We start from the raw sequence: 225759 nt of genomic DNA, 5'->3' as shown, positions 1-225759 counted from the left end.
CAGGCCGTCGAGGGTGTGGCCGCGCTGCACGGTGACGCCCGTGGACGGCACGTCGCAGATCTTGATGGTGTTGTTCTCGCTGGCTCCGATGGCGTCCGCGAGATCCAGACCAACCTTCTTCGCGTCGACGTCGAAGGCGGCCACGAACTCGACGTCCCGCACGTGATAGTCGCCGAACTGCACGTGCATCAGACCCGGCACGCGGCTGTCCGGGTCGGCGTCCTTGTAGTACTCGACGCCCTGCACCAGCGATGCGGCGCAGTTGCCCACGCCGACGATGGCTACGCGAACCGAACCCATTCCGGTTGCTCCCTGTGTGTACTCGACGAAGCCCTGCCGGATGCAGGACCTCATGTGGCGGTGTCGTCGGACGGATCCGGCCGGGAACTACCCCGGTTCCGGGGCAGGCCGCCCGTGCTCCCTGTCTGGTCCTGAGATTCCTGCGATGTGCGCCGCTCAGGAGGCGCGGATACCTCTTCCGAGGCGGACCCGGGCGCGGATCGACGCTGATCACGCCCCGCCCGCTCGCTCTCGATCAGCTCGTTGAGCCAGCGGACCTCGCGCTCCACGGACTCCATGCCGTGGCGCTGCAGCTCGAGGGTGTAGTCGTCCAGCCGCTCCCGCGTACGGGCCAGAGAGGCGCGCATCTTCTCGAGGCGCTCCTCCAGCCGGCTGCGGCGCCCCTCCAGCACCCGCATCCGTACGTCCCGCGACGTCTGGCCGAAGAAGGCGAAGCGGACTCCGAAGTGCTCGTCCTCCCACGCATCCGGGCCCGAGTGGGCGAGCAGCTCTTCGAAGCGCTCCTTGCCCTCCGCGGTCAGCCGGTAGACGATCTTCGCCCGGCGTCCGGCCAGCGATGCGGCGAGGGCATCCTCCGGTGCGCTGCCGGGCTCCTCGATCAACCAGCCGTTCGAGACCAGCGTCTTGAGGCAGGGATAGAGGCTGCCGTAGCTGAACGCACGGAAGACCCCCAGTGAGGTGTTGAGCCGCTTGCGCAGCTCGTAACCGTGCATGGGGGACTCACGCAGCAGGCCGAGGACGGCGAACTCGAGGATGCCGGAACGTCTGCTCATGCACCGCCTCCCGTCTCCCGCACCCGTCTCCCGCACCTGTCTATGCCGAGCTGATGTATCGGCTCGATACATCCAGACGATAGAACGGCCGCCCTGCTGCGACAAGTGGGGCCACAGTGACCGGCATCACATCTCTGATTCATCGCAATCAACTTGACTGATTTGAGGTGAAGATACGGGCTGATCTGGTTTTGGCCGTGCGTAGTCTGTGCGCCATGGAGACAACCGGGAACCACACGGCACCATGGGGCGTCCTCGTCTTCGGTGTAGTGCGGTCTGCCGTCCATGGAGGCAGATCCGTACTCGGGGGGGACCGGACGTCATCTGTCGCATCCAGGCGATAGCGCCTGCCCGAGGAGTAGCTGTTCCATGAGCGAGCACCGTCGCAAGCCACCGCAGTCGCCAGGCGGTGGACGCGCCGCGGCACGGCGCGGAGCGCAGCCGCCGCCGTCCGGCCGTCGAGCCGCCCCCCGCCGAGGAGCCACGGGATCCGCCGCCGGGGCGTACGGCGAGGCGCGACCCTACGGCGGCCGCGCGGAGGCTCGCCGGGCCGCCCAGCGGGCCGGCGGGGGCGGTGGACGACGACGGGCGGCCGTCGGCCACGAAGGCGGCGGACGGGGTCGCCGCGCCGCACCGCGCGAGCCGGACAGACACCGCCTCATCGACTACCCGCGCTCGGGGTACGTAGGGCTGCGACGCTGGGTGCCGTCGTGGAAGCAGGTCCTCGGGACCTGCATCGGCTTCTTCGGCCTGATCATGCTTGCCTCCAGCGCCGCGCTGGCGTTCGTGGTGGAGGTGCCCAATCCCAACGCGGCGGCCAAATCCGAGAGCAATGTCTTCTACTGGAGCGACGAGACGCAGATGGCGTCGACCGGTGGAGACGTGAACCGGCAGATCGTCCCGCTCAGTGAGATCCCCAAGTCGATGCAGGACGCCGTGATCGCGGCCGAGAACGCCACGTTCTACGAGGACGCCGGTGTCGATCCCATGGGTATCGCTCGCGCCCTGTTCAACATGGCGCGGGGAGGCAATACCCAGAGTGGCTCCACGATCACCCAGCAGTACGTCAAGAACGCCATGCTGAGCCAGGAGCAGACCCTGACCCGTAAGGTCAGGGAGCTGTTCATCTCGATCAAGGTCGGCGCGATCGAGGACAAGGACACCATCCTCGCGGGATATCTCAACACCGCCTATTACGGACGAGGCGCCTACGGAATCCAGGCCGCGGCGCAGGCGTACTTCGGCAAGGACTCCGCCGACCTGAACCCCAGCGAGAGCGCCTTCCTGTCTTCGGTTCTCAACGGACCGAACCTCTATGACCCGGCAGGCGGCATCGGTGACAACGCCACCAAGGAACTGAACACCGAGCGTGCCACGGAGCGCTGGGCCTGGACCCTTAACCGCGAAGTGCAGGTCGGCCGCATGGAGGCGGCCCAGCGCAACACTCTCCTCCAGAAGGGGTTCCCGGAGACGATCGACCCCAAGACCGCCAAGGGCCTCTCCGGCCAGATCGGTTACCTCGTCGAGACGGCTCAGAAGTACGTCCTCAAGAAGGCGAACATCACGCCGGACGAATTGTCCCAAGGCGGCTATCAGATCTACACGACCTTCGACAGGAAAAAGGTCGAGGCGCTTAAGAAGTCCGTCGAGGCGTCCGAAAAGACCTACCTCAACCCAAAGAAGCGCGACAAGGACAAGAACGTCCAGTTCGGTGGTGCGTCTGTCGAGCCCCACACCGGCAAGATCGTGGCACTTTACGGCGGCGAGGGGTACGACAAGAACCACTTCAGCAACAACGCCGACACCTCCGGTGTCCCGGTCGGCTCCACGTGGAAGCCGTACGTGTTGGCCGCCGCGATGCATTACGGCACTCACAAGAGCGGCGGTCAGGGAATCTCCCCGCTCAGCAAGTACAACGGCAACGACCTGGTCGTGATCAAAGACCGGACCGGGCAGCCCATGCCCGGACCGGGCGGGGAACCCTTCCGGCAGAAGAACGAAGGCAAGAAGGCCTGGGGTTACATCACGCTCGAAAAGGCGATGGAGCAGTCGATCAACTCGCCCTTCGCGCAGCTGGGCGTCGACGTCGGCCTGGGCAACGTCAAGCAGATCGCCATGGACACGGGCATCCTCGAGGAGAGCATGGACCGGTCCAATGTGTCCTTCTCGCTCGGTACCTCCACCCCCAGCGCGATCCGCATGGCGGACTCGTACGCCACCTTCGCCGCCTCCGGCGTCCATCGCGACCCGTACTCGGTGGTGAAGGTCAAAAAGGCCGGGGTGGAAAAGCCGGGCTTCGGTCAGCCAAAGCCCGAACAGGCCCTGGAGAACAACGTCGCCAACAACGTGACCAAGGTGCTGGAGAACGTCATCGAGAACGGCACCGCCCAGAAGGCGAAGGCGCTGGGCCGCTTCGCCGCGGGCAAGACCGGTACCACCGACAAGAACAAGTCGGCCTGGTTCGTGGGCTACACCAAGCAGCTCTCGACGTCGGTCGCCATGTTCCGCACGGATCCCAAGGCCAAAAAACTGCTCTCCATGAACGGCACGGGTGGCTTCGACTCCATCCACGGTGGTGCGATCCCGACGGAGATCTGGACCGACTACATGAGGGCGGCCCTCAAGGGCGAGCAGAACAAGCCCTTCCCGGAGGCGGAACCCATCGGCGAAAAGGTCGACCAGGACGGTGCCCCGAGCCCGACCCCGACCCCGTCGGACACCCCCTCGGCTACGCCCTCCGAGAGTCCGTCCGAGTCGCCCAGCGGCACGCCGTCCCTCCCACCGACCCCGACCGACACGTGCAACGTCGTCGACCCCACGTGCCAGTCCAACGGTGGCACGAGCGACGGCGGTACGAATGGCGGCACGGACGCCGGATCCAGCGGTTCGCCAACCCCGCCGGGCGGAAACGGCGGCAATTCGAACAACGGCGGGATCTTCGGCGGCCCGACCAGCCGCAAGGACTGATCCTGTCCCTGCCTCCGCGGTACGACACAGCCCCTGCCCGGTCCCGACCGGGCGGGGGCTCCGTCGTAGCCGCCCGTAGTGCAGGATGTGGCCCATGACGAGCGTGCACGAGGAGCGGCACTGGGAGCCCGCGGGCCCCGTACGGCCGACCGTCCAGGACGAGGTGGCCGCGGCGGGCAGCGAACTGATCGGTGGCCCGGTCGGCCGCCGGGCCCTGCTCGGGGTGAGCTGGTGGACCCCGGTGCGGATCATCGCGCTCGTCGCGCTCGGGATGTTCGCCCTGGGCATGGTGCAGAAGCTGCCGTGCTACAACGGCGGCTGGTTCTTCGGAGCCACCAGCCAGTACACGCACGCGTGCTACTCCGACATCCCGCACCTCTTCAACGCCCGCGGCTTCGCCGCCGGCCTGGTCCCGTACTTCGACCGGATCCCCGGCGACATGGAGTACCTGGAGTACCCGGTCCTCACCGGCCTCTTCATGGAGTCCGCCTCCTGGCTCACCCCGAAGGGCGGGAGCATCCAGGACCGCGAGCAGATCTACTGGCTCGTCAACGCGGGCATGCTGATGATCTGCGCCGTCGTCATCGCCGTCTGCGTCGCCCGTACGAACCGGCGCCGGCCCTGGGACGCGCTGCTCGTCGCGCTCGCGCCCGCCTTCGCCCTGACCGCCACCATCAACTGGGACCTGCTCGCCGTCTCGCTGACCGCGGCCGCGATGCTGATGTGGTCGCGCAGCAGGCCGCTCGCCGCGGGCGTTCTGATCGGCCTGGCGACGGCCGCCAAGCTCTATCCCGTACTGCTGCTCGGCCCGCTGTTCGTGCTCTGCCTGCGGGCGGGGCGCTGGCGGGAGTGGGGCAAGGCCGTGGCGGGGGCTGCCGTCTCCTGGTTCGTGGTGAATCTTCCCGTCATGGCGCTCGCGCCGGAGGGGTGGAAGAAGTTCTACACCTTCAGCCAGGAGCGCCCGGTCGACTTCGGTTCGTTCTGGCTGATCATCTCCCAGCGCACGGGCGACCCTCTGGACGGCGCGAACGCGTGGGCCACGGCGCTCACGTTGCTGCTGTGCACCGGTATCGCCGCCCTCGCGCTCTACGCGCCGCGCCGCCCGCGCTTCGCCCAGCTGGCCTTCCTGGTCGTCGCCGTGTTCATCCTCGTCAACAAGGTCTACTCACCCCAGTACGTGCTGTGGCTGATCCCGCTGGCCGCACTGGCCCGGCCGCGGTGGCGCGACTTCCTGGTCTGGCAGGCCTGCGAAGTCATGTACTTCATCGGCATCTGGATGTACCTCGCCTACACCTCGAGCGGCGACAAGCACCACGGCCTTCCGCCCGACGGCTACCAACTCGCGATCCTGCTGCATCTGCTGGCCACGCTGTACCTGTGCGCCGTCGTCGTCCGCGATGCCCTGCTGCCTGAGCGGGACGTCGTACGGCGCGACGGCTCGGACGATCCGTCCGGCGGCGTCCTGGACGGTGCCCCGGACGTCTTCGTCCTCGGCCACCACCGGGAGCGGCGGCACGCGGCGCACTACGAGGGGACGTACGTGCAATGGGGAGCCCGGACGAGCCGATCGGTGCCGTCGCCGTCTGTGGAGTGACGCCGCGAACCGATCTCTGTCCACTCTGGCTTGCTCGAGGCCTGGAGCGCGGGAGCGAAGCTGAACGTACTGCGGTAGCCGCAGGCACACATGAAAGGGCCCGAAGTCGCAAGCCGAAGTTGCGGCTTCGGGCCCGGCTCACGGACCGACCTCCCACGAGGAGGCCTGTGGCACTTCAGTGGTCGACCACCCGGTCGACCTGGGTCGTCGTGTGCCGGAGGTGGGCCACCAGTTCCTCGCCCACCTTCGGCTCCGGTGCGTCCACCGGCACGAACAGGATGGAGACCTGCATGTGCGGCGGCTCGGCGAACCAGCGCTGCTTGCCCGCCCAGACGAAGGGCGAGAGATTGCGGTTGACCGTGGCCAGGCCGGCCCGGGCCACCCCCTTGGCGCGTGGCATGACGCCGTGGAGAGCCTTCGGGGCCTCCAGGCCCACGCCATGCGAGGTGCCGCCCGCGACGACGACCAGATAGCCGTCGGAGGCGGCCTTCTGCTGGCGGTAGCCGAAGCGGTCGCCCTTGACGACGCGGGTGACGTCCAGGACCGCGCCGCGGTATTCGGTGGCCTCGTGGTCGCCGAGCCACAGCCGGGTGCCGATACGGGCCCGGAAGCGGGTCTGCGGGAACTGCTGCTGAAGGCGGGCGAGTTCATCGGCCCCGAGGTGGCTGACGAACATCGTGTGCAGCGGCAGCCGGGCAGCGCGGAGCCGGTCCATCCATGTGATGACCTCCTCGACCGCGTCCGAGCCGTCGGTGCGGTCCAGCGGCAGGTGGATGGCGAAACCCTCCAGCCGCACGTCCTCGATGGCGGCATGCAGCATCGGCAGATCCTGCTCCCGCACACCGTGCCGCTTCATGCTGCTCATGACCTCGATCACGACGCGCGCCCCGACCAGGCCGTGCACGCCTTCGACGGAGGAGACCGAACGGATCACCCGGTCGGGCAACGGTACGGGCTCCTCGCCGCGCCGGAAGGGCGTGAGGACCAGCAGGTCGCCGCCGAAGAAGTCCTTCATTCTGGCGGCCTCGTACGTGGTCCCGACCGCGAGGATGTCGGACCCCATGCGGATGACCTCTTCGGCCAGGCGCTCGTGGCCGAAGCCGTAACCATTGCCCTTGCAGACCGGGACGATCCCCGGGAACTGCTGGACCACCGCCTGCTGATGCGCCCGCCAGCGAGCGGTGTCGACGTAGAGGGTGAGCGCCATGGCCGGTCCGGAACCTCTCTCGTGTCTGCGGTGTATAGGAGATATGAAGCAGAAAACGTGGGCGACAGGGAAGACGGCGTCGGTGACGACGGCCCCGGCGGGGACCTCACCGGGACCGTCAGCGCCGGGACATGTAGATGTCGAGTGCCTTGTGCAGCAGCTTGTTCAGCGGGAAGTCCCACTCGCCGAGGTATTCGGCGGCCTGGCCACCGGTGCCGACCTTGAATTGAATCAGGCCGAAGAGGTGATCGGTCTCGTCGAGGGAGTCGCTGATGCCGCGCAGGTCGTAGACGCTCGCACCGAGCGCGTAGGCGTCCCGCAGCATGCGCCACTGCATCGCGTTCGAGGGCCGGACCTCGCGCTTGTGGTTGGCGGAGGCTCCGTAGGAGTACCAGACATGTCCGCCCACGATCAGCATGGTCGCGGCGGCCACGGCCTCACCCTCGTGCGTGGCGAAGTAGAGCCGCATCCGGTTGCGGTCCTCGGCGTTGAGGGCCTTCCACATCCGCTGGAAGTACGCGAGCGGCCGGGGCCGGAAGTGGTCGCGCTCCGCGGTGATCTCGTACAACCGCTGCCATTCGGCGAGATCGTCGTAACCGCCCTGGACCACCTCGACGCCGGCCTTCTCCGCCTTCTTGATGTTGCGGCGCCACAGCTGGTTGAAGCCCTTGTGGACGTCCTCGAGCGAGCGGTTCTCCAGCGGCACCTGGAAGACGTAGCGCGGCTGGACGTCTCCGAAGCCCGCGCCCCCGTCCTCACCCTGCTGCCAGCCCATACGGCGCAGCCGGTCGGCGACCTCAAAGGCCCGCGGCTCGATGTGGTTCGCCTCCACATCGCGAAGCCGCTTCACATCCGGGTTCTGGATGCCCGACTTGATCGCGGCGGCGTCCCACCGCCGGATGACAACAGGCGGCCCCATCTTCACGGAGAAAGCACCCTGCTGCTTGAGATGGGCGAGCATCGGCTGCAGCCAGTCCTCGAGGTTCGGCGAGAACCAGTTGATCACCGGGCCCTCAGGGAGATACGCCAGATACCGCTTGATCTTGGGCAGCTGCCGGTACAGAACCAGGCCCACGCCCACGAGTTCGTCGTTCGTGTCGAACCAGCCCAAGTTCTCGGAGCGCCACTCGGCCTTGACATCGGCCCAGGCCGGGACCTGCATGTGGCTCGCCGAGGGCAGGCTCTGGATGTACGCCAGATGCTGCTCACGACTGATCGTCCTCAGGGTCAGGCTCATGCGGGGCGCTCCTCGGCAGGTGTGTCCCCGGGGTCGGGGCTCCGGCTCTCGCCGGGAAGCCTACTGCGCCATGCGCAGTGGCCTCGGCGAGACGGGCCTCTCGACCGCCGAGCCCCACCCGGCCCCGCGAACCGGGCCCGCCCTGCGCCGCTAGCCGAGCACGCTTCCGAAGAGCCCGCCGTGTGCCATGCCCAGATAGAAGCCGACCGCGGCAGCGCCGAGGCCGATGATCAGCAGGAAGCGCTCGCTGGTGGTGGCCGAGATCATCTGACCCCAGGCACCGGAGGCGATGCCCACGAGACCGGTCCAGGAGCTGATCAGGTGGAGGCTGTGGAACTGTGCCGTGATGAACGCGACCGCGCCGAGTACCAGAGTCGCCGCGACAAGACTGTTCTCAACGGGGTGAGCCTTGCCGTCGCTGTTGAGGACGGAGGTCAAGAGGGAGAAGGGACGGGGACCATGGCGTTGTCGAGCTGGTTGCGCCATAGGGGCACCTCCTGGCGAAAGGCGGCGCACTGTAGCGCCGCACACACCCGATGTGTACAGATTGCGGCCATCCGAGGCCGGATTTCAACCGGAAGGCACAGGGCGGGTACTGTTTACCGTCTGCAGCGGTGTCTGCCCAGGCCGGCCGGGTCCTCTCCCGGGACACGACCGCACTGTCAGTGGCAGCCGATACCGTTGCTACGCATCACGACCCTCCTGCCACGGAAAGACCGTGGCCGCTGAGTCCAGAGGAGGTGGGTTCCACATGCGTCACTACGAGGTGATGGTCATCCTCGACCCCGATCTCGAGGAGCGCGCTGTCTCCCCGCTGATCGAGAACTTCCTGTCCGTCGTCCGCGAGGGCAACGGCAAGGTGGAGAAGGTCGACACCTGGGGCCGTCGTCGTCTTTCGTACGAGATCAACAAGAAGCCAGAGGGCATCTACTCGGTCATCGACCTGCAGGCCGAGCCTGCGGTCGTCAAGGAGCTCGACCGCCAGATGAACCTGAACGAGTCGGTCCTCCGGACCAAGGTCCTCCGCCCCGAGACCCACTGAACCCGACCTGAGCGTTCAGCGGTAACCGGGTTCGAGTAGCAAGCAGCCAGCAGCACACCCGCCGAGAGGTTCACCCATGGCAGGCGAGACCGTCATCACGGTCGTCGGCAATCTCGTCGACGACCCCGAGCTGCGCTTCACCCCGTCCGGTGCGGCGGTCGCGAAGTTCCGTGTCGCGTCCACCCCCCGCACCTTCGATCGCCAGACCAACGAGTGGAAGGACGGCGAGAGCCTCTTCCTCACGTGCTCGGTGTGGCGCCAGGCGGCGGAGAACGTCGCCGAGTCGCTCCAGCGCGGCATGCGCGTCATCGTGCAGGGCCGGCTGAAGCAGCGGTCCTACGAGGACCGGGAGGGCGTCAAGCGCACGGTCTACGAGCTGGATGTCGACGAAGTCGGCGCCAGCCTGCGCAATGCCACGGCCAAGGTCACCAAGACCACCGGTCGCGGCGGCCAGAGCGGTTACGGCGGTGGCGGCCAGGGCGGCGGTGGCTGGGGCGGTGGCCCCGGTGGTGGCCAGCAGGGCGGCGGCGGGGCTCCCGCCGACGACCCCTGGGCGACCAACGCGCCGGCCGGCGGCCAGCAGGGCGGCGGTAGCTGGGGCGGCGGCTCCGGCTCCGGCTCCGGCGGCGGCTACTCGGACGAGCCGCCCTTCTAGACCGCGCCCGCGGTCCGGTCAGGGCGACCAGCACAAACTTCTTGATCACACTGGAGAAAGACAATGGCGAAGCCGCCTGCTCGCAAGCCCAAGAAGAAGGTTTGCGTGTTCTGCAAGGAGAAGATCTCCTACGTCGACTACAAGGACACGAACCTGCTGCGGAAGTTCATCTCCGACCGCGGCAAGATCCGTGCCCGCCGGGTCACCGGCAACTGCACCCAGCACCAGCGCGATGTCGCCACGGCCGTGAAGAACAGCCGTGAGATGGCGCTGCTGCCCTACACCTCGACTGCGCGCTAAGGGAAGGGTGACCGAAACATGAAGATCATCCTTACCCACGAGGTCTCCGGCCTCGGTACCGCAGGCGACGTCGTGGACGTCAAGGACGGATACGCTCGCAACTACCTGGTCCCGCGCGGGCTCGCAATCCGCTGGACCAAGGGTGGCGAGAAGGACGTCGAGCAGATCCGTCGCGGCCGCAGGATCCGCGAAATCGCCACGATCGAGCAGGCCAACGAGGTCAAGGCTCGGCTCGAGGCCGTAAAGGTCCGCCTGGCCACCCGCTCGGGCGACGCCGGCCGCCTCTTCGGCTCCGTCACCCCGGCCGACATCGCCTCGGCGATCAAGGCCGCGGGCGGTCCGGACGTGGACAAGCGACGCATCGAGCTCGGCGCGCCGATCAAGACCCTGGGCTCGCACCAGGTATCCGTGCGCCTGCACGCCGACGTCGCCGCCAAGGTCGGCGTCGAGGTCGTCGCCGCGTAGTCCGCTGCGCTCGGCAGAGGATGCGGAGGGCCGCACCCCATGCGGGGTGCGGCCCTCCGGCCATCTGAAGCTGGTGGAAGCGGCACGCGCCCCATGTCGCGCCACCGGTCGCCGTGGCGCTCGCCGCTCTGGTCAAGGCGCCCCACGCTCAAGGCGCCCGACGCGCCGGGCCTGTCGCCGGTGGCTGTACTCGGCGCATCAGCTCACGGTACGTAACGTCCTGATACGAACAGTGTCGCCCACTGCCTGCGTCGCGCTCGCCACACCGCTTACCACCGCGCTGCACCCAGGCGCGTGTCACGGCCGCCACCCCGCACCGTCAGGCGCGCACTGCCCCGGTCACGATCCAGCGACCGGAGCGGGTGCGGAGAGCCAGGGTCAGCAGCCGCACCGACATCATCAAGCCCATCACCCACCACAGCGCCGTGAGCCCGCCGCCGAGGCCCGGAACCGCGAGAGCCATGGGGACGAACGCCGCGAGCGTCACGAGCATCGCCCAGGCGAGATACGGGCCGTCGCCCGCCCCCATCAGCACGCCGTCCAGGACGAAGACCACGCCGGAGACGGGCTGGCTGACCGCGACCACCAGCAGCGTGGGCAGCAGCAACCCGTGCACCGCCGGATCGCTGGTGAACATCGGCAGGATCAACGGCCGGGCCACCACCACCAGCAGCCCCATGACCACGCCCGCCGCGACCCCCCACTGCACCATGCGCTTGCAGGCTGCCCTCGCCCCCGCCACATCCCCCGCACCCAGATAGCGACCGATGATGGCCTGCCCGGCGATGGCGATGGCGTCCAGCGCGAAGGCCAGTAGCGACCAGAGGGTGAGGATGACCTGGTGAGCCGCGACGTCGGCGTCGCCGAGACGGGCGGCGATCGCGGTGGCGATCATCAGGATCGCGCGCAGCGAGAGCGTACGGATCAGCAGCGGGGCCCCTGCCTGCGCACACGCCCGTATGCCCGCGACGTCGGGGCGGAGCGAGGCGCCATGCTTCCTCGCTCCCCGCACCACCACGGCGAGGTAAGCCGCAGCCATGCCGCACTGGGCGATGACCGTGCCCCAGGCGGAGCCGGCGATGCCGAGTCCGGCGCCGTAGACGAGCCCCGCGTTGAGCGCCGCATTGGCGGTGAAGCCCCCGATGGCGACGTAGAGCGGGGTGCGGGTGTCCTGGAGCCCACGCAGCACACCAGTGGCCGCCAGCACCACCAGCATTGCCGGTATGCCGAGGGCGCTGATGCGCAGGTAAGTGATGGCATGCGGGGCGGCGGTGCCGGAGGCGCCGAAGAGGTCGACCAGCGCGGGCGCGGTGGGCAGGGCCACGGCCACGAGGGCCGCACCGAGGAGCAGAGCGAGCCAGATACCGTCCATGCCCTGACGGATGGCGGCCGGCAGGTCGCCCGCGCCGACGCGGCGGGCGACGGCGGCGGTGGTGGCGTAGGCGAGGAAGACGAAGACGTTGACGGCGGTCAACAGAAGCGCGGCGGCGATGCCCAGACCGGCCAGCTGGGGGGTGCCGAGGTGGCCCACGATCGCACTGTCCACCATGACGAAGAGGGGCTCCGCGACGAGCGCCCCGAAAGCGGGGAGGGCGAGCGCGATGATCTCGCGATCGTGGCGTCGGACAGTGTGTTTCTCTGTCGCCGGAGCCTGGGTCATGGGCCCCAAGGTAATCTTCCACAAGTAAGAGGTGCAAGGCGGGTCTGCTTATTACCGACCGTCAGATCCGGAGATCTTCTCTGCACTCTTTGTCGCGATCTTGCGCCGGGTGGGAAAGTTTTTCTTCTGCACAGTCGGTGGACGGTGAAGTCACAGGTCAGAGCGGGTTTCACGAGGTGATCGTGGGTTCGTCCACAGTGCTGTCCCCCGCGCTGTGCACAGGTTGGGCGAACTTCTCCACAGGATGCGGCGTCTCGTCCACATGGCCTGTGGATAACCATCTTGGCTGACGGTGGCGTCGGCCATACCGTGGTGCGGCGCCCGCCGCCTGTTCCGGCCCTAAACCTCAGTGAACTCGACGCGCCGTAACCGGAGTCGGGCCTCTTAGTTGTCAGAGCCGTGCCGTAAGAAAGAGGAGCACGGGGAGCGGGCGTGCGCCGGGGCCCGGTAGGGCCCGCATCGCGGACGGGAGGAGGTGTCGGGGTGAGCCAGCAGGAGATGGAAGACGCCTGGGCGGCGGACGTGGGGCCGGGCGACCGGCTGCCCGCCGCCCGTTCCCACCGCGGCACCGACGAACGGGGACGGGACGACCGAGCGCGGTACGGAGACCGCCACGACCGGGGCCGGGACGACTGGTCGGGAGCCACCGCGGGTTTCGAGCGGGTACCGCCCCAAGACCTCGACGCCGAGCAGTCCGTCCTCGGCGGCATGCTGCTCTCCAAGGACGCCATCGCGGATGTGGTGGAGGTCCTCAAAGGCGATGACTTCTACCGTCCAGCGCACGAGACCATCTATCAGGCGGTCCTGGACCTTTATGCGAAGGGGGAGCCGGCCGATCCGATCACGGTCGCCGCGGAACTGACCAAGCGCGGCGATATCACGCGCGTCGGCGGCGCCTCGTATCTGCACACCCTGGTCCAGTCAGTTCCGACGGCTGCCAACGCGGAGTACTACGCACAGATCGTCCACGAGCGCGCGGTGCTCCGTCGACTCGTCGAGGCGGGCACCCGTATCACGCAGATGGGATACGCCGCCGACGGTGACGTCGACGAGATCGTGAACAACGCGCAGGCCGAGATCTACGCCGTCACCGAGCAGCGGACCAGTGAGGACTACCTCCCGCTCGCCGAGATCATGGAAGGTGCGCTCGACGAGATCGAGGCGATCGGCTCCCAGTCCGGTCAGATGTCCGGCGTCCCCACCGGCTTCACCGACCTCGACGCGCTGACCAACGGGCTGCACCCGGGCCAGATGATCGTCGTCGCCGCCCGTCCTGCCATGGGAAAGTCCACGCTCGCACTGGACTTCGCGCGAGCCTGCTCGATCAGGAACAACATGCCGAGCGTGATCTTCTCGCTCGAAATGGGGCGCAACGAGATCGCGATGCGACTGCTGTCCGCCGAGGCACGGGTGGCGCTGCACCATATGCGGTCCGGCAGCATGACCGACGAGGACTGGACCCGGCTGGCCCGCCAGATGCCCGCTGTCACCGACGCCCCGCTCTACATCGATGACTCCCCGAACCTGACGATGATGGAGATCCGCGCCAAGTGCCGCCGCCTCAAGCAGCGGAACGATCTCCAACTCGTCGTCCTCGACTACCTCCAGCTGATGTCCTCCGGCGGCTCTCGCCGCCCCGAGAGCCGTCAGCAGGAGGTCTCGGAGATGTCTCGTCACCTCAAGCTGCTTGCGAAGGAGCTGGAGGTCCCGGTCGTCGCCCTCTCCCAGCTGAACCGCGGTCCCGAGCAGCGCACGGACAAGAAGCCCATGGTCTCCGATCTGCGCGAATCGGGCTGTGTCACCGCTGCCACTCGAGTGTTGCGTGCCGACACGGGTGCGGAAGTCACGATGGGGGAGCTGCTCGAGAGTGGTGAGCGTGATGTCCCTGTCTGGTCATTGGACGAGCACCTGCGGCTGGTTCCGCGGGCGTTGACGCACGTGTTCCCCAGCGGGGTCAAGGAGGTGTACCGGCTCAGGCTTGCCTCGGGGAGGGAGATCGAGGCGACTGCGAACCATCCATTCCTGACGTACGACGGTTGGAAGCCGTTGGGCGAGTTGGCAGTCGGCTCTCGCGTGGCCGTCCCACGCCGCATTGACGCCCCGAAGAGCACGAAGGCGTGGCCCGAGCCGGAGTTGGTGATGCTCGCTCACATGATCGGCGACGGTTGTGTGGCGCCGCGCCAGCCCATCCACTACACGAGCAACGACGAGGCGAATCTGCGTGCCGTCGAGGAGGCTGCGGCGCACTTTGGCATCACGCCCCGCCGCGAACAGCAGGGTGCGTGGTGGCACGTCTACCTCCCCGCGCCGTACCGGCTGACGCATGGACGCCGAAATCCCATCGCCAAGTGGCTGGATCGTTTCGGCCTGTACGGCAAGCGAGCGCATGAAAAGTTTCTTCCCCGGGAGCTCTTCGCGTTGCCGGATGAGCAAGTGCGGCTCTTCCTGCGGCATCTGTGGGCGACCGATGGCTCGGTCACGGTCGCGAGATCCGGTGCGGTGCGCGTCTACTACGCGACGACGAGCGAACGCCTGGCTCGTGATCTACAGCTGCTGCTGCTCCGTCTGGACATCCGGGGTCGGCTCCGTCGAGTAGGTAACACCATGGGCCGCGCAGGATGGACGGTGGATGTGTCAGGCGTGGACGACCAGCGTCATTTCCTCGGGACGGTCGGTGTGCATGGTGCGCGTGCGGTGCATGTCGTTCGGGCTTCGGAGCGACTGAGTTCGGTCAAATCCAATACCAATCTCGACACCATCCCGAAGAACGTGTGGGAGTCCGTCAAAGCAGTGATGGGAGCGAGCTCGATCAGCAGTCGCGCATTGCAGGGACGACTCGGTACGCGTTACTGCGGTAGCTCGCTGTACAAGGTATCGCCGAGCCGGAGCAGACTCGCGAAGGTCGCAGAAGTACTCGATTGCGCTGAGCTTGAACTTCTGGCGACCAGTGACGTCTTCTGGGACGAGGTCGTCGGGATCGAGAGTCTGGGCGAGCAGGAGGTCTACGACGCCACCGTGCGTGGCACGCACAATTTCATCGCAAACGGGATCAACGTCCACAACAGCATTGAGCAAGATGCCGATATGGTCATCCTGCTTCACCGGGAGGACGCGTACGAGAAGGAGTCGCCTCGTGCGGGCGAGGCGGACTTGATCGTTGCGAAGCACCGTAATGGCCCGACGGCCACCATTACGGTCGCGTTCCAGGGCCACTATTCGCGTTTTGTGGACATGGCTCAGACCTGAGGCCGGTTGGCTGTAGGTTCTCAGATCCCGTGTCCTTTTCTCACCGGGGATGTCCACCGCGTGTCCATTAGGACACGTCGATGTTGTAGCTTCCGCGCAAGAATCCACCCGCGGCTCAACGAGAAGCCTCGCCTACCACCTCTCTGAGACTCCTCAGCTCACCGACGTGCAGGCCAGGAAGACGCGCCACTGGGCAGTCGCCTCTGCCGATCTTGTTCAGTTGGGGTTTCCCTGCGAACACCATTGTGGGCGGATGCCGCACTCACGGCCGCAGCAGTTGCCGCACCCGTGCGGCTTCGCGGGTGAGGTGGTCGCGCTCCGGCATGCTGGTCGCGGCGCGGGATGCCTCGGCATACAGCTCGGCGGCGTGCGTGAGGTCACCGGCGCGTTCGTGCAGGTATGCCATCACCGCGGCGTAACGGGGCAGGTCGGGGTTCACGTCGGCCAGGGCCGCCAGGCCGGCCTGCGGTCCGTCGGCCTCGCCGACGGCCACTGCGCGGTTGAGCCGCACCACCGGGCTGTCGGTGAGCAGCAGCAGTTCGTCGTACCACTCCACGATCTGTACCCAGTCCGTCTCTGAGGTGCTCCGGGCGTCCGCGTGCAGGGCGGCGATCGCGGCCTGTGCCTGGTATTCGCCCAGCCGGTCACGGGCCAGTGCGGCCTGCAGGATCGTCTCCCCCTCGGTGATCAGGCCGGTGTCCCAGCGCGATCGGCCTGCTCAGCAAGCGGCACCAGGCGGCCTCCCGGGCCGGTGCGAGACGCGCGGCGCGCATGGTGCAGCCCACGTATCAGGAGATCTGGTCCGATTCGCTCGTCGTCTCAGGCGATCTGGTCTGTTGGCGCTACTCATGTCACGCGAGACCTCGACCCGCGCGGCGATGACACCCCAGGGTCTCGGTGAACAGCACGCGCCACTATGGTGGACCGATGGCGTCGATCAAGCAGTTCCAAGTCACCTTCGACTGCGCAGAACCTGAGCGCGTCGCTCGTTTCTGGTGCGAGGTCTTGGGGTACGTCGTACCGCCGCCGCCGGAGGGGTTTGCTAGTTGGGGCGATTTCGATCGCTCGCTGCCGCCTGAGCGTCAGGGTTCAGCGTTCGCCTGCAGTGATCCCTCAGGTGTGGGCCCGCGACTGTTCTTCCAGCGCGTTCCCGAAGGCAAGGTCGTCAAGAATCGGCTTCATCTTGACGTGCGGGTCGGCACCGGGCTCGTGGGTGAAGAGCGCCTCGCCACACTCGAGGCCGAGTGCGCACGACTGGTCGCGCTCGGCGCGGTACGCGTGCGACTACTGCGTGCCGATGGCGTCAACGAGTCGTGCATCGTGATGCAGGACATCGAGGGCAACGAGTTCTGTCTCGACTGAGGGGCCGCGAACGTGTCCTCGTTCTGTCCCCATGGGCCAAGACGAAGAACCGCCCCCGACCTGTCAGGGCGCTGTGGCGCAGATCAGTACACCGTTCGCCGCCGTCCTCTCGCGGATCTTGCCCGCGAGACCGGCATGAGCCCCACATCGATGGCCCGCTGGGCGAGGCACCACCAGATCCCGACCCGTCGCGGCGGAGCCAGCCACAACCCCGCCCTCCGAGCCCTCGCCGACGGCATCGCCGCACCGCGTCTCCTGCGTCCTGCCCTCCATCGCCGGGGCGGTCGTGAACATCTCCTCAACTTCGCTGCCGCAGCCTCCCACCCCACCCTCGGCGTCGCAGCCCAGGCACTGAAGATCAAGCAGTTCACCTCCTCGGGCAGGTCAGTCGCCTCGAACGAGACCTCGGCGGGCCACTGCTGGAACGAGCAGTCCGCGGGCGTTCCATGCGCCTCACACCACTCGGGAAGAGAGCGAAGAGAGTGATCAGTAGAACGGGGTGGAGTCGAGGAAAATGACACGGACCTGAGACGGTCAGCAGATGACACGCCATGAGGAACCGGGCGAACACGCAGGTCGCAGCGTCATTGGATGACACGGAGGCTGAGAACCTACATTGGCGGCTGTGGCCCCGATTCCGTCGTACGGGGCGAATCGGGGATGCGTCGCGTACGCGGCGCCGGTACAAGTGGTGCCCATGACCGAGTCATCCGCGCCCCTTGAGGCGAATGAGGCGACCAGGAAGACCGGGTCGGCCCACGCTGCCGAGCCGTTCGACGAGCTGCTGCCGGCCACTCGCCGCGCCCTGTCCCACCGGCTTGGCACCGCCCAGGCCGAGGGCCGCGCCCCGTCTCTGGTGGGAGCGGTGGTACGGGAGGGCCGTACGGTCTGGACTGATGCGCGGGGTTCGGTGGGCGACCGGGAGCCCGGTGCCGACACCCAGTACCGGATCGGCTCGATCACCAAGACCTTCACGGCGGTCCTCGTCCTGCGGCTGCGCGACGAAGGGCTGCTGGACCTGGCCGATCCTCTGGACAAGCACCTTCCGGGCACGGGAGTCGGCGAGGTGACGGTCGCTCAACTGCTTACGCACACCTCCGGCCTGGCATCCGAGTCGCCCGGTCCCTGGTGGGAGCGGACGCCGGGCACGCTGCGTCCCGAACTGTCGGACGTGCTCGGTGAGGAGCCGCTGCGTCATCCCTCCGGCCGGGTCCACCACTACTCGAACCCCGGCTACACACTGCTCGGATCACTCGTCGAGGCGGTGCGCGGCGCGTCCTGGGAGACGGTGCTGCGGCGCGAGGTGCTGGAGCCGCTGGGCATGGCCCGTACGTCGGTGCAGCCGCTGCCTCCGTACGCCGACGGCTGGGCGGTGCACCCGTGGGCGGATGTGCTGCTGCGCGAGCCGTTGGAGGATCTCGGTCTGATGGCGCCGGCCGGGCAGCTCTGGTCCACGGCCCAGGACCTCGGCCGCTGGGCGCGCTTCCTGGCGCAGGGCGACGAACGGGTCCTGCGGCCGGAGTCGGTGGCGGAGATGCGTAGGCCCGCGGCGGCGCCGGACAGTGAGACGTGGGACGCGGGGTACGGTCTGGGCCTGCAGCTTGTGCGCCGCGACGGCCGGACGCTGGTCGGCCACACGGGTTCGCTGCCCGGTTTCCTGGCGGCTCTGTGGGTGAGTGTGGAGGACGGGGTGGCGGGGGTCGCGCTGGCCAACACGACCTCGGGGCTGATGGTCGGCGGGTTCGCGGCCGACCTGGTACGCATCGTGGCCGAGCGGGAGCCCGGCATGCCCGCGCCGTGGCAGCCGATGGCCGAGGCCGATCCGGAGCTGCTGGCGTTGACGGGCCCTTGGTACTGGGGGCCGGCTCCGTTTGCGTTGCGTCTCGCGGCCGGGCGGGCCTTGGAGTTGGTGCCGCTGGCCGGTCCGGGCCGTGCTTCGCGCTTCCGGCCCGCGGCGGATGGGACCTGGACGGGCCTGGACGGCTACTACGCGGGCGAGACGCTGCGCGTGGTGCGTGGCGACACCGGCTCGGTGAGCCATCTGGACCTCGGTTCGTTCGTCTTCACTCGCGAGCCGTACGAGGCTTCGGCTCCTGTGCCGGGTGGTTTCGCTCTGGGGGGCTGGGGGCCTGCGCGGTCGGTCACAGGGGAGAGCGGCGGGTGAGGTGGCGTACCGGCCCGCCCCCGGGTGTCAGAGCCGGAGTTTGAAGCCGATGTGTGAGCCGGTGAAGCCGAGGCGCTCGTAGAACCGGTGGGCGTCGGTGCGGGTGGCATCGGAGGTGAGCTGTATCAACTGACAGCCCTGGCACCGTGATTGTTCGATCGCCCACTCGATCAGTTGGGTGCCGAGACCGCTGCCGCGCTCGTCGGCGTGAACGCGTACGGCTTCGATGACGGATCGGGTGGCTCCGCGCCGGGAGAGGCCCGGGATGACGGTGAGCTGGAGGGTGCCGACGGGGCGGTCTCCGTCGCGCACCGCGACGACAAGGTGCTGGTTCGGGTCCTCAACGAGCCGGTCGAGCGCGCGGTGGTAGGGCGTCAGGTCGTCCGGGGACTCGCGGCGTGCGCCGAGGGGGTCGTCCGCGAGCATCGCGACGATCGCGGGTATGTCGTCCGGGGTGGCCGGTCGGATCACCAGATCGCTCATGTGCCGACCCTATGTGGTGCGTGCTGTGCAGGGCGCAGGCGTCGCACTGGCAGGTGGGCCCGCGGTTTGGGGGTCGCCCTTGGACGGTTGGCGTTCAGCCCAGTGCCACCATCAGCGGGGCGAAGCGGCGGTGATGGTCGCCTGGGAGGTCGGGGGCGCCGTGGATCATCACCGTGTTCCCCGCGACCGGCCGGACGGCACGCATGTCGAGCCAACTGCCCAGTTCTGTGTGGCGGGTGTCCATGTCGAGCCGGACCTCGCCCTCCGTCCGTACTGCGAGGTCCGCGATCAGATGGCGTGCGGTCGCCGTGTCCTGGGCGACGACCGGGCCGATCACCGTGTGGTGCGCATCGCGCCAGGCGGCCGCGAAGCCGGTGACGCCTCGGGGGTTCTCGGCGACGCGGACCTGTTCGACGAACGCGGGCAGTCGGGTGAGCAGATGCATCCGGTCCGAGCCGAAGACTTCTGCGTCCAGTCGCAGGATCGCCGGGAGGTCGGCCGCGGTGGCGGGGCGGGTCGCCTCCGCCGCACGTGGCTCCGGCCGGAAGCGGCCGGCGCGGGTCGTCGAGCGGCTGACGGGTGTGAAGCCCAGCCGCTCGTACAGCGGGCGGCCGCAGTCGGTGGAGAAGAGGAACACCGGAGTTCCTTCCGCTTCCGCCAGGGCGTGGGTCATCAGCCGGCGCCCGAGGCCTTGGCGCGCATGCCGCTCGGCGACGAGCACCATGCTTGCGCAGGCGAGGTCCTGGCCGTAGCGGGTGAGGACGATCGAGCCGATCAGACGGTCGCCGTCCGGGTCGTCGATGCCGTAGCCGGTGCCGGCGGTGAGGAGCAGCTGCCAGGTGCGGTCTTCGCGCGTCCAGCCGCGGTCGGCGGCGAGATCGAGGCAGCGGGGGAGGTCGGTGCGGGACAGACGGCGGATCGGAAAGGTCGTCAGCAGCGTCATGCAGCAAGGCTGTCCGACGCGGTCTTCGTCCGTCGACCGGATTCCCCAACGGAAGAGGAACGTGCGGTGTCGCGTGCGCGACGCCCGCGCCGGGTGAGGCCCCACGGCTTGAGGATCGAGATCGCGGTGATGAAGAGATAGGTTACGGTGGCGACGGACGGCGCGATGACGAGGTCGGTGGCCGTGGATCCGACCGGCTGTCCTGCTGTTATGGCGGCTGCGGCGTGGTCGATGTGCGAGCGCAGGGCGACGATGGACGCCACGGTCGTGGCGAGAGTGATCCAGAACTTGCTGTAGACCCAGCGGTGGCGGGCCAGGCCCCAGGGCGTGCCCAGGGACAGGACCAGGCCGCTGAGCAGGGCAAGCAGGCTGACCGGTACGACCAGCCAGTCTCCGAAGATCTTCATGGAGCGGTATGCGGCTTCGGCGGTTGCCGTGGAACCGGTGCCGGCGGCGGTGATTCCGAGGACGAGCAGGCCCGTGGTGAGGCCGAGCCAGCCGACGGAGGCGCTGACGTGGATGACAAGGGCCGCTCTGCGGGCGGGGCGTGAGAGTTTCTGCATGACGTAACGGTGGTGCCCGGGGGCGGTCGCTCGCATCGCACGGCGGGAGTATCCGTGGGGTCTCCGGCTGTAGGACATGTGAGGGCGCGAGGGACTCCGTAGGAGGTGTGCTGGGGCGAGGTGGAGCCCCGGTCTGACAGGGCTTGCTGCCGTCCCGGGCTCGGGCCCTAGGCTCGCCGTATGGCCCGTCTGCACCTCTTCGACCTCGATGGAACGCTGCTGTACGGTTCCGCCGCCCCGGTGGAGATCTCCCGGCAGCTCGGCCTGGTGGAGGAGATCTGTGAGCTCGAGCGTGACTTCGCTGCGCGGAGGATCGGACCGCCTCAGTTCGCGGTGCGGGTGCGCGAGTTGTGGGCCGGTCTCACGGAGGCGCATGTGGCGGCCGCATTCGGGGGGGGGGCTCCCTGGCTGGCGGGTATTCGCGAGGTGTGGGCCGACATCCGCTCGAACGGGGGCCACTGTGCGGTGATCTCGCTCTCGCCCGCCTTCTTCGTCGAGCGCTTGGTGGACTGGGGTGCGGACGCGGCGTACGGGTCACGCTTCCCGGCTGTGCCGTTCCGGGAGCCGGTGGACCCGGAGGGCATTCTCTCCGCGGCGGCGAAGGTGACCATCGCCGGTGAGCTGTGTGCGCGTTTCGGGGTGAGTCAGGCGGATTGCGTGGCGTACGGCGATTCGATGTCGGATGCCGAGCTGTTCGGAGCGGTGCCGGTGTCGGTGGCGGTGAACGCGGATCACCATCTGAACGGGCGGGCTACGTACGGGTATAGCGGGCGTGATCTGCGAGAGGCATACGAACTGGTGCGTAGCCCGCAGTAATTCCCTGATCTCCAGTTGCCAGGTAAATGCCAGAATTGTGGGGGAGATCACGGAAAGAAGAGGTTTTCCGGATGTGATCGAGAGCGGGGCTTGTGGATTCCTCCAGGCCCGGTATGGTCGAATCCGCTTCGACCGGTGACGGTTGCCGCGAGGTCGTACGGGGCGCTGCAGCCTAACGGGAATACGGCGTCCGGTGCCCGGACTTCCGGCTGTTTGTCCGAACTGGGTGGCAGGGTGTGGCAGGCTGCGGGGAAGGGAACTGCGGCACATGTCCATCAAGGGGGCTATGTCCGCTCAGTGTTGAGTTGCAAAGGTTAGTGTGCGTCGGTTTGAGTCGTACGAATTCTGATCCAGAGCGATGAATGACGAGCACAATCCGGCTTCGGAAGTGCGAGAGGCGACCGAAAGACGTTCGAGGCGAGGCTGATCATGGACGCTCCGACCACCACATCGGCCGATAATGGCGACTCTGACGCAAACAGTGGGGACTGGGGCTGGTTCACTCCGAGTCCGGGCCGCAAGAGCGCCGGTTCCGAGGATGACCAGGAACAGGCCGACCGGATACCCAGCCGGCCGGTGAGCCGGATCCGGCCCGTCGGCCAGCGCGGCTCCGACCGCCGCCCCGCGCCGGAGGCGCCTGCGGCGGGGGCCGAGGCCGCGGTGTCGGGGCCCGGCGACGACGACCATCAGAACTCCGCCGAAGAACGGGTACCGCGTCAGGCCGTACGGCACGAGACCGGCCCGGGGCCCGCCGGCTCCGCCGCTCACGGGGCACAGCGGTCGGCTGCCGCCACGGACCGGCTCGCCGCGCAGGACGATGTCGACATCCGGGTCCCCCCGTACGTTCGTGCAGGCATCCCGAACAATGCTCCCGAAACCGGCACATCGGAACCGCTCTCCCCCGGCAAGCCGGCATCCTCCGAAGGCACCGCCCTGCACCAGGGGTTCGCCCCCGCCGACGACCACGCGCCGGCTGCAGGCAGGACCGCCGCGACCCCAGACGACGGAGCAACCGATTCCGCGCACCTCAGCAGAAGGCCGGCGGGTGGCTCCGACACCCAGCGACAGGCCCGACCCGGGGGCGGCGACGCCGAGGCGGCCCCCTCCGGCCCTGCCGGCGGAGCGCCGCCGCCCGCCGACGGCGCCGCGACCGCGCAGCCCCCCGTCACCGACGCCGCGACCACCCCCGCCGCGACCGGCACTTCGGAGGCGCCTGCCCGAGACGAACCCGCGTCCCCCGACGCGATACTCATCCGCCGAACGATGGCCGAGATCGACTCCATCGCCGACAAGGTCACGTCGTACTTCTACGCGCTGCTGTTCGTCCGCCACCCCGACCTGCGGGCGCTCTTCCCCGCCGCGATGGACACCCAGCGCGACCGCCTCTTCAAGGCGCTGCTCACCGCCGCCGAGCACGTCGACGACGCCGAGACGCTCACCGCGTATCTGCAGAACCTCGGCCGCGGCCATCGGAAGTACGGGACCCTCCCCGAGCACTACCCGGCCGTCGGCGAATGCCTGCTGGCCGCGCTCGCCCGGTACGCCCCGGACAGCTGGGGCGCGGAGACCGAGGCGGCCTGGGTGCGGGCCTACACGGCGATCTCGCAGATCATGATCGACGCCGCTGCCGATGACGCGCGGCGCGCCCCCGCCTGGTGGGACGCGGAGGTGGTGGCCCACGACTCGCGCACCTCCGACATCGCGGTCATCACCCTCCGCCCCGACCAGCCGTACCCCTTCAAGGCCGGCCAGTACGCGACGGTGGAGACCCCCTGGTGGCCCCGCGTCTGGCGGCACTACTCCTTCGCGTCCGCGCCGCGCTCCGACGGCCTGCTCACCTTCCATGTCAGGGCGGTTCCGGCCGGCTGGGTCTCCAATGCTCTCGTCCACCGCGCCCGCCCCGGCGACATCGTCCGCCTCGGTCCGCCCGGCGGCTCGATGACCGTGGACCACAGCACCGACAACGGCCTGCTCTGCCTGGGCGGCGGCACCGGCATAGCGCCGATCAAGGCGCTGGTCGAGGATGTGGCCGAGCACGGCCGCAAACGCCCGGTCGACGTCTTCTACGGCGCCCGGAGCGACCACGACCTCTACGACATCGACACCATGCTCGGACTGGAGAAGGCGCACTCCTGGCTCTCGGTCCGCCCGGTGGTCTCCGGCGGTCCGGCCAAGGGCGCGATCAGCGGCCCGCTTCCCGACGCCGTGCTCCAGTACGGGCCGTGGAACAGCTACGACGCCTATCTCTCCGGCCCGCCCGGCATGATCCGCAGCGGTGTCGACACCCTCGTCGGGATCGGCATACCGTCCCACCGCATACGGCACGACTCCCTGGAAGAACTGGTCGCGGCGGGGCCCGTCGACTCCGCGGGCGGGTAAGGGAAGACGAACGGACGTGGAGGAGGCGGACGTGGATGTGACGGTGGACGGGAACCGGGCTGGTCTCGAGAGGCAGCGGGCGAATGAGCGGGGCCCTGCGCGACCCGGCAGCGACGGCGAGCACGCGCTGCAGCGAAGAATGGACACCATCGAGCGCGCCGACCGGTTCTACGACGAGCAGGTCCTGGACCGGCTCAACGACCGGATGCGGGAGTTCACCGGCCGCCAGGAGATGTTCTTCCTCGCCACGGCCGACCGGCACGGTGAGTGCGACTCCACCTTCCGCGCCGGCCCGCCCGGCTTCCTGCGGATCCTCGACGAGAAGACCCTCGCCTACCCCGAGTACCGGGGCAACGGCGTGCTCGCCAGCCTCGGCAACATCGAGGAGAACCCGCATGTCGGCATCCTCATGATCGACTTCCTGAGGGACCGCATCGGTCTGCACGTCAACGGGCGGGCCCGGATCGTCCCGGACGCCGAGATGCGCGCCAGCCACCCCGAACTCCCGTCGGACCCGGTCCCCGGCCGCCGTGCCCAGCTCTGGGTGGAGGTCACCGTCGAGGAGGCCTACATCCACTGCGCCAAGCACATCCCTCGTCTGGTGAAGGCCGAGGGCGGGCAGCGCGGCCAGGCGTGGGGGACCGACGACTACAAGCGCAAGGGTGGCGACTTCTTCGGAGCCGCGGCCGACGCGGCAAACCGGCAGCCGTACGAGCGTTACGCGCGCGGCGAGCGCGAGGCGTTCCGCGAGGAGGCGGAACGGGCGCTGGAGGACGCACAGCAGCGGCGGACTTCGGAGGCCGGGGACGCGCCCTTCACCGGCTGGTTCGCCTGAGTCTTGTCCGGCGGAAACCTTTCGGCGTCTCCGGACTTCAGTTCTCAGGGCCGCTCTGGCGGCCTCGCGTTCGCCTGCCGCCTCAGCCGAGGTCGGGTGCGTGCATGGCGCGTACGCCCTCGATGTTGCCGTCCAGGTAGTGCCGCAGGGACAGCGGTACGACCTCCACCGACGCGATACCCACCCGCGTGAAGGGGATCCGGACGATCTCGTACTCCCCGCTCGGCTCGTCGACTTCTGGACCGTGCCGCCGGGAGGCGTCCATCGACTCGAGGCGGCAGACGAAGAAGTGCTGCACCTTCACTCCCGTCACTCCGCCGTCGCTGATGTGCTCGACGGTGTCGACGAAGACCGGGACGACGTCGGTGATCTTCGCGCCCAGCTCTTCGTCGACCTCGCGGTGCAGGGCGTCCACGACGGTGGCGTCTCCGGGCTCGACTCCGCCGCCCGGTGTGATCCAGTAGGGGGGACGGCCCGGCTTCGTCCGCTTGATGAGGATCATGTCGTCCCCGTCGAGCAGGATGGCGCGGGCGGTGCGCTTGACCACGGGCCTGGACGTCGTGCCGGTCATGGAGGAGATGTGGCCTGTGACGGCGCTGTCGAAACCTCCCCCTGGAGCCCTTCCGAGCGATGGTCCGGGGAGGCAGGCCCTTGGCCTGCGGATGGGGAACACCGGAGGGAGTTGCCGCCCGGAAGAACTTCTTCCGCACTACCAGTTCAGGGCGGCGCGCAGCAGCCACTCGTGCGCCCGCGCGATATGCGGCAGCGCGAGCGTGCCGGCGCGTACGGTCAGAAAGTAGGTGCGCAGGGGTGGCACCGGGGGGTCGAGGAGAGCGACCACCTCACCGGTGTCCAGCACCTTCTCGCAGAGGTAGCGGGGGAGAACCGCGAGCCCGGCCCCTTCGGCGGCACAGGCCAGCACAGCGCGTAAGTCGGGGGCCACGATGGTGGCCGACGCGGTGGGCTTTGCGTCGAACACGGACGCCCAGTAGCGCGAGACCAGGGGCAGGCTCTCGTGCACTTCGACCATCGGCAGACCCTCCAGGGCGGAGGCGCCCTGTGCCTGCGCCCCGCCGGCCGCCCCGATCCGTGCCGCCCACCGGGGGGAGGCGATCAGTACGTGCTCCTCGTCGCACAGGGGAGTCGCAGTCAGCAGGCCGCCACGCGGTCTGGCGGTCGTGATGGCCAGATCGTGGTGCCCGGCGGCCAGTCCCTCGAGGGTCTCCTCCGCGCTGCCGAACGAGGTCCGTAGCGCCAGGCCCTGGCCGACGAGCTCGGTGAGTGCGGGCAGTGCGCGCAGGGAGGTGAACTCGGGCGGTCCGGCCAGGTGGAGGGTGCGATCGGCGGAGTCGTCGTCCAAGCCTGCCTCGGTGATCTCCACCAGGGCGTCGAGGTGCGGTGCCACCTTGTGCGCCAGCTCGTCGCCGACCGTCGTGGGAGTGACGCCGCGCGCCTGGCGCAGGAACAGGGGGCGTCCCAGCTGCCGCTCCAGTGCGCGGATCTGGGTCGTGACGGCGGGCTGGGAGAGGCCGAGGAGCCCGGCCGCGCGCGTGAAGGATCCGGCGCGGTGGACGGTGACGAACGTACGGAGCAGGGCCAGGTCCATGCCCACCCCACTCTCCGCTCGGTTCCCGATGACCGACCGCCAACTATAAATATGTCGATAGGCCTGTGTCGCTAGGGTGATTGGACACTGACGCAGAGTCAACTAGCCTTGATTTTGCGGTTCGTTGGTCGTGGAACCGGGGCGGCTCGAGCCACGAGGGGGGAGGCTCGAGCCGCCCGTCTCGTCCGTCCGGTCCGTCTCGTCCAGGGCTCGCAGCACATCGGCCACCAGGTCGTCCGGGTCCTCGATGCCCACGGAGAAGCGGATGAAGCCCTCCGGCACCGCGTCCCCGCCCCACCGCCCGCGCCGCTCCGCCGTGGACCGCACACCGCCGAAACTGGTGGCCTCGTCCACCAGCCGCAGGGCGGCCAGAAATCGCTCCGCACGGTCCCGGTCGGGGAGGGTGAAGGACACCACGCAGCCGAACCGCCCGCCCCGCATCTGCCGCGCGGCGACCGCGTGTGCCGGGTCGTCCGGCAGGCCCGGGTGACGCAGTCCGGTCACCTCGGGCCGGCCCTGTAGCGCGGTGGCGAGCGCCGTCGCGTTCGCCGCCTGGCGATCCACGCGCAACTGGAGCGTGGCGAGCGAACGGTGCGCGAGCCAGGCCTCCATCGGACCGAGGATGGCCCCGGCCGTCTTGCGCCACCGCCGCAACCCCGCGGCCAGTTCGGGGTCCCGGCACGTCGCATAGCCGAGCAGCAGGTCACCGTGGCCGGTCAGGGCTTTGGTGCCGCTGCCCACCTAGACGTCGGCGCCGAGCTCCAGGGGCCGCTGGCCGAGCGGGGTGGCGAGGGTGTTGTCGACGGCCACCAGCGCGCCCGCGGCGTGGGCGGCCTCGGTGAGTCGCCGGATGTCGCACACGTCGAGTCCCGGGTTGGACGGGGATTCGAGCCACAGCAGCTTCGCGCCGTCGAGGTGGGCGAGCTGTGCGTCCCGGGCGGTGGGCGCGGTGCGCACCTGGACGCCGTACGCCGCCAGCTGCTCGCCCACCAGTGGCAGCACTTGGTAACCGTCGCTGGGCAGCACCACGGCGTCGCCGGTCCGCAGCTGGGAGAGCAGGACGGCGGAGACCGCGCCCATGCCGGACGGGAAGGCCACCGTCTCCACGTCCGCTCCCGGGGCCTCCAGTTCGCCGATGGCCTGCTCCAGGCCGGTCCACGTCGGGTTCTGGTCGCGGCCGTAGGTGTACGGTCCGACGGGCTCGCCCGGCAGGTGGTAGTGGGCGGCGAAGACCGGGCCCGGCATGGCCGGCTCGTAGGGCGCGGGCTCCGGCAGACCGGCCCGTACGGCACGGGTTCCGTCACCGGTCACGGTCGGCCCTCTCGGACGACGAAGGTACGGCCGTGCGCATCACCGCGGCGGTCGTGCGAAGGCCGCGCGTAGTGATCATGCGTCCGTCATCCATGGGGGCCGATCAGTCCCGATCGTCGGGCAGGGCCATGTTCAGCGCCCAGGACACCACCGAGACGATCAGGCCGCCGAGCACCGCCGTCCAGAAGCCGTCGACATGGAAGGCGAGGTCGAGCTCGCCCGCCAGCCACGAGGTGAGCAGCAGCATCAGTGCGTTGATCACCAGGGTGATCAGGCCGAGGGTGAGGATGAACAGCGGGAACGACAGCAGTTTGACCAGGGGCTTGACGACGAAGTTCACCAAGCCGAAGAGCAGGGCGACCAGGATCAGGGTAAGCGCCTTGCGGCCGGCGTTCTCGCCGGTGAGCGTGATGTCGTGGAGCAGCCACACGGCCACGCCCAGGGCGCCGGCGTTGGCGAGTGTCTTGACTAGGAAGTGCTTCATGGTGTGATCGTCGCAGACACGGCGGGATTCGTGACCTGTTGGGTGAGGGGTGGATGTCGGTGAAGGTGTTCCGGCTGGATGAGCTCGATGCTGAGCGGGCCGCCAACGAGGGTGCGTACCTGCAGTTTCTCCGCGAGCGGAACATGTCGGTCGGGCTGTACGCGCTGGACGCCGGGACCGTCGACCCGCAGCAGCCGCACGGGCAGGACGAGGTCTATCTCGTGGTGAGCGGCCGCGCCTCGATCACCGTGGGTGTGGAGACCACGCAGGTCGCTCGGGGCAGCGTCGTCTATGTGCCGGCCGGGGTGACCCATAAGTTCCACCACATCAGTGAGGACCTGCGGGTCCTGGTCGTCTTCTCGCCGCCCGAGAGCTGACGGGAGGGCCTGGGCCCCGATCCCGTAGGGGAACGGTCAGGGGAGTACGGGGGCCGGGGGCGGTCCGGGCGCCGTACCGCGCCCGTAGCATCGAAGACATCCCGGAAGGACCGGGACCGGGAGCGGAAGCGGGGACGGACAGTGGCATTCAAGGAGATTCTCGCGGGCCTGCCGTGGTGGGTGACGTGGATCGCGGTGCCGGCCCTCGCGCTCGTGGTGTTCGGTGGCCTGATCCTCAGCGTGGTCGGCTTCCTCGTCGGCCTGCTCTTCAAGGTCCTGGTGTTCGTCGCTCTCGTCGCCGGACTGATCTACGTGGTACGAAAGTTCACCGCCTCGTCCTCCCGCGACGACGGGTGACCGGCTGGTGAGCGCCCAGGCGTCGGCGGCTCAGTGCTTGCGGCGTCGTCCGCGCCCGGTACGGACCGGCGCGGCGGTGGCTGCCGCGGGTCCCGCGCCCGGTGCCTGCCGGTCCGCGGAGACGACCAGCGCGGCGAGAGCCGTGGTCACCGGCACTGACGCGACCAGGCCGATGCTGCCGATCAGGGTCCGGACGATTTCCTCGGCGACGATCTCGCTGTTCGCGACCGTCGCGACGCTGCTCTGGGCGACTGAGAACAGCAGCAGCAACGGGAGCGCCGCGCCTGCGTAGGCGAGCACGAGGGTGTTGACCACGGACGCGATGTGGTCCCGGCCGATGCGCAGGCCCGCGCGATACAGCTGGACCGCGCTCATGGTCGGGTCCGCCTGCTTCAGCTCCCACACCGCCGAGGTCTGGGTGACCGTCACATCGTCGAGCACGCCCAGCGAACCGATGATGACGGCGGCCAGCAGCAGGCCGCTCAGGTCGATGTCCGGATAGAGGCCGTGGATCAGCCCGGTCTCGTCCGAGGTGTTGCCGGTCAGTTCGGCCCAGCCGATGAAGAGCGAGCCGAGCAGCCCGATCAGCAGCAGCGAGATCAGTGTGCCGAGCACGGCCACGGACGTACGCGCAGTGATGCCGTGGCACGTGTACAACGCGATGAGCATGATGGCGCTGCTGCCCACCACGGCGACGACCAGCGGGTTGGAGCCGTGCAGGATCGCCGGGAGGATGAAGAACGACAGCACGGCGAAGCTCGCGGCGAGCGCGATCAGCGCGAACAGGCCCTTTAGCCGGCCGACGGCGACCACGGCCACCGCGAAGACGGCCGCCAGCAGCGTCATCGGGAATCCGCGGTCCACATCGGTGACGGAGTACTGCAGTTCGCGCGGTGCGTCCGGGGCGAACGCCACGATGACGCCCTGTCCGGCGTCGAGCTGGCGCGGCGCGTCGGGCTCGATGATCTCGGTGAACCGCCGGCCCGTGTCCTTCCCGGAGGTGACCTCGATGGTCGCCCGCTTGCAGTCCCGGCCCGTCGGCTGCTGGCCCGGCTGCTCTGGTGACGGCTGGTTCGAGCCGTCGGCGGACGGCGGCTGCTGCGGCCGTACGTTGACCTCCGCGCAGTCGACCGTCTCGACCCGCACGACCTCGCCGGACTCGGTCTGGCGGTCGAAGCCGACTCCGGTGCGCTCGTGTGGGGGGACGCCGCCGGGCCAGAGGACGGCCAGGCCGATGACGACTGCCGTGGCGAACGGGATCAGTACCGCTGCGATGACCTTGCGGAGATGCTGCGATACGGGCGCGGCGGGGCCGTGGCTGTGGACGTGCGCGTGCGGTTCGGGTGTGGTGGACACCGACCGATCATCGCAAGAGTGTCCGGGTGACCGGGACCGGCGCGACCAATCGTGCCCCTTTTGTCGGTTTGTTGAGACCCCCTTTTCACCTCCCGGAACGAACCGTTACCGTGGGAGCACCTTTTGCACACGCGGGAGCTCGGAGCACCGGGCTGAGAGGGCGCTGAGAGGCTGCGCCGACCGCCGAACCTGTTACCGGGTAATGCCGGCGTAGGGAGTAGGTCTCATGACCGTTCAGGATGCACGCACGCCTGCCGTCAACGGCACTCAGTCACAGCAGATCGGCTGGCACAAGGACTACGTGCCCGGTTCGCGCCCGGACCTGCGGGTCCCGGTGCGCCGAGTGCACCTCACCAACGGACGGGACGTCACGCTGTACGACACGTCCGGGCCGTACACCGACCCCACCGTCGTCACCGATGTGCGCCGCGGTCTCGCGCCGCTGCGCGAGAACTGGATCATCGCCCGCGGCGACACCGAGGAGTACGCCGGTCGCCCGGTCCGCCCCGAGGACGACGGCATCAAGCACACCTCGCCGCGCGGCGGACTGCGCAACCTGGACGCGGTGTTCCCGGGCCGCCCGCGGCAGCCCCGCCGGGGCCGGGACGGGGCCGCCGTCACCCAGCTCGCGTACGCCCGGCGGGGCGAGATCACGGCGGAGATGGAGTACGTGGCGCTGCGCGAGAACGTCTCCCCGGAGGTCGTCCGCGAGGAGATCGCCGCGGGCCGCGCGGTGCTCCCCGCCAACGTCAACCACCCGGAGATCGAGCCGATGATCATCGGCAAGCGGTTCCTGGTGAAGGTCAACGCCAACATCGGCAACTCAGCGGTCACGTCCTCCATCGAGGAGGAGGTGGAGAAGATGACCTGGGCCACCCGCTGGGGCGCCGACACGGTCATGGACCTCTCCACCGGCCGTAACATCCACACCACACGGGAGTGGGTGCTACGCAACTCCCCTGTGCCGATCGGTACCGTGCCGCTCTATCAGGCGCTGGAGAAGGTCGACGGCAAGGCGGAAGAGCTGACCTGGGAGATCTACAAGGACACCGTCATCGAGCAGGCCGAGCAGGGCGTCGACTACATGACGGTCCACGCGGGCGTGCTGCTGCGGTACGTCCCGCTGACGGCCCGTCGCAAGACCGGCATCGTCTCGCGCGGCGGCTCGATCATGGCGGCGTGGTGTCTGGCGCACCACAAGGAGTCGTTCCTCTACACGCACTTCGAGGAGCTCTGCGACATCCTCGCCACGTACGACGTCACCTTCTCCCTGGGCGACGGCCTGCGGCCCGGCTCGATCGCGGACGCCAACGACGAGGCGCAGTTCGCGGAGTTGAAGACCCTGGGCGAGCTGAACCGGATCGCCAAGTCCCGCGGCGTCCAGACGATGATCGAGGGCCCGGGCCACGTTCCGATGCACAAGATCAAGGAGAACGTCGACCTCCAGCAGGAGATCTGCGAGGAGGCGCCCTTCTACACCCTGGGCCCGCTGACGACGGACATCGCGCCCGCGTACGACCACATCACCTCCGGCATCGGCGCGGCGATGATCGCCTGGTGGGGTACGGCGATGCTCTGCTACGTCACGCCGAAGGAGCATCTGGGCCTGCCGGACCGGGACGATGTGAAGACGGGCGTCATCACGTACAAGATCGCTGCCCATGCGGCGGACCTCGCCAAGGGGCACCCCGGTGCGCAGGAGTGGGATGACGCACTGTCCGACGCGCGCTTCGAGTTCCGCTGGGAGGACCAGTTCAATTTGGCCCTCGATCCGGACACCGCCCGTTCGTTCCACGACGAGACCCTGCCCGCCGAACCGGCGAAGACCGCGCACTTCTGCTCCATGTGCGGCCCGAAGTTCTGCTCGATGAAGATCAGCAGAAGCATCACCGAGCAGTTCGCTCCCGACCTGGCCGGACCGGCCAGTGACGAGGAGGTCGAGGCGGGGATGCTGGAGAAGTCCAGGGAGTTCGCCGCTTCGGGCAATCGGATCTACCTGCCGCTGGCCGACTGAGGTCGCACCACACGGGAGACGCCCCTGCGCACGTGGTGTGCGCAGGGGCGTCGATGCATCCAGATACGTGCGACGGGCACGAGCGGATGTGGTGCCGGTTCCGTCGCTCGGCTACTTGGCCAGAAGGCCGCCAGGGGACGTACTCGACACGGTGGAGCCGACCACGTTCTGGACGGTGTTCACCGGCTTCACCGGCACGGCTCGAGAGGGCGCGGTCGGCTGGGTGGATCCGCTCTGCCGGGGCGGAGTCTGGGTGGCAGCCGGGCTCGACGGGGCGGTCGGCTGGGGCCGCTTGCTTGGGGTCGCGCTCGGGGTCTTCTTCGACGGGGGGCTCTTCGGCTTGCTCGCGCTCTTGGCGGCCGGCGCGGGCTTCTTGCTCGCAGCCGCCTTCGCGGCGGGCGCCGGCTTCGAGCGGCCGTTGCTGTTGGGCGTCGCCTTGGCGGCCTGAGCCGACTTCGCGGGCTTCATTGCCTTGGCGGCGGGCGTGTGCTGCGGGGCGTCGGGCTTCTGCGTCAGCGCCGTCGACTTCGCGGCGAGCGCCACCGGGAGCTCGACCGCCTCGGACGTGACGCCGGGTGTCCCGTCGTCGAACAGTGAGGACCCCGATTCGCTCCCCTCCGGTGCGGCGGGCCGGGGGAAGAGTCTCTTCAGATCGTGCGTGTCGCCCGTCTGGAGGCCGGCCACGGCGCCGCCGGGGCGGGACGCGTCGGCCAGGCCTTCGACGCCCAGCGCGACGGCACCGAGGGCCACGGCAGCGCACGAAGCGATCATGGCCACGCGTGCCCGGCTGATGCGCCGCCGGATTCCTCGATGTCTGCCCCGCGCCGCGTTGCGTGCGCGTCGTTCCTGAGCCATTCCGCCTCCGTCGCGTCGCTCGTTGGTGCGCTCGTTCTCGTGACAGCCCCTGACGGTCGAAAGCGGCCGAACCGGGCCTGGTAATCGACGCTAAAACAGACAAATGAGGGAATGGCAGCGAATGTGACCTATCGCATATTGGGCTCACCCGGGAGCAGAGCGCCGCGGCCAGGCGCGGCGTGTTACGAGCCGAGAGCCGCGACCGCCTGCTCCGCCGCGGCGACGGCCCCCTCACGCATGGCATCGGCGCTCGGGGCCTTGCGGGTCTCGAAGTCGCTGCCGCTGTGTGTGACCGTGACCACAGCGTTCGCGGTACGGACGACCACGACCGCGGCCATCGTCTGCTGACCGTCGTCCTTGGTGAGCTCGGTGCCGACGGACGCCTCGTCGCCCAGGTCGGGCACGCCCGTGGCGCGCTTGCGATCGGCGTAGAACTCACGGGCGCCCGCCAGTCCGCCGGCGTTCTCGCCGGCGATCTCGAAGGTCACATCGAGCCAGCGGTAGTCGAAGCCGTCGAGCGCATTCCACGAGCAGCCGGTACGGCGCGCGGGATCGCTGCTCTTCAGCGGCTTCCCCGCGGTCTTCGCGCCCGGGACGAGCTTCTTCACCGTCGCGGAGGACAGGGTCGTGCACGCCGTGGCAGGCGGCTTGGCGTGGAGCCGGGCCGTCGTCGCGTCGAGGGACGGTTTCGGGGCGGAGGACGGCCGGCGGCTGTCCGAAGGGGACTGTGTCGTCATGGACCAGCCCGCGGCGGCGAGCACGGCCACGGGGAGCAGGCGGGCGACCAAGGTCAGGGGCAGAGACGGCACAGCGGCGTTCTCTTCGGTCGTGAGCAGGACGACGGGAGATGAGATTGCCATATGAACGCGTCGGCGAACAGCCCCGTCCGGTTGCCCCCCACCGGACCTGTGCTTTTGATGGGATGAGGAAGCCGATCGGGGCACTCCGCAGCGACCAGGGAGATGGCGACGGTGGATCTCGTACTGCGCCCGGGCACACCGGCAGACGCCGCCGACTGCGGAAGAATCGCCTACGAGGCCTTCACCGGCATCGCTGGCGCGCACGGCTTCCGCTCGGACATGCCCAGTACGGAGGCCGCCGTCGGCGTCATGGACACGGCGCTGGACCACCCCGGGTTCTACAGCGTCGTCGCCGAGCTCGACGGCCGGATCGTGGGCAGCAACTTTCTCGACGAGCGGTCGGCCGTCACCGGCGTCGGGCCCCTGACCGTGGACCCGGCGGTGCAGAACCAGGGCATCGGCCGTCGGCTCATGCTGGATGTCATGGAGCGCGCCGCCGGGCGGCGGGCGCCCGGCATCCGGCTGCTGCAGAGCGGCTACCACTCCCGGTCGTTCGCGCTCTACGTCGACCTCGGCTTCGCCTTCCGGGAGACCGTCGCGTGTCTCCAGGGCCCGCCCATCGGGCGTTCCGTCGCAGGTCACGCGGTACGCGAGGCTACGGACGCGGACCTGGCGGCCTGCAATGACCTCTGCCGTCGCGTGCACGGCGCCGACCGCGGCGGAGAAGTCGCCGACGCCGTCAAACAGGGGACGGCCCGGGTCGTCGAGCACGACGGCCGGATGACCGGCTATGCCACGGATCTGGCGTTCTGGGCCCATGCGGTCGGCGAGACCACGGAGGACATCAAGGCGCTCATCGGGGCGGCCTCGGGCTTCGACGGGCCCGGCATCCTCGTTCCGGCGAGCAACAGCGCCCTGCTGCAGTGGTGCCTCGGCAACGGTCTGCGGGTCCACGAACTCATGAGCCTGATGACCATCGGCCTCTACAACGAGCCCGCCGGGGCCTACCTGCCCTCGATCCTCTACTAGGCCCTGTCCGGTACTAGTCCGGCCGCTGCTCCGGGCCGCCGTAGTCCGGGCTGGTGTAGCCGGGGCTCTTGAAGCTGGGGCGGGCGGCGTCCTCGGGGCCGCCCTCGGTGCTGAACCCCGGCCGCGAGTAGCCCAGGTGCGGCGTTCGGCCCGACATCCCTGGATCGTCGTCGAAACCGTCCTCGGCGCGCCACTCGGTGGTGGGAGAGGCGAGCGGGTCCGCCAGGGCCTCGCGGAGGAACGGGAGGACGCCGCGCTCCAGCAGCGCCTGCCGCCAGGCCTCCCGGGCGCGGTCGACCTCGTCCGTGAGCCGGTCGTCGTGCGGCGCCCGCAACGAGCTGGAACTGTTGCGCAGCGCGGTGATGAGGAGTCCCACCATCGCGGCGACGATGCCGGCAGCGGTGAGGGTGACGAAGACCCAGCCGGCGTTGATCAGGGAGTCGGCCACCGGCTCCTGGGGGCTGACGTAGTGCAGCAGATAGCCGATGAGCAGGAAGATCACGGCGGCCGTGCCCGCCAGCACCGGGGCGAGTACGGCGAGGACCGCTACCAGCCCCGCGCCCGAGGCCTCGGCGGACGCGCCCATGGAGCCGCTGAGCCCCATCGCGGCGCCACCCTGCTCGGTGCCGTTCCCACTGCTCATGGGGGACACGGGAGCCGGGTCGCGCAGCTCGTCGCGGACCTTGACGAAGTGCTGGTACTCGGAGGAGGCGCAGGCGGAGATCGCGGCGGAGGCGGTGAGTGCCATGGTGCGCAACTGCTCGGTGTTGAGCCGCCGTCCGAGTAGGGCCGGATCTTGCCGCTGACTCGCTGTGCGCAGCGCCTCTCCGAGGATCCGCTCGAACTCCGGGCGGTCCTCAGGAAGCAGATGCGGAGCGCTGTTCATGTGCATCCCCCGGTGCTCCGTAGGCCTGCGTGCCGGCTCTCACCGGGCAGTTGGGCGGAAACGGAGGAGAGCCTGCTACGGATAAGCCGATGGTAGAGCGCTTCCGGCGGGTGGTGACAGGGTGTTTCCGGAAAATGCCCGAGTCGTGGGCGGAACCGTCCGCCGTGCGCCTGCCCGGAGGAGACGTCAGTCGGCCAGTGGAAGTTGGACCACGAGCAGTTTTCCGGCCATGGTGACGCCGCCGTCCATGGCGACCGCCAGCCCGTCGGCGTAGACATGCGGACCGTGGACGAGGGACGTGCCGCGGTCCTCGCCGTCCTCCGAGCCAACTTCGCCCAGGAGGTAGGGGATCGGGCTGTGACCGTGCACGATGCGCTGCCCGCCGTAGGTGGTCAGCAGCTCGTGCACGGCCTGCGGCCCGGTCTCGTCACGGAAGGCGAAGCGCTTGGTGAACTTGCGGAACAGGTCCCAGCACTCGTCGGCGTCGCTGCGCTGCAGGATCTCGGTGACCCGGTCGTTGACGGCCTCGATGGAGTCACCGAACTCGAGGTAAGCGGTGGTGTCGGAGTGCACGAGCAGGTTGCCGTCTTCCTCCGCGACCGCGTCGAGCCGGGACATCCACTGGAGATGGTGGTCCTCCAGGCGCTCCATGTCGGTGCGCTGGCCCCCGTTGAGCAGCCAGGCGGCCTGGAAGGAGGCGGTACCGGCCCCGGAGCCGACCGGTGTGTCGCCGAATCGCTTGGCGCCGATGAGCAACAGCTCGTGATTGCCCATCAGGGCCTTGCAGTAGCCGCCCGCGGCCGCGGCCTCGGCGGACAGTCGCATGACGAGATCGACGACGCCGATGCCGTCCGGGCCGCGGTCGGTGAAGTCGCCGAGGAACCACAGCCGGGTGTTGCCGGCGGCCCAGTGCTCCTCGGCGTCGATCAGGCCCTGGGCGCGCAGGGCTTCGCGCAGTTCGTCGAGGTAGCCGTGGACGTCGCCGACGACGTAGAGCGGGCCGAGGACGGTCTCCGCCGGCGCCGAGCCGCCCGTCTCGGGCGCGGCGACCGGGGTGACGGACAGCGTGGCCCGGTCGGCGACGGTGCCGCGGCCGACCACCGTGAAGTCGCGCTGGGCCGGGGTGAACTCCGCAGGGACGTCCGAGGCGACGGACCGGTCCGCCTGCTCGGCGACGGGCGACATGCGCGGCAGGCCGTGGCCGGGTTGCCCCACGGGTACGTGCGGTGGTGCGGACGCCCGGTCCGCGGGCGAATGCGCGGGTGCGGGAGGCATGTCCTGCACGGGCGCGGGCGGCATCCCCGCCGTGGCCCCTGCCACGGGTCCCTCACCGGCCCCCTGAGTCATCGACCCCTCCACCATCGCGCCGCCGTGCACCGGGCCGGACCTTTCCCCTGCGTGGGCCGAGGAAGCCCGGTGGTCGGCGGGCGGTCCGCGGTGTCGTGCGCCCATCATAGGAATGCCGCTCGCGGGTTGTGACGCACCAGGGGGCGGTCAATCGTGGCGGCGTGTGTGATCGCCGGGCTTTTCTCCCGAAATTGCCTGGTAGCGCCCTGGGGTGGGGACGTGCGGAGGGCCCGGCGTGGGGGCACGCCCCCAGCTACCGCTGGGGGTACCCCCACCCAGCGGCCAGCTGGGGGAGGGTCGCTTGCTGCGTGCCGGACGTCGGTCAGCTGCGGGGAGCCGACCGGGGAGCGCTGACCGTGGTGCGGGGTGGCCGCCGCTGGGAGGAGGTCCGCACGATGAGCTCGGTCGGTATCACCTGCTCGACCGGCCGCCCGGTGTGCAGGCCTTCGATGGCGTCGATGAGCAGTTGGACGACGGCGGTGCCGATCCGGCGCGGTTTGAGGGAGAGCGTGGTGATGGGCGGCTCGGTGGTGGCGTACACGGTGGACTCGCTGCAGCAGACGAGCAGCAGGTCCTCGGGTACGCGCAGGCCGTAGCGGCGGGCCGCCGCGAGCAGGTCGGTGCCGTTGGGATCGAAGAGACCGTAGACGGCGTCGGGGCGGTCGGGGCGGGCCAGCAGCCGGTCGGCGGCGACGGCTCCGGCGCATGGGTCGTGGGCCGGGTACTCCTCGTACACCGGGTCCTGGCCGACGCGTTCGCACCAGGAGAGGTACGCGGTCGTCGAGAGCCGGGTGTAGGTGTCGGTGCTGGTGCCGGTGAGGAGGCCGATGCGGCGTGCGCCGGCGTCCGCGAGGTGGTCCAGTAAGCCGAGGACGGCCGCCTCGTGGTCGTTGTCGACCCAGGCGGTGACCGGGAGGGAGCCGGCCGGGCGGCCGTCGGAGACGACGGGGAGACCCTGGCGGACGAGTTCGGTGACCACCGGGTCGTGGTCGGAGGGGTCGATGACGACGGTGCCGTCGAGGGCGACGTTGGACCAGACGTCGTGCCGGGAGGTCGCCGGGAGGATGACGAGTGCATAGCCGCGGGCGAGGGCGGCGGAGGTGGCGGCGCGGGCCATCTCGGCGAAGTAGGCGAACTCCGTGAAGGTGAAAGGTTCATCCCCGTAGGTCGTCACCGTCAGGCCGATGAGGCCCGATCTGCCGGTGCGGAGGGTGCGGGCGGCGGCCGACGGGCGGTAGCCCAGCCGCTCGGCGACCTCGCGGACGTGGCGACGGGTGGCGTCGGGAAGCCGCCCCTTGCCGTTGAGTGCGTCGGAGACAGTCGTGATCGAGACACCGGCCGCGGCGGCCACGTCCCGGATGCCCGCCCGCCCGTGTCGGCTGCCCCGCCGGTGGGTATCCGTCCGGCTCACCTGGTGCTTACCTGCTGCTGTCATGGCGAGCCGATAGTAGGGCTCGGGTGGTCCTTTCGCGGGAGCCTGTGATGCGCCTCCGACAGGCACGTTTCTGCAAGACCGGAGCCTCCAACTACCTTGTAAATCAAGGCAGTTGACGTCTCATGGGGAGGACCGACCGGTGATCGTGAGCCTTTCCCTGCCGATTGGTCTTTGTCTCGAAGAGGTCTCAAGTCACCTTCACGGGGGATGCGCGCCACGGCGCGAGCCACCGGCGCACAGCAGGACGGTGAGTGCCCCCCTCAGGTGCATACTCCCCAGAACTCATGGGGGACCCCGGGTGCCGCAATCCTCATAAGGTGTGGAGTATTGCTGATGTGCCCGGACGGTCGAGGAGGACCCGCGGTGACTGAGAAGACCCCGAAGCTGCGCGATGCGCTGAACGGCATTCCGACCTACAAGCCGGGTCGGCCGGCGGCCGCGGGCGGTCCCGTCGCGTTCAAGCTGTCCTCCAACGAGAACCCCTACCCGCCGCTCCCCGGTGTGATGGAGAGCGCGCTGGCCGCCGCCGCATCGTTCAACCGCTACCCCGACATGGCCTGCACGAGGCTGATGACCGAGCTGTCCGAGCGGTTCGGCGTGCCGGTGGAGCACCTGGCGACCGGCACCGGCTCGGTCGGCGTGGCGCAGCAGCTCGTCCAGTCGACCTCCGGGCCGGGCGACGAGGTGATCTACGCCTGGCGGTCCTTCGAGGCGTACCCGATCATCACGCAGATCAGCGGCGCCCGGTCGGTGCAGGTACCGCTCACTGCCGGTGAGGTGCACGACCTGGAGGCGATGGCCGACGCGGTCACCGACCGGACTCGGCTGATCTTCGTCTGCAACCCCAACAACCCGACCGGCACGGCCGTGCGTCGGGCGGAGCTGGAGCGCTTCCTGGACCGGGTGCCCACGGATGTCCTGGTGGTGCTGGACGAGGCGTACCGGGAGTTCATCCGCGATCCCGAGGTGCCCGACGGGATCGAGATCTACCGGAACCGCCCCAACGTCTGCGTGCTGCGCACCTTCTCCAAGGCATACGGGCTGGCAGGGCTGCGGGTCGGCTTCGCGGTGGCGCAGGATCCGGTGGCCGCCGCACTGCGCAAGACGGCGGTGCCTTTCGGGGTGAGCCAACTGGCGCAGGACGCGGCGGTCGCCTCGCTGCGCAGCGAGGACGAGCTGCTGGGGCGAGTGGGCTCGCTGGTCTGTGAGCGCAAGCGGGTCGCGGTGACCCTGGCCGAGCAGGGCTGGACGGTCCCCGATTCGCAGGCGAACTTCATCTGGCTGCGGCTCGGGGACCGTACGGCCGACTTCGCGGCGGCGTGCGAGAAGGCGGGCGTGGTCGTACGGCCGTTCCCGGGGGAGGGCGTACGGGCCACCATCGGTGAGACCGAGGCGAACGACCTCCTGCTGCGGACCGCCGAGGAGTTCCGCCGCGGGCGGTAGGCCCTCCTGCCGACGGCCGCTGCCTTACGTCGCCCGCTCGACGCGGATCGGGTCGCCCGGTCCTACGGTCGCGAGCGCGCGCGGGTCGCCGTCGATCCGGCCGAGCACATTGCAGGGGCTGGCGAGCCGGCACTCCTCGCCTCGCGAGATGGGCGTGGGCCCGTAGGGCAGCGCGAGCGCGTTGCCCTCGGTCCAGAAGGCGACCGTGCCGGGATCCACGACCTGCCGGGCCCCGGCCTCGAGGTCGAGGGTCAGCCCGGTGTCGAAGTAGACCTCTTCGCCCCAAGTGTTCGCGGTGGCGTCGATCGGCAGGGCGGCGTGCAGTGCCGTGGCGGTCGGGGTGTCGTCGAGGGTCGCGGTGAGTCGGCCGGCGGGCCAGATGATGCGAATCTGCATGGATAGATTCAACAATATGTTGAAGCACTCGGGAAAGGGGGCCCCGCCCGCAGACGCCGAGGGTGGGTGGGCCATAATGGCTTGTGAATGTGAACGCGTTCACAAGCTCTGATTCCAAGGAGAGCCTGGGGGCGTGGCCGCAAGGACGTAAGGAGAGGGCGGCATGGACCTGGCATTGGCGCCGGAAACCCTCGGGCGCTGGCAGTTCGGCATCACCACCGTCTATCACTTTCTCTTCGTTCCGCTGACGATCTCCCTTGCGGCGCTCGTCGCCGGCCTGGAGACCGCATGGGTGCGGACGGGCCGGGAGAAGTACCTCAAGGCGACCAAGTTCTGGGGCAAGCTCTTCCTGATCAACATCGCCATGGGTGTCGTCACCGGCATCGTGCAGGAGTTCCAGTTCGGTATGAACTGGTCTGACTACTCCCGCTTCGTCGGCGACGTCTTCGGAGCTCCGCTCGCGTTCGAGGCGCTGATCGCCTTCTTCTTCGAGTCCACCTTCATCGGTCTGTGGATCTTCGGCTGGGACAAGCTGCCCAAGAAGATCCACTGCGGCTGCATATGGATGGTGTCCATCGGCACCGTGCTCTCCGCGTACTTCATCCTGGCCGCCAACTCCTGGATGCAGCACCCGGTCGGCTACCGAATCAACGAGGCCACCGGCCGCGCCGAGCTCACCGATTTCTGGCGGGTCCTGACCCAGGACACCACCCTCGTCGTGGTCTTCCACACGCTCACCGCCGCGTTCCTGACCGGCGGGGCCTTCATGGTCGGTATCGCGGCCTACCACCTGGCCCGCAAGCGGCACGTACCGGTGATGCGGACCTCGCTCCGCCTCGGCCTGATCACCCTGGTCGTCGCGGGTCTCATGACCGCGGTCAGCGGTGACCAGCTGGCCAAGGTCATGTTCCGCCAGCAGCCGATGAAGATGGCGGCGGCGGAGGCGCTATGGGAGAGCGAGGCACCGGCCCCCTTCTCGGTCTTCGCCTATGGCGATGTCGACAAGGGCCACAACAAGGTCGCCGTCGAGATCCCGACGGCCCTGTCGTTCCTCGCGAACGGCGACTTCTCCTCCGAGGTCTCGGGCATCAACGACGTCAACGACGCCGAGCAGAAGGCGTACGGGCCCGGGGACTACCGGCCCAACATCCCCGTCACCTACTGGGGCTTCCGCTGGATGATCGGCTTCGGCATGACGTCGTTCGGCATCGGACTCGCCGGGCTCTGGCTCACCCGCAAGCGGCTGTGGCTCGCTCCCGGGCTGCGCACCGACGAAGAGGAACCACCGCGGCTCGCGCTCACCAGGGGCCGGGAGCTCGGTCCCCGGCTCACCTCCTGGTACTGGCGGATCGCGCTGCTCACCATCGCCTTCCCGCTGATCGCCAACTCCTGGGGATGGATCTTCACCGAGATGGGCCGTCAGCCGTGGGTCGTCTACGGCGTGCTGCGGACCGCCGACGCCGTCTCCCCCGGTGTCTCCCAGGCCGAGGTCCTCACCTCGATGACCGTGTTCACCGCGCTCTACGCGGTCCTCGCCGTCATCGAGTTCCGGCTCCTCGTGAAGTACGTCAAGGCCGGTCCGCCCGAGCTGACCGACTCCGACCTCAACCCGCCCACCAGGATCGGCGGCGACGACCGCGACGCCGACCGCCCCATGGCCTTCTCGTACTGAGGGGAGCACAGCATGGAACTCCACGACCTCTGGTTCGTCGTCATCGCCTTCCTCTGGACCGGCTACTTCTTCCTGGAGGGCTTCGACTTCGGGGTCGGCGTGCTGACCAAGCTGCTGGCGCGCGACCGGAGCGAGCGCCGGGTGCTCATCAACACCATCGGGCCGGTCTGGGACGGCAACGAGGTGTGGCTGCTGAGCGCGGGCGGCGCGACCTTCGCCGCCTTCCCCGAGTGGTACGCCACCCTCTTCTCCGGCTTCTATCTGCCGCTGCTGCTGATCCTCGTATGCCTGATCGTGCGCGGCGTCGCCTTCGAGTACCGGGCGAAGCGGAACGAGGAGCGCTGGCAGGCCAACTGGGAGCACGCGATCTTCTGGACCTCACTGCTGCCCGCCGCGCTGTGGGGCGTGGCCTTCGGCAACATCGTCCACGGCGTGAAGATCGACGCGGACAAGGAGTACGTCGGCACGCTGGTCGACCTGCTGGGTCCGTACGCGCTCCTCGGCGGACTGGTGACACTGGCGCTCTTCACCTTCCATGGCGCGGTGTTCACCGCACTCAAGACGGTCGGAGACATCCGGGTGCGGGCGCGGCGGCTCGCGACCGGGCTCGGGGCGGCGTCCGCGGTGCTCGGGGCCGGCTTCCTGGGCTGGACCCAGACCGACCAGGGCGACGGCACGAGCCTGGCGGCGGCGGTCGTCGCCGTCGTGGCGCTCGCCGGGGCGATCGGGTGCAACCTGGCCGGGCGGGAGGGCTGGGCGTTCGCACTGTCCGGCGTCAGCATCGTCGCCACGGTGTCGATGCTGTTCCTCACGCTCTTCCCGGACGTCATGCCGTCCACGCTGGACGAGCGGTGGAGCCTGACGGTCACCAACGCCTCGTCCAGCCCGTACACGCTGAAGATCATGACCTGGTGCGCGGCCGTTGCGGCTCCCCTGGTGATGCTGTACCAGGCCTGGACGTACTGGGTGTTCCGCAAGCGGATCGGCACCCAGCACATCGCCGACGCCCACTGAGGCGTCCTCGGGCATCTGCAAGGACTGATTCCCATGAGACCGATTGATCCGCGCCTGCTCCACCACGCCCGTGCCACCCGCGGCTTCCTGGTCGCGGCCGTCGTGCTCGGGCTGGCCGGGGCGGCGCTGGTCGTCGCCCAGGCGATGCTCATCGCCGAGGTGGTCGTCGGTGCGTTCCAGCGGGAGTTGGCGGTGGCCGAGCTGCGCACCCCGCTGCTGCTGCTCGCGGCGGTGTCACTCGGACGCGGTCTGGTCTCCTGGCTGACGGAGCTGGCCGCGCACCGGGCGGCGGCCTCGGTCAAGTCCGAACTGCGGCGCCGGCTGCTGGAGCAGGCGGTACGGCTCGGCCCTGGATGGCTCAGCGGCCGGCGGACCGGCGAGCTGACCGCGCTCGCCACACGCGGAATAGACGCGCTGGACGGCTACTTCGCGCGCTGTCTTCCGCAGCTCGGACTCGCGGTGGTCGTGCCGGCGGCGGTGCTCGCCCGGATCGTCACCGAGGACTGGGTCTCGGCGGCCGTCATCGTCGTCACGCTGCCGCTCATCCCGCTGTTCATGGTGCTGATCGGCTGGGCAACGCAGACGCAGACGGACCGTCAATGGCGGCTGCTGGCCCGGCTGTCGGGGCACTTCCTGGACGTGGTCGCGGGGCTGCCGACGCTGAAGGTCTTCGGACGGGCGCGCGCCCAGGCGGAGTCCATCCGCTCGATCACGGGCGACTACCGGCGCGCCACGCTCCGGACGCTGCGGATCGCCTTCCTCTCTTCCTTCGCCCTGGAGCTGCTGTCGACGCTGTCGGTGGCGCTGGTGGCCGTGGGCATCGGCATGCGGCTGGTGCAGGGGGACTTGGACCTCTATACCGGCCTGGTCGTGCTGATCCTGGCCCCCGAGGCGTATCTGCCGCTGCGGCAGGTCGGGGCTCAGTACCATGCGGCAGCCGAGGGGCTGGCGGCGGCGGACGAGGTCTTCGCGGTGCTGGAGACGCAGGTGCCCGCGGGGGGCGCCACGGCGGCGCCGGATGCCACCCCGGCCCCCGGCCGGGAGGGGCCATCTCCAGCGGTGGCCGAGCGAGTGCCCGCAGGCAGCGAACTACGGGTGGAGGGCCTGGAGGTACGCCACCCGGGCCGCGCGGAGCCGTCGCTCCCCCGGACCTCGCTGGCCGTCTCCCCCGGCGAGACCGTCGCGATCACCGGCCCGAGCGGAGCGGGCAAGACGACCCTGCTCAGCGCGGTGCTGGGCTTCGCACAGCCCTCCACAGGCCGCGTCCTCATCGGCGGCACGGATCTTGCGGACCTCTCGCGGGAGGGCTGGTGGCGGCAGATCGCATGGGTGCCCCAGCGGCCGTATCTCTTCGCGGGCACGGTGGCGGAGAACGTACGGCTGGCCCGGCCGGACGCGGACGGCACGGCCGTACGGGAAGCCCTGCGCGCGGCGGGTGCGCTGGACTTCGTCGCCGGGCTGCCGGACGGGCCGGAGACAGTTCTCGGCGAGAGCGGAGCGGGCCTGTCGGCGGGGCAGCGCCAGCGGATCGCCCTGGCGCAGGCGTTCCTGGCGGACCGACCGGTGCTGCTGCTTGACGAGCCGACGGCGCATCTGGACGGCGAGACGGAGGCGTCGATCGTCGCCGCGATCCGGCGCCTGTCGACCGGCCGCACCGTCCTCCTGGTCGCCCACCGCCCGAGCCTGCTGGCCTTGGCTGACCGGGTCATCGCCCTGCCGGGGCCCGCTGGGGCGTGCGACTCCGCAGCGTGGATCCCCTCCGATGAGGAGCGGGCCGTCCCGGAGGCGGGCGTGGGCGATGGCGAGTGCGCGGCGGCCGACGCCCGGCCCGCCGGGCTCGATATGTCTGCGGCTACGGACGAGACGTGGTCCAGCGACGTGTCCCAGCCGAGCCCAAGGGCGGGTACATCCCCGGGAGTTGAGGACGGTGGACGAGCGGACTCCCGCCCGCGCAGCGCGGATGATCTGCGGTGGGTGCGGCGGATGGCCCAGGCCCGGCGTGGCCGGTTCGCGCTCGCCCTGCTGCTCGGCAGTCTCGCCCTCGGCTGCGCCGTCGGTCTCATGGCCGTCTCCGGCTGGCTCATCTCCCGCGCGTCCGAGCAACCGCCCGTGCTCCATCTGATGGTGGCGGTCACCGCGACCCGGGCGTTCGGCATCGGACGCGCCGCCTTCCGCTACGCCGAGCGCCTCGTCGCCCATGACGCCGTCTTCCGGATGCTCGCCGACCTCCGCGCAGCGGTCTACGCCCGGCTGGAGCGCCTGGCCCCCGCCGGGCTGAAGGAGACCAGGCGCGGCGACCTTCTCTCCCGGCTCGTCGCCGACGTCGACTCCCTCCAGGACCACTTCGTCCGCTGGCTGCTGCCCGTCGGCGCGGCCACCCTCGTCGGCACCGGATCCATCGGCTTCACGGCCTGGCTGCTCCCCGAAGCCGGTGCCGTGCTCGCCGTCGGACTGCTCGCCGCAGGCGTCGGTGTGCCGCTGCTCTCCGGCGCGCTCTCGCGCCGCGCCGAGCGACAGCTCGCCTCCGCCCGCGGCGCCCTCGCGGGCCAGGTCGTCGACCTGCTCAGCGGTACCGCGGAGCTGGCCGTGGCGGGTGCGCTGGCCTCCCGTACGGACCGGGCGCGGCGGGCCGACCGCAAGCTCACGCGGCTGGCGGCCCGGTCCGCGGCGGCGGCCGGTACGGGCGCCGGGCTCGCCTCGCTGATCTGCGGCCTCACCGTGACCGCGGCCGCGTGGGCAGGCGTGCAGGCCGTGCACGACGGGCGCCTCGCGGGGCTCGCCCTCGCCGTCGTCGTGCTGACGCCACTCGCCGCGTTCGAGGCCGTCATGGGACTGCCCCTCGCCGTTCAGTACCGGCACCGCAGCCGACGCGCCGCCGAGCGGGTGAGGGAAGTACTGGAGGCCCCGGAGCCGGTACGGGAGCCCGCGCAGCCTGCGGAACCGCCGGCCGACCCGTTCCCCCTTGCCGTACGGAACCTGACGGCCCGCCATCCCGGACAGCGGGTGCCCGCTCTCGAGGGAATCGACCTGGACCTCGCCCCAGGTCGGCGGATCGCCGTCGTCGGCCCGTCCGGATCGGGGAAGACGACCCTCGCCCAGGTGCTCCTCCGCTTCCTGGACGCCGAGTCGGGTTCGTACACCCTCGCCGGGACGCAGAGCACCGCGCTCGACGGCGACGACGTGCGCCGCCTGGTCGGTCTCTGCGCCCAGGACGCGCACGTCTTCGACAGTTCACTGCGCGAGAACCTGCGCCTGGCCAGGCCGTCGGCGACTGACGCCGAGCTGCGCGACGCGCTCGCCCGCGCGCGGCTGCTGGCATGGGTCGAGCGTCTCCCGGACGGGGTCGACACCCTCGTCGGCGAGCACGGCGCCCGGATCTCCGGCGGTCAGCGGCAGCGCCTCGCGCTCGCCCGGGCACTCCTCGCCGACTTCCCCGTCCTCGTCCTCGACGAGCCCGCCGAGCACCTGGACCTGCCGACGGCCGATGCGCTGACCGCCGATCTCCTGGCCGCCACCGCGGGGCGGACGACCGTCCTGATCACCCACCGGGTGGGCGGCTTGGCGGCGGTCGACGAGGTGATCGTGCTGGACCGGGGCCGGGTGGCACAGCGCGGCACGTACGAAGAGCTGGCCGCCGGTGACGGACCGTTCCGGCGGGCGCTCGCGCGGGAGCAGGCCGCGGACTCCCTCGCCGCGGAAGCCGCCGCCGGGATGACGGCGGCGGTGTGATGTGCCGCTGGGCTGCGGCAGGTTCTGGGCTTCGCCCAGGGCAGGTCCTAGGACTGCTGCGCCGCCAGGATCTGCTCGATGACCACCGCGACGCCGTCCTCGTTGTTCGCGACCGTCCGGGCCGAGGTGGCGGCCAGCACATCGGGGTGCGCGTTGGCCATGGCGTACGACGTCCCGGCCCAGGTCAGCATCTCCACGTCGTTGGGCATGTCGCCGAAGGCCACCACCTCCTCGGGGGCGATGCCGCGCTGGGCGCAGCAGTGCGCGAGGGTGGCGGCCTTGCTCACGCCCAGGCCGCTGATCTCCAGCAGTGCGGTGGGGCTGGAGCGGGTGAAGAACGCATGGTCGCCCGCGCTCGTACGGGCCAGGGCGAGGAAGGCGTCCGGGGTGAGGCGAGGGTGGTGGGCGAGCAGCTTGAGCACGGGCTGGTCGGCGCTCGCCCAGTCCGGGGAGAGCAGTTTCTCCGCGGCGGCCACGGTGGCACCGGGGTCGAGGTGGAAGGGCGGGTACTCCGGCTCGTAGTGGATGCCGTTGGTCAGCTCGACGGCGAACGAGGTGCCGGGGGCGGCGGTGCGCAGCGCCTCCACGACGGCGAGTGCGTCGGTCCGCTCCAGTGGGCGCACCTCCAGGATCAGACCGTCCCGGTGCAGATCGACGACAGCGGCGCCGTTGGCGCAGATCGCCAGGCCGTGGCCGTGGACGTGGTCGCTGACGACGTCCATCCAGCGGGCGGGCCGGCCGGTGACGAAGAAGACCTCGATCCCGGCCTGCTCGGCGGCGGCGAGTGCGGCGACCGTCCGCTCCGAGACCGATTTGTCGTCCCGGAGAAGGGTGCCGTCGAGGTCGGTGGCGATCAGCCGTACACGCCGGGGAAGGGACGCCGAGCGGTCGGATTCCGGAGTCTGCGGCTCGGGCCGCTCGGTAGCTGAGGTCACGGGTTCATCTTCCCGCACCTGTAGGCACAGCCGTGCGACGGGGTCCGACGGGGGAGCGGCGGGGTCCGACGGGGTGCGCGGGGGAGCGGCGGGTACCGCAGCGCTCGCCGCCGCGGAGACCGGCCGGCGCGGCTTCACGCCCGCCGCCTGCCTCGGCCAGGCCCGGGGCGGGCGGCGGGCGACGTCAAGCTGCGGCGGGCCACGAGGCCGGGTGAGGAGTCGGCCCTTATGCCGGGTCTACCGGTAAAGATGCAGAATCAAGGTAGGGGAGGACAGAAGGGGCAGGCGCGCTCTGGAGGTCGGCCATGCCAAGCACCCGTACCCGATTCGCCCCCGACCAGGGACTGACCGCCCGCATGGTGACGACGATGTTCCTGATCGGATTGCTGTATGTGGTCTTCGTCGGCGCACTGCTCGCCCTGCTCCGCGGCGCCTGGCCGATCATCCTGATCATTGCGGGCGGCCTGTTCATCGCCCAGTTCTGGTTCAGTGACCGGATCGCGGCGTTCAGCATGGGCGCCCGCGAGGTCACTCCCGAGCAGGCACCCGAGCTGCACGGCGCCGTCGACCGGATCTGCGCGCTGGCCGATATGCCCAAGCCGCGGGTGGCGATCGCGCAGAGCGATCTGCCGAACGCCTTCGCCACCGGCCGTAACGAGCGCACCGCCCTGGTGTGCGCCACGACCGGGCTGCTGCGGCGGCTGGAGCCGGAGGAGCTGGAGGGCGTCCTGGCGCACGAGCTGTCCCATGTCGCCCACCGCGATGTGGCGGTGATGACCATCGCCTCGTTCCTCGGTGTGCTGGCGGGGGTGATGACGCGGGTCGCGCTGTGGGGAGGCTTCAGCCGCGGCGGCAGTGACCGGGACACCAACACCGCCATCGCGATGTTGCTGATACCCCTGGTCAGCGCCGTGGTGTACGTGATCAGTTTCCTGCTGACCCGGCTGCTTTCCCGGTACCGCGAGCTGTCCGCCGACCGCGCGGCCGCCCTGCTCACCGCCCGGCCTTCGACTCTCGCTTCGGCGTTGACGAAGGTGACCGGGCAGATGGCGAAGATCCCCACGCGGGATCTGCGGAAGGCGGAGCCCTTCAACGCCTTCTACTTCGCGCCTGCTTTCTCCTCCAAGGAGAGCCTGAGCCGGCTGCTCTCCTCCCACCCGACGCTGGAGCAGCGTCTCGACCAGCTGGGCAGGATCTCCGCCCAGCTCGGCCGTCCGTGACAACACGACAACGTCACAACGTCACGACGGCACAACGTGACAAGCGAAGTGGGGTGACACTCCGTGGGCCTGCTGGACACCATCCTCGGCCGAAGCAAACCGGTCCGGCCCGACCTCGACCAGCTCTTCGCCCTGCCCTCCGCCGCGCTCACCCTCCAGGCGGGCGCCGGATTCACTCCGACCGGAACGGGCTCGGTCTGCTTCGCCAGCGTCGAGGGCGGTGCCTTCGCACAGCTCCAGCAGGACGTGCGGGAACTGCTCGACGCGGACACCGGCCGGGGTGGCGTACCGGTCGAGTTCAGCCGGGACGCGTACGGCTACACCTGGCTTGTCACCCGCCACCCGGCCGATGACACCGCCGCCCTTGTCAACGATCTGCACGCCGTCAACACCCTGCTCCAGGACGGCGGCTTCGGCCCGCAGTTGCTCTGCTCCCTCATCGGTTTCCGCGACGCGGGCGGGCGGTCCCTCGCGCTCGTCTACCTCTACAAGCGCGGCACGTTCTATCCCTTCGCGCCGCTTGGCGAAGGCGATGCGGTCGACAGGCGGGACAGTGCCCTCGAACTGCAGGTCCGGGCGTTGCTCGCGGACGATCTGCGGATCGAGACGGATCTGGCCCGCTGGTTCCCGGTATGGGGCGCACCGGGGCTGTGAGCCGACCCTTCGTCGGCGGACGTCGTCGCGGCGCTGCCCGGGGTGCCGCTCAGCGGCGGGAACGGCTGAGCCACGGGGTGAGCGTGGCCTGAAGCACCAGCTCCTTGTACGTCTCGTCGCCGGGCAGCGGCACGACGAGCCAGCACCCGGGCGGAAACAGCCGTCCCTTGACGTAAGCCAGGCCCCCGTAGACGGACTGCAGGAAGGCGGGCACGGAGTCGCGCGGCACATCGTGGAACTCGACGGCGTCCACTGTGATCTTGGCGTCGCCCTCCGAGTACAGCTCGACCTCGACGGAGGGTGAGCCGCCCAGTTCGATCAGCGCCTCGTGCGGAAGCGACCCGTCCGCGTCGACGACGACGAACGCTCCGGCGGCCGTACGACGCCCGGACTGGTCGGCGCCGATGTCATGGGTGACCCGCACCTCAAGGCCATGGGTCCGCGCGACGTCGCGTACGGCGAGGACGGCGGCCTCCGTGCTGGGCAGATGAGGTCGGCTCATGAGCTGATCCTGTCAGCCGTACCCGTACCCCTACCCGTACCCGTACCGGGGCCGGGGCCGGGGCCGGGGCCGCCCTCCGCGAGGGTGTCCATGGTGCGGGCTGCCAGTTCGCGCTCCGTGGCAGCGGTGATGAAGGCCGCGGCGTACTCCGGGCCGACCAGTCGGCGGACGGCGCGGACCGTGTCGGCCGGGAGGGGCACCGGCTGCGGACCGGGTTCGGGTGCCGGCGCCGCGGTCACGGCGTCCGGGGCGCCGAGGTGGCGGCGCAGATGCCGAGTGGCGAGTTGGCGCATCGCCCGCGCCAGCTCCGCGTCCACGGTCCGCTGGGCGAGCGGCCGCAGCTGTCGTACGAGCGATGCGGCCTCCGCCGCCTCCGCGTCCGACGGCCGGTGACCGAGGTAGCGGACGAAGACGTGCTCGGTCGTGAACTCCAGGAAGCGGGCGGCGATGTGCTCGACCTGGCCGCGCAGCTCGCGCAGATGGTCGGAGATGGCCAGCAGCGGTACGCCGGCGGCGTACAGCTCGGCGGCGACCGTCAGCTCCTGAGGACTGGGGACGCGGAACTCGTCGTCCCGGCCCGGTATGCGTTCCAGCACGCCCAGCTCGATCGCCTCGGCGAGCGCCGCGTCGTCCGGCTTGCCGCCGAATCTCGCATCCAGCTCGGCGCGCGTGATCCGGGCCGCCTCCTCGTCCGTCCACGGGCCCTCGACCTCCGCGACCAGGCCCAGCACGCCGCCGAGGCCGCGCCCCGCGTCCCACGCCTCCAGCAGCTCCTTGATGCTGGCGAGGGTGTAGCCGCGGTCGAGGAGCTCAGAGATCTGCCGCAGCCGGGCCAGATGTGCGTCCCCGTACACGTTGGCACGGCCCCGCCGCTCAGGCTTGGGGAGCAGACCGCGGTCCTGGTAGGCGCGGATGGTCCGGACCGTTGCCCCGCTGTGCTGGGCCAGGTCCTCGATCCGGTACTCCGCTGACGGCTGCTCGGACAAACGGTCGCTCCTCACGAATTGGCAGCACGGCCTATCGCTTCGGCCGCGGCCCGGGCCGCCGGCGACGTCGCCAGATACTCGACGGCCTTCCGCAACGAGCCCTCCTGTGAGGGATGGTACGACCGCCTGAGGTAGCGGGGGATCGCCGACCCCAGCTCGCCCCACGTCGGCAACAGGCCCTTGCGCACCGCCGTGTTGTGTTCACGCAGCGAATAGCGCAGTCTGCCCGTGAGTTGAGGGTCGTGGCGTATCAGGTAGGCCGCGCCGAAGAACCACAGCCACAGCAGCACCGGGCCGACGACGGCCATGCCTTCGATCCGGCGGGCGTAGCGCCCCAGGCCGGCACCGCCGACGTGCTGGTACATGTCGAAGGCGACCGAGCGGTGCTCCACCTCCTCTGCGCCGTGCCAGCGCAGCAGGTCCAGCATCACCTCGTCGGAGTGGGCCCGGTCCAGGCCGTCGGCGTGCAGCACCCAGTTGCCGAGGACCGCCGTGAACTGCTCGATCGCGGCGATCAGGGACAGCCGGAAGCGCAGCCACTCCCGCTTCGGCACCGGCACGCGGAACGGCGGCTTCTCACCCAGCAGCACGTCGAACATCCACTCCACGTGCTTGGTGTATCCGGTCGGGTCGAGGCCCTGCTCGGCGAGGTGATCCAGTACGTAGGCGTGCTGGACGCTGTGCGTGGCCTCCTGGCCCATGAAGCCCTTGACATCCTTGAGCAGTTCGGGGTCCCGGACCAGGGGCAGTGCCTCCTTGAACACCTTGACGAACCACCGCTCCCCGGCCGGCAGCAGCAGATGCAGCACATTGATGACATGGGTGGCCGTGGGCTCGTCCGGTATCCAGTGCAGGGGGGTCTCGCGCCAGTCGAACGAGACCCGGCGCGGGGCGATCTTGTAGTGCTTGTCCTGGGTCGTTCCGGCACTCTCGGTCGTCTCGGACTTCTCGGTGCTCACGAGCGGCTCCTGTCCTGGGTCGGCGGCTCCAGCCGGGCGATGGCCCGCAACGTCCGCGGCAAGAAGCGGGACATGAAGTGGGCGGCCCGCGCCTCCGGTGTCACCGGCACCACCGCCTGGTTTCTGACCACCGCACGCAGTACCGCGTTCGCGACCTTCTCCGGTGGGTAGTTCCGCATCCGGTACAGCCGGCTGGTCCTCGTCTGGCGGCGCTGCTGTTCCTTCTCCGAGACACCGGTGAAGCGGGTGGTCGCGGTGATGTTGGTGTTGATGAAGCCGGGACATATCGCGGAGACTCCGATGCCCTGCCCGGCCAGCTCGGCTCGCAGGCACGCACTGAGCATCAGCACGGCCGCTTTCGAGGTGCTGTAGGCGGGCAGCGCCTTCGACGGCTGGAACGCCGCGGCGGACGCGACGTTGACGATATGGCCGCCCTGGCCCTGCTCGGTCATCTGCTTGCCGAAGAGTCGGCAGCCGTGGATGACCCCCCAGAGATTGACGTCCAGGACCGTGCGCCAGTCCGCGGCGGTGGTGTCGAGGAAGGAACCGGATATCCCTATCCCGGCGTTGTTGACCAGCACGTCGACCACGCCGTACTCCGCGGCGACCTTGTCCGCCAGCTTCTCCATGGCCTGCTCGTCGGAGACGTCCACGGTTTCCGGCCAGGCGTCCGGGGCGCCGATGAGCCGTGCCAGCTCCGCCGTCCGGGCAGCCCCCTCCGCATCCCGGTCCACGGCCACGACCCGCGCGCCCGCCTCGGCGAAGGCGAAGGCGGTGGCCCGCCCGATCCCGCTGGCCGCGCCCGTCACCAGCACCAGCTGTCCGCCCAACCGGTCCGCGTACGGCCCCTTCGCTCTGACCTCCCGAGCAGGGTCGCCCGCTTCCTGCGCCCTGACGAACTCCGCTATCCACGCGGCCACCTGGTCCGGCCGGGTGCGGGGCGCCCAGTGCTTGGCGGGCAGCGAGCGCCGCACCAGCTTCGGTGCCCACAGCTCCAGCTGGTCGTAGAGCGTCTCGGAGAGGAAGATGTCGCCGCTGGGCGTGATCAGCTGGACCGGTACATGGGCGTAGGCGTCCGGGCGCGGCCGGCCGAGCCGGGCGCGGACGTTGTCCCGGTACAGCCACGCGCCGTGTGCCGCGTCATTCGGCAGCGAGGCGGTGGGATAGTCCCCGCCCGGCACCTTCTCGACCCGTTCAAGGATCTTCGGCCAGCGCTTGCCGAGCGGACCGCGCCAGGCGAGTTCGGGCAGCACGGGCGTATGCAGCAGGTAGACGTACCAGGACCGGGCACCCTGGCCGAGCAGCTGCCCGAGCCGACGCGGGGTGGGCCGCGCCAGCCGCTTCTTGATCCAGTGCCCGAAGTGGTCGAGCGATGGGCCGGACATCGAGGTGAAGGAAGCGATCCGGCCTTCGGCGCGGGTGACCGTCGCGAACTCCCAGCCCTGCACCGATCCCCAGTCATGGCCCACCAGATGCACCGGCCGGTCGGGGCTCACCGCGTCCACGACCGCCAGGAAGTCATCCGTCAGTTTCTCCAGAGTGAAGCCACCGCGCAGCGGAGTCGGCGCCGTGGACCTGCCGTGGCCGCGCACGTCGTACAGCACCACATGGAAGTCGTCCGCGAGGCGGGAGGCGACTTCCGTCCACACCTCCTTGCTGTCCGGATAGCCGTGCAGCAGCACCACGGTCGGTCGGTCGCCATCGTCGGCTGCACCCTCCCCGGATACCCCGGCCGATGAGCGCGGGCCCAGTTCGGCAACGCACAGCTCGATCCCGCCCGTCCGGACCCAGCGCTCCCGTGCACCCGGCATCCCGGCACCACCCGGCAGCCCCGAAACCTCCGTCATGCGGCCTTCGCCTCCTGCCAGCGCCGCACATGCGGCAGATCGTCGTCCAGCCAGAACGCGCTCTGCTCGGCGTCCTTGGAGTCCGTGACCACCAGGAGCTCTTCGAACTTCGCGCCCGTTCCCCGGAACCCGAGGTGCGGTTCGACCGCCCAGAGCCCCGGCTGCGGGGGATGGTCGGAGAAGCGGTATGGGCTCCACAGCGGGGACCAGCCCTCGCGGTGCCCGTGGATCGCGTCGGACACGAGCCCTTTCAGGCTCTGTGTGCCGAACCCGAAGACATGCGGTGACCAGCGGCGCTCCTTGACCCGGTGAACCTTGTGCGCGATCACACCGAACGGATATGCGCGGTGGCGGTTGGCATACCCCTGCCGCACCATCAGCCGGTCCACGTCCTCGTAGATCTCGCGCAGCGAGCGGCGCTCGCGGACCTCGCGCAGGATCAGCTCGCGGTGCGCTGCCAGGTCTGTGAGCAGCCGCTGGTGTACCGGATTGGGGCCCAGACAGCCGGAGTAGCCGATGTCCGCGGCGTATCCCCGATAGATCGGCGCCATGTCGAGAATGAACGGCATCCCCGGCTCGAGCCTCCGGTCCGTGGGGAAGAACTGCAGCGGTATCCGGAAGCCGGCGAAGGCCGTGCGGTCCCCGAACCAGGCGAAGGGGAGGTGGAACCAGTCCCGCACTCCACGCTTGCGCAGCCACTCCCGCTGCATGCGCGCCGCCTTCCGCTCGGTGATCCCCGGCTTCAGCTGCGCGGCCACGGTCTCCGCGCAGGCGTACGCGAGACGCTGCACGTCCCTGAACCCCCGGAGCTCCCCGGGGTCTCCCGGCCCGAGTCGGGAGGAGAACTCACCGCTGACTGTTGAGGTCATTCGACAACCGTCCGTCCCTGAGCGGTCCGCATTCCTCAAACCTGACACTGATGAATGTGACAATGTCAGGCGGCTGCGTCAAGGGTCGTGCACGCCCTGTGGATACCTCCGGTAACCCGTCGGTACCACCACGGTCGGTACCACCACGGTGGACATACCCCTACGGGACATCACTCTCGAGTCGTAGACCGAACCAGCCGCCAGGTCTGACGAGAAGCGCATTCCCCGCCACTACCGTCGACTTCGTGACTGTCATCGCGACCGAAAGCCTCAGTAAGCGGTTCCCCAAAGTGACCGCGTTGGACCGGCTCTCCGTGGACATCACTCCGGGCGTGACCGGCCTGGTGGGTGCGAACGGTGCCGGCAAGTCCACCCTGATCAAGATTCTGCTCGGGCTGTCACCGGCCACCGAAGGCCGCGCCGCCGTGCTGGGACTCGATGTCGCAACCGAGGGCGGCGCCATCCGCGAGCGCGTCGGCTACATGCCCGAACACGACTGCCTGCCGCCCGACGTCTCGGCCACCGAGTTCGTCGTCCACATGGCGCGCATGTCCGGCCTTCCGCCCGCGGCCGCTCGCGAGCGCACCGCCGACACCCTGCGCCACGTCGGCCTGTACGAAGAGCGCTACCGCCCCATCGGCGGCTACTCGACCGGTATGAAGCAGCGCGTCAAGCTCGCCCAGGCCCTGGTCCACGACCCTCAGTTGGTGCTCCTCGACGAGCCGACCAACGGTCTCGACCCGGTCGGCCGGGACGAGATGCTGGGCCTGATCCGCCGCATCCACACCGACTTCGGTATATCGGTGCTCGTCACCTCGCACCTCCTCGGCGAGCTGGAGCGCACCTGCGACCACGTCGTCGTCATCGACGGCGGTCGGCTGCTGCGATCCAGTTCCACCAGCGACTTCACCCAGACCACCGCGACCCTCGCGGTCGAAGTCACCGACACCGACCGCCACCCGAACGGCACGGAGGCCCTGCGCCAGGCACTCGCCGCCGCGGGCGTCGAGGTCCACCCGGGCGGCCGGGCCCCCGGCGCCGGGCACGTCCTGCTGCTGGACGTGGCCGACGAGAGCACCTACGACACGGTCCGCGACACCGTCGCCGACCTCGGCCTCGGACTGGTGCGCATGGAGCAGCGCCGTCACCGCATCGCCGAGATCTTCCGCCCGGACCGCCCGGACCACTCGGACCGCTCGGACGAGAAGAACGGAGGAGGCCGAGATGCCGCCTGAGACCACGGCGACCGTGGACACCACGGACCCGACCCGGATCCACGACATCGGCTACCGCGGCTACAGCGGCCCGCGCCTGGGCCGCGCGTACGCCCGCCGATCGCTCTTCACACAGAGCCTGCGCGGGGCGTACGGCCTCGGCCGCTCCGCCAAGTCCAAGATCCTGCCGATGCTCCTGTTTGCGGTGATGTGCCTGCCGGCAGGCATCATCGTCGCGGTCGCCGTCGCCACCAAGGCGAAGGACCTGCCGGTGGAGTACACCCGCTACGCGCTCTACCTCCAGGCGGTCATCGGCCTCTACATCGCTTCCCAGGCACCGCAGTCGGTCTCTCGAGACCTGCGCTTCAAGACCGTGCCGCTGTACTTCTCCCGCCCCATCGAGCGCGTCGACTACGTCGTGGCGAAGTCCGCGGCCATGGCCTCGGCCCTGTTCATCCTGACGGCGGCGCCACTCCTGGTCCTCTACGCCGGGGCGTTGCTCGCCGAACTCGATCTCGCGGACCAGACAAAGGGGTTCGCGCAGGGATTGGTCTCCGTGGCTCTGCTGTCCGTCCTCTTCGCCGGCATCGGCCTGGTCGTCGCCGCGCTGACCCCGCGCCGCGGCTTCGGCGTCGCCGCCGTCATCGCCGTACTGACCATCTCCTACGGGGCCGTGAGCACCGTCCAGGCCATCGCCTTCGGTCAGGGCAGCTCCGAAACCGTCACGTGGCTCGGCCTGTTCTCGCCGGTCACGCTCATCGACGGGGTGCAGACGGCGTTCCTGGGCGCGAGCTCCGCCTTCGCGGGCGGACACGGCCCGTCGGGCGCCTTCGCCGGAGCCGTCTACCTGGCCGTCGTCCTCGGCCTGATCGCCGGCTCGTACGCCCTGCTGATGCGCCGCTACCGAAAGGTCGGGCTGTGACCACCCTGAACATCGACCACGCATCCCGCTGGTTCGGCAACGTCGTCGCCGTCAACGACATCACGATGACCATAGGCCCCGGCGTGACCGGGCTGCTCGGGCCCAATGGGGCGGGCAAGTCCACGCTGATCAACATGATGGGCGGATTCCTCGCCCCCTCCACCGGCTCCGTCACCCTCGACGGCGCGAAGGTGTGGCGGAACGAGCAGGTGTACCGCCAGATCGGCATCGTCCCCGAGCGGGAGGCGATGTACGACTTCCTGACCGGACACGAATTCGTCCTCGCCAACGCCGAACTGCACGGGCTGCCCGACCCCGGCGCCGCGGCGCGCCGAGCCCTGGCCACGGTCGAGATGGAGTACGCGCAGCGGCGCAAGATCTCCACCTACAGCAAGGGCATGCGCCAGCGCGTCAAGATGGCCTCCGCGCTCGTCCACGATCCGTCCGTGCTGCTGCTGGACGAGCCGTTCAACGGCATGGACCCGCGGCAGCGCATGCAACTGATGGATCTGCTGCGGCGGATGGGTGGGGAGGGACGGACGATCCTGTTCTCCTCCCACATCCTGGAGGAGGTCGAGCAGCTCGCCTCCCACATCGAGGTCATCGTGGCGGGCCGGCACGCGGCATCGGGTGACTTCCGCAAGATCCGGCGGCTGATGACGGACCGGCCGCACCGCTATCTCGTACGGTCCAGCGACGACCGGGCACTGGCGGCCGCGTTGATCGCCGACCCGTCGACCGCCAGTGTCGAGGTGGACCTCGACGAGGCACTGCGCGTGCAGGCCGTCGACTTCTCGCGCTTCACCGCGCTGTTGCCGCGGGTCGCCCGCGAGCACGGCATCCGTCTCCTCACGGTCTCGCCCTCCGACGAGTCCCTGGAGAGCGTCTTCTCCTATCTCGTAGCGGCCTGAAGGAGCCAGAACCGATGTACAACTCCACGGTCGCCCGGCTCACCTACCGGGCCCTGCTCGGCCGCCGCCGGGCATTGATCCTCTTCGCGCTGCCCGCCCTGCTGCTCCTCATCGCGCTGCTCGTACGGACCCTGACCGGGGTAGACGACCAGGTCACCGCCAATGTGCTCGGCGGTTTCGCGCTGGCGACGATGGTGCCACTGATCGGCGTGATCGCGGGTACGGGCGCGATCGGACCGGAAATCGACGACGGCTCGATCGTCTATCTGCTCGCCAAGCCGGTGAAACGGCCGACGATCATCTTCACCAAGCTGGTCGTCGCCATCGGGGTCACCATCGCCTTCTCGGCGGTGCCGACGCTCCTCGCGGGCTACCTGTTGGGCGGCAACAGCCAGCAGATCGCGACCGCTTACGCCGTCGCGGCCGCGGCGGCGTCCGTGGCGTACGCCGCGCTCTTCCTGCTGCTGGGCACCCTCACCCGGCATGCGGTGGTCGTCGGCCTCGTCTACGCGCTGGTGTGGGAGTCGCTCTTCGGCAGCCTCGTGCCGGGCGCGAAGGCGCTGAGCGTGCAGCAGTGGGCGCTCGCTCTCGCCCAGAAGGTCGCCGAAGGGGGGCTGGTCACCTCGGACGTGGGCCTCCCCACGGCGGTCGCGCTGCTGGCGGCCGTCACCATCGGGGCCACCGTGTACGCGGGACAGAAGCTGCGCGCACTGACGCTCGCCGGGGAGGAGTAGGGCGGCGTACGCACAACGGCGGGGGCGTGCACCGAGAGGGTCACGCCCCCGCGCGCTCTGGTACGACCCGCTCCTGTGGCGTCGAGGCGCCCTCGAGGGTCGGCCCTTCAACTCAGCCACGTCCCGGCCGAGCACAGCCACGTCCTGGCGGACCTCCTTCATGTCCTCGCTCAGGTCGCACAGCCGCTCGCTCATGGCACAGACCACGTGGTTCGTGGCGTCGAGCCGCTGGTCGATGCGCTCGAGCCGCACGGTGATTCCGGCGATCACCGGCCCGAGTTCGCGCAGCGAGGTCCCGACGTCGCCGAGGCACGCCTCGACAGCACTCAGCCGAGTGCCGATCGGTCCCTCGAGGATGCGCTCGGCGGCCTTCGCCGCGGTGTCGGTGACGAGCTTCTCGAGCGAGACATACCCCGCCGACGGGGCCGCTTGCCGCGGGCGGAGCGCTTCCTCGGCGTCGAGGAGGTACGTCCGGACGCGTCGCGCGACCTCGCTGTCGCGTAGGAGCATGGCGACATTGAGGATCGCCCGGCGGGTGAAGAGCCCAAGGTTGGACTTGGGCTGTGGATAACTGGACCCGGGATAGCGTGACAAGACGTCACGCTTAAAACGCTGCAGGTCATCGCCTCGGAGAATGACCATGCCGTTGGCTGTCAGCTCGGGCCGATGACGGACCACGAGTTGGCGGACGGCCTCTTCGCCGACTTCGAAGTAGTCGGCGACCATGCGCGTCGTGATGTGCAGCCCGTCGGGCAGCATGGCGAGCGCCTTTGCCTTGTCGAGGACGCCGGTGCGTTCGATCACGCTGTCGCGCAGTGCGCGCGACTCGAGCAGTGCGGATTCGGGTGGCATGAGTGTGCCTTCACTGTTGCTGGAACGGTTGTGGAATCGCCCGTATCCAGGGACCAGGAGCGAAGGCTGCTCACGTGTTCCCACTCACCCCATGACCGGTTCTGTCGCCCGGCAATCCGCCACTTCACGCGCTCTACGCCGCCTCGAACTCCAGTTGCCTTCGCGCGTCATGGACAACGAGCAGATAAACGCACCGTTACGCGCTGCCTGCGTCCGAGGGGGGTAGTCAGGCCCGGTAGCCGCTCACTTGGCGGTCGGCTCCAGGAGCTCGCGGCCGCCGAGGTAGGGGCGCAGCACTTCGGGGACCCGTACCGAGCCGTCGGCCTGCTGGTGGTTCTCCAGGATGGCGACGATGGTGCGCGGCACCGCGCAGAGCGTGCCGTTGAGCGTGGCCAGCGGGCGCACATGCTTGCCGTCCCGCATCCGCACCGACAGCCGGCGCGCCTGGAACTCATTGCAGTTCGAGGCCGACGTCAGCTCGCGGTACTTGCCCTGGGTGGGGATCCACGCCTCGCAGTCGAACTTCCGCGAGGCCGAGGCTCCCAGGTCGCCGCTCGCCACGTCGATCACCTGGAACGGCAGCCCCAGGCTGGTCAGCCACTGCTTCTCCCAGTCCAGCAGCCGTTGGTGCTCGGCCTCGGAGTCCTCCGGCGCGACGAAGGAGAACATCTCCACCTTGTCGAACTGGTGGACCCGGAAGATGCCACGGGTGTCCTTGCCGTACGTGCCGGCCTCGCGGCGGAAGCAGGGCGAGAAGCCGGCATAGCGGAGCGGCAGCCGGCCGGACTCGACGATCTCGTCCATGTGGTACGCAGCGAGCGGAACCTCGGACGTACCGACCAGGTAGTAGTCGTCCTTCTCCAGGTGGTACACGTTCTCGGCCGCCTGCCCGAGGAACCCCGTCCCCTCCATGGCACGCGGCTTGACCAGCGCGGGGGTGAGCATGGGGATGAACCCCGCGGCGGTGGCCTGCGCCATGGCGGCGTTGACCAGGGCCAGCTCCAGCAGGGCACCCACGCCGGTCAGGTAGTAGAAGCGGGAGCCGGAGACCTTGGCGCCGCGCTCCACGTCGATCGCGCCGAGCAGCTGGCCGAGCTCCAGGTGGTCCTTGGGCTCGAATCCCTCGGCCACGAAGTCGCGCGGCGTGCCGACGGTCTCCAGAACGGTGAAGTCCTCCTCACCGCCCACCGGGACGTCCGGGTGGACGAGGTTGCTCAGCCGGAGCACCAGACGCTGGGTCTCCTCGGCGGCCTCGTCCCGCTCGGCGTCGGCGGCCTTGACGGCGGCGGACAGCTCTCCCGCCTTCTTCAGCAGCTCGGCCTTCTCGTCACCGGCGGCCTTCGGGATGAGCTTGCCGAGCGCCTTCTGCTCGGCTCGCAGCTCGTCGAAGCGGACGCTGGAGGACCTGCGCCGCTCGTCGGCGGAGAGGAGCGCGTCGACGAGGGCGACGTCCTCTCCACGGGCGCGCTGGGATGCGCGGACACGGTCGGGGTCCTCACGGAGCAGGCGAAGGTCAATCACACCCACAGGCTACCGGTGTGCGCTCCGGGCGCTCGACCTGATATTCCATTACGTCCAGTTTCGCCCTTTTTCTCCATAAAGAGGACCAAGTGAAATAGCTGTCAATGAATACTGCCGTGTGCCCCAAAATGAGTCATGAAGGGCGCCGTGATGACCGGCTTCCCTTGTGTGCGCTGTGAGTTGAGGCTCGAGTTGTCCACAGGCTCGCGCATGATCGGATTCTTTATCCACAGGCTGTGAGGAAGATCTGTGGATACCGGAACTGATCATTCTGCTGACGGGGTGCTGGGCCATGGATTCCCCGCCCAAACCTCTTCCACACACTCCTTCGGGTGGGAATTGCTCCCTCCAAAGAGTTGGCCAATGGAATTGCGCTGACGTCGGGTGACCTGTCCCGCTGTGGACCGAGCTGGAGCCTCTAGGGAGATTTGTCGACTGTGCCGCGTTGTCGTGTCGACTTATACCCAGGTCGAGTCGGAGCCTGTGGATAACTCTGCCGGTTACCCACACCCGCAGGTGGATGCCAGTGGACGAAGGTCAGCCCCGGCCGTCGAGGCAGCGGGCCAGCCAGTCCGACGCGGCGGAGAATTCGCTGTCCGAGGTCCCGTGGCGCAGCGGCGGCACCTCCGACGGATCCACACCCGCACGCGGGTACGACCCCAGGAAGCGGACGTTCGGGCAAATCCGCTTGAGCCCCATCAGGGCCTCGCCCACCCGGCGGTCCGTGATGTGACCCTCGCAGTCGACCGAGAAGCAGTAGCGGCCGATGCCCTCTCCCGTCGGCCGGGACTCGATGCGCATCAGGTTCACCCCGCGCGCCGCGTACTCCTGCAGCAGCTCCAGCAGCGCGCCCGGGTGGTCGTCGCCCAGCCAGATCACCACGGATGTCTTGTCCGCTCCGGTACGCGCCGCGGGCCGCGCGGGCCGGCCGACGAGCACAAAGCGCGTCGCCGCGTTCTGCGCGTCGTGGATATCGGTGACCAGCGGCCGAAGCCCATAGATCGGCGCCGCGAACTCGCCCGCGAACGCCGCGTCGTACCGCCCCTCCTGCACCAGCCGGGCGCCGTCCGCATTCGACGCCGCCGACTCCCACACGGCGTCCGGAAGGTTCGCCGTCAGCCAGTTCCGCACCTGCGGCTGCGCGACCGGGTGGCCGGTCACCGTCTTCACATCCGACAGCGTGGTCCCGGGCCGTACGAGGAGGGCGAAGGCGATCGGCAGCAGCACCTCGCGGTAGATCATCAGCGGTCGGCCGGTGGCCAGCTCGTCGAGCGTCGCGGTCACCCCGCCCTCGACGGAGTTCTCGATCGGCACCAGCGCGCCCGCGGCCTCCCCGGACCGTACGGCGTCGAGGGCCGCCGGCACGGAGACCATCGGCACCAGCTCACGCGTCGCCGCCTCCGGCAGGGTGCGGAGCGCGGCTTCGGTGAAGGTGCCTTCGGGCCCGAGATAGCTGTAGCGGCTGGCTGACATGCCGACCAGGGTAGCCGCGCGGATCAGCCGGGCGCGTTTCGATCTCATGCCTCGAGCAGCCGCTGCCCCACGTACTCGCCCGGTCCGCAGCCGCCCGGCACGGCGAACAGCCCGCTTGCCTCGTGCCGGATGAAGGGAGAAAGGGCGTCTCCCCGGTCGAGCTTGCGCTGCACCGGCACGAAGCCCTTCAGGGGATCGGCCTGCCAGCAGATGAACAGCAGGCCGGCGTCCGGTGTGCCGTCGGAGAGGAAGCCGTCGTGGAAGGAGAACGGGCGGCGCAGCATGGCCGCTCCGCCGTTCGTCTCCGGCGCCGAGATCCGGGCGTGTGCGTTCGCCGGGATCACGAGACCCCCGGCACCGTCCCTCTTGTCCAGGTCCAGTGGCGTCGTCTCGGTGCCCCCGGACAGCGGTGCTCCGTCGGACTTCCGGCGCCCGATGACCTTCTCCTGCCGAGCGAGCGACAGCTTCTCCCAGTCGTCGAGCAGCATCCGGATGCGTCGTACGACGGCGTACGAGCCGTGGGCCATCCACGCCGGTTCGCCGCCGCCCGGCACGAAGATCCGCCGCTCGAAGTCCTCGTCCGCCGGCTTCGGGTTGTTGGTGCCGTCGACCTGACCCATCAGGTTGCGGGCCGTCATCGGGTGCGAGGTGGCCCCGGGCGAACGGTTGAAACCGCTCATCTGCCAGCGCATCCGCGCCGTGCCCCCGGCCGCCTTCTGCAGGGTGCGCAGGGCGTGGAAGGCGACGAGGGAGTCGTTCGCGCCGATCTGCACCCACACGTCTCCGTCGCTGCGCCGCCGGTCGAGCGCGTCCGAGGAGAAGTCCGGCAGCGGATCAAGCGCCACGGGGCGCTGCTTCTCCAGGCCAGTACGGGCGAAGAACGTGCGCCCGAAGCCGAAGGTGACGGTCAGCGATGCGGGACCGGCGTCGCGGGCGACCCCCGAGTCGTCCGCGGGGGCGCGTCCCTCCATCAGCTCCTGAGCCACCCTCGACCAGCGGCGCAGCAGCGCTGCGGCGCCCCTGCGGTCCGCGTCCGAGGCGAGGTCGAACGCGATGAGATGTCCGCAGGACTGCATCGGGGTGGTGATGCCCGGCTGGTGCCTGCCGTGGAAGGGGAGCGCCGTGGCGCCGAGGGTGGCCAGGGCGGTCGCGTCCGCACCGGTCGTGGCCGTCGTGCCGATCACGCCGGCGGTGGCACCGACCGCGAGGCCTGCGGCGCCTGCCGCTCCCGCGGTGCTCAGCACTCGCCGCCGGGAGATGTGCCCCGTGCCGCTCGGGGAGGACCGGGAGGAGTCCTGGCCGGTTGTGGGGTTCCCGGAGATGTTCTCGTCCGTCATCAGTCGATCTTCACGTTCTTCGTTTCCGTCACCTGGTCGATCTCGGTGGTCCGTACGGTCACCGAGACCTCCCAGTCGCCCGCCACGGGCAGCTGCACGCCGTTCGCCGCCCAGTGCCCCGTCTGCACCCGCACCGGCTCGACCGGGAAGGGACCGAGGTCCCGGGCCTGGAGCGTGAAGGAGAGCTTGACTTCCGGGGCGTCCAGGGGCCTGCCGTTCGGCCGGGTGAGCCTGAGGTGGACGATATTGCCTCCGGTCGTCCCGGGATCGAGCTCGACCCGGGCGGTGCCCTTGCCGTCCTCGCCGCCGGTGTCGAATGGGATCCGGACCGAGAGCGGGCGGGCGGGGAGGATCCCCTGGGCACCGGCCGCGGCCCGCGCCGTCTCCTCCGTACGGGCCGGCTCGGTGCTCGTCAGAATGGTGGTGACTGCCAGCACGACGGCGGCCACGGCGGCTTCGGCGAGTACTGAGCGGCGCAGTCCGGTGCGCTCCGGATCGGCGTCGCGCAGGCGCTTGCGGCGGGCCACGGCCAGGGCGGTCCGCTGGCGGGCGAGTTGGGTGGCCCGCCGTGGGTCGGCCGGAACCGTGGCGTTCTCCTCGATCCGTTCGTCCGCCTCCGCCTCCTCCGCCGCTTCGGTCTCCTCCGCGTCGGCGGCCCGGGTGCGCTCCGGCTCGGCCACCTCCGAGAGCCGCGCCGTCCAGCGCCGCGAAATCCAGGCGATTCCCAGCAGCATCGCCACCAGCCCGACCTTGACCAGCAGCAGTTGCCCGTACGAGGTGGAGGTCAGGCCGCCCCATGAGCCGATCTGCCGCCAGGACTGGTAGACCCCGGTGGTGGCCACGACGAGCACGCTCGTGAAAGCCACGCGGGAGAACCGGCGCACGGCCGTACGCTCCACCGCTGGGCCGTGGTGAAGGGAGACCAGCAGCGTGGCGAGCCCACCGAGCCACACCGCAACGGCCAGCAGATGCAGGATGTCCACCGGCATCGCCACAGCCGTCTGGATGCCGGTCGACGCATGCTCGGTGAGCGCCCAGGTCGCGCTGAGCCCGACCGCGACCACGGATCCTCCGGTGGCCAGCCCGAAGGTGAGGTCCTTCCGCTCCTTCGGATCCTCGCGCCGCGCGTACGTCCCGAAGAGCACCGCGACGAAGAGCGCGGCGGCCGCCAGCAGCAGCAGCCGGGAGACCAGTGCCGTGCCGGTCTTGGTCTCCAGTACGGCCCGCACCCCGCCGAGATCGAAGGCGTCGGCGAGCCGTCCCGATCCGGTGTAGGGCCCGCGGAGCAGGAGCATGACGATGGAGGAGGCCGTGAGCAGTGCCCAGCCCTGGACGACCAGCCGCTGCACGGGACGTACGCCGGCCGCGCGCGGCCGGCAGCCCAGCACGAACGCGGCTCCGCCGACCATCAACACGAAGCCGGCGTAGGCGGCGTACCGCCCGAGGCCGTAGAGCGTGCCCACGACGCCCGAGCCGGTCCGTTGCCGTGGCAGCACGACCGAGGTCTTCGACGGGGCGCCCACGGAGAAGGTGAACGCCCCCGAGACCGGGTGGCTGTCGGCGGAGACCGCCTGCCAGGCGACGGTGAACGTGCCGTCGGGCAGGCCGGAGTGCAGCCCTACGGCGTACCGGACGACGCCGCCGCCGCTGCGGTTCCGGGGCTTTCCGTCGTCGACCCGTCTGCCCTGCGGATCCAGGACGCGGATCGAGTCGCCCGAGGTGGCGACGCCCTCGGAGAAGGTGAGAGTGACCTCCTTCGGCGCGCTGCCGACCACCGCTCCCTGCTTCGGGTCGCTCCCGGTGAGCGCGGCGTGTGCCGCGGCCGGGGAGGCCCCTGCGAGCAGCGAGCCGAGCAACGCGGCCACGAGGAGCGACAGCGCGAGGGCCGTGCGGCGCGCGGACAGCCGTCCTGCGGACGGTCCTCCCGCGGACCGGTACACCCGGCGGGGAACGGTGGCTGGCATGGCGTCAGTCCCTCACTTCTCCGGGTTGTAGTTGGTCGCCTCCACGGGGACGTCCAGCTTGATCGGTTCCGAGTGGGCGAAGTGGAGTTCCAGGGACACCTTCTCGCCCCGGGTCGGCTTGTGCTTGAGCTTCATGAACATCAGGTGGTTTCCGCCCCGCTTGAGTGCGAGTTCGCCACCCGCGGGGATCCTCAAGGACGTCACCGGCCGCATCGTCCCGCCCTCGGTCCGGTGCATCGACACGTCGTCGGAGATATCGCTGGTCACCGACGTCAGTTGGTCGTCGCCGTCACCGGTGTTCTGCACGGTCAGATAGCCGCTCGCCATGTCGGCCATCACCGGCTGCGGCACGTACGCGCCTTCCGCCGTCAGCCGGGCACCGGTGTCCGAGGAGGAGCAGCCGCCAAGGGCGGACCCCGCCACGACCGCGAAGGCGGCCGCCGCGACGGCGGTGGTGCGGCGGCTCACGGTGTCCGCCCCTTGATGATCTTCGGCAGGTCCTTCGCGTAGTCGTCGGCGGTGGCGTCCTTGTTGTAGAGGACGTGAGCCTTGTCGTCCTTCGGTGAGAAGGCGAGGACCTGGGTGCCGTGCGAGGAGACCCAGGAGCCCTTCTCCTTCTTCGGCTTGTCCAGATAGATGCCGACCGAGCGTGCGCCCGCCTGGATGGTGTCGAAGTCCCCGGTGAGCCCGATGAAGGACTTGTTCTGACCGGTCAGCCACGCGCCGAGCCGCTTGGGGGTGTCCCGTTGCGGGTCGGAGGTGACGAAGACGACCCGCAGTTGCTCCTGCTCCGCCTTCGGCAGCTTCCGCATCGCGATGTCGATGTTGCTCATGGTGAGCGGACAGGCGTCGGGGCAGTTGGTGTAGCCGAAGTAGATCAGGGTCGGGTGGCCCTTGGTCTGCTCGATCAGGTCGAACTTCTTGCCCCGGGTGTCCGTCAGGACGAGGTCGGGCTTGTCGAAGGGGCGGTCGAGTACGGTCGCGGCCTGCTCGGCGGTCGCGGAGGCCTCGGCGGCGGGCTGCTGCCCGGAGCCGCCGTCGGCGCTTCCGCACGCGGAGAGGGCCAGGGCCGCCGCCGCGCTGAGCGCCGCGGCGGTGAGCACGCTGGATGTACGCATGGAGATATGTCCTGGATGAGTTGGTCTGGTGTGTTCGGTGGGAGACGGGTCAGGCCGAGCGGCGGCGACCCGCGAGCACGCCGAACGTGACGCCGGCGACGCCGATGACGATGCCCACGACGCCGAGCACTCGCGCGGTCGTGTCGCTGCCGTCGGCCGCGACCTGCTCGGAGTCACCGGTCTTCCCCGACCGGTCGGAGGCGTCGTGCTCGCGGCCGGACGCGTCGTCGGCCCCGCCGTGGCTGTGGCCGTGGGATCCCTCCCCGGCCTCGGTCAGCGCGAGGACGGGTGCCGGGCTCTCCGGTTCCTCGCCGCCCTCCTTGGGCTCCTCGATCCAGCGCACGACCTCGTCGTTGTCGTACGTCTGCAGGGCCTTGAAGACCAGCTGGTCGGCGTCCTGAGGCAGCGGGCCGACGGACAGCGGGAACTGCTGGAAGGTGCCCGGCTCGATCGTGCCCCCGGTCCAGGTCACCTTGGTGACCGCCTCGTCGATCTTCTCGCCGTGCATCTCGAGCGGTTTGTCGAGCTTGGACTTGGTGACCTTGACGTCCCAGCCCGGTACCGGCTGCGGCATGACCGAGGCGAGCGGGTGGTCGGTGGGCAGGTTGACCTCGAGCTTCACGGTCGAGGCGGTGTCGCGCTCGTTCGGGACCTTGAAGGCGATGGTGCTGTAGCCGCCCTTCTCGGCCTCGCCGGGCTGGACGGTGACGTGAGCGAAGGCCGGTACGGCTGCCAGCAGGACGGTTCCGGCGGCGACGGCGGCAGCGAGGGGCAGGCGAGAGAGGTTCATGGTTGCGGGTACTCCACAGGCGAATCGGTCGGATGAGGTGGCGCGCATGCGGCTGCGGCGCGACAGCTCCCGATGGAATGCGCCGGTTCGTACCGGCTGCCCGTGGTGCTGCGCCGCGTCTAGGCCGCGAGATCCCAGAGCGGCGGTCCTCGTCGGATGACGGAGTGCTCCAGGATCAGGGACTGTGGTTCCGCAGCCCCGCGACCGTATGCGCGAGGGGCGGGTACGGTCGGCGCGGGCGCCCCGGGCAGTCCGGCTTGCAGGGCGCACACGAGCACGAGGGCGGCGCGCAGGGAACGTACGAGCGCCCCCTCAGCGAGTCCTTCGGCGACGCCGCGCGCCGACAGCCGGACCAGCCGGAACAGCGCGGCTTCACCGCGGCGCAGCAGGAGTCCGAGGACCACGGCGGCCAGCAGATGCCCAAGCAGCATCGGCAGCGAGGGCAGCAGGGCGTCGGCGAGCGCGTGGGGCGGCGCCGAGGCCGCGTCCACCGGGCCGGGACCGACGCCGTGGGCGGCCGCGTGGGCTTCCGGCCCGTGCGGCGCATGCCCCGGGGGCGCGATGCCGGAGGCCCCGACGATCCGCCGGGCCTCGGCGGCGCCGAGCCGTACGGGCCCGCCGTCGCCGCCGCACACCAGACGGGTGGCGAGCGCGATCAGCGTGCCGTCGTCGGTCCGGTGTGTGCGCTGCGCGGCCGAGGCCATCGTGTGTTGTCCGAGCTCGAAAAGCGCGTGCAGAGCCAGCTGACCGAGCGCCAGGGCGGCGCAGATCCCCGGCAGCGAGCGCTCCCGGCCGGCCAGCGGCGCGGCGCCCACCAGCACCGTCAGAAATCCGGTGCCGAGCGCCCAGAACGGGAGCCCTGCGCACGACGCGACCACGTGCCCGGCCGCCGACAGCGCGACGCAGACCGCGGCGAACACCGCGGCCCTCAGCAGTCGCAGATCGGCCCCTGCGCGCGCCCCCGGAGGCGGCGGAGCGCAGCCCCACGAGGGGCGGTGGCCGAATGACGGGTGGGCGGACATGGCCGCGCCATCATCCCATCGTCCCCGCGGTCGGCCGACGGCAGGGGTGGGGGGCGCGCGGCCGCAAGCTGTGCGCCCTCGCCTACACCGACGGTGCGACCCCGCGCATCCGCCGAACGGGCGTAGTCGCGACGATCGCATGCTTACGGACCGCAACGGGCGGCAATACGTAACGGTATGTCGAGCTGCAGCCAGGAGGCCGGAGCATGAGCATCTGGTGGTCACTCCACTTGCGACGCGAGGCTGCGAGTGTCCCCCTCGCCCGGCGGCTTCTCCTCGGCACCATGGAGACGGCGGGAGTCGACCCCGACATCTCCTACGACCTGTCGATCGCGTTGACGGAAGCGTGCGCGAACGCCGTCGAGCACGGCGGCGGACCGGCCGGCGGTTCATCGGAGGCCTTCTCGGTGACCGCCTATCTCGACGGTGAGAAGTGCCGCATCGAGGTCACCGATTCGGGTCCGGGTTTCCCCGTGGGACGGGTGCTGCACCGGACCTCGCTGCGAACGTCACACGCGCCTCCCCGGCCTGCGGACGCCGACGCGGAGCACGGACGCGGTCTCTGGCTGATCGAGGCGCTCGCCGACCACGTCGACTTCCGGAACAGACCCGGCATGGGAACCGTGGTGAGTTTCGACAAGATCCTCAAGTGGCGGCGGGACGCCGTGCTCAAAGCGTCCTGAGGCGGGGTTGTCCGGCCGGGCGCATGAGACCCGGCACGGGAGTGCCCGGAGCCGAGGCGGTCCGGGCACACCCACGCCCCTGCTGTCTCAGCCCCTGAGGCGGGCCATCCAGGCCTCGACCTCGTCGGCGGCGCGCGGCAGCGCGGCGGAGAGGTTCCGGTTCCCGTCGTCGGTCACCAGGATGTCGTCCTCGATCCGGACGCCGATGCCGCGGTACTCCTCGGGCACGGTGAGGTCGTCCGCTTGGAAGTACAGGCCGGGCTCGACGGTCAGGCACATGCCCGGCTCCAGGGTGCCGTCCACGTACGTCTCCGTGCGGGCCACGGCGCAGTCGTGCACGTCGAGACCGAGCATGTGCCCGGTGCCGTGCAGCGTCCAGCGACGCTGCAGGCCCAGCTCCAGCACGCGCTCGACGGGGCCCTCGACCAGGCCCCACTCGACGAGTTTCGCAGCGAGCACGTGCTGCGCGGCGTCGTGGAAGTCGCGGTACTTCGCGCCCGGCCTGACGGCTGCGATGCCCGCCTCCTGCGCCTCGTACACCGCGTCGTAGACCTTGCGCTGCACCGCGCTGAACCGGCCGTTGATGGGCAGGGTGCGGGTCACGTCGGCGGTGTAGAGGGTGTGGGTCTCCACACCGGCGTCCAGGAGCAGCAGGTCGCCGGAGCGGACCGGGCCGTCGTTGCGCACCCAGTGGAGGGTGGTGGCGTGCGGGCCCGCGGCGCAGATCGAGCCGTAGCCGATGTCGTTCCCCTCGACCCGGGCGCGCAGGAAGAACGTTCCTTCGATGTAGCGCTCGGAGGTGGCCTGGGCCTTGTCGAGGACCTTCACGACGTCCTCGAAGCCGCGGACGGTGGAGTCCACCGCCGCCTGCAGCTGGGTGACCTCGAACGCGTCTTTGACCAGGCGCAGCTCGCTGAGGAAGACCCGGAGCTCCTCGTCGCGCTCCGCGTCGAGCCGCTCCCCCAGCGCCTCCTCGAGCCCGGGGTCGTGGCCGCGGACGATACGGACCGGGCCGTCGAGTCCCGTCAGCTCGTCGGCGGCCTTCCGGACGTCCTTGCAGGGCAGGCCCAGCAGCTGCTCGGCTTCGGCGAGGCTGTGCCGGCGGCCCACCCACAGCTCGCCCTGGCCGTCGAGCCAGAACTCGCCGTTCTCCCGGTTGGAGCGGGGCAGCAGGTAGATCGTCGCGTCATGGCCGTTGTCCGACGGCTCCAGGACGAGGACGCCGTCTTCCGTACGGTCACCCGTGAGATGGACGTACTCGGTCGAGGCCCGGAAGCCGTACTCGGTGTCGTTCGACCGGGTCTTGAGATGGCCCGCGGGGATCACCAGGCGCTCGCCGGGGAAGCGCTCGGAGAGCGCGGCCCGGCGGCGGGCGGTCTCGGGGGCCTGCTCGATCGGCTGCAGGTGACGCAGCTCGGTGTCGGCCCAGCCATGCTTCATGTTCTCGGCAAGCTCGTCGGAGACACCTGGGTACAGGCTGTTCTTCCGCTGCTTGATGGGCTCGTCGCCTTCCGGATTCTCGGGCGCGGGCTGCTCGGTCACGGCATCCTCCTCGACTCGGACCTCCACCATCGTATGGGCGGGTGGTGGGGGGTCGTAGACGGGAGTCTCGGCCACCTCAATCGAAGCGGGCGGCGAGCAGGACGACGTCCTCCGGGCTGTCCGCCGCGTCCGAGCCGTCCGGCAGCATCGTGCGCAGGACGTGCTCCACGACGGCGTCCGGGTCGTCCCGTACGGACTTGGGCACACCGGCCGCTGCTCCGTGCAGCCGCGCGAAGGCCCGGTCGATCGGCTCGCCGGTACGGTGCAGCAGCCCGTCGCTGTACAGCAGCAGGGTCTCGCGGGGCGCGACCGAGAACTCGACGCTGGGCGCCTCCCAGCAGGAGAGCATCCCGAGCGGGGCCGACAGCGTGGTCTCCACGAACTCGGTGCGGTGTTCGCCGACGACCAGCGGCGGGCAGTGCCCGGCACCGGCCAGTACGAACGATCGCCCCAGACGCTGACCCTGATCGTGCCCCGGTTCCTGATCGCCGTCGTCGCAGCTCCCGGCGGGCTCGCAGTAGGCGAACAGGGCGGTGGCCGAGCGGGCGGGCTCGGTCAGCCGCAGCAGTAGTTCGAGGTCGGAGAGCACGGCGACCGGATCCTCGCCTTCCATCACCGCGTACGCCCGCAGCGACGCCCGCAGTCGTCCCATGGCGGCGACGGCGCTCGGCCCCGAGCCGGTGACGCTGCCGACGGCCAGGCCGAGCGCGCCCTCGGGCAGCGGAAGGGCGTCGTACCAGTCGCCGCCGCCCTGCGGCCCCGTGCGGTGCCGTACAGCCAGGCGCACCCCGGCCACCCGCGGCAGTCTGCTGGGCAGCAGCTCCTCGCGGAGGGTGGCGGCGGTCGCGCGGGCCCGGGCCAGCTCCATCAGGCGGGCGAGGTGCTCGGTGGCGTAGCGGGTGTAGAGGCCGACGAGGTGGCGCTGGCGGTCCACGGGCTCGGTCGGCTCGTCGTAGAGCCAGACCGCGGCTCCCAGCCGGCCCCCGGACTCGGTCGCGAGCGGGACGGCGTAGCTGGCGGCGTAGCCGAGGCGGGCGGCGACCTCGCGGTGGCGGGGGTCGAGGTCCGGTTCGTTCCGCAGATCGGGGTGGGCGACCTCGGTGCGCTCCGGGCTCCCGCCGCCGTCGTCGGGGAGGTCGCCCTCGGGGAGGCCGTCGAGGATCCGGCCGTACGCGGCGGCGCCTCGCGGGATCGTCTCGATGGTGCCGAGGTCGGCCGGCCCGAGGCCGAGACCGACGGTGGTGTCCGGACCGCGACCGTCGGTCGGCTCGAGGACGATCATGCCGCGCTGGGCGCCGACGAGACCGGCGCCGGCGCGGAGCAGCTCTTGGAGGGCGTCGTCGAGGGAGTCGGTGCGGGCGAGCCGCTCCGTGAGGTCGTGCAGCGTGGTGAGGTCGGAGATCCAGCCGGCGAGGCGGTCCTGGACGGCCGCGAGGTGATCGACGGGGCGGACGTCCTGGGAGTCGGGGGTGGCGCTGGGGGCTCCGCCTCCGGACAGCGGCGCGGCGGACGACGGGCTGGGGGAGGAAGTGTGAGCGGGGGCGGGGACGGATGGATCGATTCCAGCCACTTTCCGGACGTCGGGGGTGCTCATGGCCGACGGCTTTCCGACCTCGGTTGCGGCTCATCCGGCCAGCTACCTGCAGCAATCGAGGCCAATGTCCTATTTGTACTGAAGCGCAGCATTTTGTCGAGTGTGCTTGCGTCGCCGCTCCGACGGTGCATCTTTAGCAATAGCATCGCAAACCCCCATGTCATGCTGCGCCGCTATCAATGCCTCCACATCTACACGCAGCTGTAGGGTGTGTCCAGCACTGTGCCGACGGGGTTGTTGGTGTCTGTGGTGATTGTAAATTGACCGAAAAACCGCCCCGTGGTCGTCAATTTGCGGTCGACTGAGGGCATTCGACAACGCGTCATATCCACCGAGGTGGGTACGTACTCGGAGAAGGGCAGGGGCAGTTGGGGGGCGCCCCGGAACCCCGTGGCGGCTTCGAACGTCTCACTCAACGACGGCCGCGCCCATCCCCGAGCGGCGTGGGGGTGCCCTGCCGGAGGCAAGAGGCAGGGACGGCAGGCGCCAGGCAAGCGCCACCCCCCGCCACGTTCCACGCTCGGCTTGCGACGTGATGCGCTGCCTGGAACGCGCAGTGATGCATGCTCCACGTGATGTGAACGGACTGAACAGACTCGTGTAGCGCCACGTACTGCCCTGCAGTTCGATCGATGCACCAGACAGATCCGGTTGATCCGGTAGATCCGACAGCGGTATGCACCTGGGTACCGCGTGGCGGCGCGATGGACCCACCCTGCCTCCGGCAGGCCCCACCCTCGGCGTTAACGGAAAGGAACGAGCGCTCATGCGCGAGATCCTCGGAAGGCGACGCAGGCTCATGCTCAGGCGCAGGCGCAACGGGAAGTCGGCTCAGCTCGGCGCAGCGCTCACCTGCGCCACCGAGTGGAAGTGGCCGATCCTCCCGGGCGTGGGGCTCCAGTCCGGTCGCGCCGGTGCGAGAGGCTGCAGCTGTCCGCATCCCGACTGCGTGGTGCCCGGTGCCCATCCCTTCGACCCGGGACTGCTCGCGGCGACTACGGACGCCCGCATGGTGCGGTGGTGGTGGGAGAACCGCCCTGCGGCCCCGATCGTGCTGGCCACCGGCGGCCGCGCACCCTGCGCGGTGAGCCTGCCGGCGGTCGCGGCCGCACGCGCCCTTGCCGAACTCGACCGGATGGGCGTCCGGCTCGGGCCGGTCCTGGCGACCCCGGCGCGTTGGTCGATCCTGGTGGCTCCCTACTCCTTCGAGGTGCTCGGTGAGCTGCTTCACCGGCATGACTGGGTGCCCGGCTCGCTGCGCTTTCACGGTCAGGGCGGATACGTGGTGCTGCCCCCTTCGCAGACCGGCGCCGGACCCGTGCGCTGGGAGCGAGCGCCGTTGCCCGGGTCGGCGACGCCATGGCTGCCGGACGTGGAGGCGGTTGTTGACGCACTGGTCGAGGCGAGCACGAGCACGCCCGGCGGGGGCAGCCGCCTGGCGTACTGACGCCCGGGGCGGTGTGACCGGCTCGGTTCTGGGTGTCGTCCACCCGGAACCTTCACTCGTACGGGTGTGAGCGGCCCGGAGATGTCCCGCTAGGGCCGCGCATCCGTCCGGTGATGCCTGCTCTGACCGATATGTTCGGCATGTCGTCGGGCGTTCTCAGTGAGTTGCAGGTGGTCTTCATGCAGCGACATCAGCGGCTGCCGCTGCGGTGGGCGTCGAATCCGCGCGGGTCGAACCTGCGGATGATCGCGCTCATGAGCACGGTGGCCCTGGCCGCCGTGCTGCCGCTCGCCGTGGCGACGGCGGGCCCGGCGGGACCCGAACGCCCGGCAGGTCCCGGTGAGGCGGGGAGCACGCCGAAGCGCCGGGGCGCGGCGCCGTCGCGATTCCCCGCTCCCTCCCCGGCGGCTTCAGCGAGGGCCGACGCCAAGGCCGGTGAGCGCGCTGCCGGTCCGCGCGGGGACGCCGGCTCCCTCCTGCAGGATCTCGGACTCACCGGCACCACCCGGTGCGGTCCCGAACTCACCTCGCCGGAAGGCCTCGAGGCGCAGACGTGTGTGCTGAGCGAGGGCCGCGACTCCTGGGCGCGCACGTACTACAGGAACGGGACGGGACGCGCGCTGCGTGCCGTACTGACCCTGATGCGGCCGGACGGCCGAACTGTGCAGGTGCACTGCACGGTTGAGGCGGAGGACGATCCGGGGGCGTGCGAGACGCCACGCGCGCCGAAGGGAGCTGCTGCGGCGCGGGGTGCGAGATCGAGCGCTTCCGGGTCTTCTTCCGAGTCTGCCGGGGCGTCGCGCGTTTCGGAGATGTACGACGCCGTTGCGGAGATCGCATCGGAGGACTCGCAGCGGCTGCTGCTGCGCTCGGGGAGCAACTAACCCTCTGCTGGGCCGCGTTGACCTCCAGGGCCATTCGGCGTCGCCGGAGCGATGGCTTCCGGATATGGCAACGCCCGGTCGCTGGCGACGGGGGATGCACCAGCGACCGGGCTATAAGAACGGTAACAAGAGATTGGCCGTTCGCAAATTCGATCGCGGATATCCGGACGCCGATTTACCTTTCAGTAAGGGAAGTTGGGGCCTTTGTGACCGGAGTCACGTCCGGAAGGGGGCTGAGCGAGGCCGGGCGGACTCGCCCTGCCGGGCTCAGCTGAGGGTCACCTGACGGTTGGTCAGGCCTCCACGCGCCCGGCGCTCGTCGGACGTGAGCGGCGCATCGGAGGAGAGTGCATCGGCGAGCCGGTCCGCGAAGGCCGCTGCGGGCTTCTCCACGTCGTCCGCCCGCACGGTGCTCGGCAGGTCCCACACCGGCACCACGAGGCCGTGCGCCCGGAACGAGCCGACGAGCCGGGTGCCGTCGCCGAGCGAGGACGAACCCGCGGCGTGCAGCCGGGCCAGGGCGTCCAGCAGTTTCTCCTCGGGATGCGACATCACCCAGCGCAGATGATTCTTCTCGGGTGTCTCGCACCAGTAGGCGGCCTCGACACCGGAGAGCCGGGCGGTCGGGATCGCGGCCTCGTTCGCCCGCTCCAGGGAAGCGGCGACCTCGGGCGAGGAGTTCGCGGCGTCCTCCAGCCAGAACTCGAACCCGCTGTGCACAACAGGGGTGAACGGAGCCTCGGGGTCGAGCAGGTCCTGAAGACGCGGGCCGTCGGCGGGCACGCGCTGGGCAGCCACGGGGCTTCCGGGGGCCGCGGGCAGGGCGCGCTGCAGAACATCGGCGAGATCGCGGCTGATGTCGCCGGAGGAGGTGTCGTTCTGGAGGCCCAGGAGCACCGTGCCGTTGTCGCGACGCAGTGCGGGCCAGGCCATCGGCAGCACGGTGGCCAGGGTGACGGACGGCACTCCTTCGGGCAGCCCGCCCTTCAGGGTGAGTTCCGCGGTCGCGGCGGGGACGAGCTCGCGCAGGGCGACCCAGTCGCACTCGCCGGCCAGGCCTTCGAACGGGCGCTGCACCAGCGCGGTCACGGCCTGCGCGGCGGCCCGTCCGTGACACGCCTTGTAGCGGCGGCCCGAACCGCAGGGGCAGGGCTCGCGGGCGCCGACGACGGGGATCGGTTCGTCGGAGCGCTGCGCGGTGGACGTCCTGCCGGCCTTTGTCTGGGGGCGCTTCTTGGCCATGGCGTGGGCTTCTCCTGGGTGCGGCGGTGACTCTTGGCCGCTGAGCCTAGCCCTTCGCCGCGCTTGCGAAGGCCGCTTGACGCGGTGGCTCGTCCGCTGCTCGACGAGGATGTGCGCCGGTTGGGAGAGCGCCGGCGATGTCAGGTGAGATCATCGAGAAGTTCCGTGACGTCGAGAGCCGGGACCCCCACGCGCGGAGCGAGGCGCTCACGTCGTGGGCCGGCGGCGAGTACCGCCCATACCGTGACCTCGCCGACGACGTCGTCCCGCACCCCCCAGTTCTGGGCGAGGGCGGTGATGATGTTGAGCCCCCGGCCGCCGCGGGCGGTCACCGACGGGGTGGCCGGAAGTGGTCGGGTCGGACCGCCACCGTCCGTCACTTCGACGGTCAGACCCCCGTACTCGTCCACGCGCCAGGCGGCGCGCACCGCGTCGGGCCGGGTTCCGTTGTCACCGGCGTGCAGGGGGCGACCGTGTCGGCATGCGTTGCTCAGAAGCTCGGACAGAACCAAGACAGCGTCGTCGACGACAGAATCCGGCACTCCGCTGGTCCGAAGCCCCTCACGCATCCTGCGCCTGGCCGCAGCCACGCCTGCTGGACCATGGGGTACGGCCATGATCGACGACGTCGGCACCTCCTGTGCCACCACCAACGCCACCCCCGAGACCTCCTTCACCCCACGCCACGGGATGGATGCCCCACGGGACTGCACCGGAAACCGGCCAACCGCGATCTCGTGGAGCACTGGCGACGATCGCGAACGGAACGAACGCGCCGGTGCACTCCGGGTGGCGGCAACGGTCGGCTCAGAGTCGGCCGAGTTGCGACAGCACCTGCTTCGGGCGGTTGGTGATCACGGCGTCCACGCCGAGCCGGGTGCAGAGCTCGACGTCATCCGGTGCATCGACGGTCCAGACGTGGACACGGTGGCCCGCGCGGTGTGCGCGTGCGACGTACTCGGGGTGGCTGCGCAGGATCCGGATGCTGGGTCCTGCGATCCGGCTTCCGCGCGGCAGCCGTCCGTCCCGGTACCGCGGCGAGAGGAATTGCATCAAGAAGACCGTCGGGATGGCCGGGGCCCCCACATGCACGCGGTGCAGCGAGCGCGCCGAGAAGCTCATGACACGTACGGCGGAGCGCTCGCCCGGGGGCGGGGTGTCGAGGCCGAAACGGTGCAGCAGCTCCAGCAGCCGCTCCTCGACCTGACCTGCCCACCGGGTCGGGTGCTTGGTCTCGATGGCGAGCTCGACGCGCCGTCCGGCGTCGACGACGAGTTCGAGGAGCCGTTCGAGGGTAAGGACAGAGGTACGGTCCCAGGCGGCGGACTCGTCCCGGTCCGGGGCTTCGTTCGTGGCGCAGGTGCTGTCGGCATCCTGCTTCCAGGAGCCGAAGTCGAGGGCGGCGAGGTCCGAGAGTTCGAGGGCGGAGACCGCGCCCCGGCCGTTGGAGGTCCGGTTGATCCGCCGGTCGTGGACGCAGACGAGATGACCGTCAGCCGTGAGCCGGACATCGCACTCGAGGGCATCGGCTCCGTCCTCGATGGCTTTCCGGTACGCGGCCAGGGTGTGCTCCGGGGCGTCCTCGGACGCGCCGCGGTGGGCGACGACGGAGATGGCGGGCCGCCCCGGATGAAGGGCGCCGGCCGGATGCGCAGAGGTCACCGCGTTATGGTGCCACCCCACGGCGGGGCGCCGCTTCCGCGGTCTGCTGCGGCCGCGGGGGCGCGGACCTGCGGAGGTGTCCGATTCGTCCGGGATAAGGGATGGCGGCCCACGCAGCCGTCCCGCTTACGGTGGTCTGACGTCAGGTGGGAAATGCTGGTGGCGAAGACTGGCGTTGGTGGGCCGCGAGGCCAAGACTGTTGTGACTTGCGTTACTGAGGAGAGAGTTGTGAGCACCGAGAACGAGGGCGCTGCTGTTCCGCCTGAGGCGGAGCGGCCGTCGGCGCCCCAGGCGCCGGGTGCCGCCCCCGCGTCGGGCGCACGCACTGCCGACTCTGTGTCCGGTGCGCCGCGGCCCGTGCCGTCCAGGCCGACCGTACCGCCGGTGCCGTCCGGGCCGCCTGCCGGGCATCCGCAGGAGCGGACGGCGCAGCTGCCGAAGGTCGGTCCGGAGGAGGAGGGCTCCGCCGCCCGAACGGCCGAATACGGTCCATCGGCATCGGCATCGGCGTCGGGGCCGGCATCGGCGGGTGAGCCGTCGGCGCAGGGTTCCCACGGTGCCCAGGGCGCTCACAGCACACCGGCGGGCCAGCCCGCCTGGGGCCATGAGACCCACGGGGCGGGGAACGTACCACCGGGTGGCCATCAGCCTCCCCCGGGCCAGTACCCGGCCCAGCCTCCGTCCAGCGGGGCCGGGTACCCCTCGGGGGGCGCTGCGTGGCCGCCCCCGCCGCCGCCCGCCGGCGGGTGGGGCAGTGGCCCCGTACCGCCGCCCGGCGGCTCCCGGCGGAAGGGGAACGGCGGCCTGATCGCGGCCGTCATCGTGGCCGCGCTGGTAGCGGGCGGTGTGGGCGGCGGCATCGGCTACGTGGCCGCGGACCGGGACGGGGGGACCAGTTCGACGACGGTCACCTCCTCCGGCGACCCTGAAGCGCTGAACCGCTCGCCCAAATCCGTATCCGGCATAGCGCAGCGGGCCCTGCCGAGCGTGGTCACGCTCGAGGCGCAGGGCAACCAGGGCGAGGGCGGCACCGGCACCGGCTTCGTCTATGACAAGCAGGGCCACATCCTGACGAACAACCACGTCGTGGCCTCCGCGGCCGACGGTGGCACGCTGACGGCGACCTTCTCCGACGGCAAGAAGTACACCGCCGAGGTCGTCGGCCGAGCGCAGGGCTACGACGTCGCCGTGATCAAGCTCAGGGACGCCTCCGATGCCAAGCTCAATCCGCTGCCACTCGGAGACTCGGACAAGAACGTCGCGGTCGGGGACGCGACCATCGCGATCGGCGCGCCCTTCGGCCTCGCCGGCACGGTGACCACGGGCATCATCAGTGCGAAGCACCGCCCGGTGGCGTCGAGTGACGGTGGCAGCAGCAATGCCTCGTACATGAGCGCGCTCCAGACGGACGCGTCGATCAACCCCGGCAACTCCGGCGGTCCGCTGCTCAACGCCGAGGGTGCGGTCATCGGCGTCAACTCGGCCATCCAGTCGGCGGGCAACGGCTTCGGCGGCGAGACGCAGCAGTCGGGCAGCATCGGCCTCGGCTTCGCCATCCCGATCAATCAGGCCAAGGGGGTCGCCGAGACGCTGATCAAGACGGGCGAGCCGGTGTATCCGGTGATCGGTGTCCAGGTCGACATGCGGGAGCAGGGCGACGGGGCGCGGATCTCGGAGAGCGGGAACGGCGGGTCCGACCCGGTCACCGCGGGAGGCCCGGCCGACAAGGCGGGTCTCCAGCCCGGCGACCTCATCACCAAGCTCGACAACACGGTGATCGACAGCGGCCCGACCCTGATCAGCACGATCTGGACCCATAAGCCGGGTGACCAGGTCACCATCACCTACGAGCGCGACGGCAAGCAGGCGACCGCAGAGGTCACCCTGGGCTCCCGCAAGGGGGACAGCTGACCGCCGGGCTGACCCTGCGTCTCCCCGCGTCTCCCAGGTGGGCGACGCGGGGAGGGTTGCCCGAGCGGCCCAAGGCAACGGTCTGGACGCCACGCGAAGCAGCGGCCAAGGCCAGCCAGCCCGGTAGTTGTCCGCCCGATAGCCAGCGCACCGCCTGTCCAGGGTGGTCGCAGGCCATCGCGCAGTGACGAGGGCCATGCGCCTTGCCCGTACAGGCAGACGAGCCACGGCCCATTCGAGGGGCCCTGGGATCTCGACCGGCTGACCGACCGGGAGAAACAGGTGCTGCTCCTGCTCGGCGGTGGCCTGTCGAACCGCGAGCTGTCCCAGCGCTTAGGGATAGCGGAGCGCACCGTCAAGGCGCACATTTCGCGGATATTGGACAAGCTCGGTCAGCGCTCGCGGCTGCAAGCCGCGCTGATCTCCGTACTGAGCCACCAGTTGCTGTGCCCCTCACCGCAGTGCGGCATCAGTCGGCCTTCCAGCCTGGACCAGGGGGGACAGGATGGTGCGGAGCTGGTCTTCGGACACGACGTTGGGCACCACTGTGGCGATCTTCCCCTTCCTGTCGATGACGATGCTGAAGGGGATGATCCGTTGGTTCAGGAGGCCCTTGGGCAGACGCAGGAGCTGGCGTCCGTCCGGGTCGTACAGGCTCGGATAGCTGAGGTCGAAGCTCTTCTCGAAGGCCCGCGCACTGCTTTGGTCGTCCCGGGTGTTGACGCCGATCACCTGCACGCCTTCCTGCTGCCTCGTCCGCTGCGTGCGCTCCAGACCACGCGCCTCTGCCCGGCAGGGGCCGCACCATGAGGCCCAGGTGTTGAGGACCACGACTTTGCCGCGGTAGTCGGAGAGGCGGATGCGCTTGCCGTCCAGGGAGGTGCCGGTCAGGTCGGGTGCGTCCTGGCGTTCTGCCGCCGGGATGCGATTGATCAGTCCGTCGCCGGTCGCGTCCGCCTTTCCGGCGGCACATCCGGCAAGAGCGAGGCAGAGCAGTCCGGTCCAAAACCCGGTGGCGGCCGTGGTTTTCGTCATGCTCCGCAGTATCCCAACTGCCCATCTTCCGGCCGCTGTCGGCCTCCGGGCCACCTCCCTTCAGGGAGCTACCGCAAGATCGTCCCACTGCCTACGTTGATTTCTGGGCAGGTCGACCTCCTGCCCAGAAATCAACGGGGAGGTCATCTTTCGCATGCACGCCATATCTAGGGTGCTGATGGTGGGGGCCCTGCCAGCAGCCATCCTCGTGGCTCAAGCGCCTGCATAAGCTGACGCGCCCTACCACTCAGAGCGCCGGGGACTGGCGCCTGCTGCGCGCACAGGCCCAGTCCGGTATCAACCCCTACAGTTTCATCTGGAAGACCGACTACTGCACCCGCCTCAACGACAAGCCCGGCGGCTTCGACTTCAGGCTCTCCTGCGCCCGGCACGACTTCGGCTACCGCAACTACAAGGCGCTGATCGGCAAGAAGGCGTTCAAGGGCTCCGCCCACGAGAAGCGCGTCGACAAGGCGTTCCTGTTCGACATGAACCGCCAGTGCAACACCCAGCCCGATAAGACCGACAAGCAGCGCAAGAAGTGCTTGAAGACCGCCAAGGCGTATTACGACAAGGTCAGCTAGCCCACGTACGGTGCCCGCCTCGGGATCCCCTTCTGGGGCGGGCACCACCGTCATGTCGGTTCTGGACAAGACACTGTCGGACCTCGCCGGTCGTGGCATCACGGCCATCCAACCGGGCTCCCGGAACGTGCGGTTCGCCGCTGTCCACGACCCCGATGGCAATCGGATCACGCTGATCGAAAATCCGGTGTCATAGCGCGGTGTCCCGCCCCCAGTATCTACTGGGCCCCGAGCACCATATTCGAACTAGAATCGAACGGTGGTGGATGATCGATACGCAGCAGCAGGCCCCTGGGCACGGGTCACCCTGCCCGACAGGCAGCAGCTCGACGTCATCGTCACCGGCCGCACCCGCACTCACGACGGCGTCTGGTGGTACGAACTCGAAGCCATCCTCACCACCCGGACCAAGCTGCCCGACGGCCGGATCGTCGCCGAACCCACCCCCGTCGCATTCAGCATGCCCGCCGAGCATGTCGCCCCGATCCCCGGCGAGGACTACGCCAACGTGCCCACCAACGGCGCCGTCGCCGGCCGCCAGTTCGTCGTCGAAGCCCTCTGGCGCACCATGGCCGGCGCATCCCGCAGGCTGCACCGCCGGGACTGCTGGCAGGCCGTCGCCAGGCCACAGCCCATCACTTCCACGGACGCGATCCAGCTGCTCGCCGATCCCGACGTGACCCCGTGCGACCTGTGCCACCCTGAGCGCGCCCTCCGCCGGCGGTGAACCGGGGCGGCCACCGCCCGCGCAGAGGGATGGGAGCCGACCACCGAGTTGTGGGAGGTGATCAATGCCGTCTGTCTCTCGAAGAGGCGGCAACAGCGCCGACTGGTTCGCCGACTTCGTCGTCGAGCCGGTCAACGAGGATCATCGCCGCGTCGTCCGCCAGGCGGTCCTCAGCGTGGCGGATCAATCCCTGGTGCAGTTGCTCCAGGAACTCCGGCGGGGTGCCGGCGTGCACCGCTTCCATGGCTTCCGGCAGGGGGAAGAAGTCGTTGTCGCGATTGCGGGCTTCGATCACGCCGTCGGTGTGCAGCAGCAGACGATCGCCGGGTGCGAACGGATAGCTCTCCGCCTTGGCGGGAGGACCGATGATGAGGTTTTCCAGGCCGAGGGGCGGCAGCGGCGAGGTGGGCGTCAGGGCCCGAACCTTGCCCTGGCGCAGTACCAGCGGAGGCGGATGGCCGCGGTTGACCAACTCGACTACGGGTCCGTCCGGCACCTGGGCCACGAGCGCGGTGACGAACCCCTCCAACAGGACTTCCTGATCGGCGGCACCTGGCACGGCGTACTCCCGGCGCAGCGCATCCGCGCAGTGGTTCATTACCTCCGCCAGGTCGTCCTCGTAGTGCACGGCTTCCCGGAACGCGCCCAGCACAGCGGCGGCCGCGCGTACGGCGGGGAGCCCCTTGCCCCGGACGTCCCCCACGATCATCCGGACCCCGTACCGGGTCTGCACAGCCGCGTACAGATCACCGCCGATCTGCGCCCCCGCTTCAGCGGCGAGGTACATGCTGGCCGCCCGTACCGGGCCCAGCCGCGCGGGTACCGGCCGCAGCAGGACCTCCTGTGCCGCCACGGCGATCCGGCGGACCCGGTCGAGCTCGCTCTGCCTGCGAGCACGCATGGCATTACTCATCGTGACGCTGGCCACAGACACCACGAGCAGACCCCCGAGGTTGCCGTAGATCTGCTGGCCACCCCACGCGTCGTGCATGGTGGCGGTGGTTACGTTGACGGCCAGAGCGCCGACCGCTGCCGCGAAGGTGCCGATGGGACCCATCGTCAGCGCGGCCAAGGCCGGCACCCCGGTGAGGAGAGGGCCGGTGACCAGGAAGTGTGCAGGCGAGAGTTCGATGCCCAGGCCGATCAGTACGATCGCGAATGGCACACACTGCGCGAGTCTGAAGAGGACCCGGCTGTGACCGCCTGCTCCTGGTCGAGGAGGTGAGCGGAAGAGCGACCGCATGGTTACAGCGTGCCTCGCTGAAGCTCTACGTTCCACTCATCCCCTTGCGGTCTTCGGGCATTCGGTCACCTCGCCGCCCGTCACGCCGTCAGTTCTTCTTGACGAACTCTTTGGCGAGCTCGTTGCCGACCGTGATGGCCTTCTCGTGGTCCTCGATGGGGGACACCGTCGAGTTCTTGAAGAAGATGTACGTCACGCCTGAGTCGATGCCGCCGTCCTTCGGGTCGGGGTCGATGCCGAGCCGCTCGGCGCTCGCGTAGGACGCCTCGCCGATGATCTTGGTGGGGCCGGAGTCGCCGACCACCGAAGATCGCCCCGTTCGTGCCGCAGACCGGGATGGTCTCCGTCGGTGCGGTACTTCCCGTTGGAGATCTGCGAACAGTTTTTGACCTTGGACAGCAGCTCGGCCGCCGAGACCGTGCCCTCCTGGGGAGACCCTGGGGCCCGGGCGGAGAGCCTTCGGGGGTGGCGACGGCGCCGGACGTGACGGAGGCGGCCAGCAGGCCGGCACCCGCGAGTACGAGTGCGAGTTGGGTACGCATGGCGCTCCTAATTGTTAGGAAACTTTCCTAAGCAGCAGCACTGTGGCTCTCTGTCGAGATCATGTCAACAACCGTGCTTGACATGCCCAGGACTGTTAGGAAAGTTACTTATCAATGGCATGGGTCAGCCCAGCGCGTACACCGTGCCATCCGCCCCATCGGCCACCAGGGAGGCCTCCGTGTCCCTCCGCTCGGCACCACATCACCGACAACGAGAGGCCGACAGCCGCGTCAGACGCGGACTGACCGCCGCGCTCGCCGCAAGTGGCCTTGCCATCGCCATCGCGATACCCGCGGGCGCGGTCCCGTCGCCGCACGAGTCCGCGGCGAAGCCGGTCGGCGCGTCGCCGACGCCGGTGACCCACGTCGCGTCCGCCCCCGGCACCGCCGCACCGCTGACCGGCTTCGCCATCCAGTCCTCGGCGAAGGTGAACGACACCCCCGAGGCGATCTCCAGCCCCGGCTATCCCGCCTCCGGCTGGCATCCGACCGGTCCCCGGAGCACGGTGATCGCGGGGCTGCTCGGCCGCAACCTCTACCCCGACCCGTTCTACTCGACCAACCTCAAGAAGATCCCGGCCGCCGACTTCGATGTTCCGTGGTGGTATCGCTCGGACTTCACGGTCAATGACCCCGAGCGGCGTACGTACCTCGACTTCAGCGGGGTGCTCTCGGCCGCCGACGTGTACGTCAACGGCGCCAAGGTCGCCGACAAGGAGAAGGTCGCCGGCGCCTACACCCACCACGAGCTGGACGTCACCAGCCTGGTCAAGGCGGGCACCAACACCGTCGCCTTCCGAATCCAGCCCAACGACCCCAACAGGCACCTCACCATGGGCTGGATCGACTGGCTGCAGCCCCCGCCCGACGAGAACATGGGCATCGTCCGCGACGTCCTGGTCCGCCGCGGCGGACCGGTGGCCCTGCGCGGCGCGCATGTGACGACCAAGCTCGCCACGCCGTCACTGGGCTCCGCCGAGCTCACCGTCAAGGCCGAGGCGCGCAACGACTCGGGCAGCGCTGTCAGTGCCACCATCTCCGGCACCATCGGCTCGGGGAAGTTCAGCCAGACCGTACAGCTGGCCCCGAAGGAGTCGAAGACGGTCACCTTCGCGCCGGCCGACCATCCGCAACTGCGCCTGAACAAGCCCAAGGTGTGGTGGCCGGCCGGGATGGGCGAGCAGCCGCTGTACGACCTGGAGCTGACGGCCACCGTCGGCGGCACCGCCTCCGACACGGCCCATGAGAGCTTCGGCATCCGGGACGTCAAGGCGCCGCTGAACGGCGACGGCGCCCGGCAGTACAGCGTCAACGGCCGCCCGCTGCTGATCAAGTCCGGCGGCTGGTCCCCCGACATGTTCCTGCGCTGGGACGCCCGCTATGTCGAGGACCGGCTGAAGTACGTCCTCGACCTCGGCCTCAACACGGTCCGTATCGAGGGGCATATCGAGCCGGACGAGTTCTTCGACCTGGCAGACCGCTACGGCATCCTCACCCTCCCCGGCTGGGAGTGCTGCAACAAGTGGGAGGGTCACGCCGACGCCGGTGAGCCCGGTCAGGGCTGGTCGGCGGCCGACCACGTCATCGCCAAGGCGTCGATGGCCGGCGAGGCGGAGCGGCTGCGCAACCACCCGAGCGTGATCTCGTTCCTGATCGGCAGCGACCATCCACCGACCCGGACCATCGAGCAGAACTACCTCGACGCGCTCAAGGCCGCCGACTGGCCGAACCCGGTCGTCCCCGTCGCCTCCGCACGGCCCTCCCCCATCCTCGGCAGTTCCGGGATGAAGATGCCCGGTCCGTACGACTGGGTGCCGCCGAACTACTGGTACAACAAGCGCTCCGGCGGCGCGGAGGGCTTCAACTCCGAGACCAGCGCGGGCCCCGACATCCCGACCATGGACACGCTCAAGCGGATGATGTCCCCCAGCGAGCTGGAGACGCTGTGGAAGGACCCGAACGCCACGCAGTACCACCGCTCGCCGTCCAGCACCTTCAACAACCTCAAGATCTTCGGCAACGCGCTCAACGCCCGCTACGGCAAGCCGAGCAATCTTGAGGACTACGTACGCAAGGCGCAGCTGGCGAACTACGAGGCGGTGCGCGCGCAGTACGAGGCGTACGGCCGGAACTTCTCCGACAACAGCAAGCCCGCCACCGGCGTCGTCTACTGGATGCTCAACAGCGGCTGGACCTCCCTGCACTGGCAGCTCTTCGACCGCTACCTCGACCAGGGCGGCGCCTACTTCGGCGCCAAGAAGGCGAACGAACCGCTGCACATCCAGTACTCGTACGACAACCGCTCCGTGGTCGTGGTCAACAACCGGCATGAGACCGCCGGCGGTCTGACCGCCCGGGTGAGCCTGTTCGACACCAAGGGTGAGCAGAAGTTCGACCAGCGCGTGGCGAACCTGTCCGTGCCCGGCGACGGTGGAAAGACCACGGCGCTGACCATCCCGAACGTCAGCGGCCTGTCGGGTACGTACCTCGCCAAGCTGGTGCTCACCGACGGCGCGGGCAAGGAGGTCAGCCGCAACGTCTACTGGCTGTCCACCAAGTCCGACGTCCTCAACTACGGCGGCACCACCTGGTACTACACCCCGACCAGCTCCTACGCCGACCTCACCGGTCTGGGCGACATGGCAAAGGCGCCCGTGGCAGCCACCTCCACCACGGAGAGCGGTCCGAACGGCACCGCCACGACCAAGGTCACCCTGAAGCACGCCGGCAATGCCAAGACCCCGGCGCTGTTCGTCGACACGGACCTGGTCGACGGCTCCGGCAAGCCCGTGCTGCCGGTGCAGTGGTCGGACAACCAGATCAGCCTCTGGCCGGGCGAGTCGGTGACGCTCACCGCCACCTACCGCGCGTCGGACGGCGGCTCGGCTCCGTCCGTACGGGTCTCGGGCTGGAACACGGGCACGAAGATCTGGCACAACAACCGCTGAGCCACTACCCATCCGCACGCAGCAGGCCCTTGTGCCCCCGTGGGCGCGAGGGCCTGCCGCCCATGTGCGCCCGCTGCCGACCGCGATCGCACCCGTTCCCGGTGGCGCGGCCATCCGCCGGCTGCCGGGGCCCTCCGGACATCGCATACGACCCGACCAGGCTCGGCTGCTCCCTCTCCTCCACGATGACCGGGCCGTAGGCGGGGCACGAGGCAGCGAACATGCGCACTCCCGAACGCGGTCGCGTAGCGGTTCTCTACACCCCGGACCCGACGGCCGGTTACGCCCTCGGCATCGACATCGGCCGCAGCTGGCTGCGCGTGGCCCTCGCCGATCTCGACGGCACGGTGGTCGCGCGCGCCGATGTGCGCAACAAGGCGCGCACATCCGGTGCGATGGCCGATCTCGTCGTCGCCACGTCCCATCAGGTCGTTGCCGACTCCGGCGTGGAGGCGGAGAAGGTCGCTCATGCGGTGGTCGGCACACCGGGTGTGTACGACGAGGAGCAGCGGCGGGTGCGGTACGCCCTGCATCTGCCCGGCTGGGGCCGCGCCGGACTCTTCGACCGGATGCGCGACGAGCTGGGCGTCCCCCTCGCAGTCCACAACGACGCAAATCTCGCCGCGCTCGGCGAGTACACCTTCGGCGTCGGCTCCGGCAGCAGGCTCTTCGTGTACGTGATGATCGGCACCGGCCTCGGCATGGGTGTGGTCAGCGAGGGCCGGCTGTTCACGGGGGCGCACGGGGGCGCCGGCGAGATCGGCTTCCTGCCGTGGCCGGGGCGGCAGAAACCGGACACTCTGGAGGATGCGGTGTCCGGCCTGGCCGTCGTGGAGGCCGCGAGGTCGCTCGGCATGGAGGGCCCGCTCACCGCCAAGGCAGTCTTCGAGGCAGCGCGTTCCGGAAATCCCACTGCCGGCAAGGCCGTTCGGCTCGAGGGCGAGCGCCTGGCACACACCGTCGCGGCCGTCGCCGCCGTCCTCGACCCCGACCTCGTGGTGCTCGGCGGCGGTGTGGGGCACAGCGCGGATCTGCTGCTGCGGACCGTACGGGACACGCTGCGCACGCTGACTCCGCTGCGTCCGAAGATCGCTCCGAGCGCACTCGGGGAGGACGCGGTGCTGCTCGGGGCGGTGGCGACCGCACTGGGCGCGGCGCGGGACATGGTTTTCGAGCGACGCTCGGCCCCGTAACACCCGTCGCCCACCTCCCCGCCCTGTCCCGGCGCCTGACCGGCGCGGTGCGGGCCCGCCCACTCCACGCGTACCGTGCCTGCCTGTGGCCAACGGTGTCCCGCCGAGCGCCGGCCCGTCACGGTTCTGTGGGGCGCTGCGTGCCATGGCGGCCTTCAGGGGTGGTGGAGTGGTGGGAGAATCGGGGGATGGTGGAGCGGATCATTGCTGCGTGTGACGGGGCGTCGAAAGGAAATCCGGGGCCTGCTGCCTGGGCGTGGGTCATCGCGGATGCTGCGGGCGAGGTGGGGCGGTGGGAGGCCGGTCCGCTGGGGCGGGCGACGAACAATGTGGCTGAGCTGACCGCGCTGCAGCGGTTGTTGGAAGCCGTCGATCCTGCCGTGCCGGTGGAGGTGCGGATGGATTCCCAGTACGCGATGAAGGCGGTCACGACCTGGCTGCCCGGATGGCGCAAGAAGGGCTGGAAGACTGCTGCGGGTGCGCCGGTGGCCAACCGGGATCTGGTGGTGCGTATCGACGAGCTGTTGGCCGGCCGGACGGTGGAGTTCGTCTACACCCCGGCGCACCAGGTCGATGGTGACCCTCTCAACGCGGCCGCGGACCAGGCGGCCAGCCACACGGCCCGCACGCAGCAGGCTGCCGGCACCTCCCTGGGATCGGCGCTGCCGCCGCCGGAGGCCGGACCACGGCCCGGTGCCGCACAGCGCGGGGGCAAGCCTGGTACGCGGACGGCTCAGCCGGGGAGAACCGCACGTTCTGGGGGCTCGGTCAAGGCGAAGTTTCCCGGCCGGTGCCGCTGCGGCCGGCCGTATGCGAAGGGCGAGACGATCGCGAAGAACCCCGACGGCTGGGGCCACCCGTCCTGCATCACCGCGGCCGCCCCGGCCGGGTAGGAGAGCGCTGCTTCCACCGTCGTCGGCACACTGCATCCGGGCCACCTAGGCAGCACGCTTCTGCGTAGATGCGGCAGTGCTCCTCCGTGCCAAGGAGATGCGCGTCAGGCTCCGCCTCGGTCCCCCTTCCCGTACGGGAGGACCGGGGCGGGGCGCGGGACAGGGGATCGGCCCGGGCCTGAGCTGGCGTCAGGCGGTATGCAGCCTGAGGCCGTACACCGAGAGGATCTCGTTCACCGGCTGGAACCAGGTCTGTCCGCCGGTGCTGCAGTTGCCCCAGCCGCCGGAGGTGACGCCCTGCGCCTGGTCGCCCGTGATGAAGGAGCCTCCCGAGTCACCCGGCTGGGCGCAGACGCTGGTCTTGGTCATCTGGTGGACGGCGCCCTGGCTGTAGTTGACCGTCTCGTTCTTGGCCAGCACCGTGCCGCAGTGCCAGTGCGTCGTGGATCCCGAGCGGCAGATGGAGGAGCCGATGGGAGCTTCGGCCGAGCCTCGTACCAGCTGGTCGGGCACCGTGCCCCAGCCCAGCACCACGGGGACGGTCCACCAGCCGTGGCCGATGCTCACATGCGCGTAGTCGTTGCCCGGGAAGGACGAGCCCCGGAACTGGCCCATGAGGGAGCCGTCCCAGCCCCGCACCGAGGCTCCCGGCTGCCCGCAGTGCCCGGCAGTGACGAAGCCGCCGTGCACGGAGAAGCCGATGGAGCAGCGCACATTGCCCGTGTAGTAGGGGTCGCCGCCAACCGTGCCGGCCGCGAAGGTCTCGGGTGCCTCACCGACGGCACGGCGCACGGTGACAGGCCCCGCGTCCCGCGCGTCCGAGAGGAACTCCCGTACATCGGCGTCCCGTTCCGCGCCCTTGACCACATTGACGACCACGCTGCCGGATCTGGGATCCGGATGCCAGCTGCTCACTCCGTCCGGGGCGCCCTCGTCGGCCGCCTGGGCGTCAAGGGCGGCCTTCGCGGCGTTGAGTTCCTTCGCGCTGTGCTCGACCCGCTGCGGCACCGCGCCGGTCTCGCGTACGGCGGCGGCCCCGCCCTCGTCGGTGACTCCGACGACGAGCCGCCCGCTTCCGGCGTCGAACCACGCTCCGCCGAAGGCGTCGCCGGCAGCGCGCTTCGCCTTCGGCTCGATCCGCGCCGCCGCAGTCTCCTGCCGCAGCCGGCTCCGCGCCTCTCTCTCAGTCAGCCCGAGGCCGTCCTGGAGTGCGGTCAGCAGTCCGGGCGAGAGGTCGGGTGCGGCCGGGGCGGACGGCGGCACGGACGCCGAGGCGGCGGACGGGGCGAGCCCGGCACCTGTCCAGGTGGCGAGTGTGATGAGCGCGGAAAGGCCCACACCAACACATATCTTGCGTCGCATGGCAGTTCCCCTCTGTCGTGTTCCGTCGAAGTGGGGTGGAACAGTGGGGACATGAGAGCGCTCTCAGGTCTTGTCGACCGAGGGTAGAGCCCGCTTGAAAGTCATGTCCATACCAATGACGTCACGCCGGTTCCACTGCAGGCGTCCCTGCCCGCGTCCTCTCGGGGACTCATGGCACGTCACCTGGAGCGGCCGGCTCATGTCTGGGATCCGAGCGGGCACCCCGCCGCCACCGTTCCTCCGGCCCTTACCACACCCGAGAAGCCAGCGTGGTGGAAACAGCGCTATGACGACTTGATCCGGCATTGGCGACATGTTTTCGGCCGACGATCCGCGACGTGCGCCTCCACGGGCAACCCATGGTGCCGTTAACCCCTTTTAAGAGACAGGGGACAGTTTTGCGATCAGACCCCGTCGCGGCTCACCCGGCCCGATCGCCGTTCCGTGCGCCGCTGTTCATCCGTGTCCCATCAAGCACTCGGAAAACGAGGAATGATGTCCAGATCCCACGGGGCCCGTCTATGGCGTCCGGTGATCGCCGTCGCCGCGGCGATCGCCGTTCCCGCCGGCGTCGCCGCCGCCGCACCCGACGCCGAAAACGCCTCGCCGAGGCCGAAGCTCAGCCTCATCGCCGCCTCCACGTCGGTGACTCTCGACTCGTGGAAGGAATCTCCCGGCGTCTTCCTCGACCTCGGAACGTACGTCACCGCCGAGAACGGGCCCCTCGAAATCAAGGTGACCCGCAAGTCCTACAAGGACCCGGTGGTCGCCACGCAGATCATCCGCGAGGGGAAGAAGACCCGGAACGTGACACTTCCCAAGGGCCTGGTGAAGGACTTCTCCGGGCTGCCGGGCTTCGCCACGATCACCATCACCGACGCGGCCGGCAAGACCGTGCTGACCAAGTCTGAGGCCTTCTGTCCGAACAACGCGTCCGGTCGGGTACGCCCCGACGCTCCGGCCAGGTCGAAGTACCCGGAGGGCTGCCCCGTGAACCCCTTTACGCTCGGCTCGGTGTGGGGTGTCGAGAAGGGCTGGGCGTCCAACACGTACTCGGGCTACGCCTCCGCCCCGGTCATGCTGCCGGCCGGGCAGTACACCGCCAAAGTGTCCGTGGCGAAGCGCTACCGTAACGTGTTCGGCATCGCGGACAAACCCCAGACGATCAAGGTGACCGTACGCGAGCGCAGCGCTGAGGAAGGCGCGGGTGCGTCGGCCATCGCGCGGCACGGGTCCCACGCGTCCGGGCATTCCGGTCACGGCGCCATGCGCATGCCGGCACCCGCCGCTGTGACGAGCGGTGCTGGTCCCTCGTACAACGTGGGCCACGGGCCCTACCCCCCGGCACCGCCCGCCCTGCCGTGGGCACTCAAGAAGGCCGGCCTCAAGGCGGCGGAGGTGGGTGACGGGGTCGGGCAGACCGACGGTTCACGGAAGGCTCCGGCCGTGAAGCCCAACGCGAAGCGGCCGACCGGCAAGGCGACCGTGCCGAACGTGCCCAAGCCCGACCTCCGTTCGTTGCCGGCCTACGGCATCACCATCAGTGACGGAGAGGACGACATCCCGGGGAAGGACTATCTGGCCTTCAGCGCCAATGTGTGGAACGCAGGCCCCGCACAGCTGGTGGTGGACGGCTTCCGCTCGCCCGGCAAGAAGCTGATGGACGCCTACCAGTACTTCTACGACGCCAAGGGGAAGCAGGTCGGCTACACACCGACCGGCACCATGGAGTGGGACCCGCGCCCTGGGCACGAGCACTGGCACTTCACCGACTTCGCCAGCTACCGGCTTCTCAAGGCCGACCAGAAAGAGGTTGTACGCAGCGGCAAGGAGGCCTTCTGCCTGGCCAACACCGACGCCGTCGACTACACGGTGAAGAACGCCAACTGGCACCCGGACAACACCGACCTGTCCACCGCGTGCGGCCAGGAGAACTCGATCTCCGTCCGGGAAGTGCTCGATGTCGGCTCCGGCGACACCTACACCCAGGACCTTCCCGGCCAGTCCTTCGACATCACCGATGTGCCGAACGGCACCTACTACATTCAGGTGCTGGCCAACCCCGAGAAGCGGCTCAAGGAGACGAACGTCAACAACAACAGTGCGCTGCGCAAGATCGTCCTGGGTGGTCAGCCGGGCGCTCGTACCGTGGATGTACCTGCCCATGAGCTGGTCAACGCCAACTGACGTCCGTTGATCGGAACTGCCCTGACGCCCCTGACCGTCGCCGCATAGAACGAGGGGCCCGACCGCGGTCGGGCCCCTCGTCGTCGTCAAGCTGCGGATGCGACAGTCGGGTGCTCCCAGGGAGTCGGCCGATCCGTGGCGGCCACAGCGCATGCGGCCACCGGTCGGGCTACGGCTCGGTCGTGTGGCTCTCCAGGTGGCGGCGGGTGTTCCGGCCGTAGACGCCTCTGGGGTCGCCCTCGATGCCGTTGAGCAACTGGTACTCGGTCACCGCCCGCGTCACCTCGGCGTCGTACGTGCCGTCCTCCTCGACGTTGTAGAGCAGGGACTGATTCAGTCGCTGCTGCAGTTCGAGGACGTCCGGGCCGCGCATGCCCTCGCGCAGCACCCGCGGCTGGGCGGCGGAGGCATGGGCCTTCGACGGCTTGGAGACAGCCCCCGTGACGCCGGTCGCAGAAGGCTTCGGCGCCGCCGCGCGGGATGCGCTCGCCGAGGCGCCGGCGGCCGGGCTCCGTTCCGTGCCGACGCTGGGACTCGCGGTCGCCGACTTGACGGCTGCCGACGGGGTCGAGGAGTCCGTACGGCTGGGCAACGACCCCGACCGCGTCGTCGGGCGACGGTCCGAGAGCGCTCGGTCCTCGTCCTGATCACCGCCGAGAAGCCCGGTCGCAAGCACCCCGCACACGGCGATCACGGCGACGCTCGCGCCCGCGACGGCCGCGATGCGGCGGCGCCGCCGGGCGGGAGCGGCAGAAGTCGGGCCGTTGGGCGGCCAGCACGCGTATCCGTTGAGAACCGGACCAGGGCCCTTGGGCTCTGTCCCGGGATCCGCCTCGTCCGCGAGATCTGGAGGGTCGGCCAACGGCCGCGTGAGCGCCGTCTCACCATCTCCCGGCACATCTCGCGCAGCGGGTACCTTGTGTGTCGCGCTCACGGAGTCGGATCTGTCGGACGTGTCCTCGCCTCTTTCAGGACGGTGCTCAGGTGCCACTGTGTGTCCCCTCCCTCTGTTGGCAGCGATTATGCAGGTGCTATTTCGGCCACGACAGAGACCCCGTCTTTTTGAGTTCCCCTTGGTGCCTCCCCGGTGGTGCATATTCGAAGGAATTTCCCTAATACCGGCTATAGCGGACCACTCGAGGAGGCTGCCTACGAGGCCCGGGCACTGGTCCACTGCTCCCGACACGTGCGCTCCCGCCACGACCGGAGGAAAGCGGTCGGCTGAAAAGCGCCCCACGCACGGTGGGGACGTTGGGCTGGTCAGTGCTTCGACTGAGCTCCACTCGCCGTCGGAGCAGGCCTGCTGCGTCGCGCGCTCCCACCGCTGCTGTGAGGATGATTCGAATCGGTTACGCGGATCATCACTTTCACCGTAGTCCTGCCCGTGACCTTAGCCGTTTACCTCTTCTTCAGACATTGAGCCCTTTCCAACCTGCTGGCGGATCAGGCTTGTTGGAGAGGGCTCAATGCCCTGCCATAAACGTCTCGGCCTCGTACCCGCCGCGTTGAAGCGGGTACGAGGCCGAGACGTTGGCTGTTCGCGTCAGATACCAACCTGACCAAGCCCTACTAGAGCCTGAGCAAGAAACGATGACCTGGGCAGGTGAAACTCCATTCCGTCACGGCGTACCAAGTACCCTTGCAGCGTGACGATGCATAAGACCGTCGATGTGAGTGTTGACGCGATGATCGAGGACCTCAGGACACTCGTCGAAATCGAGTCTCCATCGCGCGATCTCGACGCCTTGATGGCATCGGCCAAAGCTGTCGCCGCTGTCATCGAGAGCCGCCTTGGCGGGCAGGCCATCCTCGTTGAGAGTGAAGCCGGGCCGCACGTCCACTGGTCAGCTGGTGGCGATCCCAAAGTACTGATCCTCGGTCACCATGACACGGTGTTTCCGCTCGGCACCCTCGAACGCCGCCCGTTCATGGTCGAAGACGGGCATGCAACCGGCCCCGGGGTCTTTGACATGCTTGGCGGTTTGGTACAGGCCGTTCATGGCCTGGCGACGCTCGATGACCGGTCAGGCGTCGAGATCCTGATGACCGCCGACGAAGAGGTCGGCTCCCGCTCCTCTCGAGCGCTCATCGAAGAACGAGCCATGGCCTGCGGCGCTGTACTTGTGCTCGAGGGCGCTGCTGATGGCGGAGCCCTGAAGACCGGCCGTAAGGGCTGCGGCACGTTCCAAGTCTCCATCGCGGGCCGGGCGTCGCACGCAGGCCTTGAGCCCGCAGCCGGGGTCAACGCCCTGATCGAAGCATCACACCAAGTTCTAGATATCGCAGCGCTTGGTCGACCCGACATTGGCACGACTGTTACCCCGACTGTCGCGTCCGCAGGAACCCTGGACAACGTCGTTCCCGCAGCGGCGACCGTCATCGTCGACGTCCGGGTCGAGTCGGCCGACGAGAACGAACGAATCGAATCTGCGTTCGCAGCACTGGCTCCACATCTCGATGAGGCGGAGATCGCGGTTCAGGGAGCTATCAGCCGACCCCCGATGCCTGAGTCGGCGTCGGCCGAGCTCTTTGTGGTGGCAAAGCAACTGCTTCCTGACCTCGAGGGCAAGACAGTCGGCGGCGGAAGCGACGGCAACTTCACGGCCGCGCTGGGGGTGCCAACACTCGATGGCCTTGGAGCAGTCGGGGGCGGTGCCCACGCCGACCACGAGTACCTGGTGATCGAAGCCATGGCCGAGCGGGCGAACCTTGTTGCTGGACTGGTGAACGCAATTCAGAACACACAGGAGAACGAGAGCAGGCGCGGCCTGTGAGCGATCACGCGAGGTCGCGATTTGCGATCAGCGAGATTCGCGTTCGGTGATCGGGCCCGCTGCCGGCGGTGCGCTTAGCGGCGGCTCCTTTCGGGGTCGGTGGCTGCGATCTCGAGACCGTTGTGCTCGCGGAGCCGCCAGGAGGGGCCGCGGACGCTCCACGGGCTCGGCCACCTCGCGGTCGAGGGGAGGCACACCACCGTTACGAGATCGGCCCGTTCGTGGTGACGTTCGTGCCCAGCGTGCACGCCAAGCTCTTGGCCGGGGTCAAGGTGCTGAGTGGCGGCCAGATCACCTGCGAACACCTGGGCGAGCTGCGACCCGCGGCTCGCTGTGGTGAACCCGACGGGGCTGTTCTTCCACCCCCTGTCCGACGGCGGCGTGCGCTCGAAGGGCAGTGCGCTCCTGCTTGATCCGCTTGGAGTTGGACTCACCGGCCTTCGTGATCGTCAGAGCCTGGCCCGACTTCGACGTCTCAGCCGTGATCACCAGACCCGAACCCGCGTACTTGCTGTAGATCTTGTTGCCGCCCAGCGCCCACTGCTGCTGCTTCGATCCGTTGCACTTGTACAGCTTCACCTTCGTCCCGGACTTCTTGGACGCAACGCCCAGACAATTCCCGGACTTCTTGTTCTTGATGGTGGTGATGCCGTCGGCCGTCTTGTACTTCAGCGTCCATATCTGCGTCGTGGACTTCATGCTGCACCGGGCGATCTTCGCCACCGCGCCGGACTTCGTGCTGTCACCCATCGTGATGTACACGCCCTTGCCCGGCTTGGTGCCCCACACCTTCACCAGGTGCGTGTTGGCGTACGGGTCGGCCTGCGCTCCGGCCTGCGCCGGGGCGACACCCGCACCCACGGCCGCCAGCGCAGCACCGGCCACCACCAGAGTGCTCATCGCCTTACGCATCAACATCATCCCTCTCGTCATCCGAGCACGCCCGGTCGGGCGTGACCCTCACCAACACCAGTCAGAACCGCTCGCGTAACGTGCGGCGTGAATTGACGGGGCATTCAGGGGTTGAACATGAAGAGGCCGACCAGGCGCCAAAAGGCCGCCATCGCACTCACGGCCGGCGCGCTCGCCCTCGCAGCCGTTCTGGCCGTACGCGAGGTGAACAGCCCGGCCTTCGGCCTTCAGGCCGCCCCGCACGCCGCCTCACCCGCCTGCCAGGAACTGGCCCGCGGCTACGTCGACCAGATCGATGGACGCGATCGGGAGAACCTGAACGTCACCGGCGCAACCATGTGGGGCGGCGGCCAGATCATCTGGCGCTGCGGGCTCATCCCGATCCAGCCGACTCCTGACCCGTGCGTCAACGTCAACGGCGTCGACTGGGTCCTTCAGCTCGCCAAGTCACGCGGCGACCGCCGGACCCTGATCACCTACGGCCGCACCCCGGCTGTCGAGGTCACCGTCTCCAAGGACATCACCGCCATCGACGGCGTCTTCGTCGACATCGCGAAGATGGCCAGGCCGCTGCCGAAGTACACCAAGTGTCTGGACCAGTACGGGCGTTGACGGCGGCCGAGCCGCAGGGTGAGCGGATGGCTTCCCCCAGAGGGATCTTCCAAGTCGATGCGCTGCAGAACCTCTTGACCGACCTCTAGGCCTCGCCGGTCGCTGTCGACCGTTGGGAGCGGGTGGAGCCGTGGGCCGTAGCCCGGGTCTGGCTCCAAAGTGCTGCCGCACTTCCGCGCTCCGTCGTCGTCAAGTGGATACCGGACGGACAACGCGAGGCGCGCACTGCCCCATGGCGGCTGCGTACCGAGTTGGCTGCGCTCCAGTTCCTCAACGAGGATCTCGGGATCGATCTCACTCCTGGCGTCATTGCCGCCGACACGACTGCCCGATTCCTCGTCCTGGAAGACCTCGCGCCCCGCGTCCCCCTGGACCAGCTGCTTCGACGGGACGGAGCAGCAGCGCACGGCGACCGACTGGTCGCGTTCGCCCACGCCCGCGGTGCGCTGAGCGCGGTCACCGCAGGGCGGGCCGAGACCTACTACGCCCGCCGGGCCGAGCTGGGGCCGGTTGACGCTGCGACAGACCAGGCAGAAAGGCTCGCCCCTCTCCGGAAGGGAGCGATCGAGCACGCCTCTGCCCTCGGGGTACCCCTCGACGGCCGGGCTGCCCACGAACTCACCGCAGCTATAGATGAGTTAGCTGCTCCAGGCCCCTTCTTCGCCCTGAGTAACGGGGACGCGGAAGCCAACAACATCCTGCTCCACGCCTCCGGCCCGGCCGATGCCCGCCTCATCGACTTCGAATTCGCCCGGTACACCCACGCCCTGACTGATGCCGTGTGCCTGTATGTGCCGGGCCCGGCCTGGCTGACGGTGGGCGATCCGACGACCACAGGCCTGGCCGACCAGTACCGCCGCACCCTGGCCCGCGGCATCCCGGAGGCCGAGGACGACCGGCGGTACGGAGACGGCCTCGCTGCGGCCTGCCTGTCCTGGGTGCTGGTTCGTCTGCAGCGATTCACCCTGCTCGACACCCGCTCACCAGGCGACCACAGCCGACTCCAGCTCATCGTGACACTGGAAGCCGCCGCCCACACCGCCGAGACCTACAGGACCCTGCCCCACCTCACCGCCTGGATCCGCCGCATCGCGGTCGTGCTGCGCCGCCGCTGGCCCGACGCGGACCAGGACTTCGCCGACTCGGCGAGGTACCCGCCCTACCGGGCCCGGCACTGACCCCGAGCGTCCCTTCGCAGCTCGACCCCGCGACCGAATGACCGGCATCGAGCAACCAGTTGCTGCCGAACCTTTTTGCTGGGATTGCATCCAAGTGGGGAACGCGAGTGCCCATGGGGATTTTCACAGATCCTCATCAGTCCTCGGGCAGCACGACAAGTGTGCTGGCCGTAAGGTCGTACGGCTCCCAACTCGTCGATAGCTGCACAGGCTTGCCGTCGGCTAACAAGTCATATGCCGTACGGACAGAGAGGTCGCTCTCGGCGATGCCGAGACTCGCAGCGATGTCCGCACGGGCCGGAACCTCGGGATGGATGCTCGGCATTGTGCGCGGCGGCTGGTTCGGCGGTGCTTGCCCATGCCCTCGATGCAGAGAACGCCATCATGGGCGTGCTGTAGCCGCCTCCTCCGCGGTTCCGCTGAAACGGAGTACACGCTGTCCCGTCTCATCGAACTTTGACCAACATCTCAACGAGGGTTGACGCCTACCTCTGGAGCCACACTAGATTCTCTGACTAGAGTCAGAGAATGGATGTGACGCAGATCGACCAGGTGCGGCAGTTCAACCGCACTGTCACCGAACGCGTGGGCGTGCTCCACGACCACTACCTGGGCCGCGACCGGCCCATCGGCGAGGCCCGGCTGCTGTGGGAGATCGGCGAGCAGGGCCAGGACGTACGGCGGCTGCGCGAGCGTCTCGGGCTCGACTCCGGGTACGTCAGCCGGCTGCTCCGCTCCCTGGAGACGGACGGCCTGGTGACGGTGGAGCCGCAACCCCGGGACAGACGGGTGCGCGCCGTCCGGCTCACCGACGCGGGCCGCGCGGAGCGCGCCGTGCTCGATGGCCGCAGCGACGAGCTGGCCAGCTCCCTCCTGGAGCCGCTCAACACCGCCCAACGCGCCCGGCTGGTCGCCGCCATGGCCGAGGTCGACCGCTTGCTGACCGCCGCAACGGTCTCGCTGGACGCTGTCGACCCGGACCACCCCGACGCCGAGCACTGCCTGCGGTCATACTTCACCGAGCTGCAGGAGCGCTTCGAAACCGGCTTCGACCCCGCGCAGAGCCTGCTGCCCGACGCAGGCGAGCTCCGGCCGCCGCACGGCCTGTTCCTGGTCGCCCGGCTGCACGGCGAGCCCATCGGCTGCGCAGGTCTGAAGCTACCGCCCGGCGCCCCAGCCGAGATCAAACGCATGTGGATCGCACCCCATGCCCGGCGCCTCGGCCTCGGCCGCCGGTTCCTGGCTGAGCTGGAGGCGCGGGCCGCCCGGCACGGCTGCGACGTACTGCGCCTGGACACCAACAAGGCTCTCAGCGCCGCGATCGGCCTGTACCATTCCTGCGGCTTCGAGGAGGTCGCCCCCTTCAACGACGAGCCGTACGCCCACCACTGGTTCGAGAAGCGGATCCCCAAACCGTCGTCGGAGTGAGGGTTCCGGCACGCTGCGCATAGGGTCCCGTCTCACCAGACCTTGGCCAACGCCTCAACGAAGACTGACTGCCCAGAACCGCGGTCCGCGCACTGACCACTAGCGGCCCCAATCAAAGTTGGGTGAGATCGGTCAACCTTCGGTGAGACGGGACTGTCCTGTGCCATCGAGTGTTGAGCGTGTGCCATCGAAGCTTGAGTGAGGGTCGGTTGAACTGTGCTAGCCAGGCCGACTTGCTGGATCAGTCGGACCGCCGGGCGGGCCAGAACAACACCCCGGGCCCCGGCGTGGGGCGCCCGGGGCGTGTGATGCTGCAGCCGCGGGGGCATCAGCAGTCCCGGCCAGGCACTCCTGGTTATGCGAACTGGCCGGGCTGGTAGTCGCCGGCGGGCTGCTGGATGATGACGTTCGCCCGGTTGAAGGCGTTGATGAGGGCGATCCCGCACACCAGGGCGGCCAGCTGCTCCTCGTCGTAGTGCTTGGCAGCGTTCGCCCAGGCCTCGTCCGTGACCCCACCGGCCGCATCCGCGATGCGGGTGCCCTGCTCCGTCAGCTCCAGCGCGGCCCGCTCGGCCTCGGTGAAGACCGTGGCCTCCCGCCATGCCGCGACCAGGTTGAGACGTACCGAGGTCTCACCGGCGGCGGCGGCGTCCTTGCTGTGCATGTCGGTGCAGAAGCCGCACCCATTGATCTGACTGGCGCGGAGCTTCACCAGCTCCTGCGTCGCGGTCGGCAGCGTCGAGTCCTCGAGCACCTTGTCTGCCGCAATGATGTGCTTGAAGACCTTGCCGACGGTCGGACTGCTGAAGGCGTCCAAACGGGCACTCATGGTGATCTCCTCTGCCGTTGTCGGTGCTTACACACTTACGACGGCACAGCTCGGCAGGATGTGACATGAACGCCTGTGACCTGCGTCTCCCCTCCCGCACCGTCCCCCCTCCCGCACCGCAGCAGGGACCACCACGACGACGTTCAGGTCCGCTGCCGAGACGTCGCCTGCCTGGGCGTAGGTGTTCTGGAACTCGACTCGGGCGGCATCCGTGTCGCCATTCGCATCCGGAGCAGCCCCTTTGCGCAGGGCATGGAGGTCCTCCATCATCAGCATCCGATACAGGCGGGCACTGGAGTTCAAGGCGACATAGGTGTCGCGTCGTCGTTCCAGGTTCTGCTGAGCCTCTTCGAGGCGTCGTGTGGCCTGATCGGCACGTTGCTGGAGCTCGAACTCCTGGCGGCGAGCGCGCGAGCCCACCCATGCAGTGGTGATCGGAGCCAGCAGAGTGCCGGCTACCCCGACCACCGCAACCAGCAGTGCTATGACCCCTGTATTCATTGTTCCCCCGAGATGGCTTCGTCCTCATCGCCAACCCTGGCCCTTGGCCTCGGCGGCAACAAGTCTGCTGGCGCAACACTCACCACGCGCCGGTACCTGCGACGTGACCTTCACTCAAACTTCGGTGAGATCGGTCAGGATCAGTGAGACCGGACACCGAGCATCCCCAGTCACTCAACGTTCGGTGGCACGAACCTGGTGGTCACCAACTTTCAGTGACAACGATCAAACTCTGATGACACAGGACAGGCACACACACCACCCGGACGGGGTGAGTCTGGGGGCGTGCGCAAGAAATCGAACATGTGCTCTACTGCGGTCATGGTGCGAACCCCCATTCCCCACGACCTGGTGCAGATTCAGCGCGCCTGGCATGGCACGTACCGCGCTCTCGCCGAGAGCCCGTCCAACAGCGCGGCTCTGCGCCGCCGCCTGCAGGTGCTGTCCTCGCGTATCGCTTCGCATCCCTTCTGGAAGAGCGCACCGCCAGCGGTCCGGGTGGAGCTGCGCCGCCAGGCCCGCGCACATGACGTCGCCGATACACCATGAGCCAGCCCCTCACCGAGCGGCAGGAGCGCATTCTCCGATGCATCACGGAGTGGATAGCCGAGCACGGCGAAGGGCCCACACTCCGAGAGATCGGCCAGTGCGTCGGCCTGTCGAGCACGTCGTCGGTGGCGTATCAGCTCGGCAGACTGGAGCAGCTTGGAGCGATCAAGCGCAGCGGGCGGCGCTGGCGTTCCTGTCGCCTCTGCTGACTGCGTTGTTCAACGCCCCTTCGGGCTACTCCCTCGCGAGGATCCGAGGGTTGGCAGTTAGTGCCCCAGGTGGCTCTGATAGCGGTTCGTGGGGTCTGGCGCAGATGAGCGTCAGCGGCGTCGGCGGGCAACGGTGATGATCTCTGGGCTGGTGTCTGACAACGGGCTGCGATCCCAGTCCCCGAACTGCTCCGCGACAACCATGCCTGCATCCGCCAGGAACCCCGACAGCGCGTTCGGGCTGAGGAAGCGCAGTGTGCTTCGGCTCTGTTGCGGCCTGTCCCATCCGGGGCTGGTGTAGGTGTGCGTGAACGAGACGAGGTCGCCCTGCACCGGCGCGTCGACCTCGCACGCGCAGTGCACCACCGCGCCCGTGGAGTCCACCACCTCGCCCGAGTACCGTAAGTGCCAGTCCTCCCACTCCCGCACCAGGGGATTGCGGGTCTCGAACACGAAGCTGCCCTCGTCGGTCAGCGCCGCGGCGATCGCCGTCAGCGCGACGCGCAGCTCATCATCGCCGAGGAACACCTGGAACGCGTGGCCGGTCATCACCACCAGGTCGAACTCACGGTCCCAGCCCGGTACCGCGGCCAGGTCACCGAGGATCCACTCAATGTCCGGGCGTGCTCCCGCCACTTCCAGCATCCCGACGGCTGGGTCCAGGCCGCACAGCCGGCCGGTGTGGCCGTCCTCCCGTGCCCTGCGCAACAGCGCGCCCGTCCCGCACCCGACGTCCAGCACGGACCGCGCGGACATCACCGGGGGCAGGTAGAACGTGAAGTCCCCGCGTGCATCCCAAGGGCAGTAAAGGTCGTACAGCGCGGCGAGCCGGGAATCGGAGAACAGCTTGTCGACCACGGTCCGTCAGCCTGCCAGGGCCCTCCCATGGACGGCGACGGCATTTTGCGGTGCCTTTCTCGCCGGGACCCAGGCTCTGGCACGAGGCATGACTACGGATCGTCACGCGAGCAGAACATGCTTCCGGAGGAGCGGGAATCCGGCGCGGCCGAACGACGACCCGCAATCGGGACTACCGGAGCATGAACGACGCCCGCTGCTGGGATGCGGGAGTCAACAACGGCGAGAGAAGAACACGGTGGAGAGGATGTAGGTGGCGCCGAGCACAGCACCCAGCAGATCCCAGGGATGACCGCTGTGCCCGCGAATCAATTCGATCACGAAACCGGCCAGGAGCACCAACCCGAGAACGTGCAGCGTGAACGCAGAAGCACGCTGGCTGATGGCCTGACGACGCTCGTCAGTGGCCTCGCCGCGAAGCAGAGCGATAGCCTCCGACCGGCGAGAGGCCACGACGAGGAAGAGTGTATAGGCGGCCATGATCACAAAGCCAGCGGCTGCCATTCCAGGGTCATTCCGGGCTAGGAAGATCGCCACATAGCCAACGCCGATTAACAGACCCATGGCCGGGACGGCCCAGCGCTGGCCTCGGGTGGCCTCGGGCTTCTGCTCAATCGACATGAAAGATCTCCTCCACCGTCGTACCGAAGTAACGGGCCATGCGGATCGCCAGGCGCAGTGAGGGGTCATAGCGGCTTTGCTCGATGGCGTTGATCGTCTGCCGGGAAACGCCGAGCGCCTGCCCCAGCTCCTGCTGAGAGAGTGCCTTGACCATGCGCAGCTCACGTACGTCGTTCCGCATGCATGGAAAGTATGCTTTACATCCGGACGGTGTCAAGCATGCTTTACATCAGGCGCCAGACGCGCACGCTGTGATCGGCCACAGCCTCGATTGGTCTCCATCAATCAGGTTCTGAACACGCCCTAGAAGAGTGGGGGCCATTCATCTTGGAGGGATGGCGTTCCACGACGCGGACAGGAGGTCACCGGGTGACGGGCACCTCGTAGACGATCTCGCAGCGGGCGGCGGGCACAACGATATCGGCCGTCTCGACCGCGCGACCATACTCGCTGTAGTACGTGCGCTGGATTCGCGTGACCAGGGCGCCACGCTGCACACCCAGGAGCGTCGCCTCTTCGGCCGTTGCCTCTCCCGGCTCAGGCTGCTCCACCGCGTGAATGACCGTGATGCCGATTTCGGCCATGCGGTCAACGACGCCCTTCCCTGCGTGAGGCCCGCCCTCGGGCAGCACGACAAGCGTGCCGGCCGTGAGGTCGTACGGCTCCCAACTCGTCGACAGCTGCGTGAGCTTGCCCTCGGCCAGGAACTCATATGCCGTACGGACACAGAGGTCCCCCTCGGCCGTGCCGAGACGCGCGGCGATGTCTGCAGGGGCCGGAACCTTGGCCTCAGTCCGACTTTCCCATGTCCCTCGCTTGCCCAGGGCGGACATGTCCGCACCGGACGGCGAGCCCCCGGTCTGCTCGCGGTAGTGCGAGCGAACCATGCGCTGGCGCGGCTCTGCCACGTAGGTGCCTGACCCCGGTGCGGCCTTCCAAGATCCCCTGAGAGATCAACAGTTCTTGCGCTCGACGGACGGCGTCACTCGTGAGGGTGCCGGTGGGCACGCCGCTCACCGAGTATGTGTACGTCAGTCGGTTGGACGGCTCTCCCTACGGCCTGGCCCGCGTCTACTTGCCGGAGTTCGTGGCGCCGCAGACGGCGCGAACGCAAGCCGCTCACCATGGGGCGACGACCTGGGCCAAGAGTTCGCCGCGGCTGGATTGCACCTCGGCTCAGTGAGTTGTGTTCAACTTGAAGTCGCTGGTCAGGGCTCTGGCGTTGCTGCGGTCGGAGCGGCTCACCCTGGTCGCGGGCGGCAGTCTGTCCGGTAGATCATCCGTCAGCGGTTCACCTCGCGGTGGGTGAGCACCATCAGCGCCCGCAGCAGCGGGGTGGCCCACTTCGGGTCCATCCGCAGCCGGGTGAGGATCCTCCAGTTCTTCAGATGCGCGAACGCGTGCTCGCACACCGCCCGCTCCGCCGCGAGCAGCTTGTTGACCTCCTTCTGCGCCGGGGTGACCGGCCGGTTCCTCGCTGCCTTGTACCCGCAGGTGATCGTCGGGTTGTCGGTCGGCTGGTCGTCGAGCCCGACGAACCCCAGGTCCGCGATCGCTCCGAGCCCGGCCTCCCGCAGCTGCTCGGTGATCTTGTTGTGGCGGCAGGTGGTGAACTCCGAGGCCCGGCCCGGTCTGACCGCCGAGACCCACAGCAGCCGTCCGCGGGTATCGACGAGCCCGATGATCAGCAGGCCGTGGCATTTGTGCTTGCCGGACCAGAAGCTCTTCTTCTCCGGGCCCGAGCGGCGCCGGGTGCGCACCAGCGACCCGTCGATCAGCACCACCGGGGTTCCGCAGTTGGTGGACACGTGGGCAGCCAGGAACCGCATCTGACCAGGGCGAAAGGAAGTTACTCGCGCGTCGGCCGTGTGCCTACACCCGTCATCGAGGGCTGACATTGCCCCTGAGCTGCGATGATGCCGTCTCTAGCCCTCAATATCGAGGCTTGTACCCGTCGTCGGAACCCGGAAGAATGCGCGTGCCTACAGGGCGCTGGCTTCTCCGCTCTCGGACGGCATTGTTGCGGCCGGCACACCGACGCCCGGCATCACAGAAGCTCATGACCTGCAGGAACGCCGGATAGCGCCGTAGGCACACGCCTTGCAGCATCGGCATGCCTATCTTCCCTGGTCAACGTGCAGTTGTGGCCACTCGTTTGTCTACCAACTGCGGAACCCGTGAGCGAGTGCGTCTCAACGATCACGCTCATGTGTCCACGAACTGCGGAACCCGGGGAACAACGGTGCTCGCGTGGCGGGTGCCGAGCGGTCTTGATCAGGCTCGTCGGGAAGTCCCCTCCGACCGCGTCATGTAGCGGCGGCGAGGCGCGCTATACGCCTGCGACAAGGTCGACAAGCGTGGTGATCAGGGATTCCTCGCTGACTCCGGCGGGCGGGTGTCCGAAGAAGCGGACCGACAGGTGGTAGCCGGTGAGCGCGAACGTGACGACTGCCGCGAGCGCCTCCGCGTCACGCGTCAGGATCACCCCGGCTGCCATCCAGCTGGCTAGGCGTTGCGAACGGATACCGACGTTGCGGGCGACCAAGAGCTCGCCGAGATGGTCGACCGATGCTCCGAGATGGTCGCGCTCGCGTGCGACAAGCTCCATGAGCGGGTGAAGCCGCCGCAGGTTGTCGAGCCGACGCTCGAACTCGAGCGCGAGCGCGACCCGCACGTCGCCTCCGGTCTCTTCGGGCTCGGGGCCGATCTGCCGCTCGGCGTTGGTGCGGTCGACCTCGCGGTCGACGACCGCCTGGAGCACCTCCTCCTTCGACCGGAAGTGCCGATAGAAGCTGCCGCTCCCGGCTGACAGGCCCGCCGCCGCCTCGATCTGCGTCACGGTCGTCCCGGCGAATCCTTCTCGCAGGAACAGATCCCACGCCGCGTCAAGGATCCTCGTTCGCGTCGGCACTGGCATAGGCGCAATTGTAAGGAGAAGGAGGGAGCCGCTACGACCCAGGGCCAGGGTGACCTTCTTGCGAGACGCAAGAAGGTTCTTGCATCGACGCCGTCGAACTGCCAGGCTGGCAAACATGAGGATCCGTCACTTAACCACGCTCGCGGGATCGGTCGTCCTGGCGTGCCTGCTGGTTCAGGTTCACGCACTGCCGGTCAAGGCAGCAGCGGACACGAACACGTCGTCGGTCATGGCTACGGGTCAGCTGTCGGGGGTGGACTTCGATCCGAACAAGGGCACCCTTGATGGCTCGCCGGTTGACCATCTGCCCGACCACATCCGGCTGCTCGACATCCAGCTGCCGAACGGCGGCGCACCGCAGCGGGCCGATTGGTCTCCCGACGGGAAGCGCCTTGTCTTCCTCGATGCTCCGTTCGGTGACCTCTGGGAGTACGACCTGGCGACCGGCGCGAGCCGCAACCTGACCGAGACGTCTGTGCTCCACAAGGGAGTGCTACGGGCGCACCACCTGACCAACGGCGACGTCGCCCTGTGCGCGGTGACTGAGCGCAGCGCCGACGACCCCGAGGGCGACCGCTTCCGCGGCGAACTGTGGGTGCTCCAGCGGCCTTTGGGTACACGTGCCCCGGTCCGTCTCGGCGAGAGCTGTTGGGAAGGCATCGCGGTATCCAAGCAACCGGGTTCCACCCGCATCGCGTGGAACCAGTCGACCATCGACTTCACCAAGCCGGACGTGATAATCCAAGCCCTGGTGGGCAAGTCGAAGATCCTGACGGGTCGAATCGTCTACCGCAATGGCCGACCGGAGATCGCCGATCGGAGGGTTGCCCTCGACAAGCGCGATGTCTCCCTGGACACGCCCGCCGTCGAGGCGCAGGACTTCCGATCCCTGCCCGATGGGGACGCCGACTCCGACGACGAACTGATCTTCAGCGCCTACTTCCATAAGGGCGGACAGGCCATGGGCGTCAACCTCGACACCGGCGCCGTCACTGATTACGCGTCGTCGCTGTTCTACGAGGAAGCGGAAGGCATCGACCCGTCCGGCCGTTACCTGATGGTCGAGCGAGACCTCGCCATCACCCTGTTCCCCGGCCAGGTCGACATCTGGCGCCTTCCGTTGGATGGCTCCGGGACGTTCGAGCGGATGACCACGTTCGACTACTACAAGGGCTTCGGGGCCAACAACCCGGTCGTGTCGCCCGACGGCACGCATATGGCCTTCGGACTGAAAGTGGAGGGCGGTGCCGAGGGCGAGGGCAACGGCATCCTCCTGATGGACCTCAGCAGATGAGGCGGCGTTGGCGCCGACGGAGCGTGTCCGTGCTCGCCGGTGTCGCGATCGTGCCGGCGGCGTGGTCGACGGTCCCGTAGCCAGTGCGACCCGGCTCCGTCGCCAGCGCACTTCCACGCAACGTTCGAGCTGCGGCTTTGTCGCACAAGCGGGTGAGCGTTGCCAACAGCAGCACAGTCCTTCACCCATGCGGCCGGGGCTGTACCCGAGCCTCGACAGCCGGCTCGGCGCAGCGTCGACGGGTGCATGGGCGCGGACGCCGAAAGGCTCAGCCCGTCCCAGGTACGGCAGGCGTACCGGCTGCTGTCGCAGATCATGTCCTCGGCGGTGGATACCTGACTTCGGCTCGTTGGGGTGATGTTCGTTGAATCTCCGCCATCGTGAAGTTGCTGTTCAGGGGGCTGGTGTGATGGTCGTCTGGGGTGCTCGTGCTGGTCGTGGGCGGCAGTCCGCGGGGGAGATCATCTGGCATGGTGGTTCGCTGGTTTCTGCCCGCTGTCGCTGACTCGCCTTCTACGATCCGGGGCCTGGCGGACCCGGAGGTAGTGGAACGGATCGCCGCGCGGCGCGCGGAACTGGACGGACTGGTATGAACGGCGGTAGGCGTACTGGCCCCGGTCGGCGGCGACAGCCCACGCCGGAGACCATCTGACAGGTCGGCACGGGCACTTCCCGGTTTCGCCTGCGTCTTGGCCCGTCGGCTTCCTACGATCCGTTCCGGAGCGTCACGCCACGGCGATCGGGGAGGAGCCCGGGGTATTGGAAAGGATCACCGCCCGCCGCGCCAAGCTGGACGCGCTGGCCGACAAGCTCACCGAGCAGCTCCAGCAGATCAACGCCGAGCGCGAGGAACTGGCCGTTGCCGAGCGGGTCCTGCGTCGCCTGCAGGAGCAGTGCGCCGCCGATACCACCCCCGCCTCGACCCAGGTCGCCGGACGGTCGGTGTTGCTGGTCCCGCACCGCCGCGATGTGGCCGATGAAAGTGCTCTGCCCGGCGACTACCAGCGCATTCTTGGCGTCGTCCGCGCCGCGGGCGGCCCGGTGCGGGTCAAGGACGTCGGCGCCGAGCTGGGTCTGGAGGTGGAGGCGCGCGGCAAGCTGGAGCCGCTGCGCGGGAAGCTGTCGAAGCTGGCCGGCCGCGGCTGGCTGCGCAAACTGCCCGACGGCGGCTTCGCGCCCCGGCAGCTGTAGCCACCGTCCCATAACCGGGCGGCCCCCGGCGGCAGTTGATGGTGTATGCGAAACAACAACGACCCCGCCGGAGGCTCCGGTCCCCTGGTGTACCAGTGCCGGCTGCCACTGTCCACGGCCACCGTCTCCTTCCTCGCCGAGACCCTGCGCGCCCACCTGAAGAAGATCAACTCCCGGTGGCGCAAGCTCCCGCCCGGCCGTATCGCCGTGATCGTGCTGGCCGCGCTGCGCTGCGACCAGCGCCTGGCCGACCTGGCCGACGCCAACAGCGTCTCGCGCACCACCGTCGATCGGTGGGTGAAGGAGGCGGTGACGCTGCTGGCGGCCAAGGCCGAGCGGCTGGAGCGGGCGCTGAAGAAGATCGCCCGAAAGGGTGGCTGTCTGGTGCTGATCGACGGGTCGCTGGTGCGCACCCGGCGCCGCTCGGGCCCGGAGAAGAAGAGCTTCTGGTCCGGCAAGCACAAATGCCACGGCCTGCTGATCATCGGGCTCGTCGATACCCGCGGACGGCTGCTGTGGGTCTCGGCGGTCAGACCGGGCCGGGCCTCGGAGTTCACCACCTGCCGCCACAACAAGATCACCGAGCAGCTGCGGGAGGCCGGGCTCGGAGCGATCGCGGACCTGGGGTTCGTCGGGCTCGACGACCAGCCGACCGACAACCCGACGATCACCTGCGGGTACAAGGCAGCGAGGAACCGGCCGGTCACCCCGGCGCAGAAGGAGGTCAACAAGCTGCTCGCGGCGGAGCGGGCGGTGTGCGAGCACGCGTTCGCGCATCTGAAGAACTGGAGGATCCTCACCCGGCTGCGGATGGACCCGAAGTGGGCCACCCCGCTGCTGCGGGCGCTGATGGTGCTCACCCACCGCGAGGTGAACCGCTGACGGATGATCTACCGGACAGACTGCCGCCCGCGACCAGGGTGAGCCGCTCCGACCGCAGCCACGCCAGAGCCCTGACCAGCGACTTCAAGTTGAACACAACTCAGTTGTGGAGCGCTTCACTGCCCGGCTGCCCACAGCAGAGGAAGCCGAGACGCTACGCATCTCCCCGAAGACTTCGGTGCTGGCTGTCGAGCGCGCATCGATTGATGTCACCGGCCGCGTGATCGCAGGGGGGACGTCTCATCCTCCCCGGCGACCGTACGGAGGCGCTGATCACCGCTTACGCGCCGAGTGAGGAACTGGAGGTCGTCCGGTGACCATTGATGCGAGCAGCAAGGCACCGCACGTGACCGGGGCTGTCGTCCAGCTGCGGCTGCTTCCTTGGCTGGGCCCTGAGGCCAAGCCCTGCTACCTCAGCAGAGACGACAACGGCGGGATGCTCTCCCGGCTGGCGGACGAGACGGAGGATTGCCAGCTCGAGGAGGCCGAAAAGCTTGTCGCCTACGCCGTGAAGGTGCTGGCTGATCCTCAGGCGACTCCTCAGGCGTTGATGCTTCTCGGTTGCCGACTGGCCGACGCGTTGAGTGACGTAAGCCGAGTGGCTGTGAGCCGGGGCATGCGCCTGCCGGCACCGGCACACCTCACCGGTCCGGAGGACGAAGAGACGGCTTCCTTATAAACGAACGAGGCCACCGTGCCAGAGCTGCGGCTCACCTGGTGCGCGTGACGCCGGATACGTGGACCAGAAAGGGCTGGCGGCCGTCCTCGCCGAGAAATAGCGCGCCAGAGAGCTGGGCCCCGCACCCCAAAAGGGTGCGGGGCCCGTATCAAAACCGAGACGGCTCAGGGCAGCCGACGCCCCATCTTCGCCGACTGCCGATTAAATCCCTTAGTGTCCCACCACTCTTCCATCAGGCTGTGGACCAGGTGTACGAGTTGCCCGAGTCGATCAGGTTCGGGGGCGGGGGAGGTGAGCACATCCACAAAAGACTTGTCGTCCCACGGCAGAGTGAACTCCCAACGCTCGTCCTGGTGACCTTGTCGCACCACAGTGAGCCGGTACGTCAACGTCGCGGTGCGGTCGGGATAATGATCGACTGACAGATCAGAAATGTTGAAGGTGACCTGACCGTCAGCAGTCGAGTGCGAGCGAGCCAGAGCCCGCTCAGCCGGCGTCTGTGCCACCATGCCCATCCGCCCCTTCGCCTCATCTAGTGAGGAAACGAGTTCCCGCCTATGGTCGTTAACACTTAGCTGCCAGACTGGTCACCTTGTACGCAGTGCGAAGGTCATTGACTGCGGCGGGGGTCCCGAGGATGGTGCGGAACTTTTCGACGCTCGGACACTGGTTGGTGTAGGTGGAGTAGCCGCCGCGACCGTTGGGGCGCCCGTTTGCGATGGCGTGACCTATCCTATTGTCCATGGCGCGGCTCCAACCGTGGCGCAGCTTGATGTGCTTCCAGCCCCACTTCTTGGTGCCGCAACGCATAGTGTACCTAGCCGGCCCGCGGAAGTACTCCCGCACGATGTAATAACGGCCGTGGTGCTTGCACTTGTCGCTGATGCTTTTGACGGTGACATCAGCAGTCGTGTCGGTCGCAGCGGTTGCGGAACCGGCTGCCGGGATTGCCAGCACCGACGTGGCGACGGCGGTGGCAAGGGTTGTCTTGATTGTGCGGGATGCGTTGAGACGCAAGAGTTCTCCCCCTGGTGGATATGCCCCGTGGTCGTCGGGGCTTTGACGTGCTAGGCCTCTTCCCTGAGGCCGCGGTGAGAGGATTCGGCTGTCCCCCCGTCCGTGGGTTCCACTCTTCCGTCCCGGAAGTCCCGCGCCCATCCGCTCGGGTGCTCATCTCGGCGGGTAGGTACGCGTACCCAGGCCTCCGCTCCCGGCCCCACGCGCGCGGAGCGGCTGTCGGCCGATGTCCACCCGGCCCGGGCCCCGCGCCACTCTGCCCCCTTGGGCCGTGCCGATGCTCGGGCGACGTCGACGAATTTGGCCGCTGGCGGAGGCGGCCCACCCAGCTGAGTGCCGCGGCGCTTGAGATCGACTGGCAGGCCACTGGCAAGGTTGCCGGGGGACCCTCGAGGAGTGGCGGGAGCGGAACCGGATGGTCTTCCGAGAGATCAACGAGTTCCACGAGTCCGCCCGGGTCGATCTTGGAGTGCAGGACAGCATTAAGGGGGAGAACCACCCTGAGCGAGATCTGCTGCTGCCTCCGGCCAGCCGGGACGATGGTGGCACCACAGCGGCATGATGGCCTCCGGATAGGAGCATCTCGGTGGCCGTGGCCATCCTCTGATCAGGTTTCCCCGCAGAGACCGTCCGCCGGGTAGGCTGTAGCCGCTCCGTCGCAGGTGGGCGGGGCGAGGGAGGGTTGCCCGAGCGGCCTAAGGGAACGGTCTTGAAAACCGTCGTGGCAGCGATGTCACCGTGGGTTCAAATCCCACACCCTCCGCGCAGGTCAACGAACTAGCTGGTCAGAAGGGGTGTCCCTCGGTGAGGGCACCCCTTCCGCGTTCACGCTGTCTCACCCCGGATCGCCCGTATCCCGCTGTTGACCAGCGCGCGCGGCCAACCTGCGGCCACGAATCCCAGTGTTACGGCGTGCTTTCGCGGAGGCCTCGGGGATGAGCGACCCCAGGCCGGGCGCCCGGCGGACTCATCGGTCGTCGCGGGATGGCGTGCGGTGTAGCGTCGTAGTCAGTAGTCGTGGTTCCGAAGTCGTGCGTCCGTGATCGCGATCACGGGCGTTCTTGCTGTTCAGCGCCTCTCCGGGCCAGGGCGATCACCTACCGCTCCGCATGGTGCGGTTCAATTCCTCGAAGGAGACAATCATGGCCACGGGCACTGTGAAGTGGTTCAACCCCGAGAAGGGCTTCGGTTTCATCGAGCAGGACGGCGGCGGACCTGACGTCTTCGCCCACTACTCCAACATCGCCGCCCAGGGCTACCGCGAGCTGCAGGAGGGCCAGAAGGTGGAGTTCGACGTCATCCAAGGCCAGAAGGGTCCCCAGGCGGAGAACATCCGCCCCGCCTGATCCCGGCACTCGCACACAGGCCAGGCACCCCGCTTCGGGATGCCCGGCCTGTCTGTCTTCCCCCTTCTGCTTTCGCACTGTCTCACTCCGAATCCCTGATATCCCGCTGCTGACCCTGCGCCATGGATCCTGTGCTACGGCGTGCTTTTGCGGTGTCCTTCATGCTCGGCGAATCCGCGGTCGATCAGCTCGTTCATTCGCTCCTCTTCGCCGTCCAGAACCTTCGCGTAGTAGCGCTGGGGTACGGCGATGCTCTGCCCGGCTCGCCGGGCAGTCTCGGCGAGGCTCACGCCGGAACGGAGCCAGAAGGAGACGCAGGCATGCCGCAGGTCGTACGGGATGCGTGCGAGTGGCGAGGCGACCTGTTCGGGGGCAAGGGCGCGGACGCGGGCTTCCTTCCCAGATCGATCCGTACTCCTGCGACCGGACGGGGCCGCCCCTGGCTGCCCGGAACAGTCGACCGTCGTCGCCCACGTCGAACTGCTCGATGTGCTGCCGCGGCAGAGCGACCAGGGCGGGAGGGATCGGCACACGGCGCACGGTTCGCCGGGGCCGGTGCTTGAGCCCGCGTTCTTCGTACGGCTTGCCGTCGTCCGTCCAACCGGAACCAACCTGCGGACGTTGCGCCGGCGAGGTCGAGTCGCCCCCACCCTGTCTCGGGGAGGGTGCACTGAGCACGGCTGAGAACGGAGACCTCTTCGGGCCGCAGAGCCGCGTAGTACATGCAGCCGAAGAAGGCTTCCAGGTGTTCTCCACGCTCGCCCTGGCTCCGCACGGCGGCGAGAAGGGCGCGGGCCTGAGCCGGGGTGGCGACGCTGCGTTCGTCCAGCTCTTCCACGGCCTTCGGTGTCTCCCAGTGGACACGCAGCAGGGGATTGCTGGGCAGCAACTCCCGCTCAACGGCGATGCGCAGGCAGTTGCTTAGCGCCGCGCGCCGGCGCTTGACCGTGTTGGCGGCGGCTTGCGTACCGTCCTTCTTCTTGCCCAGGAAATCCAGCACCGTGCGCATGCGCTGGGCGCTGTCGAGATCGGCGACGGTGGGCGAGTGCTTGGCGACCCAAGCGAGCGCGGCGGCTTCGGCGGGCGGCGGATCGGTCTCGCCCCGCCCGGCGTTGTATGCCCACTGATAGAGAGCCCGCCGCAACAGCTCAGGCTCCGGACGCCCCTTGGCGTCCGGGCACAGAGTGATCGTGGCGAGTGTCAGGCTCTCGGCGATGCTCGCCCGGTGCTTGGCTGCGGCGTTGGGCCACTTCATCTCGGCGTAGTTCCTGGCATGGCTGTACCAGGTCACGCGGTTCAGCCTCCGCAGCTCGGAAATCGGAAGACCGATCCCTCGTCGAAAGCTTCCCCGCTCCGTGCCGCGGTCAGCAGCTCGGCGCGGCGTGCGTCAGCGAGTGTCTTGGTGGAGAACGGCTCTTGGTGGGGCTTGCCCCCCACGAACCAACGGACTTGATACGGCGCCTTCTTACTGTTCCGTTTCCGGATGCCCCAGATGCGTACGTCGTAGGTAGGCAGGGTTCTGCTCCTTCACGCGGAAGGGGCCCGCCGGTGACGGGCCCCTTCATGGTCTGAGCGGGTTGATCAAGCGGCGGACTGCTCGCAGTCGGCCCACCAGGCGTCCAGGTCGCTCCGGCTCACGCGGAGCTGTCCGTTGGGGAGTTTGCTGATCTTGGGTGCCTTGCCGCGGGCATGCATGCGGTAGAAGGCAGCGCGGCTCATGTCGATCTCTTCCAGAACTTCGCGGAGCTTGAGCATCTTCGGGCGTGCCATGGCTGTGACTCCTTCGAGGACTCGCGGGGCCTGCGCCCCCCTTCTCCCAGATCCGCAACATCCGCCACGCCGCAACATTGCTGGTCAGCGGCTTGGATTTGTGGCGGATGGCGGTTGTGTTGCGGATAGGTGCCGCCACACCTGCGCGTGGCGGCACCTATCGGCGCGAGCCGTTCAGCCCGCGACGGGGAAGAGCGGTGTGGCGGCTTCCTGCGGCGTGTGGCGGATGCCCGAAGGGCTATCCGCCACAGATTCACCCCCTCTGACCTGCGGTGTGGCGGCTGTTGCGGATGTTGCGGACCTGGGAGGGGGCAGGGGGCAGTAGCGCGCCCATGCGTCCGCCAGATCTTCCGCGTGGTAGCCCTTCGGGGTGCCGAAGGCGGTGCATATGCCGCGCGGCCTGATGGGCTTGTTGTTCGGGGTGACGTACTGCCCGAGCAGCTTGGCCAGTGTGCGGGAGTTCAGCGGCTTGTCGTCGATGTCGCCCCAGGGGGCGTCGTCCATGGCGAGGAGGCATTCGAGGATGACGGCGGTGGGCATGCGGTCGGCTCCGCAGAACACCTTGTCGCGCAGGTCGGTTAGTAGTCGGATCCCGAGGGATGCTTCGTCGTCGTCCTGTGCCGCGGCCACCAGTTCCAGGCATGCGGCGCGGGCCCGGGTGGGCCATTGCCTGCCTGCCCTGGGGCGAGCCGCCAGTGGGACTGTAAATCGATCGGTGTAACTCCCGATCATGGAAGATGCACCGATGACCAGTGATGACGTGACGAAGCCCAAGGCCGCGAAGGCGGTTGAGCCGATGCCGTCGAAGTCAGTGGACGATCGACTGATCGACGAGTTGGTGACCCGGGACCCTGGTTACACCGCTCGTTTGACAGACCCTCGGCTCGCTGCAACGGCTACTGATCTACCCCGCCCAGGGCTTCATGATCGCGCAGGATGTACCAGCTGACGTGATCCGCGCGTACGAGCGGCTCGCAGGCCGGGGCGTCACAAGCCGACTCGTTCCCGCGACCGCCGAGAGCGCCCCCGGCGCGAGCACCTGACCCAGGCGCCGACCTAGCGACGGGCGCCGAAGTCCTGGGTCCACCAGGGGCCGCCGTCGCCGACGTGGACGCCGACACCGATCTCCTTGAAGGAGCAGTTGAGGATGTTGGCCTTGTGGCCCGGGCTGTTCATCCAGGCCTTCATGACGGCAGCCGCGTCCGGCTGCCCCATGGCTATGTTCTCGCCGAGGGTGGACCAGCCGGTGTAGCCGGCGGCCTCGGCGCGGGTCACCATCGTCGACCCGTCGGGGCCGGTGTGGGACATGGTGCCGCTGGCGGCCATGACATCGCTGTAGTCGTCGGCGGCCTTGGTCAGGTTCGTGTTCTCGGTGACGGGCGAGCAACCGGCCGCCGCGCGCTCCTTGTTGACCAGGGCGATGACCTGGGCCTCGGCGCTGTTCTCGGCCGAGCCGGAGGTGGGGGTCGGCGTGGGCTTCGGCTTCGGGGCCTCCGGTGCCTTGGTCGCGCTCGGCTTCGGCTTCGGTGTCGACGTCTTCGTCGGCCGGGGCTTCTTGGTGGGCTTGGTGCCGGCCGGCTTGGACGGCTTCGGCACGGAGGTCGCCCGCGGCAGCAGCGTGGGCAGGCTCTTGCGGGCCTCCTCGGCGGCCTTGGCGGCCGCCTCGGCCTTCTCCTTCACGTGGTCCGGGGTACCGATCGGGAACAGACCGGGCGGGAGTACACCGGCCGACGCGGCGCCCACACTGAGGCCGGCCGTCACGGCGACGGCGCCAAGCGTGATGGCGACCTTGCGCGCACGGGCCTTCGGGCGGGCGTGCGAGCTGTGGGGGGTTCGGCGGGAACTCATACGTACGACACCTCGAGATCAGATGGAGAAACACTCGACATGGACGATCCCGGCGTGGGCAAAGGGGAGGACCGCCGGGATCTCTGGGGGTGCCGTGAGCGTATGGCTGCTCGATCTTCGAAAACGCGTGATCCGGGCTTCTTCAGAGAGCCCTAAGACACGCATGAGGCTGAACTCAGGTTGGGCGGCGGAAAGTCCGGCTAGCTGGCTAGTTGCCCTCGGCGTACGCCAACCTGTACGCCAACAGCAGCACACAACCACGACCAACCGAGATCACCCACGGCCCACATGATCAGGCCCCATCCCGCCGGGACACGGCCTAGGAGGCGTCCGGCCCGAGCAGTTCCATCAGCGCCTCGCTGTCCGCGGTGAGGTCAGCAGGGGCATTCCTTGTGTGCGGGCGACGTCCCGCATGTCGGCCGCCGCACCCTAGACGGTGTGCCCGTCGTCGACGGCAGCCTGGCCAATCCGTACGCGCACGTCGCCGCCACCGCGCTCGCCCTTGGACGGCAGCACCGGCACCGTCGAGCTGCCCCGGCACCTCGACTGGGGCCCGCGGTACCTCTACGACCTCGGCGACGAGGCCGACGTGATCTTGATGTATGAGCCGGAGTTGAGGAAGCCTCGCACGGGCAGAGTCGGAGGGCCCTCCGGAGCCCTTCAACGAGGGCGGCAGCACCCCGCGGGTGGGGTGCTGCCCGGTGCTCGGCTTGTCGTGTTGCTTGTCGTGTGACTTGTCGTGCGGCTTGTCGCTTGTCTTGTCGCTTGTCGCCTTCCAGGTCAAAGCCCGTTTCCGGCTCTCAGAGAGCCGTCTGAGGCCTTCTCGTTGGCTTGGCGACAAGCGACAGGCGGTCACTGCTCCGGCGTTGTGCCGGGGGCGTGGCGGTGGTGGACGTAGCGGGCTTTGGTGCCGGTACCGGCGCGCACGGCGGTGCGGTCGTCGACCCAGGTCTTGAGCCAGCCGACGACGGTCTGCCGGGTGGTGCCGTGCGTGTCCGCGAGAGCGCGGGCGATGGCGGATGCGCCGGTGCCCTCCGTCCCGGCGGCGAGCAGCAGCGCGAGCGCGTCCTGTCGCGCGGCGTTGTCCTCGCTCCTCAGCGCGGACAGGTTCAGCCCCTGCCCCGCCAACGACTGCTCCGACTCGTCGCCCGGCTCGGCGATGGTGCCGAACTGGGCGTCGATCTCTTCCATGAACTGGCGCGCCAGCGGGTCCTCATCCGCCCTGGAGGAACCGGTGGGCGGGTGTTCGTCGTGGAGCGCGGACAGGTTCAACCCGCCCGAACTGCTCTGCTCCTGGCCGTTGTCCACCGGGCTGTGGGTGCTGTCGCGCATCCATGCGGTGCGGTCCGTGTCCCACCGTGTGGTGTAGGCGGTCCCGGCCGCTTGCCGGGAGACCTTGTCCAGCTGCGGATGCAGTTCCGAGGTGGCGGCGACGATGTACTGCTGAACGCATTTCGTCTACGCCTCGTAGACCCTATTGACCGTGGAGACTGCGATCCCACCGAGGCCCGACAAGGAGATACAACGTGGGGATGCGTAAGGGCTTGTCCGGACATCGGCATGCGAATCTCGCAATGGCGGGGTAATGACCACGGGAGTGATTGCGGCTTACCCATTCCACTGAGGAGGATCGCTGATGGCGGTGCAGAAGTGCTTCAGATGCGGGGTCATAGTCCATTTGGACGGCACGTCGACATGTAAATGCGTGCTCATGGCCGCAGAGGAAGTGGACGCTGCTTTCGAGGCGTTCCGGCCACGGCTCAAGACTTCTTCCTCCCACACCGAGGTCGGCGTGACCGAGCCGGACACGGCCGGCAGTGACCGCTCGCGCGCGGGCCGACGCCGAGGGGTCATCATAGTTACCGCGACTGCGGTAATCGGCACGCTCGCGCTCATGATAGGGATGGTCAGCTCCGGCCAAGATGGGGGCGGAGGCGCTGAAATACCCGAGCTGGGCCCGACCGGCCCTGCCTTCACCGCGCCTGAGTCGGAGGAGGGCCCTACTCCCTCCCCCAGTGCTCCGCAGACCGGTCCCTCCTCGAAGTCCGCGACCAATAGTGCGTCGCACGGGGAGGGGGATATGAAAGACCGTAGCCGGGGATCATCTAAGCCGCCGCGTTCGGAGACGTCCTCTGCAACGGCTGGGAACGTAGCTGGCGGCACAGCCGCTGGGGGCGGTTCCCCGGACGGCGGGCCCACCAGTGACACGGGTGGGGGCGGCGACGGTACGTCGGGTCCCGGGGGCAAGGACAACGGCGGCCCTTCGCATGGTGGGGGCGAGGACGATCACTCAGGAGGGCTCCTGAGCGGTGGCCTCTTGGGCGGTAGTGATCACGACGGGAATAACCGCGCGAAGCACAAGAGGAACGACCAGTGAGGAAACATAGAGAGTCGCGTGAAAGGAGACAGCTCTGAGACGATCACCCCGTGCCCGCAATGTGGCCAGTCCTGGGGAACCGGATCCACCATGGCCCATCGAGCCAGTCCATCGCCGTCATGCCCCCCGCATGCACGCCACTCTCTGGATCAGCAATCTGCCTGGCCTGCTTCTTGCCTGGCCGTACTGGCCTTGTCGTTTCGCCGCCTGGCGAGCCCTCGTGCGCAAGCAGACAATGGTGGCCAGAGCGGATGGTGGCCACTAGGCAGCAGCTACGCCGGTCGTCCTCCAGGAGGTAGCGATGCGTCAAACCAATCTCACTGGGGAGTCGGCCGAATACGTCTGCGCCCGCGAGGAGCTGCGGCAAGCTGAGATCGAGCTGATGCGCCATCGCGAACGTGTCGCCGACCTGCGCCGCCGACTTCCGCTGGGCCCTGTCGTCGACGACTACGTGTTCGAGGAAGGCCCTGCTGACCTGCAGGCTGGTGACGCGCCGGTGACGACCGTGCGACTGAGTGAACTGTTCACTCGGCTGGGACGCGATCTGGTCATCTACCACTTCATGTACGGCAAGCAGCAGACCCAGCCGTGCCCCATCTGCACCATGTGGATCGACGGGTTCAACGGAATCGCCCACCACGTCGCGCAGAACGTCGAGCTCGCAATCGTCGCCGCGGCCGACCTGCCCGCGCTCCGCGCGCACGCCCGAAGCCGGCAGTGGACGAACCTGCGCCTGCTCAGCGCCGGGTCCAGCACCTTCAAATACGACCTCGGCAGCGAGGACGCCGAGGGCATCCAGGACTCGACGGTGTCGGTGTTCACCCGCGACGACAACGGGTCGGTGCGCCACTTCTACTCTGTGCACCCCCGGATGTCCGACGACATCGACCAGCGAGGCATCGACCTGCTCAGCCCGGTGTGGCACATCCTCGACCTCACCCGCCAAGGCCGCGACGACTGGTTCGCCGCACTCAGCTACTAGCCTCCCCGTTTCGGTTGGCTGGCTCTCCAGCCTTCTGCCGATAGGTCGGTGGAACGGCTATGGGCGGGAGCTGCCATGGCACGAGAGATCACGGCCCGTACGCTTGCCGCGAATCGGGCTGGCTCCTCGCCTCGTCCAGGAGCGGCCCCTGCCGAGATTGATCGCCGAATCTTGCCCTAGTCCGCTGGAGAGGGCTGTTGCCTGGGTCTGCGACGTTCGACCGAGACCGTGAGCCTGTCGGGGCAATGCGGGCTGCCATGGTCATCCATACGATCGCGGACGTTGCCGCCGGGATTCTGGGCTGTGGATTCTGCTGTATCTGCTCGACGCGAACCAGGCGAACGGCCTGGTCAGCATTGTGCACTGGATGGCGGACTGGCTCGCGGGCTGTTTCAGGACCTGTTCACCAGGGAGAGCGAAGGGGTCCGCGTTGTGCTCAACTACGCTGTGTCGGCCGCGCTTTACCTTTTGCTCGGACATGGTCTCGCGGCACGGATTCGCCGCTTCTGCTCGCGCTTCTGACCGGTTGGCCCCAGAGAAGACATGTTGCCGGTCCCGGATGACGGGATTCCCGCGACAATTCAGGGGTGCCCGGTTTCCGGGCACCCCTGAATCCGTTGTTGTCGTGTGTCGTCGTGCAGATCATGCAGATCGTGACTCACTCGTCTTCGCCGCCCTGGTCGGCCTCGCTGTTCACGACCTTGAAGTCCTTGTCCAGGTGCACGTCCACGCGGCTGCCGTCGTTGAGGGTCACTTCAACCTCGTAGAACGCATCCTCGTCGCCCGCTTCGGAGTCGGTCACCCTGCCGCCGCCGGTGTGGTCGAGGGCCGCCGCGCTGGCTTTGGTGAGGGCCTTGCCCCGGATGGGGGGCTCGCTGTCGTCGGAGCCCGTGGCCAGTGCCGCCCCGGTTCCGCCGGCGACGAGGGCCGCCGCACACGCTCCGACGATCCACTTCCTCTTGCTGTTCATCACAGGCTCCTTCTCCCGTAGCCGCCTGAGTAGCCTCAGGATGCGCCCGAGCAGCTGAACAGACCCTGAATACGGCGGGCGCCCAGCCCCCCTCTCAGGCCACGCCTCTCAGGAGCACCCCCTCCGAGCGGCCCACTACGGCCTCCGGCCGTCCCCAAGCGCTCCCCCCGCCGACCTCACCCGAAGGAAGCCCGAGGTGGCTCCTGGCCGTGGGCGGTGTGGCGGGCCGCCGAGTCGATGGTGGCGAGGGCCTCGCGCTCATCGAGGCCGGTGTCGAGGGCGGCTGCGGTGAGGGACGCGGTGAGTTGCGGGCCCAGTCCGGTCTCGTACGCCCGGCAGGCGGCCCAGAACAGCCGGTCGTTGCGCTGCCCGGGGCGCGACTCCCGAACGAAGGCGATCAGCCGGTCCGCGTGCGCCCCCGGCGCACCCGACGGGATGCGGACCGGGGCGCGGCGGGCGCGCCCGGGGGGCGTGAGCAGCCGGAGAAGCGCGGGCGGGGCAGGTGCCGCTCGGATGGGACCGGGGGCGAGGCGGTAGACGCCCCGGGTGCTGTACGAGCCGGGGCCGACGAGGTATCCGCCACTGCCGCGGACGTCGATGCCGGGCGCGAGGCGGCCTGCCGAATTCGGTACAGGTCTGCCGGGCGGGCCGGTCAGCCAGAGATGGCGGCCGCCGCTGGGCGTGAGGACGGTGACCGTGGGAGGAAGGACGAATCCGTGTCGGCGGGCGAGGCGTTCCAGGGCGGCGAGGCTGTCGGAGCCGGTCTTGACGTCCAGATCGAGGCCGATGAGGTGGTGCGGGGCGCGGCCGCAGGCGATGCCGTAGCCGGTGGCCCAGGGCGCGGCGTCGAACAGCGCGAGGATCTGTGCTGGGTCGGTCGTCGCGTCGTGGACCCCATGACCGGCCCGCCCGCACTCACCCCGGCAGCGTACGGGCCGAGCGTCGGCGTGGTGCGGCGAGCGGACTGCGGGCAGCTTCCCGCGGGTCAGTGGGATGACGGGCAGCCCGCGGGCGGCCGCGGCCAGTGCGTGGCGGCGCGCCGCGGCCGCAGGTCCGTGCGCCGGGAGCCGGGGAATACCGGGCGAGGCCATGGATCGATTTTCGCTCACACGTTCTATATGTGGAAGTGTGCGAGCCGCTTTTGCGGCCGAATGGGCGACCCGGGCGAGATCTGTTGGAACGTGCCCGAAGCGCATCGAGATCGGATGGCACCGGGGCCGATGGCCTGTCCCTGGCGGACGACGCAGGTGCGGGCTGCGACTTCGGGGCCTGAGAGACGTTTATCGGGTGGTCCTCATGCTTGCGGGCGAATAGGGATCCGAGGGGGATTCAGGGCGAAACCGGTGGGCAGCTCTGGTGTCGCGACGTCGCATCAACGCCGAGGCAGCGGGCCAACTGCCTCGTGGCACCTCGTACTTCCGCTCATGGAGGACTGACATGGCAAGTATCCGTACTGTCCGCGCTCTCGCCGCCCTCGCGTCGCTGCCCTTGACGGCCGCGCTCTTCGCCGGTGTGGCGCAGGCCGACAGCGGGCCGTTCGCGGGCGACGGATCGAACACGAGCGTCGCCGGTGTCGTCGGCAGCGGCGTGGGGGACGACAACAACGGCAACTCCACGACGACACAACAGGTTGCCACGGGTTCCGGCGCCTCGAACGACAACAGCACCGCGAGCGTGAACGACTCCGCGTTCACGGCCATCGACCAGTCCAAGGACAGGGTCGCGTTCAACGTCGTCGATCTCTGGTGAGCGCAGGCTCGTAGAGCCGCTTGTGGGGACGGTGACACGCTGCGCGACGGCACCTCGGTGCCGTCGCGCAGCCGTGTGTCCGGCCCCGTTCCCGACCTTGACAGGTGGCGTTGACCTGACGGACAGTCAGAAATCTGTGTGGAACCTGAAGCCCTCGAGCGGTGTATCGAAAGTGTCCGGACATCGTGGGGGCGCCGGGCGAAGCCGAGCCGGGCGGGAGGGACGGGACATGGGGGCGGACGTGGGTGAAGACCAGCGGGCGCAGGAGCTCTACGAGCGGTTGAAGGCGTACGAGGGGAAGGCAGCCGCCGCGGGGTGTGAGGGCAAGGATGTCGTCAACGAGCCGATGATCCGGCACTGGTGCGAGGCGATGGGCGACACCAGCCCGGCCTACCCCACCATCGCGCCGCCCACGATGCTGCAGGCGTGGACGATGGGCGGGCTGTCCGGGCACGCGGGCCGGACCGATGCGTACGACGCGCTGCTGGGGCTGCTCGACGACGCCGGATTCACCTCGGTGGTCGCGACCGACTGCGAGCAGGAGTATCTGCGCCCGTTGCGGCCGGGGGACAGAATCACCTTCGACGCGGTGATCGAGTCGGTATCGGCCCAGAAGACGACGAAGCTGGGCACTGGTCATTTCGTCACGACCAGGATGGACGTTCGCGCGGACGGTGAGTTGGCGGGGACGCACCGCTTCCGGATCCTCAAGTACGCCCCCGTTCAGCGGAAGCCGAAGGCACGGCGTCCCCGACCAGTGATCAATCGCGACACTCGGGGATTCTGGGAAGGAGTCTCGCGGCACGAGCTGCTCATCCAGAAGTGCACGGGCTGCGGGACCCTCCGCTTCCCCTGGCTGCCGGGATGCAACAGCTGCGGCTCCCCCGCCTGGGAGACCGTCGAGGCAGTCGGTGACGGGACCGTCTACTCGTACGTCGTCATGCACCACCCGCCGTTCCCGGCCTTCGCGGAGCCCGACCCCGCCACTGGCAGCCCGCGTCCCTACGCCGTCGGCCTCATCGAACTGTCGGAAGGCGTGCGGATGATCAGCAACATCACCGGGGTGCCGCCCGCCGCGATACGGATCGGTATGCCCGTCGAGCTCGAATTCCTGAGCGCGGACGACGAGTTGACCCTGCCGGTCTTCCGCGCGCGTCATGCCGTGCCCCAGGAGGACGCCGTATGACCAAGGTGGGCGACGAGCTGTCGTCGCTGTGCATTCCGATCACGCGCACGCTCATCGTCGCCGGGGCGGTCGCCTCTCGCGACTATCAGGACGTGCACCACGACGCGGAGGCGGCGCGGGCGAAGGGCTCCCCCGACATCTTCATGAACATCCTCACCACCAACGGTCTGGTCGGTCGCTACATCACCGACTTCTTCGGACCGCGGGCGCGCCTCCGCAAGGTGGCCATCAGGCTGGGGGTGCCCAATTACCCAGGAGACACCATGACGTTGACCGGCACCGTCGCCGCGGTCGACGGCCGGACGATCGATGTGAACATCGTGGGAGCCAACGGCCGCGGAAACCATGTCACCGGCACGGTCACCGTCCAGCTCCCGTCGGAGGTGGGCACATGAGCCTCCGCAACCGCGACACCTTGGGCGGCCGGGCCGCCATCGTGGGCATCGGCGCCACCGAGTTCTCCAAGGACTCCGGCCGCAGCGAACTGAAACTCGCGGTGGAAGCCGTCCGGACGGCACTGGACGACGCCGGACTGACCCCCGGCGACGTCGACGGCATGGTCACCTTCACCATGGACACCAGTCCCGAGATCACGGTCGCCCAGGCTGCGGGCATCGGTGAGCTGTCCTTCTTCTCCCGGGTCCACTACGGCGGCGGGGCAGCCTGCGCCACTGTCCAGCAGGCAGCCATGGCCATCGCATCCGGTGTGGCCGAGGTGGTCGTCTGCTACCGGGCGTTCAACGAACGGTCCGGCCGCCGCTTCGGCTCCGGGGTGGAGCACCGTGAGCCCTCGGCGGAGGGCACAGCACTCGGCTGGTCGCTTCCCTTCGGGCTGCTCACCCCAGCGTCCTGGGTCGCCATGGCGGCTCAGCGCTATCTGCACACCTTCGGGCTGACGCCCGAGGCGTTCGGCCATGTCGCCGTCATGGACCGTCGCCATGCGGCGCGCAACCCGGCCGCGTACTTCTACGGGAAGCCGATCACTCTCGACGACCATGCCGCCTCCCGCTGGATCGTCGAACCGCTGCGGCTCCTCGACTGCTGTCAGGAGACCGACGGAGGGCAGGCGATCGTCGTCACCTCCGTCGAGCGCGCCCGCGACCTGCGGAGGTCCCCGGTCGTAGTCACGGCCGCTGCTCAGGGCGCCGGACGCGCCCAGGAGCAGATGACGAGCTTCTACCGCGACGATCTCACCGGCCTGCCGGAGATGGGTGTGGTCGCCCGCCAGCTCTGGCGCACCAGTGGGCTGCGGCCCGACGACATCGACGTGGGGATCCTCTACGACCACTTCACGCCGTTCGTGCTCATGCAGCTCGAGGAGTTCGGCTTCTGCAAGCCAGGAGAGGCCGCCGACTTCGTCGCCGCCGGGGCGCTGCCCCTCAACACCCACGGCGGCCAGCTCGGCGAGGCTTATCTGCACGGGATGAACGGCATAGCCGAGGCCGTCCGGCAGCTGCGCGGCAGCTCGGTCAACCAGATACCCGGGGCGTCCCGGGCCCTGGTGACGGCTGGTACCGGAGTTCCCACATCCGGGCTCGTCCTTGGTACGGACGGCTGACAGGGTCTCCCGGGCCGCGTGTCTGACGGCCCTTCAGGTTCCGCGGGTCGTTCACTCACCCTATGGAACGACGAAAGAAGATCATTCAATATGTGATCGCGTTGCTGACGGCGATCGCCGCGGTCGTCAGCAGCTTGGTCACCGGCGCCACCGCCGTCGCCGATGCCTCGGCCGGCAACGGGGATCTGCGGTCCGAGGGCGCCGAGATCTTCACCGGTCTGGGCTTCGACACCTGCGAAACCCCGTCGCTCGGTGCCATGAGCGCCTGGCGGAAATCGAACTACCGCGCCGTCGGCGTCTACATCGGCGGCCGTGGCCGGGCCTGCAAGAAGCAGACCCACTTGGGACGCCGTTGGATCCGCGAGGTGACCGACCGGGAATGGAAGGTACTGCCGGTCTATGTCGGATCGCAGTCCCCGTGCGTCCACAGCAAGAAGAAGAAGCATGTGCCCATCAACAAGGAGCCGTGGAGTCAGGGTCTCGAGGAGGGGAAGGACGCAGTGGCGAAGGCGGCCGGTCTCGGCATGCAGGAGCGCAGCGCGATCTACCTCGACATGGAGGCCTACGACCGCAGCGACAGAAACTGCGCCGAGACCACGCTCTCCTTCATCCGCTCCTGGAGTCGCGAGGTACGGAGCCGGGGCTACTTCCCCGGCTTCTACAGCAGTTCCACCTCGGGTGTGAAGCACGTCGAGACCGCTCGGCAGCGCGGAGTGCGCGATCTCCCCGATGTGGTGTGGTTCGCCCGCTGGAACGTCCCGCCCTCGCTCTACGAGGAGCCGGTGCTCGACCAGACCGCATGGGGCCCGCACCGGCGCATCCACCAGTTCAAGGGCAACGTCGTCGAGGAGCACGGGGGCGTCAGGTTGAAGATCGACCGGAATCTGATCGACGCCCCGGTCGCGGTGGTCGAATGAGCACGATCGGCCGGGGCGGGCACGGGAACCCTGAGCCGGGGCCGAGGACCAGTCCACCTCTGGGAGGTTGGGGCCCCGTCGCCCGTACGACCTGAGGGGGACCCGTCTTCGGCACTTACGGCCGATCCGGGTAACATCCGCCGCTCCTAGCGTTGAGTGCATGACCACGCCTGTCTGCACCGGCGCATCCGCCGCAATGTCCCCCTCGTTTCCGTCGTTCTCGTCGTACGTGCGAGACCGCAGTCCCGTGCTCCTGCGCACCGCTCGCTCGCTGACCGCGAACCCGTGCGACGCCGAGGACCTGCTGCAGACCGCGCTGACCAAGACCTACCTGGCCTGGGAACGAATAGCCGACCACAGAGCGCTCGACGGGTACGTACGGCGGACGTTGGTGAACACCCGGACCTCCCAGTGGCGCAAGCGCAAGGTCGACGAGTTCGCCTGTGAGGAGCTCCCCGAGCCCGAGGCCACCCCGGCCCCGGACCCGGCCGAGCAGCAAGGGCTGCGCGATGCGATGTGGCGCGCGATCCTGCGGCTGCCCGACCGCCAGCGGGCCATGGTCGTCCTCCGGTACTACGAGGACCTGAGCGAGGCCCAGACCGCCGAAGTGCTCGGCGTCTCGGTCGGTACGGTCAAGAGCGCCGTCTCCCGCGCGCTGTCCAAGCTGCGTGAGGACCCCGAGCTCGCTCACGCCTGCTGAACCGGGAAGCCGCGACCGGAGCGTGCACGCGGTAGTGACATACCCAACGGTATGGCCGCAGAATCAGGCCACCATGACCGTCGCGTGACCGCGCCTTCGGGAGGCACCGGTGCTGAGCACGATGCAGGACGTACCGCTGACAGTGAGCCGCATCCTGCGGCATGGATCGACCGCCCACGCCGACTCGTACGTCACGAGCTGGACCGGCGAGGACGCGCCCGAGCGCCGCAGTTTCGCGGAGATCGGAGCACGTGCCGCGCAGCTGGCGCACGCCCTGCGCGACGAGTTGGGCGTCGTGGGCGATCACCGGGTCGCCACGCTCATGTGGAACAACGCGGTTCACCTGGAGGCGTACCTCGCCATCCCGTCGATGGGCGCCGTCCTGCACACCCTGAATCTCCGGCTTCCCGCAGACCAGTTGGCCTGGATCGTGAACCACGCCGCGGACCGCGTGATCATCGTCAATGGCTCCCTTCTGCCCCTCCTCGCCCCGCTCCTCCCGCAGCTCGAGCCGGTCGAGCACGTGGTCGTGGCAGGCCCCGGCGACCGATCTGTCCTCGATGCCAGCCGGGTCCGCGTCCACGACTACGAGGAGCTGATCGCCGGCCGCCCCTCCGCCTTCGACTGGCCGGCGATCGACGAGCGCGAGGCCGCCGCCCTCTGTTACACCTCCGGCACCACCGGCGACCCCAAGGGTGTCCTCTACAGCCACCGTTCGATCTATCTGCACTGCATGCAGGTCAACAGCGCCGAGTCCTTCGCGACGACGACCGCGGACGTCGCGCTGCCGGTCGTCCCGATGTTCCACGTCAACGCCTGGGGCCTGCCGCACGCCGCCTTCATGGGCGGCACGTCGCTGCTCATGCCCGACCGCTTCCTGCAGCCCGCCCCGTTGGCAGAGATGATCGAGACCGTGCGGCCGACCCTCGCCGCAGCCGTTCCGACAATCTGGCAGGGACTGCTCGGCGAGCTCGACGCCAAGCAGCGTGACGTATCCAGTCTGCGGACCGTCGTCATCGGTGGGTCGGCTTGCCCGCCGGCGCTCATGAAGGCGTTCGAGGAGCGGTACGGCATCCGGGTCGTGCATGCCTGGGGCATGACGGAAACCTCACCGCTCGGCACGGTCGCCCACCCGCCGGCCGGGCTCACGGCCGAGGAGGAGTGGCCGTACCGCCTGACACAGGGCCGCTTCCCGGCCTCCGTCGAGGCCCGTCTTGCCGGTCCGGGCGGTGAGATCCTGCCCTGGGACGGCACCTCGGCCGGCGAATTGGAGGTCCGCGGCCCCTGGATCGCCGGCGCGTACTACGGCGGCAACTCCGGTGAACCACTGCGGCCCGAGGACAAGTTCAGCGAGGACGGCTGGCTGCGCACCGGTGACGTCGGCACCATCACGCCGGACGGCTACCTCACCCTCACCGACCGGGCGAAGGACGTGATCAAGTCCGGTGGCGAGTGGATCTCCTCGGTCGAGCTCGAGAACCACCTCATGGGGCACCCGGAGGTGGCTGAAGCGGCGGTCGTCGCCGTGCCGGACGAGAAGTGGGGCGAACGACCGCTCGCCACCGTCGTTCTGAAGGACGGCGCCGCCCCGGACTACGAGGCGCTCAGGGCCTACCTCGCCGAGCGCATCGCCCGCTGGCAGCTGCCCGAGCGCTGGGCCGTCATCCCGGCCGTGCCCAAGACGAGCGTCGGCAAGTTCGACAAGAAGGTGCTGCGCAAGCAGTACGCGGACGGGGAGCTGGACGTCACGCAGTTGTGAGCGCCGGAACCGCTGGGCGTCCGGCGCATAGTCGCCGGCGCCGGTGGTTCCGCACGCCGTCGGGCCAGGGGCCGGGACGGGGCATCGTCCGGCATCGTCCCCCGCGTCGCGCTCAGTTCGCGCCGATCTTCGCCAGCAGGTCCACGATCCGGCTCTGCACCTCGGCACTCGTCGAGCGCTCCGCCAGGAACAGCACCGTCTCGCCCGAGCTGAGCCGTGGAAGCTCCGCCGGGTCGATGTCGGCCGAGGTGTAGACGACCAACGGCGTGCGGTTGAGCAGCCCGTTCGCCCGTAGCCAGTCGACGATTCCGGCCCGGCGGCGACGCACCTGCATCAGATCCATCACCACCAGGTTCGGACGCATCTGCGCCGCGAGCGTCACCGCGTCCGCGTCCGAGCCCGCGCGGGCGACCTGCATGCCGCGCCGCTCCAGCGTCGCCGAGAGGGCTCCCGCGATGGCGTCGTGCCCCTCGATCAGCAGCACCCGGGGCGGGTGCTGCTCGCTGTCGCGCGGGGCGAGGGCCTTCAGCAGTACGGCCGGGTCGGCACCGTACGCGGCTTCCCGGGTTGCCTGCCCCAGGCCCGCGGTCACCAGCACCGGCACCTCGGCCGCCACCGCGGCCGTACGCAGCGACTGCAGCGCCGTCCGCGTGATCGGCCCCGTCAGCGGGTCGACGAACAGGGCCGCCGGGTACGCCGCGATCTGCGCATCCACCTCTTCGCGGGAGTGCACGATCACCGGTCGGTAGCCACGGTCGCTCAGCGCCTGCTGGGTGGGGCCGTCCGGGGCGGGCCAGACGAGCAGTCGGCGCGGGTTGTCCAGCGGCTCGGGGGGCAGTTCGTCGTCCATCGGAGGGGCGCCCTGGGAGTCGGTGACATCGATGGCGCCGTTGGGTCCGTCCAGCGGCTCAGGACCCTCGGCGCCGTCGTCGGGGGCGCCTATCGCGTAGGCCCGGCCCTCGTTCGCGTCCAACAGCCGTGGTGGCTGCGGCTGCTGTGATTCCCGGGGGCGTGCGGCGGCCCCTGGCGCGCCGGGTAGCGTGCGCTCCCCCTCCTGCGGCGGGGCGGCGAGCTTGCGCCGCTTGCCGGAGGGGGTTGCCGGCTGTGCGGGCGGCTGTGGCGGCCGCTGCTGGTCGACGACCTGCTGGGCGAAGGGCACGTTCTGGCCGAGCGTGCGCACGCTGATCGCGCGGGACTGTGTGGTGGAGTCATCGGCCTGGTCCGACGGCTGCGCCTCCGGGGGCAGGGGCTGCGGCTTCGGCTGCGCCCCGCCCGGTGGGTGCTGGTCGCCGGGGCGCTCCGGTGGCATGGGCGGGGGAGCGGGAGTTTCCCTCGCAGGAGTCCCCTGGGCGGGGGTTCCCTGCGCCGGCCTTCCGTGGGCGGGCGTTTCCCCGGCGGAAGTCCCGTGCGCGGGCGTCCCTTGCCCGGGGAATCCCTGCGCAGGAGTCCCGGCGGCCGGCTCGCTCGCCTCGAACTGTTCCTCGGCCGGGTCGCGTCGCGCACGGCGGCGTCCCGTCGGGACCGGGTGCGGCTGCGGCGGTGTGTGGTCGTAGTCGGGCCCCTCGGGCACCGGCCCGTGCCCACCGCGCTCGTCGGGTGACCGGTCACCGGGCTGCCCCCCGGCACCAGCCGCCGACCGCGCCTCGTCACCCGCGGCGGGCGGCAGCGCGAAGGCCTGCCGGTCCCCGACGGTGTCGTCCTGGCTGCTCGTCCCGCCCTGACCGGGCAGCCGGCGCTCGCCATCGGCCAATGCCCGCCGCGTCCTGCGACCGCCTGCCGTTGAGGTACTCGGCGCCTGCCCGCCTGCCGCAGGCAGGGCGGGCGCGGCGGACTGCGCCTGCGCCGGAGAGCTCGTGGCCGTGCCGCCCGCAGGCGTGGCAGCCTCGTCGGCACCGGGCGGCTGTACGCGTCGGCCCTGCCGCCCCGTGGGCTCGGGACTCCGGCCCTGCGGTGGCACCGGTGTCGGAGCCGCGCCGGGCCCGAAGGTCCTGCCGTCCCTGCCCTCGTCGTACGGTCCGGGCACGGGACTGGAACTCTGTTCGTCCCTGCGCAACTGTGCCGGGACGGGACTGAGGTCCTGGCCCTGACCGCCCGGACCGGTCCATCCGTTCATGGGTCTGTGGTCCGCCGACTCACTGGGCAGGGCGGGCAGCGCGCTCCCCGTCCGGCCGCCGTCGGTGCCGTTGCCGGACTCCGCCGCCGGAGGGGTCGCGCGGCGGGCTCGCCGCCCAGTCGGTTCGGTCCCCCGGCCCTCGGTCTGCGGGCCGGTGCCCTGCGGCGGTACGGCGGCGGGTGGCACACCGTTCGCGGTCGCAACACTCCCCGACGACTGCGGGCCGTACTCGCTGCTGGTCTCGTCGCTTTGTGCCCAGCGCTCCGCAGCGGTGGCCAGTGAGCCGTACGACGCGTCCGAACCCGAACCCGAACCCGAACCCGAACCCGAACCCGAACCCGTACCCGAACCCGTACCGCCGCGCCGTGCACGCCGGCCTGACCTCGGTCCGGCGGCGTGAGCAGCGGCATCCGGCGCCTCTGAGGGACCGGCTGCCGACTGCGGCATGTCGCCGCTCGTTACGGGCTCCATCTCCTCCGGGCTGGGCCGTCCACGACGGCGCCCGGTCGGCTGCGGGCCCGTCGGCGTCGGAGTCGTAGAGGAAGCCGGTACCGGAGCGGGCTTGGAGACATCCGTGTCGCCAGAGGCCACGGCAGACGGCAGCGCAGGGAGAGCGCGTGCCTGCTGGGCCGACCCGCCCGACCCGACCGGACCGCCCGCCGTTCCGGCGCCGTGCATCCCTGAGCCGAGCGCATCCGAGCCGACCGACCCGGTGCCGGACTCGGCACCGGCCGCCCCCTCGTTCGCCGCGCGGCGACGCGCCCGGCGTCGACCGGTCGGCGTCGGGGAATCGGTCGCTTGCGCGGGGATCGTGGGCGCGTCAACGGCGGAACCACCGCTGGTACCCGAGTCCCCGCCGCCTCCAACCCCTCTGCTGCCGCCCGAGGTCTCATCGGTGCGCGCCTCCCCGGCGTGGGAATCACCCGGTGCCCCTGGTGCATCCGCCGCACCAGGCGCCCCCGCGCCCGCTACGGCCGTCGCCGTGGTCGCGTCCGGGTTCCCGGCGCGAAGCGGCACTTCGAGCACATACGCGCTCCCGCTCATCCCCGGTACCTCATGCGTCTGCAGCACGCCGCCGTGCTGGCGCACGATGCCGCGCACGATCGGCTCGTGCACGGGGTTCCCCCCGGAGTACGGCCCGCGCACCTCGATCCGTACCACCTCGCCGCGCTGCGCGGCCGCGACCACGATCGTCGAGTCGCCGGTGACGCCCCCGGCCGGGGCGTTCCCCGTCGCGTCGACTCCGGCCACGTCCGCGATCAGGTGTGCGAGGGCCTGGGTCAGCCGCCTCGCGTCCACCTCGGCCTGCAACGGCGGGGCGTGCACCGCGAACTGCGCGCGCCCCGGCCCGATCAGTTCGACCGCGCCCTCGACACCCGCCGCCACGACGGCATCCAGCGGGACGACCTCCCGCTGCAGCTGCTCCTGTCCGGAATCCAGCCGCTGGAAGCTCAGGACGTTGTCGACGAGCGTGGTCATCCGGGCGTACCCGGCGGTGAGGTAGTGCAGGATCTGGTTGGCCTCGGGCCACAGCTGTCCAGCCGGGTCGGAGGCCAGCGTGCCCAGCTCGGTGCGCAGCTGTTCCATCGGTCCGCGCAGCGACTCGCCCAGGACGGAGATCAGCTGCGCGTGGCGGCCGGCCAGCGCGTCGTACCGTTCGGCTTCCCGCGCTTCCAGTTCCGCGTACCGCTGAGCTTCCCGGGCCTCCAGTGACGCGTACCGCTCGGCCTCGCGGGCTTCCAGCTCCGCATACCGTTCGGCCTCCCGGGCCTTCAGTTCCGCGTGCCGGGCCTCCAGCTCCTCATAGGGGCGCCGGTCGGTGAAGGTCATGACCGCGCCGACCAGCTGCTCCCCGTCCCGTACGGGCGCGGTCGTCAGGTCGACGGGCACCGGTTGCCCGTCCTTCGCCCAGAGCACCTGTCCGCGCACCCGGTGCTTGCGGCTGGACCGCAGCGTGTCGGCGAGCGCCGACTCCTCGTACGGGAACGGGGTGCCGTCGGTCCGTGAGTGCTGGATCAGCGGGTGCAGCTCCTTGCCGCCGAGATCGCTCGCGCGGTAGCCGAGGATCTGCGCGGCGGACGGGTTGACCAACACGACCTTGCCGTCGGTGTCGACGCCGACGACACCCTCGGCGGCCGCGCGCAGGATCATCTCCGTCTGGCGCTGCTGCCGGGCGAGCTCGGCCTCGGTGTCGACCGTTCCGGACAGGTCGCGGACGACGAGCATCAGCAGCTCGTCGCCGGTGAACTGGTGGAGCGACGGGTCGGCGTACGGGGTCCGGCCGTCCTCCAAGTTGGCGCTGGTCACCTCGACGGGGAACTCCGACCCGTCCGTTCGGCGTGCGACCATCCGGGTCGGCTTCGTCCGCCTGCCTGGCTCCTCGTCGCCCGGCCGCCGCATCGAGCCGGGGATCCGCTTGGAGTCGAAGGCCGGAAGCAGGTCCAGCAGCCCTCGGCCCACGAGCGCAGTGCCGGGCGCCTCGAAGGTCTCGAGTGCGATGGTGTTGGCGTTGACGACCGTGCCGTTGCAGTTCACCAGCAGCAATGCATCGGGAAGGGCGTCGAGTATGGCGGCGAGGCGAGCAGCTCCTCGGGATGGCCTGCTGCTCACGACGACCATTCCTCCCTGATCACTGCACCTTGCCGACAGCCCTGGCCATTCTGCCGCGCCTCCCGGGGCCTGTCACGGGAGGGAGTCTACGGGCAGCCATTGCGGGCGCGACGGCGGATGAGCGGAGGGCGGATGGCGACTTCGTGCGACTCGGTCTACGCCCGACATAAGGCACTCGGCCCCATGCTGCGGCGGGAAACGGCTGCATTCCAGGTCAGGGCTCGATCAGGGGCCGGTCTCCGGGAGTACCGGCCGCAGCTTGTCCCAGCGGGCGATCTCGCAACCGTTCGCCCGGTCGTAGTGGGCATCGACCGGGCGGCCCGCCCAGGTGCCGTTGACATGGGCCGTCGCCGGGCCGCCGTGCATCATCGTGCAGGCGCTGCGGGGCTCGACGGGGGCGAACGGGTCCTCGCCCCAGCGCGTCATCTGGTCGAGACGGTCGCATGCGGCCTCGGCGTCCCAGTGCGTACCGCCCGCCGGATGGCACTCGAGACTGTAGGTACCGTCGAGGGAACGTTTTCCGGTGTTGCTGATGGTGATGGTGAGACGGTCTTCCCCGGCCGGCGGCACGATGTCCGGAAGGTCTGGTGTCGGCAGGGGCATGGGAAGTGGTGTCGGAACCGCGGCGGCTCCGGTGGCCGGTACCGCCGCGAGGGCGGCCGCGGCGGAGATCGCGGTGAGAGCGAGGCGGCGGAGCAGCATCGGGGACTCCCTGGGTGGCGGGACGGGCAGGGCGGCAGGGCCAGCTGAGGCGAGCCCTGGGGCACCTCCCAGCGGTAGCTGGGGGAGCGAGCCCGCCATGACTAACGCTCCTGCCGCCGGGGCGTTGCGCAACCTGCCGCTGTCCCCGGGAGTGACCGGGCACCGCCAGGAGAGCCGAGAGGGCCGCGGCCGAGGCCGGGCGCTGCGGAGAAGACGGGCGCCAAAGGGGGGAACGAGGGCGTCCCGCGCGCGGTAAGGGCTTTGCTCTGCCGCACGCGCGACGGGTACCGTAGGGGGCGATTGGTGGCAGCCCGCAGGGCTGTGCCATCATCTGCACACACCCTTCGCCTTCGGGACGGCTGAGTGTGCGAGGAGGCTTCGCCTAGTCTGGTCTATGGCGCCGCACTGCTAATGCGGTTTGGGGTAACCCCCCATCCCGGGTTCAAATCCCGGAGCCTCCGCTCGATCTCCTGGATCTGGTGAGGCCCTGGCTCCGACAGCCGGGGCTTCAGCCGTTCTTGACCTCTCTGGAGGCTGTTTCCCCAGGTCAGCATGGGGATGGTTAACGGATTTCGCCTCCGGCGGCAGGTCATGTAATGTTGTTCCCGCAACGCCGACCGGCATGAAAAGGCCGAGACGCAAGCGCTCGTAGCTTAACGGATAGAGCACTTGACTACGGATCAAGAGGTTGCAGGTTCGAATCCTGCCGAGCGCGCATTCTGACCAGGCCTCCCATGAACGCATGGGGGGCCTTCGGCGTTCCGGGAGGACTGTGACATCGGCAGAGCGAGACGCCTGGCGGTGCACCGGGCCGGTCTGGGGGACGGATGGTCCCGGGCTGGGGTGGTATCACCCGGGAGCCGGTGAACGGACGAGCCGGATCCGGTACGGGCAGCCGCTGGCGTTCGTCGTGGAGGGCGGCCGCCGCTGTACGGGGGTGTGGCGCGGGGGACATCGGACCCCCTGCCCGGAGGCCGCCGCCGTGCCCGTACGGAGCCGGAGCGCGCAGTGCGCGGACTGTGCGCGGCTCGACCGGTCCCGGTCCGTGGCGGCCGACACCCGGGCCGACGACCCACAGCCGTACGCCGTCTACCTCGCCTCCTTCGGTCCCGCGCTCCTCAAGGTGGGAATCACGGCGGCAGCGCGCGGCTCGGTCAGGCTGCTGGAACAGGGGGCCGTGACCTTCACCTGGCTCGGGCGGGGCCCGCTGATGGGTGCTCGCCGGGCCGAGGAGCTGCTCGGGGCGGCGCTGGGGGTGAAGGACCGCATTCCCTCGGCTGAGAAACGGTCGGTACGGGCGGCGCTGCCGCCGGTCGGTGAGCGGTTCTCGGAACTGGCCTCACTCCACGCGCGCGTGGCGGAGCTGCCGGGCTGGCCGGAGTCCCTGGAACGCGCGCCCTTCGAACCGGTCGACCACGAGAGGCTCTTCGGCCTGGACCGGCTGGCCGCCCGGGTGTCCGCCGGGCACATGGCCGACGTCACGGCGCTCGGCGACGGGGTCGCCGTGTCGGGCGAGCTGCTCGGGGCGGCCGGGCCCGATCTCCATCTCGGGACGGAGGACGGGGTGCTGGTGCTCGACGGCCGACTGGCGGCCGGTTGGGTACTGCGGGCCGCGAAGCCGGGCCGGCCGACGACAGCGCCGGTACGGGTCTTGGCCGCGCGGCCCGCCGCGGGCACCGGGGTGCAGGGCGGACTCTTCTGACGACGGTCGGCGGTGGCGGGCGGTCCAAGGGCCGCGCTGAGGGGCGGCTGATCAGCGACGACGCCGTACCAGTAGATCGGTGACCAGAGGGCGGTGGTCCGAGGCGAGCGTCTCGGCCACCTCCGCGCCGCGCATCCGGATGCCCTGCGACACCGTCACGTAGTCGATGCGCTTCACCGGGTCCTGCGCCGGAAAGGTCAGCCCGTCACTGGACGGCTCCGCATCGGTCAGCCGCTCCCACAGCGGTGCCAGCTCCGGTGCGTCCGGTTCCGCGTTGAAATCGCCGACCAGCACCTGTTGCGGGCACCTGCCATGCCGCCGGTCGCAGTCCTCCGCCATGATGCGCCGGGTATCGGCGACTTGCGCCCTGCGCACGGACGGATCGGGCCGGTAGTCGAGGTGTGTCGAGTAGATGTGCACGGGGATCCCCCGGGCCCGTACGACCACCTCGGCGAAGCCAGGCGCCGGGGCTGGGGCCGGATGCGGATCCTGCGTCGACAGCCGGGTGATCTCGTGGTTCTCGGCGCTCAGGATCGGGAAGCGGGACAGCACCGCGACCCCGAACTCCCGGCGCGGCTTGCCCGGCTCGGCCGGCTCGAGACTGTAGATGGGCGCGAAGTACACCCGCATGCCCAGGGCGGCGGCGAGCTCGTCGGCGAGATCGCGCCACTCACTACGCGCGCCCCAGTGGACGTCGACTTCCTGAAGTCCGATCACATCGGCGTCCAGGGCGCGGATCGCGGCGGCCGTGCGCCGTGGATCGAAGACGTTGTCCTGCCCGGCACCGGCGTGAATGTTGTACGTCGCGACACGCAGCGGAACACGATGTCCCGTCGGGCCGGACGGATCGGCATGGGCCGGGGGTGGCGCGGTGACCACGCCCAGGATCCCGGCGGCGAGCAGCAGTTGAGCGAAACGGCGGCGCGGCGGCATCCAGGCCTCCTCGGCTCTCATGTCGGCTCGGCGCGGAGGACCGTGCGACGACCGCGTCGAACACCCCATATCGAAGAGTGTCATACGACGTACGAGATGTCCGCTACAGTGTGCGCCTTTCGGCATGGCGGGCTCGCCGACCGATACGGGGCGGACCGGACGCGTAACTTCCCTGCAGATTCCCCGGCCTGAAGCCGAGTCAGCTGATGGGGCATGGCCAGCCGTCCCTCCCATTGCGCCGAGAAGGACGCCTCGTCCGCAGGCTCCGCTGCGAGAGCGGCATAGCATCGAAGGGCCCGGCGACCGAACGAAACCCGCTGGCTCCGCGTACGTCCTTGCAGGAGGGTGCGCCATGACAGCTGCCGAACGCGGATCCCGCCGCGCGCGGACCAGCGTGTGGCTGGACGGGGGCCCTGCGCCGGCGCGGAAGAGCGACCAGCCGACCGGACTCGACCGCGACAAGATCGTCGCGACGACCGTCCGGCTGCTCGACTCCGAGGGGCTGGGGAAGTTCTCCATGCGGCGGCTCGCCGCGGAGCTCGGAGTAACGGCCATGTCGGTCTACTGGTATGTCGACACCAAGGACGATCTGCTGGAGCTTGCCCTGGACGCGGTCACGGGGAAGGTCGCCCTGCCCGACGAGGGCGAGGGTGACTGGCGTGATCAGCTCCGCCGACTGGCGGACGCCTACCGCACGCTGCTGGTCACGCACCCCTGGGTGTCCCGGCTGATGGGCGAGTACCTCAACGTCGGGCCGGCCGCGATGGCGTTCACCGGCGCGGCACAGCGCGCGCTGCGCAGCAGTGGACTGACGGCAGCGCAGCTGCCGGGCGCGATGGCTCTCGTCCATCAGTTCGTGTACGGCTTCGGCACGACCGAGAGCCGGTGCGTCGCCCGCTGCCGGGAGGCGTGCGTCAGCCAGGACGACTTCCTCCGGCAGGTGAGGGGGGCGATCGAGGACCGTCAGGAGTTCCAGGAGGCCTGGGAGGTCATCGAGGCGCGCGACGGGACCACGGCCGAGGAGCGGCGGACCCGGGACTTCGACTTCGCACTCGACTGTGCGATCGCCAGCATCGAAGCGATGCGGGACCGCTCGGCACCGGGGCCGCAGCGGCGCGAGACCGCGTCCGGCTCCCACACCACTGACCGTCAGGGCACGGCGCCCTGACGGGTCGGGGCGCAGCGCCTTGCCCGGGCCGGCGGCGGGTACGAGGTGCGGGTCAGGACTGGGGGGCTAGGCGGGCCGGGAAGCCGCCCGTGGCGATCGGGCCCCAGCGCTCCGGGATGATGCGGATCAGGGACTTGCCCTGCTTCAGCATCGCGGCGCGGTACTCGTCCCAGTCCGGGTGCTCCCCAGCGATGTTGCGGTAGTACTCGACCAGCGGCTCGGCCGACTCCGGCGCGTCGATCACCTCCGCGGTCCCGTCGATCTGCACCCAGGGGCCGTTCCACTCGTCCGACAGAACAATCACGCTCACGCGCGCGTCGCGGCGCGCGTTCCGCGTCTTGGCCCGCTCGGGGTAGGTGGAGACCACCAGCCGCCCGGAGTCGTCCACGCCACAGGTCAGCGGGGAGCCCTGCGGACGCCCATCCGAGCGGGTGGTCAGCAGGATTGCGCGGTGTCGGGACCGTACGAAGTCCAGCAGTCCGTCGAGGTCGACAGTCGTGTTCGTCGCGATGTCGGGAGCCATGGAGCGCAGCGTACGGCGGCTGACGGGTCGACAGCAGCCGACGCTCCCGCTTCTCGTCCGTACCGGGTCTCACTCGGCGCGGTTGCCCCCGCCGCCGGACGTCGCCGCCTGTTGCAGCCCGCTCCGGGTCTTCAGCGGGACCTCCTTGATGAAGAGGACCGTCAGCAGGGCGACCAGCGCCATCGGTGCCGCGTACAGAAACACATCCCCGACGGCGTGCCCGTATGCGCTCTCGACGACCGTACGGACCGGAGCCGGCAGGGCGTCCAGGTCCGGCAGCGTGCTGCCGGACCCTGCTGCCGCACCGGCGGCCCGGTGCCCGAGAACGCGCAGGCCGTCCTCGACATAGTGCGTGATGCGGTGGCTGAGCACCGCACCGAGCGCGGAGACCCCGACTGCCCCGCCGAGCGTGCGGAAGAAGGTCACGAGGGAACTTGCCGCGCCGAGGTCCTTCGGGCCGACCTGGTTCTGCGTGGCGAGGACGAGGTTCTGCATCATCGTGCCGATGCCCAGGCCCAGCAGGGCCATGAAGACCGCCATGTGCCAGTAGGCGGTGTCATAACGGATCGAGCCGAGCAGTCCCAGCCCCGCCGTGATCAGCGTGCCGCCCGCGACGAGCCAGCGCTTCCAGCTGCCGGTCCGGGTGATGACGAGGCCCGAGACGGTCGACGAGACGAAGAGCCCCGCGATCATCGGGATGGTCATGACGCCGGACATGGTCGGGGACTCGCCCCGCGCCAGCTGGAAGTACTGGCTGAGGAAGACTGTCCCGCCGAACATCGCGACACCCACGAAGAGGCTGCTGAAGGAGGTGAGCGTGATCGTCCGGTTCCGGAACAGGCGTGGCGGCAGGATCGGTTCGCTCGCCTTCGCCTCGACGAGCACGAAGACCGCGCCGAGCAGGACCGAGCTGCCGACCATGGCGTACGTCTGCCACGAAATCCAGTTGTACCTGTCGCCGGCCAGGGTCACCCAGATCAGCAGCAGGGAGACGGCGGCGGTGATGAGGAACGCGCCGGCCCAGTCGATCTTCACCGCACGCTTCACCACGGGGAGCTTCAGGGTCTTCTGCAGCACGACCAGGGCGATGAGTGCGAACGGCACGCCGACGTAGAAGCACCAGCGCCAGCCGAGCCAGTCGGTGTCCGTGATGACCCCGCCGATCAGCGGGCCGCCGACAGTCGCGACGGCGAAGGTCGCGCCGAGGTAGCCGCTGTACCTGCCGCGCTCCCGCGGGGAGATCATCGCGGCCATGACGATCTGGGTCAGCGCCGTCATGCCGCCGATGCCGATGCCCTGGACGACGCGACAGGCGATCAGCATCGAGGTGCTCTGCGAGAGTCCGGCGACCACCGAGCCGGCGACGTAGACCAGCAGTGACAGCTGGACCAGCGTCTTCTTGCTGGTGAGATCGGCCAGTTTGCCCCACAGCGGGGTCGAGGCGGTGATCGCGAGCAGCGCCGCGGTGACCACCCACGTGTACGCGCTCTGGCCGCCGTCGAGATCGGTGATGATCTCCGGCAGCGCAGTGGAGACGATCGTCGACGAGAGCATTGCGACGAACATGCCGAGCAGCAGCCCGGAGAGGGCCTCCATGATCTGTCGATGGCTCATGGGCGGGGCGTGTTCGGGGTGTCCGGCGCGCACGCGGGTGTCCGAGTCTCCCCGCACACCGGCTGGTGCGGTCGTTGCCATGCTGTTCCTCTTCGTCACGCTGGGGCAGTACGGGTGGCGGGCAGCGGGCCGCGTGAGCGGCAGTCGCCGAAGTCGGCCCGCAGCCGGATGAGCAGCGAGTTCAGCTGTCCGACCTCCTCGTCGGACCAGTCCTGGAGCGCCGCGGCGAGGGTGTCCACGTAGCGCCGGGAGATCTCCGCGAGCAGCCGCTCGCCGCTCGGAGTGAGGCGGAGCAGCCGGGACCGCTTGTCGAGCGGGTCGGGTGCGCGAGCGATCCAGCCGCGCTCGGCTGCATGGGCAACGTGTCTGCTGGTCACGGACATGTCGATCGCGAGCAGCTCGGCGAGTCTGCTCATCCGCAGCTCACCGTGGCGGCGCAGCAGGTGCAGGACGGCGGTCGGGCCGGCCGGGCAGTCGGGCGGCAGGTTGCGCGCGAGTCCGCGTTTGACGGTCCCGACCGCGGTCAGCTGCCGGGCCAGCTCCTCGTACAGGTTCTGGGCTGCCATGGCACTCCTCCCGACGACGACGACGACCGATGCAAGTTGCTTAGGGCAACCATAAACAAGTTGGTTGCTGAAGGCAAACTAATGAAGGGTTGCGGGCGGCCCAGTGGCGAGTCTGCGGCCCGGACGGCGCCGGTCGGGTCCGTAAAGCCGACCGCGGGTTCGTAAAGTCGCAGGCCGAGGCCGTTGCGCCCCGGGGGTGTGCGGGATTCCACTCATTCGCTAGGGTCCTGGCCCATGGCACACAACCCCAACCAGCCCGAGGGCAACTACGACCCGGCTGGCAACACCCAGATGTTCCGGGCCTTCGTCGACGAGGGCGCGACGGGACGCCGGCCCGCCGCATCGGCTGGTCCGCGCGTCGGACTGATCGCCGGTGTCCTGGCGATCGTCGTGGTCGTCGCAGCCGTCGCCTGGCTTGCCCTGAACTGACCTTCCCGGGCGGCCGCCGTGGCGGTCGGCACCGTGGCCGCCCCTGGGACGGGGCGGGTCACTTCCAGGCGACGTCGACGTCCTGGGTCTCGATATGCATGCCCAACGGGACCCGCCATGCGTCCACGCACACCGTCCAGGTCTTCTCCGTCCGCTGCCCGCCCACGATCGGCACGGGCAGCTTCCTGGTCGACACGATGGTCGCCCAGTCGATACCGATCGAGTCGATGATGTGCGTCCCGAAGGTGACCGTGCCTGAGGTGACGGGCTCGTCCCCGGTGTTGTGCAGGTCCAGGGTGACCTTTTCGCACCACCGCTGGTCGGTGGGCGCGCGCTCCGGTGAACCGACGGACAGCGCGGCGGGGCGCACTGGCCCGGGAGGCGGGGGTTGGTCGTCCGGACGCCCCGGGTCTCCCCCCTGATCGCCGCTGCCGGGCCCGTTGCCGGAATCGTGCCCGGGTCCGGATCCGCCGCCCGTGCCATCCCCTGGTCGGCCGCCACCGGTGCCCGACCCAGTGGAGCCGTCGCTCGTTCCGCCAGGTCCGGGGTGTCCACCTCTGCCCTCGACGTCGATGCCCTGCGGAGTGTCCGGTCCTCCGGACGCTTCGGGTGTCCGACCGGGCGTCGACCCCGCGCCCGCGCCACCGGGCCCGTTGCCGCGTTCCGACGTGTCGAGGGGAATCAACGTGACCTCGCCCTCGGGCGGTACGGCCTGTTCCCGCGCCTCCTCGGCGCTCGGCCCGACCGCACCGACCGCCACATAACCGTCGTCTCCGCCGCCACCACCGCACCCCGTCAGCAGCGCCCCCAGGGACAGTACGGCTGCCGTGATCGCCGCAGCCCGGCGACGGGCTCCGTGCTGCGGCCGCCCTCGCGTCAACCCTCGCATCGGCCCAGTGTGGCTGACGGTACATCAGCTGTGAAGCGCGCGGCCGCGGCCGGTCCAGGCCGATCGGCCGCACGCCGTCAGTCCGCGATCAGACCTTCCCTGAGCTGCGCGAGCGTACGGGTGAGCAGCCGCGACACATGCATCTGCGAAATGCCCACCTCTTCACCGATCTGAGACTGCGTCATGTTGGCGAAGAACCGGAGCATGATGATCTGCCGCTCGCGGGGCGGCAGTTTCGCCAGCAGCGGCTTCAGCGACTCCCGGTACTCCACCCCTTCCAGTGCAGAGTCCTCGTAACCGAGCCGGTCGGCCAGGGAGCCCTCGCCGCCGTCGTCCTCGGGCGACGGAGAGTCCAGGGAGCTCGCCGTGTACGCGTTGCCCACCGCGAGGCCGTCGACGACGTCCTCCTCCGACACCCCCAGGCACACGGCGAGTTCGGTCACCGTTGGCGACCGGTCGAGCTGCTGGGAGAGCTCGTCGCTGGCCTTCGTCAGGGCGAGGCGCAGCTCCTGGAGCCGGCGCGGCACCCGCACCGACCAACTGGTGTCGCGGAAGAAGCGCTTGATCTCGCCGACCACCGTCGGCATCGCGAAGGTCGGGAACTCCACGCCCCGTTCGCAGTCGAAGCGGTCGATGGCCTTGATCAGGCCGATGGTGCCGACCTGGACGATGTCCTCCATGGGCTCGTTCCGGCTGCGGAAGCGGGCAGCCGCATAACGGACCAGAGGGAGGTTCAGTTCGATGAGAGTGTCGCGGACGTATGCGCGTTCGGGGCTGTCCTGACCGAGCGCGGCGAGCCGCAGGAACAGGGAGCGGGAGAGCGTGCGGGTGTCGATTGCGTCGCAGTGGTCGAGAACGGGTGGTGCGTCTTCGGTGAGCACCTTCGAGCTGCCCAGTTCTACGGACATGCCACCCCCTTGAGGTCGCGGACGGGTCGCTGCGCGCTCTCGTTCGTCGAGGAACGCAACCTCCACCTGAATACCGGAGGCGCGCCCGCGGCAAACGCGTTCCTGCAGAATGTCACATGTCGGCAACACGCTGTAGCGCCAAGTCGACATATCTGTGCTGGAATGGTCCCTCGTACCGGTTACGTCTCGATCCGATTTGCGGACCTCAGTCGGGCGAAGCTCCGGGACAGCAGCCGGGACACATGCATCTGGGACACCCCCAGCTCCGCGCTGATCTGGGACTGCGTCAGATTGCTGTAGTAGCGCAGCAGCAGAATCCGCTGCTCGCGCTCGGGCAGCTGGACGAGCAGATGGCGTACCAGGTCGCGGTGCTCGACTCCCGCCAGCGCGGGGTCCTCGTATCCGAGCCGGTCGAGGAGGCCCGGCAGTCCGTCCCCTTCCTGGGCCGCTTCCAGCGAGGTGGCGTGGTACGAGCGGCCGGCCTCGATGCAGGCCAGCACGTCCTCCTCGGCGATCTTCAGGCGCTCGGCGACCTCGGCCGTGGTGGGGGAGCGGCCGTGTTGCACCGTCAGATCCTCGGTGGCTCCGTTGACCTGCACCCACAGCTCGTGCAGCCGGCGCGGTACGTGCACGGTCCGCACGTTGTCCCGGAAGTAGCGCTTGATCTCGCCGACCACGGTCGGCATCGCGAAGGTCGGGAACTGCACTCCGCGTTCCGGATCGAAGCGGTCGATCGCGTTGATCAGGCCGATGGTGCCGACCTGGACCACGTCCTCCATGGGCTCGTTCCGGCTGCGGAAGCGGGCGGCTGCGTAGCGCACCAGGGGCAGGTTCGCCTCGATCAGCGCGGCGCGCACCCGCGCGTGCTCCGGCGTGCCCGGCTCCAGTGCCGACAGTTCCTTGAAGAGCACCTGCGTGAGCGCCCTGGTGTCCGCGCCCCGGCGCTCGCGAGAGGTGCTCTGCTGCGGCCTTTCGCGGGTGGACTCACGGCTGCTCTCGCTGGACTTTTCGGCGCCCTCGCCCTGGGGCGGCGGCGCTTCGGACGCTGTACGGGCCGACGCGGTCATGCCACCTCTTCGCGGTGCTCGATCCACTCATCCGGCAAAAGCGGTCATAGCATCACAAGACATGTGCACTGTGTGCAAGCACCGTATAACACCGTGTTGGCGGCAAGTTGGGGTATAGCTTTGCGAGGCCGTCCGAACATGCGGAAGGCCCCTCGCCCTGGGGAGGGGCCCGGTACCCGTACGGGTCAGAACTCGTAGTCGGCGATCACCCAGGTGGCGAACTCGCGCCACTGCTCCGCCGCCGCCTGATGCGCCGGGTGCTGCAGATACCGCTGCAGGGCGTCGGCATCGGCGACCGCCGAATTGATGGCGTAGTCATAGGCGATCGGACGGTCCGAGATGTTCCAGGCGCACTCCCAGCACTCCAGCTCCGGAATCAACGCCTCGAGCTCCTCGAAGGCCTTCACTCCGGCGACCACCCGCGGGTCGTCGCGCTCAACACCGTCGTGCAGCTTGAAGAGGACCAGGTGGCGGATCATGCGGTGTGCTCCTCGGGGCCGGGGTGCTCTCCCTGGCTTCGCCGGGGCACCCCCACCCTGGGGCACCCCCAGCGTTGGTCGGGGGGAGGGCGGCTGGTCAGTTGACCAGCTGCGTCATGAACTCGCCGACACCCTGTGCGGCGCTCGAAATGCCCTCGAACCCTACCCCGACGAGTTCGGCGGCGCGTTCGGGAGAGGTGATGATCGTGTACAGCACGAAGACGATGATCACGTAGAGCGCGACCTTCTTCGTTTGCACCATGCTCGCTCGCCTCCCCTTCCGTCGTGCCCGCTCGTCCGGCCCGCCTGTACGGTCGCGTGAGTCTAGCCGGACCCGCACCCGAACGGGTGAGCCGGAGCCCTCGTACGGTCAACTGCGACCCGAACCGAGACCAAAGATCACGGAGGGCCCGGCTCGCACGAGCCGGGCCCTCCGTGATCTTCATTCAGAGCGGTAGCGGTGGGATTTGAACCCACGGAGGAGTTGCCCCCTCACACGCTTTCGAGGCGTGCTCCTTAGGCCGCTCGGACACGCTACCGAGGGAGAGCTTAGCGGACCGGGGGGTGTGCTCCGAAATCGGTATCCGCGCCACCGGTTCGGCGGAAGAAGCGGGTGAGCAGGTCGGCGCACTCCTCGGCGAGCACGCCCTGGACGACCTCGGGCCGGTGGTTGAGGCGGCGGTCACGGACGACGTCCCACAGCGAGCCGGCGGCACCGGCCTTCTCGTCGACCGCGCCGTAGACCACCCGGTCCACCCGGGACAGCACGATGGCACCCGCGCACATCGTGCACGGCTCCAGCGTCACCACGAGCGTGCAGCCGGTCAGCCGCCACGCCCCTAGCGCGCGAGCCGCTTCGCGCAGCGCGAGGACCTCAGCATGCGCCGTCGGGTCGCCGGTCGCCTCGCGCTCGTTGTGCCCGCGGCCGAGCACCGAGCCGTCCGCACCCAGCACGACGGCGCCGACCGGCACGTCCCCCGTCTCCGGAGCCCGTACGGCCTCCTGCAGTGCCAGGCGCATCGGGGCGCGCCACGGGTCTCGCAGGGGGTCGGGCCGAACGGCCGGTACAGGGGGCGGAGCGTCCATGGGGACAGTGTCGGTCAGCGTGCGGCGGCCCGGTTCAGCGGACCGCCTCCAGGACGTCCGTACAACCGAGCGCGTCGGCGATCTCGCTGAGCGCGTCTCCGTTGAGGGCCAGCAGGTCCTTCTGGCCGACACCGAGGTCGGAGAGCAGCTCGGAGTCGCCGATCGGACCCGGCGGCACGGCTTCGTCCCCGGCGGTCGGCTCGTTGTCCGCCTCCCGCTCGGGTTCGCCGTCTTCCGTGCCGTCGAGGTTCACCAGGCTGTCCAGATCGTCCTCCGGCTCGCGGCCGAGCAACTCGTCGGTGAGGAGGATCTCCCCGTACGAGCTGCGGGCGGCGGCGGCCGCATCCGAGACATAGATGCGCGGGTCCTCCTCGCCGTCCACCCGGACGACGCCGAACCACGCGTCCTCCTGCTCGATGAAGGCGAGGACCGTGTCGTCGTCCACCGATGCCTCACGGGCCAGATCCGCCAGATCGGCCAGGGTCTCCACGTCGTCGAGCTCTGTGTCGCTCGCTACCCACCCGTCTTCGGTGCGCGCGAGCAGTGCGGCGAAGTACACCGTGACTCTCCCACTGGTCATTGGCGTGTGCCGGGTCTGCGGGTCTCCGGGCGGGAACAGCGGATTTCTCCGCTGGGCCCGTCCACTCGGAATCGTGACAGAAACCGGGCGCTCGCGAGGGGTCTTCCGCTGTGCGTCGTGCACCAGTCCTGCGACCGGACCGCATTTCGGCACCCGGGCGGGGGGACGGCTCGGGCTGCGGGACTACCAGCGGAAGGTTCTCATCCGCATCTGCTGGCGCATCCGGGCTGTGCGGGCCCGACGGGGCTGGACGCGCTCGCGGAGCGCTTTGGCCTCATGCAGTTCGCGCAGGAACTGGGCGCGTCGCCGACGCCGGTCCGCATCGTTCCCCTCGGGCTCCGGCTCCGGCACGGACGGGCCGCTCTCCTGGCTGGGGTCCGGCATGGGTGCCACACCTCCCCCGGCTGGTTTCGCTGTCCAGTACGCCGGCGCGAGCGCGCGAGCCCGTACAGGCGTACGTCCCTACTTTCCCTCGAACTGGTGGTTCGATGCCACTAGAGCGGCAGAACGGACAAGGCTGCGGGGGCGGCGCGGGGGCGCGACGGGCTCGGCTACTGTCATCGCCATGCGGATCCATGTCGTCGACCACCCGCTGGTGGCGCACAAACTGACCACGCTGCGCGACCTGCGCACCGACTCCCCCACCTTCCGGAGGCTCGCCGACGAGCTGGTCACCCTGCTCGCTTACGAGGCGACCCGCGACGTGCGCACCGAGCAGGTCGACATCGAAACGCCCCTCACGGCGACGACCGGTGTCCGGCTGTCGCGCCCGCGGCCCCTCGTCGTGCCGATCCTCCGGGCGGGTCTCGGCATGCTCGACGGGATGCTCCGCCTGTTGCCCACCGCGGAGGTCGGATTCCTCGGCATGATCCGGGACGAGTCGACGCTCCAGGCATCGACCTATGCGACCCGGATGCCGGAGGATCTCTCGGGCCGCCAGGTGTACGTCCTCGACCCGATGTTGGCGACGGGCGGCACGCTGGTCGCGGCGATCAATGAGCTGATCTCCCGGGGCGCGGACGATGTCACGGCGATCTGTCTGCTCACGGCGCCGGAGGGCGTGGAGCTCATGGAGCAGGAGCTGGCCGGCACTCCGGTCACGGTGGTCACGGCCGCGGTGGACGAGCATCTCAACGAGCAGGGATATATCGTCCCGGGGCTCGGGGACGCCGGCGATCGCATGTACGGCACGGCCGACTGACGGGTTCCGGGGCCCACGTCCGGCACCGGTGCGTACGGCCGGTGGCCGGGCTCAGCAGTCGCGTCCGATCAGCACGTCCGCGTGCCGGAGGGGGTCGGCGAGGGGCTGCTCAGCGAGGCCAGTGCCTGGTCGGCGTCCTTCTCGTCCGTGAGCGCCTTGAACGCGTCGCCGATGATCAGGTCGACGTCCTCGCCCTTGCGCAGCTCGTCCGCCTTCGTCTCCGCCCCGGCGAGCTGCGTGCCGAGCACCTTGATGCGCCCGTCGACCGAGTTCGGTGCGCCGAGCAGCACCCCGGCGCCCTTGATCTTCTTGTCGTACTCGGGGGTCGCGTTGCCGATCTTGCCGATCTTGAAGCCGCGCTTCTTCAGCTCGTCGGCGGTCTCTTTGGCCAGGCCACTGCGCGGGGTCGCGTTGTAGACGTTCACGGTGATGTCTCCCGGCTTCGGCAGCGGCAGACCTGACGGACGCGGCCCGCTCTGCCGTTTGCAGTCGGCCTTGCCGGCTGCCCGGACCTTGCGGCCGCCGCTTCCCGAGAACACGTCGATGAGCTGCATCGTCCCCCACCCGACCAGCCCGAGGGCAGCCACCGTGCCGATCACGCCGAGCAGGATGCGACGGCGGTTCCGGGGTCGGCGCATCCGCGGGTACCTGTCCCCCGTGATGCGGTACTTACCGCCCATGCCGGGGGGAGTCAGCATGCTCATGAAGCGCAGCGTAGTGCGGGCTGTGGCCGCTGCCTACTAGATGATCAATGCGTGGCGTCCAGCCCAACCCAAAAGGGTCAATATGCCCATATGGTCCGAGAGTGGCCCTGATGGGACCCGGTCGCGTCAGCCCAGCTCGAGCACGCGTGCGTGCAGCACCTGGCGCTGCTGCAGGGCCGCTCGCACGGCTCGGTGCAGCCCATCCTCCAGGTAGAGGTCGCCTTGCCACTTCACGACATGGGCGAAGAGGTCTCCGTAGAACGTCGAGTCCTCGGCGAGCAGGGTCTCGAGGTCCAGCTGGCCCTTGGTCGTGACCAACTGGTCGAGGCGAACCGGGCGCGGAGCGACGTCCGCCCACTGGCGGGTGCTCTCGCGGCCGTGGTCGGGATACGGCCGCCCGTTTCCGATGCGCTTGAAGATCACACGGAAAGCCTACCGGTCCTGACGCTCCGGGCGCAGCCATGGCGCAGGAGTGGAAATGTGGCGTTAAGGGTTGAATGCGGAGTGAATCAAGAGCGGAAGTTTCCGCTCCGCGGATGTACCCGCGCAGATCGGGGCGGGGCACGCGGCCACCGGACCCGTGCTGGACCGGCACGTCGCCGCCGGCGCTGAGCGATGGACCGCCCAGCGCCGGCGGACGTGCTCGTCGGTCGCCGTTTACTCGGTGACGGGGTCGTGGTCGTCGTGGAGTCCGCCGCCGCTGCCCGCGTCTCCCGACGTGGGCACGCTCTCGACCGGCTCGGTGAGCGAGCTGAGGTCGTACGCGTACGTGCCGACCGCATTCGCGATCACATCGATGTTGGTGTCGAAGGCCGACATGTTGATGTTGGAGAGCGTGTCGCAGGCCGCGTGGTAGCACGCGTCGTACGCCACGCCTGCCTGACCGCCGAACTTGGCAGCCTGCGTCTCGGTCTTGATCCCCTCGGCGCCGGTGAACGTGCCGCCCGACGGGATGCCCGCCGCGATGAACGGCCCGTAGTCGGAGCGGCCGGTGAAGTCGGTGCCCTCGTGCGGAGTGTCCCGGCGGTCGAGGAAGTCGTTGATCTGCTTCTCGATCTGCGCCGAGCCCTCGGGACCGGGACCGGCGCCAGTGGCGTCCGAATCGTCGCCGTCGTACACGAACTGACCGAAGTTCGGAGAGGCGATCATGTCGAAGTTCAGATACAGCGCGAGCTGCTTCTTCTGCTGCTCGGTGAGGCGGGAGACGTATTCCTCGGAGCCGATCAGGCCCAGCTCCTCCGCAGACCACCAGGCGAAGCGGATCTTGTTGTCCGGCTTCTTGTGGCTCTTGGCCAGCTCCAGGGCGACCTCCAGCAGGCCGGCCGAACCGGAGCCGTTGTCGTTGATGCCGGGTCCGGCGGTGACCGAGTCGAGGTGGGCGCCGAGCATCACCGTACGGTCCGCGTCACCGCGGCGCGTTTCGGCGATCACATTGTTGGTGGTCCGCTTCTCCTGCAGCTGGCGGATCTCGAGCGAGACGGTCACCTCGCCTTTCGCGGCCTCGCCGGCGAGCGCCTCGCCGTCCTTCAGCGTCACGCCGCCGGTGGGTATTCGACCGGCGGCCGCATCGCCGAGTGTCCCGGACAGCGTGCCGTCGATGTTGTTGTGGATGATGGCGGCCACGGCACCGGCGTCGGCCGCGGTGGCCTGCTTCTGGGCGAACGTGCAGCCACCGCGCTTGATGAGGGCGATCTTCCCGGTGAAGGTCCCGGAGGCGTAGTCGGCGGCCTCGCACCCGGTGGTCGCGTCCGGCGGTACGACGGCGATCGCCGCCTTGACGCCGCCCTCGGGAGTGCTCTTCGTGTACGACATCGCCTTGATATCGATGTCACGCGGGGCCGGCGCGACCACGGAGAGCTTCTCGGCCAGCGTCTCGATGTAGGTGAACTCGAAGGTGTCGTACGGCACTTCGTACCCGGCCCGCTTCAACTGTCGGTACACGTACGCGGCCGACGCGTCGTGTCCGAGCGAGCCTGCGGCCCGGTGTCCGCCCGCCGAGTCGGCGAAGGCCTGGAACCTCTCCAGGTGCTCGTGAGCGTCCGCGGCGCTGGACGTGTGGACCAGCTTGCGGGCGAGCTTGGCGGCCTTCTTGCCCGGGTCGTCGTGGCGGGCGGCGGCGGGGGAGGCGGTGGCGGGGGAGGCGGTGGCGATCAGCAGCGGGGTGGTGAGTGCGAGGGCGGCCAGGGTGGCTATCGCTCTTCGCGGGTGTCTTATGTCCACGGAAGTCCTTCCGTAAATCCGGCGGGAACCGAGCTGTTCGGCGTGCGGTGGAGCGCGTCCGCGATGTGAACGCCGTGGGACGGAAACCTAGCCAGTAGCACGTTCGATGGGAACGTACGTCGCTCAAATCACTCTTGGTTCCGCAGCGGTGAAATCCCGCACCCGTCCGGGCCACCGCGGTGTGTCCGTCACCTGCTCGGCCCGTCACACGCTGCGAGCGACGAGAAACGGCACAAGCGTGAGGATCGCGTCGACCGCGGGCGGCGCCAGCGGGACGCTGTGCACCGCGGTGCGGGCCAGTTCCAGATGGCGGTGGGCTTCGGCCACAGTCGCGGATCGTCCGCCGGCCTCTTCGACGAGTGCGGCGGCCCGGCGGAGGGCGTCGTCGTCCATCGGGGCCCGCGGGGTGAGGAGTTCGGCGAGGTGCCGGGAGGCCGGGCCGTCCGCCTCCAGAGCCGCGATGACGGGGAACGTCTTCTTCTTCCGGCGCAGATCGGAGTGGACGGGTTTGCCGGTGACCGCGGGATCCCCCCAGATGCCGAGCACGTCGTCGATCGCCTGGAAGGCCACGCCGAGGTGCCGTCCCGCCCGGCCGAGGGCGGTGACGGTCGGCGAGGGGGCACCGGCGAGCACGGCCCCGAGAGCGGCGGCGCAGCCGAGGAGGGCGCCGGTCTTGTGGTCCGCCATGGACCGGTACTCGTGCCGTCGTACGGCTTGTGGGCCAGTCCAGGGGCGGGATTCGAAGAGCAAGTCCTCGGCCTGACCGCGTACCAGGTCGTTCAGCGCCCCGGACAGCTGCCGCACCGCCGCGCCGCTGTGCACGTTCGCCGTATCGGCCAGCGTTTCCAGGGCGAGGGCGAAGAGCGCGTCACCCGCGAGGACCGCGGGGCCCGTACCGTACGCCTTCCACACCGTCTTCCGCTGCCGCCGCAGCTCGTCGCCGTCCATGATGTCGTCGTGCAGGAGCGAGAAGGTGTGGATCAGCTCGACGGCGACCGCGCCGGCGACACCGGTCTCGCCGGGCGCACCCGCGGCCTCGGCTCCGAGTACGGCCAGTGCCTGGCGGACGCCCTTGCCCTGGGCTCCGGAGGCGGGTTTGCCGCCCACCTCGCACCAACCGAGGGAGAAGGCAGCCATCTCGGCGGGCCAGGGATGCAGCCGCTCGATCGCCGCCGCCAGGGCCGGACGTACGAGTTCCCGGCATCGGGCGAGGATCTGCGGGGCCGTCGGCGGAGCTGTGGTGGGAAGGGTCATCGCGGGCCGTCCCCCTCGTCGGCGCAGCAGACGGGCGGTGCTATGCCCAGTTCGGCGTAGGCCTTGTCGACCATGGCAGAGACATGGCGCAGGCCCATCGCGTCGAGGGCACGGCGCAACTCGTCGAGATCGGCGGCGGTTTCGGCTCGGTCGCGCCCCAGGTGGGCGAGCGCCTTGACCAGGCCGAGCCGGGACAGGGCCGCACCGCGCGGCTCCCCGATGGTCCGGAACTCCGCCAGCGCCTCCGCGTAGACCTGCCGGGCTTCCTCGTAACGGCGGGCGCGGAACAGGACGTTGCCGCGCATCTTGTGGTTGTAGGCCAGGGCACCGGCCAAGTTCATCTCACGGCAGGTGGCTTCGGCTTCCGCGAGCAGGGCGAGGGCGCGATCCGGCTCGTCGTCCCGGGCGGACAGGATGTCGGCCATCCCGCGCAGTGCCCAGGCCCGGCCCCTGCTGTCCTCGGCTTTCTCGGCTATCCCCGCGGCTTCCTCGAACATCGCGAACGCGGTGTCGTACGAGCCGGTGTTCCGGTGCATCTGCGCGATGCCCTCCAGCGCCCACACCGTGTGCCGGGCCTCGCCGCGCTTCCGGGCCTCGGCGAGCAACCGCTCGTGCAGGGCGCCGACGGCCCGGTAGTCGCCCTGGATCCGGCCCGTCTCGGCCATTCCGGCGAGGGAGTACCCCCGGGCCACGACGTCCCCGCCGCGCTCGCCGAGGTCGGCGGCGAGCCCGAGGAGGCGGCGGGCCAGGGCCAACGCGCCCCGCTGGCGGGCGAGTGTGCCACCGCTCCACAGCGCCCACGCCATCGCTCCGAGGTCGCCGGTCGACCGAGCGGTGCGGTAACTCGCCTTCCAGGCCCGGTCGGCCGCCTCGACGTGCCCCAGACGGCGGTGCGCCTCGGCGACGGCGAGCCCGGCCCGCGCCACCTCCTGCCGGGAGCCGGAGCGCTCGGCGGCCCGCAACTGCTCGGTCGCCTTCGCCAGTACGTCTGCGAGGGAGGAGTTCACGGACAGAGCGGTGAGGGCGCCTTGATACTCCGGGGCGAATGCCTTGCTGTACATGAATGCCTTTCTGTCGTTCCGCCGTGCGGGAACCCTTGAGCGGGCAGCGGTGTGCGGGCGCGGACGCAGCAGCTTTGGTCGAAAGGCGTCCGCGAGGCGACTATACTTCATGTGTATACACGCGATGTATAGAGGGGCCGCGTCGCGCAGCACCGTTCGTCAGCGTTGATCAGTGGGCGCTGCGTCCAGCCCCGGTGGTCATCCCGGTGCGCCTACGGCGCGGTTGAGAAGCTCGGCGGCCAACTGCGCCGCGGCCTCCCGCGTTCCCTGCGCGAGCAGCGAGGTGCGGATGGTGCCTCCGGCGGCCAGATGCCGGTCGTAGGGCAGTGCCAGCACCCGTACGCCCGCCACCTGGAGGTGCGCGGTGGCCGCTTCGATGTCGAGCGTCATGTGCGGAGAGGTCGACACGAGGGCGACGACCGTACGGGGCAGCAGCTTCGGACGCGGCACCTCGGCCATCCAGTTCAGCACGGAGCGGGTGCTCGCGACTCCCTCCAGCGTCGCGGGGGTCACCAGCACTCGGGCGTGCGCGGCGGCGAGGGCGGTGCGTGCCAGTTCGCTGGGGAGCGTCTCGCAGTCGACCACGGTGATCGCGAAGTGCCGGCGCAGCGCCACGACCACCGACTTGTAGTCCGATAGCTCCAGCCGAGTGCCCACCTTGCCCTGACTGCCCGGCAGCAGCCAGCCACCGCCGGGCAGATGGACGAGATAGCCGGTGATGTCGGTGATCTGCAGGGACGGGTCGAGGATCCGGGCGAGATCACTGCACGTCCAGCGGACGGCCGGGGCTCCTAGGCGTACGGGCAGCGTGCCGAGGGCCGGGTCGGCCTCCAGCGTGAGGACGGGGTCGTGCCGGTAGTGCTCGTACGTACGGCCCAGCAGCGCGGCAACCGTGGTCTTGCCGGCCCCGCCGCGAATGCTGGTGACCACCAGCTGGCGGCCGGTCGTGATGGGCTGCTGCAGGTCCTGGGCGACCTTGGTGACGGCGGCGACGTCCTGGGCGGCCGAGGAACCGACCAGCTTGCGCAGGGCCCGGCCGGTGCGCTGGGCGGCGGAGTCGCCGCTCCTCGGTCTGCCCTGTGCCTCGGAGAGGCCGGCGTCCACGGTGCTGACGGACAGGGGGGTGGGGAGCGCGGTCGACGGCGGCGACTGCGGCGGCTGTTGGGGCAGGGGTTGCCGGGGCACGGGAGGTACCGGCGGTGCGTTCGGTACGACCTGCGGGCCGTTCGCCCCGGCGGCGGCCACGGACGGCGCGGGTGCGGCAGGTGTCGCGGGTGCCGGGGATGCGGTCGCGGGGGGTGTCAGTGCTGGGGATGCGGGTGCGGCAGGCGATGGCGGCACCGGGTCCGCACCACCGCTCACCTGATCCAGGACGTCCTCCTGCCGATTGTCCGCCGCCATACCCTTCCCCTCAGACCGCGACCGCTCAGAATGCGTTGAGCAGTCGTCCGTACACGCCGAACGCGCCGACAGCGAGCGGGAACAGCGCGATGACACCCGCCGACTCGACGAGGTCCGCCACACGGCGCAGCCGGATCCGGACGTGCTCCGGGAGTTCCACGGCCAGGACCGCCAGCGGCAGGAGCGCCGCCACACCGAGCACGGCCAGCGGTCCGTAAGGCGGACCGTCGACGCCGTGCGCCCACAGCACCGCGAGCCGGACCAGCAGAACCGCCGCTGCCGTGAGCAGCGCCACGACCTCCGCCACCAACGGGTAGGCACGCGAGCGCGACAGCAGCACCACCGCGAGGACCACCGTCAGCGCCACCGTCCACGCATCAGCCCCTCTGTGCGCATCGACCATGAGCCAGCCCGCGGACGCGGCGGACGCGGCGGTGACGACGGTGGCGAGCGCCAGTCCCCGGTGGGTCCCCGCCAGCGCGGTGTCGACATGGTGGCGGCTCACGGAGACGCCGGCCGACCGGCGATCGTCCAGGCCGGTCAGTCCGGCACCCATGAGCGCGAGCCTCGGCAGGAGCCCGAGGGTCACGACGGAGACTACGGCCGGCAGTACGCCGATCCGTGCCGGGTCGTCCGCGAGCAGTGCCGCGAGCTCCCACACCGTGACGGTAGCGGCGACCGCGCCCGCACCGATCCAGGCGCTCCGTCCGAGGGGCGAGAACAGCCCGAGCTGGACGAGAGCCGGCGTCGCTACCACGGCGAGCCCGGCCAGCCGCGCTTCCCACGACCAGCCGTACGCGTCGCCCGCCGTCCATGCGCCGAGCGCGCCGAGAACACCGGCGGTGGGAACGAGCGGGAGGGCGAGGCCGCGATGACGACCACCGGACCGTGCGATGAGGCTTCCTGCGACGGCCATCACGACACCGACCGTCAGCAGCAGCCAGGCCGCGGTGGAGTCATCGAACCCGCTGCGCGCCACCACCCCACCCATGGTGCTGAATCCGGCGAAGGCGAGTCCGGCGGCCGTCCGGCTCACGGCGGGCCGCCAACGCCAGGGACGCACATCGATGTCCAACGTGCCGCGCTGCGCCGCCCCCATGTTCGCCACCCGAGGGAACCTACCATCGGGTCATTCGGCGGGCGCATCACCCGGGTGCGGCCGTACCGGACACACCGGTGCCTACGCCCCTGAAACCGTCCTCTTGTCCGAGTTGGTCGACCAGCCGCAGGGCCTCCTGGTCGGCGGCATCGGCGTGGCCAACACGATGGTGATCGCCGTACTGGAACGTCGCGGGGAAATCGCCCTGCGCCGCTCGCTCGGCGCCACTCGCGCCCAGATACGCACCCAGTTCCTCACGGAGTCTGTTCTGCTCTCCGCGCTCGGCGGCACAGCGGGCGCCCTCCTCGGCGCGGTGGTCTCAGCGGCCTTCGCACTCTCGCGGGACTGGCAGATCGTGATCCCGCCCCGGGCACTGATCATCGGCGTCACGGCCACGATCACCATCGGAGCGCTGGCCGGACTCTGGCCCGCGCTGCGCGCGGCACGCCTCGCCCCCCACGAGGCGCTCACCAGTCCCTGATCGGGCCGGCCACCCGTGGGCGCGGCACAACTGAACTGAGCCCGGACTATGACGAGGTCCGGACCGTTCAGCGGTCCGGACCTCGTCCGCCTTGCTTCCGGGCCCTTGCTCAGGCGCCCGGATCAGTCCTGCTGGGCGCCTGTGGGCAGCTTGCGCAGCTGCATCGTCGCAGCGGTGGTGGTGCCGAAGCCGTAATCCAGCAGCTTCGCGGCGTCGTTGTAGCGGTCCGTGCCGTTCAGGACGACGCCGATGAGGGTCTTATCGCCGCGGGTCGCGGAGAATACGAGGCACGGACCCGCCGGGGTGCTGGTGCCGGTCTTGATGCCGGTGGCCCCGGTGTAGGAACCGAGCAGCTTGTTGGTGTTGTACCAGGTGTAGGTACGGGTGCCGCCGGTGCTCGTGGTCGCGTAGCGCACGGTCTTCTGCGACTTGACGACGGTGCGGAACGTCGACCACTTCATCGCGCTGCGGGCGAGCTTCGCCAGGTCGCGCGGCGTGGTGTAGTTCTCGCCGGTCGTCGAGATGCCGTCGAAGGAGTCGAAGTGGGTGTTGGTCAGGCCCAGGTCGGCGGCCTTGTTGTTCATCTTGCCGATGAACGACTTGACCCGCGCGGACCGGGTGGTGCCAGTGCCGAAGGTGTCGGCGAGGGCGTATGCGGCGTCGCAGCCCGAGGGCAGCATCGTCGCGTACAGAAGCTGACGGACCGTCATGCGGTCGCCGGTCTTCAGGTCCGCTGTGCTCGCGCCCTTGGCGGCGACGTAGTCGCGGTAGGCCTGCTGGACGGTGACTTTGCGGTCGAGGTCGAGATTGGTCTGGCTGAGGACCACCCGGACGGTCATGATCTTGGTCGTGCTGGCCATCGGCCGCTTGGTGTCGGCGTACTTGCTGTACACCTTGGTGCCGGTCGCGTTGTCCAGCAGGAAGGCGCCCTTGGCGCTCACCGTGGGCGCGGTGGCCGCGTGCGCGGGTGAGGCCACGGGCGAAACGGTCAGTACGGCGCAGGCGGTCACGACGACAGCCGCGGTCTTGCGCATGGGTCTGGCTGCGCCGGGCTTGCGTATGCCCGTCCCCTTACGCACGCGCATGCTCCTGTTGAGGGTTATCAATTGAATGCTCCGCATCAGCCTGAATCGGGAGAAAGCCTTCATGGCAACCGCTGGATTGGCTGCTCCCTCACATGACTCACGAGGGAGGGCAACGGATGTACGGGCCGGGGCGTGACTTTCCTCCTCACCTGCGGTGACCGGCGTGGGGTGGGGTCCCCCGAGCCGGTGGAACCCGCCCGGCGGTGTCAGCGCGTGGGTGACGGTAGCCTGGCCTTCTGCGGTGATCTCTTGGGTCGCTGCGCGGCGGTGGGGCCCGCCGTACCCGAACCGCGGCGAGGACGCCGCCAACGGTCCCTGCTTGCGATGGAGCGTGCCCGGCTGCGGGCGCCCTGCGAGTAGGAGACGTGTCGTGGGAAGTTCTGAGGGCCCAGGTGATCGACGAGTCGAGTGATCCCGATGTCGGTGACCGCTTGCCCGTGCGGCGGTGGACGTTGTGGCGCGGGCAGGCGCCGGTCGTCTGTGCGGTGGCGCTCGGCGGAGGTGTCGGAGGGGCCGCTCGTTATGGGGCGTCGCTGATCTGGCCGACCGCGTCGGGCGCATTTCCCTGGACGACGCTGGGGGTGAACGCGGTCGGATGCGCGGTGATCGGCGTGTTCATGGTGGTGATCTCGGACGTGTGGGCCGCCCACCGGCTGGTGCGGCCGTTCTTCGGTACCGGGGTGCTCGGCGGGTTCACCACGTTCTCCACCTATGCCGCGGACGTACAGCGCCTGGTGGACGAGGGTGAGGCGGGTAGGGGGCTGGCGTATCTGGGCGCGACGCTGCTGGTGGCCCTGGGAACGGTGTGGATCGCGGCGGTGGCGACGCGCCGCGTACTGGCGTGGAGGGCGCGATGACGAGGCTGACGGGAACGGCGCTGCGGGTGACGATCTTCATCGGGGAGAGCGATCTGTGGCATCACAAACCGCTGTACACCGAGATCGTGCACCGGGCGCACAAGGCGGGGCTGGCGGGCGCGAGCGTCTTCCGGGGGATCGAGGGCTTCGGTGCGTCGTCGCTGATCCACACGCAGCGGCTGCTGTCGCTCAGCGAAGACCTGCCGGTGGCGATCGTCATCGTGGACAGCCATGAGCGGATCCGCGCGTTCCTGCCGCAGCTGGACGAGCTGGTGGCCGAGGGCCTGGTGATCCTCGACGACTGCGAAGTCATCCGGTACGTCGGCCGGGGCCGGGAGTCGCGGTGAACTGGGTGCTGGTGATCGCCGGCGCGATGGTCGGGGCGCCGCTGCGGTTTCTGACCGACCGGGCGGTGCAGGCCAAGCATGACACGGTCTTCCCGTGGGGGACCTTCGCGGTGAACGTGGTCGGGTGCCTGGTGCTGGGCCTGGTGACCGGGGCGGTGTCCGCCGGTGCCGCGTCGTCGCACGTGCAGCTGCTGGTGGGCACGGGGTTGTGCGGGGCGCTGACGACGTATTCGACGTTCTCCTACGAGACGCTGCGGCTGATGGAGGACGGGGCGAGATACTTCGCCGCCGTCAATGTCGTCGCGAGCGCGGTGGCCGGGCTGGGCGCCGTCTTCGTCGGGACGGAGTTCGCCGAGGCACTGTGGGCGTGAGCCGGGCGCTTGCCGAAGCGCCGGGCGGCCCGGCCAACAGACAACGATGAGGCCCCGACCGAAGATCGGTCGGGGCCCCATCGTCTGCCCTGCTGGGCGTGGGTGCGGAGGATGCGAGATTCGAACTCGTGAGGGGTTGCCCCCAACACGCTTTCCAAATGTTCGTCTAGGGGTTCGCGGTGGACCGAGGGCGTTCTGACCTGCGGTGGAGCCGGGCACTGGGGCGGCGGCGGACTGCGCTGGACGGGGGTGAATGCAACTAGAACTGCAACCAGGTGGAGCACTTGTTCCGCCAGCTCGCGCCGCCGGACGCGACCAGGCCGAGGAGATCCTCCACGAGCACATCCGGCACACCGTCGACCTGCTGCTGGACCGCTCCCGCGTCCTGGCCGAGCGGGGCCTGGCGGTGTTCCCCGGTGCCGCCGTGACGGCTGTCGTGCGGCCTTCGCTCACGCGGTGCCGTCGTCCTTGGTTGGTCGTTATGCGCCGACGAGACCATGGAAGGTGGGCAGCGGAACAGTGGGAGGATTCGAGGGTGACGGCAAGAACCAGTGACATCGAGAAGGCGGCCGGTGTGCTGCGCGCCGGGGGCCTGGTGGCCTTTCCGACAGAGACCGTCTACGGTCTGGGCGCAAACGCCGAGGACCCCGCCGCCGTCTCGCGCATCTTCCAGGTCAAGGGGCGCCCGCCCTCCCACCCGCTGATCGTCCACATCGGCAGCGCGGAGCACCTGGACGACTGGGTCCAGGACGTGCCCGCGACGGCCCGCCTGCTGGCCGAACGCTTCTGGCCGGGGCCGCTCACGCTGGTCCTGCGGCGCGGTCGCCGGGTGCCCCTCGAAGCGACTGGTGGCCTGGAGACGGTGGCCGTGCGCGTGCCCGACCACGCCGTCGCACTCGCGCTGCTGGCCGCCTTCGGCGGCGGTGTCACGGCCCCGTCCGCCAACCGCTTCGGCCAGGTCAGCCCCACAACCGCGAACGACGTCCGTGCCGAGCTCGGCGATGCCGTCGACTTCGTGCTGGACGGCGGCCCCTGCGAGGTCGGCGTCGAGTCCACCATCGTCGACGCCACAGGCGAGATCCCGACCATCCTTCGGCCCGGCGGGGTGACGCGCGAGGACCTCGAAGCGGTGCTGGGGCGCCCGCTCGCGGTCCACTCGACGAGCCGCATTCGGGTGCCGGGCCAGCATCCGTCCCACTACGCGCCAGGTGCGCGGGTCGTCCTCGTCGAGCCCGAGAAGGTCATCGCCGAAGCGGAGCTCGCGCAGGAGCTCGGGCACCAGGTGGGCGTTTTCCTTCCGCCCTCCTTCGCCGACGCTCCGGTGAAGGCGCACGCCGTGGTGGCGGTCCCCGATTCGATGGCCGCCTACGCCCGCGGGCTGTACGGATTCCTCCGCGAGCTCGACCAGCGAGGGTGCGACCTCATCGTCGCGTCCTTGCCGGTGGAGGAGGGGCTGGGACTGGCGATCGCCAACCGACTCCGCCGCGCCGCCGGGCCCCGGCCCTCTTAAGTGACCAGCACCGACGCCGTTCGATGTTCCTGCCCAAGCGCCCTCCGACCCCAGTTGAGCGCAAGAACGTGCCCGCCCTGAACCAACGGTCCTGACCAGGACCGCCAGGGATCGGCGGCATGCCCTCACCGCCCCCGGGCGCGGGTGCCGGGTGGATTCGCGCGGCGGCGCACGCGGCGCCGCCGATCATTGCCGCGCACACCCGGCTCCGCCGTCGAGGACCTGCACCGTCCCCGGGAGCGGGCCCGTCCAACCGCGACGCCTGACCCCCGCCCCGATTCCGGCGGGGGTTTCGCAATGTCCGCGCGACGGCGGCCCGTCCGGCAGCCGCACCAAAACCTCCCGGGCCAGGCCCCGGACGGCCCCACGGCTCAAAGCCACAAGGAGCGCGTTCGGCCGCGAGGACAGGCCATGAGGGAGCCGTATTGCAACGTGATGACACTCACGTGACATCGGCGCGCTGGTGGCACGCAGTGTCTTTTCTACCGACACGGAGTGCCAGTACGTTGTTACCCGCTGGTCGCGGCGCCGCTCCCCACCCCGGCGCGCCACGACCTGCCGCCCGCGCGCCACCTCTGCGCAGGCGCAAGCCAGAACCGCAGCTTCAGCATCACCGCCGGCGTAGCCGTTGTCCGCTCCCGGCGACCCCGCACCACCAGACAGCCCCCCGTCCCACTGACGCACCCTGCATCCCTCAGCAGGTACGCCACCGGAGGCAGCCATGGCAGCCATGAAGGAAATCCTCGCCGCGATCCAGAACCCGGACACCACCGCCGCCGACTACACGGCGCTGGAGCTCCCAGAGTCCTACCGCGCGGTGACCGTGCACAAGGACGAGGTCGACATGTTCGCCGGCCTGTCCACCCGTGAGAAGGACCCGCGCAAGTCGCTGCACGTCGACGACGTGCCCGTGCCCGAACTGGGGCCCGGTGAGGCGCTCGTCGCCGTCATGGCCAGCTCGGTGAACTACAACTCCGTCTGGACCTCGATCTTCGAGCCGCTGTCGACCTTCGGCTTCCTGGAGCGGTACGGCAAGCTGTCGCCGCTCACCAAGCGGCACGACCTGCCGTACCACGTCATCGGCTCCGACCTCGCAGGCGTCGTGCTCCGCACCGGCCCGGGCGTCAACTCCTGGCGCCCCGGTGACGAGGTCGTCGCCCACTGCCTGTCGGTGGAGCTGGAGTCGGCCGACGGCCACAACGACACCATGCTCGACCCCCAGCAGCGCATCTGGGGCTTCGAGACCAACTTCGGCGGCCTCGCCGAGATCGCGCTGGTCAAGTCCAACCAGCTCATGCCCAAGCCCCGGCACCTCAGCTGGGAGGAGGCGGCGGCCCCCGGCCTGGTCAACTCGACCGCCTACCGCCAGCTGGTCTCGCGCAACGGCGCCGGCATGAAGCAGGGCGACAACGTGCTGATCTGGGGCGCGAGCGGCGGCCTCGGGTCGTACGCCACCCAGTTCGCGCTGGCCGGCGGCGCCAACCCGATCTGCGTCGTCTCCTCCCCGCAGAAGGCGGAGATCTGCCGCGCGATGGGCGCCGAGGCGATCATCGACCGCAACGCCGAGGGCTACAAGTTCTGGAAGGACGAGCGCACCCAGGACCCGAAGGAGTGGAAGCGCTTCGGCAAGCGCATCCGCGAGCTCACCGGCGGCGAGGACATCGACATCGTCTTCGAGCACCCCGGCCGCGAGACCTTCGGCGCGTCCGTCTACGTCACCCGCAAGGGCGGCACCATCACCACCTGCGCCTCGACCTCCGGCTACATGCACGAGTACGACAACCGCTACCTGTGGATGTCGCTCAAGCGGATCGTCGGCTCGCACTTCGCCAACTACCGCGAGGCGTGGGAGGCCAACCGCCTGATCGCCAAGGGCAAGATCCACCCGACCCTGTCGAAGACCTACACCCTGGCCGAGACCGGCCAGGCCGCCCTCGACGTGCACCACAACAAGCATCAGGGCAAGGTCGGCGTGCTCTGCCTCGCGCCCGAGGACGGCCTCGGCGTCACCGACCACGAGCTGCGCGCCAAGCACATCGATGCCATCAACCGCTTCCGGGGCGAGTGAGGCTTCCGGCATAAACGTCCCTCGGGACCGGCCCTGGCCGATGCGGACCTACGCGAGGCACTCCTCCGCGGCCGCCTTCAACGAGCCGGACCCGGTGGTTACCTAGCGGCTTGCACTCCCTTCCCCGGCGCGGCGCCCGGTCGTACGGGCCGTTCGGCCGCCGCGCTCGCCAACCCGCCCCAGTCACGCTACGTGATCGTGCGCATCGACGCCGGCACCGTCGCCGGCCCGGGCGACCTTCTCCGCGAGGGTCTGCAGATCGGCGTCGCGGGAGGCTTTCACCAGCACCACGTGGCCGGGCCGCAGCCGCTGCCGCAGCTCGGCGAAGGCGGCGTCCTGGTCCGCGACGCGGACGGCGTCGACCCCGCCGTGCCGGGCTGCCTGCTCGATGCACCGGGCTTCCGTGCGGCCGACGGTGATCAGGTGCGCGATACCGAGCTCGGCTACCAACTCGCCGAGCCGGGCGTGCTCGCGCTCGCTGTCAGCTCCCAGCTCCCGCATCTCGCCCAGCACGGCGACGGCCCGCCGGCCGCGGGACATGGCGGCCAGGGCCATGAGGGCGGCGCGCATGGAGTCGGGGTTGGCGTTGTACGCGTCGTTGACCACGGTCACCCCGTCGGGGCGCTCGGTCACCTCCATCCGCCACCGGGACGCGGGGCGGGCGGTAGAAAGCCGGACGGCGAGCTGGTCGACGCTCAGGCCCGCCTCCCGGCCGATGGCGGCGGCGGTCAGCGCGTTGGCCACGTGGTGCTCGCCGACCAGGTGCAGCGCGACGTCGGCGCGGCCCTCGGGGGTGACCAGCTTGAAGCGGGCGCGGCCCTTGTCGTCGAGCTCGACGTGCTCGGCCCGGATGTGCGCCTGGAGGTCGCGGCCGGTCAGCACGACGTGTGCCCGGGTGCGCGAGGCCATCGCGCGCACGGCCGCATCCTCCACGTTGAGGACGGCGAGCCCTTCGGGCCGCAGGTCCTCGACCAGCTCGCCCTTGGCCTGGGCGATGGCATCCCTGCTGCCGAATTCGCCCAGGTGGGCGGTACCGACGTTGAGTACGGCGGCGACGTCGAGTGGGACCATGCCGGTCAGCTGCCGCAGGTGGCCGATACCGCGAGCGCCCATCTCCAGCACCAGGAACCGGGTCGCCTCGTCCGCGCGGGAGACGGTCTCCGGGGTGCCGATCTCGGAGTTGTGGCTGCCGATCGTGGCGACCGTGGGCCCGGCGGCGGCGAGCACGTGGGCGGTCAGGTCCTTGGTGCTGGTCTTGCCGCTGCTGCCCGTGATCCCGATGAACCGCGCCGTCAGGCGGGCGGCCAGGTGCGAGGCGAGGGCGCCGGCTGCGGCCAGGACGTCGTCGACGACGACAGCCGGCACGCCGACCGGCCTCGTGGCGAGAACCAGTGCGCTGCCGCCCTTCACGGCATCGGCGGCAAAGTCGTGCCCGTCGACGCGCTCGCCGGCCAGCGCGAGGAAGATCCCACCCAATCGGACGTCGCGCGAGTCGTAGTCCATCCCCGCTGTGACCTGCATGTCCGCGTCGTCGGCGTCGTGCAGCGTGCCGCCGACGACGTCGGCGATCTGAGCGAAGGTCATGGGGACCACTGGTGGTACTCCTCGATGGCGCGCGGAACCTGGCTACCAGGAACGCTACCGCCGTCCCAGGCCAGTCCAGTGACAGCGCGTCCGCCTTGAGTGGCGCCGTCACCTGCATGCAACGGACGTGCCGGCTAATACTGCAACCGCATCTGCGTGACGATCTCCGTTGGCGCTCATGCTCGCCTGATCGGCGTTCACGCGGGACTTCGGACGGGTTGCGGAAGTTGAGGAATCAGAGCCAACTCACATGGCGTCAAAGATTTTGACAGTAACCCCGGTTCTCTGGTCCGTTCCTAGCCGCCCCCCATCATCGAGGACGACGCCGTCGAGTTCACGGCCTGAGCATCACGCTGAGCTACTTGTCACTCGGTTCGCCGTTCGTAAACGGCACAATCAGTGGCCGGGCGGCGGGCGACGGCCAGCAGACCGGCCAGGGCGAGGGCCATCCACGCCGCGAGATAGCCGAACGCGGCCGTTGGGGAGACGGTGCTCCACAGCACGCCCGCGACGGTGGAGGCGGTGAGGTTGCCCAGCGACTGGACGGTGGCGAGCAGCCCGAACGCCGAGCCACGCAGGTCAGCCGGGGCGAGCGCGGCCACCGCGGAGTGCTGGGCGGTCTCCACCGCCCCGATCCCCACCCCGGCCAGCACGAACGGCACCGCCAGTACAGCCACGACGGCGCCGGTCACGGCGAACATCCCGTACGCCGCGGCGAACGCGGCGACGCCACCGGCCAGCACCAGGACCGGGCCACGGGCGCCGAGCCGGTCCGCCAACCGCCCGGCCGGCACCGAAGCGATGGTGGCCGCGATGTTGTAGGCGGTATACAGGCCCAGCGCGATGGTGGTCGCGGCCTGCATGCCGCGCGAGGGAGCTAGCAAGTCCGTGGCCCGCAGGATCAGCAGGGTGGCGGCGACGTTGCCGACCTCGAACGCCGCGACGGCGGCCATTAGCCTGCCCAAGTCGCCCCGCAGCACGGGCCGGATACGGATCTTCAGCGGGACTTTGTCCCGGCTGGCCGGCCTTGGCGTGTGCCGGATCGCGTAGACGATCGCCCCGGCTGCCAGCAGCCCGGGGATCACTGACAATCCGATCGCCCACTGCACACCCACGGTGGCGACCAGGGCGAGCGCGAGCAGCGGCCCGAAGATCGCACCGAGGTTGTCCATCATCCGCTCGAACCCGTACGCCCGCCCGTACGCCTTCGCCGGCACGATGTCCGCCAACAGCGCGTTGCGGGCCGGTACGCGCAGGCCGCGGGCGGTCCACGCGGCGGCCCGCAGCACGCCAACCTGCCACACCGCGGTGGCGCCAGCAGTCGCGGCTCCGAGCACGGCGGTGGTGGCGTAGCCACCGACGGCGACCTTCCGGCGGCGGGCCGGATCGTCGGCGAGCACGCCGCCGCCGAAACGGGCCGCCCCCGCCAGCGCGTCAGAAACGCCCTCGATCGTGCCGAGGACGGCGGCGGGGGCTCCAAGAGTGGAGGTCAGTAGCGACGGCAGCAGGGCGGTCGGGATCTCGTGCCCGACATCGGCGAGGAAGCTCGCGGAGCCGATCCCCCGCACCCCCGGCGTCAGCCACCGCGCCTCATCGAGGGCGGTCTGATCGGAGGGCGGCGCGGTCTCGGTCATGCCGGGCAGTCTGCCCAGCACCGAGGCGGGCAGGCAGTGGGGGATCCGACGATTCGGTCAGCCGACGGTCGACCGTTTCCACGACCGCTAGCTCCCACATGCGGTGCGTCGTGAAGGCAGCCGCTGCTGAACGGTCCCGGGGGCGGCTGCCGTACGTCTACACCAGGGAGCCAAGGACTCGTCGTGGCCATCGGCCGAGCCAGAAGGCTGCCGTGGAGAGCTGTGGCTGGTCGTCGGTTGATCCCTCGTGGGGTAGCAGCTCGGTGGGGGCGATGTAGCCGTCGCCTGGTTCCAGGCGGATTCGCTGGCAGTGCAGGGGGCGGCCTTCGGCGACGTAGCGGCGTACGTCGTCGGTGGGGGGACACCGGTCGGCATGGTTGGGGCCTGGGTGGAGGGTGCGGGATATGGATTGGATGGTTAGGTGTGCGAGGAGGAGGTAGCGGGTTCCGGGGCCGAGGTTGATGCACAAGCGGCGGCGGGACAGGCTTCTGGTGGCGTTGGGCAGTCGGTCCCAGTTGTCGACGTGCAGGCCGATGCGTCGGTTGCTGGCCGGGTTGATGGTTGTGGTGAGCATCTTGGGTGCGCTGGCTGCGCGGCCGAGGTAGTCGGTGCGGTTGGATGCCTGTGGGGTGAGCCCGGTTGCCACGTAGATGATCTGTTCAGGCGTGAGGTGCTCGTTGTCTGGGAGTTTCACCAGTTCGACGAGTGTGCTGGCGAGGGTCTCCTCGTTGGGGCGGAGCCGCTCTGCGAGATCGGGGTCGAGCGGCTGCCAGTCTCCGGCGGGGATGACGGCTCCGTCTTCGTAGTGGGGGTTATCGTCGGCGGTCCGTACGGGGGCTACTTCGCAGCGTTGCCGTAGCGCGGCGTAGTCCTTGAAGGCGATGTGCAGGTTCATGCCGGGCCATCCCTCCCGCGAGTACTTACTGCTCGTCGTCGAGGTCTTCGCCGAAGGTGATGTCCAGCTCGGCGGTGAGCGCCTCAGCGAGCTGGGTCTGCTGGGCCCGGTCGATGATGACCTTGTTCAGCATGGCGATGCCGCGCAGCGTGGAGAGGTCGTTGCCGCGCAGGTCGCAGTCCTGGTACGTGCCGTGCCCGAACTCGGTGAGGCGCAGAACGCAGTCGTCGAAGATGGCGCGGCTCAGGTCGCAGCTGGTGAAGCTGGCTTCGGTGAGGGCGCACTTGGAGAAGACCACGGGGCCGGCGACCCGGACGCGGTCGAAGGTGGCGTAGTCCAACTTGCAGTTCTCGAACAGGACGTTGTCCAGGGTGAGGCCGGTCAGGTTGGCCCCCATGAGCTTGCAGGCGCGGAAGACGGTCCGGGAGAGCTTGCTGTCCGTCCACTGAGCTGAGCCGAGATTGCTGTCCTTGAATTCGACGGAGTCGATGCGTACGTCGTGGAGGTGCGTGCGCTGGGCGTGCAGGTGGGTCACGCGGCCTGTGATGAGGTGGGCGCTGGTCAGGTCAAGGTCGCGTACGTCGGCGTCGGCGTAAGTGAAGTCCTGGACGGTGCCCCGGCCGCTTTCGAGTGAGGCGACGTTGGACAGGTAGATACCGGGCTCGCTGAGGCTGGGCAGGGTCACGGTGGAGCGGCCGAAGGTGCGGGTTTCCATGCGATCCATCCTGGTTGGCAGGGTCTGGCTGATGGTTGGTGGCGCGCCCGTCCGGTGAGGTGGGGCGCGCCACCGGCTGGTATGTGGAGATCGACTTCTTGTTCCAGTTGTCCCAGGTCGGCTGGTTGTCCCAGGGCTGGGCCGGGCCCTGGTTCCAGTTGTCCCACGTGGGCCTGTTGTCCCACGGGCCGCCCATGGACATGCCCGGCTGCGTGATTGGGTTGATCAGTTCGGTGATGGCCGGAGCGCCGATAGCGGCGAGCTGTTCCAGAAGGGTCATGCGGCTGCTTCCTTTCTGACGGTGTCGGACAGGGCCATGACCAGGGCTTGTTGGGAGACGCGGCAGTAGTTCGTCTCAGTTGTGGCCAGGCTGCCGTTCTCGAAGTAGCGATTTGCCTGCCTGCGCTCCCCGGCAGAAGTCGAAGAACTCGCAGGTGGCCTCGCACTGGTCCAGGCCGGTGAGGAATTCCCGTACGTAGCGCAGTCGATGCGCGCGCTCCAGCATGGCGGCGATGGACTGCTCGCATACGTTTCCGGCCCAGAAGTCGTCGTAGGCCGGGTCGGTGGTGCCGGCCAGCTCGGGCGAGAGCAGCCCACCTCACCAGCTGCGGAGATGGTGGGGATGGGGTCCAGGCGGCGGGCGTCCCACTGGTCACGGTGACCGCTGCGCACCGTGCGGAGGTAGTCGCCGAGACGGTCCAGCTCCCGTATGGCCGGGCCGCCTGGGTGGCGGCGCTTCCATGCGATGGCGTGCTGCCAGAACTCGATGGCCTGATCGCGCGACGGGGGTTGCCGGTTGGTGTTGATGCCTTCGGTTTCCTCGATGTTCAGGCCCACCGTGTCGCAGCCGAGGTCGGCGAAGAAGTCCAGCAGCGCCTCGGGCTGGTCGATGCTCTGCTGGCTGACCACGGCGATGACGGAGAAGGCGATGTTCCGCTCGCGCAGCCGCTGGATGCCCTTCATGATCCGGGCGAAGGCGGACCGGCCGTGGCGGTCCACCCGCTGAGTGGCCAGGGTGGCAGGGCCGTCGATGCTCACCCCGACCCGGAACCCGTACGCACTGAGGATGTCGCACCAGGCGTCGGTGAGGAGGGTGGCGTTGGTCTGCACATAGTGGCGCAGCAGCCTGGCCTTGCGCAGCTGCTCGAAGGGCGCGACCAGCTCGGTGAACCGGCGTATGCCCAGGGCCAGAGGCTCGCCCGCGTGCCAGACCACACCCAGAGGCTGGCCGGCTTTGGCATCGATCAGGTCCGCGGCCGAGTGGGCCACGGCGGAGGCGACCTCGACCGTCATGTGGTTCTTCTGGTCGCGTGCTGGGAGGTAGCAGTAGCGGCAGTCCAGGTTGCAGAAGCTGGTCGGCTGGAGGACGAGCGTCTGAGGCCGGGCGGCGATACGCCTGGCATACCGGGTGGCTCCGTCGGTCACCTGAACCATGGCGGTGGTCTCCTTCGGGATCGGCTTCGGGACGCCTTAGCAGGGGGTGTTGTGGTCGAGCGGCCCCGCCGTCGGAGCAGAGCTCGGGACTCACCGGTCATCCAGTCCTTGTACGGCGGCGGGGCGCTCGGAGTGGCCTTGCGCTGCGGGGAGGTGATCAGCGTCGGCCACTCGTTCATGGGGTTCACGCAAGCTGCACGGACGTGTGCGGCTGCCTGATGGCGCGCGACGCCACTCGCAGCCCTCGCAGGCCGTCGAGGGCGCGGGCCAGGAGGAGGGGCGGTGGCTGCTTCTCGCCAGGGTCGGAGGAAGGGCGGTCTGTGATCGGGCCGAGCGATAGCTCGGCCCAGACGACCTTCCCCGGCCGCGGTGTCGGGTGGTAGTAGCCCCATCTGGTGCTCATGCAGCCGACCAGGAACAGGCCCCGTCCGTTCTCGGCCGCCTCGCCGACGGTCTTGACCACAGGCGGGCGACGGTCGTTGTCCTGAACCATCAGCAGCAGGCGCCAGGCGTCCAGCCGCAGCGTCACAGTGACGGTGCGGACCGTGGACAGCAGTGAGTCCGAGGAGGTGTTCCTGTCCGGCTTCGGGTGCCGTATCGCGTTGGTGGTCAGTTCGGACACCAGAAGCCGCGCTGTTTCGACGAGGTCGGGTGCGACCTGCCAGTGGCGCAGGACATCGACGGCGTGCCGCCGGGCCGAGGCCACGGCGTTGGGGGTGTCGGCCAGCGCCAGCTGGCTGATGCCGGGGCGTGCTTGTGACACGGGTGCCTCCCAGGTTGGGACTGGGGGTGGTGACAGTCGGCTGGTTCTCCGTTACGACCCTCATGACCGGCGAGCACGTGTGCTGCTCAGGACGGTCCACGAGCGGGGCCGGTGACGTCGCAAACGGTGTGTGACTAGGCTGGCGCCGTACGTGATGCCGCCGGTACGTCCTCACACTGCCCCGGCCCTGAACTTTCACCGAACTTCGCGGCTTGGGTGGGCCGATCTGCTCCATTGCGTCAGCCGGTAGGTGCGAAGCTGGGACGCATGGCGGAACTGAACGGCAAGCCGATCAGCCTGGACGAGCTCCAGGCGCTGGCCCTGACCAACTACGGGCACTTCACTTCGATGCGCGTGGACAACGGCAAGGTCCGCGGCCTGTCGTTGCACCTCGACCGGCTGGTCCGAGACTGCCGGGCCGTCTTCGGCGTCGACCTCGACGTCGAGCGCGTCCGGGAGTTCGCCCGCCGCGCCATGCCCGCCGGCGGGTCCAGGGTCGTACGGGTGACCATCTTCGACCCGTCTTTGGACATGGGGCACATAGGGTCTGACGCCCATCCCCAGGTGCTCGTAACCACACGCCCGGCCGGCCACCTCCCGCTGCCGCCGCTGCGAGTCCGCTGCGTCGTCTACACCCGTGACATGCCTGAAGTGAAGAGCGTCGGCCTGTTCGGCTCGCTGCGGCACCGACGCGAGTCCCAGCGGGCGGGCTTCGACGATGCACTGTTCGTCGACGAGCAGTCCGTCATCTCCGAAGGCGGCACCTGGAACATCGGCTTCATCAAGGGCGAGCAGGTCATCTGGCCGGACGCGGAGTGCTTGGTCGGCACCACCATGGAACTGCTCCAACAGGTCCACGACCACACCAGTGCCTCGGTGAAACTGTCCGACGTCGCAAGCTTCGACGCGGCATTCGCCACCAACGCCGCCATCGGCGTGCGGGTGATCAGCGGTCTGGACGAGCTCACACTGCCCCAGACCCACCCGCTGAACGACCTGCTGCGCAAGGAGTACACCAAATTGCCCGGCGACGATCTCTAGCCATCGGCAGCCGCAGTGGATGGAGGAGACTGACTGAGGGGGGATGTAGCCGGTAGCGACCGTAGAACGGTGGACCGGAGTGGAAGTCCGGGCGCTACGGCAGGCGAAACGGATGAGCATCGAGGCATTCGCCGCCCACCTGGGGGTGAGCGACCGGATGGTCTCCAAGTGGGAGGCCAAGGGCGACGCGATCCAGCCCCGCCCGGTCAACCAGGCCGCCCTCGATACGTCGCTGGCCGTCTCCAGCCCAGAGGTCCATGAACGATTCGTCAGCCTCACCACCTCGCTGACGACCGTTCTCCCCGACCAACGGGCAGACGGCGCCTCAGGGTTGCCCAAGCAGCACCAGATCAGGCATCCAGGCGACGGCAAACAGATGGCCCTCGTAGGGGCCGGGATCTTCCTGTGCGGGCCGGGAAACACGCCCGTCTGGCTGCCGGGCTACTACATCGACGTCTTCCCGGTGACGAACTCGGACTACTCGCGCTTCGTCGCAGCCACCAGTCACCGGCCCCCACAGCACTGGCCGAAGGGCAGATGCCCGGACAGCCTGTACGACCACCCGGTCGTGTTCGTCACCTGGCATGACGCCAGTGCCTACGCAGCATGGGCAGGCAAGGAACTCCCCACCAGCCAGCAGTGGGAGAAAGCAGCCCGAGGACCGCTCGGAGACGTGTACCCGTGGGGCAACCAGCCCACCCCGGCCAAGTGCAACAGCCGGGAGTCCGGCATCGGGAAGACCACGCCGGTCAGCCACTATCACAGCGGCGTCAGCCCGTACGGCGTCTACGACCTGTGCGGCAATACCTGGGAATGGAGCTCCACCCAGTCCGAACCAGACCGCTACGAACTCAAGGCAGGCGCCTTCACCAGCCCGTTCTCCCGCGCGACCCCCTCAGCCTTCAACGACGCCAGCGCCCAGATGATGGACGACGACACAGGCTTCCGCTGCTGTACACCAGCCGAAGGCATTCCGTCGTAGGGGAGCACGGCTGAAAACACCACGGGTGCTCAGGCTGTCGACCGCGCGAAACATCCTGAGAGGTACGGCGACACCGATGAGTGGTGATCACCATTTAGCAGGACCTGTCGAAGGCCCGACCAGAAGCCTGGCCGGGCCTTCGAAGGGTAGGTCCCCGTGGGAACTCTTCCGTCCCAGGTCGTCAGCGACACAGCGACTCGTTGGGCCAGCCCGTCTCAGCTGCCCTACAACCGCACCCGAACTCTTGGTTGCCGGGAGCGCGGTCCGGCGCGATGTATGCCCGTGCCGTCCAGCCGGGGTGGGGGGTGAGGGCTGGACGGCACGGGCGTGGGCGGGAACCATCTCGGATGCAACGACTGAGCGCGTGCCAGCGTGCGGGCCTGCATCGGTCAGCGCATCCGGTCGCCTCCCGGCCTCAGACCGCAACATCATTCGGATGATTGCCCGCATGGGCACCTGACCCAGGGCGGACCTCACCCGGATGCGCGTCCCTGGATGGAGAGTCCAGGTACGGTTATGGCCCATCCTCGTGGTCAGGACGGGTGGTGGGCGCCCGGGAGCCGTGCCAGGGTCAGTCGCCGGTCGGTCGCCCCGGCTCGGGAGAGCGGTTCGGGGGTTCGCCCGTCGGCCGGTGGCTGTGCAGCGCTCCCGCGTGCGCGGTCACCGTTGGATCGCGGCGGGTCTTCGCCAGGCTTGTGACGGTCACGACGAGCAGCACGGCGGCGATTACCAGCAGGCTCACCGGGGTTGAAATCTCCGGCACCGCCTGGTCGATGTCCTCGTGGGCCCAGTGGAGGATCAGCTTGACCCCGATGAAGCCCAGGATGAGCGCCAGCCCGGTCGACAGGTATACCAGCCGGTCCAGTAGGCCCTTGACCAGGAAGTACAGGGCGCGCAGGCCGAGGAGCGCGAAGGCGTTGGCGACGAAGACGATGTACGGCTCCTCGGTGACGCCGAAGACCGCGGGGATGGAGTCGAGCGCGAACAGCAGGTCGATGCTGCCGATGGCGAGTAGGACGAGGAACAGCGGGGTGACCATGCGGCGGCCGTCGAGCCGGGTGAAGATCCGCCCGTCCACGTACTCGTCCCGGATCGGCAGGATCCGGCGGGCGGTGCGTACCACGGCGTTGTCCTCGACGTCCGGGTCCTCGTTGCGGTGCCGGTACAGCTGCACGGCGGTGTAGATCAGCAGCAGCCCGAACAGCAGGAAGACGAAGGAGAACAGCGACAGCAGCGTCGCGCCGAGGGCGATGAAGACGGCGCGCATGACGAGGGCGAGCGCGATGCCGAAGGTCAGCACCTTGTGCTGGTGCTCCTCCGGTACGGCGAAGGTCGTCATGATGATGACGAAGACGAACAGGTTGTCGACCGAGAGGCTCTTCTCGACGAGGTAGCCGGCGAAGTACTCGGTGCCGAAGTCGCCCCCGTGCCGAGCCGCGAACCACACGCCGAACAGGACCGCGACCAGCACGTAGAAAACGGACCAGGCGGTGGCCTCACGGAATCCGACGCGGTGCGGGCGGGCGGCGGCCAGGACCAGGTCCACGGCGAGCAGCGCGACGATCAGGGCGATCGTGGCGCCCCAGGTCAGCCCATCAAGTTCGAGCACCGCTCACCTCCGGCCTGCACGCTACGTCAGAGATACGACCCACGCGCGGAGCGCCCTACCGCCGTCCGGTCGGCGCGTCGCACCGGGCACGCCGACGGCGGACGGCCAGGAGGGGACCACGAAGACCATCAGGTCCGGGACGTGGGTGGGATGGTCGTCCACCGGCGGTCAACACAAGGAAGTGAGCCCGTCAAGACCCCCGTTCGGCGGGCGCCGTGATCGCGACGGCGTCGTTGTGGACTGTGTGGCGGTGCACGGTGAACAGCGCGTCTACGGCAGGCCGCCGGACGCTGCGCAGGTGCCCGCTGACGATTGGCCCTACCGGGGTGCCCCGGTTCGCCGCGCGCTGAGGCTGCGCCTTGAAGCCGCCGCCGCCCGGCGCCTGGGGATACCCAGCGACACGACGACGCTCAGCCCCCGGCCGACGCACCCGCACCTCCTTTGGCGGACCCCCGCGCAGTAGCGAGCTGGGCCTGGTCGTAACCTGCGACCATGACTGACGCCCAGCTCCCGACTCCGTCTGAAGCCTTCGAGCTGCTGCTGGCCGGCAACCAGCGTTTCGTCGCGGGCGCGCCACAGCACCCGAACCAGGACGCCGCGCGCCGCGCCGAGACCGCCCCCGGCCAGCGCCCGTTCGCCGTTCTCTTCGGCTGCTCCGACTCACGCCTGGCCGCCGAGATCATCTTCGACCGGGGCCTGGGTGACCTGTTCGTGGTCCGCACCGCAGGCCACGTGGCGGGGCCGGAGGTGCTCGGCAGCATCGAGTACGCCGTGAGCGTGCTGGAATGCCCGCTGGTCGTGGTCCTCGGCCACGACTCGTGCGGCGCGGTCGCGGCCACCCGCGCCGCCCTTGCCGACGGCCTCGGCAGCACCACCGGGTACGTACGTGATGTCATCGAGCGCGTCACGCCCAGCGTCCTGGCCGCCCGTGCCGCCGGGCTCACAACGGACGACGACATCATCGCCGAGCACATCCGGCACACTGTAGACCTCCTCCTGGACCGCTCCCGGGTGCTCGCCGACCAGGTCACCACCGGACAGACGGCCGTGGTGGGCCTTTCCTACCGGCTGGCCGACGGCAGCGCCCGACTCGTCACGGCCCGGGGTCTGCCGAGCGAAGCGGCTGCCTAGGGACCGGGCGCCTGAACGGTTCACCGGCCGACGACGACCAGGGCGATGTCGTCGCTCCCTTCGCTCGGCACTCGACTCCACAGTGGGTCGAAAGGAGACGCCTTCTTCGCGGAGGCGGTTGCGCAGGCCCTCTTGGCTGATGTCATCGACGACCCCCTCGGCCATCAGGAAGTCGGCCAGCTTGGCCCGGCTGCAGGTTGAGAACGGCAAGCCGTGCTCGGTCGGCTTCGACTTGGCGATCTTCTTGATCTCACGGCGCTCGGGCAGGTGAAGGTCCTGGGCGGTCTGCCCTTGTACTTGGAAGCCGAGGCCCTGCTGCTCATCGTGCCCGCGGACCGGCTCGGCGATGGTGGAGTAGCGGTCCCTGGCCTCGGACTTGCCCTTCGACGAGCTGTTCAGCGTGGAGATGCTGAAGGGCAGCTAAGGCACGAGGACTTCAGGAGTTCTTCTAGCTCACCGCGTTGACCCGGGCCGCGAGGCGGCTCGTCGATCGGCTAGCCGATCAACACCACCGGGTCAAGAGCCAGTTCACGCCATCTAACCCGCGCCTTTCGGGCTCTCTCCAGCTCGAAACGTTGAGTTAACCCGGCACGCAACCTCGTCGGGTTAACGTGTTTCTTGACCAGCCATTGACTAACATTTGGCACGCGCAAGAGGTGTGAACTGCCTGGAGGGGTGCATGTTCCGAGGTGCGACGGCCCGGACCGTGCTTGCGGTTCTCGCCGCCGTCCTGCTCGCCCTCCCATTCTCATCACCCGCGGCGCCCTTCGCACTGGCGCACGCGGCCCGTCATGCTGAGGCCGAACCCCAGTCCGGAATCGAACCCTCTGGGACAACGCTGCACGAGGCCGTCACCTATCACGATGTCGGCTACTTCGGCGGCCCAGCCCGGCCCTTGCGCACCCTCGACCAGCATCGCGCTGCCGCAGACTCCGCGCCCCAGCCTTCCGAGCGCCCCCTGCTGGCGGCGCAGGTTCCGGCCGCCGCGGAGATAACGGTCGCGCCCCGTACAGGGCACCTCCGCTCGTCGAGATCCTCAACAGCCCACGTTCCGGCCGCACTCCAGGTCTTCCGCTGCTGACAGCGGACCAGTTTCCCCCCCACATTTGTCCTGCCCGTCCGACGCGCCCGCACGGCGCGCCAGGAGGAATCACCACGCATGCAGCCCCTCATCGACAACGCCCGCACGTTCGGACAGCGCCCTGAGGAGTTCGCCAAGCTCGCCGAGGGCCAGTCCCCGCAGGTCCTGTTCATCACCTGTTCCGACTCCCGGATCGTACCGGCCCTGATCACGGGCGCCCGGCCCGGCGAGCTGTTCGAGCTGCGCACCGCGGGCAACATCGTCCCCCCGTACGCCTCCGAGCGCCCCACCTCCGAGGCCGCCACCATCGAGTACGCCGTGGAGGTGCTCGGCGTTGAGGACATCGTCGTGTGCGGCCACTCGCACTGCGGTGCCGTCGGTGCGCTGGTGCGCGGTGACGACCTCGACGCCGTCCCCGCCGTCCGCGACTGGCTCGCGCATGCCGCGGACAAGCCGGCGTCAGCCGACCCGGGCGACCCTGTGGTCGCCGCGGCCGTGCAGCACCACGTGCTTGCCCAGCTGCTCCGCCTGCGCTCCTACCCCTGTGTGGAGAAGGGGTTGGCTGAGGGGCGGCTGCGGGTGCGCGGCTGGTACTACGAGGTGCACACCGGGGCCGTGCGGGAACACCGCGCGGAGTCTGACAAGTTCGAGACGCTCTGAGGGGACTGGTGACCGCCATGTCCAAGTTCCCTCATCTGCGGCAGGACTTCGCCGCCTCCATCGTCGTCTTCCTGGTCGCCGTGCCGCTATGCGTCGGTGTGGCGGTCGCCTCCGGTGTCCCGGCAGAGCTCGGGCTCGTCACCGGCATCGTGGGCGGCATCGTCACCGGGCTCATGCCCGGCAGCAGCCTCCAGGTGTCCGGGCCCGCAGCGGGCCTGACCGTGCTGGTCTTCGAGGCCGTCCGCGAGTTCGGGGTGTCCACCCTCGGCGTCATCGTGCTGATCGCCGGACTGCTCCAGCTCGCCATGGGCTTCCTCAAGGTGGGCCACTGGTTCCGGGCGATATCCGTCTCCGTCGTCGAGGGCATGCTCTGCGGCATCGGTCTAGTGATCATCGCCGGCCAGATCTACGCGGCTTCGGGCCTGAAGGCCCCGGAGACCGGTATCGGCAAGCTCGTGGGGCTCCCGGGGGCGTTCGTCGACGCCCTGGGCAACAGTGAGGCTCTGGCCTCGCTCGCGATCGGCGCGGGCACCATCGCCGTCATCGTGCTGTGGAAGAAGATGCCGAAGAAGGCGCAGGCCGTGCCCGGCGCCCTCGCGGCGGTCATGCTGGCCACGGTCGCCACGCTCGCCTTCAGCCTGCCGGTCGCCACGGTCGAGGTGGAGGGGCTGCTCGGCGTCATCCAGCCGCCCGGGTCCGAAGCCTTCGGTGAGCTGGCCAACCCGGCCATCTGGGGCACCATCATCGCGTTCGCGCTGATCGCCTCGGCGGAAAGCCTGTTCAGCGCGGCGGCCGTGGACCGGCTGCACGACGGTCCGCGCACCCAGTACAACAAGGAGATGATCGCCCAGGGCGCGGGCAACACGGTGTGCGGTCTGCTCGGCGCGCTGCCGATGACCGCGGTGATCGTGCGCAGCTCCGCCAACGTCAACGCGGGCGCGAAGACCAAGGCGTCGCGTGTGCTGCACGGCGTGTGGCTGCTGCTGTTCGCCGCCGCGCTGCCGTCCGCCCTGGCGCTGATCCCGATTCCCGCCCTGGCAGGCATCCTCGTGCACGCGGGCTGGAAGCTGATCCCGTTCCGGCAGATCGTGCCGCTGTGGCGGGCGCACCGCGGTGAGGCGCTGATCCTGGTGGTCACGGCCGTGGCGATCGTCGCGGTGAACATGTTCGAGGGCGTGCTGATCGGTCTGGCGCTGTCCGTCGCCAAGACCGCCTGGGAAGCCTCCCACGTCAAACTCGAGGTCATCGACAAGGGCGCTGGCCCCATCCAGGCGTACCTGTCAGGCAACGCGACCTTCCTGCGCCTGCCGAAGATCCTCGACAGCCTGGAAGCGCTGCCCCAGGACCGGCCGATCGAGCTGGACCTATCCGGGCTGCACCACCTGGACCACGCATGCCGCACGGCGCTGGAGAACTGGGCCGACCGGCACAGCGCGGCCGACACCGAACCGGTGAAGGTCACGACGCCGTAGGCAACCGCCTCGTCCGGGTCCGGGGCCAGGTCCTGTTGTCCCATTCCCCTCGCCCGCCCGACGGGCGGGCGAGGGGAATCGTCGGGGCACGCCCGCGCGAGCTGGTTCGCGGGGCAGGCGGGGATATGAGGACAGGGCCTGTCTAGGGAGCGGCAGCGGCGGTTACCGCGGCGACGACGGCCTGACCACCGGATTCGGGCTGGCGGCGCTGCTGCTGTCCCTGCCCAGAGGTGAGGCAATCGTCAAGGGGCTCGGGCCGGCGATCCGTACCGCGCCAGCGTCTCATTCTCGCGTCCATCCTCGCCCACACCGAGCACGTGCCTTACGCGGCTACAGCTCGTTTAGACAACGTGGGCACCCGGGCCTCGGCAGACTCCTCCGTGGCCCGGACCCCGCCGTCAGCCTGCCCGGTGGCCCTGGCCTTCTCGGTGGCCGTCGACGCTGGCTGCCCGCCGGTGTATGCCCGTCAGATCGCGGCAACTGCAACCGAAACTGCAACCACGGTGCGACGAAGGCCCCGACCGCTCAGCGGTCGGGGCCTTCGTTTCGGCTGTTCAGCCGTGGCGGAGGATACGAGATTCGAACTCGTGAGGGGTTGCCCCCAACACGCTTTCCAAGCGTGCGCCCTAGGCCTCTAGGCGAATCCTCCGCGGCAAACAATACAAGACGGCGAACAGTGCTCGCGAACTCGTTCCCAGGCTCCGCCCGGGGCGCCCCCACCCTCTCCGATCCGCTAAGGTGGGGGTCAGCCCCTCACGTGGCGCTATCTCACCGAACTCCCCCAGGGCCGGAAGGCAGCAAGGGTAAGTGGGCTCTGGTGGGTGCGTGAGGGGCCCTTTCGTGTCCGGGGTGCTCGGACGGGCCGCCCCGGTCGCCGAGGTCCGGAATCCTGGGCCCGGACCGCGGCCGGGCCGGTTGTCGGTGGGGGCCGATATCGTCGTAGGCGTGTCGTCCCTCGCGCTCTACCGCCGCTACCGTCCCGACACCTTCGCGGAGGTGATCGGGCAGGAGCATGTCACCGGTCCGCTGCAGCAGGCCCTGCGGAACAACCGGGTCAACCACGCCTATCTGTTCAGCGGCCCACGCGGCTGCGGCAAGACGACCAGCGCCCGCATCCTCGCCCGCTGCCTGAACTGCGTGCAGGGGCCGACACCCACGCCGTGCGGGGAGTGCCAGTCCTGCCGCGACCTCGCGCGGAACGGGCCCGGCTCGATCGATGTCATCGAGATCGACGCCGCGTCCCACGGTGGCGTGGACGACGCCCGTGAGCTGCGCGAAAAGGCCTTCTTCGGCCCGGCTTCCAGCCGCTACAAGATCTACATCATCGACGAGGCCCACATGGTCACCACGCAGGGCTTCAATGCCCTGCTGAAGGTGGTCGAGGAGCCGCCGGAGCATCTGAAGTTCATCTTCGCGACCACCGAGCCCGAGAAGGTCATCGGCACGATCCGCTCGCGCACCCACCACTACCCCTTCCGGCTCGTGCCCCCCGGGACGCTGCGCGACTATCTCGCCGACGTGTGCGAGCGCGAGGCCATCCCGGTCGAGGAGGGCGTGCTGCCGCTGGTGGTCCGGGCCGGCGCGGGCTCCGTACGTGACTCGATGTCGGTGATGGACCAGCTGCTGGCGGGCGCGGGCGAGGACGGCGTGACGTACGCGATGGCGACGGCGCTGCTCGGCTACACCGACGGGTCGCTGCTCGACGCGGTCGTCGACGCCTTCGCGGCGAGCGACGGAAGGGCCGCCTTCGAGGTCGTGGACCGGGTCATCGAGGGCGGCAACGACCCGCGGCGCTTCGTCGCCGACCTGCTGGAGCGGCTGCGCGACCTGGTGGTCCTCTCCGCCGTGCCGGACGCGGCGGAGAAGGGCCTGATCGACGCCCCGGCCGATGTGATCGAGCGCATGCAGGCCCAGGCGTCGCGCTTCGGCGCGGCCGAGCTCAGTCGGGCCGCGGATCTCGTGAACGAGGGTCTCACCGAGATGCGCGGTGCCACGGCACCTCGCCTGCAGCTGGAGCTGATCTGCGCGCGGGTGCTGCTGCCTGCCGCCTTCGACGACGAGCGCTCGGTTCAGGCGCGGCTCGAGCGCCTCGAGCGGGGCGCGGCGGCGGGCGGGCTCCCCGGGGCGGCGGGCCCTGCGATGGGTTACGTCCCGAGCCCGGACGCCCATGCCGTACGCCCCGGCCCGACCGGAGCGGCGGCTGCCCGCGCGGCTCTGCCAGGCCGGGGGAACGCGGGGACCGGGGGACCCGCAGAGGCCGGTGCCCCGCAGGCGCCCGCTGAGCCTCAGGCCTCGTCGCTCGCATCGGAGGGTCCGGACGCCGGACGGTCCCCGACTGCGCAGCCGGGCGCCGATGCCGCAGCCTCGGCCCAGCCCGGCGGTGCGGCCCTGGAGGGCGGCTCCGCACAGACTGCCGGTGGCCCACCCGACGTGTCCGCCGAGGGCGGGAGTGCAGAGGAGCAACGGCCCGGAACCTGGCCCGCCGGTGCTCAGCCCAAGGCCGCGGGCGGCGCCGCACCGCAGGCGAGGACGGCTCAGCCCGACGCCTCGGGAGATGCCGGCTCGGCTGCTCCTTCCCGGCCGGGCGCGTGGCCGACCGGGACCACGGGAACCGCTCGCGGGCAGGGCGGCGCCCCGCAGCCCGGTGCGGGAGCCGGTCTCGAGGGAGCTGGCGCGCAACGGCGTACGGGCACGGGATCTCAGCCAGGTGGCCAGGGCATGGGCGAGGCTCCACCCCATCGACCGGGCGACTGGCCAGAGGGTGGACGACAGCCGGGTTCCTCCGGTGCGGCGGCGCAAGCGGCCCCCGCCGCTCCTGCCGCCGCTCCCGGTACGGCGCAGGGCGCGGCCGGCATGGTGCAGGGTGCGGCGCAGATCCGGCAGATGTGGCCGGACATCCTCGAGGAGGTCAAGAACCGGCGCCGCTTCACGTGGATCCTGCTCAGCCAGAACGCCCAGGTCGCCGGTTTCGACGGCACCACGCTCCGGCTCGGCTTCTCCAACGCCGGGGCCCGCGACAGCTTCGTCGGCGGCGGAAGCGAGGACGTGCTGCGGCAGGCGCTCAGCGACCGCTTCGGGGTGCAGTGGAAGGTCGAGGCAGTCGTCGACCCGTCGGGAGGCGGGGGAGCGCCGGGCGGTCAGTCCGGGCCGGGCTTCGGCGGCGGCTCGGGCGGCTCACGACCGTCCGCTCCCCGTCCCGCCCCGCAGGCCCCGTCGCCGGCGCGGCCGACCGGGCCCGCACCGGCTGCTCCCTCCCAGTCCTCGCCCACTCCGCGGCCTTCCGCGCCGGACGCACGGGCGAACCGCGGGCCGGTGCCTTCGGCGCCGGTCGCCCTCGAGGACGACATGCCGGCCGAGGACGACCCGGACCTCGACGACACGGCTCTGAGCGGCCACGATCTGATCGTCCGAGAGCTCGGCGCGACGGTCGTCGAGGAGTACAACGAATAACAGCCCGCGCCCGCCGGGCCCCGTCACTTCGGCATACGCGGAGCGCGCATCCGCTGATACGTCGCGTGGCCACGGTCGGCGAAGTGCGGTATCCGGGAGCCGCCCCCACCAGCGGTCGGGAGGGCTCGCCTTGGGGAATGGAACGCGACGGCTCCCGCGCGGCGCCGGGCCGCGGCGAACGATCCGCCCGGTGCGGAGCCCGCTGACCTTGTACGCGCGAGCGGCGTCCGCTGCGCACGAGCTGCGCCCGCGGCCCGAGCGAATCCGGTCATTCGTGCGGCGTAGGGCGCGGCGTCCTCCGAACCCGTAGGCTCGGGCTACTGAAGAAAGTCGTCGAATGCCAGGAGCGAAGCCGTGATTCCCGGTGGTGGGCAGCCCAATATGCAGCAGCTGCTTCAGCAGGCCCAGAAGATGCAGCAGGACTTGGCCGCGGCACAGCAGGAACTGGCGGAGAGCTCGGTCGAGGGCTCCTCGGGCGGCGGACTCGTCAAGGCCACGGTGACTGGGTCCGGGGAGCTCCAGGGCCTGGTCATCGACCCCAAGGCCGTGGATCCTGAGGACACGGAGACCCTCGCGGATCTGATCCTGGCGGCCGTACGGGACGCGAACAGCGCCGCGCAGGAGCTCCAGCAACAGAAGCTCGGCCCGCTGGCACAGGGCCTCGGCGGCATGCCGGGCATGCCCTTCTGAGCTGCCCGGTCCGGCGGTCGGGCCGGTGCCGACCCATTGACAGGCTGGTCCTTCATCTGCTCCTTAGGGTGGATCAACTAGCGTACGTAGCAGGAAAGAAGAAGGAGACGGCGTTCCGTGTACGAAGGCGTGGTCCAGGACCTGATCGACGAGCTGGGCAGGCTGCCCGGCGTCGGTCCCAAGAGCGCGCAGCGGATCGCCTTCCACATCCTCCAGGCCGAGCCGGCCGACGTCCGCCGGCTCGCCCACGCCCTGACCGAGGTCAAGGCCAAGGTCCGATTCTGTGCCGTCTGCGGAAACGTTGCGCAGGAGGAGCAGTGCCGGGTCTGCCAGGACCCGCGCCGCGACCCGGCGGTCATCTGTGTTGTGGAGGAGCCGAAGGACGTCGTCGCGATCGAGCGGACCCGTGAGTTCCGCGGCCGCTACCACGTGCTCGGCGGGGCCATCAGTCCCATCGAAGGCGTGGGGCCGGACGACCTGCGGATCAGGGAGCTGCTGGCCCGGCTCGCCGACGGCACCGTCACCGAGCTGATCCTCGCCACCGATCCGAACCTCGAGGGGGAGGCCACCGCCACCTACCTCGCCCGTATGGTCAAGCCCATGGGTCTGAAGGTCACGCGACTGGCCAGTGGCCTCCCCGTCGGGGGAGACCTGGAGTACGCGGACGAGGTCACGCTGGGCCGTGCCTTCGAAGGGAGACGACTTCTCGATGTCTGACGCCACGCTCCACGACGCCAAGCAGGACCCGGACGACTTCGCCGTACAGATCGCCGACCAGGTCGAGAGCTTCATCGTCGCCGTCACGGAAGTGGCCAAGGGCGACGAGCCGGGCAGCGCCATCCCGTACCTCCTGCTGGAGGTGTCCCAGCTGCTCCTCGCGGGCGGCCGGCTGGGCGCGCACGAGGACATCGTTCCGGAGGAGCGCTACGAGACGGACGCCGGTCCGGAGCCCGACGATGTCGACGAGCTGCGGGAGCGGTTCGCCGCGCTGCTCGACCCGGCGGATGTCTACTCCGAGGTCTTCGATCCGTACGTCCCGCGCAGCGTTCCCGTCCCCTGCCGGATCTCCGACGATCTCGCCGACATCATCACCGACCTGCGGCACGGCATGGCCCACTACCGCGCGGGCCGGATCACCGAAGCCCTGTGGTGGTGGCAGTTCTCCTACTTCTCCAACTGGGGTCCGACCGCGTCCGCCGCGCTCCGTGCCCTCCAGTCGCTGCTGGCCCACATCCGTACGGAGAGCCCGCTGGAGGAGCTGGACGGCCTGGACACCGACGCGGAGGCGGCCTCGGACGACGGGGTGCTGGAGGAGGAGGCGGGCCGGGTGATGGCCGAGGAGATTGCCGCCCCGCTGGGCCTGCGTCCGGTCCGGGCACGTCGCTGAGCCTCGGTCCGCGTATGCCGCCGACCGCTGGGACCGGGAGCAGTCCTGCCCGGTCACTGGAGACGGGTCTACCGGAGAGGCGATCACCGGGTCCGGGAACGCGGGCTCGATGGCGTCCGGTTTTGTGAGCTGGATTACGTTCCTGTGTGCGCCGCGTGTCAGCGGGCAGGGGCCATCCCGGAGCGGGCACGGCAGCTGAATGCCCCTCTCGGTGATCACGAAGTGAGCCACGCGTCTCACGATGTGATATTGGGATGGCTGATTCTGCCTGCTCGTTAGACTGAGCCGACCGAAGGGTCCCGCTTCGGGACCCCCCGGAAAGACAGAGTTGCGAGGAGCGCACGTGGGCCTTGTCGTGCAGAAGTACGGCGGCTCCTCCGTTGCGGATGCCGATGGCATCAAGCGCGTCGCCAAGCGAATCGTCGAAGCCAAGCAGAGCGGCCACCAGGTGGTCGTCGTGGTGTCGGCGATGGGTGACACGACGGACGAGCTGATCGATCTCGCCGAGCAGGTATCCCCCATTCCTGCAGGGCGGGAGTTCGACATGCTGCTGACCGCCGGAGAGCGAATCTCCATGGCGCTGCTGGCGATGGCGATCAAAAACCTCGGACACGAGGCACAGTCGTTCACCGGCAGCCAGGCGGGAGTCATCACCGACTCCGTCCACAACAAAGCGCGGATCATCGACGTCACGCCGGGCCGGATCAGAACGGCGCTGGACGAGGGCAACATCGCCATCGTCGCCGGCTTCCAGGGTGTGTCCCACGACAAGAAGGACATCACCACCCTGGGCCGCGGCGGATCCGACACCACCGCGGTGGCCCTGGCTGCGGCGCTGGAAGCCGAGGTCTGTGAGATCTACACCGACGTCGACGGGGTCTTCACCGCCGACCCGCGGGTCGTGAAGAAGGCCCGCAAGATCGAGTGGATCTCGTTCGAGGACATGCTGGAGCTGGCCAGCTCCGGCTCCAAGGTGCTGCTGCACCGCTGCGTCGAGTACGCACGCCGATACACCATTCCGATCCACGTCCGGTCGTCGTTCTCCGGCCTCCGGGGCACGTGGGTCAGCAACCACCCGCACAAGGCGCACGATCAAGGGGACCGGCCGATGGAGCAGGCGATCATCTCGGGCGTTGCCCACGACACATCCGAGGCCAAGGTCACGGTCGTCGGAGTGCCGGACAAGCCGGGCGAGGCGGCGCTGATCTTCCGCGCGATCGCGGACGCCGACATCAACATCGACATGGTCGTGCAGAACGTCTCGGCCGCGTCCACCGGTCTGACCGACATCTCCTTCACCCTGCCGAAGACCGAGGGCCACAAGGCCATCGAGGCGCTGGAGAAGGCGAAGTCGGCCGTCGGCTTCGAGTCGCTGCGCTACGACGACCAGATCGCCAAGATCTCGCTGGTCGGCGCGGGCATGAAGACCAACCCGGGCGTCACCGCGGCCTTCTTCGAGGCCCTCTCCGGTGCGGGGGTCAACATCGAGTTGATCTCCACCTCGGAGATTCGTATCTCCGTGGTCACCCGCGCCGAGGACGTGGGGGAGGCCGTCCGCGCGGTGCACACCGCCTTCGGCCTGGACAGCGACAGCGACGAGGCCGTCGTGTATGGAGGTACGGGCCGATGACCGCCGCGGGCGTCGCAGGCTCGGTGGGCCGCAAGCCCACGCTGGCCGTCGTCGGCGCAACCGGCGCGGTCGGCACCGTCATGCTCGGCATCCTCTCGGAGCGCGCCGACATCTGGGGCGAGATCCGTCTCATCGCCTCGCCCCGCTCGGCGGGCAAGAAGCTCACCGTGCGCGGCGAGGAGGTGGAGGTCGTCGCGCTGAGCGAGGAGGCCTTCGAAGGCGTCGACATCGCGATGTTCGACGTGCCGGACGGGGTCTCGGCGCAGTGGGCGCCGATCGCTGCCGCCAAGGGCGCGGTCGCGGTCGACAACTCCGGTGCCTTCCGGATGGATCCGGACGTCCCGCTGGTCGTCCCGGAGGTGAACGCGCACGCCGCCCGGGTCCGTCCGCGCGGCATCATCTCCAACCCCAACTGCACGACCCTCTCGATGATCGTCGCGCTGGGCGCGCTGCACGCCGAGTTCGAGCTGAGCGAGCTGATCGTCTCCTCGTACCAGGCGGTCTCCGGCTCGGGCAAGGAGGGCATCGACACCCTCCGCGACCAGCTCGCCAAGGTCAGCGGCACGGAGCTGGGGATCCAGCCCGGGGATGTGCGCCGTACGGTCGGCGAGCTCGGCCCGTACCCGGCGCCCATCGCCCTGAACGTGGTGCCGTTCGCGGGCTCGTTGAAGGACGACGGCTGGACCTCGGAGGAGCTGAAGGTCCGTAACGAGTCCCGCAAGATCCTGGGGCTTCCGGACCTGCGGGTCACCGCCACCTGCGTACGCGTTCCGGTGATCACCACGCACTCGCTGACTGTGCACGCGCGGTTCGAGAACGAGGTGACGGTGGCGAAGGCGCACGAGATTCTGGCGGGCGCCCCGGGCGTGGTGCTGTACGACAACCCGGCCGAGGGGGAGTTCCCGACGCCCGCGGATGTCGTCGGCACGGACCCGACCTGGGTGGGCCGGGTGCGGCGATCGCTGGACGACCCGCGCGCGCTCGAGCTCTTCGTCTGCGGCGACAACCTGCGCAAGGGAGCCGCGCTGAACACCGCTCAGATCGCGGAACTCGTCGCGGCCGAGCTCACCGCTGCCTAGCGGGAAAGTCCGTCGCTGCGCGGCACCTGTGAAGATCGTGTGAGCAAGTCGGTAGTCCATTCCGCTTGAAGTGGACCACCAATCTGTTCGACGATTCGCTCCCCGCCCTTCTGCAACCGGCAGTCGGGTGGGGAGCGTCTTTGCTGCTGTCTCTCTGAGTCGCTGCGACAAAGGGGCATGTGGGGAGAGAAAAACGGTGCGCATGGGTGTAAATGGATCGCCGGTGAAGCTGCTGGCTCACGCGTACAACCTTGACGGGGGGAAGCGTGTCCAACAGGCGTGGCAGAGGTACTCGGGATTGGCATTTCGGCGACTTACGGGAGCGGCGCAGCGGTTCTGCGTCCGCTCCGTCCCTGCGCGACCGGTGGCATGCCGGTGATCGCGCCCATGCCCGCAACGCGCCCCGGCCGCATACCGTCGCAGCGCGAGGGCGTTGACGAGTCGATGGCAGCGGGCACCACGGTCGATCACCTGACGGAGACCTACCGCGCTCACTACCGGTCGCTGCTCGGTCTTGCCGCGCTGCTGCTCGACGACACCGCTTCGTGCGAGGACGTCGTACAGGAGGCGTTCATCCGCGTGCACTCCGCGCGGAACCGGGTCCGCGACCCTGAGAAGACCCTCGCCTATCTGCGGCAGACGGTCGTCAACCTGTCCCGCTCCGCGCTGCGCCGCCGGATCCTCGGGCTGAAGCTGCTCTCGAAGCCGATGCCCGACATGGCGAGCGCCGAGGAGGGGGCGTACGAGCAGCTGGAGCGCGACCACTTGATCAAGGCGATGCGTGGTTTGCAGCGTCGGCAGCGCGAGGTCCTCGTGCTGCGCTACTTCGCCGACATGACCGAGGCTCAGGTGGCCGAGACCCTCGGTATCTCGCTCGGCTCGGTGAAGGCGTACGGGTCGCGGGGGATCGCGGCGCTTCGCGTCGCCATGGAGGCCCCGGCATGAGCAAGAAGAACTACGGACCGGAAGGGCCGCACGGCCAGGAGGGCCTGGGCGGGCCTGAGGGCCAGGAGTGGCGCAACGGCGCGGCCGCACAGGACGGCCAGGGTGGCCAAGGCGGCTCCGGCGCTCAGGGGAGCCCGGACCTGCTGGACGTTCTCCGGGGTTCCGACTCCCCGGACGGGCCGCCCATGAGCGAAGAATCGCTGCGGCGGCTGCTGCACACGGTGGTGGACGACATCGAGCCGGCACCCGGCAGCCTCGAGCACCTGCGGCGTGCCGTGCCCGCTCGGCGCACGCGCAAGCGGCAGGCGCTGGTCGGGGCGGCGGCAGCGGTGCTGTTGGTCGGCACCGCCGTACCAGCAGCGGTGCACGTTGCGCAGAGCAGCGGTGCGGGCGAGGACCGGCACGCCATCGCGGGGCACGGTGAGCGCGCGCAGGGCGGAGTCTCCGGTGGTGCCGAGGCCCAGGGCAAGGGCGACACGAAGGACCACAAGCCGTCCGACAAGGCCACCGGCAGCGGCAAGAGGGGCGGCGAGGGCGGCAAGAAGGGCGGCGAATCCGGCAAACCGGGCGGCGGTGCGGTCGGCGGCGTCGACCCGGCCGAGTCCATGGCCGCCACCTCGCCCGCTTGCACGCGGGGCCAGCTCGGCGGTGGCACGGCCTCGTCCGAGACCATGGACGGCTCCAGCACGGTCTACGGATCCTTCCAGGTGACCAACGTCTCCGGCGCCACCTGCGCGGTCGACGACGGGGGCCTGGTCTTCGCCACCGCGCAGGGCAGCGCCGACGAGGGCCGGGTCCAGGTGGTCGACCACACCGCGGGCGATCCGGCGACCGAGCTGCCCGACCCGGCCACCCAGCCGCAGCAGGTGATCCTCCGGCCCGGCGCCGCGTACGAGGTCAAGTTCGCCTGGATCCCCGCCGAGGGCGGTTCCGGTGGCTGTCCGAGCCCCGGCGCCTCGCCCGATCCGGGAGACTCCGGGGGCACGAGCAGTACGGGGGAGCCGGGCACCGCCGAGGCCGCCTCACCCCAGGCGGCCGCCGAGGACCCGGGAACCCAGTCTGCCGGCAGCGTCGCGCTCAGCCACACCCCGAAGGCCGGTGGACCGGCGGCAGCGGGGGCGACGATCACCAACACCTGCGCGGGCACGCTGTATCGCACCGGAGCCTTCGCGGCCTAAACCCGATCGCCCCGCCTCGGCCCACATTCCCGCCTTCGGCCTCTCGGCGGCTGCGGGCGGGCCGGCGTCGTCGGCGGGCAGGCCGTACCCCGGCGGGGGCATCCCGTCCCGGGGCCCGTACCGTGATGGTGTGTACCGGTTCCTGCTGACGCCCCGCTGGTGGGGTATCAACCTCTTCGTCGTGCTCGGCGTGCCGTTCTGCCTCTTCATGGGCACGTGGCAGCTCGGCCGCTTCGAGGCGCGGGTCGAGTCCCACCAGGCGCAGCAGCGGGACAGCCGGGACCACACACGGGCGGTAGCCGAGCCACTGGCCGATCTGCTGCCCGTCACCCAGGAGACGTCGGGCCGTACCGCCACCGCGACCGGCCGCTACGACCACGAGCGTCAACTGCTCGTCCCCGACCGCAGCTTGGACGACCGGCGCGGCTATTACGTCCTCACCCTGCTGCGTACGGACGGCGGCAGGGCGCTGCCGGTCGTCCGCGGCTGGCTGCCCGGCGATGCCGACACCGCCCGCCCGGACCGCGTCCCCGCCCCGCCGCGCGGCGAAGTCACCGTACGCGGAGCACTCCAGGCCTCCGAGAGCCAGGGCGCCGCCGGGGTCGGGGCAGGCGGAGGACTGCCTGACGGTCAGCTCGCCATGATCAGCGCGGCGTCACTCGTCAATCTCGTGCCGTACCCCGTGTACGACGCGTGGATCACCCTTCCTGAGGGTGAGACGTCAGGCGCCCTGCGCCCGGTCCCCCCGGCGGCGGCCGAGGGCACCGGACTGGACCTCAAGGCCTTCCAGAACCTCGGCTACACCGGAGAGTGGTTCGTCTTCGCGGGCTTCGTGCTCTTCATGTGGTTCCGCCTCTTCCGCCGGGAGGCGGAGACCCAGCGCGATCTGGCCCTGGGCCTCCCACCGGAGCGTACGGAGCTCGCCGCACCGCGGCCTGGAGAGCCGAGGTCCGCCGCCGACCCCGAGGAGACGGTCGGCGCTGATCGCTGACCGCCCGCCCCGAAGTCCGCCACCCTTACCGCTCAGCCGCCGTGCGGCGCCTTCGGCTTCAAGTGCCGCTCCGCGAAGGCTATCTCCAGCCGCAGCTGCTTGATCCGCTCCTCGACGACCAGCGATCCGTGCCCCGCGTCGTACCGGTACACCTCGTGCGTCACTCCCCTCTGCTCAAGCCGCCGGACGTAGTTCTCCACCTGCCGTATGGGACAGCGTGGATCGTTCACGCCCGCCGAGATGTAGACCGGTGCCCTCACCTGGTCGACGTAGGTCAGTGGCGAGGACGCCTCGAAACGCTCCGGGACCTCCTCCGGGGACCCGCCGAGCAGCGTCCGGTCCATGGCCTTCAGCGCCTCCATCTCGTCGTGGTAGGCGGTCACATAGTCCGCCACCGGCACGGCCGCTACGCCGAGCGCCCAGGCCTCCGGCTGCGTGCCCAGCCCCAGCAGCGTCAGATAGCCGCCCCACGAGCCGCCTGCCAGCACCAGACGCTCCGGGTCGGCGAGCCCGGAGTCCACCGCCCATTCCCGCACCGCCGCGATGTCCTCGAGCTCGATCAGCCCGACCCGGTGCTTCAGCGCGTCCGTCCACTCCCGGCCGTACCCGGTCGAGCCGCGGTAGTTGACCCGTACGACCGCGAAGCCGTGGTCCACCCAGGCAGCCGGCCCGGCGGCGAAGGCGTCGCCGTCGTGCCAGGTCGGCCCGCCATGGATGTCGAAGACGGTGGGGAACGGGCCGTCTCCTTCCGGCTGCTGCACCAACGCGTGGATCCGGCCGCCCGGGCCCTCCACCCACGCGTCCGTCACCGGTACGGACTGCGGGGCCTTCAGCACAGCGGCCCCACCGGAGGCCCCGGCGGGAGGTTCCAGAACCGTCCGTCCCGTCGTCGACCGGACCATCGGCGGCAGGGCCGACGAGGACCACAGGAACTCCACCGTCCCGTCCGGACGTGCCGTCGCCCCCGACACCGTCCCGGTCGGCGTCTCCAGCCGCACCAGCTCGCCGGAGCCCAGGTCGTACCGCCACAGCTCGCTGCGCGCCCGATGGCTGTGCTCGACCAGCAGCGCCGACCCGTCCGGATACCAGTCCGCGACGACCTCGCCGGGCAGGTCGATGGCGAGCGCCGTCTCCTCGCCCGTCAGCGGGTCCCAGATCATCGGCTCCCAGCGCCCGCTGCGCTGGTGCCCGACCAGCATCCGCGAGTCCGCCTCGACCGGCACGAAGCCCAGGCAGGACAGGCCCAGCTCCAGCGTCCCGCCCTTGGTGTCATCGAGCTCCGCGACGACGCTGCCGTCGGCCCGCACGACCCGCAGCGCCGAGTGCATCGCGTCACCGTGTTCGGTGTGCTCGATCGCGATCAGCGCGGAGTCGTACGACAGATCGCCCACGCCCGCCGACTCCCGGTGCCGGTAGATCTCCACGGGCGTGCCGCCGTCGGGCCGCACGACATGGATGGTCGACCCTTCCTCGTCCGTGGACCGTCCGACGACCACCGTGCCGTCCCGCCCGAGTGCCAGCCCGGCCGGATACGAGGGGTCGAGCCCCGGAGTCGCAGGCTCGTCCGCCCGGGTTTCTGCCTTCCTTTCGCCCCAGCCGAAGAACGGCTGCCGCATCCATATCCCGAATTCGTCCCCATCGGTGTCGCTGAACCACCAGATCCACTCGCCGTCCGGGGACAGCACACCGTCCGTCGTGCCGTTCGGCCGGTCCGTCACCTGCCGCTGTGCCCCCGTCGCGCGGTCCCAGGCGTAGAGCTCGTACGTCCCCGACGCATTCGACACGAACAGTGACCGGTCCGGTGCATCCTCCGCCCAGTCCGGGAGCCCGACCCGCGGTGCCCTGAAGCGCTTCTCCCAGTCCGGCATGGACCCTGCGGGCCCCGTGGTCTCGTCAGTCATGGCCCCCATTCTGCGGGGAACCGCGGACACCCCGGTGCTGAGGCCCCGGAACCTGTGGATAACCTCCACACCCGGGACCCCCGCGCACCGCTGACGTACTCCCTCCGCGCGATGAGCCGCTGCATCCCAGCAGGTCGGACTGCGGGCGAGCGCAGATCAAGCGATGATCTTCGGCAAGTGAGAACCTGAGATCAGGGGAGTCCTCCTCCGGGGAGTGAGCCCGATGGGAACCAGCATGCACGTGGTCTGGAGCAAGAAGCAGCCCGGCCAGGTCGTCTACGAGACGCACAAGATCGTGACGGCCGAGGGTGAGGCGGTGGTCAGGAGCCGCCGACACGAGGTACCCATCCGTAGCCGGGCGCACGCGGCCGAGGTCGCGGCGGAGAAGGGCTACGAGCTGTTCGGGCAGGGCGAGGCGTGGGACAGCTTGCCTGAGAAATAGTCACACGAAGTACACCGCGGGTACGACCCGGCGATGCCTTCCGGCCCCTAGGGTGGCGGCCACTTCCGCTCGTCACCCCGGCCACCGAGGACAGCATATGAAGGCATCCCTCGCCCCAGCCCGTGCAGAGCAGCGCCCCCGTCGGTTCGGGGACGTCCAGGGGTGGTTCCCCAGTCTCGATCAGGTGCTCTTCGCGTGGTTCCTCTCCCGGCAGGAACGCCTCGGAGAGCGTGGTGACCTCCTCGAGATGGGCGTCTACATGGGCAAGAGCGCCATCTTCACCGGCAGCTTCCTCAATGCGGGCGAGCGTTTCACGGTCTGCGATCTCTTCGACGGCCCGGCCCCGGACCAGCAGAACGCGGCGGAGGCCCGGAAGTCGTACGCGTCACTCACACGCGTCGCCTTCGAGCAGAACTACCTGGCGTTCCACGACGAGCTGCCGCGCGTCGTCCAGGGCCCCACCTCCGACCTGCCGCCGCTGATCTCCGCGGCCACCTGCAGGTTCGTACACGTCGACGCCTCGCATCTCTACGAGCACGTGGCGGGCGACATCGAGACCGCTCGCAAGGCCCTGCTGCCGGGAAGCGTGGTCGTCCTGGACGACTTCCGCTCCGAGCACACGCCGGGCGTGGCCGCCGCCGCATGGGAGGCGGTGTTCAACGGCGGACTGCGGCCGATCTGTCTGAGCACGCAGAAGCTCTACGGCACCTGGGGAGATCCGGAACCGCTGCAGGACGAGCTGTTGGCGGAGGCGCGGGAGCGCGGCGACATCAAGATCAGCGTGCAGGAGATAGCCGGCCAGCGCATCCTGCGCTTCTCGGGCCGCCCCAAGGCCCCGGCGGTGCCGGATTCCCGCTTCGCCGACGATCCGGTGGTGGCTGCCGAGGCACCGGGCCGCGCCGATCCCGAACCGCATCGGCGGCCGAAGGCATTCGCTTCGCTGTCCGCCCGGCGCCTGGCCGCCGACTTCCTCCCGCCGATCATCACCCGCGCGATTCGCCGACGCCGCGCTTCCCGTCGAAGCCGGTGATGGGCATGTGACAGGCAGGAGCCCGCAGCTTTCGCAGAAAGGCCCGGTTCCAGAACCGGGCCTTTCTGCGGTCAGCGGAACCGGGTGGCTCACTGCCTTCAGCAGGGAGTGCGCACTGCGTCAGCTCCGCAGCTCGCCGCAAACCGCGTGGTTGAGGGCCTGTCACCCGATTGGGTGCGGGAATATGCCCACAATAATGGCCATATTGCGAATATGTAACCATGGATGACGCACCGACGGCGCGCATTACCGGGTTCGGAGTGGCTCTACCCCTGATATCGCAGAGTCAGCAGGAGATCCCCGAGTGCTTGCTGCCGGACGATCATCCCAAGATGCCGTTCCTGCAGAAGGTCGTCGCGCACTCCGGTATCGCGCGACGCCACCTGGCGGTGAGCCCGGCGATGGAAGACGTGACGCAGTGGTCCACCGGGACCCGGATGCGTCGCTACGCCCAAGAGGCGCTGCCGTTGAGCAAGGACGCCGTCGTCTCCGCCCTCGATCCAACCGGTGTCGATCCAGCCGACGTCGGGCTGCTGTGCCTGGTGTCGTCAACCGGCTATGCAGCACCCGGCGTTGACACTCGTCTCGCTCGGGACATCGGCATGTCGTCGGACGTGGAGCGGCTCTCGGTGGGGCACATGGGGTGCTTCGCCGCCCTTCCCGCCCTGGCCGCCTGCGCCAACTTCGTCCGCTGCCACCAGCGGCCCGCGGTGATGCTGAACGCGGAACTGTCGTCCCTGCACCTGCAGCCGCCCCCCTGGGACAACGGCCAGCTGGTGGTGAACTCACTGTTCGGCGACGCGATGACGGCCGCGGTCATCCAGCCGGGGACGAACGGCAGCGGCGCCGGTCCCGGGCTCGACGTGCTGGCCATCGCCGCACGCACCGACACCGAGCACGAGGACTACATGTCGTGGAACGTGGGCGACCACGGCTTCCGCATGGGTCTGTCTCCGCAGGTGCCCGAGGTGCTCGCCGACCACCTCCCGGCCATGACGCGGGACCTGCTGTCCCCGTACGGCATCGAGTTCGCCGACGTGCGGTGGTGGGCGGTGCACCCGGGAGGGCCTGGCATCGTCGACGCGGTCGAACAGTGCCTCGGTCTCAGCCGCGCCGACGTCGCCATCTCCCGGCAGGTGCTGCGCGACCACGGGAACTGCGCGTCCGCGGGCCTCGTTCTGGTGATGGATGCGCTGCAGAACAGCACCCCCCTGGAGCCGGGGCAGTTCGGTGTGGGCATGGCGTTCGGCCCCGGGCTGACCCTTTACACCGCCCTGCTGCGGGGGGCGTGAGCGACGTCGACGAGGGAAGGCAGGCCGACCATGCCCGCGACCGACGCAGACCTGAGATTGCTGGTGGACCGCATGGCGATCAGCGACCTGCTGGTGGCGTTCGCCAGATGCCTGGACGAGAAGGACTACGACGGGTACGCGGCGCTCTTCACCGAGGACGGCATTCTGCGGCTGCCCGGCGTCGAGCACCAGGGCCGCGCGGGGCTGGCCGCATTCGTCGCGAACGACCTGGGCCGCTACGAGCGGACGCACCACATCAGCACGAACCACCAGATCGCGGTCGATGGTGACAGCGCCACCTCACGGTCCTACCTCCAGGCGGTTCATGTGCCCCGTGAGGCCGACTGCACCGACTGGTGGGCGGTCGGCGGCTGGTACGACAACACCTACCGCCGTGAAGACGGCGGATGGCGGATCAGCACCGTACACATCACACCGGTGTGGCTGGGCGGCCACTTCCCCAGTGACCCGGTCAGTGACTCGGCGAGCTCCTGACCGTACGAGGGAGCGGGTGTCGGTCGACCCTCTGCGGAGGGCTGACCGGGGCTCAGCGGTGGTCGTGGTCGCTGCCGACAGGCGGCTTGCCCGCCTTCTGGCCCGGCTCGACCACGACGAACTGTCCCATCATGCCGCCGTCCTCGTGATAGAGCAGGTGGCAGTGGTACATGTACGGGGTGTCGGGGTCGGCCGGTCCGTCGAAGCGCAGCGCTATCTTCACCGTACGGCTGCCCGGTACGTACACCGTGTCCTTGGGCCCGCGCAGCTCCGGCGGCGGCCGCTCGCCGTCCACCTCCAGCACCCGGAACTGCACATCGTGGACATGGAAGTTGTGGGGCATGCCGTCGCGGTTGCGCAGCGTCCAGACCTCCGTGGTGCCACGGGTGACGGACGCGTCGATCCGGTCCATCGCCATCGGCTCGCCATTGATGCCCGACATCCGCAAGTCGAAGGAACGCTCGCGCACGGGATCGGAGCCGTCGGGCACCTCGGGCCCGGCCGGCCCGACGAGCTCGTCGGACAGCTCGGGCGACGAGCGAAGGGCCTTCGCGGCCCGCAGCTCCAGAATGTCGAAGGAGTCGTCGTTGCCACCGAAGCGGTCCTGCCAGAAGTCGCTGTCCGGCGAAGCGTAGCTGCGCAGCACCGTACGCTCGCCGGGGTGCACCTCGACGACGATCTCGGCTCGCTCGCCGGGGGAGAGCTTGATCCGATCCAGGGTGACGGGCCCTTCGAGCAGCCCGCCATCCGTGGCGATGAGCGAGAACCCGCGGTCGTCGTCGAAGCCGAAGTCGTAGCTGCGGGCGGTCGATGCGTTGAGCAGCCGCAGGCGTACGCGTTCGTCGCCCACCTCCCGGTACGGCGCCAGGGTGCCGTTGACCATCGTCGTGTCGCCCAGGAAGCCGGTGTTCGCCATCGTCCGGTGGCCGTGGTCGAACTGCGCGCCCTCGAACTTCACGTCCTGCACGATCAGCGGCAGGTCGTCCACGCCGTACGTCTTCGGCAGCGGCAGCTCAGCGGCCTTGTCGTCGTCGAGGATGAACATCCCGGCCAGGCCGCGCTGCACATGCTTTTCGGTCGCACCGTGCGGATGTGGGTGATACCAGAGGGTCGCGGCGGGCTGGTCGACCTCCCAGTGCGGCTGCCAGTTGTCACCGGCGTTCACCATCTGGTGCGGGCCGCCGTCCATCGTCGCGGGCAGGTGCATGCCGTGCCAGTGCACGGTGGACGCCTCGTCCAGCGAGTTGCGGACCTTCACCCTGACCTGCTCACCGCGCTCGGCACGCAGCGTCGGGCCGAGGTAATCGCCGCTGAAGCCCCAGGTCGGCGTCTGCTGTCCGGCGGTGAACTCCTTGTGGCCCGGCTGCATTTCGAGGTCGAAGACGCGGGTGCCGTCCTTGTCGACCGTCGAGTCCGCGAGCGGTGGGACCGCCAGGGGGTTGGCGAACTCCACCCTGCCGACGGTGGAAACGTCGGCGGCTGCGTACAGCCACACCCCCGCGCCGACCGCGGTCGCCGGCACCGCGACGATCGCGAGGGTGAGGGCGATGAGTATCCGCTTGAGTCGTCCGCTGCTCTTCGTCACGTGTCAGAGCGTGCTGACAGGTGCCGTTCCGGGGCATCCGGCATCCTCCGGAAGCACCCCTGGACCCAACCCCGAGCGGACCCTGAGCCGATGCCCCAAGAACGACGCCTTCTCGGCAGGCATCAGCGGAACACAGGATGGCGACCAGTAGATCCGGGTGGGTCTGCCAGTTGTTCGGTCGAACCGCCGTCGCTGCGGGTGACACGTCGCCGTGGCGACAGCTCCGCTCGGGGGCCGATCCCGCACCGTGCGCTCGACGGCTGTGCCGCCGCCGATGAGTTCATCCGGCTCCCGTCGTCTAACTGGAGACGGAGTTCACCGACTACCTCTCTCGGAGGAACATCATGAGGAAGATCATTGCTGGCCTTTTCATCTCGCTCGACGGAGTCGTGGAGGCACCCGACCAGTGGCACTTCCCGTACTTCAACGACGAGATGGGCGCCGCTGTCGACGCGACCTTCGGCACGGCCGACACCCTCCTCTTCGGTCGCAAGACCTACGACAGTTTCGCCGGGGCGTGGCCGGAGCGCGAGGCGGCCGGCGGCGAGGACGCCGCCTTCGCCAAGGTGCTCGGCGACGCACGCAAGATCGTCCTGTCGAACCGGAAGCTCGAGTTCACTTGGCGGAACTCCGAGCAGCTCGAGGGCGACCTCGTTGACGCCGTCACCGCCTTGAAGAACGAGCCGGGCGGGAACATCGCCCTGAGCGGCTCGGTCTCGGTCGTCCGCCAGCTGCTGGCCGCCGGCCTGCTGGACGAGTTGCATCTGTTGGTGCACCCGATCGCCGTTCGCAAGGGCATGCGGTTGTTCGACGAAGGCGAGACCACGATCCCGCTGAGGCTGATCTCGTCCGAGACGTTCCAGACCGGCGTGCTGAACCTGGTCTACGCCCCGGCCGAGTCGGGCAATGCCACCTACGACGACGCCAAGGCCCATCTGTCCCAGCCCGAGCAGTAGCACCGTCGGCTCCCGGCCCTCCAAGGCCCGCAGCACCCGTGCTGCGGGGCCTTGGTGAGAGGCCTGCGGGCTTGTCCGATGTGAGAGTCCCGTGTGGTGGCGCGGTTGTGGAACGTGGCCGCCACGAGCATCTGCCTGCGGCACGTCCTGCAGGTTCAGGAGGCGGTTCGGTGCGGGAGGTCGGCCCACCCGAGCGGGTAGGCATCACGTCCTTCGGTCACTGCCGGCTCGCCACCGGCCTCGGCGAATGCCGTGAGTGCGGCAATGAGCGCCGTGCGCTGCTCCGGAGCCATCCGCTCGACGATCGCCGCGATCTCGGTACGCCGACGGGCGGTGACTTCCTCGACCAGACGGTATCCGGCGTCGGTCAGACTCAGTACGTTCTCGCGTCGGTTGTCCGGATTGACCCTGCGGTCCACGAGGCCGGCGGCCACCAGCCTGTCGTTCATGCGCATGGCCGTGGACGGGCTGACGCCAAGCCGGTCGGCCAGCGCGACCAGTTTGACGGCCCCATGCATGGAGAGCACGACCAGCATCCGGAACTGAGGCAGCGTCACCCGGTCCTCGACTGCCGCCAGGGAGCGCGCCGACACAGCCACCAGAACGCGGGAAGCCGTCAGTACGGCGCGGGTCACCTCGTCCACATCATCCGCCCCTTCGTGGGGCCGCACACGCTCGTCCATGACACCTTTCTACCGGGCTGTGGCGGGCGTGTGGTCCAGGCCCCTGCAGGTGCGGTCGGCCCCAGGTGCCGCTCAGGGACATTGCTGCGGGGTGCAGGGGCGCAGGCGCTGGTGCCGGGCACTCGGTCGCGGTGGCGGAGCAGCAGCATGGCCGCATCATTGCCGGGAGCGGGCTTCCACAGGTGCCATGAGGTCTCGGCGCATGGCCGCCAAGGTGGCTTCCGCATCGGGGGCTTTGAGGAAGCGGGTCCGCTCACCGAGCGGATGGAACGGCCGTTCCCGGCGAAGGCGGGCCCCAGCGACGCGGGCAGGGCCCGCCCTGCTCCCATGGGCCGGCCCGTGGGAGCAGGGGCCGGCCCCGGTGGGAGCGTTTCCGAGGGCCCCGGCCGACGGCGTGGAGATGCGTGTCGAGCTGCGTCGCCGTGCCAGCGCCGCTCCCGACAGGTCGGCGGCCGGGGCCCCTGCCAGCGCATCATTGCACAATGCAAAAGATCCTTGTCAAGTATCCGGTCCTCGCCGTGCCTCGCAGTGCCCGAACAGCCGAATGCCAGAAGGATCCCTGTGACTTCGCCCGGTGCGGACGGCAGGCCCACGGGGTCGCCGCGGCGCGTCGCACGTACAGCGCCAATGCCCTGGCATTCCACGGCGACTCACTTGGGCGCGACGGCGGCCTCGACCTCTTTGAAGGTCTCGGCAGCCACGAGTCCGGTGTCCTCCAGAACCTCCAGGTGGTCCAGGACCGTCTGATTGGCCTGGCGTGCATGGCGGCGGATGAGATCGTTCTGGGTCGCGGCCCGGACCTCGCCGATGGTGGCGAAAATCTTGCCGTGCGAGGCGCGCAGCAGGTTGGCGAAGAGGCGGTCGAACTCGGCCCCGTGGGCGTTCCTCAGCTGGTTGACCCAGCCCCGCTGCTCGGCGCTTGCCTCGTTCGGGAGCTCGACTCCGAGGATCTTGGCGTCCTCGCGGACCAACTGGTCGAGCTTGCTGTGGCCGTCGATGAGATGCAGCCCCGCGCGCTTGACGGCCTCGCTGGAGGAGTTGCTCTGGGCCAGACGGCCGGCCGGGATCTCCCAGAGCCCCGCCTGCCGGACCTTGACCAGGAACGTCTGGTCCACTTCGGTCACCGTCTGCGGACCCGTCCCCGAGCGGCCCGAGGCGGACACGGACTGGTCGGAGGTGCCCGATCCGCTGAGGTGACCGCCGCCGTGCCGCGGAACACCGCCCGCGCTCGGGGAGTCCGTGGAAGCTCCGCTGTTTCCTCCCTGAATGGAGATCACCAGGGGGATGAGCGCGAGCGCGGCGACAACGGCGAGCGCTATCGCGACCACGCGGGTCCGGTCCTTGGGGCGCTTCGCGCGTCGATTCGGATACATGGTGCCTCCCTATGGCACTGAGGACTGTTCCTTCGTGTCGTCGGGAGAGCTGCGGCTGGCACGGCGCGTGCTGTGAGGTACGCGGGCGAACGCCAGGACGTTCAGTCGGCCGCCAAGGGCGAGAATCGGCACCGGCGAGCGAGGGGCACGATCCGGCCGAGCCGTGTGAGCGGCTGGTTCGGTTAGCCGGCCAGGCGGCGATAGGTCACGTTGAAGTCCGTCGAACCAGACGCCTGTGCCCTTGGGGATAATCATCTGGCCCAGACGTCGATCAACACCCATGGGATACGGGGGACTTCGTGTACCGGCATGTGCTCACGCGGGCGAGTCAAGTGCTGTCATGTTTCCTGTCGGTGCTGCTGGGCCTGTCGATGAACTACGCGACGAATGCGTGTGTCGCACGTCAACTTCAGCTCAACCGAGCCCGGTTGCATCAGGTGTTTCCCTCGGCGTGGAGGTGTCCGCGGAACCCGGGAAGTTGCCCAGCATGAGCGATGCGGCGATACAGCGCGACGGCGCGGGCTTCCTGGACGACTGGATGAGCGAGCTACGCGAAGCGCTGGACCGGCTCCGTGATCTGGCGCCGGACCTGGTCCCGGAGAGCTTCAGCCACGACTCCCTCGGGGTACTGGAAGAAGAACTCATCGACGCTTTCGTCGGAGAGACGGCAGAGCCGGACCTGATCATCACGGTCGCGGCTTACCTGGGCGAGACCCTGATGCACACTGCCGGCGGACACTGGGACTGAAGCGGGGGGCCCCGAGAAGACGGCGGCGTTCCCGTCGCGGTCTTCGACAGCACGCTTGGCCTGGGCCCGGTGCGGGTGCTGGATCTGCTGGACCAGGCCCTGACCGAGCAAACCGGTGGCGTCTTCCAGGGCGCGAACGAACGCCTTCAGCGCGCGGTCGACGTCGCTAAGGAGCGGTACGCCTCATGGCGGCCGGTGAAGGCCGCGGTGGAGTACCTGGACGTGGTCCCCGATCCGGTCACCGACGAGCGCCTGACCGCGTGGCTCACCGAGCGGGAGGACAGCTTCCCCGCGTGGGCCGAGAAAGCAGGCGACCCCGCCGGGTGGGACTTCAGCGTCGACTCCCTCGACGTACTCGAAACTCTCGTTGAGAAGCGCTACAGCGACGCCGAGTTCCGCACCGCCCGCGAGGCCGGTGATCCCTTCCTTCAAGGCGCGGCCTGGTACCTGGGAGAGGTCTGCCGCCGCCACCGTGGCGGCCGGTGGCAGTACCGCGCCGCGCGGCCCGACGCCACGCCCGGAGACTGGTACTCCGCCCACAGCCGATGGACCGAGACCCCGTACGTGTGGGTTCCTCTGCGCCAGCACGGGCGAGCACTGTTCCCGATGGGAACCTTGTGGGTTCTGGTCGCCGAGGAAGAGTACGAGGGCGAGTTCGGGTACGACATCACCCTTCGACGTGCGATCCGCTAGAGGGGCCGCCCAGTGGTCTTGTGCGGCCTGGATTGCGTACCCGGGGGCGCAGGCCGTCGACCATCTGCCACGGCATCTGGAAGGCGCCGGGAGAAGATCTTCTCGCAGATTTCTCCCAGCGCCTCACGCGGGACTGCTGCACGCCGCGACCTCACCGCCTCCGGCCCGCGACCCGCTCGTCAAGGGCGTGCTCCCGGGCACCGGCGGACTGATGCTGAGTGCCGTGTTCCGCCAGACTCTGAAGGACAAGTGGGACCCGGCCTTCGGCAGCGGCAGCTCGGTCTCGGGCGTCGGCTCGGTCTTCGTCATCGCCGTGGGCCCGGCCTCGTGCTGATGCTGGTCATGCAGCGCCGCAGCCCTGCCCTCTTCCGCGGCGAGGTGCTGCACGCGTCCACGCCGGCTCGGGTGGCCGAGGACTGAACCGCTCCCTCCGGGCCCCCGGCGCGGGTGCCGGACACCGCCCGCGGGGTCATCATGGGAGCGTGATGGAGCTGTTTCCGCCGATGCCGCTGACGGAGTGGCGGGACACCAAGGAGACACTGCACCGCTTCGCACAGATCGTCGGCAAGATCCGCCTGGCGGCGAGCGCCCGGCGCAACCATTGGTGGAACGTCCCGTTCCATGTCACGGGGCGCGGTATCACCACGCGTCCGATGGGTCAGGTCGACGGGAATCCGATCTTCACGATCGACTTCGACTTCGTCGACCACCGGCTCATCGTCGCGACGCTGGACGGCGAAGAGCGGTCCTTCCCGCTCCCGGGCCAGTCCGTCGCGTCCTTCCACGACGCGACCCTGGCCGCTCTGACCGCGCTGGGGGTCCGGGTGGACATCGCCATTCCCAGGCCCTTCGACCTGCCCGACGCCGGCCGGCCGTTCGCCGAGGACACCGAGCACGCGACCTACGATCCCGTGGCCGCCAACCGCTACTGGCGGGTCCTGAGCCAGGTGGCGTCCGTGCTGGAGGAGTTCGCGGCGGGCTACTCGGGAAAGAACAGCCCGGTGCATCACTTCTGGCACACCTTCGACATCGCCCACAGCCGGTTCTCCGGGCGACGGATCGACCAGCCCCGGCAGGCCGACCCCGTTACCCGGGAGGCGTACTCCCGGGAAGTGATCAGCTTCGGCTTCTGGTTCGGCGACGACACCTTCACCGAGCCCGCCTTCTACTCCTACACCGTCCCCGAGCCCGCCGGCCTGGCCGGGGAGCCGCTCAGCCCCGCGTCCGCGCGGTGGGTCGCGCACGGCGACAGCCACCTGGCCGTGCTGCGCTACGACGCGGCCCGCGTCGAGACCGATCCCCGCGCCGCCGTCCTCGCCTTCTACGAAAGCGCCTACCGGGCCGGGGCCGGACGCGCCGGATGGGACATCGCGGCGCTCGCGTGCCCAGGAGGCATCACGGACCCGGTCCGGCAGATCTGACTCCCGGACCGGAGAGTCCAACGATCGAGCGCGGTCAGTGGAGCTGCCGCTCCCAGTCCCCAGGGACCTTGTCCCGGGGGCCCGGGGTGGGCTGCGAGGCCGGGTGCGCGGTGGGCGGGGCCAGCTCCGGCCCCTGGTAGTACTGATCGGTCTCGATGTTCCAGAACCAGTCCTCACCCGGTTCGAAGCTGGTCAGCAGGGGGTGTCCGGCCTCGCGCGCGTGTTTCGTGCCGTGCTGCGCGGGCGAGGAGTCGCAGCATCCGATGTGCCCGCAGGCGGCGCAGCGCCGCAGGTGGAACCACCACCCCGGTCCGTCCCCCGCCAAGCACTCCACGCACCCGGTTCCGCTGGGCGTTGCGGTCGGATCGAGACCTGGGATCTGCTGGTGTGCCATGAGGGATGCCTCTCTCGTGAGGCGCCGTTCAGCGGTCACGTTTCGGTGCCGGTGCGTGCCAGGATGCCTTTCAGCAGGCCCGTGGCCTGGCCGACCTCGATGAGGTAGCCGTCCGGGTCGCGCATGTAGCAGCGCAGCTCGGCGCGCCGGTCGATGGGCGGGGTGAGGAACTCGGCTCCCTTGGCGCGGGCCGCCGCGTAGAAGCCGTGCATGTTCGCCACCCGTACGTTCAGGAAGCTGGAGACGGTGTGGGGGTCCTCCGGTGTGCGCAGGACGACGTCGGGTTTGTCGTCGGTGGGCCCGCCGCCGGGGTTCATGATGATCCAGCTGTTGGCGACCTTGATGATGCAGGGGTTCTCGTCCAGCACCACCTGCCCGCCCAGCACGTCGGCGTAGAACGCCCGCGAGCGAGGGACGTCGCCGACCGTGAGGAAGTGCGTGAGCAGCAGGCCCTCGGCCGGTGCGGGAAGGTCCTCGGCTGACGCGCCTGCGGAGATGAAATCGGACATATGCCGAGCGTATGGCGCGGGCGGCCGCCCGGCATTCCCACCCGGAAGAGCCCGTCAACCGTTCACCGTGAGTGGCCTGGAGACCTTTGACCCCTCTCCGGCCGCGGCCGGATACATCCTTGGTGACACAGCCATCCAGGTCACCGTCACCATCGAGAATGGTACCGATCGGCCGGTGGACACCGATCTCACCAGGGTCGAGGCCCGCGACGACGGCGGTGCCAAGCTCGAGGAGATCATCGATCCCTCTAAGGCTTGGGCACGCCGATCTCGGCGGCACGTCAACCTGACCGCAAGGTCTAGCGCAGTGGGCTTCTGCCTGCCTGACCGGGCGGGAGACAGCGTCGACTTCGAGGTGACTCCCGGCTTCCTCGACTACCGGTCTGCCACGTGGAGTGGAAGCATCAGCCGATCGTAGTCAGCGGCAGCCGCACCTTGAACCGGAAGCCATCGCATCTCTATCCCCGTCGACGGGTGAGTCCTTGGCCGCAGCTTGGCGATGTCCGCGAGGGTGCGGCGGAGTCGCCCACGCACGAGAAGGCCCCGTCGACCGCGAGGGCGACGGGGCCGCGGGGCGTCAGGCCCCGGAAGGTTGTCAGCCTATTTTGGCGCCGTAGACCTTCAGGGCCTCCGTCACCGGCTGGAAGAACGTCGTACCGCCCGAGGTGCAGTTGCCGCTGCCGCCCGACGTGAGACCGATCGCGGCGTTACCGGAGAAGAGCGAGCCGCCACTGTCGCCGGGCTCCGCGCAGACGTTGGTCTGGATGAGTCCGGTGACGACGTCGCCGTTGCCGTAGTTCACGGTGGCGTTGAGGCCGGTGACCCGGCCCTTGTGGACCTGGGTGGTGGAACCGCTGCGGGTGACCCGCATGCCCACAGTGGCCGCCGCGGCCCGGGTGATGCGCCGGGTGGTGCCGTTGTAGAGGTTGACCGCGCTCGGGGCGACAGCTTTCCGGGTTCGGTACTGGACGAGCGCGAAGTCGTTCCCGGGGAACTGCGAATTGGTCATGGTGCCCAGCACCTTGCCCCGAGTGTGACGCCAGGTACTGCCGGCAGAGCCGCAGTGACCGGCGGTGATGAAGGCCGGCGCGCCGTTCTTGATGACGTTGAAACCGAGCGAGCAACGGCCGCCGTTGGCGAGGATGGCGTCGCCACCGGCGACGAAGGGCTTGAACTCGCCGTTGCTGCGCTTGAATTCCACGGTGCTGCCGAGGTCCTTGACTACCTCCTTCAGCTTCGTGAGTTCGGCACCGTCGACGGTACGGTCGGCTGTGACGACTACCTTGTTGGTGGTCGGGTCGACGGCCCATGCCGTGCCGGGGGTGGTCGCCTCGTCGGCGAGGGTCTCGCGGGTGTTGTTCAGCTCGGTGAGAGAGTTCTGCACAATTCGCGCCTCGCCTCCGGCCTCCTGCACGGCCTCGAGGGCCGCCTTGTCGAGTACGTTCACCACCAGCGTTCTGCTGTCGGCGTCGTAGTACGCACCCGCAGCGTCGGAGCCCAGGTCGGCGGAGAGGTCGGATGCCAGCTTTCCCGCCGCCAGGGCCGAGAGGGTGTCGGGCGTGAACTCGGGGACATCGTCACTCGCGTTCGCAGACTGCAACGTAATACCCGCGCCCATCAGTGCGACGATTGCCGCACCCGCCACGGTCGCCCGCCTCTTGGTTACGCGTCGGTGCTCCAAGTGTTACCTCCTGTGGGGCCGCATTCAGGGCTATTTCGGGGCATGTGAAGGCCTCGGAATGCGGAGGATGTACGGGCAGAGGGCACTCCAGCAAAGCCATGCCCATGCCAAATGAACGCGCTTACTCTGCCCCAGTCGCCCAGCAGAGCGCAACGTTGGGTGGCGCTGACCAGGGTTCAGACGGGGCAAAGCGCGACCGTTTACCTCAAGTGGAAGCGGGAGGCTGAGCATCGGCGTGACGAACGGCTGGCTCAGCACCAGCGAGAAGGAGGCAGCGCTTAACGGAACGTTAAGCGCTCGCTGGTCACTTGCCCGCGGGTGAGCAGTTCGCTCGAATTGGCCCATGTGGCCTAGTTGAGGATCAGAAAGGCCTAAAACTTAGATAGTCTCCATAACTGCATGAATCTGGCAGGTTGCGGATTGCGTAACCCGAGAGAGGTGGAGACTTGATGCGCAAGCTTCAGAAAGCCGCAGTTGTGGGAGTCATGCTCGGCGCCGTCGGTTTCTTCGGGACCGGTACTGCTCTGGCGTACGACCACCACCACCACGGCCACGGCTACGGCCACCACCACGGCCACGGTCACGGTCATGGCCACCACCACGGTCATGGCCACCACCACGGTCATGACCACGGTCACGGTCATGACCACCACGGCCTCATCACGATCTTCGGCTAACACGGCCACGGCATCCTGGCGCGGCACGCTACATCTGATCTTTGAAGACGCCATCGACGAAGAACTCATCAGCTCCAACCCGGTCCGCTAAGCGTCGCGGCAGAGGCAAGCGCGCCGGTCGGTCGCGCGACCGCAGCCCGGAGAAGTTGGTCACAGACCCGCTCGGTATTCTTCTCATCTCCGAGCGCGCAGCAATCCGCTCCGGGCGCGATGACGAGTTCGTGGCGGGCATCACAAAGGGCTACACCGGCATGCGCTGGGGCGAACTCGTAGGGCTGGAGACCAAATTCGTCCGGCCCGCAGCCCTGCGCGTGGAGTGGCAGCTCTACGAGCTCGACACCGGACAGTTCGAACGGTGTCCGCCCAAGGACGATAGCTATCGCACCATCGATACTCCGCCCTGGCTCGACTCCCTGTTGTCCGGGCCACGTTGCTCGTACGCGGCCGAACCCCTGCTCATGTCACGGCAAGATGTACGTCTTCCGGGGGCAGGGCGTCGTTGCCGAGACGACCAGGGCCCGGGTGCGGGAAGCCATCGACGCTCTTGGCTTCATCCGTGGCGGGGGCGCTGTGGACCAGGCCGCGCATTGGCGACGGAACGGGTTCGCCACATGGCTCTTCACGCCAGCCGCCTCAGGCTGGTGCCCGAAAGCCGCCGCAGGAGGAACGACCCATGCCCGTGCTGGCCGACCTCTGGCCTGGCCTCCCGGCGCGGGGGAGAGGCGCACAGGCGCGAGCCGATGCGTGTTGGGTGCCGATCGCGAAGGGACTCACATGGGGCACATCGACGCATCGGTCCAGGCGCGCTACTCGCACATCACGCGGAAGATGCGTGAGGACCTGATGGCGGACCTCACCGCTGAGTGGGAAGCCGCGCTCGATGCCCGGCTGGTGATGTGTCCCACGGCTCCTGTGGCTGTGCTCAACGGCCTCTTGCAGGAGCGCTTGAGAGCGCGCCGGTAGGCCGTCTGGGAGAGGAAATTCCAAGATCTTCTCCCAGATTTCTCCCAGGGAGGCTCTACACGACGAATCAGAAGGCCCTTCCCGTCATGGGAAGGGCCCTCTGATCTGGTGTTTCTTGAGTCGGGGTGGCGGGATTTGAACCCACGACCTCTTCGTCCCGAACGAAGCGCGCTGCCAAGCTGCGCCACACCCCGAAGCAACGAGGACTACTGTAGCCGACCCGCCGCCGCAGGCGAAATCGATTATCGGGCCTGCGCAAGGGGTGGGCCGCTGGTCACCGGGGGGCCGTGAGAGTCAGCAGCGTCGCCTCCGGCGGGCAGGCGAACCGGACCGGGGTGTAGCGATTCGTACCGCATCCGGCCGACACGTGGAGGAACGAGGTACGGCCTTGCGCCGTGTGGGTGGAGAGGCCCTTCACCCGCTTCGTGTCCAGGTCGCAGTTGGTGACCAGGGCACCGTAGAAGGGGATGCAGAGCTGGCCGCCGTGGGTGTGTCCCGCGAGGATCAGCGGGTAGCGGTCGGCGGTGAAGGCCTCGAGGACGCGCAGGTACGGGGCGTGGACGACGGCCAGGGACAGATCCGCGTCGGCCTCCGGGCCACCCGCGACCCGCGCGTATCGGTCCCGCTTGATGTGCGGGTCGTCCAGCCCGGTCAGAGCGATCTCGACGCCGTCGTCCAGCTTCACTCGGCCACGGCTGTTGCTGAGCCCGATCCAGCCCGCCGCGTCGAAGGCGTCCCGCATGCCTTCCCAGGGGTTGCGCTCGACGCCGATCGCAGGGTCGTTCTTGCCGTTCAGGCCATGCTGGCCGCTGGCCTTCTCCAGCAGATAGCGGGCCGGGTTCCGCAGCCTGGGCGCGTAGTAGTCGTTCGAGCCGAAGACATACGCGCCGGGGAACTCCATCAGCGGGCCGAGCGCGTCCAGCACCTCCGGCACGCCGTCCTTGTCGGACAGGTTGTCACCCGTGTTGACCACGAGGTCGGGGCGCAGCGCGGCCAGGGACCGGAGCCAGCGCTGTTTCTTGCGCTGGCCGCCCACCATGTGGATGTCGGAGACCTGGAGGAGGCGCAGCGGCCGCATCCCGCGCGGCAGGACGGGCACGGTGACCCGCCGCAACCGGAAGGAACGGGTTTCGATGCCGGCGGCGTAGGCGATGCCGGCCGCGCCGACCGCCGTGATGCCCAGGGGTACTCCGTATCGCGCGCGCATGGGTCCCATCGTCGCAGACGGCGCCGGCTCCAGGCAGGCCGAGGCCCGGGGCGGTCGACCCGGTGAGGACCGCACCAGGACCGGATGGGCAGGACCCGGACGCCTGGACCCGTACGGCGGCAGGGCCGGACCGTTAATGCGGCGCACGGGCGGCGCGCAGGTGCGAAAATCGACCGCATGACCACGCTCAAGGCCAAGCTCCAGGACGACCTCACCGCCGCGATCAAGGCGCGCGACGAGTTGCGCTCCTCCACTCTCCGGCTCACTCTCTCCGCCATCACCACCGCGGAGGTCGCGGGCAAGACCGCGCGCGAGCTGTCCGACGACGAGGTGCAGAAGGTGATCGCGCGCGAGGCGAAGAAGCGGCGGGAGGCCGCGGAGGCGTTCACGCAGGGCGGCCGGGCCGACCAGGCCGAGCGTGAGCGGGCCGAGGGTGAGGTGCTCGCCGAGTACCTGCCCAAGCAGCTGTCGGACGAAGAGCTGGGTGCGATCGTCGCGGAGGCGGTGAAGGAGGCCGCGGTCGCGGGTGCTGAGGGTCCCCGGGCCATGGGCGCCGTGATGAAGATCGTGAATCCCAAGGTCGCCGGCCGGGCCGAGGGCGGCAGGGTGGCGGCCGAGGTGAAGCGCCTGCTCGCGGCGGGCTAGCAGATGCGGCGCCGTCGCCCCAAGTCGTAGCCGCCACGCAGAGCGAGGGGGCGGCCCGGATCACTCCGGGCCGCCCCCTCGTGCCGACTGGGGCGACGGGCTAACCGGCGCTACGGCCGTCAACCGGCGCTACGGCTTCCGACGGCCCCAGCCGCCGCCGTTCTTGCCGTCCCAACCGCCGATGATGTCCGGCGGGATGGAGAAGTCGGGGAACGGCTTGTCGTCATGGCCTCTCCCGTCCCCGGGCCGGCTCTCGCCGTCCTCTTCCTCGTCCTTGTCGCGCTTGTCCTTGCCGCGCGGTACGTGCACGGGGTTGAACGGGGTGGCGGGGATCCCCTCCAGGGCGCCCCTCATCGCCGTCTTCCAGATCGGGCCGGGGAGGCAGCCGCCGCAGACCTTGTCGTAGTACACGCCCCCGATGGTGATCCGGTACATCGGGATCTTCTTCGCCCCGTCCGCGCCCACCCACACGGCCGTGGAGACGTCCGGGGTGTACCCCACGAACCAGGCATCCTTGCGGTCGTTGGTGGTGCCGGTCTTCCCCGCGTTGTCCCGGTCGGAGAGCCCGGCCCTGGTCCCCGTGCCGTCCTCGACCACGCCCTTGAGCATCTGGTTGATGGTGTCGGCCGTCCGCTCGGACATGGCCTGCGAGCACCGCGACTTCGGGATGTCCAGCTTCCTTCCACTGACGTCGGTCACCGAGTCGATCGCCACCGGAGTGCAGTACGTGCCGCGGTTGGCGAAGGTGGCGTACCCGGCGGCCATCGTGAGCGGGCTGATGTCCTGGCTTCCCAGGGTCAGCGAGGGGACGGCGGAGAGCGGTTGGCCGTTGCCCTTCCGGACGCCCATCTTCTTGGCCATCGTGAGCGTCTCGCACAGCCCCGTCTCCTTCTCCAGCTGCGCGAAGTAGGTGTTGATGGACTTGCCCAGCGCGCTGGTCATGTCCCAGGAGCCGGTCTCGTCCTCCTTCTCGTTCTGCAGATTCCAGATGCCGCCGCCGGCCGGTCCGCCCTCACAGGTGCGGAAGGAGGATTCGGGGATCGACATCTTCCAGCCGCTCGAGAAGACCTTGGCCGGACTGATCCCCTTCTCCAGCGCGGCGGCCGCGGTGAACGGCTTGAAGGTGGACCCCACCTGGAAGCCCGCGTACGTGCCGCCCATCCTGTTGTCCACGTTCAGGCTGATGACGCTCTGGTGCTTGCTGCCGTCCAGGCCGTAGGGGCGGCTCTGCGCCATGGAGATGATCCGGCCGGTGCCGGGCTGCACCTGGACGACCGAGGCGGCGATCTTGTCGGTCTCGTCGACCTTGCTGGTGGCGGCCTTGCTGGCGGCGGCCTGCGCCTGCGGGTCGAGGGTGGTACGGATCGTCAGGCCGCCCCGATTCCAGCGCTGGGCCCGCTCCTTCTTGGTCTTGCCGAAGATCTTGTCCTGCAGGAAGACCTGCCGGACGTAGTCACAGAAGAAGCCGGCGCCGCTGGTCGCGGTGATGCAACCGTTCCTGGGCTTGCTGTAGTCCAGGCCGAGCGGCTTCTCCTTCGCCCGGTCCGCCTGGGCCTGCGAGATGTCGCCCAGGTCGGCCATCCGCTGCAGCGCCGTATTGCGCCGCTTGGTGGCCTCCTGCTCGTTGCTCAGCGGGTCGTACCGGTACGGCGACTGGACCAGTCCGGCCAGCAGCGCGGCCTGTTCGAGCTTCAGGTCCTTTGCGGAGGTGCTGAAGTAGCGCCGGGCGGCGGCCTCGACGCCGTACGCCTGCTGCCCGAAAAAGGTGATGTTGAGGTAGTTCTCGAGGATCTTCTTCTTGCCCAGCTCCTCTTCCACCTGGATCGCGTACTTCAGCTCCTTGATCTTGCGGCCGAGGGTCTGCTGGGTGGCCTCGTGGTACTTCGCCCGGTCGTCGCCGGCTTCTTCGACGAAGACGTTCTTCACATACTGCTGGGTGAGGGTCGAGGCGCCCTGGGAGACCCCGCCGGCCTGAGCGTTCCGGTTGAGCGCGCGCAGGACGCCCTTCAGGTCGATCGCCCCGTGCTCGTAGAAGCGGGCGTCCTCGATCGCGACCATCGCCTTCCGCATGAGCGGGGAGATGTCCTTGAGGGGAACGACCGTGCGGTCGCGCGAGTAGACCGATGCGATCGGTTGGCCCTCGATGTCGAGGATGGTGGTCTTCTGGCTCAATGGGGGCCGCTTGAGGGTGGCGGGTATCTCGTCGAAGCCCTCGACCGACCCCTTCGCCGCGAGGCCGAGCGCTCCGACCGCGGGCAGCGCAAGGCCCGCCAGCACGGCTCCGGCGAGCACGCTGACGCCGAGGAACTTGGCCACCTGCTGGGTAGAGGTGGGGCCGCCACCGCCCGGGCGCTTCTTAGACATGGGGGCAGCCTACGTTGCCATTCGCCGGACAGGGATGCATCCGTTGGCCTAAGCTGCTCTCAACTGTCACGGCCATGCGTTCGCGCAGCACTTCTCCTCCCCCTCCCCCGGCGTGGAGTTGTGTCCGGATGGGCGTACTCGAGTCATCCAGTCTGCCTCTGTGACATCGCGGAACCCTCCAGATATGTCGGTTAGGTCACCTATGTCCGCACCTCACTCCGTTGGGTGATCTGCCGCGTACACATAGTCCGTTCGGACCATTCAAGATTGGGCCCGCAGGGGGTGTTGCGCCCTGCCCGCCTTCCGTAACGTCCTCAACTGGCAACGGTGAATATGCCGCTGCCGCCGTGGGGGAGCCTCGATTCGGGAGAGGACGGCGCCAGCATGAGCTGGGTAACCGACTGGAGTACACAGGCAGCCTGCCGCACTACCGATCCGGATGAACTCTTCGTTCAAGGTGCGGCGCAGAACAGGGCCAAAGCGGTCTGCACCGGTTGCCCGGTGCGTACCGAATGCCTTGCCGACGCGCTAGACAACCGCGTCGAATTCGGTGTGTGGGGTGGGATGACCGAACGGGAGCGGAGGGCGCTGCTGCGCCGCAGGCCCACCGTGACCTCGTGGCGGCGGCTCCTGGAGACCGCGCGTACGGAGTACGAGCGTGGCGCCGGCCTGCTGAGCGTCGACATCGACGACGAGAACTACGCGGCGGCGGGTTGAGCGCCCGCCGCTCAGGCACCGGTCGCGAGGCGCTCGCCAATGGCGCGTAGTCCCGCGAGGTCGTGCACATCGCCGGGCAGTGCGGCCACTTCGGTGACCGGAACCTCGGGATGCAGCGCCCGGAAGCGATCACGCATGCGCTGCTCGCGGGCGATCACCTGCATCCGCTCGGCGTGCAGGCGCAGTAGCCCGGCGGCGAGCACCTCGGCAGGGTCCGATTCGACGGCGCCCGGGGCCAGTTGGCCCGCTGCGACGGTGGCGTCCGTGGGGGGTTCGGGAGAGTCGTCGCGTGCGGGCGTCCGTTTGGCAGCCTGCCCGCCATCGCGATCCACCATGCGGCTCTCATCAAGATTTTCTGCGGCGGCGAGTGCCCGCTCCGCGCTCAGTCGCGAAGCCCCGCTGCCGTGCACCCGGTTCAGTACGAGCCCGGCCAGCGGCATGTCCTCCGCGGCCAGGCGCTCGACGAAGTACGCGGCCTCGCGCAGCGCATCGCTCTCCGGGGCGGCCACGACCAGAAACGCCGTCCCCGGGGCCTGCAGCAGCCGGTACGTGGCGTCGGCGCGGGTCCGGAATCCCCCGAACATCGTGTCCATGGCCGCCACGAAGGTCTGTACGTCGCGCAGCAGCTGGGCGCCCATCAGCTTGTTGAGCGTGCCGGTCATCATCGACATGCCGACGTTGAGGAACTTCATCCCCGCCCGACCGCCGATCTTCGCCGGAGCCATCAGCAGCTTGATGAACTTCCCGTCCAGGAAGGACCCGAGCCGCTTCGGAGCGTCCAGGAAGTCCAGGGCGGACCGGCTCGGCGGGGTGTCCACGATGATCAGGTCCCAGGTGTCGCGCGACCGGAGCTGGCCCAGCTTCTCCATGGCCATGTACTCCTGCGTACCAGCGAATCCGGCCGACAGGGACTGGTAGAAGGGGTTCTCCAGAATGGCGCGGGCCCGGTCGGCGTCGGCATGCGCCTCGACGATCTCGTCGAAGGTGCGCTTCATGTCCAGCATCATCGCGTGCAGTTCCCCGCCCGCCGCCCCGTCGATCCCCTCGACCCGGCGCGGGACATTGTCGAGGGAGTCGATGCCCATCGACTGGGCCAGCCGGCGGGCCGGATCGATGGTGAGGACCACGACCCTGCGGCCGCGTTCCGCTGCCCGCACGCCGAGCGCCGCGGCCGTCGTTGTCTTTCCCACGCCGCCTGAGCCGCAGCACACGACGATCCGGGTCCCCGGGTCGTCCAGCAGCGGGTCGGTCTCCAGCCGGGATGCCGTGCCCAGGGCGTCCAGGGTCATGCGGTGTCCTCGCTTCTTCCGTCGACGCGGCCACGGACGGCTCCTCGGCAGCCGGTCATGACGGCTCCTCCGCGACGCCCTGCTTCCGCAGATCCGCCGCCAGTCGGTAGACGCCGGAGAGATCCGCGCCGTCGCCGAGGAACTCCAACTCGTACGTCGGCAGTGCGAGATCGGCGATGGCCGCGCGCTCCGCGTGCTCCAGACGGAGCCGCTCGGCGTGCTCGCGAGCCTGGTCCAGCAGCGGATCGACGAGCTGCTGGGCGAACCGTTCCGCGGGTTTCCCGCGGCGCTGCCCGGCCGCTGTTCCCCTCGGCTTCTCCGCCGGCCTTCGGCCGGCCAACCCCGCCTGGGAGAGCGCCTGGGACAGTGCCTGCGCGACGGCGGTACGGCGACCGTTCGCGGCGGCTCGTACGGCCTCCTCGTCGAGGACCATCGGCCGCACCATGTTGATGAAGATGCCGCCCACCGGGAGGCCCGCGGCGCGCAGTTCCGCCACGCCGTCCGTCGTCTCCTGGACCGGCATCTCCTCGAGCAGCGTCACCAGGTGGACGGCCGTCTCGGCGGACTTCAGGACGCGCATGACGGCCTGCGCCTGATGGTGTATCGGACCGATCCTGGCGAGTCCGGCCACCTCGTCGTTGACGTTGAGAAAGCGGGTGATCCGGCCGGTGGGCGGGGCGTCCATGACGACGGAGTCGTAGGCGGGACGGCCGTCCTTGCCCTTGCGGCGCACCGCCTCGCACGCCTTGCCGGTGAGCAGCACATCACGCAGCCCGGGCGCGATCGTGGTCGCGAAGTCGATCGCCCCCAACTTCTTCAGAGCGCGGCCCGCGGAGCCGAGCTTGTAGAACATCTGCAGGTAGTCGAGCAGGGCGCGTTCGGCGTCTATGGCGAGGGCGTACACCTCTCCGGAACCTCCGGGAGCGACCGCGATCTTGCGCTCCTCGTACGGAAGCGCCTCGGTCTCGAAGAGCTGGGCGATCCCCTGCCGCCCCTCGACCTCGATCAGCAGGGTGCGACGGCCCTCGGCCGCGAGGGCGAGGGCGAGGGCCGCGGCGACCGTGGTCTTGCCGGTGCCGCCCTTGCCGCTGACGACATGGAGCCTGGTCATGTCGTGGAGCCTAACCAGTCGGGCAGCGGGCTACGCACGAGGCCGGGTCACGCGTAGGGCAGTCGGTGGCAGGCATTACAGTCGGGGCCATGACGAAGTGGGAATACCAGACCGCGCCGGTCCTCATTCACGCGACCAAGCAGATCCTCGACAACTTCGGCGAGGACGGCTGGGAGCTCGTCCAGATCGTGCCGGGGCCCCAGGGCGGGGAGAGCCTGGTGGCGTACTTCAAGCGGGAGAAGAAAGAGGGATGAGCGCGGTCGAGGAGAAGCTGGCCTCGCTGGGGCTGACGCTGCCCGAGGTCGCGGCGCCGCTCGCGTCGTACGTGCCGGCCGTCCGCACCGGCGATTACGTCTACACCGCGGGCCAGCTGCCCCTGGTCGAGGGCAAGCTCGGGGTGACCGGCAAGGTCGGCGCGGAGGTGACGGCGGAGGAGGCCAAGGAGTTGGCCCGTATCTGCGCGCTGAACGCCCTCGCCGCGGTCAAGTCGGCCGTGGGCGACCTGGACAAGATCGTGCGGGTGGTGAAGGTCGTCGGCTTCGTCGCCTCGGCGCCGGACTTCACCGGCCAGCCGGGCGTGGTCAACGGCGCCAGCGAGCTCCTCGGCGAGCTGCTGGGGGTCAAGGGCGTACACGCGCGGAGTGCGGTGGGGGTCGCGGTGCTGCCGCTGGACGCGCCGGTCGAGCTCGAGATCCAGGTCGAGATCGCCGGCTGAGTCCGGACGATCGCTGGCCGCTCTCGAACAACGTCCCGAGAGCGCATAGCATCCGCCACATGACCACGACGAATGGCCTGGGATCGTCCAAGCCGGGGGCCGGGGGATGGTACCCGCCGGAGTGGCCCGAGCGGATCAGGGCGCTCGCGAACGGTGAGCTGACGCCGGTGGCCCCGCGCCCGGCCGCCACCGTGCTGCTGCTCCGCGACGGGCCGGACGGTCCTGCCATCCACATGCTGCGCAGACGTGCCTCCATGGCCTTCGCCGGAGGCGCGTACGCCTATCCGGGCGGGGCCGTGGACCCGCGCGACGAGCGGAGTGTGGGGTGGGCGGGGCCCTCGCCGGCGGAGTGGGCCGACAGGCTGGGCATCGAGGACGAGGCGGCGGCCCAGGCCGTCGTCTGCGCGGCGGTCCGCGAGACGTTCGAGGAGGCGGGCGTACTGCTGGCCGGGCCGTCGGCCCAGGCCCTCGTCTCGGACACCACCGATGACACCTGGGAGGCGGACCGGGCGGCTCTCGTCGCGCGCGAGCTGTCCTTCGCCGACTTCCTGGCCCGGCGCGATCTGGTGCTGCGCAGCGATCTGCTGGGCGCCTGGGCGCGCTGGATCACGCCGGAGTTCGAGCCGCGCCGCTACGACACCTGGTTCTTCGTCGCCGCACTGCCGGCGGGGCAGCGCACCCGTAACGCCTCCACGGAGGCGGACCGCACGGTCTGGATCCGGCCTGCGGAGGCGGCGGCCGGCTTCGACCGCGGGGAGCTGCTGATGATGCCGCCGACGATCACCGCGCTGCGCGAGCTGCAGCCGTACGGTTCGGCCGGCGAGGCGCTGGCGGCTGCCGGGACGCGGGATCTGGCGCCGGTGCTGGCGCGGGCCGAGCTGCACGGGGACGAGATCGTGCTCAGCTGGCCGGGGCACGACGAGTTCACCAGGCGCATAGCGTGGGGGGCGAGTTCATGACGTACGCGGGAGCGCTGCCGGGGCAGCCGCGGGGAGGTGCCATCGCCGGGCCCGCCACGGCGCGGGCGGTGTGCGTCCTGGCCCCCAACCCGTCGCCGATGACCCTGGACGGCACCAACACCTGGATCGTGTCCGAGCCGGACTCCGCTCTGGCCGTCGTCATCGACCCGGGCCCGCTCGACGAGGCCCATCTGAACCGGGTGGTCGCGACCGCGGAGCGGGCGGGCAAGCGGATCGCGCTGACGCTCCTCACCCACGGCCACCCCGACCACGCCGGAGGCGCGGCCCGTTTCGCGGAGCTGACCCGTACGAAGGTACGGGCCCTGGATCCGGCGCTGCGGCTCGGTGACGAGGGCCTGGGGGTGGATGACGTGATCACCACCGGCGGGCTCGAGCTCCGGGTCGTCCCGACGCCGGGCCACACCTCCGACTCTCTGTGCTTCCACCTCCCGGCCGACACGGCCGTCCTGACGGGCGACACGGTGCTGGGACGCGGTACGACGGTGGTCGCCCATCCGGACGGACGGCTCGGGGACTACCTCGACTCACTGCGCCGGCTTCGCTCGCTGACGGTCGACGACGGTGTGAGCACCGTCCTCCCCGGCCACGGCCCGGTCCTGAGCGATGCCCACGGCGCCATCGAGTACTACCTCGCCCACCGTGCGGACCGCCTGGCCCAGGTGGAGTCGGCCGTCTCGAGCGGCCATCGCACGCCACGGGAGGTCGTGGCCCACGTCTACGCGGATGTGGACCGCACGCTGTGGCCCGCGGCGGAGCTGTCGGTGCGAGCGCAGCTGGACTATCTGCGCGAGCGCGGCCTGATCTGAGCCCGTCGCCCGGCCGCCGACCGACGTCGGCAGCCCTTGCCCCGCCGTATCCGGTCCTGGGTTCGTGATCGTCGCAGCACCCGGGCACCGGGGACGCGATGGCTTCGAGGTAAGCATGGCGCAGGCGCCCCCCGCGACGGTCGACCGGGCCGTCGCCCGCTCTCGCCGTACGGCCGTGTGGCTGCTGCCCAGCGACCCCGCGCCGCCCTTGGGTGGCGCGTACCCCATCAGCCCCGGGCCGAAGGCCCTGGAACCGGGCACAGCCCGCGTCGCACCGCCGGTGGCCGCTGGCCAGCGACCCAGGTCCGGGCAGAAGGACCTGGGGCCGGGCTCAGCCCGCAACACGTGTGGGGTCCCCCTCCGGACGGAGGGGGACCCCACACGTGTCGAGGTCGGAGACGACCGCGCGTCAGCGCGACCGCTTGGCGAGCCGCTCCACGTCCAGCAGGATCACGGCCCGCGCCTCCAGGCGCAGCCACCCGCGGCCCGCGAAGTCCGCCAGGGCCTTGTTGACCGTCTCGCGGGAGGCACCGACCAGCTGGGCCAGCTCCTCTTGGGTCAGGTCGTGGACGACGTGAATGCCTTCCTCCGACTGCACACCGAAGCGGCGGGAGAGGTCGAGCAGGGCCTTCGCGACGCGGCCCGGCACGTCGGAGAAGACGAGGTCGGACATTGAGTCGTTGGTACGGCGCAGCCGACGGGCGACGGCGCGCAGCAGGGCGGAGGCCACCTCGGGCCTGGCATTCAGCCACGGCTGCAGATCGCCGTGCCCGAGACCGAGGAGCTTGACCTCGGTGAGGGCGGTTGCGGTGGCCGTGCGCGGGCCCGGGTCGAAGAGGGAGAGCTCGCCGATGAGCTCGCCCGGGCCGAGGACCGCCAGCATGTTCTCGCGGCCGTCGGGGGAGGTGCGGTGCAGCTTCACCTTGCCCTCGGTGACCACATACAGGCGATCGCCCGGGTCACCTTCGTGGAACAGGGCGTCGCCCCGCGCGAGGGTGGCCTCGCTCATCGAGGCGCGCAGCTCGGCGGCCTGCTCTTCATCGAGCGCCGCAAAGAGCGGCGCGCGCCGCAGAACGTCGTCCACGAGATCTCTCCTTGTCGACCTGCACGGGGGACCTTCGTCCCCATAATGCCGGACGGGTAAAACTGTGTGATCAAACACAAGTGTGGCGCATCCCCGGCCCGAGCCATACGGCAGGGGGCCGATTGGAGTGCGTTTCCTGGTGGCCGGGGCGGATGACGGTACCGGGTCGTACTCTGGCCGGGTGTCCAATACGCCGGTGAGAGCACAGGGTAAGGGGGCCGGGCGGGTGGCTGCGTCCCGAAATTCTGCTGTGGGCGAACACGCGCCTGACGAAGCGACAAAAGCCGCAAAAGGTGCGAAATCAGAGCCGAAGAAGCGGGCCGGGGAGAGCAAGGCGGGGAGCAAGGCCGCCCCGACCGCGCGGGCCGGGGCGGCGAAGGGATCGACGGCGCAGCAGGCGAAGCCGTGGAAGACCGAAACCCGGCTCGCCCTCGTCCGCCGTGCGCGCCGGATCAACCGCGAGCTCGCCGATCTCTACCCCTACGCCCATCCCGAGCTGGACTTCGAGAATCCCTTCCAGCTCCTCGTGGCGACGGTTCTCTCGGCCCAGACGACCGATCTGCGGGTCAACCAGACCACTCCCGATCTCTTCATGGTCTATCCGACGCCGGAAGCCATGGCGGCGGCCCATCCGGAGGAGCTGGAGCAGATCATCCGTCCCACGGGCTTCTTCCGGGCGAAGGCGAAGTCGCTGATCGGCCTGTCGGCCGCGCTGTGCGAGCGCTTCGGGGGCGAGGTTCCGGGCCGGCTGGAGGACCTGGTCACCCTGCCCGGTGTCGGCCGCAAGACGGCGAACGTGGTGCTGGGAAACGCCTTCGGGGTACCCGGCCTCACCGTGGACACCCACTTCGGCCGGCTGGTCCGCCGCTGGAAGTGGACGGAGCAGGACGACCCGGACAAGGTTGAGGCGGAGATCGCCGGCCTCTTCCCCAAGAGCGAGTGGACGATGCTCTCGCACCGGATCATCTTCCACGGCCGACGGGTCTGCCACTCCCGCAAGCCCGCCTGCGGTGCCTGCCCCATCGCGCCGCTCTGCCCCGCTTACGGCGAGGGCGAAACCGACCCGGAGAAGGCGAAGAAGCTGCTGAAGTACGAACTGGGCGGCGCTCCCGGCCAGCGGTTGAAGCCCCCGCCGGACTATCCGGGGAAGCCGGCCCCGCCTCTGGGGGCCGCATGACCAGCGCTCGCGGGACGTTCGGGGGCGCGGTCACCGTGACCACGCAGGGGTTGCCGGGGTGGCTGGAGCCGGTGGCCCGGGCGGTGGAGACCGTACAGCCGGGGCAGCTGAGCCGCTTTCTGCCCCCCGCGTCCGGCGGCCGTCAGTCCGCCGTGCTCATCCTTTTCGGCGAGGGTCGCGAAGGGCCGGAGCTGTTGCTCATCGAGCGGGCCGGGTCCCTGCGTTCACACGCGGGGCAGCCCTCCTTCCCGGGTGGTGCACTCGATCCGGAGGACGGTGATCCGCAGACGGTCGGGCCGTTGCGCGCCGCGCTGCGCGAGGCGCAGGAGGAGACCGGCCTCGATCCGTCCGGTGTGCAGATCTTCGGCGTGCTGCCCCGGCTCTACATCCCGGTGAGCGGCTTCGTCGTGACACCCGTGCTCGGCTGGTGGCGAACCCCGAGCCCGGTGTCGCCCGTTGATCGGGCCGAGACGGCCCGGGTCTTCACCGTCCCCGTGGCGGATCTCACGGATCCCGCCAACCGCGCGACCGCCGTCCACCCCAGCGGCCATCGAGGCCCGGCATTCCTCGTCCAGAACGCTCTGGTCTGGGGGTTCACGGCCGGGGTGATCGACCGGATTGTCCATTATGCGGGCTGGGAGCGGCCGTGGGACCGCACCAAGGATGTCCCACTCGACTGGCGTGCATGAGACGGTGTCCCGGTGAATGCGCTGGACATCCTGTTGTTGGTCGCGGCCGTTTGGTTCGCAATCGTCGGATATCGCCAAGGTTTTGTCGTCGGCATCCTGTCGGTGATCGGGTTCCTCGGCGGCGGACTCGTCGCGGTGTATCTGCTCCCCGTGATCTGGAATGAGGTCACGAACGAGGCGACCCCGGGCACGGGAGCCGCTGTGGCCGCTGTGGTGGTCGTGATCGTCTGTGCTTCCGTGGGGCAGGCCTTCACCACGCACTTGGGCAACAAGCTGCGCCGCTACATCACCTGGTCCCCCGTGCGTGTGCTGGACGCCACCGGGGGCGCCCTGGTCAACGTCGTCGCGATGCTGCTGGTGGCCTGGCTCATCGGCTCGGCGCTGGCCGGGACGTCACTGCCGACGCTGGGCAAGGAAGTCCGTAACTCCAAGGTGCTGCTCGGCGTCTCCCGGGTGGTCCCGGAAGCCGCGGACACCTGGTTCGCCGACTTCAGCTCCGTCCTTGCGCAGAACGGCTTCCCGCAGGTCTTCAGCCCGTTCTCGAACGAGCCGATCACGTCCGTCCCGGCCCCCGATCCGGCGCTTGCGAACGGTCCGGTGGCCACGCGGGCCCAGCGCAGCATCGTGAAGGTTGTCGGCACCGCTCCCGGCTGCAGCAAGGTCCTGGAGGGCACCGGCTTCGTGTTCGCCCCGCACCGCGTGATGACGAACGCGCATGTCGTCGGCGGCGTCGACGAGCCGACCGTGCAGATCGGCGGCGAGGGCAGGCTCTACGACGCGAAGGTGGTCCTCTACGACTGGCAGCGCGACATCGCCGTTCTCGACGTCCCCGCGCTGCGGGCACCGGCGCTGCGGTTCACCGAGTCGGACGCGCGCCGGGGGGACGGCGCCATCGTCGCCGGGTTCCCGGAGAACGGCGCCTTCGACGTACGGGCGGCGCGCCTGCGCGGCCGTATCCAGGCCAGCGGACCGGACATCTATCACCGCGGCACGGTTCAGCGCGATGTCTACTCGCTCTTCGCCACAGTCCGGCAGGGCAATTCCGGCGGACCGCTGCTCACCCCGGACGGCCGGGTGTACGGCGTGGTCTTCGCCAAGTCACTCGACGACGCGAACACCGGGTACGCGCTGACGGTGGATGAGGTGCGCGACGACATCATCCAGGGGCGTACGGCCAGCCGGGTGGTGGACAGTCAGGGCTGCGCGCTCTGATCGCCCGGGCGGAGCCTCGACGCGGCGTGGACCGCGAGGCTGCCGTGCGGACGGCGCCCAGCCGATCGATGACCGCCCCGGGGCGCGATGACGCCTTGCCACACGGGTGACCTCAGCAGCGTGACCCCAACAGCGTGGGCTCAGCTGCGTGGATGGCGCAGCCGCGCCGACACCCAGCGGGCCCGCCTGCGAAGAATGCGCGGGATCCCCAGCTGCAGATCTTCGATCCGACCGGGATGCCCCCCGGCAACCACCCCCTGAGGGGTGCTGCGCGCGGTCGAGGCGCGGCGGTTGCGAACTGCGCTCTCCCGGGGAGAAGCCCCCGGACTCCCGGCATCACGGGAGTCGTGCGTCCAACCCATACCGGGAAGCGTGCCCCTGCCCCAAGGTCGGTAACCGCCTCTGGGAGGGCCATTTGGTCTATGCGCCAGGCAATTGGCCGATCATCGCCAGAGCTGTGCGGAGACGGGTCAGCGGTCCGGTTCCGGGTCCTTGAGCCAGTTGACCAGTTCGGTGGAGAAGGCTACCGGGTCCTCTTCGTGGGGGAAGTGCCCGAGCCCGTCGAACAGCCGCCAACGGTACGGCGCCTCGACGTACTCCCCCGACCCCGCCGCGCTGCGCGTCCGCATCACCGGGTCGAGTGACCCGTGCAGATGCAGCGTCGGCACGCGCACCGGACGCTTCATGCGCCGGTTGAACTGGATGCCGTCCGGCCGCGCGATCGACCGCACCATCCACCGGTACGGCTCGATCGAGCAGTGCGCCGTCGACGGGATGCTCATCGCCCGTCGGTAGACCTCAATGGACTCGTCCTCGGGAAGTCCGGGCCCGGACCACTCCCGGATCAGCCGGCCCACCAGCGCCGCGTTGTCCGCCACCAGCCGTCGCTCGGGGATCCACGGCCGTTGGAAGCCCCAGATGTGGCCGCCGGCCGCGCTCTGTTTGACGTCGGAGATCATGGCCGAGCGCCAGCGCCGGGGGTGCGGCATCGACGCGACGGCCAGCCGCCGCACCAGCTTGGGTCGCATCACCGCCGCCGTCCAGGCGAGATAGCCGCCCAGATCGTGGCCGACGAGCGCGGCGTCCGACTCGCCCAGCGAGCGGATCACCCCGGTCACGTCGAGGGCGAGGTTGGCAGGGTCGTAGCCACGCGGCGTACGGTCACTGCCGCCCACCCCGCGCAGGTCCATCGCGACCGCGCGGAACCCGGCGTCGGCGAGCGCGGTCAGCTGATGCCGCCAGGACCACCAGAACTGCGGGAACCCGTGCAGGAGCAGCACGAGCGGGCCGTCGCCGGCCTCGGCGATATGGAAGCGCGCGCCGTTGGCGGCGACGTCCCGGTGCGTCCAGGGCCCGTCGAGCCGGACGAGCGAGGCGGAAGTGTCGGGGACCGTCATAGTGATGAGCGTGTCACAGTCGCGTCGGACGGGCGCGCCGCATCCGCCGGACGCGGATGCGGCTTGACGCTCTGGAGTACGGTCGCGGTCTGCTTGGCCGAGGCGATGCTCCGCTGCGGCGGCTTCACTTTCTTGAACTTGGCGACGGCGAACAGTCCGAGCACCGCGGCGATCACCAGATAGCCGACGCCTACGATCAGGAAGGACCAGGCCAGGCCGAGGCCGAGGTTGTGGATGCCGTAGGCGGCGGCGAAGCTCAGCACCGGCAGGGCGAACAGCGCCAGCACTCCGGCCGTCGCGATCGCGCCGCCGCCGATGCCCGCCCGCTTGACGTCCTGCCGGATCTCGGCCTTGGCCAGGGCGATCTCGTCGTGCACCAGGGCGGACATCTCAGCCGTCGCCGCGGCCACCAGTTGACCGAGGCTGCGGTCGCCGTCCTCGACTGCGCTCATCGCTGTATCCCTCTTCTCTTCTGACTGCTGTCGTCAGTCCTGGGTCGGCGGACCGCGATTCCGCCGGCGTACCGGCGTCACGCATCGGACTGCCCGTCAGGACTGCTTACCAGCCGATTGCCCACCAGATCATGCCGGACTGTCGTCCTTTGTGCCTCCAGCCGCGGCCACTTCGGCCAGCCGACGGTGCTCGGCCGCCTTCGCTTCGAGGATCGCGGCCATGCGCAGGTGGTACTCCGGGTCGTCCAACTCGTAGACGTCCGGGATGCCGTCCCCGTCCTCATCCCGCTCCTCGTCCTCGCACAGCTTCCGGTACCTGACCTCGCGTCCCCGGAGCAGCACCGCGGCGGAGACCGCGGCCATCAGGGAGCCGATCAGCACGGCTGCCTTGACCTCGGCGGCGAGGACGGGGTCGTCGGGGAAGGCGAGCTCGCCGATGAGCAGCGAGACGGTGAAACCGATTCCGGAGAGCATCGCGACGGCGAAGACATCCGCCCAGGCCAAGTCCTCGTTGAGCGCGGCCTTGGTGAAGCGTGCGGCCAGCCAGGAGCCGCCGAAGACGCCCACCGTCTTGCCGATGAGGAGACCGAGGACGACGCCGAGCGGCTCGGGAGTCGTGAAGACATCGCCGAGGGACTTCCCGGAGACCGAGACTCCGGCGGCGAAGAGGGCGAACAACGGGACGGCCAGCCCGGCGGAGAGGGGCCGTACGCGGTGCTCGATGTGCTCGGCGGGGGAGTGCTCCTCGCCGTCCCGGACGGTGCAGCGGAGCATCAGCCCCATGGCGACGCCGGCGACGGTGGCGTGTACGCCGCTCGCGTGCATCAGTCCCCAGATGACGACGGCGAGTGGGAGGTAGACGTACCAGCCGCGGACGCCCCGGTGATGCAGGACCCAGAAGACGGCGAGGCCCGCTACGGAGAGGGCGAGGGCCGGCAGCGAGATGTCGGTGGTGAAGAACACCGCGATGATCAAGATCGCGAAGAGGTCGTCGACGACGGCGAGGGTGAGCAGGAAGGCACGCAGAGCCGAGGGCAGGGAGGTGCCGATGACGGCGAGGACGGCGAGTGCGAAGGCGATGTCGGTGGCCGTCGGCACCGCCCAGCCTCCCACGTCGCCCCCGCTCCCCGCGGTGATGCCGAGGTACACGAGCGCCGGCGTCGCCATCCCGCAGATCGCCGCGACGACCGGGAGGACCGCTGCCTTGGGGTCACGCAGTTCGCCTGCGACCAGTTCCCGCTTGAGTTCGATGCCGGCGACGAAGAAGAAGATCGTCAGCAGGCCGTCCTTGGCCCATTCGGCCACCGTGAGGTTCAGATGCAGCGACTCGGGACCGAAGGAGAAGTCCCTCAGGTCGGTGTAGGCGTCGCTGAGCGGGGTGTTCGCCAGGATGAGGGCGGCGATCGCCGCGAGGAGCAGGAGGACGCCGCCGACGGTCTCGGCACGCAACGCATCCGCCACGAACGTCCGCTCCGGGAGCGACAGGCGTGCGAGAAACCTACGGCGAATGGGCGCGGCCACGGGTACGACCTCCGGTCGGCGTTCGGCAGAAAGAAGCCCCGGCCTGGGAACGGCTGGAGCACATTGCCGACCAGACTTCCCGGCGCACCCTGAATTCTTTTCGCGATGGTGACGTGTTCGGTCGCCAGTTTAGCCGGAACGGGTGGGGCGCCCCGATGTCCCGGGGCGCCCCACCCGCACGTACGCGTTCGAAGTGGCTGTGGCTTCCTGGTCAGTCCTCGCTGGCGGCGCTGGGGAGCTTGCTCTGGATGAGGTCCATGACGGAGGAGTCGGTGAGCGTGGTCACATCGCCGAGGGCGCGGTTCTCGGCCACGTCGCGCAGCAGCCGGCGCATGATCTTGCCGGAGCGCGTCTTGGGCAGCTCGGCCACCGCCATGATCCGCTTGGGCTTGGCGATCGGCCCGAGAGCCTTGGCGACGTGCGACCGCAACTCCTCGACCAGGCCCTCGTCCTCGGACGCGCTGCCGCGCAGGATGACGAAGGCACAGATGGCCTGGGTCGTCTGCGGATCGGTGGCACCGACGACTGCGGCCTCGGCGACCTTGGGGTGTGAGACGAGCGCCGATTCGACCTCGGTGGTCGAGATGTTGTGACCGGAGACCAGCATCACGTCGTCGACCCGGCCGAGCAGCCAGATGTCGCCGTCCTCGTCCTTCTTGGCGCCGTCCCCGGCGAAGTAGCGACCGTCGAAGCGCGACCAGTACGTGTCGATGTAGCGCTGGTCGTCGCCCCAGATGGTCCGGAGCATCGACGGCCACGGCTCGGTGAGGACCAGGTAGCCGCCGGAGCCGTTGGGCACCTCACGGGCGTCGTCGTCGACGACGGTGCCGGAGATGCCGGGGAGCGGAACCTGGGCGGATCCGGGCTTGGCCACGGTCACGCCCGGCAGCGGGCTGATCATGATCGCTCCGGTCTCGGTCTGCCACCATGTGTCGACGACCGGCGTCCGGTCGGCGCCGATGTTCTTGCGGTACCAGATCCAGGCCTCCGGGTTGATCGGCTCGCCGACCGACCCCAGGATGCGCAGTGAGGACAGGTCGAACTTCGCCGGGATGTCGTCACCCCACTTCATGCACGCGCGAATCGCGGTCGGGGCGGTGTAGAAGATCGTGACCCCGTACTTCTGCACGATCTCCCACCAGCGCCCCTGGTGCGGGGTGTCCGGCGTGCCCTCGTAGAGCACCTCCGTCGCACCGTTGGCGAGGGGGCCGTACACGATGTACGAGTGGCCGGTCACCCAGCCGACGTCGGCCGTGCACCAGTAGACGTCCGACTCGGGCTTGAGGTCGAACACCGCGTGGTGGGTGTACGACACCTGGGTGAGGTAGCCGCCGGTGGTGTGCAGGATGCCCTTCGGCTTACCGGTGGTGCCGGAGGTGTAGAGGATGAAGAGCGGGTGCTCGGCGTCGAAGGCCTCCGGGGTGTGCCGGTCGGACTGGCCGTCGACCAGTTCGTGCCACCACACGTCGCGGCCCGAAGTCCAGGCGGTCTCCTGGCCCGTACGGCGGACGACGAGGACGCTGCGGACGTTCTCCGTGCCGGGCCGGGTCAGTGCCTCGTCGACCGCGGGCTTGAGAGCGGAGGGCTTGCCGCGCCGGTAACCGCCGTCGGCCGTGATGACGATGCGGGCGTCGGCGTCCTGGATGCGCGTGGCGAGGGCGTCCGCGGAGAAGCCGCCGAAGACCACGGAGTGGGGGGCGCCGATACGGGCGCAGGCCAGCATCGCGACGACGGCCTCCGGGATCATCGGCAGGTAGATGGCGACCCGGTCACCGGCCTGAACACCCAGTTCGATCAGAGCGTTGGCGGCCTTGGAGACTTCGCTCCGCAGCTCGGCATAGGTCACGGAGCGGGTGTCGCCGGGCTCGCCCTCGAAGTGCAGGGCGACCCGGTCGCCGAGACCGTTCTCGACATGCCGGTCCACGCAGTTGTACGCGACGTTGAGCTTGCCGTCGGTGAACCACTTCGCGAACGGCGGATTGCTCCAGTCCAGTGTCTCGGTCGGTTCGGTGGCCCAGGTCAGCCGGCGTGCCTGCGCGGACCAGAAGCCCAGCCGATCAGCCTTGGCCTGTTCGTACGCCTCCGCGGTGACGTTGGCGTCGGCGGCCAGGTCGGCGGGCGGTGCGAACCGCCGCTCCTCCTTGAGCAGGTTGGCCAGGCTCTCGTTGCTCACGACATCTCCCTTTCGCAGGGTGGCCCTTTTTGTGTCCCACGCCATAGCTCATCAGCCAGGTGGCCACGGTGACAAGGGTCTTCCGATGAATGGTTTAGACCTGTGCCTCGAGCTGGACTGGACGGATGGTGTCACGTGTCCCGGTGGGAGCCGGTTCACCGGCCCCCACCGGATCCCGGACATCACACCAGACTCGTCGAGCCCGCTGTGGGAGCGACCGGGGCGAAGACCTGCGAGTCGTCGTCGAGCAGATAGGCCTGTGCCTCCCCGACATGGAAGTACATGCCGTGCAGCTGCAGCGTGCCCTCGGCCACCCGGCGCGCCACGGGCTCATGGGCGGCGAGATGCCCAAGCTGCTGGACCACATTCGCCAGGCACAGCTGCTCGATCGCGTCCGCCGGTGGCCGGTCCGCGAGCCGGGGTCCGCGTCCGCCCGCGTCCGCCATGCGCTCGAGGCTGGGCAGGCCGTGCCGCAGCCAGCGGTTCAGCGACGTCTGCGGCCGGCCCGACGTCGAACTCAGCAGGGCCATGGCAGCGCAGCCGGAGTGGCCGCACACCGTGATGCTCCTGACGTGCAGGACGTCCACCGCGTACTCGATCGCGGCGGCCACCGAGTCGTCGGGCGCCTCGGCGCCCGGCAGCGGGACCAGGTTGCCCATGTTCCGCACGGTGAACAGATCGCCCGGCCCGCTGGACGTGATCATGCTGGTCACCAGCCTGGAGTCCACACATGTCAGGAACAGTTGGGACGGACGCTGGCCCTCCCGTGCGAGACGGGCCAGCTCGTCCCGCACGAGGGGAGCGGTGTTCCGCTGAAAGGCACTCAGGCCGCTGGCCAGTTGGTCGTTCCCGCCCGCTTTCACTTCCCTGGTGGACTGCGGACGGGTGCAAGTGTGGTTGCGCCACGGTGTCCACGGCCTGCAGCTGTGCACGGCCGCTGACGCGGGCTCGGCGATCCGCTGCCCGTCCCGTCCGGCGATGGTGACCGCGCCGCCGAGTACGGTGTGCGCGTCCTGCCACTGCTGAAGCGTCTCGTACGCCGCGTGGTCCATGAAGGAGCCGTGCAGCTCCACCACGACCGTGGCGTCGTCCGGTACCTCGCACAGCGTTCGGCTCAGTCGTGGCACCGCGAGGAACGTCAACTGGCCACGCACCCGGATCCGGTGAGTGCCGTCCGGGTCCTCGTCGATCGTGATGCGGGTGTGCGCCAGCCGGTGCAGCGCGACCGCGACGGCTACGGCGACGCCGACTGCCACGCCCTCCAGCACACCCAGGAGCACGACGGCCGACAACGTGGCCGCGTACACCAGGGCTTCGCGGTGCCGCTGAACGGTGCGAATGTGGGTCAGGCTGACCATCTGAACGCCCACCACCATCACCAGCGCCGCGAGTACGGCCAGCGGGATCAGCTCCAGAACGCCGACGAGCAGTCCGGCGGCGAGCAGCACCCACACGCCGTGCAGCACCGTCGAACCACGGCTGACGGCACCGGCTGTGACGTTCGCCGAGCTGCGCACCGCCACACCGGTGACCGGCAGGCCGCCCAGTGCTCCGGATACGACGTTGGCCGCTCCCTGGCCCCGCAGCTCCCGGTCGAGATCCGCACTCGGAACGCGGCTTTCTCGTTCTCCCGGCCGGGTCGTGGCCAGCTTGTCGACGGCGACGGCTGAGAGCAGGGACTCCACACTGGCCACGAGGGTGATCGTCAGCACGGCTGCGCTCAGCCCCAGGACCGGCCCGTGAGGCAGCTCGGGGAGCGCGTGGCTGCGCCAG

At 69.5% G+C, this 225759-nt stretch carries 208 protein-coding genes, 6 tRNA genes, 1 other RNA gene and 13 pseudogenes (2 of these 228 cut by a window edge); 109 read left to right on the top strand and 119 right to left on the bottom strand.

The features are described 5' to 3' along the window. Positions 1–300 carry the 5' end (the start) of an inositol-3-phosphate synthase gene (locus tag ACTWQI_RS06740; RefSeq protein ID WP_443268358.1) on the bottom strand. 783 nt of this gene lie to the left of the window's left edge, so only the first 300 of its 1083 coding nucleotides appear in the window; it begins with the start codon at positions 298–300; the stop codon falls past the left edge of the window. Between the two features lie 50 nt (positions 301–350). Next, positions 351–1073: a helix-turn-helix transcriptional regulator gene (locus ACTWQI_RS06735; RefSeq protein WP_443268356.1), complete on the bottom strand. Its 723-nt coding sequence runs from the start codon at positions 1071–1073 to the stop codon at positions 351–353. 369 nt (positions 1074–1442) lie between these two features. Between ACTWQI_RS06735 and ACTWQI_RS06730 the strand changes: the two genes are divergently transcribed. Both ACTWQI_RS06730 and ACTWQI_RS06725 read left to right on the top strand, forming a co-directional pair. Next, on the top strand, positions 1443–4040 hold the full coding sequence (locus ACTWQI_RS06730) for a transglycosylase domain-containing protein (RefSeq protein ID WP_443268354.1): 2598 nt from the start codon (positions 1443–1445) through the stop codon (positions 4038–4040). Between the two features lie 94 nt (positions 4041–4134). Continuing rightward, complete coding sequence (locus ACTWQI_RS06725; RefSeq protein ID WP_443268352.1) at positions 4135–5634, top strand: glycosyltransferase family 87 protein; 1500 nt, start codon at positions 4135–4137, stop codon at positions 5632–5634. A gap of 175 nt (positions 5635–5809) precedes the next feature. Here ACTWQI_RS06725 and ACTWQI_RS06720 read toward each other — a convergent pair whose 3' ends face one another. The 3 genes from ACTWQI_RS06720 to ACTWQI_RS06710 all read right to left on the bottom strand — a co-directional run bounded on the left by ACTWQI_RS06720 (position 5810) and on the right by ACTWQI_RS06710 (position 8564). Then, on the bottom strand, positions 5810–6841 hold the full coding sequence (locus tag ACTWQI_RS06720) for an alanine racemase (RefSeq protein WP_443268350.1): 1032 nt from the start codon (positions 6839–6841) through the stop codon (positions 5810–5812). A gap of 118 nt (positions 6842–6959) precedes the next feature. Beyond that, positions 6960–8078, bottom strand: a complete 1119-nt coding sequence (locus tag ACTWQI_RS06715) for a lipid II:glycine glycyltransferase FemX (protein ID WP_443268348.1) — start codon at positions 8076–8078, stop codon at positions 6960–6962. 150 nt (positions 8079–8228) lie between these two features. Next, positions 8229–8564, bottom strand: coding sequence for a hypothetical protein (locus ACTWQI_RS06710; protein WP_443268346.1), 336 nt, complete (start codon positions 8562–8564; stop codon positions 8229–8231). 265 nt (positions 8565–8829) lie between these two features. Here ACTWQI_RS06710 and rpsF point away from each other — a divergent pair, with 265 nt between their 5' ends. The 4 genes from rpsF to rplI all read left to right on the top strand — a co-directional run bounded on the left by rpsF (position 8830) and on the right by rplI (position 10540). Further along, complete coding sequence (rpsF, locus tag ACTWQI_RS06705; protein ID WP_003978891.1) at positions 8830–9120, top strand: 30S ribosomal protein S6; 291 nt, start codon at positions 8830–8832, stop codon at positions 9118–9120. Positions 9121–9196: 76 nt separating this feature from the next. Continuing rightward, positions 9197–9775, top strand: a complete 579-nt coding sequence (locus tag ACTWQI_RS06700) for a single-stranded DNA-binding protein (RefSeq protein WP_443268344.1) — start codon at positions 9197–9199, stop codon at positions 9773–9775. Positions 9776–9838: 63 nt separating this feature from the next. Continuing rightward, on the top strand, positions 9839–10075 hold the full coding sequence (gene rpsR, locus ACTWQI_RS06695; protein ID WP_003978893.1) for a 30S ribosomal protein S18: 237 nt from the start codon (positions 9839–9841) through the stop codon (positions 10073–10075). 18 nt (positions 10076–10093) lie between these two features. Beyond that, positions 10094–10540, top strand: a complete 447-nt coding sequence (gene rplI, locus ACTWQI_RS06690) for a 50S ribosomal protein L9 (protein ID WP_443268341.1) — start codon at positions 10094–10096, stop codon at positions 10538–10540. 319 nt (positions 10541–10859) lie between these two features. On the opposite strand, the gene ACTWQI_RS06685 is transcribed toward rplI, so the two are convergent. Then, positions 10860–12200, bottom strand: a complete 1341-nt coding sequence (locus tag ACTWQI_RS06685; RefSeq protein WP_443268339.1) for an MATE family efflux transporter — start codon at positions 12198–12200, stop codon at positions 10860–10862. 498 nt (positions 12201–12698) lie between these two features. Between ACTWQI_RS06685 and ACTWQI_RS06680 the strand changes: the two genes are divergently transcribed. Beyond that, positions 12699–15446 carry a replicative DNA helicase gene (locus ACTWQI_RS06680; protein WP_443268668.1) on the top strand — a complete coding sequence of 916 codons (2748 nt, stop codon included), beginning with the start codon at positions 12699–12701 and terminating at the stop codon, positions 15444–15446. A 262-nt stretch (positions 15447–15708) separates the two neighbouring features. Here ACTWQI_RS06680 and ACTWQI_RS06675 read toward each other — a convergent pair. After that, a pseudogene (locus ACTWQI_RS06675) lies at positions 15709–16232 on the bottom strand (DUF6596 domain-containing protein); the annotation flags it as partial. Positions 16233–16373: 141 nt separating this feature from the next. Between ACTWQI_RS06675 and ACTWQI_RS06670 the strand changes: the two are divergent. The 3 genes from ACTWQI_RS06670 (at position 16374) to ACTWQI_RS06660 (ending at position 18972) form a co-directional block, all read left to right on the top strand. After that, positions 16374–16808, top strand: a complete 435-nt coding sequence (locus tag ACTWQI_RS06670) for a VOC family protein (RefSeq protein WP_443268337.1) — start codon at positions 16374–16376, stop codon at positions 16806–16808. A gap of 135 nt (positions 16809–16943) precedes the next feature. After that, a complete protein-coding gene (locus tag ACTWQI_RS06665) occupies positions 16944–17294 on the top strand; it encodes a hypothetical protein (RefSeq protein WP_443268335.1) in 351 nt (116 codons plus the stop codon). 211 nt (positions 17295–17505) lie between these two features. Next, entirely contained in the window at positions 17506–18972 is a 1467-nt protein-coding gene (locus ACTWQI_RS06660; protein ID WP_443268333.1) for a serine hydrolase domain-containing protein, read from the top strand. A 27-nt stretch (positions 18973–18999) separates the two neighbouring features. Here ACTWQI_RS06660 and ACTWQI_RS06655 read toward each other — a convergent pair whose 3' ends face one another. From ACTWQI_RS06655 to ACTWQI_RS06645, 3 genes are all read right to left on the bottom strand, one after another. Beyond that, positions 19000–19455, bottom strand: a complete 456-nt coding sequence (locus tag ACTWQI_RS06655) for a GNAT family N-acetyltransferase (RefSeq protein WP_443268331.1) — start codon at positions 19453–19455, stop codon at positions 19000–19002. Between the two features lie 94 nt (positions 19456–19549). Further along, positions 19550–20398 carry a GNAT family N-acetyltransferase gene (locus tag ACTWQI_RS06650; RefSeq protein WP_443268329.1) on the bottom strand — a complete coding sequence of 283 codons (849 nt, stop codon included), beginning with the start codon at positions 20396–20398 and terminating at the stop codon, positions 19550–19552. Then, the gene (locus tag ACTWQI_RS06645) at positions 20395–20961 is read right to left on the bottom strand and encodes a DUF2269 domain-containing protein (RefSeq protein ID WP_443268328.1); all 567 of its coding nucleotides are present in this window, start codon (positions 20959–20961) and stop codon (positions 20395–20397) included. The genes ACTWQI_RS06650 and ACTWQI_RS06645 overlap by 4 nt, the downstream gene beginning before the upstream one ends. A 180-nt stretch (positions 20962–21141) precedes the next feature. On the opposite strand from ACTWQI_RS06645, the gene ACTWQI_RS06640 reads away from it, so the two are divergent. The 3 genes from ACTWQI_RS06640 to ACTWQI_RS06630 all read left to right on the top strand — a co-directional run bounded on the left by ACTWQI_RS06640 (position 21142) and on the right by ACTWQI_RS06630 (position 24991). Beyond that, positions 21142–21777, top strand: a complete 636-nt coding sequence (locus tag ACTWQI_RS06640; protein WP_443268327.1) for an HAD family hydrolase — start codon at positions 21142–21144, stop codon at positions 21775–21777. Positions 21778–22206: 429 nt separating this feature from the next. After that, positions 22207–24156: a globin domain-containing protein gene (locus tag ACTWQI_RS06635; RefSeq protein ID WP_443268325.1), complete on the top strand. Its 1950-nt coding sequence runs from the start codon at positions 22207–22209 to the stop codon at positions 24154–24156. A gap of 31 nt (positions 24157–24187) precedes the next feature. Next, positions 24188–24991, top strand: a complete 804-nt coding sequence (locus ACTWQI_RS06630; RefSeq protein WP_443268323.1) for a pyridoxamine 5'-phosphate oxidase family protein — start codon at positions 24188–24190, stop codon at positions 24989–24991. Positions 24992–25073: 82 nt separating this feature from the next. Here the strand turns inward: ACTWQI_RS06630 and ACTWQI_RS06625 are convergent, their stop codons facing one another. The 4 genes and pseudogenes from ACTWQI_RS06625 to ACTWQI_RS06610 all read right to left on the bottom strand — a co-directional run bounded on the left by ACTWQI_RS06625 (position 25074) and on the right by ACTWQI_RS06610 (position 28392). Then, positions 25074–25562, bottom strand: a complete 489-nt coding sequence (locus tag ACTWQI_RS06625; protein WP_443268321.1) for an NUDIX domain-containing protein — start codon at positions 25560–25562, stop codon at positions 25074–25076. A gap of 138 nt (positions 25563–25700) precedes the next feature. Beyond that, a complete protein-coding gene (locus ACTWQI_RS06620) occupies positions 25701–26597 on the bottom strand; it encodes a LysR family transcriptional regulator (RefSeq protein WP_443268666.1) in 897 nt (298 codons plus the stop codon). Positions 26598–26699: 102 nt separating this feature from the next. Then, positions 26700–27908 (bottom strand): annotated as a pseudogene (locus tag ACTWQI_RS06615) (cystathionine gamma-lyase). Between the two features lie 103 nt (positions 27909–28011). After that, positions 28012–28392 (bottom strand): phage holin family protein, encoded by a 381-nt coding sequence (locus tag ACTWQI_RS06610; RefSeq protein WP_443268319.1) that lies wholly within the window; start codon positions 28390–28392, stop codon positions 28012–28014. Between the two features lie 59 nt (positions 28393–28451). Here ACTWQI_RS06610 and ACTWQI_RS06605 point away from each other — a divergent pair, with 59 nt between their 5' ends. Both ACTWQI_RS06605 and ACTWQI_RS06600 read left to right on the top strand, forming a co-directional pair. Beyond that, the gene (locus tag ACTWQI_RS06605; protein WP_443268664.1) at positions 28452–28769 is read left to right on the top strand and encodes a cupin domain-containing protein; all 318 of its coding nucleotides are present in this window, start codon (positions 28452–28454) and stop codon (positions 28767–28769) included. Between the two features lie 141 nt (positions 28770–28910). Next, positions 28911–29126, top strand: coding sequence for a DUF5326 family protein (locus tag ACTWQI_RS06600; RefSeq protein WP_443268318.1), 216 nt, complete (start codon positions 28911–28913; stop codon positions 29124–29126). A gap of 30 nt (positions 29127–29156) precedes the next feature. Here the strand turns inward: ACTWQI_RS06600 and ACTWQI_RS06595 are convergent, their stop codons facing one another. Further along, entirely contained in the window at positions 29157–30482 is a 1326-nt protein-coding gene (locus ACTWQI_RS06595) for a YibE/F family protein (RefSeq protein WP_443268316.1), read from the bottom strand. A gap of 226 nt (positions 30483–30708) precedes the next feature. Here ACTWQI_RS06595 and thiC point away from each other — a divergent pair, with 226 nt between their 5' ends. Next, on the top strand, positions 30709–32496 hold the full coding sequence (gene thiC / locus ACTWQI_RS06590) for a phosphomethylpyrimidine synthase ThiC (RefSeq protein WP_443268314.1): 1788 nt from the start codon (positions 30709–30711) through the stop codon (positions 32494–32496). A gap of 111 nt (positions 32497–32607) precedes the next feature. Here thiC and ACTWQI_RS06585 read toward each other — a convergent pair whose 3' ends face one another. Together ACTWQI_RS06585 and ACTWQI_RS06580 are read right to left on the bottom strand one after the other, a co-directional pair. Beyond that, entirely contained in the window at positions 32608–33273 is a 666-nt protein-coding gene (locus ACTWQI_RS06585; protein WP_443268313.1) for a hypothetical protein, read from the bottom strand. Between the two features lie 260 nt (positions 33274–33533). Beyond that, complete coding sequence (locus tag ACTWQI_RS06580) at positions 33534–34211, bottom strand: hypothetical protein (RefSeq protein WP_443268311.1); 678 nt, start codon at positions 34209–34211, stop codon at positions 33534–33536. Between the two features lie 102 nt (positions 34212–34313). Here ACTWQI_RS06580 and ACTWQI_RS06575 point away from each other — a divergent pair, with 102 nt between their 5' ends. Beyond that, entirely contained in the window at positions 34314–35180 is an 867-nt protein-coding gene (locus ACTWQI_RS06575) for a GNAT family N-acetyltransferase (protein WP_443268309.1), read from the top strand. A gap of 13 nt (positions 35181–35193) precedes the next feature. On the opposite strand, the gene ACTWQI_RS06570 is transcribed toward ACTWQI_RS06575, so the two are convergent. From ACTWQI_RS06570 to ACTWQI_RS06560, 3 genes are all read right to left on the bottom strand, one after another. Then, the gene (locus ACTWQI_RS06570; RefSeq protein ID WP_443268307.1) at positions 35194–36072 is read right to left on the bottom strand and encodes a hypothetical protein; all 879 of its coding nucleotides are present in this window, start codon (positions 36070–36072) and stop codon (positions 35194–35196) included. 180 nt (positions 36073–36252) lie between these two features. Continuing rightward, positions 36253–37428, bottom strand: a complete 1176-nt coding sequence (locus ACTWQI_RS06565) for a metallophosphoesterase (RefSeq protein WP_443268662.1) — start codon at positions 37426–37428, stop codon at positions 36253–36255. A 307-nt stretch (positions 37429–37735) separates the two neighbouring features. After that, complete coding sequence (locus ACTWQI_RS06560; RefSeq protein WP_443268305.1) at positions 37736–38848, bottom strand: LacI family DNA-binding transcriptional regulator; 1113 nt, start codon at positions 38846–38848, stop codon at positions 37736–37738. A gap of 363 nt (positions 38849–39211) precedes the next feature. On the opposite strand from ACTWQI_RS06560, the gene hisC reads away from it, so the two are divergent. Then, positions 39212–40291 carry a histidinol-phosphate transaminase gene (hisC, locus tag ACTWQI_RS06555; RefSeq protein WP_443268303.1) on the top strand — a complete coding sequence of 360 codons (1080 nt, stop codon included), beginning with the start codon at positions 39212–39214 and terminating at the stop codon, positions 40289–40291. Positions 40292–40315: 24 nt separating this feature from the next. Here the strand turns inward: hisC and ACTWQI_RS06550 are convergent, their stop codons facing one another. After that, positions 40316–40687, bottom strand: a complete 372-nt coding sequence (locus ACTWQI_RS06550) for a cyclophilin-like fold protein (protein ID WP_443268302.1) — start codon at positions 40685–40687, stop codon at positions 40316–40318. Positions 40688–40850: 163 nt separating this feature from the next. On the opposite strand from ACTWQI_RS06550, the gene ACTWQI_RS06545 reads away from it, so the two are divergent. The 3 genes from ACTWQI_RS06545 to cydD are packed head-to-tail and all read left to right on the top strand — an operon-like array spanning position 40851 to position 47102. Then, positions 40851–42359 (top strand): cytochrome ubiquinol oxidase subunit I, encoded by a 1509-nt coding sequence (locus ACTWQI_RS06545; protein ID WP_443268300.1) that lies wholly within the window; start codon positions 40851–40853, stop codon positions 42357–42359. Between the two features lie 12 nt (positions 42360–42371). Continuing rightward, entirely contained in the window at positions 42372–43373 is a 1002-nt protein-coding gene (cydB, locus tag ACTWQI_RS06540; protein ID WP_443268299.1) for a cytochrome d ubiquinol oxidase subunit II, read from the top strand. 33 nt (positions 43374–43406) lie between these two features. Beyond that, complete coding sequence (gene cydD / locus ACTWQI_RS06535; RefSeq protein ID WP_443268297.1) at positions 43407–47102, top strand: thiol reductant ABC exporter subunit CydD; 3696 nt, start codon at positions 43407–43409, stop codon at positions 47100–47102. 47 nt (positions 47103–47149) lie between these two features. On the opposite strand, the gene ACTWQI_RS06530 is transcribed toward cydD, so the two are convergent. Then, positions 47150–48037, bottom strand: coding sequence for a Cof-type HAD-IIB family hydrolase (locus ACTWQI_RS06530; protein WP_443268295.1), 888 nt, complete (start codon positions 48035–48037; stop codon positions 47150–47152). A gap of 305 nt (positions 48038–48342) precedes the next feature. Between ACTWQI_RS06530 and htpX the strand changes: the two genes are divergently transcribed. Both htpX and pspAB read left to right on the top strand, forming a co-directional pair. Next, the gene (gene htpX / locus ACTWQI_RS06525) at positions 48343–49257 is read left to right on the top strand and encodes a zinc metalloprotease HtpX (RefSeq protein ID WP_443268293.1); all 915 of its coding nucleotides are present in this window, start codon (positions 48343–48345) and stop codon (positions 49255–49257) included. Between the two features lie 63 nt (positions 49258–49320). Then, positions 49321–49911: a PspA-associated protein PspAB gene (pspAB, locus tag ACTWQI_RS06520; protein ID WP_443268291.1), complete on the top strand. Its 591-nt coding sequence runs from the start codon at positions 49321–49323 to the stop codon at positions 49909–49911. A 49-nt stretch (positions 49912–49960) separates the two neighbouring features. On the opposite strand, the gene ACTWQI_RS06515 is transcribed toward pspAB, so the two are convergent. From ACTWQI_RS06515 to ACTWQI_RS06495, 5 genes are read right to left on the bottom strand one after another with little or no spacing between them, the layout of a single operon-like run. Continuing rightward, positions 49961–50413, bottom strand: a complete 453-nt coding sequence (locus tag ACTWQI_RS06515) for a hypothetical protein (RefSeq protein WP_443268289.1) — start codon at positions 50411–50413, stop codon at positions 49961–49963. Then, complete coding sequence (locus ACTWQI_RS06510; protein WP_443268288.1) at positions 50410–51399, bottom strand: MerR family transcriptional regulator; 990 nt, start codon at positions 51397–51399, stop codon at positions 50410–50412. The genes ACTWQI_RS06515 and ACTWQI_RS06510 overlap by 4 nt, the downstream gene beginning before the upstream one ends. 11 nt (positions 51400–51410) lie before the next feature. Next, entirely contained in the window at positions 51411–52358 is a 948-nt protein-coding gene (locus ACTWQI_RS06505) for a metal-dependent hydrolase (RefSeq protein ID WP_443268286.1), read from the bottom strand. Next, positions 52355–54205: an SDR family oxidoreductase gene (locus ACTWQI_RS06500; RefSeq protein ID WP_443268284.1), complete on the bottom strand. Its 1851-nt coding sequence runs from the start codon at positions 54203–54205 to the stop codon at positions 52355–52357. The genes ACTWQI_RS06505 and ACTWQI_RS06500 overlap by 4 nt, the downstream gene beginning before the upstream one ends. After that, positions 54202–55074, bottom strand: coding sequence for a M24 family metallopeptidase (locus ACTWQI_RS06495; RefSeq protein ID WP_443268282.1), 873 nt, complete (start codon positions 55072–55074; stop codon positions 54202–54204). The genes ACTWQI_RS06500 and ACTWQI_RS06495 overlap by 4 nt, the downstream gene beginning before the upstream one ends. A 245-nt stretch (positions 55075–55319) precedes the next feature. On the opposite strand from ACTWQI_RS06495, the gene ACTWQI_RS06490 reads away from it, so the two are divergent. The 5 genes from ACTWQI_RS06490 to ACTWQI_RS06470 all read left to right on the top strand — a co-directional run bounded on the left by ACTWQI_RS06490 (position 55320) and on the right by ACTWQI_RS06470 (position 59359). Then, complete coding sequence (locus ACTWQI_RS06490) at positions 55320–56309, top strand: ATP-binding cassette domain-containing protein (protein WP_443268280.1); 990 nt, start codon at positions 55320–55322, stop codon at positions 56307–56309. Then, the gene (locus ACTWQI_RS06485; protein WP_443268278.1) at positions 56299–57210 is read left to right on the top strand and encodes an ABC transporter permease subunit; all 912 of its coding nucleotides are present in this window, start codon (positions 56299–56301) and stop codon (positions 57208–57210) included. Before ACTWQI_RS06490 ends, ACTWQI_RS06485 begins: the two co-directional genes overlap by 11 nt. Continuing rightward, entirely contained in the window at positions 57207–58121 is a 915-nt protein-coding gene (locus ACTWQI_RS06480; RefSeq protein WP_443268277.1) for an ABC transporter ATP-binding protein, read from the top strand. Before ACTWQI_RS06485 ends, ACTWQI_RS06480 begins: the two co-directional genes overlap by 4 nt. 14 nt (positions 58122–58135) lie before the next feature. After that, positions 58136–58855, top strand: a complete 720-nt coding sequence (locus ACTWQI_RS06475) for an ABC transporter permease subunit (RefSeq protein WP_443268275.1) — start codon at positions 58136–58138, stop codon at positions 58853–58855. A 207-nt stretch (positions 58856–59062) separates the two neighbouring features. Then, positions 59063–59359, top strand: coding sequence for a hypothetical protein (locus ACTWQI_RS06470; RefSeq protein WP_443268274.1), 297 nt, complete (start codon positions 59063–59065; stop codon positions 59357–59359). A 591-nt stretch (positions 59360–59950) separates the two neighbouring features. Here the strand turns inward: ACTWQI_RS06470 and serS are convergent. From serS to ACTWQI_RS06430, 8 genes are all read right to left on the bottom strand, one after another. Continuing rightward, complete coding sequence (gene serS / locus ACTWQI_RS06465) at positions 59951–61228, bottom strand: serine--tRNA ligase (RefSeq protein ID WP_443268272.1); 1278 nt, start codon at positions 61226–61228, stop codon at positions 59951–59953. A gap of 537 nt (positions 61229–61765) precedes the next feature. Then, positions 61766–62701, bottom strand: coding sequence for a prephenate dehydratase (gene pheA, locus ACTWQI_RS06460; protein WP_443268270.1), 936 nt, complete (start codon positions 62699–62701; stop codon positions 61766–61768). Positions 62702–62745: 44 nt separating this feature from the next. Continuing rightward, on the bottom strand, positions 62746–64038 hold the full coding sequence (gene efeB / locus ACTWQI_RS06455; RefSeq protein ID WP_443268268.1) for an iron uptake transporter deferrochelatase/peroxidase subunit: 1293 nt from the start codon (positions 64036–64038) through the stop codon (positions 62746–62748). Continuing rightward, complete coding sequence (locus ACTWQI_RS06450) at positions 64038–66002, bottom strand: copper resistance protein CopC (RefSeq protein WP_443268266.1); 1965 nt, start codon at positions 66000–66002, stop codon at positions 64038–64040. The genes efeB and ACTWQI_RS06450 overlap by 1 nt, the downstream gene beginning before the upstream one ends. A 12-nt stretch (positions 66003–66014) precedes the next feature. Then, the gene (locus ACTWQI_RS06445) at positions 66015–66470 is read right to left on the bottom strand and encodes a copper chaperone PCu(A)C (protein WP_443268264.1); all 456 of its coding nucleotides are present in this window, start codon (positions 66468–66470) and stop codon (positions 66015–66017) included. Beyond that, positions 66467–67120, bottom strand: a complete 654-nt coding sequence (locus ACTWQI_RS06440) for an SCO family protein (protein WP_443268262.1) — start codon at positions 67118–67120, stop codon at positions 66467–66469. The genes ACTWQI_RS06445 and ACTWQI_RS06440 overlap by 4 nt, the downstream gene beginning before the upstream one ends. A 49-nt stretch (positions 67121–67169) precedes the next feature. Next, positions 67170–67910 carry a YcnI family copper-binding membrane protein gene (locus ACTWQI_RS06435; protein WP_443268260.1) on the bottom strand — a complete coding sequence of 247 codons (741 nt, stop codon included), beginning with the start codon at positions 67908–67910 and terminating at the stop codon, positions 67170–67172. A 119-nt stretch (positions 67911–68029) separates the two neighbouring features. After that, positions 68030–68932 carry a hypothetical protein gene (locus tag ACTWQI_RS06430; RefSeq protein ID WP_443268258.1) on the bottom strand — a complete coding sequence of 301 codons (903 nt, stop codon included), beginning with the start codon at positions 68930–68932 and terminating at the stop codon, positions 68030–68032. 206 nt (positions 68933–69138) lie between these two features. Here ACTWQI_RS06430 and ACTWQI_RS06425 point away from each other — a divergent pair, with 206 nt between their 5' ends. Then, positions 69139–69615, top strand: coding sequence for an ATP-binding protein (locus ACTWQI_RS06425; RefSeq protein WP_443268256.1), 477 nt, complete (start codon positions 69139–69141; stop codon positions 69613–69615). An 87-nt stretch (positions 69616–69702) separates the two neighbouring features. On the opposite strand, the gene ACTWQI_RS06420 is transcribed toward ACTWQI_RS06425, so the two are convergent. Then, positions 69703–71187: an aminopeptidase P family protein gene (locus ACTWQI_RS06420; RefSeq protein WP_443268254.1), complete on the bottom strand. Its 1485-nt coding sequence runs from the start codon at positions 71185–71187 to the stop codon at positions 69703–69705. A gap of 46 nt (positions 71188–71233) precedes the next feature. Beyond that, the gene (locus ACTWQI_RS06415; RefSeq protein ID WP_443268252.1) at positions 71234–72751 is read right to left on the bottom strand and encodes a PP2C family protein-serine/threonine phosphatase; all 1518 of its coding nucleotides are present in this window, start codon (positions 72749–72751) and stop codon (positions 71234–71236) included. Between the two features lie 766 nt (positions 72752–73517). On the opposite strand from ACTWQI_RS06415, the gene ACTWQI_RS06410 reads away from it, so the two are divergent. Then, on the top strand, positions 73518–74198 hold the full coding sequence (locus ACTWQI_RS06410; RefSeq protein ID WP_443268250.1) for a bifunctional DNA primase/polymerase: 681 nt from the start codon (positions 73518–73520) through the stop codon (positions 74196–74198). 113 nt (positions 74199–74311) lie between these two features. After that, positions 74312–75082: a hypothetical protein gene (locus ACTWQI_RS06405; RefSeq protein WP_443268248.1), complete on the top strand. Its 771-nt coding sequence runs from the start codon at positions 74312–74314 to the stop codon at positions 75080–75082. A 267-nt stretch (positions 75083–75349) separates the two neighbouring features. On the opposite strand, the gene ACTWQI_RS06400 is transcribed toward ACTWQI_RS06405, so the two are convergent. The 3 genes from ACTWQI_RS06400 to ACTWQI_RS06390 form a co-directional block, all read right to left on the bottom strand. Further along, positions 75350–76324, bottom strand: a complete 975-nt coding sequence (locus tag ACTWQI_RS06400) for a DUF5926 family protein (RefSeq protein ID WP_443268246.1) — start codon at positions 76322–76324, stop codon at positions 75350–75352. A 140-nt stretch (positions 76325–76464) separates the two neighbouring features. Then, positions 76465–77070 (bottom strand): ATP-binding protein, encoded by a 606-nt coding sequence (locus ACTWQI_RS06395; RefSeq protein WP_443268244.1) that lies wholly within the window; start codon positions 77068–77070, stop codon positions 76465–76467. 61 nt (positions 77071–77131) lie between these two features. Beyond that, positions 77132–77986 (bottom strand): glycerophosphodiester phosphodiesterase, encoded by an 855-nt coding sequence (locus tag ACTWQI_RS06390; RefSeq protein WP_443268243.1) that lies wholly within the window; start codon positions 77984–77986, stop codon positions 77132–77134. 823 nt (positions 77987–78809) lie between these two features. Here ACTWQI_RS06390 and ACTWQI_RS06385 point away from each other — a divergent pair. Next, the gene (locus ACTWQI_RS06385; RefSeq protein WP_443268241.1) at positions 78810–79898 is read left to right on the top strand and encodes a S1C family serine protease; all 1089 of its coding nucleotides are present in this window, start codon (positions 78810–78812) and stop codon (positions 79896–79898) included. Between the two features lie 138 nt (positions 79899–80036). After that, positions 80037–80306 (top strand): annotated as a pseudogene (locus tag ACTWQI_RS06380) (helix-turn-helix domain-containing protein); the annotation flags it as partial. Positions 80307–80351: 45 nt separating this feature from the next. Here ACTWQI_RS06380 and ACTWQI_RS06375 read toward each other — a convergent pair. Continuing rightward, on the bottom strand, positions 80352–80933 hold the full coding sequence (locus ACTWQI_RS06375) for a TlpA family protein disulfide reductase (protein WP_443268239.1): 582 nt from the start codon (positions 80931–80933) through the stop codon (positions 80352–80354). 221 nt (positions 80934–81154) lie between these two features. Between ACTWQI_RS06375 and ACTWQI_RS06370 the strand changes: the two genes are divergently transcribed. Beyond that, positions 81155–81517 carry a phospholipase A2 gene (locus tag ACTWQI_RS06370; RefSeq protein ID WP_443268660.1) on the top strand — a complete coding sequence of 121 codons (363 nt, stop codon included), beginning with the start codon at positions 81155–81157 and terminating at the stop codon, positions 81515–81517. Positions 81518–81776: 259 nt separating this feature from the next. After that, positions 81777–82244, top strand: a complete 468-nt coding sequence (locus tag ACTWQI_RS06365) for a DUF6233 domain-containing protein (RefSeq protein ID WP_443268237.1) — start codon at positions 81777–81779, stop codon at positions 82242–82244. A 61-nt stretch (positions 82245–82305) separates the two neighbouring features. Here the strand turns inward: ACTWQI_RS06365 and ACTWQI_RS06360 are convergent, their stop codons facing one another. Then, positions 82306–83409, bottom strand: a complete 1104-nt coding sequence (locus tag ACTWQI_RS06360; protein ID WP_443268235.1) for a PP2C family protein-serine/threonine phosphatase — start codon at positions 83407–83409, stop codon at positions 82306–82308. Between the two features lie 166 nt (positions 83410–83575). Continuing rightward, positions 83576–83791 (bottom strand): hypothetical protein, encoded by a 216-nt coding sequence (locus tag ACTWQI_RS06355; protein WP_443268233.1) that lies wholly within the window; start codon positions 83789–83791, stop codon positions 83576–83578. Between the two features lie 417 nt (positions 83792–84208). Between ACTWQI_RS06355 and ACTWQI_RS06350 the strand changes: the two genes are divergently transcribed. The 3 genes from ACTWQI_RS06350 (at position 84209) to ACTWQI_RS06340 (ending at position 89063) form a co-directional block, all read left to right on the top strand. Then, positions 84209–86977 (top strand): glycoside hydrolase family 2 protein, encoded by a 2769-nt coding sequence (locus tag ACTWQI_RS06350; RefSeq protein WP_443268232.1) that lies wholly within the window; start codon positions 84209–84211, stop codon positions 86975–86977. A gap of 221 nt (positions 86978–87198) precedes the next feature. Then, positions 87199–88170: an ROK family protein gene (locus ACTWQI_RS06345; protein ID WP_443268230.1), complete on the top strand. Its 972-nt coding sequence runs from the start codon at positions 87199–87201 to the stop codon at positions 88168–88170. 188 nt (positions 88171–88358) lie between these two features. After that, positions 88359–89063 carry a ribonuclease H family protein gene (locus tag ACTWQI_RS06340; protein ID WP_443268228.1) on the top strand — a complete coding sequence of 235 codons (705 nt, stop codon included), beginning with the start codon at positions 88359–88361 and terminating at the stop codon, positions 89061–89063. Between the two features lie 189 nt (positions 89064–89252). On the opposite strand, the gene ACTWQI_RS06335 is transcribed toward ACTWQI_RS06340, so the two are convergent. Further along, the gene (locus tag ACTWQI_RS06335; protein WP_443268227.1) at positions 89253–90425 is read right to left on the bottom strand and encodes a S1 family peptidase; all 1173 of its coding nucleotides are present in this window, start codon (positions 90423–90425) and stop codon (positions 89253–89255) included. A gap of 492 nt (positions 90426–90917) precedes the next feature. On the opposite strand from ACTWQI_RS06335, the gene ACTWQI_RS06330 reads away from it, so the two are divergent. After that, a complete protein-coding gene (locus tag ACTWQI_RS06330; protein ID WP_443268225.1) occupies positions 90918–92612 on the top strand; it encodes a lysyl oxidase family protein in 1695 nt (564 codons plus the stop codon). Between the two features lie 169 nt (positions 92613–92781). Here the strand turns inward: ACTWQI_RS06330 and ACTWQI_RS06325 are convergent, their stop codons facing one another. Beyond that, positions 92782–92985: a peptidoglycan-binding domain-containing protein gene (locus ACTWQI_RS06325; protein WP_443268223.1), complete on the bottom strand. Its 204-nt coding sequence runs from the start codon at positions 92983–92985 to the stop codon at positions 92782–92784. On the opposite strand from ACTWQI_RS06325, the gene ACTWQI_RS06320 reads away from it, so the two are divergent. Both ACTWQI_RS06320 and ACTWQI_RS06315 read left to right on the top strand, forming a co-directional pair. Beyond that, positions 92984–93259 (top strand): hypothetical protein, encoded by a 276-nt coding sequence (locus ACTWQI_RS06320; protein WP_443268221.1) that lies wholly within the window; start codon positions 92984–92986, stop codon positions 93257–93259. The genes ACTWQI_RS06325 and ACTWQI_RS06320 overlap by 2 nt on opposite strands. Positions 93260–94264: 1005 nt before the next feature. Next, positions 94265–95386, top strand: a complete 1122-nt coding sequence (locus tag ACTWQI_RS06315) for a M20 family metallopeptidase (RefSeq protein ID WP_443268658.1) — start codon at positions 94265–94267, stop codon at positions 95384–95386. Between the two features lie 291 nt (positions 95387–95677). On the opposite strand, the gene ACTWQI_RS06310 is transcribed toward ACTWQI_RS06315, so the two are convergent. Beyond that, complete coding sequence (locus ACTWQI_RS06310) at positions 95678–96298, bottom strand: RICIN domain-containing protein (protein WP_443268219.1); 621 nt, start codon at positions 96296–96298, stop codon at positions 95678–95680. A 117-nt stretch (positions 96299–96415) separates the two neighbouring features. Between ACTWQI_RS06310 and ACTWQI_RS06305 the strand changes: the two genes are divergently transcribed. Both ACTWQI_RS06305 and ACTWQI_RS06300 read left to right on the top strand, forming a co-directional pair. After that, positions 96416–96910, top strand: coding sequence for a DUF3515 family protein (locus tag ACTWQI_RS06305; protein WP_443268217.1), 495 nt, complete (start codon positions 96416–96418; stop codon positions 96908–96910). A gap of 251 nt (positions 96911–97161) precedes the next feature. Then, entirely contained in the window at positions 97162–98088 is a 927-nt protein-coding gene (locus tag ACTWQI_RS06300; protein ID WP_443268216.1) for a hypothetical protein, read from the top strand. Between the two features lie 142 nt (positions 98089–98230). On the opposite strand, the pseudogene ACTWQI_RS06295 reads toward ACTWQI_RS06300, so the two are convergent. Continuing rightward, positions 98231–98395 (bottom strand): annotated as a pseudogene (locus tag ACTWQI_RS06295) (GntR family transcriptional regulator); the annotation flags it as partial. A gap of 221 nt (positions 98396–98616) precedes the next feature. Here ACTWQI_RS06295 and ACTWQI_RS06290 point away from each other — a divergent pair. After that, positions 98617–99516 carry a bifunctional helix-turn-helix transcriptional regulator/GNAT family N-acetyltransferase gene (locus tag ACTWQI_RS06290; RefSeq protein ID WP_443268214.1) on the top strand — a complete coding sequence of 300 codons (900 nt, stop codon included), beginning with the start codon at positions 98617–98619 and terminating at the stop codon, positions 99514–99516. Between the two features lie 355 nt (positions 99517–99871). Here ACTWQI_RS06290 and ACTWQI_RS06285 read toward each other — a convergent pair whose 3' ends face one another. Together ACTWQI_RS06285 and ACTWQI_RS06280 are read right to left on the bottom strand one after the other, a co-directional pair. After that, positions 99872–100345 (bottom strand): carboxymuconolactone decarboxylase family protein, encoded by a 474-nt coding sequence (locus ACTWQI_RS06285; RefSeq protein WP_443268212.1) that lies wholly within the window; start codon positions 100343–100345, stop codon positions 99872–99874. A gap of 27 nt (positions 100346–100372) precedes the next feature. Then, positions 100373–100846 carry a hypothetical protein gene (locus ACTWQI_RS06280; RefSeq protein WP_443268210.1) on the bottom strand — a complete coding sequence of 158 codons (474 nt, stop codon included), beginning with the start codon at positions 100844–100846 and terminating at the stop codon, positions 100373–100375. 321 nt (positions 100847–101167) lie between these two features. Between ACTWQI_RS06280 and ACTWQI_RS06275 the strand changes: the two genes are divergently transcribed. Both ACTWQI_RS06275 and ACTWQI_RS06270 read left to right on the top strand, forming a co-directional pair. Next, positions 101168–101395 (top strand): hypothetical protein, encoded by a 228-nt coding sequence (locus ACTWQI_RS06275; protein WP_443268209.1) that lies wholly within the window; start codon positions 101168–101170, stop codon positions 101393–101395. Further along, complete coding sequence (locus ACTWQI_RS06270) at positions 101392–101604, top strand: LexA family protein (protein WP_443268207.1); 213 nt, start codon at positions 101392–101394, stop codon at positions 101602–101604. The genes ACTWQI_RS06275 and ACTWQI_RS06270 overlap by 4 nt, the downstream gene beginning before the upstream one ends. Positions 101605–101715: 111 nt before the next feature. Here ACTWQI_RS06270 and ACTWQI_RS06265 read toward each other — a convergent pair whose 3' ends face one another. The 6 genes and pseudogenes from ACTWQI_RS06265 to ACTWQI_RS06240 form a co-directional block, all read right to left on the bottom strand. Further along, entirely contained in the window at positions 101716–102462 is a 747-nt protein-coding gene (locus ACTWQI_RS06265; protein WP_443268206.1) for a class I SAM-dependent methyltransferase, read from the bottom strand. 213 nt (positions 102463–102675) lie between these two features. Then, positions 102676–103083, bottom strand: coding sequence for a DUF2178 domain-containing protein (locus tag ACTWQI_RS06260; protein WP_443268205.1), 408 nt, complete (start codon positions 103081–103083; stop codon positions 102676–102678). Next, entirely contained in the window at positions 103073–103264 is a 192-nt protein-coding gene (locus ACTWQI_RS06255) for a helix-turn-helix transcriptional regulator (RefSeq protein WP_443268203.1), read from the bottom strand. Before ACTWQI_RS06255 ends, ACTWQI_RS06260 begins: the two co-directional genes overlap by 11 nt. 181 nt (positions 103265–103445) lie before the next feature. After that, positions 103446–104118, bottom strand: a pseudogene (locus ACTWQI_RS06250) (GntR family transcriptional regulator). 248 nt (positions 104119–104366) lie between these two features. After that, complete coding sequence (locus ACTWQI_RS06245; protein ID WP_443268201.1) at positions 104367–104912, bottom strand: transposase family protein; 546 nt, start codon at positions 104910–104912, stop codon at positions 104367–104369. A 500-nt stretch (positions 104913–105412) separates the two neighbouring features. Further along, positions 105413–106000 (bottom strand): TetR/AcrR family transcriptional regulator, encoded by a 588-nt coding sequence (locus ACTWQI_RS06240; protein WP_443268199.1) that lies wholly within the window; start codon positions 105998–106000, stop codon positions 105413–105415. 115 nt (positions 106001–106115) lie between these two features. Here ACTWQI_RS06240 and ACTWQI_RS06235 point away from each other — a divergent pair, with 115 nt between their 5' ends. The 5 genes and pseudogenes from ACTWQI_RS06235 (at position 106116) to ACTWQI_RS06215 (ending at position 110046) form a co-directional block, all read left to right on the top strand. After that, positions 106116–107294, top strand: coding sequence for a hypothetical protein (locus tag ACTWQI_RS06235; RefSeq protein WP_443268197.1), 1179 nt, complete (start codon positions 106116–106118; stop codon positions 107292–107294). A 759-nt stretch (positions 107295–108053) separates the two neighbouring features. Next, complete coding sequence (locus ACTWQI_RS06230) at positions 108054–108485, top strand: hypothetical protein (protein WP_443268195.1); 432 nt, start codon at positions 108054–108056, stop codon at positions 108483–108485. Between the two features lie 45 nt (positions 108486–108530). Then, the gene (locus ACTWQI_RS06225; RefSeq protein WP_443268194.1) at positions 108531–109367 is read left to right on the top strand and encodes a transposase family protein; all 837 of its coding nucleotides are present in this window, start codon (positions 108531–108533) and stop codon (positions 109365–109367) included. Positions 109368–109455: 88 nt separating this feature from the next. Next, positions 109456–109662 (top strand): annotated as a pseudogene (locus tag ACTWQI_RS06220) (UTRA domain-containing protein); the annotation flags it as partial. Positions 109663–109680: 18 nt separating this feature from the next. Beyond that, the gene (locus ACTWQI_RS06215; protein WP_443268193.1) at positions 109681–110046 is read left to right on the top strand and encodes a hypothetical protein; all 366 of its coding nucleotides are present in this window, start codon (positions 109681–109683) and stop codon (positions 110044–110046) included. Positions 110047–110210: 164 nt separating this feature from the next. Here ACTWQI_RS06215 and ACTWQI_RS06210 read toward each other — a convergent pair whose 3' ends face one another. Continuing rightward, positions 110211–110555, bottom strand: coding sequence for a hypothetical protein (locus ACTWQI_RS06210; RefSeq protein WP_443268191.1), 345 nt, complete (start codon positions 110553–110555; stop codon positions 110211–110213). 55 nt (positions 110556–110610) lie between these two features. Beyond that, positions 110611–111063, bottom strand: a complete 453-nt coding sequence (locus tag ACTWQI_RS06205) for a hypothetical protein (RefSeq protein WP_443268190.1) — start codon at positions 111061–111063, stop codon at positions 110611–110613. A 676-nt stretch (positions 111064–111739) separates the two neighbouring features. Between ACTWQI_RS06205 and ACTWQI_RS06200 the strand changes: the two genes are divergently transcribed. Then, positions 111740–111826, top strand: a tRNA-Ser gene (locus tag ACTWQI_RS06200). A gap of 379 nt (positions 111827–112205) precedes the next feature. Next, positions 112206–112409 (top strand): cold-shock protein, encoded by a 204-nt coding sequence (locus ACTWQI_RS06195; protein WP_443268188.1) that lies wholly within the window; start codon positions 112206–112208, stop codon positions 112407–112409. 134 nt (positions 112410–112543) lie between these two features. Here the strand turns inward: ACTWQI_RS06195 and ACTWQI_RS06190 are convergent, their stop codons facing one another. The 6 genes and pseudogenes from ACTWQI_RS06190 to ACTWQI_RS06165 all read right to left on the bottom strand — a co-directional run bounded on the left by ACTWQI_RS06190 (position 112544) and on the right by ACTWQI_RS06165 (position 117359). Continuing rightward, the gene (locus ACTWQI_RS06190; RefSeq protein WP_443268187.1) at positions 112544–112699 is read right to left on the bottom strand and encodes an integrase; all 156 of its coding nucleotides are present in this window, start codon (positions 112697–112699) and stop codon (positions 112544–112546) included. Continuing rightward, positions 112696–113700 (bottom strand): hypothetical protein, encoded by a 1005-nt coding sequence (locus tag ACTWQI_RS06185; RefSeq protein ID WP_443268186.1) that lies wholly within the window; start codon positions 113698–113700, stop codon positions 112696–112698. The genes ACTWQI_RS06190 and ACTWQI_RS06185 overlap by 4 nt, the downstream gene beginning before the upstream one ends. Positions 113701–113990: 290 nt before the next feature. Continuing rightward, positions 113991–114179 carry a helix-turn-helix transcriptional regulator gene (locus tag ACTWQI_RS06180; protein ID WP_443268185.1) on the bottom strand — a complete coding sequence of 63 codons (189 nt, stop codon included), beginning with the start codon at positions 114177–114179 and terminating at the stop codon, positions 113991–113993. Between the two features lie 174 nt (positions 114180–114353). Continuing rightward, positions 114354–114857: pseudogene (locus tag ACTWQI_RS06175) on the bottom strand (DUF3631 domain-containing protein); the annotation flags it as partial. A gap of 378 nt (positions 114858–115235) precedes the next feature. Continuing rightward, positions 115236–116027: a CAP domain-containing protein gene (locus ACTWQI_RS06170; protein WP_443268184.1), complete on the bottom strand. Its 792-nt coding sequence runs from the start codon at positions 116025–116027 to the stop codon at positions 115236–115238. Positions 116028–116879: 852 nt separating this feature from the next. Then, positions 116880–117359, bottom strand: a complete 480-nt coding sequence (locus ACTWQI_RS06165) for a hypothetical protein (protein ID WP_443268182.1) — start codon at positions 117357–117359, stop codon at positions 116880–116882. Between the two features lie 1346 nt (positions 117360–118705). Between ACTWQI_RS06165 and ACTWQI_RS06160 the strand changes: the two genes are divergently transcribed. Beyond that, the gene (locus tag ACTWQI_RS06160; RefSeq protein WP_443268180.1) at positions 118706–119386 is read left to right on the top strand and encodes a DUF899 family protein; all 681 of its coding nucleotides are present in this window, start codon (positions 118706–118708) and stop codon (positions 119384–119386) included. Between the two features lie 658 nt (positions 119387–120044). Here ACTWQI_RS06160 and ACTWQI_RS06155 read toward each other — a convergent pair. Further along, the gene (locus tag ACTWQI_RS06155) at positions 120045–120356 is read right to left on the bottom strand and encodes a PepSY domain-containing protein (RefSeq protein ID WP_443268179.1); all 312 of its coding nucleotides are present in this window, start codon (positions 120354–120356) and stop codon (positions 120045–120047) included. 176 nt (positions 120357–120532) lie between these two features. After that, on the bottom strand, positions 120533–121447 hold the full coding sequence (locus tag ACTWQI_RS06150; RefSeq protein WP_443268177.1) for a bifunctional DNA primase/polymerase: 915 nt from the start codon (positions 121445–121447) through the stop codon (positions 120533–120535). A gap of 346 nt (positions 121448–121793) precedes the next feature. Here ACTWQI_RS06150 and ACTWQI_RS06145 point away from each other — a divergent pair, with 346 nt between their 5' ends. From ACTWQI_RS06145 to ACTWQI_RS06115, 7 genes are all read left to right on the top strand, one after another. After that, positions 121794–122105: a hypothetical protein gene (locus ACTWQI_RS06145; protein ID WP_443268175.1), complete on the top strand. Its 312-nt coding sequence runs from the start codon at positions 121794–121796 to the stop codon at positions 122103–122105. A gap of 229 nt (positions 122106–122334) precedes the next feature. Next, positions 122335–123291: a bifunctional MaoC family dehydratase N-terminal/OB-fold nucleic acid binding domain-containing protein gene (locus ACTWQI_RS06140; RefSeq protein ID WP_443268173.1), complete on the top strand. Its 957-nt coding sequence runs from the start codon at positions 122335–122337 to the stop codon at positions 123289–123291. Further along, on the top strand, positions 123288–123686 hold the full coding sequence (locus ACTWQI_RS06135) for a MaoC family dehydratase (protein WP_443268172.1): 399 nt from the start codon (positions 123288–123290) through the stop codon (positions 123684–123686). The genes ACTWQI_RS06140 and ACTWQI_RS06135 overlap by 4 nt, the downstream gene beginning before the upstream one ends. Further along, positions 123683–124849 (top strand): lipid-transfer protein, encoded by a 1167-nt coding sequence (locus ACTWQI_RS06130; protein WP_443268170.1) that lies wholly within the window; start codon positions 123683–123685, stop codon positions 124847–124849. Before ACTWQI_RS06135 ends, ACTWQI_RS06130 begins: the two co-directional genes overlap by 4 nt. A 62-nt stretch (positions 124850–124911) precedes the next feature. Then, the gene (locus tag ACTWQI_RS06125) at positions 124912–125766 is read left to right on the top strand and encodes a DUF1906 domain-containing protein (RefSeq protein WP_443268169.1); all 855 of its coding nucleotides are present in this window, start codon (positions 124912–124914) and stop codon (positions 125764–125766) included. 160 nt (positions 125767–125926) lie between these two features. Continuing rightward, positions 125927–126466 carry a SigE family RNA polymerase sigma factor gene (locus ACTWQI_RS06120; RefSeq protein ID WP_443268167.1) on the top strand — a complete coding sequence of 180 codons (540 nt, stop codon included), beginning with the start codon at positions 125927–125929 and terminating at the stop codon, positions 126464–126466. Positions 126467–126575: 109 nt separating this feature from the next. Next, the gene (locus tag ACTWQI_RS06115) at positions 126576–128225 is read left to right on the top strand and encodes a long-chain fatty acid--CoA ligase (RefSeq protein WP_443268166.1); all 1650 of its coding nucleotides are present in this window, start codon (positions 126576–126578) and stop codon (positions 128223–128225) included. A gap of 112 nt (positions 128226–128337) precedes the next feature. Here the strand turns inward: ACTWQI_RS06115 and ACTWQI_RS06110 are convergent, their stop codons facing one another. Next, positions 128338–132948, bottom strand: a complete 4611-nt coding sequence (locus ACTWQI_RS06110; RefSeq protein ID WP_443268164.1) for a PAS domain-containing protein — start codon at positions 132946–132948, stop codon at positions 128338–128340. Positions 132949–133173: 225 nt separating this feature from the next. Continuing rightward, a complete protein-coding gene (locus ACTWQI_RS06105; RefSeq protein WP_443268162.1) occupies positions 133174–133650 on the bottom strand; it encodes an SSI family serine proteinase inhibitor in 477 nt (158 codons plus the stop codon). A gap of 371 nt (positions 133651–134021) precedes the next feature. Here ACTWQI_RS06105 and ACTWQI_RS06100 point away from each other — a divergent pair. The 3 genes from ACTWQI_RS06100 (at position 134022) to ACTWQI_RS06090 (ending at position 135352) form a co-directional block, all read left to right on the top strand. After that, positions 134022–134111 (top strand) — tRNA-Ser (locus ACTWQI_RS06100). A 181-nt stretch (positions 134112–134292) separates the two neighbouring features. Beyond that, positions 134293–134365, top strand: a tRNA-Arg gene (locus ACTWQI_RS06095). Between the two features lie 27 nt (positions 134366–134392). Then, positions 134393–135352: a DUF2797 domain-containing protein gene (locus ACTWQI_RS06090; RefSeq protein ID WP_443268161.1), complete on the top strand. Its 960-nt coding sequence runs from the start codon at positions 134393–134395 to the stop codon at positions 135350–135352. A gap of 51 nt (positions 135353–135403) precedes the next feature. Here ACTWQI_RS06090 and ACTWQI_RS06085 read toward each other — a convergent pair whose 3' ends face one another. Beyond that, the gene (locus ACTWQI_RS06085) at positions 135404–136285 is read right to left on the bottom strand and encodes an endonuclease/exonuclease/phosphatase family protein (RefSeq protein ID WP_443268160.1); all 882 of its coding nucleotides are present in this window, start codon (positions 136283–136285) and stop codon (positions 135404–135406) included. A gap of 352 nt (positions 136286–136637) precedes the next feature. Here ACTWQI_RS06085 and ACTWQI_RS06080 point away from each other — a divergent pair, with 352 nt between their 5' ends. Then, positions 136638–137453: a TetR/AcrR family transcriptional regulator gene (locus ACTWQI_RS06080; RefSeq protein ID WP_443268158.1), complete on the top strand. Its 816-nt coding sequence runs from the start codon at positions 136638–136640 to the stop codon at positions 137451–137453. 52 nt (positions 137454–137505) lie between these two features. Here the strand turns inward: ACTWQI_RS06080 and ACTWQI_RS06075 are convergent, their stop codons facing one another. The 3 genes from ACTWQI_RS06075 to ACTWQI_RS06065 all read right to left on the bottom strand — a co-directional run bounded on the left by ACTWQI_RS06075 (position 137506) and on the right by ACTWQI_RS06065 (position 140156). After that, a complete protein-coding gene (locus ACTWQI_RS06075; RefSeq protein ID WP_443268156.1) occupies positions 137506–137976 on the bottom strand; it encodes a PPOX class F420-dependent oxidoreductase in 471 nt (156 codons plus the stop codon). Between the two features lie 69 nt (positions 137977–138045). Beyond that, entirely contained in the window at positions 138046–139671 is a 1626-nt protein-coding gene (locus tag ACTWQI_RS06070; protein WP_443268154.1) for an MDR family MFS transporter, read from the bottom strand. A gap of 14 nt (positions 139672–139685) precedes the next feature. Beyond that, positions 139686–140156, bottom strand: coding sequence for a MarR family winged helix-turn-helix transcriptional regulator (locus ACTWQI_RS06065; RefSeq protein ID WP_443268153.1), 471 nt, complete (start codon positions 140154–140156; stop codon positions 139686–139688). Between the two features lie 234 nt (positions 140157–140390). Between ACTWQI_RS06065 and ACTWQI_RS06060 the strand changes: the two genes are divergently transcribed. Next, complete coding sequence (locus ACTWQI_RS06060) at positions 140391–140585, top strand: hypothetical protein (RefSeq protein ID WP_443268152.1); 195 nt, start codon at positions 140391–140393, stop codon at positions 140583–140585. Positions 140586–140643: 58 nt separating this feature from the next. Here the strand turns inward: ACTWQI_RS06060 and ACTWQI_RS06055 are convergent, their stop codons facing one another. From ACTWQI_RS06055 to ACTWQI_RS06015, 9 genes are all read right to left on the bottom strand, one after another. Continuing rightward, positions 140644–141474, bottom strand: coding sequence for a hypothetical protein (locus ACTWQI_RS06055; RefSeq protein WP_443268151.1), 831 nt, complete (start codon positions 141472–141474; stop codon positions 140644–140646). 77 nt (positions 141475–141551) lie between these two features. After that, positions 141552–142382 (bottom strand): RNA polymerase sigma factor SigF, encoded by an 831-nt coding sequence (locus ACTWQI_RS06050; RefSeq protein ID WP_443268150.1) that lies wholly within the window; start codon positions 142380–142382, stop codon positions 141552–141554. A 179-nt stretch (positions 142383–142561) separates the two neighbouring features. Then, positions 142562–143449, bottom strand: coding sequence for an RNA polymerase sigma factor SigF (locus ACTWQI_RS06045; protein WP_443268148.1), 888 nt, complete (start codon positions 143447–143449; stop codon positions 142562–142564). A 185-nt stretch (positions 143450–143634) separates the two neighbouring features. Next, complete coding sequence (locus ACTWQI_RS06040; protein ID WP_443268146.1) at positions 143635–143928, bottom strand: Dabb family protein; 294 nt, start codon at positions 143926–143928, stop codon at positions 143635–143637. A 97-nt stretch (positions 143929–144025) separates the two neighbouring features. Further along, positions 144026–144190, bottom strand: coding sequence for a hypothetical protein (locus ACTWQI_RS06035; RefSeq protein ID WP_443268144.1), 165 nt, complete (start codon positions 144188–144190; stop codon positions 144026–144028). A 190-nt stretch (positions 144191–144380) separates the two neighbouring features. Then, positions 144381–144467: transfer RNA gene (locus ACTWQI_RS06030), tRNA-Ser, on the bottom strand. Between the two features lie 10 nt (positions 144468–144477). After that, on the bottom strand, positions 144478–145014 hold the full coding sequence (gene tadA / locus ACTWQI_RS06025) for a tRNA adenosine(34) deaminase TadA (protein ID WP_443268142.1): 537 nt from the start codon (positions 145012–145014) through the stop codon (positions 144478–144480). A 34-nt stretch (positions 145015–145048) separates the two neighbouring features. Beyond that, positions 145049–145594, bottom strand: a complete 546-nt coding sequence (locus tag ACTWQI_RS06020) for a tRNA adenosine deaminase-associated protein (RefSeq protein WP_443268140.1) — start codon at positions 145592–145594, stop codon at positions 145049–145051. A gap of 183 nt (positions 145595–145777) precedes the next feature. Beyond that, the gene (locus ACTWQI_RS06015) at positions 145778–145978 is read right to left on the bottom strand and encodes a hypothetical protein (RefSeq protein WP_443268138.1); all 201 of its coding nucleotides are present in this window, start codon (positions 145976–145978) and stop codon (positions 145778–145780) included. A 181-nt stretch (positions 145979–146159) separates the two neighbouring features. Between ACTWQI_RS06015 and upp the strand changes: the two genes are divergently transcribed. Beyond that, on the top strand, positions 146160–146795 hold the full coding sequence (gene upp, locus ACTWQI_RS06010) for a uracil phosphoribosyltransferase (protein ID WP_443268137.1): 636 nt from the start codon (positions 146160–146162) through the stop codon (positions 146793–146795). A gap of 68 nt (positions 146796–146863) precedes the next feature. Here upp and ACTWQI_RS06005 read toward each other — a convergent pair whose 3' ends face one another. The 7 genes from ACTWQI_RS06005 to ACTWQI_RS05975 all read right to left on the bottom strand — a co-directional run bounded on the left by ACTWQI_RS06005 (position 146864) and on the right by ACTWQI_RS05975 (position 154534). Next, positions 146864–147499 (bottom strand): LytR C-terminal domain-containing protein, encoded by a 636-nt coding sequence (locus tag ACTWQI_RS06005; protein ID WP_443268136.1) that lies wholly within the window; start codon positions 147497–147499, stop codon positions 146864–146866. 126 nt (positions 147500–147625) lie between these two features. Then, complete coding sequence (locus ACTWQI_RS06000; protein ID WP_003955420.1) at positions 147626–147922, bottom strand: type II toxin-antitoxin system VapB family antitoxin; 297 nt, start codon at positions 147920–147922, stop codon at positions 147626–147628. A gap of 234 nt (positions 147923–148156) precedes the next feature. Continuing rightward, entirely contained in the window at positions 148157–149692 is a 1536-nt protein-coding gene (locus tag ACTWQI_RS05995) for a M28 family metallopeptidase (RefSeq protein WP_443268656.1), read from the bottom strand. A 231-nt stretch (positions 149693–149923) separates the two neighbouring features. After that, on the bottom strand, positions 149924–150973 hold the full coding sequence (locus ACTWQI_RS05990) for a polyprenyl synthetase family protein (RefSeq protein WP_443268135.1): 1050 nt from the start codon (positions 150971–150973) through the stop codon (positions 149924–149926). After that, entirely contained in the window at positions 150970–152034 is a 1065-nt protein-coding gene (locus ACTWQI_RS05985) for a tetratricopeptide repeat protein (RefSeq protein WP_443268133.1), read from the bottom strand. Before ACTWQI_RS05985 ends, ACTWQI_RS05990 begins: the two co-directional genes overlap by 4 nt. A gap of 198 nt (positions 152035–152232) precedes the next feature. Further along, positions 152233–153435 carry a hypothetical protein gene (locus tag ACTWQI_RS05980; RefSeq protein WP_443268131.1) on the bottom strand — a complete coding sequence of 401 codons (1203 nt, stop codon included), beginning with the start codon at positions 153433–153435 and terminating at the stop codon, positions 152233–152235. 25 nt (positions 153436–153460) lie between these two features. After that, positions 153461–154534, bottom strand: coding sequence for a type VII secretion integral membrane protein EccD (locus tag ACTWQI_RS05975; RefSeq protein ID WP_443268654.1), 1074 nt, complete (start codon positions 154532–154534; stop codon positions 153461–153463). A 133-nt stretch (positions 154535–154667) separates the two neighbouring features. On the opposite strand from ACTWQI_RS05975, the pseudogene ACTWQI_RS05970 reads away from it, so the two are divergent. Continuing rightward, positions 154668–155015: pseudogene (locus tag ACTWQI_RS05970) on the top strand (ABC transporter permease); the annotation flags it as partial. A gap of 122 nt (positions 155016–155137) precedes the next feature. On the opposite strand, the gene ACTWQI_RS05965 reads toward ACTWQI_RS05970, so the two are convergent. After that, the gene (locus ACTWQI_RS05965; RefSeq protein ID WP_443268652.1) at positions 155138–156049 is read right to left on the bottom strand and encodes a D-alanyl-D-alanine carboxypeptidase family protein; all 912 of its coding nucleotides are present in this window, start codon (positions 156047–156049) and stop codon (positions 155138–155140) included. Positions 156050–156495: 446 nt separating this feature from the next. On the opposite strand from ACTWQI_RS05965, the gene ACTWQI_RS05960 reads away from it, so the two are divergent. From ACTWQI_RS05960 to ccrA, 6 genes and pseudogenes are all read left to right on the top strand, one after another. Then, positions 156496–156957, top strand: coding sequence for a fluoride efflux transporter FluC (locus tag ACTWQI_RS05960; RefSeq protein WP_443268650.1), 462 nt, complete (start codon positions 156496–156498; stop codon positions 156955–156957). After that, positions 156954–157304, top strand: a complete 351-nt coding sequence (locus ACTWQI_RS05955; protein ID WP_443268130.1) for a DUF190 domain-containing protein — start codon at positions 156954–156956, stop codon at positions 157302–157304. Before ACTWQI_RS05960 ends, ACTWQI_RS05955 begins: the two co-directional genes overlap by 4 nt. Continuing rightward, positions 157301–157675, top strand: coding sequence for a fluoride efflux transporter CrcB (gene crcB / locus ACTWQI_RS05950; protein WP_443268128.1), 375 nt, complete (start codon positions 157301–157303; stop codon positions 157673–157675). Before ACTWQI_RS05955 ends, crcB begins: the two co-directional genes overlap by 4 nt. Positions 157676–157970: 295 nt before the next feature. Continuing rightward, positions 157971–158072 (top strand): annotated as a pseudogene (locus ACTWQI_RS05945) (carbonic anhydrase); the annotation flags it as partial. A gap of 138 nt (positions 158073–158210) precedes the next feature. After that, complete coding sequence (locus tag ACTWQI_RS05940; RefSeq protein WP_443268648.1) at positions 158211–159185, top strand: L-threonylcarbamoyladenylate synthase; 975 nt, start codon at positions 158211–158213, stop codon at positions 159183–159185. Positions 159186–159915: 730 nt separating this feature from the next. Next, the gene (ccrA, locus tag ACTWQI_RS05935) at positions 159916–161253 is read left to right on the top strand and encodes a crotonyl-CoA carboxylase/reductase (RefSeq protein WP_443268646.1); all 1338 of its coding nucleotides are present in this window, start codon (positions 159916–159918) and stop codon (positions 161251–161253) included. A 183-nt stretch (positions 161254–161436) separates the two neighbouring features. On the opposite strand, the gene ACTWQI_RS05930 is transcribed toward ccrA, so the two are convergent. The 7 genes and pseudogenes from ACTWQI_RS05930 to ACTWQI_RS05900 form a co-directional block, all read right to left on the bottom strand. After that, a complete protein-coding gene (locus tag ACTWQI_RS05930) occupies positions 161437–162846 on the bottom strand; it encodes a UDP-N-acetylmuramoyl-tripeptide--D-alanyl-D-alanine ligase (RefSeq protein WP_443268126.1) in 1410 nt (469 codons plus the stop codon). Positions 162847–163202: 356 nt separating this feature from the next. Then, positions 163203–164471 carry an MFS transporter gene (locus ACTWQI_RS05925; protein ID WP_443268124.1) on the bottom strand — a complete coding sequence of 423 codons (1269 nt, stop codon included), beginning with the start codon at positions 164469–164471 and terminating at the stop codon, positions 163203–163205. Positions 164472–164628: 157 nt separating this feature from the next. Further along, on the bottom strand, positions 164629–165366 hold the full coding sequence (locus ACTWQI_RS05920; RefSeq protein ID WP_443268122.1) for a hypothetical protein: 738 nt from the start codon (positions 165364–165366) through the stop codon (positions 164629–164631). A 25-nt stretch (positions 165367–165391) separates the two neighbouring features. Next, on the bottom strand, positions 165392–166081 hold the full coding sequence (locus tag ACTWQI_RS05915; protein ID WP_443268120.1) for a pentapeptide repeat-containing protein: 690 nt from the start codon (positions 166079–166081) through the stop codon (positions 165392–165394). Positions 166082–166187: 106 nt separating this feature from the next. Then, positions 166188–166361: pseudogene (amcA, locus tag ACTWQI_RS05910) on the bottom strand (multiple cyclophane-containing RiPP AmcA); the annotation flags it as partial. Further along, positions 166358–167515, bottom strand: a complete 1158-nt coding sequence (locus tag ACTWQI_RS05905; protein WP_443268119.1) for a radical SAM protein — start codon at positions 167513–167515, stop codon at positions 166358–166360. The gene ACTWQI_RS05905 and the pseudogene amcA, both read right to left, overlap by 4 nt. A gap of 184 nt (positions 167516–167699) precedes the next feature. Then, positions 167700–168278: an ATP-binding protein gene (locus ACTWQI_RS05900; protein ID WP_443268117.1), complete on the bottom strand. Its 579-nt coding sequence runs from the start codon at positions 168276–168278 to the stop codon at positions 167700–167702. A 267-nt stretch (positions 168279–168545) separates the two neighbouring features. Here ACTWQI_RS05900 and ACTWQI_RS05895 point away from each other — a divergent pair, with 267 nt between their 5' ends. Both ACTWQI_RS05895 and ACTWQI_RS05890 read left to right on the top strand, forming a co-directional pair. Further along, the gene (locus tag ACTWQI_RS05895; RefSeq protein ID WP_443268115.1) at positions 168546–169319 is read left to right on the top strand and encodes an aminotransferase class IV family protein; all 774 of its coding nucleotides are present in this window, start codon (positions 168546–168548) and stop codon (positions 169317–169319) included. 79 nt (positions 169320–169398) lie between these two features. Further along, positions 169399–170301, top strand: a complete 903-nt coding sequence (locus ACTWQI_RS05890) for an SUMF1/EgtB/PvdO family nonheme iron enzyme (RefSeq protein WP_443268113.1) — start codon at positions 169399–169401, stop codon at positions 170299–170301. 571 nt (positions 170302–170872) lie between these two features. Here ACTWQI_RS05890 and ACTWQI_RS05885 read toward each other — a convergent pair. Further along, entirely contained in the window at positions 170873–171910 is a 1038-nt protein-coding gene (locus ACTWQI_RS05885) for a TerC family protein (protein WP_443268112.1), read from the bottom strand. 492 nt (positions 171911–172402) lie between these two features. Here ACTWQI_RS05885 and ACTWQI_RS05880 point away from each other — a divergent pair, with 492 nt between their 5' ends. Next, on the top strand, positions 172403–173041 hold the full coding sequence (locus tag ACTWQI_RS05880; protein WP_443268110.1) for a carbonic anhydrase: 639 nt from the start codon (positions 172403–172405) through the stop codon (positions 173039–173041). Positions 173042–173061: 20 nt separating this feature from the next. On the opposite strand, the gene ACTWQI_RS05875 is transcribed toward ACTWQI_RS05880, so the two are convergent. Together ACTWQI_RS05875 and ACTWQI_RS05870 are read right to left on the bottom strand one after the other, a co-directional pair. Continuing rightward, complete coding sequence (locus tag ACTWQI_RS05875; protein ID WP_443268108.1) at positions 173062–173187, bottom strand: hypothetical protein; 126 nt, start codon at positions 173185–173187, stop codon at positions 173062–173064. Next, a pseudogene (locus ACTWQI_RS05870) lies at positions 173129–173340 on the bottom strand (IS630 family transposase); the annotation flags it as partial. The pseudogene ACTWQI_RS05870 and the gene ACTWQI_RS05875, both read right to left, overlap by 59 nt. Positions 173341–174200: 860 nt before the next feature. Between ACTWQI_RS05870 and ACTWQI_RS05865 the strand changes: the two are divergent. Further along, on the top strand, positions 174201–174782 hold the full coding sequence (locus ACTWQI_RS05865; RefSeq protein WP_443268106.1) for a carbonic anhydrase: 582 nt from the start codon (positions 174201–174203) through the stop codon (positions 174780–174782). 17 nt (positions 174783–174799) lie between these two features. Beyond that, positions 174800–176254 (top strand): SulP family inorganic anion transporter, encoded by a 1455-nt coding sequence (locus ACTWQI_RS05860; RefSeq protein ID WP_443268104.1) that lies wholly within the window; start codon positions 174800–174802, stop codon positions 176252–176254. 561 nt (positions 176255–176815) lie between these two features. Here ACTWQI_RS05860 and ACTWQI_RS05855 read toward each other — a convergent pair. Further along, positions 176816–176903, bottom strand: a tRNA-Ser gene (locus tag ACTWQI_RS05855). Positions 176904–176999: 96 nt separating this feature from the next. Here ACTWQI_RS05855 and ffs point away from each other — a divergent pair. The 10 genes from ffs (at position 177000) to ACTWQI_RS05805 (ending at position 187604) form a co-directional block, all read left to right on the top strand. Continuing rightward, positions 177000–177094, top strand: an RNA gene (ffs, locus tag ACTWQI_RS05850) — signal recognition particle sRNA small type. A 105-nt stretch (positions 177095–177199) separates the two neighbouring features. Then, complete coding sequence (locus ACTWQI_RS05845; protein ID WP_443268102.1) at positions 177200–179704, top strand: DNA polymerase III subunit gamma and tau; 2505 nt, start codon at positions 177200–177202, stop codon at positions 179702–179704. Positions 179705–180058: 354 nt separating this feature from the next. Further along, positions 180059–180394, top strand: coding sequence for a YbaB/EbfC family nucleoid-associated protein (locus tag ACTWQI_RS05840; RefSeq protein WP_443268100.1), 336 nt, complete (start codon positions 180059–180061; stop codon positions 180392–180394). Between the two features lie 117 nt (positions 180395–180511). Continuing rightward, a complete protein-coding gene (recR, locus tag ACTWQI_RS05835) occupies positions 180512–181111 on the top strand; it encodes a recombination mediator RecR (protein ID WP_443268098.1) in 600 nt (199 codons plus the stop codon). Continuing rightward, a complete protein-coding gene (locus ACTWQI_RS05830; RefSeq protein ID WP_443268097.1) occupies positions 181104–181781 on the top strand; it encodes a DUF5063 domain-containing protein in 678 nt (225 codons plus the stop codon). Before recR ends, ACTWQI_RS05830 begins: the two co-directional genes overlap by 8 nt. A 343-nt stretch (positions 181782–182124) precedes the next feature. Next, positions 182125–183411, top strand: coding sequence for an aspartate kinase (locus ACTWQI_RS05825; protein WP_443268095.1), 1287 nt, complete (start codon positions 182125–182127; stop codon positions 183409–183411). After that, complete coding sequence (locus ACTWQI_RS05820) at positions 183408–184490, top strand: aspartate-semialdehyde dehydrogenase (RefSeq protein ID WP_443268093.1); 1083 nt, start codon at positions 183408–183410, stop codon at positions 184488–184490. The genes ACTWQI_RS05825 and ACTWQI_RS05820 overlap by 4 nt, the downstream gene beginning before the upstream one ends. A 369-nt stretch (positions 184491–184859) precedes the next feature. Then, positions 184860–185435 (top strand): SigE family RNA polymerase sigma factor, encoded by a 576-nt coding sequence (locus tag ACTWQI_RS05815; RefSeq protein ID WP_443268091.1) that lies wholly within the window; start codon positions 184860–184862, stop codon positions 185433–185435. Beyond that, positions 185432–186613, top strand: a complete 1182-nt coding sequence (locus ACTWQI_RS05810; RefSeq protein ID WP_443268089.1) for a hypothetical protein — start codon at positions 185432–185434, stop codon at positions 186611–186613. The genes ACTWQI_RS05815 and ACTWQI_RS05810 overlap by 4 nt, the downstream gene beginning before the upstream one ends. 130 nt (positions 186614–186743) lie before the next feature. Beyond that, positions 186744–187604, top strand: coding sequence for an SURF1 family protein (locus ACTWQI_RS05805; RefSeq protein WP_443268088.1), 861 nt, complete (start codon positions 186744–186746; stop codon positions 187602–187604). A gap of 32 nt (positions 187605–187636) precedes the next feature. Here ACTWQI_RS05805 and ACTWQI_RS05800 read toward each other — a convergent pair whose 3' ends face one another. Beyond that, a complete protein-coding gene (locus tag ACTWQI_RS05800) occupies positions 187637–189505 on the bottom strand; it encodes a prolyl oligopeptidase family serine peptidase (RefSeq protein WP_443268086.1) in 1869 nt (622 codons plus the stop codon). Between the two features lie 223 nt (positions 189506–189728). On the opposite strand from ACTWQI_RS05800, the gene ACTWQI_RS05795 reads away from it, so the two are divergent. The 4 genes from ACTWQI_RS05795 to ACTWQI_RS05780 all read left to right on the top strand — a co-directional run bounded on the left by ACTWQI_RS05795 (position 189729) and on the right by ACTWQI_RS05780 (position 192764). Continuing rightward, on the top strand, positions 189729–189947 hold the full coding sequence (locus ACTWQI_RS05795; RefSeq protein ID WP_443268085.1) for a hypothetical protein: 219 nt from the start codon (positions 189729–189731) through the stop codon (positions 189945–189947). Between the two features lie 97 nt (positions 189948–190044). Further along, entirely contained in the window at positions 190045–190977 is a 933-nt protein-coding gene (locus ACTWQI_RS05790) for a class I SAM-dependent methyltransferase (protein WP_443268083.1), read from the top strand. Between the two features lie 332 nt (positions 190978–191309). Continuing rightward, positions 191310–192269: a type III polyketide synthase gene (locus ACTWQI_RS05785; RefSeq protein ID WP_443268082.1), complete on the top strand. Its 960-nt coding sequence runs from the start codon at positions 191310–191312 to the stop codon at positions 192267–192269. A gap of 30 nt (positions 192270–192299) precedes the next feature. Further along, positions 192300–192764 carry a nuclear transport factor 2 family protein gene (locus ACTWQI_RS05780; protein WP_443268081.1) on the top strand — a complete coding sequence of 155 codons (465 nt, stop codon included), beginning with the start codon at positions 192300–192302 and terminating at the stop codon, positions 192762–192764. 52 nt (positions 192765–192816) lie between these two features. Here ACTWQI_RS05780 and ACTWQI_RS05775 read toward each other — a convergent pair whose 3' ends face one another. Then, positions 192817–194349 (bottom strand): multicopper oxidase family protein, encoded by a 1533-nt coding sequence (locus tag ACTWQI_RS05775; protein ID WP_443268079.1) that lies wholly within the window; start codon positions 194347–194349, stop codon positions 192817–192819. Between the two features lie 344 nt (positions 194350–194693). Between ACTWQI_RS05775 and ACTWQI_RS05770 the strand changes: the two genes are divergently transcribed. Further along, positions 194694–195305 carry a dihydrofolate reductase family protein gene (locus ACTWQI_RS05770; RefSeq protein WP_443268077.1) on the top strand — a complete coding sequence of 204 codons (612 nt, stop codon included), beginning with the start codon at positions 194694–194696 and terminating at the stop codon, positions 195303–195305. A gap of 155 nt (positions 195306–195460) precedes the next feature. On the opposite strand, the gene ACTWQI_RS05765 is transcribed toward ACTWQI_RS05770, so the two are convergent. Next, the gene (locus ACTWQI_RS05765; protein WP_443268075.1) at positions 195461–195988 is read right to left on the bottom strand and encodes a MarR family winged helix-turn-helix transcriptional regulator; all 528 of its coding nucleotides are present in this window, start codon (positions 195986–195988) and stop codon (positions 195461–195463) included. 650 nt (positions 195989–196638) lie between these two features. Beyond that, the gene (locus ACTWQI_RS05760; RefSeq protein ID WP_443268073.1) at positions 196639–197361 is read right to left on the bottom strand and encodes a DUF4142 domain-containing protein; all 723 of its coding nucleotides are present in this window, start codon (positions 197359–197361) and stop codon (positions 196639–196641) included. 487 nt (positions 197362–197848) lie between these two features. Between ACTWQI_RS05760 and ACTWQI_RS05755 the strand changes: the two genes are divergently transcribed. From ACTWQI_RS05755 to ACTWQI_RS05740, 4 genes and pseudogenes are all read left to right on the top strand, one after another. After that, entirely contained in the window at positions 197849–198109 is a 261-nt protein-coding gene (locus ACTWQI_RS05755) for a hypothetical protein (protein ID WP_443268072.1), read from the top strand. Positions 198110–198178: 69 nt separating this feature from the next. After that, the gene (locus tag ACTWQI_RS05750) at positions 198179–198802 is read left to right on the top strand and encodes a hypothetical protein (protein WP_443268071.1); all 624 of its coding nucleotides are present in this window, start codon (positions 198179–198181) and stop codon (positions 198800–198802) included. 163 nt (positions 198803–198965) lie between these two features. Beyond that, a pseudogene (locus tag ACTWQI_RS05745) lies at positions 198966–199222 on the top strand (amino acid transporter); the annotation flags it as partial. Between the two features lie 65 nt (positions 199223–199287). Further along, positions 199288–200223 carry a DUF5996 family protein gene (locus ACTWQI_RS05740; RefSeq protein WP_443268644.1) on the top strand — a complete coding sequence of 312 codons (936 nt, stop codon included), beginning with the start codon at positions 199288–199290 and terminating at the stop codon, positions 200221–200223. A 34-nt stretch (positions 200224–200257) separates the two neighbouring features. On the opposite strand, the gene ACTWQI_RS05735 is transcribed toward ACTWQI_RS05740, so the two are convergent. After that, complete coding sequence (locus ACTWQI_RS05735) at positions 200258–200617, bottom strand: UBP-type zinc finger domain-containing protein (RefSeq protein ID WP_443268069.1); 360 nt, start codon at positions 200615–200617, stop codon at positions 200258–200260. Positions 200618–200652: 35 nt separating this feature from the next. Continuing rightward, on the bottom strand, positions 200653–201126 hold the full coding sequence (locus ACTWQI_RS05730; protein WP_443268067.1) for a VOC family protein: 474 nt from the start codon (positions 201124–201126) through the stop codon (positions 200653–200655). 67 nt (positions 201127–201193) lie between these two features. Here ACTWQI_RS05730 and ACTWQI_RS05725 point away from each other — a divergent pair, with 67 nt between their 5' ends. Continuing rightward, positions 201194–201544, top strand: a complete 351-nt coding sequence (locus ACTWQI_RS05725; RefSeq protein WP_443268065.1) for a hypothetical protein — start codon at positions 201194–201196, stop codon at positions 201542–201544. A 177-nt stretch (positions 201545–201721) separates the two neighbouring features. Here the strand turns inward: ACTWQI_RS05725 and ACTWQI_RS05720 are convergent, their stop codons facing one another. Both ACTWQI_RS05720 and ACTWQI_RS05715 read right to left on the bottom strand, forming a co-directional pair. Then, the gene (locus tag ACTWQI_RS05720; RefSeq protein WP_443268063.1) at positions 201722–202807 is read right to left on the bottom strand and encodes a S1 family peptidase; all 1086 of its coding nucleotides are present in this window, start codon (positions 202805–202807) and stop codon (positions 201722–201724) included. 371 nt (positions 202808–203178) lie between these two features. After that, positions 203179–203415, bottom strand: a complete 237-nt coding sequence (locus ACTWQI_RS05715; protein WP_443268061.1) for a hypothetical protein — start codon at positions 203413–203415, stop codon at positions 203179–203181. Between ACTWQI_RS05715 and ACTWQI_RS05710 the strand changes: the two are divergent. Then, positions 203396–204447 (top strand): annotated as a pseudogene (locus ACTWQI_RS05710) (hypothetical protein). The gene ACTWQI_RS05715 and the pseudogene ACTWQI_RS05710 overlap by 20 nt on opposite strands. Positions 204448–204567: 120 nt before the next feature. Here ACTWQI_RS05710 and ACTWQI_RS05705 read toward each other — a convergent pair. Both ACTWQI_RS05705 and ACTWQI_RS05700 read right to left on the bottom strand, forming a co-directional pair. Then, positions 204568–204641, bottom strand: a tRNA-Pro gene (locus ACTWQI_RS05705). Positions 204642–204721: 80 nt separating this feature from the next. Next, positions 204722–205654, bottom strand: coding sequence for a metallophosphoesterase (locus ACTWQI_RS05700; protein ID WP_443268060.1), 933 nt, complete (start codon positions 205652–205654; stop codon positions 204722–204724). A 177-nt stretch (positions 205655–205831) separates the two neighbouring features. On the opposite strand from ACTWQI_RS05700, the gene ACTWQI_RS05695 reads away from it, so the two are divergent. Next, entirely contained in the window at positions 205832–206299 is a 468-nt protein-coding gene (locus ACTWQI_RS05695; RefSeq protein WP_443268059.1) for a GatB/YqeY domain-containing protein, read from the top strand. A gap of 129 nt (positions 206300–206428) precedes the next feature. On the opposite strand, the gene ACTWQI_RS05690 is transcribed toward ACTWQI_RS05695, so the two are convergent. Continuing rightward, a complete protein-coding gene (locus ACTWQI_RS05690) occupies positions 206429–208663 on the bottom strand; it encodes a transglycosylase domain-containing protein (RefSeq protein WP_443268057.1) in 2235 nt (744 codons plus the stop codon). 384 nt (positions 208664–209047) lie between these two features. On the opposite strand from ACTWQI_RS05690, the gene ACTWQI_RS05685 reads away from it, so the two are divergent. After that, positions 209048–209380, top strand: a complete 333-nt coding sequence (locus ACTWQI_RS05685) for a WhiB family transcriptional regulator (protein WP_443268642.1) — start codon at positions 209048–209050, stop codon at positions 209378–209380. Between the two features lie 11 nt (positions 209381–209391). On the opposite strand, the gene ACTWQI_RS05680 is transcribed toward ACTWQI_RS05685, so the two are convergent. Then, on the bottom strand, positions 209392–210669 hold the full coding sequence (locus ACTWQI_RS05680) for an ArsA family ATPase (protein ID WP_443268056.1): 1278 nt from the start codon (positions 210667–210669) through the stop codon (positions 209392–209394). 55 nt (positions 210670–210724) lie between these two features. Then, on the bottom strand, positions 210725–211780 hold the full coding sequence (locus ACTWQI_RS05675) for an ArsA family ATPase (RefSeq protein ID WP_443268055.1): 1056 nt from the start codon (positions 211778–211780) through the stop codon (positions 210725–210727). 89 nt (positions 211781–211869) lie between these two features. Here ACTWQI_RS05675 and ACTWQI_RS05670 point away from each other — a divergent pair, with 89 nt between their 5' ends. Genes ACTWQI_RS05670 through ACTWQI_RS05655 form a run of 4 tightly spaced genes read left to right on the top strand, consistent with a single transcriptional unit; the run spans position 211870 to position 214281 of the window. Then, on the top strand, positions 211870–212034 hold the full coding sequence (locus ACTWQI_RS05670) for a DUF4177 domain-containing protein (RefSeq protein ID WP_443268053.1): 165 nt from the start codon (positions 211870–211872) through the stop codon (positions 212032–212034). After that, positions 212031–212495: a RidA family protein gene (locus ACTWQI_RS05665; protein WP_443268051.1), complete on the top strand. Its 465-nt coding sequence runs from the start codon at positions 212031–212033 to the stop codon at positions 212493–212495. Before ACTWQI_RS05670 ends, ACTWQI_RS05665 begins: the two co-directional genes overlap by 4 nt. A 59-nt stretch (positions 212496–212554) precedes the next feature. Next, on the top strand, positions 212555–213454 hold the full coding sequence (locus ACTWQI_RS05660; protein ID WP_443268050.1) for an NUDIX hydrolase: 900 nt from the start codon (positions 212555–212557) through the stop codon (positions 213452–213454). Next, complete coding sequence (locus ACTWQI_RS05655; protein ID WP_443268048.1) at positions 213451–214281, top strand: MBL fold metallo-hydrolase; 831 nt, start codon at positions 213451–213453, stop codon at positions 214279–214281. The genes ACTWQI_RS05660 and ACTWQI_RS05655 overlap by 4 nt, the downstream gene beginning before the upstream one ends. A 409-nt stretch (positions 214282–214690) precedes the next feature. Here ACTWQI_RS05655 and ACTWQI_RS05650 read toward each other — a convergent pair whose 3' ends face one another. Next, positions 214691–215365: a Crp/Fnr family transcriptional regulator gene (locus ACTWQI_RS05650; protein WP_443268047.1), complete on the bottom strand. Its 675-nt coding sequence runs from the start codon at positions 215363–215365 to the stop codon at positions 214691–214693. A 226-nt stretch (positions 215366–215591) separates the two neighbouring features. Here ACTWQI_RS05650 and nth point away from each other — a divergent pair, with 226 nt between their 5' ends. The 3 genes from nth to ACTWQI_RS05635 are packed head-to-tail and all read left to right on the top strand — an operon-like array spanning position 215592 to position 218443. After that, entirely contained in the window at positions 215592–216542 is a 951-nt protein-coding gene (gene nth, locus ACTWQI_RS05645; protein WP_443268045.1) for an endonuclease III, read from the top strand. Then, on the top strand, positions 216539–217231 hold the full coding sequence (locus ACTWQI_RS05640) for an NUDIX hydrolase (protein WP_443268043.1): 693 nt from the start codon (positions 216539–216541) through the stop codon (positions 217229–217231). The genes nth and ACTWQI_RS05640 overlap by 4 nt, the downstream gene beginning before the upstream one ends. A 12-nt stretch (positions 217232–217243) precedes the next feature. Next, positions 217244–218443, top strand: a complete 1200-nt coding sequence (locus tag ACTWQI_RS05635; protein WP_443268041.1) for a MarP family serine protease — start codon at positions 217244–217246, stop codon at positions 218441–218443. A 140-nt stretch (positions 218444–218583) separates the two neighbouring features. Here the strand turns inward: ACTWQI_RS05635 and ACTWQI_RS05630 are convergent, their stop codons facing one another. The 6 genes from ACTWQI_RS05630 to ACTWQI_RS05605 form a co-directional block, all read right to left on the bottom strand. Then, on the bottom strand, positions 218584–218805 hold the full coding sequence (locus tag ACTWQI_RS05630; RefSeq protein ID WP_443268039.1) for a hypothetical protein: 222 nt from the start codon (positions 218803–218805) through the stop codon (positions 218584–218586). A 108-nt stretch (positions 218806–218913) separates the two neighbouring features. Beyond that, a complete protein-coding gene (locus tag ACTWQI_RS05625) occupies positions 218914–219840 on the bottom strand; it encodes an alpha/beta fold hydrolase (protein WP_443268038.1) in 927 nt (308 codons plus the stop codon). Next, positions 219837–220292: a phage holin family protein gene (locus ACTWQI_RS05620; RefSeq protein ID WP_443268036.1), complete on the bottom strand. Its 456-nt coding sequence runs from the start codon at positions 220290–220292 to the stop codon at positions 219837–219839. The genes ACTWQI_RS05625 and ACTWQI_RS05620 overlap by 4 nt, the downstream gene beginning before the upstream one ends. Positions 220293–220421: 129 nt before the next feature. Further along, positions 220422–221813: a Na+/H+ antiporter NhaA gene (nhaA, locus tag ACTWQI_RS05615; protein WP_443268034.1), complete on the bottom strand. Its 1392-nt coding sequence runs from the start codon at positions 221811–221813 to the stop codon at positions 220422–220424. Between the two features lie 211 nt (positions 221814–222024). Further along, complete coding sequence (acs, locus tag ACTWQI_RS05610; protein ID WP_443268033.1) at positions 222025–223986, bottom strand: acetate--CoA ligase; 1962 nt, start codon at positions 223984–223986, stop codon at positions 222025–222027. 182 nt (positions 223987–224168) lie between these two features. Next, positions 224169–225759, bottom strand: partial view of a SulP family inorganic anion transporter gene (locus ACTWQI_RS05605; protein WP_443268032.1) — the 3' portion only. 776 nt of this gene lie beyond the right edge of the window; only the last 1591 of its 2367 coding nucleotides appear in the window; its start codon lies beyond the right edge, outside the window — the gene reads right to left on this strand; it ends in the stop codon at positions 224169–224171.

The organism is Streptomyces sp. KR80, from assembly GCF_052245555.1.
Taxonomy (GTDB): domain Bacteria; phylum Actinomycetota; class Actinomycetes; order Streptomycetales; family Streptomycetaceae; genus Streptomyces.
This window is presented reverse-complemented; position numbering and strand designations above follow the sequence as displayed.

Bases quoted from the DNA above. Each gene is read 5' to 3' on its own strand.
- ACTWQI_RS06735 (WP_443268356.1), bottom strand. From the start codon at position 1,073: ATGAGCAGACGTTCCGGCATCCTCGAGTTCGCCGTCCTCGGCCTGCTG.
- ACTWQI_RS06730 (WP_443268354.1), top strand. From the start codon at position 1,443: ATGAGCGAGCACCGTCGCAAGCCACCGCAGTCGCCAGGCGGTGGACGC.
- ACTWQI_RS06725 (WP_443268352.1), top strand. From the start codon at position 4,135: ATGACGAGCGTGCACGAGGAGCGGCACTGGGAGCCCGCGGGCCCCGTA.
- ACTWQI_RS06720 (WP_443268350.1), bottom strand. From the start codon at position 6,841: ATGGCGCTCACCCTCTACGTCGACACCGCTCGCTGGCGGGCGCATCAG.
- ACTWQI_RS06715 (WP_443268348.1), bottom strand. From the start codon at position 8,078: ATGAGCCTGACCCTGAGGACGATCAGTCGTGAGCAGCATCTGGCGTAC.
- ACTWQI_RS06710 (WP_443268346.1), bottom strand. From the start codon at position 8,564: ATGGCGCAACCAGCTCGACAACGCCATGGTCCCCGTCCCTTCTCCCTC.
- rpsF (WP_003978891.1), top strand. From the start codon at position 8,830: ATGCGTCACTACGAGGTGATGGTCATCCTCGACCCCGATCTCGAGGAG.
- ACTWQI_RS06700 (WP_443268344.1), top strand. From the start codon at position 9,197: ATGGCAGGCGAGACCGTCATCACGGTCGTCGGCAATCTCGTCGACGAC.
- rpsR (WP_003978893.1), top strand. From the start codon at position 9,839: ATGGCGAAGCCGCCTGCTCGCAAGCCCAAGAAGAAGGTTTGCGTGTTC.
- rplI (WP_443268341.1), top strand. From the start codon at position 10,094: ATGAAGATCATCCTTACCCACGAGGTCTCCGGCCTCGGTACCGCAGGC.
- ACTWQI_RS06685 (WP_443268339.1), bottom strand. From the start codon at position 12,200: ATGACCCAGGCTCCGGCGACAGAGAAACACACTGTCCGACGCCACGAT.
- ACTWQI_RS06680 (WP_443268668.1), top strand. From the start codon at position 12,699: ATGGAAGACGCCTGGGCGGCGGACGTGGGGCCGGGCGACCGGCTGCCC.
- ACTWQI_RS06670 (WP_443268337.1), top strand. From the start codon at position 16,374: ATGGCGTCGATCAAGCAGTTCCAAGTCACCTTCGACTGCGCAGAACCT.
- ACTWQI_RS06665 (WP_443268335.1), top strand. From the start codon at position 16,944: ATGAGCCCCACATCGATGGCCCGCTGGGCGAGGCACCACCAGATCCCG.
- ACTWQI_RS06660 (WP_443268333.1), top strand. From the start codon at position 17,506: ATGACCGAGTCATCCGCGCCCCTTGAGGCGAATGAGGCGACCAGGAAG.
- ACTWQI_RS06655 (WP_443268331.1), bottom strand. From the start codon at position 19,455: ATGAGCGATCTGGTGATCCGACCGGCCACCCCGGACGACATACCCGCG.
- ACTWQI_RS06650 (WP_443268329.1), bottom strand. From the start codon at position 20,398: ATGACGCTGCTGACGACCTTTCCGATCCGCCGTCTGTCCCGCACCGAC.
- ACTWQI_RS06645 (WP_443268328.1), bottom strand. From the start codon at position 20,961: ATGCAGAAACTCTCACGCCCCGCCCGCAGAGCGGCCCTTGTCATCCAC.
- ACTWQI_RS06640 (WP_443268327.1), top strand. From the start codon at position 21,142: ATGGCCCGTCTGCACCTCTTCGACCTCGATGGAACGCTGCTGTACGGT.
- ACTWQI_RS06635 (WP_443268325.1), top strand. From the start codon at position 22,207: ATGGACGCTCCGACCACCACATCGGCCGATAATGGCGACTCTGACGCA.
- ACTWQI_RS06625 (WP_443268321.1), bottom strand. From the start codon at position 25,562: ATGACCGGCACGACGTCCAGGCCCGTGGTCAAGCGCACCGCCCGCGCC.
- ACTWQI_RS06620 (WP_443268666.1), bottom strand. From the start codon at position 26,597: ATGGACCTGGCCCTGCTCCGTACGTTCGTCACCGTCCACCGCGCCGGA.
- ACTWQI_RS06610 (WP_443268319.1), bottom strand. From the start codon at position 28,392: ATGAAGCACTTCCTAGTCAAGACACTCGCCAACGCCGGCGCCCTGGGC.
- thiC (WP_443268314.1), top strand. From the start codon at position 30,709: ATGACCGTTCAGGATGCACGCACGCCTGCCGTCAACGGCACTCAGTCA.
- ACTWQI_RS06580 (WP_443268311.1), bottom strand. From the start codon at position 34,211: ATGGCAATCTCATCTCCCGTCGTCCTGCTCACGACCGAAGAGAACGCC.
- ACTWQI_RS06575 (WP_443268309.1), top strand. From the start codon at position 34,314: ATGGCGACGGTGGATCTCGTACTGCGCCCGGGCACACCGGCAGACGCC.
- ACTWQI_RS06570 (WP_443268307.1), bottom strand. From the start codon at position 36,072: ATGCACATGAACAGCGCTCCGCATCTGCTTCCTGAGGACCGCCCGGAG.
- ACTWQI_RS06565 (WP_443268662.1), bottom strand. From the start codon at position 37,428: ATGGTGGAGGGGTCGATGACTCAGGGGGCCGGTGAGGGACCCGTGGCA.
- ACTWQI_RS06560 (WP_443268305.1), bottom strand. From the start codon at position 38,848: ATGACAGCAGCAGGTAAGCACCAGGTGAGCCGGACGGATACCCACCGG.
- ACTWQI_RS06550 (WP_443268302.1), bottom strand. From the start codon at position 40,687: ATGCAGATTCGCATCATCTGGCCCGCCGGCCGACTCACCGCGACCCTC.
- ACTWQI_RS06545 (WP_443268300.1), top strand. From the start codon at position 40,851: ATGGACCTGGCATTGGCGCCGGAAACCCTCGGGCGCTGGCAGTTCGGC.
- cydB (WP_443268299.1), top strand. From the start codon at position 42,372: ATGGAACTCCACGACCTCTGGTTCGTCGTCATCGCCTTCCTCTGGACC.
- cydD (WP_443268297.1), top strand. From the start codon at position 43,407: ATGAGACCGATTGATCCGCGCCTGCTCCACCACGCCCGTGCCACCCGC.
- htpX (WP_443268293.1), top strand. From the start codon at position 48,343: ATGCCAAGCACCCGTACCCGATTCGCCCCCGACCAGGGACTGACCGCC.
- ACTWQI_RS06515 (WP_443268289.1), bottom strand. From the start codon at position 50,413: ATGAGCCGACCTCATCTGCCCAGCACGGAGGCCGCCGTCCTCGCCGTA.
- ACTWQI_RS06500 (WP_443268284.1), bottom strand. From the start codon at position 54,205: ATGACGGAGGTTTCGGGGCTGCCGGGTGGTGCCGGGATGCCGGGTGCA.
- ACTWQI_RS06495 (WP_443268282.1), bottom strand. From the start codon at position 55,074: ATGACCTCAACAGTCAGCGGTGAGTTCTCCTCCCGACTCGGGCCGGGA.
- ACTWQI_RS06485 (WP_443268278.1), top strand. From the start codon at position 56,299: ATGCCGCCTGAGACCACGGCGACCGTGGACACCACGGACCCGACCCGG.
- ACTWQI_RS06475 (WP_443268275.1), top strand. From the start codon at position 58,136: ATGTACAACTCCACGGTCGCCCGGCTCACCTACCGGGCCCTGCTCGGC.
- pheA (WP_443268270.1), bottom strand. From the start codon at position 62,701: ATGTCAGCCAGCCGCTACAGCTATCTCGGGCCCGAAGGCACCTTCACC.
- efeB (WP_443268268.1), bottom strand. From the start codon at position 64,038: ATGACGGACGAGAACATCTCCGGGAACCCCACAACCGGCCAGGACTCC.
- ACTWQI_RS06450 (WP_443268266.1), bottom strand. From the start codon at position 66,002: ATGCCAGCCACCGTTCCCCGCCGGGTGTACCGGTCCGCGGGAGGACCG.
- ACTWQI_RS06440 (WP_443268262.1), bottom strand. From the start codon at position 67,120: ATGCGTACATCCAGCGTGCTCACCGCCGCGGCGCTCAGCGCGGCGGCG.
- ACTWQI_RS06435 (WP_443268260.1), bottom strand. From the start codon at position 67,910: ATGAACCTCTCTCGCCTGCCCCTCGCTGCCGCCGTCGCCGCCGGAACC.
- ACTWQI_RS06430 (WP_443268258.1), bottom strand. From the start codon at position 68,932: ATGTCCGCCCACCCGTCATTCGGCCACCGCCCCTCGTGGGGCTGCGCT.
- ACTWQI_RS06425 (WP_443268256.1), top strand. From the start codon at position 69,139: ATGAGCATCTGGTGGTCACTCCACTTGCGACGCGAGGCTGCGAGTGTC.
- ACTWQI_RS06420 (WP_443268254.1), bottom strand. From the start codon at position 71,187: ATGGTGGAGGTCCGAGTCGAGGAGGATGCCGTGACCGAGCAGCCCGCG.
- ACTWQI_RS06415 (WP_443268252.1), bottom strand. From the start codon at position 72,751: ATGAGCACCCCCGACGTCCGGAAAGTGGCTGGAATCGATCCATCCGTC.
- ACTWQI_RS06410 (WP_443268250.1), top strand. From the start codon at position 73,518: ATGCGCGAGATCCTCGGAAGGCGACGCAGGCTCATGCTCAGGCGCAGG.
- ACTWQI_RS06405 (WP_443268248.1), top strand. From the start codon at position 74,312: ATGCCTGCTCTGACCGATATGTTCGGCATGTCGTCGGGCGTTCTCAGT.
- ACTWQI_RS06400 (WP_443268246.1), bottom strand. From the start codon at position 76,324: ATGGCCAAGAAGCGCCCCCAGACAAAGGCCGGCAGGACGTCCACCGCG.
- ACTWQI_RS06375 (WP_443268239.1), bottom strand. From the start codon at position 80,933: ATGACGAAAACCACGGCCGCCACCGGGTTTTGGACCGGACTGCTCTGC.
- ACTWQI_RS06345 (WP_443268230.1), top strand. From the start codon at position 87,199: ATGCGCACTCCCGAACGCGGTCGCGTAGCGGTTCTCTACACCCCGGAC.
- ACTWQI_RS06340 (WP_443268228.1), top strand. From the start codon at position 88,359: ATGGTGGAGCGGATCATTGCTGCGTGTGACGGGGCGTCGAAAGGAAAT.
- ACTWQI_RS06335 (WP_443268227.1), bottom strand. From the start codon at position 90,425: ATGCGACGCAAGATATGTGTTGGTGTGGGCCTTTCCGCGCTCATCACA.
- ACTWQI_RS06330 (WP_443268225.1), top strand. From the start codon at position 90,918: ATGATGTCCAGATCCCACGGGGCCCGTCTATGGCGTCCGGTGATCGCC.
- ACTWQI_RS06320 (WP_443268221.1), top strand. From the start codon at position 92,984: ATGCCCTCGCGCAGCACCCGCGGCTGGGCGGCGGAGGCATGGGCCTTC.
- ACTWQI_RS06325 (WP_443268223.1), bottom strand. From the start codon at position 92,985: ATGCGCGGCCCGGACGTCCTCGAACTGCAGCAGCGACTGAATCAGTCC.
- ACTWQI_RS06315 (WP_443268658.1), top strand. From the start codon at position 94,265: ATGCATAAGACCGTCGATGTGAGTGTTGACGCGATGATCGAGGACCTC.
- ACTWQI_RS06310 (WP_443268219.1), bottom strand. From the start codon at position 96,298: ATGCGTAAGGCGATGAGCACTCTGGTGGTGGCCGGTGCTGCGCTGGCG.
- ACTWQI_RS06305 (WP_443268217.1), top strand. From the start codon at position 96,416: ATGAAGAGGCCGACCAGGCGCCAAAAGGCCGCCATCGCACTCACGGCC.
- ACTWQI_RS06290 (WP_443268214.1), top strand. From the start codon at position 98,617: ATGGATGTGACGCAGATCGACCAGGTGCGGCAGTTCAACCGCACTGTC.
- ACTWQI_RS06285 (WP_443268212.1), bottom strand. From the start codon at position 100,345: ATGAGTGCCCGTTTGGACGCCTTCAGCAGTCCGACCGTCGGCAAGGTC.
- ACTWQI_RS06280 (WP_443268210.1), bottom strand. From the start codon at position 100,846: ATGAATACAGGGGTCATAGCACTGCTGGTTGCGGTGGTCGGGGTAGCC.
- ACTWQI_RS06275 (WP_443268209.1), top strand. From the start codon at position 101,168: ATGGTGCGAACCCCCATTCCCCACGACCTGGTGCAGATTCAGCGCGCC.
- ACTWQI_RS06270 (WP_443268207.1), top strand. From the start codon at position 101,392: ATGAGCCAGCCCCTCACCGAGCGGCAGGAGCGCATTCTCCGATGCATC.
- ACTWQI_RS06260 (WP_443268205.1), bottom strand. From the start codon at position 103,083: ATGTCGATTGAGCAGAAGCCCGAGGCCACCCGAGGCCAGCGCTGGGCC.
- ACTWQI_RS06255 (WP_443268203.1), bottom strand. From the start codon at position 103,264: ATGCGGAACGACGTACGTGAGCTGCGCATGGTCAAGGCACTCTCTCAG.
- ACTWQI_RS06245 (WP_443268201.1), bottom strand. From the start codon at position 104,912: ATGCGGTTCCTGGCTGCCCACGTGTCCACCAACTGCGGAACCCCGGTG.
- ACTWQI_RS06240 (WP_443268199.1), bottom strand. From the start codon at position 106,000: ATGCCAGTGCCGACGCGAACGAGGATCCTTGACGCGGCGTGGGATCTG.
- ACTWQI_RS06235 (WP_443268197.1), top strand. From the start codon at position 106,116: ATGAGGATCCGTCACTTAACCACGCTCGCGGGATCGGTCGTCCTGGCG.
- ACTWQI_RS06225 (WP_443268194.1), top strand. From the start codon at position 108,531: ATGCGAAACAACAACGACCCCGCCGGAGGCTCCGGTCCCCTGGTGTAC.
- ACTWQI_RS06210 (WP_443268191.1), bottom strand. From the start codon at position 110,555: ATGGTGGCACAGACGCCGGCTGAGCGGGCTCTGGCTCGCTCGCACTCG.
- ACTWQI_RS06195 (WP_443268188.1), top strand. From the start codon at position 112,206: ATGGCCACGGGCACTGTGAAGTGGTTCAACCCCGAGAAGGGCTTCGGT.
- ACTWQI_RS06180 (WP_443268185.1), bottom strand. From the start codon at position 114,179: ATGGCACGCCCGAAGATGCTCAAGCTCCGCGAAGTTCTGGAAGAGATC.
- ACTWQI_RS06170 (WP_443268184.1), bottom strand. From the start codon at position 116,027: ATGAGTTCCCGCCGAACCCCCCACAGCTCGCACGCCCGCCCGAAGGCC.
- ACTWQI_RS06165 (WP_443268182.1), bottom strand. From the start codon at position 117,359: ATGCGCGACAGCACCCACAGCCCGGTGGACAACGGCCAGGAGCAGAGC.
- ACTWQI_RS06160 (WP_443268180.1), top strand. From the start codon at position 118,706: ATGCGTCAAACCAATCTCACTGGGGAGTCGGCCGAATACGTCTGCGCC.
- ACTWQI_RS06155 (WP_443268179.1), bottom strand. From the start codon at position 120,356: ATGAACAGCAAGAGGAAGTGGATCGTCGGAGCGTGTGCGGCGGCCCTC.
- ACTWQI_RS06150 (WP_443268177.1), bottom strand. From the start codon at position 121,447: ATGGCCTCGCCCGGTATTCCCCGGCTCCCGGCGCACGGACCTGCGGCC.
- ACTWQI_RS06145 (WP_443268175.1), top strand. From the start codon at position 121,794: ATGGCAAGTATCCGTACTGTCCGCGCTCTCGCCGCCCTCGCGTCGCTG.
- ACTWQI_RS06140 (WP_443268173.1), top strand. From the start codon at position 122,335: ATGGGGGCGGACGTGGGTGAAGACCAGCGGGCGCAGGAGCTCTACGAG.
- ACTWQI_RS06135 (WP_443268172.1), top strand. From the start codon at position 123,288: ATGACCAAGGTGGGCGACGAGCTGTCGTCGCTGTGCATTCCGATCACG.
- ACTWQI_RS06130 (WP_443268170.1), top strand. From the start codon at position 123,683: ATGAGCCTCCGCAACCGCGACACCTTGGGCGGCCGGGCCGCCATCGTG.
- ACTWQI_RS06125 (WP_443268169.1), top strand. From the start codon at position 124,912: ATGGAACGACGAAAGAAGATCATTCAATATGTGATCGCGTTGCTGACG.
- ACTWQI_RS06120 (WP_443268167.1), top strand. From the start codon at position 125,927: ATGACCACGCCTGTCTGCACCGGCGCATCCGCCGCAATGTCCCCCTCG.
- ACTWQI_RS06105 (WP_443268162.1), bottom strand. From the start codon at position 133,650: ATGCTGCTCCGCCGCCTCGCTCTCACCGCGATCTCCGCCGCGGCCGCC.
- ACTWQI_RS06090 (WP_443268161.1), top strand. From the start codon at position 134,393: ATGGGGGGCCTTCGGCGTTCCGGGAGGACTGTGACATCGGCAGAGCGA.
- ACTWQI_RS06085 (WP_443268160.1), bottom strand. From the start codon at position 136,285: ATGCCGCCGCGCCGCCGTTTCGCTCAACTGCTGCTCGCCGCCGGGATC.
- ACTWQI_RS06080 (WP_443268158.1), top strand. From the start codon at position 136,638: ATGACAGCTGCCGAACGCGGATCCCGCCGCGCGCGGACCAGCGTGTGG.
- ACTWQI_RS06075 (WP_443268156.1), bottom strand. From the start codon at position 137,976: ATGGCTCCCGACATCGCGACGAACACGACTGTCGACCTCGACGGACTG.
- ACTWQI_RS06070 (WP_443268154.1), bottom strand. From the start codon at position 139,671: ATGGCAACGACCGCACCAGCCGGTGTGCGGGGAGACTCGGACACCCGC.
- ACTWQI_RS06065 (WP_443268153.1), bottom strand. From the start codon at position 140,156: ATGGCAGCCCAGAACCTGTACGAGGAGCTGGCCCGGCAGCTGACCGCG.
- ACTWQI_RS06060 (WP_443268152.1), top strand. From the start codon at position 140,391: ATGGCACACAACCCCAACCAGCCCGAGGGCAACTACGACCCGGCTGGC.
- ACTWQI_RS06055 (WP_443268151.1), bottom strand. From the start codon at position 141,474: ATGCGAGGGTTGACGCGAGGGCGGCCGCAGCACGGAGCCCGTCGCCGG.
- ACTWQI_RS06050 (WP_443268150.1), bottom strand. From the start codon at position 142,382: ATGTCCGTAGAACTGGGCAGCTCGAAGGTGCTCACCGAAGACGCACCA.
- ACTWQI_RS06045 (WP_443268148.1), bottom strand. From the start codon at position 143,449: ATGACCGCGTCGGCCCGTACAGCGTCCGAAGCGCCGCCGCCCCAGGGC.
- ACTWQI_RS06040 (WP_443268146.1), bottom strand. From the start codon at position 143,928: ATGATCCGCCACCTGGTCCTCTTCAAGCTGCACGACGGTGTTGAGCGC.
- ACTWQI_RS06035 (WP_443268144.1), bottom strand. From the start codon at position 144,190: ATGGTGCAAACGAAGAAGGTCGCGCTCTACGTGATCATCGTCTTCGTG.
- tadA (WP_443268142.1), bottom strand. From the start codon at position 145,014: ATGGACGCTCCGCCCCCTGTACCGGCCGTTCGGCCCGACCCCCTGCGA.
- ACTWQI_RS06020 (WP_443268140.1), bottom strand. From the start codon at position 145,594: ATGACCAGTGGGAGAGTCACGGTGTACTTCGCCGCACTGCTCGCGCGC.
- ACTWQI_RS06015 (WP_443268138.1), bottom strand. From the start codon at position 145,978: ATGCCGGACCCCAGCCAGGAGAGCGGCCCGTCCGTGCCGGAGCCGGAG.
- upp (WP_443268137.1), top strand. From the start codon at position 146,160: ATGCGGATCCATGTCGTCGACCACCCGCTGGTGGCGCACAAACTGACC.
- ACTWQI_RS06005 (WP_443268136.1), bottom strand. From the start codon at position 147,499: ATGAGCATGCTGACTCCCCCCGGCATGGGCGGTAAGTACCGCATCACG.
- ACTWQI_RS05990 (WP_443268135.1), bottom strand. From the start codon at position 150,973: ATGACCCTTCCCACCACAGCTCCGCCGACGGCCCCGCAGATCCTCGCC.
- ACTWQI_RS05985 (WP_443268133.1), bottom strand. From the start codon at position 152,034: ATGTACAGCAAGGCATTCGCCCCGGAGTATCAAGGCGCCCTCACCGCT.
- ACTWQI_RS05980 (WP_443268131.1), bottom strand. From the start codon at position 153,435: ATGGCGGCGGACAATCGGCAGGAGGACGTCCTGGATCAGGTGAGCGGT.
- ACTWQI_RS05975 (WP_443268654.1), bottom strand. From the start codon at position 154,534: ATGGGGGCGGCGCAGCGCGGCACGTTGGACATCGATGTGCGTCCCTGG.
- ACTWQI_RS05965 (WP_443268652.1), bottom strand. From the start codon at position 156,049: ATGCGCAAGACCGCGGCTGTCGTCGTGACCGCCTGCGCCGTACTGACC.
- ACTWQI_RS05955 (WP_443268130.1), top strand. From the start codon at position 156,954: ATGACGAGGCTGACGGGAACGGCGCTGCGGGTGACGATCTTCATCGGG.
- ccrA (WP_443268646.1), top strand. From the start codon at position 159,916: ATGAAGGAAATCCTCGCCGCGATCCAGAACCCGGACACCACCGCCGCC.
- ACTWQI_RS05925 (WP_443268124.1), bottom strand. From the start codon at position 164,471: ATGACCGAGACCGCGCCGCCCTCCGATCAGACCGCCCTCGATGAGGCG.
- ACTWQI_RS05920 (WP_443268122.1), bottom strand. From the start codon at position 165,366: ATGAACCTGCACATCGCCTTCAAGGACTACGCCGCGCTACGGCAACGC.
- ACTWQI_RS05915 (WP_443268120.1), bottom strand. From the start codon at position 166,081: ATGGAAACCCGCACCTTCGGCCGCTCCACCGTGACCCTGCCCAGCCTC.
- ACTWQI_RS05905 (WP_443268119.1), bottom strand. From the start codon at position 167,515: ATGGTTCAGGTGACCGACGGAGCCACCCGGTATGCCAGGCGTATCGCC.
- ACTWQI_RS05895 (WP_443268115.1), top strand. From the start codon at position 168,546: ATGGCGGAACTGAACGGCAAGCCGATCAGCCTGGACGAGCTCCAGGCG.
- ACTWQI_RS05880 (WP_443268110.1), top strand. From the start codon at position 172,403: ATGACTGACGCCCAGCTCCCGACTCCGTCTGAAGCCTTCGAGCTGCTG.
- ACTWQI_RS05875 (WP_443268108.1), bottom strand. From the start codon at position 173,187: ATGACATCAGCCAAGAGGGCCTGCGCAACCGCCTCCGCGAAGAAGGCG.
- ACTWQI_RS05865 (WP_443268106.1), top strand. From the start codon at position 174,201: ATGCAGCCCCTCATCGACAACGCCCGCACGTTCGGACAGCGCCCTGAG.
- ACTWQI_RS05860 (WP_443268104.1), top strand. From the start codon at position 174,800: ATGTCCAAGTTCCCTCATCTGCGGCAGGACTTCGCCGCCTCCATCGTC.
- ACTWQI_RS05830 (WP_443268097.1), top strand. From the start codon at position 181,104: ATGTCTGACGCCACGCTCCACGACGCCAAGCAGGACCCGGACGACTTC.
- ACTWQI_RS05820 (WP_443268093.1), top strand. From the start codon at position 183,408: ATGACCGCCGCGGGCGTCGCAGGCTCGGTGGGCCGCAAGCCCACGCTG.
- ACTWQI_RS05815 (WP_443268091.1), top strand. From the start codon at position 184,860: ATGCCGGTGATCGCGCCCATGCCCGCAACGCGCCCCGGCCGCATACCG.
- ACTWQI_RS05810 (WP_443268089.1), top strand. From the start codon at position 185,432: ATGAGCAAGAAGAACTACGGACCGGAAGGGCCGCACGGCCAGGAGGGC.
- ACTWQI_RS05800 (WP_443268086.1), bottom strand. From the start codon at position 189,505: ATGACTGACGAGACCACGGGGCCCGCAGGGTCCATGCCGGACTGGGAG.
- ACTWQI_RS05795 (WP_443268085.1), top strand. From the start codon at position 189,729: ATGGGAACCAGCATGCACGTGGTCTGGAGCAAGAAGCAGCCCGGCCAG.
- ACTWQI_RS05790 (WP_443268083.1), top strand. From the start codon at position 190,045: ATGAAGGCATCCCTCGCCCCAGCCCGTGCAGAGCAGCGCCCCCGTCGG.
- ACTWQI_RS05785 (WP_443268082.1), top strand. From the start codon at position 191,310: ATGCCGTTCCTGCAGAAGGTCGTCGCGCACTCCGGTATCGCGCGACGC.
- ACTWQI_RS05780 (WP_443268081.1), top strand. From the start codon at position 192,300: ATGCCCGCGACCGACGCAGACCTGAGATTGCTGGTGGACCGCATGGCG.
- ACTWQI_RS05770 (WP_443268077.1), top strand. From the start codon at position 194,694: ATGAGGAAGATCATTGCTGGCCTTTTCATCTCGCTCGACGGAGTCGTG.
- ACTWQI_RS05765 (WP_443268075.1), bottom strand. From the start codon at position 195,988: ATGGACGAGCGTGTGCGGCCCCACGAAGGGGCGGATGATGTGGACGAG.
- ACTWQI_RS05760 (WP_443268073.1), bottom strand. From the start codon at position 197,361: ATGTATCCGAATCGACGCGCGAAGCGCCCCAAGGACCGGACCCGCGTG.
- ACTWQI_RS05755 (WP_443268072.1), top strand. From the start codon at position 197,849: ATGAGCGATGCGGCGATACAGCGCGACGGCGCGGGCTTCCTGGACGAC.
- ACTWQI_RS05740 (WP_443268644.1), top strand. From the start codon at position 199,288: ATGGAGCTGTTTCCGCCGATGCCGCTGACGGAGTGGCGGGACACCAAG.
- ACTWQI_RS05735 (WP_443268069.1), bottom strand. From the start codon at position 200,617: ATGGCACACCAGCAGATCCCAGGTCTCGATCCGACCGCAACGCCCAGC.
- ACTWQI_RS05730 (WP_443268067.1), bottom strand. From the start codon at position 201,126: ATGTCCGATTTCATCTCCGCAGGCGCGTCAGCCGAGGACCTTCCCGCA.
- ACTWQI_RS05715 (WP_443268061.1), bottom strand. From the start codon at position 203,415: ATGACCGTGGTGGTGGCCATGACCGTGACCGTGGCCGTGGTGGTGGCC.
- ACTWQI_RS05700 (WP_443268060.1), bottom strand. From the start codon at position 205,654: ATGCGCGCGCGATACGGAGTACCCCTGGGCATCACGGCGGTCGGCGCG.
- ACTWQI_RS05695 (WP_443268059.1), top strand. From the start codon at position 205,832: ATGACCACGCTCAAGGCCAAGCTCCAGGACGACCTCACCGCCGCGATC.
- ACTWQI_RS05690 (WP_443268057.1), bottom strand. From the start codon at position 208,663: ATGTCTAAGAAGCGCCCGGGCGGTGGCGGCCCCACCTCTACCCAGCAG.
- ACTWQI_RS05685 (WP_443268642.1), top strand. From the start codon at position 209,048: ATGAGCTGGGTAACCGACTGGAGTACACAGGCAGCCTGCCGCACTACC.
- ACTWQI_RS05680 (WP_443268056.1), bottom strand. From the start codon at position 210,669: ATGACCCTGGACGCCCTGGGCACGGCATCCCGGCTGGAGACCGACCCG.
- ACTWQI_RS05675 (WP_443268055.1), bottom strand. From the start codon at position 211,780: ATGACCAGGCTCCATGTCGTCAGCGGCAAGGGCGGCACCGGCAAGACC.
- ACTWQI_RS05670 (WP_443268053.1), top strand. From the start codon at position 211,870: ATGACGAAGTGGGAATACCAGACCGCGCCGGTCCTCATTCACGCGACC.
- ACTWQI_RS05665 (WP_443268051.1), top strand. From the start codon at position 212,031: ATGAGCGCGGTCGAGGAGAAGCTGGCCTCGCTGGGGCTGACGCTGCCC.
- ACTWQI_RS05660 (WP_443268050.1), top strand. From the start codon at position 212,555: ATGACCACGACGAATGGCCTGGGATCGTCCAAGCCGGGGGCCGGGGGA.
- ACTWQI_RS05655 (WP_443268048.1), top strand. From the start codon at position 213,451: ATGACGTACGCGGGAGCGCTGCCGGGGCAGCCGCGGGGAGGTGCCATC.
- ACTWQI_RS05640 (WP_443268043.1), top strand. From the start codon at position 216,539: ATGACCAGCGCTCGCGGGACGTTCGGGGGCGCGGTCACCGTGACCACG.
- ACTWQI_RS05630 (WP_443268039.1), bottom strand. From the start codon at position 218,805: ATGGGTTGGACGCACGACTCCCGTGATGCCGGGAGTCCGGGGGCTTCT.
- ACTWQI_RS05625 (WP_443268038.1), bottom strand. From the start codon at position 219,840: ATGACGGTCCCCGACACTTCCGCCTCGCTCGTCCGGCTCGACGGGCCC.
- ACTWQI_RS05620 (WP_443268036.1), bottom strand. From the start codon at position 220,292: ATGAGCGCAGTCGAGGACGGCGACCGCAGCCTCGGTCAACTGGTGGCC.